This is a genomic window from Variovorax sp. OK605 (genome assembly GCF_900115445.1).
Lineage (GTDB): Bacteria > Pseudomonadota > Gammaproteobacteria > Burkholderiales > Burkholderiaceae_C > Variovorax.
In genome coordinates, this window is record NZ_FOWL01000003.1 from 361622 (window position 1) to 584457 (window position 222836).

Genomic DNA, 222836 nt, shown 5'->3' on the forward strand with positions numbered 1-222836 from the left:
CAACAATTCCGCCCACATCGGCGCATTGATTGCATTGACCGTCGGCCTCAATGCCAAGCATCTTCTTTTCACGGCCTCGCTTTGGCCGTATCTGAAAAATTCCAGCAGATGGCGCACCTGGCTGGCGGCCAGCATGGTGACCGACAGCAGCTGGACGGCCTGCCACATTGCGGCCCAGCGCGGCCCGATCAACGCCAATTTCATTCTTGGCAATTCGTCCGCATTGACCTTGGCGTGGACGGCCGGCTGCATTGCTGGATTTCAATTCGGCGCCATTTTCACGCCGCAGATGCTCTATCGCTTCGGAATGGACGCGCTGGTGCCACTGTCCATGGCGCTGCTGCTGCCCCTCGGCCTTCGAAAGAACCCGCACCACCTGACGCCCGTTGCCATCGGCGCCGTGGTCGGCCTGGTCTGCTGGTGGCGAACCGACCAACAGGCCGCGGCGGTGCTGCTGGCGGGACTGGCCGGCATGGCCGCCACGCTGTGGACCCACAAGAGGCCGCGAACATGAATGCGATCGTCGTCATGGCCTTGGTCACGATTGCGATCCGCCTGTCGGGCCTGGGCGCCGCGCAATGGCTGTCGCGTTGGCCGGCGGCCGAGGTTGCCCTGTCGAACGCCGGCCCCAGCCTGATGGGTGCCTACCTGCTGATCCAGATCTGCATCGCGCCAAGCCTGCTTTTCCCCGTGGCCGTCACCATGGCCGTGGCGTGGCGCTTCGGCGGACTGCAGATTGCCTTTCTTGCCGGTTGGCTGGCGCTCATGGCCGCGCGCCACCTTTGAAGCCGGGAGGCGCCAGCCGGTGCCTCCCGCAGTCGCTTCAAGAACGAACGCGGCGGTTCGCCGCGGTTCGTCGCGCTTCAGGCGTGCGCTGCCGTGTCTGCGGCCACGCCAGCTTCCGGCTTCTTCACCTCGCCCGGCAGGTCCACCATCGGCCCGGTGCCGCTGTAGCGGTCCAGCGCCAGGTAGATGGCCGGCGTGATGTACAGCGTGATCACCTGCGAGAAGATCAGCCCGCCCACCACCGCCACGCCCAGCGGCTGGCGCAGTTCGGCACCGGCACCGAGCCCCAGCGCGAGCGGCAGCGCGCCCATCAGCGCGGCCAGCGTGGTCATCAGGATCGGGCGGAAACGCAGGCGGCAGGCCTCGCGGATCGCGTCGACCGGCTTCATGCCCTCGGTGCGCTGCGCGTCGAGCGCGAAGTCGATCAGCATGATCGCGTTCTTCTTCACGATGCCGATCAGCAGCAGGATGCCGATGGTGGCGATCAGCGTCAGGTCGAAGCCGAAGAGCTTCAGCGAAAGCAGCGCGCCCACCGCAGCTGAGGGCAGGCCGGCCAGGATGGTGAGCGGGTGGATGTAGCTCTCGTACAGCACGCCCAGCAGCACGTAGATGACCAGCACCGCCAGCACCAGCAGCACCGTCTGGCTCGACTGCGAGCTCTGGAACACCGCCGCGTCGCCGCCGTAGGTGGTGATGATCGACGGCGGCATCTTCAGCTCGTCCTTGAAGCGGTCGATCTTCGCGGTGGCGTTGCCCAGCGGCACGTCGGGCGCGAGGTTGAACGACACGGTCACGGCCTGCAGCTGGCCCTGGTGGTTGACCGAGGTCGGCCCCACGGTGCGGTTGACGCTGGAGAAGGCCGACAGCGGCACCAGCTTGCCGGTGTTGCTGCGCACGGACAGGCGCGACACGTCGTCCTCGAACTGGCGGTCGCTGTCGGCGGCCGAAAGAATCACCTGGTAGGTGTTGCTGGCCGCGTAGATGCTGCCGATCTGGCGGTCGCCGTACGCGTTGTACAGCGCCAGGCGCAGGTCGCCCACCGCCACGCCGAGCACGCCGGCCTTGTCGCGGTCGATGTCCAGCGTGGCCTGCAGGCCGCGGTTCTGCGAGTCGCTGGTGACGTCGCGGAAGTCGGCGTCGGCGCGCATGCGCTCCATGAGCTTGGTGGCCCACGGCACCATCTCGCCCGCGTTCACGCTCTGCAGCGTGTACTGGAAGCGCGCCTTGCTCTGGCGGCCGCCCAGGCGCAGGTTCTGCACCGGCTGCATGTACACGGCAATGCCGGGGATCTCGCGGAAGCGCTGGCGCAGCGACTCCAGCACCTTGGCCATCTGCGGGCGCTCGCTGCGCGACTTGAGCACGGCGAACAGGCGGCCCGAGTTCTGCGTGGCGGTGGGCCCGCCCACGCCGACGAAGGAGCTCACGTAGTCGACGCTCGGGTCTTCCTTGAGCGCGGCGGCCACGCGGTCCTGCAGTGCCTTCATGGCGGTGAAGGAAATGTCTTCGGCCGCCTCGGTGGTGATCTGGATCTGGCCGATGTCTTCCTCGGGGAAGAAGCCCTTGGGAATGGTGACGAACAGCCAGCCGGTGATGACGAAGGTGAGCCCCGCCATGGCCAGCATGACGGGGCGGTGCCCCAGCGTCCAGTCGAGCGAGCGCATGTAGCCGCCGTGCACCGCGCGGTAGCCGCGCTCGAAGGCACGGCCGATGGCGGTGCCGGGCTCGGGGTGCTCCTCTTCATGATCGCGATCGTGAACATGGTCGGCCGCGCCTTCCTTGCGCGGCACGTGCTTGAGCAGGCGGCTCGCGAGCATGGGCACCAGCGTGAGCGAGACGATGGCCGACACCAGCACCGCCAGCGCCACCACCACCGCGAACTCGTGGAACAGCAGGCCGATCACGCCCGGCATGAAGAAGATCGGGATGAACACGGCCACCAGCGAGATCGAGATCGAGACGATGGTGAAGCCCACCTCGCGCGCCCCGCGCAGCGCCGCGGCCATCGGCTCCATGCCCTTCTCGACGTAGCGCATGATGTTCTCGAGCACCACGATGGCGTCGTCCACCACCAGGCCCACGGCCAGCGTGATGCCCAGCAGCGAGACGTTGTCCAGGCTGTAGCCGAAGGCGTAGAGCAGCGCCACCGCGCCGATCAGCGAAATGGGAATGGTGGCCGCCGGAATCAGCGTGGCCACCAGCCGGTGCAGGAACAAAAAGATCACCAGCACCACCAGCGCGATGGTGCCCAGCAGCGTTAGCTGCACGTCGTGCACGGCCTCGCGGATCGACAGCGAGCGGTCGTTCACCATCTGGATCTCGACCGACTGCGGCAGCTCCGCCTTGAAGCGCGGAATGAGCGCGCGCACCGCGTCCACCACCTGCACGGTGTTGGCGTTGGGCTGGCGCTGCACGGCCAGTGAAATGGAGTCCTGCCCGTTGAAGCTGCTGGCGGTCTTCACCGACTCGAAGCTGTCCTCGATGGTGGCCACCTCGTCCAGCCGCACCGGCGCGCCGTTGCGCTGGCCGACGATGAGCTTGGCGAAGTCGGCCGCCTTCACGAGCTGCCGGTTGGCCTGGATGGTGAGCGTCTGGCGCGGGCCGTCGAGCACGCCCACCGGCGTGTTGGCGTTGGCCGAGTTCACCGCCTTGGCGAGTTCGTCGAGCGTGATGTTGCGCGCGTTGAGCAGGTCGGCATTGGCCTTGATGCGCACCGCGAAGGCCTTGCGCCCGTACACGCCCACCTGCGCCACGCCGTCGATGGTCGACAGCGTGGGCGAGATCAGGTTCTCGGCGTAGTCGTTGAGCTCCGACGGATTCATCGACGGAGAAATCAGCGCGATGAACAGCACCGGCGCGTCGGCCGGATTCACCTTGCGGTACGAGGGCAGCTGCGTGAGTTCCTGCGGCAGCTGGCGCTGCGCGCGCAACAGCGCGGCCTGCACGTCGACGGCGGCGGCGTCGATGTCGCGGCTGCTGACGAACTCGAGCGTGAGCGAGGTCACGCCCTGCGTGTTCACCGAGCTGATGGTCTGCAGGCCCGGGATGGTCGAGAACTGCTTCTCCAGCGGCAGCGCCACCGACGACGCCATGGTGTCCGGACTCGCGCCCGGCAGTTGCGCGTTGACGTTGATGACCGGCGTGTTGTAGCTGGGCAGCGCGGCAACGGGGATGCTGAAGTACGCAAAGATGCCGATGACGACCACGGCCGCGGACAGCAGCACCGTCATCGCCGGACGGCGGATGCAGAGCTCCGAGATGTTCATGCGCGTTCCTGCTTGGGCGGCTTCGCGTCGGTGCCGTCGGAAGAAGCGGCGCTGCCGGGCGTGACGGCGGAGTTGCCGTTCGCCGGGGCGGCGGGGGCGCCCGGCGTGGCGGGCGCACCAGGGGCAGGCGCACCAGCGGCACCAGGGGCACCAGGGGCAGCGGCCGGCGCCTTCGCGTCGACGCGCACCTTGCCGCCCGGCCGCACGTTCTGGCTGCCCTCGATCACCACCTGCTCGCCCGGCTCCACGCCGCTCACGGCAACCTTGGTGCCGAAGGTGTGCAGCGTCTTCACCTTGCGCCGCGTGGCGGTCCTGGCCTCGTCGACCACATAGAGCGAGGTGCCGTCGGACAGCATCATCAGCGCCGCGGCCGGCACCACGGTGACGCCGTCGAGCGAGCGCACCGTGATGCGCGTGCCGACGAACTGCCCCGGCCACAGGCTCTGGTCGGCATTGGCGAACACCGCCTTGGCGCGCACCGTGCCGATGGTCGGGTCGACCGTGTTGTCGACGAAATCGAGCGTGCCGCTCAGCGGCTCCTTGCGGCCGGTGACCACGGCCTCGACCTTGGAGCGCGAGCGCGCGGCCTGCAGCAGGTCCTGCAGGTTGCCTTCGGGCACGGGGAAGCTCACGGCGATCGGGTCGAGCTGGGTGATGGTGACCAGCGACAGCGTCGGCTGCACCAGCGTGCCCGGGTAGATGTTCACGGCGCCGATGCGCCCGGCAATGGGCGCGCGCAGCGTGGCATAGCCCAGCGCGACCTGGGCCGACTGCACGGCGGCGCGGTCGGCGGCCACGGCGGCGCGCTGCGCCTCGAGCTGCGAGAGCGTGGCGTCGGCCGCGCTCTTGGCGATGAAGTTCTGCGCCACCAGGTCCTGGCTGCGCTTGTACTGGCGCTCCAGGTCGGCCATGGTGGCCTCGTCCTTCTGCTGCTGCGCCCGTGCGCGCGCCAGGTTGGCCTGGTCGTTGCGGTCGTCGAGCGTGAAGAGCAGCTGGCCGGACTTGACGAACTGGCCCTCCTTCACGTGCACCGCGCTCACCGTGTTGGTGACCTGCGGGCGCAGGTCGACGCTGTTGAGGGACACCACGCTGCCATTGACCTGCACGGTAACCGGCACGTCCTGCTTCTGGGCCGTGGCCAGCGTCACGAGCGCGGGCGCTGCGCCCCCCGCCGGGCCGCCGGCGGCCGTGGGTGCCTTCGCGTTCTTCGGGCCCGACTTGTTGCCGGACATGCTCCACCACCCGCCCGCGACGGCTACGATCAACACGCCCGCAAGGGCGACGGCAACATTTTTCTTCATGGGTTTTTTGTGCACTTTGGGCTGACAACGGCTATTGAATCAGTGGCCGCCCCGGAGTGTTCACCAGTCCCGTAAAGAAATGTAAAGCAAGTCAAACCCACGCCCTGGACACCACCCGCTGCGGACGGCCAAGGGGAATGCACCCCCTCGCTAAAATCCCCGCTCCACAGCCTCTGGATATACCCCATGAACCGCTGCAAGACACCCACGAACGCTCTCTCTTACATGGCGCTGTGCGCAGCCGCCGCCAGCCTCTTCGGCCTGCTCAGCCTTCCCGCCAGCGCCCAGGACGAAGTTCCCCGCCCGCAGACCCAGAATGAATCGCTGGTCGGCGGTCGCAACTTTCCTGTCGGCACTCTGCGCGGCAAGTTGATGGTGGTCAACGCCCCCGACGTCGAACTCGACGGCAGGGCCGACCGCCTGGGCGCCGGCGCGCGCATCCGCAGCCCGCAGAACATGCTGGTCATGCCCGGCGCCATCATTGGCCAGAAGTACCTGGTCAACTACACGCGCGACGCCGCCGGGCTGCTGCGCGAGGTGTGGATCCTCACGCCGGACGAAGCCATGGCCAGCCGCGAGTCGCTGGACAAGCCGTTCCTGAACATCTGGCCGTTCGTCTCGAACGACACGCTCAACACGCAATAAAAAAGCGCGGCGCGCCTTGCGCGCCCGCCGCCCTCCGCACCGGAGGGCAAAGAGAGTTCCCCATGAAAAAAGTATTCATCAAGACCTTCGGCTGCCAGATGAACGAGTACGACTCGGACAAGATGGCCGACGTGCTCAACGCCGCGCAGGGCTACGAGCCCACGCAGAACGTGGACGAGGCCGACCTCATCCTGTTCAACACCTGCTCGGTGCGCGAGAAGGCGCAGGAAAAGGTGTTCTCCGACCTCGGCCGCGTGAAGCACCTGAAGGCCAAGGGCGTGAAGATCGGCGTGGGCGGCTGCGTGGCGAGCCAGGAAGGCCAGGCCATCATCGCGCGCGCACCGTACGTCGACATCGTGTTCGGCCCGCAGACGCTGCACCGCCTGCCCGAGATGCTGAACGACCGCGAGCGGCTGGGCCGCCCGCAGGTGGACATCAGCTTCCCCGAGATCGAGAAGTTCGACCACCTGCCGCCCGCGCGCGTGGAAGGCGCCACCGCCTTCGTGTCGATCATGGAAGGCTGCTCCAAGTACTGCAGCTACTGCGTGGTGCCCTACACCCGCGGCGAGGAAGTGAACCGCCCGCTGGACGACGTGCTGGTCGAGATCGCCGGCCTGGCCGACCAGGGCGTGCGCGAGATCACGCTGCTGGGCCAGAACGTGAACGCCTACCGCGGCAGGATGGGCGACACGGCGGAGATCGCCGACTTCGCGCTGCTGATCGAGTACGTGGCCGAGATCCCCGGCATCGAGCGCATCCGCTACACCACCAGCCACCCGAACGAGTTCACGCAGCGCCTGATCGAGGCCTACGCCAAAGTGCCGCAGCTCGTGAGCCACCTGCACCTGCCGGTGCAGCACGGCAGCGACCGCATCCTGATGGCCATGAAGCGCGGCTACACCGCCATGGAATACAAGAGCACGGTGCGCAAGCTGCGCGCCATCCGCCCCGAGCTGGCCCTGAGCAGCGACTTCATCGTCGGCTTCCCCGGCGAGACCGACGAAGACTTCGCGAAGATGATGAAGCTCATCGAAGACTGCCAGTTCGACAGCAGCTTCAGCTTCATCTTCAGCCCGCGCCCCGGCACGCCGGCCGCCGCGCTGCAGGACGACACGCCGCACGAAGTCAAGCTCGCGCGCCTGCACACCCTGCAGGCCGCGATCGACAGCAACGTGAAGCGCTTCGGCCAGGCCCTGGTGGGCAGCACCCAGCGCGTGCTGGTGGAAGGCGCCTCGCGCAAGGACGCCAACGAACTCATGGGACGCACCGCCTGCAACCGCGTCGTGAACTTCGAGGGCGACGCCCGCCTGGTCGGCCAGATGACCGACCTGCGCATCACGCGCTCGCTGGCGTACACGCTGCGCGGCGAGGTGCCGACGCGCGAGTCGGCCATGGCCCCGGCTGCCACGGCGCTCGCCCACTGATGGCGAAGCGACCTTCCACGCGGGGCTCGTTCCAGCAGCTGCTGCTGTTCGCCTTCTTGCTGATCACCGCGCTGCTGGTGGGCGTGGCGCTGCGCTCGGTGCTGCAGTACGACGTGCTCATGACCCAAAGCCGCGACGCGGCCGCGCGCGCGTTGCGCCTGTCGGGCGCGGCGCAGTCGCTGGCCGAACGCAGCGCGGCCATGGAGCGCGCCGGGCGCCAGTCGCTGGTGCTCAACGACGCCGTGCTGCGCCGCCGCTTCGACGACGCCGCGCGCGAGGCGCACCAGGTGCTCGAGCGCCTGGAGAACAACGGCCTGGCGCCCGCGGGCATCGAGATGTGGCGCGCCCAGCTCGGCGTGATCGAGGGCCTGATGAGCGGCAGCGCCGACAGCGCCCTCACGCGCGAAAGCACCATGGCCATGCAGTTCCGCGAACTCGACGCGCTGAACACCAACCTCGCACAGCAGGCGCAGTTTTTGATCGAAACGCAGAACGACGCGCTGGCCAAGCGCATCGAGAACGCACGCCGCCGGCTGATGCGCGAAGTGGTGGCCGCCAGCGTGCTGGCCGTGTCGCTGGCGCTGGCCTTCGGCATCTGGCTGGCGCGGCCGTTCAAGCGGCTGGAGCACGCCATCGTCGGCCTCGGCCAGAACCGGCTGGACGAGCCCATCGACATCCGCGGCCCGGCCGACGTGCGGCGCGTGTCGCAGCAGCTCGAATGGCTGCGCCTGCGCCTGACCGAGCTCGACGCCGACAAGGCGCGCTTCCTGCGCCACGTGTCGCACGAACTGAAGACGCCGCTGGCCGCGCTGCGCGAAGGCGTCTCGCTGCTCGAAGACGGCGTGACCGGTCCGCTGAACCCGGCGCAGCTCGAGGTGGCGCAGATCCTGAACCAGAACACCATCTCGCTGCAGGGCCAGATCGAGGCGCTGCTGCGCTTCAACGCGGCGGCCTTCGAGGCGCGCGAACTGCGCCGCGAACGCACCGAGCTGCTGCCGCTGATCGAGGAACAGATCGAGGCGCAGCGCCTGCAGTGGCAGTCGCACGGCCTGCGCGTGCGCGCCGAGGGCCAGCCCATCGCGATCACGGTCGACCGCACCAAGCTCGGCACCGCCATTGCCAACCTGTTGAGCAACGCCATTCGCTTTTCGGTAACCGGCGGTGTCATCACCCTGGCGGTATCGGGGACGCCGGAGGCCGTCTACATTGACGTGGACGACGCGGGGCCGGGCATTGCCGAGGGCGACCGCGACCGGATCTTCGAACCTTTCTTCCGCGGCGAGCGCCAACCCGAACACACGGTGAAAGGCACCGGCATCGGACTTTCCATCGTGCAGGAGTACATTGCAGCCCACGGGGGCCGCATCACCCTGCAGCCCGGTGGACCCGGTGCCCGCTTTCGCATCGAACTGCCGCGCACGGCCTGACCGCACCGGCTCCCCCTCTCCAACACCGCCTCAGCGCTTCGCGTCCTTCTTCGACCCATGTCTTTCTCGTTCGTCCGCAGTTCCACCTTCGCCGGGGCGATCACCGTGCCTTTCGTCCTGCTGCTGGCCGCCTGCGCCTCGCAGCCCAAGCCGCCCGCGGAGGCCGATGCACTGCCACCGCCCCCGGCGGCGCCGCGCGTGATGCCGGTGGAAGCCGAACCCAGGGCGCCGGCCACGCAGCCGGCCTCGCTCTTCACGATGATGACGCAGGGGCCGGTGGCGGCCATGCTGTCGTACGCCGACAAGATGCGCCCGCTGAACGGCGCCGACCTGAGCGCGGAAATCTCGCGCATCGGCGACCCCGGCGATTCGCCGGCCACGCAGATGCAGCTCGCGCTGCTGCTCTCGCAGACCCGCGTGCCGGCCGACCTGGCGCGCGCGCTGGGCCTGCTGCAGCGCGTGATCGCCAACCCCTCGCCCGAGGCGCAGCCGCTGCACCCGCTCGCGCGCGCGCTGGCCGCCCGCTATGTGGAACAGCGCCGCGCGGAAGACGACCGCGACAAGCAGGTGCAGCAGCTGCGCGACAGCCAGCGCCGCATCGACCAGCTGAACGACCGCATCGAAGCCCTGCGCGCCATCGAGCGCAGCTTCGCGCGGCCCAACATGGCGCCAGCCATGCCGGCGGCGCCGGCCGCAAGCAAGCCGAGCCCATGAGCGCAGCGCCGGGCCGCCCCAAGCAAGCTGAAGCAAGCCCGCACCGCGGTGCGACGCACGGAGGTTTTTGAATGAGCACAACCGGCGCCCGCCTCCTCGTGGTCGACGACGACCCGGACATGCTGCGGCTGCTCTCGATGCGGCTGAGCTCGGCGGGTTACCAGGTCACGGCCGTGACCTCGGCCGAAACCGCGCTCACGCAGCTCGAGATCGAGCACCCGCAGCTCGTGCTGAGCGACGTGCGCCTGCCCGGGCGCGACGGCCTGCAGCTGTTCGACGAGATCCGCAAGCGCCACCCGTCGCTGCCCGTCATCCTGCTGACCGCGCACGGCACCATTCCCGACGCGGTCGAGGCCACGGCGCGCGGCGTGTTCACCTACCTCACCAAGCCCTACGACGGCCGCGAGCTGCTCGACAAGATCGCGCAGGCACTGGCGCTGGGCGCGCCCGCCACCACGCCGAGCAAGGCCGGCGACGACAGCTGGCGCTCCGAAATCGTGAGCCGCAGCAACCGTATGGCCGAGCTGCTGGCCGAGGCGCGCATGGTCGCCAAGTCGGACGCCTCGGTGCTGCTGCGTGGCGACTCCGGCGCCGGCAAGGAACTGCTGGCGCGCGCCATCCACAAGGCCAGCGCGCGCGCGGACAAGCCCTTCGTGGCGGTCAATTGCGGCGCCATTCCGGAAGCGCTGCTCGAGTCGGAGCTGTTCGGCCACATGAAGGGCGCCTTCACCGACGCCCATGCCAACCACAAGGGCCTGTTCCAGCAGGCCGACGGCGGCACGCTGCTGCTCGACGAAATCGGTGACATGCCGCCCGCCCTGCAGGTCAAGCTGCTGCGCGTGCTGCAGGAGCGCGCGGTGCGTCCGCTGGGGGCGAGCCAGTCGATCGAGGTCGACGTGCGCATCGTCTCGGCCACCCACCGCGACCTGGACGCCGCGATGGAAGCCGGCCAGTTCCGCGAAGACCTGTATTACCGCCTGAACGTGGTGACGCTCACGCTGCCGCCGCTGTCGGCGCGGCGCGAAGACATTCCGCTGCTGGCCAACCACTTCCTGCAGCGCCTGTCGACCAAGTACGGCAAGCGGCTGTCGGGTTTCGCGCCCGAGGCGCTGAAGGCCCTGACCACGGCCGCCTGGCCGGGCAATGTGCGCCAGCTGTTCAACGTGGTGGAACAGGTCTGCGCGCTGTCGAGCTCGCCGCTGATCCCGCTGGCGCTGGTGCAGCGCGCGCTGCGCGTGCCGACGGTCGAGGTCCAGACCTATGCCGAGGCCAAACAGCGTTTCGAGCGCGACTACCTGGTCGGCCTGCTGAAACTGACGGACGGCAACGTGGCCGACGCCGCCCGCCTGGCCGACCGCAACCGCACGGAGTTCTACCGCCTGCTGCAGAAGCACGAACTCACGCCGGGCCACTTCAAGGCGGACGCTGTCGCTGGCGGCAGTGAGCCTGTCGCCGACTAGCGACGCCCCTAAGTCGTTGATTCATAAGGCCTATCCCCACCTGCCCCCCAGGCTTGTCGGGATTCGGCGACAAAAACAGGGGTTTTGAGGCCCGCCAGCGGCCTCCGCCCCCGAAAAATGCCTTCGCAGCGGCCTAAGCTGTTGATCTGAAAGCGTTTTTCCAGCCTGGCACAGGGTTTGCCCCTGTACTGGCATGACAGCACTAACCAGCCCATCTTTCGCACTGCGCCAGCAGCGCGACGGCCTGCGTCAAAAGCAGTTTTCCCCCTCGCGGCCCCGTGCCGCGGGCTATTCGCTGGCCGCGCTCGCAAGCGCAGGCGGCGCTGAGCCGGATTGCGTGATCAAGCGCTTTCCTGCCATTGGCGACACCCCTTCCCTCGACAAGCAACGTTGGTAAATCACATGAAGCCAAACGACTTCTCGCAACTGAATGTTCTGGCCGACAGCGACTTCTCGCACCGCAGCGCGGTGCGTGAAGAACGCCACCCCAATGCGGTGACCGCGCCTCCGATCAACCGCGGCTCGATGACGCCGCGCCCCTGGCGCGGTTTCTGGAACAGCCTGGGCACCGCCGCCCTGGTGAAGCTCGGTGCCGGCCGCAATGCCGAAGCCGAAGCCGCTCCCCAGGCAGCGCAAGCCAGGCAACCCTGGCAGCGTGCCGCTGGTCAGCGCCGCTTCGCCTTCATGATGCTCACCCTGCTGAGCACCGTGATCGCGTCGTCGCTGTTCGCCGGCGTGCAGCCCGACTACGACAACGTCTGGCTCGAATACGGCCAGATCGGCCTGTACGGCCTGCTGTCGGGCTGGGTCGTCACCGGCTTCGTGACCGCGCTGATGGGCTTCTATGTCTCCGTGCGCGGTGACAAGCACGCCCTGTCGGTCAAGCAGGTGGCCAACCACCCGATGAACCCCGAGGCACGCACGGCGATCATCATGCCGATCTGCAACGAGGACGTGGCCACCGTGTTCGCCGGCCTGCGCGCCACCTGCGAATCGGTCGCTGCCACCGGCCACGCGAAGCAGTTCGACGTGTTCGTGCTGTCCGACAGCTACAACCCCGAGACCGCCGCCGCCGAGCGCGCCGCCTGGGAAGACCTGCGCGCCGCGCTGGCCGACAGCCCGAACCAGCCGCAAGTGGAGGTGTATTACCGCCTGCGCACCCGCCGCACGCACCGCAAGGCCGGCAACGTGGCCGACTTCTGCCGCCGCTGGGGCAAGGACTACCGCTACATGGTCGTGCTCGACGCCGACTCGGTGATGAGCGGCGACTGCCTGACCTCGATGGTCAAGCTGATGGAAGCCAACCCCACCGCCGGCATCATCCAGACCGCGACGCAGGCCATCGGCCACGTCACGCTGCACGCCCGCGCACAGCAATTCGCTTCCCGCGTGACGGGCCGCCTGTTCACGCTGGGCATGCAGTTCTGGCAACTGGGCGAGTCGCACTACTGGGGCCACAACGCCATCATCCGCGTCGAACCCTTCATGAAGCATTGCGCGCTGGCCCCCATCAAGGGCACCGGCGGCATGTCGGGCGGCATCATGTCGCACGACTTCGTGGAAGCCGCGCTGATGCGCCGTGCCGGCTACAACGTGTGGCTGGTGTCCGACCTGGTCGGCAGCTACGAACAGCAACCGCCGGACCTGCTGGCCGAGCTGCAACGCGACCGCCGCTGGTGCCAGGGCAACCTGCAGAACGCCCGCCTGATGATGGAGCCCGGCATTCACCCCGTGCACCGCGCGATGTTCGTGACCGGCACCATGGCCTATGTTTCGGCGCCCCTGTGGCTGGCCTTCCTGACGCTGGGCACCGCCCTGTGGCTGAGCGGCTCGAGCCTGGTGTCGAGCTGGAGCGTGCTGCCCGCCGAGCTGGCCGGCCTGTGGGTCTGGACCCTGTGCCTGCTGTTCCTGCCGCGCGTGCTGGGCATCGCCGCCGTGCTGATGCGCGGCGAACAACGCCAGTACGGCGGTGTGTGGGGCCTGGTGAAGAGCTCGCTGCTCGAAAGCGGCCTGGCCATCGTGCAAGCCCCGGTGCGCATGCTGGCCCACTCGCTGTTCGTGCTGGTCGCCCTCACCGGCATCAAGCTCGACTGGAAGTCGCCCCCGCGTGAAGCTGCCGCCGTGCCGTGGAAGGTCGCTGCCGCGCAGCTGGCCCCCATGACCCTGGTGATCGCCATGCTGGCCGTGGGTGTCGCCATGATCGACCCGAGCGCGCTGATCTGGCTGATGCCCGTGGGCCTGCCGCTGCTGCTGGCGATCCCGCTGACCGTGCTGACCAGCCAGATCGCGCTGGGCACCACGCTGCGCGACCGCGGCTTCCTGCTGATCCCCGAGGAATCGCGTTCGCCCGCCGTGCTGCGCCGCGCCTGGATGCACGCCGTGCGCCTGGCCCGCCCGGCCGCTCTGGCCACCGCCTGAGGCGCCATGCCTCGCTGAAGGAAGCGGAACGACGCTGAAGCAAGCTTCAGCCTCCCCCCAAGAAGCCGGCCGTTGCGCCGGCTTTTTTCATGGCGCAGACTGAGCCCGTCCGCACGGGTGCGTGGGTCAAATCCGATCTTGATAAGGGTAAACCCTAGGATCGGCGAAAATTCCCGGTTTCGGCGGCTGTTCGCAGCCGCGCAACGGCCAAGCAAGGGGGTTCGATCCATGACGGAAAAACAGGCGCCGGTGGTCCGGCAATCGCGGTTCTGGCGCTTCGTCACGCCGCCGGCGCTGGTGGCGCTGGGCGTGCTCGCCATGCTGATGGGCGCGTACCTCGCGGTCGGCGGCGCCTACCTCGCCGCGCTCGGCGGCAGCTGGTACTTCGTGCTGGCCGGGCTCGCGCTGCTGGTGGCCGGCCTGCTCATCGCCAAGCGCCGCACCACCGGCGCCTGGCTCTTCGCGCTGACATTCGCGGCCACCGCCGTGTGGGCCGTGTGGGAAGCCGGCTGGCATTTCTGGCCGCTGGTCTCGCGGCTGGCCGCCTTCGCGGTGCTCGGCCTGCTGGTCGCGCTGGCCTACCCTGCGCTGGTGCGCCGCGCGGGCGGCACCGCCGGGCGCGGCGCCCTTGCGGTGGCGGCCGTGCTGGCGGTCGCGCTGCTCGCGACCGGCGGCTACGCCTTCGTGCCCACGCCGGTGATCGCCGCGCAGGGCCCCGCGCCGGCCGTCGTGCCCGTGAACCCGCAAGAGGCGCAGAAGGACTGGCGCCACTGGGGCAACACCACCGCGGGCAACCGTTTCGCGGCGCTCGACCAGATCAACAAGGACAACATCGGCCGGCTGCAGGTGGCCTGGACCGCCCACACCGGCGATGTGCCGCAGAGCAACGGCTCGGGCGCGGAAGACCAGAACACGCCGCTGCAGATCGGCAGCACGGTGTACGTGTGCACGGCCTACAGCAAGATCGTCGCGCTCGACGCCGACACCGGCGCCGAGCTCTGGAAGTACGACCCGAAAGCCACCGCGCCGAACTGGCAGCGCTGCCGCGGCCTGGGTTATCACGACCAGGACGCCGCGAAGGCCACGGAGACGAAGGTGGAAAGCTCAGCGTCGGCGCCCGCTGCGGCAGCGTCGACACCTGCACCTGCACCTGCACCTGTACCGGCCCCTGTTGCAACCGCTGAAGCCGCCGCCCCCGCGGCCTGCCGCCAGCGCCTGCTGCTGCCCACCACCGACGCACGCCTGATCGCCGTCGACGCCGCCACCGGCAAGCCCTGCGCCGGCTTCGGCAAGCAAGGCATCGTCGACCTCAAGGTCGGCATGGGCGAGGTGAAGGACGGCTATTACCAGCAGACCTCCACCCCGCTGGTCGCGGGCGACCTGGTGGTGGTCGGCGGCCGCGTGGCCGACAACTTCTCCACCGACGAGCCGCCCGGCGTGGTGCGCGCGTACAACGCCGTCACCGGCGAGCTGGCCTGGGCCTGGGACCCGGGCAACCCCGCCGTCACGCGCCTGCCGCCGCCCGGCCAGACCTACACGCGCGGCACGCCCAACGTGTGGTCGGCCATGTCCTTCGATGCGAAGCTGGGCCTGGTCTACCTGCCCACCGGCAACGCCACGCCCGACTTCTGGGCCGGCGAGCGCACGCCGCTGGACGACAGGTACAGCTCGTCGGTGGTCGCGCTCGACGCGAAGAGCGGCAAGGTGCGCTGGACCTTCCAGACCACGCACCACGACCTGTGGGACTTCGACCTGCCCGCGCAGCCGCTGCTCTACGACATTCCCGATGGCAACGGCGGCACGCAGCCCGCGCTCGCGCAGGTCACCAAGCAGGGCGAGATCTTCCTGCTCAACCGCGAGACCGGAAAGCCGATCGCCGAAGTGCAGGAGCGCCCGGTGCCGCAGGGCAACGTGCCCGGCGAGCGCTATTCGCCGACGCAGCCCTTCTCGGTGGGCATGCCCTCCATCGGCAACAAGACGCTGAGCGAATCCGACATGTGGGGCGCCACGCCCTTCGACCAGCTGCTGTGCCGCATCGCCTTCAAGGGCATGCGCCATGAAGGCGTGTACACGCCGCCGGGCCTGGACCGCGCGCTGCAGTTCCCGGGCTCGCTGGGCGGCATGAACTGGGGCAGCGTGTCGGTCGACCCGACCAGCAGCTACATGTTCGTGAACGACATGCGCCTGGGCCTGGCCAACTACATGATCCCGCGCGCCAACATCAAGCCCGGTGCCAGCGGCATCGAGATGGGCGTGGTGCCGCAGGAAGGCACGCCCTACGGCGCGATGCGCGAGCGCTTCCTGTCGCAGCTGGGCATTCCGTGCCAGGCACCGCCCTTCGGCACGATGTCGGCCATCGACCTGAAGACGCGCAAGCTGGTGTGGCAGGTGCCGGTGGGCACGGTGAAGGACACCGGCCCGCTGGGCATCCGCATGCACCTGCCGATTCCCATCGGCATGCCCACCCTGGGCGCGTCCCTGGCCACGCAGTCGGGCCTGCTGTTCTTCGCGGGCACGCAGGACTTCTACCTGCGCGCGTTCGACACGGCGAGCGGCAAGGAAATCTGGAAGGCGCGCCTGCCCGTGGGCAGCCAGTCGGGGCCGATGACCTACGTGTCGCCCAAGACCGGCAGGCAGTACGTGGTGGTGAGCGCGGGCGGCGCGCGGCAGTCGGCGGACCGCGGCGACTACGTGATCGCGTACGCGCTGCCGCCTCGGTAGTTACCCGGGTTCCGGGCCTTTGTACCATCCGGTACATTGCTATGTACTAACTGGTACATAGCAAATGCCCGCACCCCGACCCGCACCCGGCGACGACGCCCCAACACCGTCGACGCCGCCACCACCGCCGCCGCGCAAGAGCGCCGCGCGCGTCGTCAACCCCGAGGCGAACCGCCAGAACATCATCGAGGTCGCCACCGCCGAGTTCTCGCAGCACGGCCTGGCCGGCGCGCGCGTGGACGAGATCGCAAGCAAGACCGACTGCAGCAAGCGCCTCATCTACTACTACTTCGGGGACAAGGAGGGCCTGTACCTCGCAGTGCTCGAGAACGTCTACCGCCGCGTGCGCAGCGTGGAGAGCGGGCTCGACTTCGACCACGCGCCCCCCGAGGAAGCGATGCGCCGCATGGTCGGCTTCCGCTTCGACCACCACTTCCAGAACCGCGACTTCGTGCGGCTGGTGACGATCGAGAACATCCACGAGGCGCGCTTCCTCAAGCAATCGGGCGTCATCCGCGAACTCAGCGCGGCCGCCGTCGAGCGCGTGGCGCGCATCTACCGGCGCGGTGTCGAGGCGGGCGTGTTCCGCGACGGCATCGAGCCGGTGGACATCCACTGGCAGATCAGCGCGATGAGCTTCTACAACGTGTCCAACCGCGACACCTTCTCCGCGCTCTTCGGCATCCAGCTCGATGCGCCCGGCAACGTCGCGCGCCTGCGCGCCAACGTCATCGAGAGCGTGCTGCGCTTCGTGGCGAAGAACACTTCCGCGAACCCCCAGACATGAACACCACCACTGCAACGCCCGCCGCGGGCGCCACCACCGAGGCGCCCACGCGCGCGCGCTTCGGCATCCTCGCGCTGCTGGCCACCGGCACCATGATCAACTACCTGGACCGCACGGTGCTCGGCATCGCCGCGCCCACGCTGACCAAGGACCTGGGGCTGTCGCCCGCCGTGATGGGCTTCGTGTTCTCGGCCTTCGCCTGGACCTACGCGGCCGCGCAGATTCCGGGCGGCGTGTTCCTGGACCGCTTCGGCAACAAGCTCACCTACTTTCTCTCGCTGACCTTCTGGTCGCTGTTCACGCTGCTGCAGGGTTTCGCGACCGGGCTCTACAGCCTGGTCGCGATGCGACTGGGCCTGGGCATTTCCGAGGCGCCCTGCTTCCCCGCCAACAGCCGCATCGTGAGCACCTGGTTCCCGCAGAAGGAGCGGGCGCGCGCCACCAGCATCTACACGGTGGGCGAGTACGTGGGGCTGGCGTTCTTCAGCCCGCTGCTCTTCTACATCATGGGCATGTACGGCTGGCAGGCGCTGTTCATCATCGTGGGGCTGGTGGGCATCGCGTTCGGCGCCGTGTGGTGGGCCTGCTACCGCGAGCCGGGCGACAGCCGCTGGGCCAACCGCGCCGAGCTCGCCTACATCGAAGCCGGCGGCGGCCTGGCCGCCAAGCGCGAGCAGACCGTGCCCTTCTCGTGGGCCAACGTGCGGCTGCTGCTGTCGTACCGCCAGATCTGGGGCGCCAGCATCGGCCAGTTCGCGGGCAACGCCACGCTGGTGTTCTTCGTGACCTGGTTCCCCACCTACCTGGCCACCGAGCGCCACATGGGCTGGGTCAAGGTCGGCTTCTTCGCGGTGCTGCCCTTCATTGCGGCCGGCGTGGGCGTGATGTTCGGCGGCTGGCTGTCCGACCGCCTGCTCACGCGCACCGGCTCGGCCAACCTGGCGCGCAAGCTGCCGATCGTGGCCGGCCTGCTGCTGGCCTCGACCATCGTGGCGGCCAACTACGTCGACCGCGACGAGGTGGTGATCGCCATCCTGTCGGTCGCGTTCTTCGGCCAGGGCATGGTCGGGCTGGGCTGGGTCGTCATTGCCGACATCGCGCCGACCCGGCTCATGGGCCTCACGGGCGGCATCTACAACTTCATGACCAACCTGTCGGGCATCACGACGCCGCTGGTCATCGGCTTCATCGTCGGCAGCACCGGCTCCTTCGTCTGGGCGCTGGCCTTCATGGCGGTGCTGGCGCTGCTGGGTGCGCTGTCGTACGTGTTCCTGCTTGGCGACATCCGCCGCATCGAACTGCCGGACACGATGTGACGCAGGACCGCATACCCATGACGGACGACGTGCGCTGCCTCGTCAACCCCCGCGACCAACTGGGCGAAACGCCGATCTGGTGCCCGCGCAGCGAGCGCGTCTGGTGGATCGACATCGAGCGGCCCAGGCTGCAGTCCTTCGACGAGCGCACCGGCGAGCACCAGGTGTTCGAGTTTGCGCAGAGCACCTTCCTCGGCGGCCTCGCGCTGCACCGCCGCGGCGGCTTCGTGCTGGCGCTGGACAACACGCTGCACCGCTTCGACCCCGCGACGCGAACGCTGGCGCGCATCGCCGAGGTCGAGCCGGCCGGCAAGGGCACGCGGCTCAACGACGGCCGCTGCGACCGCCAGGGCCGGCTGTGGATCGGCACCATGGACGCCGCCATCGAGAAGCCGCTCGGCAGCTTCTACCGCGTCGAGGCCGACGGCACGCCGCAGTGGCTGTTCGACGACATCATCGTCACCAACTCGGTGTGCGTGTCGCCGGACGGCCGCACGCTCTACATGTCGGACACGCGGCGCTTCAAGCTGTTCGCGTTCGACCTGGACGCGGCGAGCGGCGCGCTGTCGAACCGGCGCGTGTTCGTGGACTACACGGAGCAGCGCGGCCGGCCCGACGGTGCCTGCGTCGACAGCGAAGGCTACGTGTGGAACGCGGTGTTCGCGGGCCACCGCGTGGTGCGCTACGCGCCCTCGGGCGCGGTCGACCGCGTGATCGAGCTGCCGGTGACGCACCCGACCTGCGTGTGCCTGGGCGGACCGGAACTGAAGACGCTCTACATCACCACCGCCACCAAGATGATCGCGCCCGAGGTGCTGGCGCGCGAGACGCTGGCCGGCGCCTTGCTGGCCGTGGAGGTCGACGTGCCCGGGCTGCCCGAGGCGATGTTCGGCACGAACGACGACTGAGGACGGCTGAAGACGACCGAGCGCGACTGACGCTTTCACGCATCGGTGCCCTTCCATCGCGGCGCGGTCTGCCTATAGAATCCGCGCCTCTTTCAACCTCAGCCTTCACTGGAGCGCCAAGTGCCCCGATTCGCCGTCATCACTCTCTGACGCCGACAACACCGCTTCATTGCTGGTCATGTCGGGCGCCAAGCTGCGTACCCGCTGACCAGGCACGGCCCCACACCACGGCCGTGCAAGTCGCTCCCGATCTCTCTCAGCTTCGCTCCCGCACGTTGTCGGTTCTTCCTGGTTTTCATCCGGAGAACAAACGTGTTTCCTCTCTCTTCCCTTTCATCGATCCCGCTGCTCAAGTACCCGCGTACGGCGCACCTGGAAGGCTCGCGGCTGCAAGCGGGCGACAGCGACGACGCCCAGGCGCCGTTGTCCGCGCTGCACGGCATGCAGGTGGTCATCGAGGAAAAGCTCGATGGCGCCAATGCCGCCGTGTCGTTCACCTCGGCGGGCGAACTGCTGCTGCAGTCGCGCGGCCACTACCTCGCGGGCGGCGCCGGCGAGCGCCAGTTCAACTTGTTCAAGCACTGGGCCGCCGCGCATGAAGCGGCGCTGCTGGAGCGCCTCGAAGATCGCTACGTGATGTACGGCGAGTGGTGCTTCGCCAAGCACAGCTGCTGGTACGACCGGTTGCCGGCGTTCTTCCTGGAGTTCGACGTCTACGACCGGCAGGCGCAACGCTTCCTATCGACACCGGCGCGCCATGCGCTGCTCGAAGGCGGCCCGGTGCTGCCGGTGCCGGTGCTGTACGACGGCGAGATGCCGCGCCATGCGAAGGCCTTGCGCGCGCTCGTGCGGCCTTCTCTTGCGCGCAGCGTCGGCTGGCAGCGCGCCTTCGAACAGGCGGTGGCGCACGAAGGCCAGCCGCTCGAGCTGGTGCGCCAGCAGACCGACCTGTCGGACCTGGCCGAGGGCCTGTACCTCAAGACCGAGCTGAACGGCGAGGTGACGGGCCGCTACAAGTGGGTGCGTCCGGACTTCGTGCAGACCATCCTCGACTCGGGCTCGCACCACAGCCGCCGGCCGGTGCTGCCCAACCAGCTGGCGCCGGGCGCGGACCTCTACGCGCCGACGCCGCCGGTGACATGGCAAGACCTGGGCCTGCGCACCTTGCGCGACCCGGCCGGGCTGACAACGACAGGGAGAAGGAAATGACGCATGACGACCTGCGCGCGCTGGTGCCCGCGCCCGGCCAGGGCACCGACTGGGCGCAATGCTGCGACCTGCTGCCGGAGCTGCTGCGCCTCGAAGAAACGCCGCAAGACCCGTACTACCACGCCGAAGGCAACGTCGGCATCCACACGCGCATGGTGCTCGACGCGCTGCTGCAGGACGCGCACTACCAGCGCGCCGGTGCCGACGGCCGCTTCGTGCTGTTCATGGCCTGCCTGCTGCACGACATCGCCAAGCCCGACACCACGGTGATCGACGCCGCCAGCGGCCGCATCGGCCAGCCCGGCCACTCGCGCCGCGGCGCGGTCGACGTGCGCGTGCTGATGTGGAAGGCACGCGTGCCGTTCGCGCTGCGCGAAGCCGTGTGCCGGATCATCGCGGTGCACCAGCTGCCGTTCCATGCCTTCGCCTCGCGCAAGGGCGTGCGGCCCGAGTGGCTGGTGCACAGGCTCTCCTGGGAGCTGAGCCTGCCCGACCTGTGCTGCGTGGCGCGCTGCGACATGCGCGGGCGCCACTACGAGAAGCGCGCCGACAGCATGGCCGACATCGCGCTGTTCGAGGAACTCGCGCAGGAAGAAGGCTGCTGGAACGGCCCGCGCCCGATGGCCGACGCGCACACGCGCCTGGCCTACTTTCGCGGTGCCGACACCAGCCCCGACTACCCGCTGTTCCAGAACGCGGGCTCGCGCGTGACGGTGATGTGCGGCCTGCCGGCCAGCGGCAAGAACCACTGGGTGGCGCAGCAGCGCAAGGGCTGGCCGGTGGTGTCTTTCGACGATGCGCGCGCCGAGCTCGGGTTGAGGCACGGCGAGAACGACGGCATGGCCGCGCACCACGCGGTCGACCAGGCCAAGGCGCTGCTGCGCAAGCAGGAGCGCTTCGTGTGGAACGCGACGCACCTCAGCGAGCAGATGCGCACCAAGACGCTCGACCTGCTGTGGAACTACCACGCGCAGATCGAGCTGGTGTACCTCGAGGTGCCGCATGCGGAGCTGATGCGCCGCAACCGCGAGCGCGACACGACGCTGTCGAACGCGGGCATCGAGCGCATGCTGCATCGCTGGGAACTGCCCGCGCCGGTGGAGGCGCACGAGACGGTCTACGAGGTGCAGAGCTAAGCCCGCAGACCTGAGCGCGCAGGGCCCGAGACAGAAGGCCCGCCGGTGCGAACCGGCGGGCCTTCCTATATATATGAGGGGATGAAGCGTTCGCCTAGAACGGGAGCTTCGGGCCGCCGGGGCCGCCCATGCCGCCCATGCCGCCCATGCCCTTCATGCCGCCCATCTTCTTCATCATCTTCATGAGGCCGCCGCCCTTCATCTTCTTCATCATGCCCTGCATCTGCTCGAACTCGTTGAGCAGGCGGTTCACTTCCTGAACCTGCACGCCCGCGCCGGCCGCGATGCGGCGCTTGCGCGTGGCCTTCAGCAGCTCGGGCTTGCGGCGCTCCAGCGGGGTCATGCTCTGGATGATCCCCTCCTTGCGGCGGATGTCGCGCTCGGCGCGCGTCATGTCGGCCTCGGTCGCCTTGGCGGCCATCTGCGTGGGCAGCTTGTCCATCAGGCTCGACAGGCCGCCCATCTGCTTCATCTGCTGCAGCTGGCCCAGGAAGTCGTTCAGGTCGAAGCCCGCGCCGCTCTTGACCTTGGCCGCGAGCTTCTGCGCCGCCGCCACGTCGACGCCGGCCGTGACCTGCTCGACCAGCGCGACGATGTCGCCCATGCCCAGGATGCGGCCCGCATGGCGCTCGGCGTCGAACACTTCCAGGCCGTCGATCTTCTCGCTGGTGCCGGCGAACTTGATCGGCACGCCCGTGACCTGGCGCACCGACAGCGCCGCACCGCCGCGCGAGTCGCCGTCGGTCTTGGTCAGGATGATGCCGGTGAGCGGCAGCGCCTCCTTGAAGGCCTTGGCGGTGTTGATCGCGTCCTGGCCCTGCATGGCATCGACCACGAACAGCGTTTCGACCGGATCGAGCTCGCCGTGCAGCTGCTTGATTTCGGTCATCAGCACTTCGTCGATGGCCAGGCGGCCGGCCGTGTCGACCAGCAGCACGTCGAAGTAGTGGCGCTTGGCGTGGTCGAGCGCGGCGCGCGCGATGTCCAGCGGCTTCTGGTCGGGCGTGCTCGGGAACCATTCGGCGCCGGCCTGCCGGGTGACGGTCTTGAGCTGCTCGATGGCGGCCGGGCGGTACACGTCGCCCGACACGGTGAGCACCTTCTTCTTGCGCTTCTCGATCAGGTGCTTGGCCAGCTTGGCCGTGGTGGTGGTCTTGCCCGCGCCCTGCAGGCCGGCCATGAGGATCACGGCGGGCGGTTGCGCGGCGAGGTTGATGTCGGACACGCCCTCGCCCATGGTGGCGGCGAGTTCGCGGCTGACGATGCCGACCAGCGCCTGGCCCGGCTTGAGCGAGCCCAGCACTTCCTGGCCGAGCGCCTTGTCTTTCACGCGGGCGACGAAGTCGCGCACCACGGGCAGCGCCACGTCGGCTTCCAGCAGCGCCATGCGCACTTCGCGCAGCATGTCCTGCACGTTGCTTTCGGTGATGCGGGCCTGGCCGCTCATCGTCTTGACGAGGCGGGAGAACTTTTCTGTGAGGGCGGTGGCCATGAGCGGGATGCCTTGCTGCCCGCTGCAGCGGGCCGGATGGAGAAGTCTTGGAGACGAGGAGAGAACTTGAAGTCGGGCGCGGGGAACGCAAGGGCGAGCCGGTACACTCCGGCCGATGATTTTAGCGATCCCCTCCCCGCTCGGCGTGGCGCTGGGCATCGCCACCGCGGTTGCCTACGGTTTTGTCGCCGCCGCCGGCGCCAGATTGAGCCGCCAATCGACCCGATGGGCCCTCGGCATCGCATGGCTTTTGCACGCCGCGGTGCTCGCCCACGGCCTGATCGGCAGCGACCCGCGCTTCGGCTTCGCCCCTGCCCTGTCGGTCACCGCGTGGCTGGTGCTCACCGTCTACGCCGTCGAAAGCCGCATGTACCCGCAGCTGAAGGTGCGCCGCGCGCTCGCCTGGCTGGGCGCGGCGGCCGTGCTGCTGGCCATCCTGTTCCCCGGCACGCCGCTGCACGTCACGGCGTCGCCCTGGCTGCCGCTGCACCTGGCGCTGGGCATCGCCTCGTACGGGCTCTTTGCCGCGGCCGTGGTGCACGCCTGGCTGATCACCCGGGCCGAGAAGCAGATCCGCCTGGCCACCGCCGAGCCGCAGGGCGGCGTGCCGCTGCTCACGCTCGAACGGCTCACTTTCCGCTTCGTCACCGCCGGCTTCGTGCTGCTGTCGGCCACGCTGCTGGCCGGCCTGCTGTTCAGCGAACAGCTCTACGGCGCGGCCGGCCGCGCCTGGAAGTGGGACCACAAGACAATCTTCTCGGTGCTCGCCTGGATCACCTTCGCCATCCTGCTGGTCGGGCGGGCCCGCTTCGGCTGGCGCGGGCGCACGGCGCGCCGTGTGCTGTACGCCGGCTCGGCCCTGCTGCTGCTGGCCTACGTGGGCTCTCGCTTCGTGCTCGAAGTGGTGCTCGCGCGTCCTCCTGTATGAAATACCTCCTCGTTCTCGCGGTCCTCTGGGTCGCGATCTGGCTCTGGCGCAAGAACCGGCGCGAAGAAATGCGTGAAGCAATGCGCGAGCGCGCGGCCAAGGCCCAGCAACGCGCGCCCACGCAGGTCGGCGCGCCGCAGGCCATGGTGCGCTGCGCCCAGTGCGGGCTGCACCTGCCCGCGACCGACGCCATCGCGGGGCCGGGCGGCGCGGTCTACTGCAGCACCGCGCACCGCGAAGCCGCCACGGCGAAATGAGCTCCTCCCTCTGGTCGCGCGGCGATCCCGTCACCGACTGGGACGTGCTCGACCCCGGCTCCGGCGAAAGCTCCGCGCTGATCCGGCTGTGGCGCGGCTTCATGGGCGCGCGCTGCTTCGTCGCGCTGGTGCTGATGCTGCTGCAGGGCGTGGCCTATGCCATGGGCCAGACGGTGCAGCCCTTGGCCGTCGCGATTTCCTGCCTCTACCTGGTCGCCAGCTGGCTGGGCATGCGCTACACGCGTTTCCAGCCGCCGATCCGCAGCTTCACCGCGCTGTGGCTGCTGACCATCGGCATCGACCTGGCCGCCTTCACCGCGCTGCAGGTGCTGCAGGGCGGCAACGTCAACTACACGCCGCTGTTCGCGCTGCCGGTGCTGATGAGCGCGGTGCTCGGCACCATGACCGTGAGCCTGGGCACCACGGCCAGCGTCACGCTGCTGCTGCTGGCCGACGCGGGCTGGCACTGGCTGCAGCAGCCGATCGACTCGTCCACGCGCTTCGTGCAGGCCGCGCTCACCGGCACCGGCCTGTTCGTGGTGGCGCTGCTGGCGCACGAACTGGCCCGCCGGCTGACGCGCGAGGAGGCCGTGGCGCAGCGCAACCGCAGCAGCGCGCAGATGCAGGCGGAGGTCAACGACCTGGTGATCGAGACGCTCAGCGAAGGCGTGCTGGTGATCGACGCCGAAGGCCTGGTGCACGCGGCCAACCCGGCGGCCGACGCCATCCTGGGCCAGGGCCTGGCGAAACTCATGCTGCCGTTCCCGCTGCACACGCAGCCCGCCTGGCATGCGCTGGCCGCGCTGGCGCGCCAGACCTTCGCGCGCCGGGCGCCGCAGACCGAGGAGATCCCGGTGGCGCAGGCGCGCGGCGCGGCGCGCGAGGTGCGCGTGCGCACGCGGCTCACGCCCACCAGCGACCGGCACGTCGACAGCCTGTGCGTGATGTTCCTGCAGGACCTGCGCGAACTCGAGGCGCGCATCCGCACCGAGAAGCTGGCCGCCATGGGCCGCATGTCGGCGGCGGTGGCGCATGAAATCCGCAACCCGCTGGCCGCCATCACGCAGGCCAGCGCGCTGCTCGCCGAAGACCTGACCGACCCCGCGCACCGCAAGCTCACGAGCATGGTGCAGCACAACGCGCAGCGGCTCGCGCGCATCGTGGACGACGTGCTCGACGTCTCGCGCGCGCGCCAGCAGCGGGTGCTGTCACTGGGCGAGCAGGTGGTGCTCGACCCCGCAGTGCAGGTGCTGGCCGAGGAGTGGGTGCGCCAGACGCAGCGCAAGGGCGTGCTGGTCTCGCTCGACGCGGCCGGCAGCGACGTGCGCTTCGACGCCGAACACCTGCGCCGCCTGATGGTCAACCTGCTGGACAACGCCGCGCGCTACGCGGGCAAGCAGGACGGCTCGATCCAGGTGCTGACGACGCTGCAGCGCGGCAGCTCCGTGCGCCCCAGCCTGATGGTGTGGAGCGACGGCGCGCCGCTGGAGCCGGCGGTGCAGCGCCACCTGTTCGAACCCTTCTTTTCTTCCGAGAGCCGCTCCAGCGGGCTCGGCCTGTTCCTGTGCCGCGAGCTGTGCCGCCGGCACGGCGCCACCATCGGCTACGAGCGCCGCGCGCTGGTGCCGGGCGGGCCCGAGGGCAATGAATTCTTCGTCAGCTTCGCCGTGAGCGAAAACCGGCTGACACAATAGCGCCGTGAGCATTCCCACCCCTTCCACGCAGCGGCCGGCGCAGATCCTGGTCATCGACGACGAACCCGACCTGCGCACGCTGTACGAGCTGACGCTGCTGCGCGAAGGCTATCGCGTCGAGGCCGCGGGCAGCGTGTCGGAAGCGTGGCAGCACCTGGAGGCCGGCCGCTTCGACGCGGTGATCACCGACATGCGGCTGCCCGACGGACAGGGCATGGAGATCATCCACCGCATCCAGAAAGACCAGCGCAGCGAGCGCTGCGTGGTGATGACGGCCTACGGCTCGGCCGAGAACGCGGTCGAGGCGTTGAAGGCGGGTGCCTTCGACTATCTGACCAAGCCGGTCGACCTGAAGCAGTTCCGCGCGGTGGTCGCGTCCGCCGTGCAGGCGCGCCAGGCACTGCAGGTGCCGCAGGTGCCGGTGCGCGCCGTGCAGGCGGTGCCCGCGAGCGGCAATCCTGGTGACATGCTCCCCGTCACCTCGGGCACCGGCATCGCCGCGCTCGACCGGCTGGTGGGCGAATCCGAACCCATGCGCCTCGTGAAGTCGCGCATCGCGAAGGTGGCGCGCGGCATGGCGCCGGTGCTGGTGCGCGGCGAGTCGGGCACCGGCAAGGAACTGGTGGCGCGCGCGGTGCACGCCTGCAGCCAGCGCAGCGACGGCCCGTTCGTGGCGGTGAACTGCGGCGCGATTCCCGAGAACCTGCTCGAGGCCGAATTCTTCGGCGCGAAGAAGGGCTCGTACACCGGCTCCTCGCAGGACCGCGACGGCTACTTCCAGGCCGCGAGCGCCGGCACGCTGTTCCTCGACGAAATCGGCGACCTGCCGCTGGCCATGCAGTCGAAGCTGCTGCGCGCGATCCAGGAGCGCAGCGTGCGCTCGATCGGCTCCACGCAGGAAGAAGCGGTCGACGTGCGCATCGTCAGCGCCACCCACAAGGACCTGCACGCCGAAGTGCAGGCCGGCCGCTTCCGGCAAGACCTTTTCTACCGCCTCAACGTGATCGAGATCGCGGTGCCCGCGCTGCGCGAGCGCCGCGAAGACCTGCCCGCGCTGTGCGCCGCGCTGCTCGCGCGCATCGCGCAGGACGGCGGGCTGCCGGTGCCGCACCTGTCGGCCGACCTGCTGCGCCGCCTCGCGATGCATCCGCTGGACGGCAATGTGCGCGAGCTCGAGAACCTGCTGCACCGCGCCGTCGCGCTGAACGACGGCGACGAGCTTCACCTCGACCTGATGGGCGGCTTCACCGCCGCCGCCGAAGCCGCGGCGTCCGCGCCGGCACCGCTGATGCCGGCGTTCCCGGCGCCCGCCGCATTCGCCGCGCCGGTCGCGCCCATGCCTGCCGCGCCCGCCGCCTCCAAGGCCGCGCCGCCGCCGCTGCCGTCCGACCTGCAGGCCTACCTCGATCAGCAGGAACGCGAGATCCTCGTGCGCGCGCTGCACGAGAGCGGCTTCAACCGCACCGCCGCCGCCGCGCGCCTGGGCATGAGCCTGCGGCAGATCCGCTACCGCATCGCGCGGCTGGGCATCACCACGCCCAACGGCGACGATGGCGCGAGCAGCCATGCCGACGACTGAAGACACTGCCGGCGGCAACGACAGCCGCCTGAATGCAGGCCCGCACGACGGCCTCTGGCAAGCCGGCTGGTACCGTTTCGCGAAGGCGCTGCGCTCGCCCAACTTCGGCCCGCGCCCGTCGGCCGCACCGGGCACAACCGCAGCGCCGACAGACCTCATCGTGCTGCACTCGATCAGCCTGCCGCCCGGCGAATACGGCGGCGACGCGGTGCAGCAGCTCTTCACCAACCGGCTCGACTGGGACGCGCACCCTTACTTCCAGTCGATCCGCGGCCTGGAGGTGTCCTCGCATTTCTACGTGCGGCGCAACGGCGAGCTCTGGCAGTTCGTGAGCTGCGACGACCGCGCCTGGCACGCCGGCGTGTCGTCGTGGCGCGGCCGCGCCAACTGCAACGACGACTCCATCGGCATCGAGCTCGAAGGCCTCGAAGGACAGCGGTTCGAGGAGGCGCAATACGAAACGCTCGCGAGCCTGTGCGCCGCGCTCGCGCAGCACTACCCGATCGCGCACATCGCGGGCCACGAGCACATCGCGCCGGGCCGCAAGCGGGACCCGGGCGCCGGCTTCGACTGGCGGCTGCTGCGCGAACAACTCGGCTGGAATCCACAGATGTTTCCGGCGCCGGTGGCGGGCCGCTAATTTTTTCAATCGCGTGACGGGCCGCGATGCGCTGCGCGGCACGTGCATCCGTGCGCGAATTGCAAACGCCGCACCCAGCAACCATGCGGGCTGCAAGCCCAAATCGGCCTGCAAGCCAAGCGCCATGCGGGTTGCGCGAACATAGGCCAGTATTCACGCGGCATCTCTGGCGATGGGCCTCGTCGAATGCAATTTCGACGGTGTGTGTATCCGAAGGAAAACACTACCTGTAGTGGCTTGTAGGGCATCCAGACCCTAGATATAGTGTCCTCCGTCCGGTCGTCAGCACCGGCGCGACGCTCAGCCAAGGCGCCGCCACCCAACAAGAATTGCCAACCGAGAGGATGCGAATGCAAACAGCCCTGAACCCCCAATCGACCCCGCGCGCCGTGCCCGCGATGCCTGTGCAGCAGCAGCGAGACACGGCCGGCTCGCCCGCCGGCCAGAACCTTGCGCACTACCAGATCATTCGCCGCAACGGCGCCGTGGTGCCGTTCGAGCCGAACAAGATCGCCATCGCGATGATGAAAGCCTTCCTGGCCGTGCACGGCACCCAGGGCGCGGCTTCGGCCAGCGTGCGCGAAACGGTCGACACGCTCACGCAAGGCGTGATCCGTGCCATGGTGCGTTCGCGTCCGGGCGGCGGCACCTTCCACATCGAAGACGTGCAGGACCAGGTCGAGCTCGGCCTGATGCGCGGCGGCCACCACGAAATCGCGCGCGCCTACGTGCTGTACCGCGAGCGCCGCACGCAGGAGCGTTCCAAGCAGGTCGAGCATGAAACGCCGGCCACGCCCGCGCTGCACGTGCTGGACAACGGCGAGCGCGTGGCGCTCGACCTGAACGAGCTCAAGGGCCTGATCGAATCCGCCTGCGAAGGCCTGGGCGACAGCATCACCTCCGCGCCGATCGTCGCCGAGACGATGCGCAACCTGTACGACGGCGTGCCGCTCGACGAGGTCTACAAGGCCTCCATCCTCGCGGCCCGCACGCTGATCGAGAAGGACCCCGACTACACCTTCGCCACCGCGCGCCTGCTGCTGCACACGATCTTCAAGGAGATCATCGGCCGCGAAGTGATGCCGGTCGACCGCGCCACCGCCTACGCCGACTACTTCCCGCAGTTCATCAAGAAGGGCGTGGAGAACGACCTGCTCGACGAGAAGCTGCTGCAGTACGACCTGCCCCGCCTGGGCGCCGCCCTGAAGGCCGAGCGCGACAACCAGTTCGACTACCTCGGCCTGCAGACGCTGTACGACCGCTACTTCCTGCACGTGCGCAAGACCCGCATCGAGCTGCCGCAGGCCTTCTTCATGCGCGTGGCCATGGGCCTGTCGCTCAACGAGATCGACCGCGAAGCGCGCGCCATCGAGTTCTATGAAGTGCTGTCGTCGTTCGACTTCATGTCGAGCACGCCCACCCTGTTCAACGCCGGCACGCTGCGCTCGCAGCTGTCCAGCTGCTACCTGACCACCGTGCCCGACGACCTGGACGGCATCTACGAGTCGATCAAGGAAAACGCGCTGCTCTCGAAGTTCGCGGGCGGCCTGGGCAACGACTGGACCCGCGTGCGCGCGCTCGGCAGCCACATCAAGGGCACGAACGGCGAATCGCAGGGCGTGGTGCCGTTCCTGAAGGTGGTGAACGACACGGCCGTGGCCGTGAACCAGGGCGGCAAGCGCAAGGGCGCGGTCTGCACGTACCTGGAAACCTGGCACCTCGACATCGAGGAGTTCCTGGAGCTGCGCAAGAACACCGGCGACGACCGCCGCCGCACGCACGACATGAACACCGCCAACTGGATCCCCGACCTGTTCATGCGCCGCGTGATGGAAAAGGGCACCTGGACGCTGTTCTCGCCCTCCAACGTGCCTGACCTGCACGACCTGTTCGGCGCCGACTTCGAGCGCGCCTACGTCGCCTACGAAGAAAAGGCCGCCCGCGGCGAGATCAAGCCCGCGCGCACCCTGCAGGCCACCGACATGTGGCGCAAGATGCTCACGATGCTGTTCGAGACCGGCCACCCCTGGATCACGTTCAAGGACGCCTGCAACGTGCGCTCGCCGCAGCAGCACGCCGGCGTGGTTCACTCGTCGAACCTGTGCACCGAGATCACGCTGAACACCAGCGACACCGAAACCGCCGTGTGCAACCTGGGTTCGGTGAACCTGCTGCAGCACTTGAAGGACGGCAAGGTCGACCAGGTCAAGCTGAAGAAGACGATCTCGACCGCGATGCGCATGCTCGACAACGTGATCGACATCAACTACTACGCCGTGAAGAAGGCGCGCGACTCCAACCTGCGCCACCGTCCGGTCGGCCTGGGCCTGATGGGCTTCCAGGACGCGCTGTACGAACTGCGCATTCCGTACGCCTCGCAAGACGCCGTGCAGTTCGCCGACGAGTCGATGGAAGCCATCTGCTACCACGCGTACTGGGCGTCGACCGAGCTGGCCAAGGAACGCGGCAAGTACTCGAGCTACAAGGGCTCGCTGTGGGACAAGGGCATCCTGCCGATCGACTCGCTCGACCTGCTGGAAAAGGCACGCGGCGGCTACGTCGAAGTCGACCGCTCGGCCACCCTCGACTGGGACGCGCTGCGCGCCAAGATCAAGGCCGACGGCATGCGCAATTCGAACTGCGTGGCGATCGCTCCGACCGCGACCATCTCGAACATCATCGGCGTGGACGCCTCGATCGAACCCTGCTTCGGCAACCTGTCGGTCAAGTCGAACCTGTCGGGTGAATTCACCGTGATCAACCACTACCTGGTGCGCGACCTGAAGCGCCTGGGCCTGTGGGACGACGTGATGGTCATGGACCTGAAGCACTTCGACGGTTCGCTGCGTCCGATCGACCGCGTGCCGCAAGACGTGAAGGCGCTCTACGCCACCGCGTTCGAAGTGGAAACCACGTGGCTGGTGGAAGCCGCCGCGCGTCGCCAGAAGTGGATCGACCAGGCGCAGTCGCTGAACATCTACATGGCCGGCGCATCGGGCAAGAAGCTCGACGACACGTACAAGCTCGCATGGCTGCGCGGCCTGAAGACCACCTACTACCTGCGCACGCAGAGCGCGACGCACGCCGAGAAGTCGACGGTGCAATCGGGCCGTCTCAACGCGGTGTCCTCGGGCAACGACGCACCGTCGGGCATGAGCGCGCTCGACGCCGCAGCGGCTGCTGCGCAAGCGCAGATGAATGCGATCCCCGCCACCGACATCGCGTTCTGCGGCGTGGACGATCCGACCTGCGAAGCCTGCCAGTGATGTGCAAGTGAAGCGTCGCGCAGTGCATCCGAAAAATGCGCGCGGCGCTTCGGCGAATCAGCGAGGTGCATGCGAAAGTCGTGCGACGTTCAATCAATGAAGGCATTGACTGACATCGCGCGATGCATGCGAGCAACATAACAACCACATAAATGGCGTGCGATGTGAACGAGCACTTTGCAACTCACATCGTTACTCCGATAATTTGAGCATTGGATTTTTCTATGTTGACCTGGGACGAAGAAGTCAAGCCCTCCTTACCAAAGGATATGCAACAAGGATTGCAGCACCACAACGCATCGACCGTCGGCTCGCCCGCAGGTCGTTCGGTGGATGCCCCGACTTCGTCGATTGCACAACCCGCTCTTCGCACGATCAGCGCGCTCGATGACGGCGCTGCTCCACTGCGATCGGTTGCTGCCGCAGCAACGCCCGCTGCCGCCCAACGCGTCAAGGCCTCCGACAAGCGCATCATCAACGGCCAGACCGACGTCAACCAGCTGGTGCCGTTCAAGTACAAGTGGGCGTGGGAAAAGTACCTCGCCACCTGCGCCAACCACTGGATGCCGCAGGAAGTGAACATGACGCGCGACATCGCGTTGTGGAAAGACCCGAACGGCCTGACCGAAGACGAGCGCCGCATCGTCAAGCGCAACCTCGGTTTCTTCGTGACCGCCGACTCGCTGGCCGCCAACAACATCGTGCTGGGCACCTACCGCCACATCACGGCGCCCGAGTGCCGCCAGTTCCTGCTGCGCCAGGCCTTCGAGGAAGCGATCCACACGCACGCGTACCAGTACATCGTCGAGTCGCTCGGCCTGGACGAGAGCGAGATCTTCAACGCGTACAACGAAGTGCAGTCGATCCGCGAGAAGGACCAGTTCCTGCTCCCGTTCATCGACGCCATCAGCGACCCCCACTTCAAGACCGGCACCCACGAGACCGACCAGACGCTGCTCAAGTCGCTCATCGTGTTCGCCTGCTTGATGGAAGGCCTGTTCTTCTACGTCGGCTTCACGCAGATCCTTGCGCTGGGCCGCCAGAACAAGATGACCGGCGCCGCCGAGCAGTACCAGTACATCCTGCGCGACGAGTCGATGCACTGCAATTTCGGCATCGACCTGATCAACCAGCTCAAGCTCGAGAACCCCGGCCTCTGGACCTCCGAGTTCAAGGCAGAGATCAAGGCCCTCTTCATGAAGGCCGTCGAGCTCGAATACAAGTACGCCGAAGACACGATGCCGCGTGGCGTTCTCGGCATGAACGCCTCCATGTTCAAGGGCTACCTGCGCTACATCGCCAATCGGCGTGCACAGCAGATCGGCCTCGAAACGCTCTTCCCGAACGAGGAAAACCCGTTCCCCTGGATGAGCGAAATGATTGACCTGAAGAAAGAGCGCAACTTTTTCGAGACCCGCGTGATCGAGTACCAATCGGGTGGCGCGCTCTCCTGGGATTGACTCTCTCAACAAGAAATAATGATTTCAAGAATTGCCCTTGCCACCGATCGCGCCGAAGAGCGCGGCATGGACGAGGGCTCAGGTGTTCATGGTGCTGGGGCTCAGATTCCAACGCCATGAATCACTTCACGCTACCCAACGTGCGTGGAGTGCTTCAATAGGTTGATTTTTTCAACTTGATCAAGGAGAAATAGAAATGGCAACTGCAAAGAAAGCGCCGGCCAAGAAGGCCGCTGCAAAGAAGGCTCCGGCAAAGAAGGTCGTGGCTGCTAAGAAGGCTCCGGCCAAGAAGGTCGCTGCCAAGAAGGCTCCGGCCAAGAAGGTCGCTGCCAAGAAGGTAGCCGCCAAGAAGGCAGCACCGGCGAAGAAGGTAGCCGCCAAGAAGGCAGCACCGGCCAAGAAGGCCGCTGCCAAGAAGGCGCCTGCGAAGAAGGTAGCCGCCAAGAAGGCAGCACCGGCGAAGAAGGCCGCTGCGAAGAAGGCACCGGCGAAGAAGGCCGCTGCCAAGAAGGCGCCTGCGAAGAAGGCTGCCGCCAAGAAGGCGCCTGCGAAAAAGGCCGCGGCCAAGAAAGCCGCGAAAAAGCCCGCTGCCAAGCCTGCCGCTGCTGCCAAGAAGCCTGCTGCAAAGAAGGCTGCCAAGGCAGCTGCGCCCGCCAAGGCTGCAGCCGTAGCGCCCGCTCCCGCGGCGCAAACGACGCTGAACCCCCAGGCAGCATGGCCGTTTCCCACGGCCAGCAAGCCCTGAGTTTTCTCAGCGGCCTTGAAGGCACAAAGCCCGGCACCTCACGGTGCCGGGCTTTTTTCATGAGCGCCTCGAAAGTGCTTCGAGGCGCGAGTCAGATGATCAGAGGCCCAGGGCCTTGCGGTCGATCTCGTAGTTCTGCGGGCCGCGTTGCGCGATCTTGATCGCGCCGACCTTGTTGCCCAGCGCCGCGCACTGCGCCAGCGACCAGCCCTTTTCCAGGCCGAACAGCAGCGCGCCGCGCCACGCGTCGCCGCAACCCGTGGGTTCGACCACTTCGGTGGCCACCACGCCGGGCACGTGCTCGCGCTCGCCGTTGACCCACACCTCGCAACCCTCGCCCGCCAGCGTGACCACCAGGCCGCGCACGCGCGTCGAGATCTCGGCCAGGCTCCAGCCGGTGCGCTGCGACAGCATCTTGCCTTCGTAGTCGTTCACCACCACCCAGCTCGCGAGCTCGACGAAATGGCGCAGCGCCTCGCCGTCGAACATCGGCAGGCCCTGGCCCGGATCGAACACGAACGGAATGTCGGCGGCGGCGAACTGCTCGGCGTGCTGCAGCATGGCGTCACGGCCGTCGGGCGCGATGATCCCGAGCTTGATGTCCTCGCGCGCAGCCACCTTGGTGACGTGCGCCTGCTGCATCGCGCCGGGGTGGAAGGCGGTGATCTGGTTGTTGTCGACGTCGCTCATGATCATCGCCTGCGCGGTGAAGGTGTCGTCGAGCTGGCGCACGAACTCGGTGCTGATGCCCAGCGTGCGCATGCGCTCGAGGTACGAAGGGCCGTCGCTGCCCAGCGTGGCCATCGGCAGCGCCGTGCCGCCCAGTGCGTTCAGGCTGTACGCGATGTTGCCGGCGCAGCCGCCGAAGTCGCGGCGCAGCGTCGGCACCAGGAACGACACATTGAGGATGTGCAGCTGGTCCGGAAGGATCTGGTCGGCGAACCGGCCCTCGAAAGTCATGATGGTGTCGAACGCGAGGGAACCGCAAATCACTGCTGCCATAGGTACGCCGTTAGGTAAGAAAAGTGGATGAAGAACAGAGTGGGACGCGCCAGCTCATGCGTGTGGATGCACGTGTGCTTGCGCGTCCCGCTCAGGGATAGAAAGCCTCGACGCGGTAGCCCGCGATGGGCGGCAGTGCCGCCGCCTCCGAAGCGGACAAGGTCAGCGGCAGCGAGGCCGCGCGATCGGCACGGGCCTGCAGCACCGACGGTGCGCCGTAGTCGACCGGCATCAGCACGCGGCGCACCACGGCGCGCTCCTGCGTGTCGAGCAGCGAGAGTTCGACGGCCGGCATGGCCAGCGGCACGGTGGCGCCGTTGCGCAGGGTGAAGCTCAGCCGATAGTCGTTGGTGCCGGTCTTTTCGCGCGCGAAGGCAGCGCCTTCGATCACGATGTCGCCGATCTGGCGCAGCGCCGCGAGTTCGCAGCCGGTGTGCTGGCACAGCATGGCGAGCGCGGGGCGCAGGTTGGGCTGACGCGCGGCGATGCCGTCGCGCTCGTGGCGCAGCACCTGCACGGCGAGCAGCAGCACCGCGAGCAGCACCAGCAGGACGAGCACGATGCGCACGCTCCTGCGCTGCCAGAAGCCCGGCGCTGCATCGGCGTGCTCGTCTTCGTCGGCGAGCGGGTGGCCCACGGGCAGCTCGAAGGCCGACGACAGCGAGTAGTCGGGTTCGCTCTCGCGCTGCACCACCGCCGCCTCGACCTCGGTGTCGCTCTCGCTTTCGGCTTCAGCGGCTTGGGTGGCGGCGCGCTCGTCGCGCGCCTTGGCGCCCGCGATCTTGGCGGACTTGGCGCGCGCGCGGCGCAGCGCCTTCTGCATCTGCACCTTGTCGTGCTCTTTTTCTTCCTGCTCGCGCTCGGCGTTCGCCTCCCCGTCATCGCTCGCACGCTCGATCAGGCCGCGCGTCCGGTCCATGCGCGGCGACATGGGCAGCGGCGGTGCCGGTGGCGGCGCGGGTGGCGGCGACGCCAGGTTCAGGTCGATGTTGGGGAACGGCGGCAGCGTGCTGCGCGGCGGCTTCCAGGCGGGCTCGGTGGTGTCGAGATCGGACCACGGCTCGTCCGCAGCCAGGCCGTGTTCGGGCAAGGTGAGCGAGAAGGCCGGCGCGGCGGGCGGCGGGGCCACGGGCTCGGGCACCCCGGCGTCGATCGGCGCCGGACGCGATGGCGACTCGGGATCGTCGTCGAAGAAGTCCGCATCTTCCGCCGGCGATGCGGGCGCTTCAGCAGGTGCTTCTATTTCTATGGATGGCGGCGATGGCAGCGGCGAAGGCTCGGGTGCGACCACCTGCACGGGGGCTGTCGGTTGCACAGCAGCCTTGGCCTCGCCCGAGGGCTGGACCAGGCCCGGCATGTAGCCGCCCTGCGGCGCAGGCGATGGCGACGATGGGGATGGGGGTGCGTGGCCCGGCGAGGCGCCGTCCGGCGCCTCGTGCAGGTCGAGCGTGGCGTCGAACACATGGCTGCAGCGGCCGCAGCGCACCCACCCGTCGGAAATGCGAAGCTGGTCGCGCACCACCTTGAAGGTGGTGGTGCAGGCGGGGCAGCGCGTGACGAGACTCATGACCGGGCGATTGTAGGGTTGGACCCCCGCCGCGCGACGGGCGTGAGGGGCGCGAGCAGCGGCCCTGCAGCCGCGCTGTCGCGGCTCAGCAGCGCGCGGTCATGAGGATCCAGCCGTCCTCGGTGTCGCTGACCTCGAGCGCGGCGTAGGGCGCGTAGGCTTCCTTCAGCTCGTCGGCCTGGCGCGCGAGGATGCCGGCCAGCACCAGCGAGCCGCCCGCCTTCACGTGGCTGCGCAGCAGCGGCGCGAGCACCTTGAGCGGCGTGGCCAGGATGTTGGCCAGCACGGTGTCGTAGGCGCCCTTGGCGGCTTCGGGAAGCCCTGCCTTCAATTGCACGCCGTTGGCCTCGGCATTGAGCACGGTCGAGGAGACCGCCGCTTCGTCGATGTCGACCGCGTCGATGTCTGTCGCGCCGAACTTGGCCGCGCCGATCGCCAGGATGCCGGAGCCGCAGCCGTAGTCGAGCACGCGCTGACCGGCCAGGGCGCCCTTGGTTGCGATCCAGCGCAGGCACATGCGCGTGGTGGGATGCGTGCCGGTGCCGAAGGCCAGGCCCGGGTCGAGCCGGATCACCTGCTTGGCCTGCGCGGGCGGCTCGTGCCACGTGGGCACGATCCAGAACTCGGGCGTGATCTCCACCGGTGCGAACTGCGATTGCGTCAGGCGCACCCAGTCCTGTTCGGGCACCGACGCGATGCCGAGCACCTCGCAGCCTTCGAAGAAGTCTTGCAGCGCGAGCACCGACGCGGCTTCCTTCGCCAGCGCCTCGTCGGGGAACAGCGCGATCACGCGCGAGCGCTGCCAGCCTTCCTTGGGCGGCGGCATGCCGGGCTCGCCGAACAGCGCCTGCTCGGCGTCGGTGGCCGCGTCGGCGTCTTCGACCGACACGCTCAGCGCATCGAGTGCGTCGAGCGCGTCGCTCACCGTTTCGACACGGTCTTCGGGCGCCATGAGGCGGAGTTCAAACATGGCTTTGCGTGTCCGATCAGCGCTTGTGCGCTGCCAGCCACTCCTCGAGGTAGTGGATGTTGGTGCCGCCGGTCATGAACTTGGAGTCGACCATCAGCTCGCGGTGCAGCGGGATGTTGGTCGAGATGCCTTCGATCACGGTCTCGTTCAGCGCCGTGCGCATGCGGGCCATGGCCTGCTCGCGCGTGTCGCCGTAGACGATGATCTTGCCGATCATCGAGTCGTAGTTCGGCGGCACGAAGTAGTTGGTGTACGCGTGCGAATCGACGCGAACGCCAGGGCCGCCCGGCGGGTGCCACATGGTGATGCGGCCCGGCGACGGCGTGAACTTCCACGCGTCCTCAGCGTTGATGCGCACCTCGATGGCGTGGCCGTGCATCTGGATCTGGCGCTGCGTGAACGGCAGCTTCTCGCCGGCCGCGACCATGATCTGCGTCTTGACGATGTCGATGCCCGTGGTGAACTCCGTCACCGGGTGCTCCACCTGCACGCGCGTGTTCATCTCGATGAAGTAGAACTCGCCGTTCTCGTACAGGAACTCGAAGGTGCCGGCACCGCGGTAGCCGATCTTCTTGCAGGCAGCCGCGCAACGCTCGCCGATCTTCTCGATCAGCTTGCGCGGAATGCCGGGAGCCGGCGATTCCTCGATCACCTTCTGGTGGCGGCGCTGCATGGAGCAGTCGCGCTCGCCCAGGTAGACGGCGTTCTTGTGCTTGTCCGCGAGGATCTGGATCTCGATGTGGCGCGGGTTCTGGAGATACTTCTCCATGTACACCGCCGGATTGCTGAAGGCCGCACCGGCTTCCGCCTTGGTCATCTGGATCGCGTTGACCAACGCTGCCTCGGTGTGCACCACGCGCATGCCGCGGCCACCGCCGCCGCCTGCGGCCTTGATGATGACCGGGTAGCCGATCGCGCGGGCAATGCGCTTGTTGGTGGCGGCGTCGTCCGAGAGTTCACCCTCGGAGCCAGGCACGCAAGGCACGCCGGCCTTGATCATGGCCTGCTTGGCCGACACCTTGTCGCCCATCGTGCGGATGTTGTCGGGCGTCGGGCCGATGAACTGGAAACCGCTCTGCTCCACGCGTTCCGCGAAGTTCGCGTTCTCGCTGAGGAAACCGTAGCCAGGGTGAATGGCCTCGGCGTCGGTCACCTCGGCGGCCGAGATGATCGCCGGCATGTTGAGGTAGCTCTGCGCCGATGGTGCCGGGCCGATGCACACGGCCTCTTCGGCGAGCTTGACGTACTTGGCGTCGCGGTCGGCCTCGGAATACACCATCACGGCCTTGATGCCGAGTTCGCTGCAGGCGCGCTGGATCCGGAGGGCAATTTCCCCCCGGTTTGCAACCAGGATCTTCTTGAACATGGTCACTCGATGATGAACAGCGGCTGTCCGTATTCGACCGCCTGGCCGTTTTCGCCGAGGATCTGCGTGACCGTGCCGGACTTGTCGGCTTCGATTTCGTTCAGGATCTTCATCGCTTCGATGATGCAGAGCGTGTCGCCCTCGTTGACCTTGCTGCCGATCTCGACGAATGCGGCGGCGCCCGGGCTGGACGAACGGTAGAAGGTGCCGACCATCGGCGACTTCACGGCATGGCCGGCGGGAACGGCTTCGGCGGCCGGGGCGCTGGCAGCTGCAACAGCGCCGGCAACCGGTGCGGCTGCAGCCTGCGGCGCGGCCAGGGTTTGAACGTACTGCACAGGGGCGGCACCGCCGCCCTTGACGATGCGGACCTTGCCTTCGGTCTCGGTGATTTCCAGTTCGGAAATATTCGATTCGGACACCAGGTCGATCAGTGTCTTGAGTTTGCGCAGATCCATGGGACTCCAGTGCCGGCTGAGCCGGTCTTCAGGATATAACTTGTTAACTTGTTCGAAAATCGTTGATTTTCGGCGTTCGGCGTCTAACGCCAGCGGAGGGGACGCATTCTAACCATGAACAAGTTCACGCCGCCAAGTCTCCAGGTCCGTGGTTTCAAGCTTGCCCATTTTACGAGCCGCCACCGAACCGTTCCCATTCAGGACCAGGGTGAAGGGTAATCCACCTCCGGTATTGCCCAGGTTCTTGACCAGTTCGGTGCCTTGCAAGCCCGCCAACCCGGTCGGATAAGTGACCGGCGTGCGCTGCAGGAACTTGCGCACGGCGCTGGGCTGATCAATGGCCAACCCGACCACTTGCCAGCCGTTGGCGCCGTTTTGCTTGAAGAAGGCGTCGATCATAGGCATTTCCTCGACGCACGGCGGGCACCAAGTGGCCCAGAAGTTCAGCAGCAGCGGCTTGCCGCGCAGGCTGGAAAGAACCAGGTCACCGCCCTCGGGACGTTCGAAGCTCTGGGCCCAGAACGCCGCGTCGAGCGTCTCACCGCCACCCGTGCCTCCCGCTGTGCTGCCGCGTTCCTTCCACCAGGCGCCACCGAGCCCGGCGGCCGCAGCCGCTGCCGCCACGCCGGCATAGAGCATGCCGCGTCGGGTGGGCGAAGAAGTCATTCACTTGTCCTTTTCTCGTTCAATGAGGCGGCGCAATGCGGGCAGGTCGCCGCGCGGGGTGCGCCCCTGGGCGTCGGGCTTCAGGGCGCCGCGCAGGTCGTCGAGGTCGTAGACCAGCAGGTGCACGCCGATTTCCTCGCCGAGCGCGCGGCTCGGGGCATGCACGCTCAGGGCCTCGACCTGCTCGCCGTGGAAGCCGGTCACCATGCGCGGCTCGTAGTCCACATGGTGATCGATCAGCGCGATTTCGGCCGACTTGGAATCATCGCAGAACAACTGAATATAAATGTCTGATAGCCGGGTGGCCGTTCCGTGCCACACGGCACCGCCGATGTGGGGGCGGAAGACCGCCATGCGCTCCATCCATTCGAGCGCCAGCATGCGCAATGCATGCAGTTCCTGCGGCTGGGTGTCGGCACAGAAGAGCTCGATGTACTCGCGCACCTCGGCCTCGACGTCGTCGTTGTTCGGCAGCGCGGTGCGCGCCGACAACCCCAGGTCACGCAGTGCCCGGCGCTTGGCCGGGCCGTATTCCAGTCCCTCCTCGACGACGAGGCGGGCTGCAGTGGCGGCAATTTCACGCTTGGACGTGTCCATCGGGGCATTCTGCCCGCGGAAGGCATCCCTCACATGAACATCAGTACGGCACGCAGGACAAACGCGGGGCCACGGCCCCGGACGCACGGGTCGCTTCCCTAGAATCGACCGATGCACATTCATATTCTGGGTATCTGCGGCACGTTCATGGGCGGTGTGGCCGCCCTGGCGCGCGAGGCAGGCCACCGGGTCACGGGCTGCGACGCCGGCGTGTACCCGCCGATGAGCGACCAGCTGCGCGCGCTCGGCATCGACCTGATCGAAGGCTTCGGCGCCGACCAGCTCTCGCTGGCTCCCGACATGTTCGTGGTCGGCAACGTGGTGTCGCGGGCCCGGCTGCCCGACGGCAGCCCCAAGTTCCCGCTGATGGAAGCCATCCTCGACGCGGGCAAGCCGTACACCAGCGGCCCGCAGTGGCTGGCCGAGCACGTGCTGCTGGGCCGCCACGTGCTGGCCGTGGCCGGCACGCACGGCAAGACGACCACCACCTCGATGCTGGCCTGGGTGCTGGAAAAAGACGGCAAGGCGCCTGGCTTCCTGGTGGGCGGCGTGCCGCTGGACTTCGGCGTGTCGGCGCGCCTGGGCGACGGCCCGGCCTTCGTGATCGAGGCCGACGAGTACGACACGGCCTTCTTCGACAAGCGCAGCAAGTTCGTCCACTACCGGCCGCGCACCGCCGTGCTGAACAACCTCGAGTTCGATCACGCGGACATCTTCGACGATCTTGCCGCCATCGAGCGCCAGTTCCATCACCTGGTGCGCACCGTGCCGAGCACCGGGCGGCTGGTGGTGAACGCCACCGAAGAGAGCCTGCAGCGCGTGCTGGCCCAGGGCTGCTGGAGCGAACTGGCGCGTTTCGGCGCAGGGGGGCCGAACACCGAATGGCAAGCCCGCGGCTCGCACGACGCCTTCGACGTGCTGCAGCGCGGCGAGGTGGTCGGCCGGGTCGAGTGGGAACTCTCCGGCCTGCACAACCAGATGAACGCGCTGGCCGCCATTGCCGCGGCCGAGCACGTGGGCGTGCCGCCGGCCGAAGCGGCGCGCGCGCTGGGCAGCTTCCGCAACGTGCGCCGGCGCATGGAGTTGCGCGGCACGGCCGAGCGGGCCGGTGGCGCGATCACGGTCTACGACGACTTCGCCCACCACCCGACGGCCATCCGCACCACGCTCGACGGCCTGCGCCAGAAGCTGGACGCCGCCGGCAAGCAAAGTGAGCGCATCCTTGCGGCCTTCGAGCCGCGCAGCAACACGATGAAGCTGGGCGTGATGGCGGCCCAGCTGCCCTGGAGCCTGGAATCGGCCGACCTGTCGTTCTGCCACACGGCCGGGCTCGACTGGGACGCCGCCGCGGCGCTCGCGCCGATGGGCGAGCGCGCACAGGTGGCGAACGCCATCGAGCCGCTGGTGAAGCAGGTGGTGGCCGCGGCCCGGCCGGGCGACCACATCGTCTGCATGAGCAACGGCGGCTTCGGCGGCGTGCACGACAAACTGCTTGCCGACCTGCGCGCACCGGCGGCATCATGACCCCCATGGCCGTCCCCCGCGCACGCGAGCTGATCGACACGCTGAAGCTGCAGCCCCACCCCGAAGGCGGCTGGTACAGCGAGGTGTTCCGCTCGGCCGCGAGCGTCACGCCGAACGACGGCCGCGCGCCGCGCAACGCGCTGACCAGCATCTACTTCCTGCTCGAGGCGGGCCAGCATTCGCGCTGGCACCGGGTGCTGTCCGACGAAGTCTGGGTGCACCTGGAAGGCGTGCCGCTGGCGCTGTGGACCTGCGACGCCGCGATGCGCACGGCACCGGCCCACGTTCGGCTGGGCCCGGTCGACACCCACGGCACCCGGCCTCAGCACGTGGTGCCCGCCGGCCAATGGCAGGCGGCCCGGCCGATCCAGGGCCACACCGCGGGCGACTTCACGCTGGTCGCCTGCATGGTCGGGCCGGGCTTCGTCTTTGCCGATTTCTCGATGGTGCCGCCCGGCAGCGACGAGGCTGCGTCAATGCGGCACCACTGGCCCGACCTGGCCGGGATGCTCTAAGGCGTCTTTTCTCGGGCGCCTTTTTCAGCCCCGGCGTTGCTTGACCGCCTGCGAGAGCGTGTCCAGCACCTGCACCGAATCGTCCCAGCCCAGGCAGGCGTCGGTGATGCTCTTGCCGTATTCGAGGCCCGACAACTCGTCCTTGCCCGGCGTGAACTTCTGGGCGCCCGGCTGCAGGTGGCTTTCGACCATCACGCCGAACACGCGGTTCGAGCCGCCGGCGATCTGCGCGGCGATGTCCTTGGCCACTTCGATCTGCTTCTGGTGCTGCTTGGAGCTGTTGGCGTGGCTGCAGTCGACCATCAGCGTAGGCGGCAGCTTGGCGGCCTGCAGGTCCTTGCAGGCCGACTCGACGCTTGCGGCGTCATAGTTCGGCGCCTTGCCGCCGCGCAGGATCACGTGGCAGTCGGGGTTGCCGTTGGTCTGCACGATCGCGACCTGGCCGTTCTTGTGCACCGACAGGAAGTGGTGGCCGCGCGCCGCCGCCTGGATGGCGTCGGTGGCGATGCGGATGTTGCCGTCGGTGCCGTTCTTGAAGCCGATCGGCGCCGACAGGCCCGAGGCCAGCTCGCGGTGCACCTGGCTTTCGGTGGTGCGCGCGCCGATGGCGCCCCACGAGATCAGGTCGCCGATGTACTGCGGCGAGATCACGTCGAGGAACTCGCTGCCCGCCGGCAGGCCCAGGCGGTTGATGTCGATCAGCAGCTGGCGCGCGATGCGCAGGCCTTCGTCGATGCGGAAGCTCTCGTCCAGGTACGGGTCGTTGATGAGACCCTTCCAGCCGACCGTGGTGCGCGGCTTCTCGAAGTACACGCGCATCACGATTTCCAGCGTGCCGGCGTACTTCTCGCGCTCGACCTTCAGGCGGCGGGCGTAGTCGAGCGCCGCGGCCGGGTCGTGGATGGAGCACGGTCCCATGATCACCAGCAGCCGGTCGTCCTTGCCCGCCATGATGTTGTGGATGCTGCGGCGCGTGCCTTCGATCAGCGTCTCGACGGGCGTCCCGCGAATCGGGAAGAAGCGGATCAGATGTTCGGGAGGGGGCAGCACGTTGATGTCCTTGATGCGTTCGTCGTCGGTCTTGCTGGTTTTTTCGACGCTCGCATACCAGCTGTCGCTGGCGGGGGCAGTGTTCGTGCTCATGGGTGCTTCCTTGTTGGAGTGGATATCGTCAGGGCATAAAAAAACCGCCGGGGGCTTGAGGCCACCGGCGGTTCTGGGAGGGTGTTCGTGTGCGTTTTACGCGCTCGCCTCTCGTCCGCCGGAAACCGGGAACCAAAAGTAGGCAAAGAAATAAGCGCGGAGGGCGGACATGTGGGCGGAATGTAGCATGGAAAAAGAAAACCCGGCACAGGGGCCGGGCGTTCGTTGTTTTTATCGGTAACCCGATTCGTTCGGGTTGTGGATGATCCAGATCAGGTTGCCGGCGGAGTAGTCGCCCATGCCGCCGCCCGCGAAGATCAGGCGGCCCTGGCCCTTGTAGGTCATCTCGAAACGGTGGCGGTCGCTGCCGAAATAGAACGGGATGAAGGCCTTGCCCGTCACGTACGCGCCCTGGTCGGTCGGCTGGCCCGCGAGGTCGGTGACCTGCCTGGCGCTCATGCCGATCTGCAGCCGCCCGAACTTGCTGTTGCGCGCCGGGTTGCCGGTGATCTCGCCTTCGTAGCCATTCAGGCCCTTCACGGTGCGGCCGCTGCCGGCCTCGATCTTCGACGAGTCGACCACGTTGCCCTGGGCGTCCATGCCGGCCTTGGCGCCGCCGCGTGCCGGTGCCGCGGGAGCAGCGGCCGGCGCGGGTGCCGCGGCGGGCTGGCTGCCCGAACCGCCGCGGGATGCGCAACCGGCTGTGGCCAGCGCCACCACGGCGGTCACGGCCCACAGCACGGCGGACGAATTGATCCTGTTCCCCATTGAAATGCTCCTTGAACTCATCGTTCGCAAAAGGAGCGCAGCTTAGCAACCGAAGGAAACAGCCGGCAAGTGACTAAAGTCCTAAGCCGTTCCACCTACAGTCAAACCGTCGATGCGCAGCGTCGGCTGGCCCACGCCCACCGGCACGCTCTGGCCTTCCTTGCCGCAGGTGCCCACGCCCGAATCGAGCGCCATGTCGTTGCCGATCATCTTCACGCGGGTCAGCGCGTCGGGGCCGTTGCCCACGATGGTGGCGCCCTTCACCGGGTACTGGATCTTGCCGTTCTCGACCCAGAAGGCCTCGCTGGCGGAGAACACGAACTTGCCGCTCGTGATGTCGACCTGGCCGCCGCCGAAGTTGGTGGCGTACAGGCCCTTCTTGATGCTGGCCACGATTTCCTTCGGGTCCTTGTCGCCGCCGAGCATGTAGGTGTTGGTCATGCGCGGCATCGGCACGTGCGCGTAGCTCTCGCGGCGGCCGTTGCCCGTGGGCTTGACCTTCATGAGGCGCGCGTTCATCGAGTCCTGGATGTAGCCCTTGAGGATGCCGTCCTCGATCAGCACGTTGCGCTGGCTGGCGTTGCCCTCGTCGTCGACGTTGAGCGAGCCGCGGCGGTCGGCGATGGTGCCGTCGTCGAGCACCGTCACGCCCTTGGCCGCCACGCGCTGGCCGATGCGGCCCGAGAACGCGCTCGAGCCCTTGCGGTTGAAGTCGCCTTCCAGCCCGTGGCCGATGGCTTCGTGCAGCAGGATGCCGGGCCAGCCGGAGCCGAGCACCACGGTCATCTCGCCGGCCGGGGCCGGGCGTGCGTCGAGGTTGGTCAATGCGGCCTTCACGGCATGGTCGACGTATTCGGCGATCTGCTCGTCGGTGAAATAGGCCAGGCCGAAGCGCCCGCCGCCGCCGCCGGAGCCGATTTCGCGGCGGCCGTTCTGCTCGGCGATGACGGTGACCGACAGGCGCACCAGCGGGCGCACGTCGGCGGCCAGCGTGCCGTCGGCGCGGGCCACGAGCACCACGTCGTACTCGCTGGCCAGGCCGGCCATGACCTGCGCCACGCGCGGGTCGCGCGAACGGGCCAGCTTCTCGACCTTCTCGAGCAGCTTCACCTTGGCGGTGCTGTCCAGCGTGGCAATGGGGTCGATGCCGTCGTACAGCGAGCGGCTGGAGGCGATCTTGCGCGCCGGCGTCTTCACGCGGCCGGTGCGGCCGGCCGACGAAATCGAGCGCACCGTGCGCGCCGCGTCGAGCAGCGAGGCCTCGGAAATGTCGTCGGAGTAGGCGAAGGCGGTTTTCTCGCCGCTGACCGCGCGCACGCCGACACCCTGGTCGATGCTGAAGCTGCCGGTCTTGACGATGCCCTCTTCCAGGCTCCAGCCTTCGCTGCGCGTGTACTGGAAGTACAGGTCGGCGTCGTCCACCTTGTGCGCGGTGATCTCGGCCAAGGCCTTGCCCAGGTGCGATTCGTCGAGGCCGAACGGCGTGAGAAGGAGCTGTTGCGCCGTGGCGAGGCGCTCGATGGTGGGTTCGCGGGAGATCATGGCCGCCATTCTAGGCAGCCGCCCTCTTCCGCGCTGCCCCCAAGGACACTTGGCGCGACACTTCGCAGGGCACTTCGAGGCCCATTTCGAGGGGAAGGCCGGCGCTAGTTCTGCGCCAGCTTCCTCGCCCGGGCGATCGACATCAGGATGCCCAGCCCCAACCCCAGCGTCACCATGGCCGTGCCGCCGTAGCTGATGAACGGCAGCGGCACGCCCACCACCGGCAGGATGCCGCTCACCATGCCCATGTTCACGAAGGCGTAGGTGAAGAAGATCATCGTCACCGCCCCCGCCAGCAGGCGCGAGAACAGCGTGGACGCATTGGCCGCGATGAGCAGCCCGCGGAAGATCAGCAGGATGAAGGCGCCGATCAGCGCCAGGTTGCCCACCAGCCCGAATTCCTCGGAATAGGCGGCAAAGATGAAGTCGGTGGTGCGCTCGGGAATGAATTCGAGGTGCGTCTGCGTGCCCTGCATGAAGCCCTTGCCGCCGACCCCGCCCGAGCCGATGGCGATCATCCCCTGGATGATGTGGAAGCCCTTGCCCAGCGGGTCCTTGCTGGGGTCGAGCAGCGTGCACACCCGCTGCTTCTGGTAGTCGTGCAGCACGCGCCAGTCGACGCCGTCGGCGCACAGCTGCGACTCGAAGCCCACGATCAGCGTGACGGCCACCGCGCCGATCACCACCGGCGGCACGATCAGCTTCCACGGCAGTCCGGCGAAGAAGATCACCGCCAGCCCGGCCGCCAGCACCAGCAGCGACGTGCCCAGGTCGGGCTGCTTCATGATGAGCCCGACCGGCACCGCCAGCAGCACCGTCGCCACCACGAAGTCGAGCGGCCGCAGCTGGCCTTCGCGCCGCTGGAACCACCAGGCCAGCATCAGCGGCATGGCAATCTTCAGGATCTCGCTGGGCTGGATCACCAGGCCCACGTTGATCCAGCGCTGCGCGCCCTTCTTGGTGATGCCGAACAGCGCCACCGCCACCAGCAGCGCCACGCCCATCGTGTAGAGCGGCACGGCGGCCACCATCAGCCGCTGCGGCGGCACCTGCGCCACCACGAACATGATGAAGCCGGCCAGCAGCATGTTGCGGCCGTGGTCGACGAAGCGCGAGCCGTGGTCGTACCCGGAGGAGTACATGGTGAGCAACCCGGCGAACACGAGCAGCAGCACGGCGAAGGCCAGGAAGCCGTCGAAGCCCTGGAAGATGGGCGCGATGCGACGCGCCAGGGAGGGCTGGTTGAACACGGCAGACATGGGGGCGGATTATCCCCGCCCCGCTGCCCACCTCAATCGAAAGAAAGCTGAACGACCGTGCGCCCGGGTCGGCTTTCGACCGCCAGCCGCGCGCCGATGGCCCCCGCGCGCTCGGCCAGCGCGCGCGGCACGCAGGCGGCGTCGAAGCCCCTGCCGTTGTCGATCACGCGCAATTGCACAGTGGGCACCGTGGGCACCCTGTGCGCCGTGGTCCCCTGCATGTCGGCCTCGATGCGCAGCACGCTGGCCTGCGCATGTTGCAAAACGTTGGAAATGGCCTCGAACAGCAGGAACTGCAGCTGCCGCATGCCCTGCGCGTCGAGCCGCTCGACCGGCGCGACCTCCTCCACGGCCCATTCGAGCTCGATGCCCCCTGCCGCCAGCCGGGGTTCCAGCCGGTAGCGCGCCGCCGCCAGCAGGGCCCCGACGTCACCCGGCGGGAGGTGGATGGAATCGATGGAAAGCTTGAGCTGGTCGAGCGAATCGCGCAGCGTGCGCAGCAGGTCGCCCGAGCTGGCCTGGCCCGACTGCAGCTGCCGGATGGCCGAGCTGATGTGCGAGCCCACCCCGTCGTGCATGTCGCGCAGGATGCGCTCGCGCTCGTGGGTGCGCGCCTGGTCGCGCGCCGCCGCTTCCAGCTCCGCGTAGGTGGCCGCCAGCTCGCGCTCGCGCTGGGCCACGCGCTCGGCCAGCGCCGTGACCCAGCCGCGCGACTGGACCGTGGCGGCGTGGAAACGCCGCAGCACGATCAGCAGCAGCGCAATGCCGAAGAACACCGACGAATAACGCACCCAGGTGGTTTCGCCGTAGGCGTCGCTCAGGCGGATCACCAGCCAGTCGCGCACGCCGAACGCCACCGTTGCCAGCGCCGCGCCGGCCACCAGCCACTGTTCGGTGCTCGGGCGGCGCACGGTGGCCACGACGAAAGCCGTCACGAAGCAGGCGATGAACGCGATTTCCAGGACCAGCCAGCCGGTGAGCCACATGGGCTCCTCGCGCCGCAACGCGAGCGAACTCGCCGCCACGGTGCCGGCCACCACCGCCAGCAGCGGCCAGCGCAGCCACCGCAGGCGCGGGTTGCGGGACCAGCCGGCCAGGTGGCAGCAGAACATCATGGCCGAGGCCGCCCAGCCCGCATAGCAAGCGGCCATCAGCACGCCCCAGGCGCCCCAGGGCAGCGGCGGCTCGGCAACCACGCCGTCGGCCACGCGGATCGCCCAGCAGAACTCGGCCAGCGCGGCCCACAGGTAGATGCCGTCGCGCCCGGTGCCGCCGCTGTTGTCCCGCGCGTCGACCTGCGTGAGCCAGAGGCCCAGCGCGATGCCGCTCACCATGAGGCTGAAGGCCGTCAGCAGCACCGAGCCGGTGAAGCGCCAGGCGTAGGCGCTTTCGAACAGCTCCGTGCGCACCGGCGCGGCCGGCCCGACCACCACGCGCGACAGCCCCGCGCGCCGGCCGCTGTCCGCGCGGATGCGGATCTGCAGGTGGTTGTCGCCCTGCCGCAGCAGCCGCCCGGGCACCGGCACGTAGATGGGCGCCTTGGCGTAGTCGGCGTCGTTGCCGCGGCCGAGGTCGCCGTAGACCTGCAACAGCGCGTCGTTGAGCTGCACCTCGAAGACATTGCCCACGCGCGGGATGAAGATGCCCCACGGCGTGTCGGGCGCGGCGTCGAGCCGGAACGGCAGGTCGAAGCTCGCCGTGCCGGGACGCCCGTGGTGCTCACGGTCCCAGTGGTACGACAGGTCGACCGGCCCGGTGCGCGTGACGCCGTCGACCGAGCTCGTCACGGTGCCGTGGCGCAGCTCGATGGCCGCTTGCGCCGCGGCGGCCGGCGCAACGCCGGCGAGCGCCACGACAACCAGCGCCAGCCACCATCCGAACAACGACACCAGCCCCGGCCGCAAACGCCGCATCTGCCGTCAGCCCGGGTGAGACAGCAGGCCGAGCCGCGTCGCTTCGAAGACCGCTTCGCTCTTGGAGTGCACGGCAAGCTTTCCGTAGAGGTTCTTGATGTGGGTCTGCACCGTGTGCACGCTCAGCCCCTTGAGCCGCGCGATCTCCGCATAGGAGAAACCGCGCGCGATGAGCGTGAGCACCTCGTGCTCGCGCGCCGACAGCAAGCCGCGGTCGGACTCCTCCGACACCGCCTCCGGCGCGACGCCCGGCGGCGCGCCGGGCACGACCGCCGACTGCAGGCTGCGGTACTTGGCGAGCACGCGCCGCGCGATCATGGGCGAGATCGGCGAGGCGCCGGCCTTCATCTCCACGATGGTCTGGGCGATGTCCTCGGGCGCGGCGTCCTTGTGGATGTAGCCCACGGCGCCGGCCTCGATGCTGGCGAGCACGTTTTCCTCGTCGCCGAACACCGACACCACCAGCGGCTCGCAGCCGGGAAAGCGCGCCACCGCGTCGCGGATCACGTCCAGCCCGGTGCCGTCGGGCATGCCGAGGTCGACCAGCAGCACGTCGGGAATGGTGGCGGTGCGCGCCAGCCAGGCCAGCGCCTCCTGGACCGTGCCGGCACTGCCGAGCCAGAAAAGGCGCGGGCTGCGCTGCACGCTCGCCTCGAAGAATGCGCGCGCGCGGCTGTCGTCTTCGACGACGAGCACGCCCCATCGGCGTGGCGTCGCGTCGTGCGGGGCCTCTGTGTTCATGGGCAGAAGCATAAGGCTCGCGCGCACGCGATCGCCCTTGCACGCCTACCCTGTTCATGGGATGCGCACGACGGCATGCGCCGTGAAACTTGCGCCGCTTTTTGCCGGCGCGGACGATGCAGGGCGGCATCGGGTCGAATGCCTCTCGGATGCACCTCGATGGCCCTCTTCACGCAGGCGAAGTAACTCGAACGTAGACCCGCGAGACCCCGGCGGCCCGGGGCCTGAATACTTTCGAATTCCCAAGGCGCAGCACATCCCTTGCACAGGCAGGCCGGACGTCCGCGCACCCCGAGCATCGATCGGCTCGATCTTTACCGAAGAACCCCGGCCCACGGGGTTTTTGTACGCTGGAAGCGGCCTCGTGACTACAGACCTCATGCAGAATTACCTGGTCCCGGCAAGCGGGGTGCAACGTCGGCACCCTGCATCTCTTCCTCGCATGGATCCGCAAACCACTCACCTGTTGTACCTGCACGGCTTCCGCTCGTCGCCCCGCTCCACCAAGGCTCGGCTCATGGCGCAGCGCGTGGCCCAGCACCATCCCGATCTCCAGTGGTGGTGCCCCCAGCTGCCGCCGTCGCCGCACGATGCCATCGACATGGTGATGAAGGGCATCGCCCACTGGCCGCGCAAGTCGATGGCGGTGGTGGGCTCGTCGCTCGGCGGCTTCTACGCCACCTACGTTGCCGGCATGACCCGCTGCCGCGCCGTGCTGCTGAACCCCGCCGTGCACCCGGCGCGCGACCTCACGCGCTACATCGGCGACCAGACCGTCTGGCACGACCCGTCCGAGCACTTCTACTTCCGCCCCGAATACATCCACGAGCTGCGCGCCATGGAAGTCGGCCAGCTCACGCGGCCCGAGCGCGTCTTCGCCATCATCGCCAAGGGCGACGAGGCGCTCGACTGGCACGAAATGTCGGCGCGCTACCCCGACAGCAACATCAAGCTGCTCGAAGGCAGCGACCACGCGCTGTCGGACTTCGAGAAAGTGCATCTGGACGACGTGATGTCGTTCATCAACCCGGTGTAACGCCCGCCCCCGGGCTTCACCCGGGGCATTCGATCCCGGCAGGCCGGCGGGTTCAGCGTGGGACAATCGCCGGATGTTTGTATTGTTTGAAGAAGCCGGCAAGTACCTCGGCGGCCGCGTGCTGTCGGAGGCCGAAGCATCGGCACAGGTCGAGCTCGACACGGGCAAGCGCGTCAAGGTCAAGAGCGCCAACATCGTGTTGCGTTTCGAGAAGCCCTCGCCCGCCGAGCTGATCGCCGAGGCGCGCACGCTCGCCGCCGCCATGGACCTCGATCTCGCCTGGGAATTCGCGCCCGAGGGCGAATTCACCTTTGCGGAGCTGGCCGCCGAATATTTCACCGACAAGCCCTCGCTGGCCGAGCAGGCGGCCGCGCTGTTCGGGCTGTTCGAGGCGCCGCACTACTTCCGCCGCGCGGGCAAGGGACGCTTCAAGAAGGCGCCGGCCGAGATCGTGCAGCAGGCGCTGGCCGCCATCGAGAAGAAGAAGGTCATCCAGGCGCAGATCGCCGAGTGGGCCGGCCAGCTGGCCGAGGGCGTGTGCCCCGCGCCGGTGCGCGAGCAGCTCTACAAGATCCTGTTCAAGCCCGACAAGAACGCCCCCGAATACAAGGCCGTGGTCGACGCCGCGCGCGCCACGCAGCGCCCGCCGCTCGACCTGCTGGAACGCGCCGGCGCGATCGACTCGCCCTACCAGTTCCACTGGCGCCGCTTCCTGTTCGAGAACTTCCCCAAGGGCACGGGCTTCCCCGCGCTCGCGGCGCCCGCCATCGTGGACGACCTGCCGGTCGCATCCGGCGTGCAGGCCTTCTCGATCGACGATTCGCAGACCACCGAAATCGACGATGCGCTCTCGGTGCAGGGCCTCGGCACGGGCACCGTCACGGTCGGCGTCCACATCGCGGCGCCGGCCCTGGCGCTCACGCCGGGCAGCGCCATCGACAACGTGGCGCGCACGCGCATGTCCACTGTCTACATGCCGGGCTACAAGATCACGATGCTGCCCGACGAGGTGGTCAACACCTACACGCTGCTCGAGGGCGGCGACCGCCCGGCCGTGTCGCTCTACGCGCGCTTCGACGAGGCCACGCTCGAGCTGCAGGGCACCGAGACCAAACTGGAGCGCGTGCCGATCGTCGCCAACCTGCGCCACGACCACCTCGACACCGTCGTCACGCAGCCCTGGCTCGAAGACGCCGCGTTCCAGAGCGACAACACGCCAGAAGCGGCAGCCCGCCTGCGCGCCCCGCTCTCCTTCCTGTTCCGCCTCGCGAAGCAGCTGAAGGCGCAGCGCGAGGTGGTGCGCGGCAAGCCGGAGAACTTCAACCGGCCCGACTACAACTTCCGCCTCGTCGGCAACGACGGCAACGAGCCCGTGGGCAACGAGCAGGTGCAGATCGGCACGCGCCAGCGCGGCGCGCCGCTCGACCTGATCGTGTCCGAGGCCATGATCCTGGCCAACAGCACCTGGGGCGCCTGGCTCGGCGAACTCGGCGTGCCCGGCCTGTACCGCAGCCAGGCCAGCCTGGCGCCCGGCATCAAGGTGCGCATGGGCACGCGCTCGCTGCCGCACGCGGGCCTGGGCGTGAAGAGCTACGCCTGGAGCACCTCGCCCCTTCGCCGCTACACCGACCTGGTGAACCAGTGGCAGATCATTGCCGCCGCGCGCCACGGCAAGACCGCCGCGCTGGCCGCGCCGTTCAAGCCGAAGGACGCCGACCTGTTCTCGATCCTGTCGGGCTTCGACGCGGCCTACGCCACGTACAACGCCTACCAGGGCGGCATGGAACGCTTCTGGACGCTGAAGTACCTGCAGCAGCAGGGCATCACCGAACTCGAGGCCACCGTCATCAAGGACCTGCCCAATGGCGCGCTGGTGCGCGCCGAGACGCTGCCGCTGGTGTTCCCGGTGGCCGGCCAGCAGGAACGCGGCGCGCGCCTGCGCGTGAAGCTCGGCGAGATCGACGAGATCGCGCTGGACGTGAGCGGCACCGTGCTCGAACGCCTCGACACGCCGAAGGCCGATGCCGCCGCCGAAGAGGAAGGTGACGAGGAAGAAGAAGTGGTTGCGGGCCCGATCGCCATCGCCGTCGACCTGAACGACAGCGAGGCCGCGCCCGAAAACACGCCTGCATGAACTTCGGCGAGTCGCCCGGAGAAATGCGCCCCCTGGAGGAATTTCGAGAATGAACTTCAAGGACCTCAGCACGCTGCAGATTGCACTCGGCGTGTCGGTCATTGCGCATGCCGCACTGCTCGCGGTGCGCTTCGTCGATCCCGAATCGTTCAACAAGGTCTTCAGCGAAACGCCGCTCGAAGTGATCCTGGTCAACAGCAAGACCAACGAGAAGCCGGACCCCGCCGCGCGCGTGATGGCGCAGACGGCGCTGGCCGGCGGCGGTGACCTCGACAAGGGCCGCGCCACCAGTCCGCTGCCGCCCTCGAGCTTCACCACCATGGGCGACTCGTTCGAGGATTCGCGCCGCCAGGTCGAGGCCATGCAGGCCCAGCAGATGCAACTGCTCGCGCAACTCAAGCGCGAACTGGCGGCCATGCCGGTGCCCGACCCGCGCAATGCCGGCGACCCCACCGAAGCCACCGCGCGCGAGGACAAGCGCCGCCAGATGGTCGAGCTGCTCGCCGAGATCGAGCGCCGCGTGAACGAGGAAAACGCGCGCCCCAAGAAGCGCTACCTGAGCCCCGCCACGCGCGAGGCCGCGTACGCGATCTACGTCGATTCGCTGCGCCGGCGCATCGAGCTCAAGGGCACCGAGAACTTTCCCACGGCCGCCGGCAAGAAGCTCTACGGCGAGCTGAGGATGACCATCACCATCAACTTCGACGGCAACGTGCTCGACACGTCGGTCGACGAGAGCTCGGGCGACGTCACGCTCGACCGCCGCGCGCAGGCCATCGTGCGCAGCGTGGGCAACTTCGGCAAGTTCACCGACGCCATGCGCAAGCAGACCGACCAGATCGTGATGCAGTCGCGCTTCAAGTTCACGCGCGACGAGACGATCGAGCTCTCCTCCCAGTAGAGCCCGAGACGCTCGCAAACCCGACCGAGACAAGACAACGCGCAGCGCGCCAGGAGACACGAGGCCATGGACCTGTACTGTGTAGTGGGCAACCCCGTCGAGCACAGCCGCTCGCCGCGCATCCACGCGCGCTTCGCCGAACTCTGCGGCCAGCAGATGGACTACGGCCGGCGGCTGGTGCCGATCGGCGCGTTCGCCGAAGGCATCGCGGCCTTCCGAAGCGAAGCCGCCGAGCGCGGCGACCGTGCGCGCGGCTGCAACATCACCGTGCCCTTCAAGTTCGAAGCCGCCGCGCTGGCGCAGCACACCAGCGAGCGCGCGAAGCTCGCGCAGGCGGTGAACACGCTGCGCTTCGCGGACGACGGCAGCATCCACGCGGACAACACCGACGGCATCGGCCTGGTCAGCGACATCGTGCACAACGCGGCGGTGCCGCTGAAGGGCAAGGCGCTGCTGCTGATCGGCGCGGGCGGCGCGGCGGCCGGCGTGCTCGGGCCGCTGCTCGACGCCGGTGCGTCGCGCGTGGTGGTGGCCAACCGCACGGTCGGCAAGGCCGTCGAACTGGTGCGCCGCCATGCGGCCATTGCGCTGCGCCACGGCGCCTCGCTCGAAGCCTGGGCGCTCGACGAGGTGCCGGGCACCTTCGACGTGGTGATCAATGCCACCGCCTCCAGCCTCGCGGGCGACGCGGTGCCGGTGAACGCCGCCGTGCTGCGCGAAGGCGGTCTCGCGGTCGACATGATGTACGGCCCCGCAGCCGCGGGCTTCATGGCCTGGGCCGAAGCGCACGGCGCCGTCGCGCGCGACGGGCTCGGCATGCTGGTCGAGCAGGCGGCCGAGGCCTTCGAGATCTGGCGCGGCGTGCGCCCGCCGTCCGCGCAGGTGCTGGCCGAGGTGCGCGCCTCGCTCGTCACCCCCGCATGACACCCGCATGAAGGCCGTGCTGCGCCTCATCGCCTGCCTCGTGGTGGCAGGCGTGGCACTCGAGCTGTTCTTCGTGGTGCGCATCGCGGCCATGGCCGTGATCGATCCGCAGAGCACCGCGTTCCAGCGCTCCGAGGCCTGGCAGGTTGCCATCCACAAGGGCAGCGAGGGCGGCTGGCGCCAGGAGTGGGTGCCTTACGGGCAGATCAACGACACGTTGAAGCGCGCCGTCATCGCGAGCGAGGACGCGGGCTTCGTCGACCACAACGGCGTGGAGTGGGAAGCCATCGAACGCGCGCGCCAGCGCAACGCCAAGGCCGAAGAGCTGGCCGCCAAGCGCGCCGCGCGTGCCGTTGCGCGCGGCAAGCCGGTGCAGCCGGTGCGCCTGCGCGGCGGCTCGACCATCACGCAGCAGCTCGCCAAGAACCTGCTGCTGTCCGGCGAACGCACCATGCTGCGCAAGGGGCAGGAGCTGGTGCTCGCCACGCTGCTGGAGGTGTTCCTCGACAAGCGCCGCATCCTCGAGCTGTACCTGAACAACGTCGAGTGGGGCGAAGGCGTGTTCGGCGCGGAAGCCGCGTCGCAGTACTACTTTCGAAAGCCCGCCGCGCGCCTGAACGCCAACGAGGCCGCGCGCCTCGCGGTGATGCTGCCGAGCCCGAAGTTCTTCGAACACCGGCCCGGCTCGCCCTACCTGGGCGGGCGCGCGTCGACGGTCATGGCGCGGATGCCCGCGGCCGAGCTGCCCTGAACCTGCCGCGCAGGCCTTCGAGCGCCAGCACTGCGGCGAAGCCGATCGTGTAGGCCAGCACATCCCACCAGTCGGCGGTGCTGCCGAGCACGATGCGCAGCGCGCGGTTCGGAATGCGCAGGTGCCACGCCGACGCCAGGTACTGGCCGAGCTCGACCGCACACCCCACGCCCAGCGCGGCCAGCGCCAGCGGCATAACGCGCGCGCCGATCGCGGTCTTGAACACGAAGTAGACCCACACCACGGCCAGCACGTCGCCGAAGAAACTTCGCAGCCAGCCCCAGCGCGCGCCGACGGTGGCCAGCAGCACGAGCAACACGAACAGGGCCACCGCCCACACCAGAGAAAGAGGATCGAAACGCCATCGCATGGCCCGTATCATCGCGCCCATATGCTTGCAAAGCTCACGGGTTGGTTGTTGCTCGGGATCGTCCGGTTGCTCACGGGCGCGCAAGCGCGCTGGTATGGCTGTCCGCCGAAGGCCGAGCAGCGCATCTACTTCGCCAACCACCAGAGCCACGCCGACCTCGTGATGATCTGGGCGGCGCTGCCCGAGGAACTGCGCAGCATCACCCGGCCGATCGCGGCGCGCGACTACTGGGCCAACACGCCGGTCAAGCGCTGGATCACGACCGAAGTGTTCAACGCGGTGTATGTGGAGCGCGCGGCAACGGCGCCTGCAGCATCTGCCACCGCCGCAGCACCGGTGCCGGCTGCGGTTGCCGTCAAAGCCCCGCCGATGCCGGCCGAACGCATCGAGCCGTCGATGGAACCGCTGCTGCCGCCGACGCCGCTGACGGAGCCGGTCGATGCGGTGCCCGAGGCGCAAGGTCAACTCGACCTTCCCGAGCCGCCTGCGCCACCGCCACCGCCACCGCCCATGCCGCCTCCTGCGGAACCCGAAGCAGCGCCCGACACGGCGCCCCCCGCCTCCGACCCGCTCGCCCCTCTCGTCGAAGCCTTGCGCAGCGGCGACTCGATCATCATCTTTCCCGAAGGCACGCGCGGCCACACCGGCGAGCCGCAGAAGTTCAAGTCGGGCCTCTACACGCTCGCCACGCTGTTCCCCGACGTGGTGCTGGTGCCGGCCTGGATCGACAACGTGCAGCGCGTCATGCCCAAGGGCGAGATCGTGCCGGTGCCCATCCTGTGCTCCGTGACCTTCGGCGCGCCGTTGCGTGTCGAGGAGAACGAAGAGCGCCGCCCCTTCCTCGACCGCGCACGCGCCGCCGTGATCGCGCTGCGCGACGTCTGACATGAACCAGTTCCTGCGCAACCTCAGCCCGACCCAGCAGGTCGCGGCCCTCTTCCTCATCGTGTTCGGCGTGCTCGTGATCGTGAGCACCGCGGCCTTCTTCCTGAGCTTCAGGGAGCGCCGCAACCCCGTGCACGACGCCGCCTGGCAGGCCGAACTGGCGCACTTCCGCGCGCTGCTGGGCACCACCTGGTTCATGGTGGTGATCTTCTGGATCGGCTGGGCGCTGGGCGAAACCGTGGCCACCGTGCTGTTCGCGCTGATCGCCTTCTTCGCGCTGCGCGAGTTCATCACGCTCTCGCCCACGCGGCGCGGCGACCACCGCAGCCTGATCCTTGCGTTCTTCGTGGTGCTGCCGATCCAGTTCTGGCTGGTGGCCACCGCGCGCTTCGACCTGTTCACCGTGTTCATCCCGGTGTACGTGTTCCTCGCGATCCCGGTGGCCAGCGCGCTGGCCAACGACCCGAGCCACTTCCTGGAGCGCAACGCCAAGCTGCAGTGGGGCATCATGGTCTGCGTGTACGGCATGAGCCACGTGCCGGCGCTGCTGCTGCTCACCTTCCCGGGCTACGAGGGCAAGAGCGCGTTCCTCGTGTTCTTCCTGGTGTTCGTGGTGCAGACCTCGGTGCTGGTGCAGCACCTGATCTCGCGCCGCATGCAGCGCACGCCCTTCGCGCCCAACGTGAGCCGCAGCTTCAACTGGACCAGTTGGGGCATCGGCATCGTGGTGGCGAGCCTGGTGGGGGCGCTGTTCTCGTTCATCACGCCGTTCAAGTTCGGCCAGGCGCTCGCGGTGTCGGTCATCGCCTGCATCGCGGGCTCGATGGGCCACCTGGTGATGAAGGCGCTCAAGCGCGACCGGGGCATTCCCAACTGGGGCAAGAAGGGCGTAGGCGTGACGGGCGCCAACGGCCTGCTCGACCGCGTTGACGCCCTGTGCTTCGCCGCGCCGATCTTCTTCCACTCGATCCGCTGGTACTTCAACGCCTGAAGCAGCGGCAAGGCCGCTAAGGCGTTCAGGCCTTGCGCAGGTCTTGCTCAGGCCTCGCTCAGGCCTTGCGCCGCACCACGCGGTCGAACGCCTCCTTCGCCTTGCGGCCCAGCGCCTTGGCCTTCAGCGCCTGCAACTCGCGCGTGAGGCGCGTGCGCTGCTCGGCCGACAGCGCGGTGCCGAAGCGGCCGAGCGCCTGCTCGAGCGTCGCGCGCTGCGCCTCCACTCGCCCCTGCCGGCCTTCGGCCTCGGCCAGCCATTCGCAGGCGTTGGCCACGCGCTCGCGCAAGGCCGCATCGCCCGAATCGCCGAAGCGCGCAATGAGCACGCGGTACGCCTTGGCCTGCCCCGCCGTGTCGCCCATCTTGTCGAGCGCCTTGGCCTTGTTGATCATCGACTTGGCGGCCCACAGCTGCAGCACGCTCTCGCGCGCCACGGCCGTGCGCGCGATCACCTCGTCGTAGCTCGCCACGGCCTCGGCGAGCCGGCCGGCCTGGCGCAGCGTCGCGCCCTTGCGGAACAGCGCACCGGCCACGCGCCCGCGCAGGTCGGGCAGATCGGAGTTGCCCCAGCGCGCCACGATCTGGTCGTGCACGCGCATCTCGTCCTCGGGCCGCCCGAGGCGATCGAGCGCGGTGCTCTTGTATTGCAGGCACAGCGCCACCTGCTCCTGCATCTCGGTCGCGGCATCGGCGCCGTAGCGCGCGTCCATCGCATCGGCGGCCTCGATCACCTCGTCGAAGCGCGACAACGCCACCAGGCAGAAGGCCTTGTGCACCAGCGAACGCGCGCACTGGCGGCGCAGCTCGGGGTGCAGCGACGCGGCGTGCGCCGCGAGCACCTCGTCGAACAGCGCGATGGCCTCGAGCGACTCGCCCGCGTCGCCATGCCTGCGGCCCTCCTTGACCTTGTCGCGCACCTCGTCGCGCAGCTCGATCGACAGTTCGCCGGCATCGGCCGGGCCGGCCTTGCGCAGGCGCTTCAGGCAGGACTGCCGCCCCGCCGTCGCCTTGGCCCGCATGTCCTGCAGCTCGGGCGCTGCGGCATCGCGCAGCGTGTGCATGAGCTTCTCGTACACGCCCAGCGCGTCGTCGGCGCGCGCCAGTTGCTCGAGCAGCACGTGGCCCTTGTTCAGCAGCGTGCTGGCCACGGTGCGCTGCACGACGGCGTCGGTGTCGCGCGCGAAGGTGGCCAGCAGCCGGTCGCAGGCCGCCAGCGCGGCTTCGCCGTCGCCCTGGTCGCGCAGGCCCACGGCCCAGTCGTAGGCGCGCACCACGGCCATGCGGCGCACCTGCGACGAAGCGTCGCGGCCATAGCGTTCGAGCAGCCAGCCGACCAGCTCGGCGCGGCGCGCCTGCTCCTCGAGACCGAGGCCGTCGAAGAACAGGGTCAGCGCCCGCACGCCTTCCAGGCGAAGCTCGGGCGCGGCATCGGCCAGCCCGGCCTCGATCTGGTCGGCCACCTGCAGGCACAGCACCTGTGCCTGCGTGTGCTGCGCCAGCTCGCGCAGGTTCAGCACCGAGGCCAGGCGCGCACGCGCCACGCGCAGCACCACGGCGGGGTCGGTGCTGCCGTCGAAGCGCTCGATGGCCGCGTCCAGCGTGGCAATCGCGTCCTGCGGCAGGCCGCGGTGGTGGTCGATCTCGGCCTTCAGCAGACGCGCGTCCACGCGCCATGCATCGAACGCGGCATCGGCCTGCGCGTCGAGCTGCTCGCTCATGAAGTCGCAGGCTTCGCAACGCGCGGCCGGCTCGTCGATGAGCCAGGTGCGCTGGTACAGCGCATGGGCGATGTGCTCGCGGATCTCGGGCTCGCCGCGCTGGCCGTGCGCCGCCACCAGGCGGTCGAGCGTGGCCAGCGCGTCGGCCGGGCGATGCAGCTGGCGCAGCATGTGCGCGAGCAGGCGCAGCGCCTGGCAGCACGGCACCACCACGGCGGGCTCGGGCATGCCGCCGAATTCCTCGATCAGGCGGCTGCAGGCGGCCAGCGCCTCGGCGCGCCGGCCGAGGTCGTTCAGCAGCTCCGCGCGGCGCAGGCTCGCGGCGGCGCGTTGGGCGCGCTCGCTGGGGTGTTGCAGGCGCTCGATCAGGGCCTGTGCGTCATCCAGTTGCTGCTGCGCGGAGGACTCGACTACATTCACATTCGCTTCCTTGTGTGGCACGCCCCGCGCGCAACGGGGGCGGACTGTACGGACCGGGGCGCATTCTGCCCGCGATCGAACGGCTTTCGAGCCCCGTGCCGCAGCTCTTTCGACTCTCTTTACCCGGGCTTAGGCCTTTACGTTTCCTTTCATGCGCATTCTTGGCATCGACCCCGGCTTGCAGACCACCGGCTTCGGCGTGGTCGACTCGGACGGCCATGCGCTGCGCTATGTCGCCAGCGGCACCATCAGCACGCGGCACCTGGGCAGCGGCAACCTGCCGGCGCGCCTGAAGGTGCTGTTCGACGGCATCGCGGAAATCACCGCGCGCTACCAGCCCGATGCGTCGGCGGTGGAAATCATCTTCGTCAACGTCAACCCGCAGTCCACGCTGCTGCTGGGCCAGGCGCGCGGCGCGTGCGTGACGGCGCTGGTCACCCACAACCTCTCCGTGGCCGAGTACACCGCGCTGCAGATGAAGAAGGCCGTGGCGGGCCACGGCGGCGCCGCCAAGGCGCAGGTGCAGGAGATGGTGCGCCGCCTGCTCGACCTGCCCGGCGTGCCCGGCGCCGACGCGGCCGACGCACTGGGCATCGCCATCACGCATGCGCAGGTGGGGCGTTCGATGGCGCGGCTCGCGGAAGCGGCGGAGTTGTCGAAGACGCATGCCGGCACTTACCGGCAAGGGCGCTCGCGCTGAGTCTTTTGACCTGCGCCCTCTCCCCCTGGGGAGTTTGGGTGAGGGCGCGAGACGGGAAACTCAGGCGATGCGCTCGGCGATCAGCACCGCGAAGAAGCCGAACGCCGCCAGCAGCGTCCACTTCAACACGGTCCAGCCGAAGCGCCGGTACTTGACCTGGCCCGTGCCAGCATAGAACGCGAAACTCACACCCGCCACCAGCAGGAGCAGCAGGATGGCCCAGCGGAACAGAAGCATCGTGGGAGCGCGGCCTACCAGGCGCGCGCGACTTCGCCGAAACCGCGCGGTGCGCGCTTCTCGTCCTCGAAGGTCACGACTTCGTAGGCGTCGCTGTGCGAGAGCAGTTCGCGCAGCAGCTTGTTGTTCAGCGCATGGCCCGAACGGAACGCGGTGTAAGCGGCCAGCAATGGCTTGCCGATGATGTACAGGTCGCCCATGGCGTCGAGGATCTTGTGCTTCACGAACTCGTCGTCGTAGCGCAGGCCGCCGGCATTGAGCACCTTGGTGTCGTCCATCACGATGGCGTTGTCCAGGCCGCCGCCGAGCGCGAGGCCCTTGCTGCGCATGTACTCGACTTCCTTGGTGAAGCCGAAGGTGCGCGCGCGTGCGATGTCGCGGCTGTACGAGCCGGTGCCCAGGTCGAACTCCACGCGCTGGCCGGTGGAGTTGACCACGCGGTGGTCGAAGTCGATCTCGAAGCTCAGCTTGTAGCCGTGGTACGGCTCCAGGCTCGCCCACTTCTCGTTGGCGCCCTCGCCTTCGCGCACCTCGACCTTGCGGGTCACGCGGATGAAGCGGCGCGGCGCCTTCTGCAGCGCGATGCCCGCGCTCTGCAGCAGGAACACGAAGGACGAGGCCGACCCGTCGAGGATCGGCACTTCGTCGGCCGTGATGTCGATGTAGAGGTTGTCGATGCCCAGGCCCGCGCAGGCCGACATGATGTGCTCGACGGTCTGCACCTTCGCGCCGCCGGTGGAGACCGTGGACGCCAGGCGCGTGTCGGTAACCGACTCGGCCGTCATGCGGATCTCGACCGGCTCGGGCAGGTCGACGCGGCGGAACACGATGCCCGTGTCGGCCGGGGCCGGTCGCAGGGTCAGCTCCACGCGCTGGCCGCTGTGAAGCCCCACGCCCACGGCGCGGCTGATCGACTTGAGGGTTCGTTGTTGCAGCACGCCGGGGATTTTAGGCGCGCGCCGGGCGTGACGCCCTATGCCCTTCGCTATGGCACCGATAGACATGGGTTCTCTGAAAAGGCCCGGCGATGGACGCAAGGGACACGAAGCGAACGCAGCGCCTAGAGCCAGCAGAAGTCCCTTTCAGGTCTTCCCTGTGCCCCTTGCGAACCTTCGTGTCCTCTGCGTCTGGCCGAGTTCGCCCCCCGAAGGTCTCGCGCGAGACCTTCGAACGGGGGGCTTCTTCTCTCAATCTGCCTGGCGGCGCAGGAAGGCCGGGATCTCGAAGTCATCCATGCCGCCCGAAGACAGCGCGTCCACCTTCGCTGCGGCCATCGTGCGGTTGGTGCGCCACACGCTGGGAACGGCCATGCCGTCGTAGTTCGGCTGGCTGCCGTGGCCGCCACTGCTGGCGTGACCCACGCCACCGAGCGTCGGCACGGTGAACGCGATGTTGTCGGTGCCGGTGCGGATCACTTCCAGCGTCGGAGCCTGGCGGCGTGCGTCGGCACGCGACAGGCCCGTGGCCACCACGGTCACGCGCATCTCGTCGCCCAGGGTGTCGTCGTAGGCGGCGCCGTAGATCACGTGCGCGTCCGGCGAAGCGTAGGCGCGGATGGTGTTCATCGCGAGCTTCGACTCGTTCAGCTTCAGCGAGCCCTTCGATGCCGTCACCAGCACCAGCACGCCCTTGGCGCCCGACAGGTCGATGCCTTCGAGCAGCGGGCAGGCCACGGCCTGTTCGGCGGCGATGCGCGCGCGGTCCGGGCCGGCTGCGGCAGCGGTGCCCATCATGGCCTTGCCGGGTTCGCCCATCACGGTGCGCACGTCTTCGAAGTCGACGTTCACGCCGCCGTACTCGTTGATGATTTCCGAGATGCCGCCCACGGCGTTCTTCAGCACGTCGTTGGCTTGCGCGAAGGCTTCGTCCTGCGTGACGTCTTCACCCAGCACGTCGAGCAGCTTCTCGTTGAGCACCACGATCAGCGAGTCGACGTTGGCTTCGAGCTCGGTGAGGCCCGCGTCGGCGTTGGTCATGCGACGGCCGCCTTCCCAGTCGAAGGGCTTGGTCACCACACCCACGGTGAGGATGCCCATTTCCTTCGCGACGCGTGCGATCACGGGTGCGGCGCCGGTGCCGGTGCCGCCGCCCATGCCGGCCGTGATGAACAGCATGTGCGCACCGTCGATGGCCGCGCGGATGTCGTCCACCGCGAGCTCGGCCGCTTCACGGCCCTTGTCGGGCTTGCTGCCGGCGCCCAGGCCGCTGGTGCCGAGCTGGATGATCTTGTGCGCGGTGCTGCGTTGCAGTGCCTGTGCGTCGGTGTTCGCGCAGACGAACTGAACGCCCTGCACACCACGCTCCATCATGTGGGCGACTGCATTGCCGCCGCCACCGCCGACACCGATCACCTTGATCTGCGTGCCCTGATTGAACTCTTCGACTTCGATCATTTCGATGGTCATTTTTAACTCCTTGAATCTTGCAGTTGCCGTTGTGTATCTATGAATATTTCTTGTGCCGTGACGAGATCAACGATGCGAGCGTCAGGATGGTGGACCTGTGCGTCGCCATCGCTCGTTGAAATGCAGGGGTGGGCTGCCACGCGCGAGCCACAGTGGAGACTTGATCATCGTCAGAAATTCCCCACGATGAAGTCCTTGAAACGTCCGAATGCAGTCTTTACCGACCCATTCTTCTGTGCGACCTTGAAGCCACGCATGCGCGCGAAGCGCGCCTCTTCGAGAAGGCCCATGACTGTAGCGGCGCGAGGCTGCGCGACCATGTCGGACAACGCGCTCGAATACTTCGGAATGCCGCGTCGCACCGGCTTCAGGAAGATGTCTTCACCGAGCTCGACCATGCCGGGCATCACCGCGCTGCCGCCCGTGAGCACCACGCCCGACGACAGCACTTCCTCGTAGCCCGACTCGCGCACCACCTGCTGCACGAGCGAGAAGATTTCCTCGATGCGCGGCTCGATCACACCGGCCAGCGCCTGCTTGCTCAGCATGCGCGGACCGCGGTCGCCCAGGCCCGGCACTTCGACTTGCGATTCAGGGTCGGCCAGCAGTTGCTTGGCGTAGCCGTGCTCGACCTTGATGTCTTCCGCGTCCTTGGTGGGCGTGCGCAGCGCCATCGCGATGTCGCTCGTGATGAGGTCGCCCGCGATCGGGATCACGGCCGTGTGGCGGATCGCGCCGTTGGTGAAGATCGCCACGTCGGTCGTGCCCGCGCCGATGTCCACCAGCACCACGCCGAGCTCGCGCTCGTCTTCGGTCAGCACCGCCTGGCTCGAGGCCAGCGGGTTCAGCATCAGCTGGTCGACCTCCAGGCCGCAGCGGCGCACGCACTTGATGATGTTCTCGGCCGCGCTCTGCGCGCCGGTCACGATGTGCACCTTGGCTTCCAGGCGCATGCCGCTCATGCCGATCGGCTCCTTCACGTCCTGGCCGTCGATCACGAATTCCTGCGGCTCCACCAGCAGCAGGCGCTGGTCGCTGGAGATGTTGATGGCGCGCGCCGTCTCCACCACGCGGGCCACGTCCGCGGGCGTCACTTCCTTGTCCTTCACCGCCACCATGCCGCTGGAGTTGATGCCGCGGATGTGGCTGCCGGTGATGCCCGTGTACACGCGGCTGATCTTGCAGTCGGCCATCAGCTCGGCCTCTTTCAGCGCCTGCTGGATGCTCTGCACCGTGGCGTCGATGTTCACCACCACGCCGCGCTTCAACCCGTTGCTCGGCGCGATGCCCAGCCCGGCCAGCTTGAGCTCGCCGCCGGGCAGCACCTCGGCCACCACCACCATGACCTTGGCGGTGCCGATGTCGAGTCCTACGACCAGGTCTTTGTATTCTTTGGGCATTGATATGTCCTCGATTCCTCGGTATTCGCTACTTGATTTTTCTTGGGGCCTCTGGCGAGACCGTGGTGACGCCGCGCAGCCGCAATGCATACGCGTCGTTGTGGCGCAGATCGGCGCCTTCGACATCGGCCACCGAGCGCCGGTACTGGCCCGCGACCTGGGTCACGGTCTTCAGGAACCGCTGCAGCCGGGCCGTCACCTCTTCGCTCTGGCCGCGGCCCAGCTCGATCTCCGCGCCGCTGTCCAGCACCACCTTCCAGCTGCCCCGGCTCGACAGCGTGAGCTCGTCGATGCTGAGTTCGTAGGGCTGGAACTGCGGCTGCAGCACGCGGTACATGCCCAGCACCTGGCCGGCCTGCTCGATGGGTCCGTCCAGGCGCGGCAGGTTGTCGTCGACCTCGGCCACGTTGGCCTCGAACACGTCGCCGAAACCGTTGATGAGCTTGGAGCCCGCGTCGTCGCCCCAGGTGGCCACCGGCACCTGCTCGGTCAGCGTCACGCGCAGCTTGTCGGGAAACTCGCGCCGCACCACCGCGCTGCGCACCCACGGCACCGACTCGAAAGCCGCGCGCGCACGCGCCAGGTCGATGGTGAAGAAGTTGCCCTTGAGCTGCGGCGCCACGTTGGCGCGCAGCGTGACCGCGTTGTTGTGCGTGACCTCGCCGTCCACCTTGATGCCGCCGATGGGGAAGAAGGGCTGGCGCAGCACCCACCAGGCGCCCGCCGCAAGCAGCATGAGCGTCACCATCACGAAGGCGATGTTCGCGACGATGTTCATGAGCTTGACGTCGAAGGGCGCGGGGATGCTGTCGGTCATGGCTATTGCGAGCCTCCCGTTGCGTCGAGCGCGGCCGAGGCCAGCACGCGCAGGCACAGGTCTTCGTACGCGATGCCCGCGGCGCGGGCCGACATCGGCACCAGCGAATGGCTGGTCATGCCCGGCGAGGTGTTCATCTCGAGCAGGAAGGGCTTGCGGTCGCTGGCGCGGATCATCACGTCGGCGCGGCCCCAGCCGCGGCAGCCCAGCGTGCGGTAGGCCGCCAGCGTGATGCGCTGGATCTCGTGCTCTTCCTCCGCGGGCAGGCCGCTCGGGCAGTGGTACTTCACGTCGTCGGTGAAGTACTTGTTCTGGTAGTCGTAGGCGCCCTCGGGCGCGGCGATGCGCACCACCGGCAGCGCGCGCGCGTCGAGCCCGAAGCCCAGCACGGCGCAGGTCACTTCTTCGCCTTCGATGAACTCCTCGCAGAGCACGTCGGCGTCGTATTTGGCGGACAGCGTCACCGCGTCCTGCATCTGCGAGTAGCCCTCGACCTTGGTCACGCCGATGGAGGAACCCTCGCGCGGCGGCTTCACGATCAGCGGCAGGCCCAGCACGTCGGGCACGGCCATGACCTGCTCGCGGCTTTGCTGGTCGAAGGCCAGGCGCACGTACTTGGGCGTCGGCAGGCCGTCGGCTTGCCAGATGCGCTTGGTCATGACCTTGTCCATGGCCACGCTCGAGGCCATCACGCCCGAGCCGGTGTAGGGAATGCCGAGCAGCTCGAGCGCGCCCTGCACGGTGCCGTCTTCGCCGTGGCGGCCATGCAGCGCCACGAAGCAGCGCGCGAAGCCTTCGCGCTTCAGGTCGGTCAGCTCGCGCTGCGACGGGTCGAAGGCATGCGCGTCGACGCCGCGCGAACGCAGGGCCTCGAGCACGCCGGTGCCCGACATCGTCGAGATCTCGCGTTCGGCGGAACTGCCGCCGAACAGCACGGCCACCTTGCCGAAGAGTCTGGGGTCCTGAAGGCTCATTCGGCCCTCCCTTTGCGCGAATCGCGCTGCGATGTTGAAGGGGCGGCGGCCGTCGCCGTTGTGGCAGCGGCCCCCGCGCCAAGTTCGACCACCTTGCCCGGCACCGCGCCGATCGAGCCGGCGCCCATGGAGAGCACCACGTCGCCCGCGCGCGCGTTGTCGAGGATGGCGCGCGGCATGGCGGCGATGTCGTCGACGAACACCGGCTCCACCTTGCCGGCCACGCGCAATGCGCGCGCCAGCGTGCGGCCGTCGGCGGCCACGATGGGCGCCTCGCCGGCCGCATAGACCTCGCCCAGCAGCACCGCGTCGGCCGTGCCGATGACCTTCACGAAGTCTTCGAAGCAGTCGCGCGTGCGGGTGTAGCGGTGCGGCTGGAACGCCAGCACCAGCCGGCGGCCCGGGAACGCGCCGCGCGCCGCGGCAATGGTGGCGGCCATCTCGACCGGATGATGGCCGTAGTCGTCGATGACGGTGAAGGTGCCCGCGGCGCCTTCACCCTGCACGCTCACGTCGCCGTAGCTCTGGAAACGGCGGCCCACGCCCTTGAAGCCGGCCAGCCCGCGCTGCACGGCTTCGTCGGGAATGCCCAGCTCCACCGCCACGGCGATCACCGACAGCGCGTTGCGCACGTTGTGCTCGCCCGGCAGGTTCAGCACGATGGGCAGGTCGGGCAGCGTCACGCCGTTGCGGCGCTGCGCCGTGAAATGCATCTGGCCGCCGACAGCGCGCACGTCGATGGCGCGCACCTGGGCGTCCTCGCCGAAGCCGTAACTCGTCACGGGGCAGGTCACCTGGGACACGATCTCGCGCACGGCCGCGTCGTCGGTGCAGAGAATGGCCACGCCGTAGAACGGCATGCGGTGCAGGAAGTCGACGAAGGCCTTCTTCAGCTTCGCGAAGTCGTGCCCGTAGGTTTCCATGTGGTCGGCGTCGATGTTCGTGACCACCGCCATCACGGGCAGCAGGTTCAGGAACGAGGCATCCGACTCGTCGGCCTCCACCACGATGTAGTCGCCGCTGCCGAGCTGCGCGTTGGCGCCGGCGCTGTTCAGGCGCCCGCCGATCACGAAGGTCGGGTCCAGGCCCGCGGCGTCGAGCACGCTCGCCACCAGGCTGGTGGTGGTGGTCTTGCCGTGGGTGCCGGCAATGGCGATGCCCTGCTTCAGGCGCATCAGCTCGGCCAGCATCACCGCGCGCGGCACCACCGGAATGCGCTTCTCGCGCGCGGCCAGCACCTCGGGGTTGTCCGGCTGCACGGCGGTGGACGTGACGACCGCGTCGGCGCCCTCGATGTGCGCGGCCGCATGGCCCACGAAGGTGCCGATGCCCAGGCCGGCCAGCCGGCGCAACGTGGCGCTGTCGGCCAGGTCGGAACCGGTGATGCGGTAGCCGAGGTTCAGCAGCACTTCGGCGATGCCGCTCATGCCCGAGCCGCCGACGCCGACGAAATGGATGTGACGAATCGCGTGCTTCATCTGGCAAGCTCCTCGCAGGCGCGGACGACGGCGTCCACGGCTTCGGTCTTCTGCATGGTCTTGGCCTTGGCGGCCTTGTCGATCAGCGCGTTGCGCCCGGTTTTCTGTAGCAAATCAGCCAGCAATTCAGGAGTGAGGTCGGCCTGCTGCACGAGCCATCCGCCGCCCGCGTCCACGAGGAAGCGCGCGTTGGTGGTCTGGTGGTCGTCGACCGCCGAAGGGAAAGGCACGAACAGCGCTGCTGCGCCGACGGCCGCGATTTCTGTGACGGTGCTGGCGCCTGCGCGCGCGACGATGATGTCGGCGTCCGCATAGGCCTGCGCGGTGTCTTCGATGAAGGGCGTGAGCTCGCCCTCGACGCCGGCGGCCGTGTAGTTGGCGCGCAGTTCGTCGATCTGCTTGGCGCCGCTCTGGTGCAGCACCTGCGGACGCGTCTCGGGGGCGATGCGCGCGAGCGCCTGCGGCACCACGGTGTTCAGCCCGCGCGCGCCGAGGCTGCCACCGACCACCAGCAATTTGAGCGGCCCGGTGCGGCCCGCGAAACGCGCGGCCGGGTCGGGCTGCGAAGTGAAGGCGGCACGCAACGGGTTGCCCACCCACTGCGCCTTCTTCAGCACATCGGGGAAGGCGGTGAACACGCGATCGGCCACGCCCGCCAGCACCTTGTTGGCGAGGCCGGCCACCGAGTTCTGCTCGTGCAGCACCAGCGGCTTGCCCATGAGCACGCCCATCATGCCGCCCGGGAAGGTGATGTAACCGCCCAGGCCCACCACCACGTCGGGCTTCACGCGGCGCACCACGCCCAGGCTCTGCCAGAAGGCGCGCAGCAGGCGCAGCGGCAGCAGGAACAGCGTGAGCGGGCCCTTGCCGCGCACGCCGCCGAACTGCACCGGCTCGAAGGCGAAGCCGCGCGGCGGCACCAGCTTTTCTTCCATGCTGCCGGGCGCGCCCAGCCAGTGCACGCGCCAGCCGCGTTCGCGCAGGGCCTCGGCCACCGCGAGTCCGGGGAAGATGTGGCCGCCCGTGCCGCCGGCCATGACAAGTGCCGTGCGGCCGGTCATACGCGGCCTCCCCGCATCAGCACGCGGTTCTCGTAATCGATGCGCAGCACCACGGCCAGCGCCACCATGTTCATCAGGATGGCCGAGCCGCCGAAGCTCATCAGCGGCAGGGTCAGACCCTTGGTCGGCAGCGCGCCCAGGTTCACACCCATGTTGATGAAGGCCTGGAAACCGATCCACACGCCCACGCCCTGCGCCACGAGGCCGGAAAACACGCGGTCCAGCGCGATGGCCTGGCGGCCGATGTGCATGATGCGGCGCGTGAGCCAGAGGAACAGGCCGATGATCAGCAGCACGCCGACCAGGCCGAACTCCTCGCCGATCACGGCGAGCAGGAAGTCGGTGTGCGCCTCGGGCAGCCAGTGCAGCTTCTCGACGCTGCCGCCCAGGCCCACGCCGAAGATCTCGCCGCGCCCGATGGCGATCAGCGAGTGCGACAGCTGGTAGCCCTTGCCCAACGCGTGCTCCTCGCTCCACGGATCGAGGTACGCGAAGATCCGCTCGCGGCGCCACGGGCTGGTGGCCACGATGGTGCCGAAGGCCACTACCACCAGCGCGGCGATCACGAAGAACATGCGCGCGTTCACGCCGCCCAGGAACAGGATGCCCATGGCAATCACCGCGATCACCATGAACGCGCCCATGTCGGGCTCGGCCATCACCAGCATGCCGACCACCACCACCGCGATGCCCATCGGCAGCACGGCGCGGAAGAAGCGCTCCTTGATCTCCATCTTGCGCACCATGTAGCTGGCGGCGTAAAGCACCATCGCGAGCTTGGCCAGCTCCGAGGGCTGGAAGCGCATGAAGCCCATGGGCAGCCAGCGGCGCGCGCCGTTCACGTTGATGCCGATGTGCGGAATGAGCACGGCCACCAGCAGCAGCAGCGACGCGATGAACAGCCACGGCGCGGCGCGCTCCCAGGTCTTCATGGGAATCTGGAAGGCCAGCAGCGCGGCGATGAAGGCGAACGCCACCGAGGCCGCGTGCCGCGTGAGGAAGTACGAGGCGCTGTAGCCGGCGCGCGCGAAGCGCGGGTTGTCGGGCAGCGCGATGGAGGCCGAATACACCATGATCAGGCCCCAGGTCAGCAGCGCGACCGTGACCCACACCAGCGCCTGGTCGAAGCCGAGCACGCGCATCGGCGTGGCCTTGGTCTGCGCGACGCCAGCGCCGCCCAGCCGCACGGGCAGGTGCACGGGCAGCGCGTCGATGCCGCTGCGCGCGCGCCTGAACCAGCCGCTGAAACGGCTGGTGCGGGTGTTGGGCGTGGCGCCCGCGGCGGCAGAGTTCAAAGCGGTTCCTCCGTCGAATCGGACGCAAGGCCTTCCACCAGGCCGCGCGGGCTGTCTTCCCAGGCCTGCACGGCCTCGCGGAACACGTCGGCGCGGTGCGCGTAGTCCTTGAACATGTCGAAGCTCGCACAGGCCGGTGACAGCAGCACGGCGTCGCCCGGGTTGGCGCGCGCGCCGGCGAGCTTCACGGCCTCGTGCATCGAAGCCGCGTGCATCAGCGAGACACCGGTCGAGGCCAGCGCGGCCTCGATGAGCGGCGCGTCGCGCCCGATGAGCACCACGGCGCGCGCGTACTGGCGCACGGGCGCGGCGAGCGGATCGAAGTCCTGCCCCTTGCCTTCGCCGCCGAGAATCACGACCACGCGGCGCTCTTCACCCAGGCCGTTCAGCGCGGCCACGGTGGCGCCCACGTTCGTGCCCTTGCTGTCGTCGAAGTACTCGACCTCGTCGACGATGGCGATGGGTTCCACGCGGTGCGGCTCGCCGCGGTACTCGCGCAGGCCGTAGAGCATCGGGCCCAGCGGGCAGTCGGCGGCGCTGGCCAGCGCGAGCGCGGCCAGGGCGTTCATGGCGTTGTGGCGGCCGCGGATGCGCAGCGCATCGGCGGGCATCAGGCGCTGCAGGAAGATCTCTTCCTCGACCACGGCGCCGCGCTTGCGCTTCTGTGTTTCGTCGGCTTCCAGCGCGCGCACCAGCCAGGCCATGCCGTTGACGCGCTCGATGCCGTAGTCGCCCGGGCGCAGCGGCATGGCCGAGCCGAAGGTGACGTGCGTGCGCACCTGCGGGCGCTGCAGCTTGACGCGCAACGGCGGGGGCAGCATGGCCATCACGCCGTCGTCGTCGCGGTTCAGGATCATCAGCCCGCGCGCGCCGAAGATGCGCGCCTTGGCCGCCGCATAGGCCGGCATGCCACCGTGCCAGTCGAGGTGGTCCTGCGTGAGGTTGAGCACGGTGGCGGCGGTGGGCTCGAAGCCCTGCACGCCGTCGAGCTGGAAGCTCGAGAGCTCGAGCACCCACACGTCGGGCAGCGTGTCGGCGTCCATGTGCGCGGACAGCGTGTCCAGCAGCGTCGGGCCGATGTTGCCGGCCACGGCCACGGTCTTGCCGGCGCGCTCGACCAGCTGGCCGGTGAGCGAGGTGACGGTGGTCTTGCCGTTGGTGCCGGTGATGGCCAGCACGGCGGGCGTGTAGCCCTTGGGCGCTTCGGGTGCGGGCGGCTCGGCAGCCGGCGCCAGCACGAGCTGCTGCGACTCTTCTTCCACCGCGGCGGAGGCCGGGTTGGTGGCGGAGAGTTCGGCGATCTTGGCGACGAACTCCGCGGCCTCCTTCGCGGCCGTGGGGACGTAGGGCTTGCCGGTGCTGGGCAGGCGGGAGACGGTCGCGGCCGCGGGCGCACTCGCTGGTGCGGCCGTGGATGCTTGATCGGGCGAAGCGGCAGGGGCTTCAGGCGCCTCTGGCGATCCGGGTGTTTCGGCCGCGGGGGCTTCGGTCGCTGCTTCTTGCGACACAGCGTTCGCGTCAGCGGTCACGGGAACGGCCGGCTCGGGCGTTGCTTCGCCAGCGACAGGCTCGGCCGGTGCTTCAGGCGCTGCCGATGCTTGCGTTGGCACAGGCACAGGCACAGGCACGGCCACGCTGATCGACGGATCGCGCGGCATCGCTTCGGCCATCGCGGGCGCGGTCGGCTCGGGCTGGGCTTCGGCAGGCTGCGCGGCTTGGGTGGCTTCCACCGGCTCGGCGGGCACCGCCTGTAGTTCGGCCGGTTCGGCCGGTTCGGCCGGCTCGACAGCTTCGGTTGCTTCGGGCGTCTCGGGTGCCGCGACCACTTCAGGCGCCGACGCCTCGACCGGTGCCGGCACGTCCGGCTGCGCGGCTTCGGGAGCCGTTTGAGCTGCGGGCTCTGCTTCTGCTTCTGCTGCTTGTGCCTCGGCTTCGACTTCGGCTTCAGGCCCGGCTTCGACCACCGGCACTTCGACGGTCTGCAGATCCAGCAGCGCGCGCGCGAACAGGTCGAGCTCGCCACCGACCGGCAGGCCCATGGCCCGCGCCGCATCGGCCACCGGCGCGATGGCTTCGGGCGACAGGCCCGGCGAGCGGTACACGGCGCGAATCGGCGTGCCTTCGACCAGCGCGGCCGAGAACGGGCCGCCGACGAAGGTCACGCCGGGCAGCTCGGCCTTCAGCGTGGCCAGCGACGCCGGCGCCTCGCGCGTGTCCGCCACGGTCACGACCGCGCCGTGGCGCGCGCACCAGCGCGCCATCGCCAGCCCGGACGCACCGAGGCCGAGGACGAGAACGGGGAGGTCTTTCAGATGCCGCATGTTCGCGTTACCGCAGCTTCAACGTCGAAAGACCCACGAGGCACAGCAGCATCGTGATGATCCAGAAGCGCACCACGACCTGCGTCTCGCGCCAGCCGCTCTTCTCGAAGTGGTGGTGCAGCGGCGCCATCTTGAGCACGCGGCGGCCTTCGCCGTAGCGCTTCTTGGTGTACTTGAAGTACATCACCTGCGCCATCACCGAGATCGCCTCGACCACGAAGATGCCGCCCATGATGAAGAACACGATCTCCTGGCGCACGATGACCGCGATGGTGCCCAGCGCGCCGCCCAGCGCCAGCGCGCCCACGTCGCCCATGAACACCTGCGCCGGGTGCGTGTTGAACCACAGGAACGCCAGGCCCGCGCCGGCCATGGCCGAGCAGAACACCAGCAGCTCGCCCGAGCCCGGGATGTTGGGGAACAGCAGGTACTTGGAGTACACCGCGCTGCCCGTGACATAGGCGAACACGCCCAGCGCCGAACCCACCATCACCACCGGCATGATCGCCAGGCCGTCCAGGCCGTCGGTGAGATTCACGGCGTTGCTCGCGCCCACGATCACCAGGTACGTGAGGATCACGAAGCCGATGCCGCCCAGCGGGTAGCTCACTTCCTTGAAGAAGGGCACCAGCAGGTTGATCTTCGGCGGAAAGTCCAGGTCGAAGCCCGACTGCACCCAGGCGAAGAACAGCTGCAGCACGCGCCAGTTGGAGCTCTCGGAAATGCTGAACAGCAGGTAGAAGCCGGCGATCAGGCCGACCACCGACTGCCAGAAATACTTCTCGCGCGAGCGCATGCCTTCCGGGTCCTTGCGCACCACCTTGCGCCAGTCGTCGACCCAGCCGATGGCGCCGAAGCCCATGGTGACCCACAGCACGATCCACACGAACCGGTTCGACATATCGAACCACAGCAGCGTGGCGAAGGCGATGGCGAACAGCACCAGCACGCCGCCCATGGTGGGCGTGCCGCTCTTGGTGAGGTGCGTTTCCATGCCGTAGCCGCGCACCGGCTGGCCGATCTTGAGCGCGGCCAGGCGGCGGATCACGAACGGGCCGGCCACCAGGCCGACCACGAGCGCGGTCAGCGCGGCCATCAGCGCGCGGAAGGTGAGGTACTGGAAGATGCGCAGGAACCCGAATTCGGGCGACAGCGTCTGCAGCCATTGGGCCAGCGTCAGCAGCATGTGTTTTCGCGCGGCTCATGCGTCATGACCGGCCTCCTTTTGTTGTTGTGCCTCGATGGCTTTCACTGCGCGTTCCATCTTCATGGAGCGCGATCCCTTGACCAGCACGCTGCCGACCTGCGGCAGGCGTGCGAGCACGGCGGCGCCGAGGGCGTCGAACGTATCGAAATGGCGGCCTTCGGCACCGGCGCCGAACGCGGTGACGGTGTGCGCCGTCGCGTTGCCCAGCGTGTAGACCGACTCGATGCCGCGCTGCCGCGCCCAGTCGCCGACTTCGGCGTGGAACTCCGGCGAACGGTTGCCCACCTCGGCCATGTCGCCGAGCACCAGCAGGCGCGGGCCCGGCAGGGCGGCGAGCACGTCGATGGCGGCAATCACGGAATCGGGGTTGGCGTTGTAGCTGTCGTCGACCAGCGTGATCGCATGGCCGCCGGCCAGCACCACCTGCCCGGCGCGCGAGCGGCCCTTGACCGGCTCGAAGGCTTCGAGGCCGGCCGCGATAGTTTCCGTCGACACGCCGGCAGCCAGCGCGCAGGCGGTGGCCGCGAGCGCGTTCACGACGTTGTGGCGGCCGGCGATGTGCAGCCGCGTGGTGAACACACCCAGCGGCGTGCGGATGCGCACGGCCCATGCGCCCTGCGCCCATTCGGCGCTCTCCAGCGAGATGTCGGCGTCTTCGGACTCGCCGAAGCTCATGCAGCGGCGCGAACCGGAGCCGCGCGCCATGTCGGTCCACAGCGAGGTGAAGGTGTCGCCGTGCGGGAACACGGCCGTGCCGTCTTCGGGCAGCACCGCGAACACGGAGGCGTTTTCCACGGCCACGGCTTCGACGCTGGCCATGAACTCCTGGTGCTCGCGCTGCGCGTTGTTCACCAGCGCGATGGTCGGGCGCGAGATGGCGGCCAGCCGCGCGATTTCGCCCGGATGGTTCATGCCCAGCTCGATCACCGCGCGGCGGTGCTCCGCGCGCAGGCGCAGCAGCGTGAGCGGCACGCCGATCTCGTTGTTGAAGTTGCCGGCCGTGGCCAGCGCGCGGTCGCTGCGCACGGCGAACAGGATGGCCGCGATCATCTGCGTGACCGTGGTCTTGCCGTTGCTGCCGGTGACGGCGATGAGCGGCAGCTCGAACTGCGCGCGCCAGCCCGCGCCGAGCGCGCCGAGCGCGGCCAGCGAGTCGCTCACCTCGAGCCCGTCGAGGCCGGCGGCTTGCAGGCCGCCATGCGCGATGGCCGCCACGGCGCCCTGCTTCTTCGCATCCGCGAGGAAGTCGTTGGCGTCGAAGCGCTCGCCCTTGAGCGCGACGAACAGGTCGCCGGCCGCGAGCGTGCGCGTGTCGGTGTGCACGCGGGCGATGACGCGCGAGGCGTCGCCCACCAGGCGCGAACCCGGAATCCATTGCTGCACCTGGGCCAGCGTGAGGTCGAGGGCCGTCGTGTCGGTCATGCCGCACCTCGCAGGGCCAACGCGTCCAGCGCGTGCGCCTTGTCGGAAAACTCGATGCGCTGGCCGGCAATTTCCTGCCAGGCCTCGTGGCCCTTGCCGGCGACGAGCACCACGTCCTGCGGCGCGGCCTGCGCGATCACGTCGGCAATGGCCATGCCGCGGTCGGGCTGCACCTGCGCCGCGTCGGGGCGCGAGAAGCCGCGCAGCACCTGGCTGATGATCGCGTCGGGCTTTTCGCTGCGCGGGTTGTCGCTGGTGACGACCACGCGGTCGGCCTGGCGTTCGGCCACGGCGGCCATCATCGGGCGCTTGATCGGGTCGCGGTCGCCGCCACAGCCGAACAGGCACCACAGCGCGCCGCCGCGCTGCCTGGCCAGCGGGCGCAGGCCGATGAGGGCCTTGTCGAGTGCGTCGGGCGTGTGGGCGTAGTCGACCACGACCAGCGGTGCGCCTTCGCCGGTGCCGGCGCGGTCCATGCGGCCCGGCACGCTCGTGAGGTTGGCGCAAGCGGCCGCGGCCTGCGCCAGCGTGAGGCCGAGCGCGCGCAGCGTGCCCAGCACGCCGAGCAGGTTGGCCACGTTGTACTGGCCGATGAGGCCGGTCGACAGCCGCTCCACCGCGGCGCTGCCGTGCTCGGCCACCGAGAACTGCAGGCCCTGCGCGTCGTAGCCGACGTCGCGCGCCATCAGGCGGGCGGGCTTGCCGTCGGCCGAGACGGTCCACACGTCGAGCGCGCCGATGCCCGCGTCGATCAGGTTCGCGCACAGGCTGGCGCCGTGGGTGTCGTCGATGTTGATCACCGCGGCGCGCAGGCCGGGCCAGCGGAACAGCTCGGCCTTGGCCTGCCAGTAGGCGTCCATGCTGCCGTGGTAGTCCAGGTGGTCCTGCGTGAAGTTGGTGAACACGGCCACCGCGATCTGCGCACCGTCGAGGCGGCGCTCGGCGATGCCGATGGACGAGGCCTCGATGGCGCAGGCGCCGAAGCCGCGCTCGACCAGCGAACGCAGTTCGCGCTGCATCATCACGGGGTCGGGCGTGGTCAGGCCGGTGTAGGTCAGCTCGGGCGGCACGCCGATGCCGAGCGTGCCCATCACCGCGCAGGGCGACGGCGCGTCGCGCTGCATGGTGCCGTCGGGCTTCATCACGCGCACGCCGCCCGCCGCGCGCAGCGTGGAGAGCGACTCGGCCAGCCACCAGGCGGTGGAGGTCTTGCCGTTGGTGCCGGTCACGGCGAGCACGTCGAGCAGCACCGAGGGGTGGTCGTAGAAGGCCGCGGCGATCGGGCCGGTGGCGGCCTTGAGGCCGGGGTAGCTCACGATGCGGGCGTCGTCGACGAGCGCGGCGTCGAAGCCGAAGGCCTCGACGCCTTCGTGCTCGACCAGGCACACCGCGGCGCCCTGCGCCAGCGCGGCGGCCACGTGCTTGCGCCCGTCGGTCGCGGCGCCGGGCCAGGCGATGAAGACATCGCCCGCGCCCACGGCGCGGCTGTCGGCGTGCAGCGCGGCCTGCGGCGCGCGCTCCTTGAGCCAGGCCGCGGCCAATGGGGGGGAAGTGAAGGTCAGCATGTTCAGAAGCTCTCGTCGACGCCCTGCGTCATCACAAGCGGTTTGACCGCCAGGTCGGGCGGTACGTTCATCATGCGCAGCGTCTGCTGCACGACTTCGCTGAACACGGGGGCTGCTGCCAGCCCGCCGAAATACTGGCCGTCGGTCGGCTCGTCGATCATCACGGCCACGATGATGCGCGGCTTTTCGATCGGTGCCATGCCGGTGAACCACGCACGGTATTTGTTACTCGCGTAACCCTTGCCAACCTGTTTGTGCGCCGTGCCCGACTTGCCGCCGACCGAATAGCCGACCGTCTGCGCGCGCGTGCCGGTGCCGCCCGGGCCGGCAGCCATCTGCAGCATCTTGCGAACGGCCAGTGCGTTCGACGGCGAGAACACGCGCACACCGACCGGCGGCTCGGTGTTCTTCAGGATGGTGACGGGAATGAGCGAACCGTCGTGCGCGAACGAGGTGTACGAATGCGCCATCTGGAACAGCGACGCAGACAGGCCGTAGCCGTAGGCCATGGTGGCCTGCTCGACCGGCTTCCAGGTCTTCCAGGGACGCAGGCGGCCGGTGACGGCGCCGGGGAACTGGATCTGCGGCTTCTGGCCGTAGCCCAGCGCGGTGTAGGTGTCCCACATCTCGTGCGGGGTCATCTTCTGGGCGATCTTGAGCGCGCCGACGTTGCTCGACTTCTGGATCACGCCCTCGACCGTCAGCGTGCCGTAGTTGTGCGTGTCGCTGATGGTGAAGCCGCCGATCTGGAAGCGGCCGGGCGCGGTGTCGATCAGCGTCGAGGGCTTCACGCGGCCGGCTTCCAGCGCCATGCCGACCGTGATGGGCTTCATGGTCGAGCCGGGCTCGAAGGTGTCGGTCACGGCGCGGTTGCGCAGCTGCTCGCCGGTGAGGTTCTGGCGCTTGTCGGGCACGTAGCTCGGGTAGTTGGCCAGCGCCAGCACTTCGCCCGTGATGCTGTCGAGCACCACCACGCTGCCGGCCTTGGCCTTGCGCGCCGTCACGGCGTCGCGCAGCTTCTGGTACGCGAAGAACTGCACCTTGCTGTCGACGCTCAACTGGATGTCCTTGCCGTCCAGCGGCGGCACGGTGTCGCCCACGCCTTCGACCACGCGGCCCAGGCGGTCCTTGATGACGCGGCGCGACCCGGCCTTGCCGGCCAGGTCCTTGTTGAACGCGAGCTCGATGCCTTCCTGGCCGCTGTCTTCCACGTTGGTGAAGCCGACCACGTGCGCGGCGGCTTCGCCTTCGGGGTACTGGCGCTTGTATTCGCGGCGCTGGTACAGGCCCTTGATGCCGAGCGCGGCAATCTGCTTGGCGATGGGCTCGTCGACCTGGCGCTTGACCCACACGAAGGTCTTGTCCTCGTCCTCGAGCTTCTTGTCGAAGTCCTTCTGCGGCATCTCGAGCAGCTTGGCCACCTGCTTGAGCTTGGCGCGCACCTCGGGGTCGTCGCGTTCGATGTCTTCGGGAATGGCCCAGATGCTGGGCGCCACCACGCTCGACGCGAGGATGAGGCCGTTGCGGTCGAGGATGCGGCCGCGGTTGGCCGGCAGCTCGAGCGTGCGCGCAAAACGCACTTCGCCCTGGCGCTGGAAGAAGCTGTTGTTCAGCACCTGCACGTACGCGGCACGGGCCGCCAGCATGACGAAGCCCAGCGCGATGCCGGCCACGATGAACTTGCTGCGCCACACCGGCGTCTTGCTCGCGAGCAAGGGGCTGGTGGTGTAGCGCACGCTGCGGTTGTCGCCGGTCATCGTGCGGACCTCGCTGCGGTGGCCGGCCTGGCAACGGGCTTGGCGGTGGGCCTGGCGCCGGACGTGACGGGCACGACCGGTGCCACCGGGGCCACGGCCGGGATCACCGAGCCGTCGGGGCGCACGTACTGCGTGATGGCCGGCGAGGTGGTGCGCATCTGCAGCTGCTCCTTGGCGAGCTTTTCCACGCGCAGCGGCGTGGCCTGGGCGCGCTTCTCGACCTGCAGGCGGTCACGGTCGAGCTCCAGCCTGCGGGCTTCCTGCTGCGCGCGGTCGAGCTCGGTGTAGAGCTGGCGCGACTGGTACTGCGTATGCACCAGGAACAATGCCGTCGCAATGACGGCGAGCATCAGCAGCAGGTTCACACGGGCCATGTCAGTCGGCCTCCGTGCGCTCGGCCACGCGAAGAATGGCGCTGCGCGAGCGGGGGTTGCCGCGCACTTCCTCTTCGGACGGCTTGATGCGCTCCAGCGCGCGCAGCTTCATCACCTTGGGCGCGGCAAACGGCGCACGGCGGTCGTAGACCTCCTTGGAGTGCTTCGCGATGAACTGCTTCACGATGCGGTCTTCCAGCGAGTGGAAGCTGATCACCGCGAGCCGGCCGCCGGGCTGCAGCACGGACAGGCTCGCTTCTAGCGCCTGTTGCAGCTCTTCAAGCTCGGCGTTGATGAAAATCCGAAAAGCCTGAAATGTGCGCGTTGCAGGGTTCTGGCCCTGCTCGCGGGTTTTGACCGTGCCAGCCACGAGCTCGGCCAGTTCGGTGGTGGTTGAAATTGGGCCCCGTTCTTGTCGGCGAGCAACAATCGCCTTTGCAATCTGAACAGCAAACCGTTCTTCGCCATAGTCACGGATCACCTCTGCAATCTGCTGAAGTTCGGCTGTCGCCAGCCACTCGGCCACGCTCTCGCCGCGCGTGGTGTCCATGCGCATGTCGAGCGGGCCGTCGAAACGAAAACTGAAACCACGCACCGGGTTGTCGATCTGGGGCGAGCTCACGCCCAGGTCCATCAGCAAGCCGGTGACGCTCGCGCCGGGCAGCTCGCCCAGCGAACGGAATCCCTGGTGCCGGATGGAAAAACGCGCATCGGAGATGCGCGCTGCTTCGGCCACTGCTTCCGCATCCTTGTCGAATGCGATCAGCCTGCCCTGCGGCCCCAGCCTGGAGAGGATTGCGCGCGCATGCCCTCCCCGCCCGAAGGTGGCGTCCACGTAGGTGCCGGAGGCTTCCGTGCTGCCTGAAAGAAGAGCTTCCACCGCTTCGTTCAGCAAGACGGTCGTATGGGTCCATGGGGTGTTCACGTGAGTCCTCAGAACGCGAAGTCCTGAAACACATCCGGCATCTCGCCCTGGGTGGCCTCAGCCTCCTTGGCCTCGTACGTGGCCTTGTCCCAGAGTTCGAAGTGGTTGCCCATGCCCAGGAGCAGGGTGTCGCGCGCAATGCCGGTGGCCGCGCGCAGTTCGGGCGACACCAGGATGCGGCCGGTGCCGTCCATCTCCACGTCCATGGCATTGCCCAGGAAGACGCGCTTCCACCACTGTGCCGACATCGGCAAGGCGGCGATGCGTTCGCGGAATTTTTCCCATTCGGGACGGGGGAACACCATCAGGCATCCGTGCGGATGCTTGGTGATCGTGAGCTGGCCGCCTGCCGTGGCGCTCAGGACGTCGCGATGCCGGGTCGGCACGGAGAGCCGCCCCTTGGCATCCAGACTGAGCGATGAAGCGCCTTGAAACACGACCACGAAACCCCTGTGTTGGGAGTGCTGCAGCACCCGAAAGAGGCACTACCCGCACTTTTTCCCACTTAACTGCACTTTTTTGCACTGTAGCAGGAAACACTTAGGAAGCAACTGGCCGTAGGTGGTATTTTTTGTAATGGAATCAACGACTTAGCGCCGATTCCAAATCCTTGGAATCGGCGAATTTCGTTGAGAATGAACTACTTAGCTCACGCAGTGAAAGTGATGCGTGAAGCATTGCCCCGTAACAGAGGCAATGGAAGCGGCTTCAGAGAATGAAGCGCGAAAGGTCTTCGTCGTGACTTAGTGCCGCAAGGCGCTCGTCGACATAGGCGGCATCGATGCGGATCGATTGCCCTTCGAGACGGGTCGCGTCGAAGCTTACCTCATCCAGCAAACGCTCCATCACGGTCGACAGACGGCGTGCGCCGATGTTCTCCGTGCGCTCGTTCACCTCGAAGGCGATGGCGGCCAGGCGATTCACGCCTTCGGGCGTGAACTCGAGCGTCACGCCTTCGGTGGCCAGCAGCGCCTGGTACTGCTTCACGAGCGACGCACGCGTCTGCGTGAGGATGCTTTCGAAGTCCGCCACCGAAAGCGACTGCAGCTCCACGCGAATCGGAAAGCGCCCCTGCAGCTCGGGGATCAGGTCGCTCGGCTTGCTCAGGTGGAACGCACCGCTCGCAATGAACAGCATGTGGTCGGTGCGCACCACGCCGTACTTGGTGGTGACCGCCGTGCCTTCCACCAGCGGCAGCAGGTCGCGCTGCACGCCCTGGCGCGACACGTCGGAGCCCTGCGCCTCGCTGCGCGTGGCGACCTTGTCGATCTCGTCGATGAAGACGATGCCGTTCTGCTCCGCGTTGGTGATGGCCTGCGCGCGGATCTCGTCCTCGTTCACCAGCTTGGCGGCTTCCTCGTCGACCAGCAGGCGCATCGCCTCGGAGATCTTGAGCTTGCGCGTCTTGCGCTTGCCGCCGCCCATCTGGCCGAACATGCCGCGCAGTTGCTCGGTCATTTCCTCCATGCCGGCCGGGCCCATGATCTCCAGCGGCGCACGCGTCTCGGCGAGGTCGAGTTCGATCTCCTTGTCGTCGAGCTGGTGCTCGCGCAGCTTCTTGCGAAAGGCCTGGCGGGTGGTGTTGTTGCCGTCGGCGGCAGGGGTGCCGGTGGCGCCGCCATCGGCCCCGCGCGCGGGCGGCAGCAGCACGTCGAGGATGCGTTCCTCGGCCGCGTCCTCGGCGCGCGCGCGCACCTTCACGCTCTCCGATTCGCGCGTCTGCTTGACGGCGATCTCGGCGAGGTCGCGAATGATCGAATCGACGTCCTTGCCCACGTAGCCCACCTCGGTGAACTTGGTGGCCTCGACCTTGATGAAGGGCGCATCGGCCAGGCGCGCGAGGCGGCGGGCGATCTCGGTCTTGCCCACGCCCGTGGGGCCGATCATGAGGATGTTCTTGGGCGTGATCTCGTGGCGCAGCTTGTCGTCGACCTGCTGGCGGCGCCAGCGGTTGCGCAGCGCAATGGCCACGGCGCGCTTGGCGGCGGGCTGCCCGACGATGTGGTTGTCGAGCTCGGAGACGATTTCCTGGGGGGTCATGGACATGGTCAGAGCGCTTCCACCGTGTGGTTCATGTTCGTGTAAATGCAGATTTCTCCGGCGATCCCCAGCGATTTGCGCACGATCTGCTCGGCCGAGAGCTCGGTGTTCTCGATCAGCGCCTTGGCCGCCGACTGGGCATACGCGCCGCCCGAACCGATGGCGATCACGCCGTCTTCGGGTTCCAGCACGTCGCCGTTGCCGGTGATGATGAGCGAGGTGGTCGCGTCGGCCACGGCCAGCATGGCCTCGAGCTTGCGCAGCACGCGGTCGGTGCGCCAGTCTTTCGTGAGCTCGACGGCCGCGCGGGTCAGGTGACCCTGGTGCTTTTCGAGCTTGGCCTCGAAGCGCTCGAAGAGCGTGAAGGCGTCGGCCGTGGCGCCGGCAAAGCCGGCGAGCACCTTGCCGTGATACAGGCGGCGCACTTTGCGCGCGGTGCCCTTGATGACGATATTGCCGAGAGTGACCTGCCCGTCCCCGCCAATGGCGACCTGATCGCCTTGGGGGGTCTTGCGGCGCACGCTCACGATGGTGGTGCCGTGAAACTGTTCCATCGCAGCCATCTGGGGGTGCGGGGATGCAATGCAACCCCCTTGTTACGACCCGAATCCTTTCCGGGACCACCGCGCAACCGGCCGAACCGGGCCGCTGGTGCGGCCTCCGAAGAGGCCCCGTGAAGGGTCAGTTCTTCCTGACCGTCACCGTGGCGTGATCGGCGATGCCGACCAGGTTGAACAGGGCGGCAATGAGCCTGTGCGCATCGACGAACTGCACCCGCTCGCCATTGGCGTCCCGCGCGCGCACCCAGCTCAGCAGCGTGCCGGCGGCGGCCAGGTCCATGCGCAGCAGCGCCGCGCACGAAATGACCGGCGCGGTGGTGTGCCGCAGGTCGTTGTCCAGCCGCTGCCACGACGACAGCGACTCGCCCCGCAAATCGCCCGCCAGCGCGGCAAAGCCGGTGTCGTGCGACGGGAAGCTCTCCGAATCGCCGCCGACCGACAGCAGCGACCACACCGAGCTGGAGCGGCTCACCGGCGGCGCGGCCAGCGCGGTGCATTCGCCGCGCGGGTCCTGCCACGACGGCGGGGACACCTCGTAGGTGATGCAGTAGTTCAGCGCCACCAGCTCGAAGTCGTCGGGCAGGTGCATCAGCCGCAGCGCGGCCAGGTGCAGCTGCCACCACACGTCGTCGGTGCCGCGCTCGTTGTTGGGCGCCGCCTCCGACAGCACGGCCAGCAGCTGCGCCGAACCCATGAAGCGCAGCTGCACGGGCGAATCGGACCAGTGGTTGAACAGCACGCGCAGCGGCGCGGCAGCCTCGGCCTCCACCGCGGTCAGTGCGCGCCAGTCGAGCGTCCAGACCGATCCGGCCTTCGACAGCGCGCGCGTAAGTTCCATCAAGCCCTCGCGCGCCAGGCGCGGCGGGCAGGCCCAGTCGGCATGGGCGCCACCGTCGGAAGCCGCACCGGCCTCCTCGCTCGCGGTGACGGCCTTGACGCTGCGCGCCAGCTCCTCGAGCGAAACCCAGTCGGGCCCCATGCGCCGCATGCGCTGGGCGAAGCGCATGCGGGCCGACGCGAACTTCGCGGCGTCGCCCGTGGCGCGGTACAGGTCGAACAGGGCGCGCCAGCGGCCGTCGTCGCGCTCGGCGGCGGGGCCGTTGTCGGTGTCGTCGGGCGAGGCGCTCTCGGAGGCCAGCGCCTGCAGCAGAACCGCTTCGGCGCCGGTGTCGTCGCCGTGCGCAAAGCGGATCACGGCTTCTTCGAGCGCGCTGTCGTGCGCCAGGCGCGAGGACATCAGCGGCGCACCGCTGGCCGGCACGGAAGGCTGGTCGAAAGCGTCGGCGGCGTCAGCCACTTCGGCATGCGCGGGCGACACGGCTGCCGCGGGCGCGGCGGGCGACATGGGCGCCGCCACGGCGGGCGCACGCTGCGCCGACTCCTCGGCCAGGTCGTCGGTGTGCACGGGCGGCAGCGTCTCGGCGCCGGCGTCGGGCGGCGGGCTGACCAGGGTTTCGCCGTTCGGCCCCCTGCCCTTCCACCACTGCTGCGACATCTGCTCTTCGATCTCGTCGATCTTCTTGAGCGTGAGCGCGCGGCCCTCGTGTTTTCCGGAGGCGCTGTTGGGATTGAACGAAGACGGCGTTGCCGTCGCCTCGAAGGCGTGGGCGGCGGCTTCGCGCTGGCGCAGCTTGCGCAGCATGTCGAACTCGCGCCGGCGCACGAAATCGTTGCGCTGGCGCCGCTCGATCATTTCCTTCAGCATCTCGCGGCTGTAGGTCTGATCGGGCAGCGAGGAGTCCGATGCGGAAGGCGCATCCAGCTCCGACCAATCCTTCAGGGGATTGCGGACAAACTTGGCCACCTTGGAGAGCAGGCGGCCCGATTCTTCCTTGGCCATGCGGTGAAGACTATCGAACGAAAAGTGTCCTGGGCTTGCGTTCGATCAATCCCCGAACATCTTCTGCTTGAGTTCACGGCGCTGTTGCGCCTCGAGCGACAGCGTGGCGGTCGGGCGGGCCAGCAGGCGGCCCACGCCGATCGGCTCGCCGGTCTCGTCGCAGTAGCCGTAGTCGCCGGCGTCGATGCGCTGGATCGACTGCTCGATCTTCTTCAGCAGCTTGCGTTCGCGGTCGCGCGTGCGCAGCTCCAGGGCGTGCTCTTCCTCGATGGTGGCGCGGTCGGCCGGGTCAGGCACCACCACGGTGTCTTCGCGCAGGTGCTCGGTGGTCTCGCCGGCGTTCTCGAGGATGCCGCGCTTGAGTTCTTCGAGCTTCAGGCGGAAGAACGCCATCTGCTTGTCGTTCATGTACTCGTCATCGGGCATGGCGATGACTTCGGCGTCGCTCAGCTCGGCGGGCGTCTTGGTCTTCCAGTTGTTGGCCAGCTTGGGGTCTTTCTTGACGGCCAGCGGCGGCGGCGGCACCAGCGCGTTGGAAGGCGCCTGCGAGAAACTGGACTTGGCCGCGGTCGAGGCCACGGATTGCGGCATCGAGGGAACGGTCAGTTGCGACAGCCGGGACACGCGGCCACCACGCGCGGGAGCGGGCGTGGCGGTTTGAGCGGGCATCGAGGGTGTCGCCGGGGCGGAAGTGGAGGCGGCAGCCGTTTTTTTCATGGGACTCGAGGGGACGGAAGGAACGGCAGCAGGGCGGCCGACGGGTTTGGATGACGATGGACCCGCGCCTGCGGTCTTGGTCGCAGCAGTTGCAGGCTTGGCGGACTTCTTTGTCGCAGCGGTCTCGGCCTTGGCCGTGGGTGCTGCGGGCTTTTTGGATGCGCTTTTCTCCTTCGCGTCGGAGTCATGTGCCGCGGAAGAAACCTTCCTTGCCGCAGGTACAGCCTGCTTCGCAGCCGGCGCCTTCTTGGCGGCGGGCTTGGTGGCTGGCGTGGCCTTTGCGGCGGGTGTCTTCACGGTGACTGGCTCCTTTGACGAACTGGAACGCGCTTTCACTGGGTGTCTCCTCCCATCGAGACCTCGGCAGCCTTCAGGCCGCACGGGGTCTCCGTTGTCGGGGTGCCCGCCAGTGACGAACCCCGGGGTTATACCCCCGAAAGCCCGCCAGAAACGTGCGGCGCCCCGTGCCGAAAGTCACATCTTGTCCATGCGGACCGGACATGGCTGGCGGAACAGGCGCGCGATTGTATAGAGAACTCGCCAGCGCGGGCGATGTCTCTGCATGCCGGCCGACCCGACGGGTAATTTGCCCGGCAACTCCGTTAGCATCGCCCGGCGTTGTCGGAGGAGGCAACGCGGGCCCGGCGCCTGGCTGTGTTTGTCCATACGGCGGCGGGGGCCTATCCGATCATTCGACATAAAAGAGAGAAAGCCTTGAGCAAGAAAGCAGTTTTGGGAGTCCTGGCCGCGGCCATCGCGGTGGCCTACGGCGGCAGCACCTGGTGGGCCGGGTCGCAGGTCAAGTCGCGCTACGACACCGCGCTCGACGAGTTGCCGAAGCAGACCGCGCTGGTGCGCGTGACCGAGCGTCAATACGAACGCGGCTTCCTCGGTGCCGTCAGCACCGTGACGCTGGAAATCGGCTGCGCCACCGACGCCACCGCCACCGCGCAAACCCCGGCCAAACCGGCGAAACCCGAGGGCACCGAGGAAGAAGAGTCGGACGAAGACGAGGCGCAAGCCGACGCCACCCCGCCCAAGCCGCTGCGCATCACCTTCCGCGACACCATCCGCCACGGCCCGCTGGCCGGCGGCTCGCTGGCGGCGGCCACCATCGACAGCGAACTGGTGCTCGACGACAAGACGCAGGCCCAGGTGAAGAAGCTGTTCGGCGACGCCAAGCCCCTCACCGCCCACACCAAGGTCGGCTTCGACGGCGGCTTCACTACCGACATGACGGTGGCGCCCGCCCAGTTTTCCGAGGCCAGCAAGGGCAAGTTCGCCTGGCAAGGCGCGCAGGTGCACATGGCCGTGAACGCGGCGCGCACGCAGGTGCGCTACGACCTCGCCATGCCCGGCATGGACTTCAGCGACGCGCGCACCGGCACGACCATGAAGATGGGCAAGCTCACCGCGAAGTCCGACATGGACAGCAGCGCCGGCTGGTTCCTGGCCACGGGCAAGACCGAGGGCAAGCTCGACACGCTGGAGCTGGTCGTGAAGAAGACCGGCGGCCCGCTGGGCGCCGAAGCCGTTCCGGCCGACACGCCGCCCAAGGTGGTGGCCACGGTGATGCTGCAGGGCCTGGACCTGCTCGGCGAGGCCAGCATCAAGGACGGCCTGTACACCTCCAGCGGCACCGTCAAGGGCGCCGGCAAGATCGGCGAGACCAGGATCGACAAGTTCGAGCTGACCAGCAGCGCCCGCCACATTCACGCCGCGACCTACAAGAAGGTGGCCGATGCGTGGATGCAGTCGAGCGCGGCCAACGGCTGCGGCAAGGGCGGCAGCAAGGCCGCGCAAGCCGCCATGAAGGCGATGGCCGACCAGTTGGCCCCCGACCTGAAGGCCATGGCCAAGTACAGCCCCGAAGGCGGCGTCGACAGGATGCTGGTCGAGATCGACGGCAAGCGCGGCGAGGTCAGCTACATGGCCGGCATGGCCGGTGTGACCGATGAAGACCTGCAGCTGCCCGGCACCGCCTTGCTGATGAAGCGCGGCGTGCTCAAGGCGAATGCGCGCCTGCCGATGAAGTGGCTCGAGAAGATGGCCGAGACCGGCGCCCAGACCGGCCAGACGCCCCCGCCCGAAATGGTGGCCGGCCTGGTCGAGCAGAGCGAGGAAAAGGGCTACGTGAAGCGCGACGGCGACGACGTGACCGGCCAGGTCGAGTACAGCGACGGCAGCCTGAAGATCAACGGCAAGCCGTTGGGCGCCCTGGGCAACTGAGCCGCGGCCTCCCCATGAAAAAAGGCGCTGACCGCGAGGCCAGCGCCTTTTTTCCTTCTGCGCGGGCGCTTCAGCTCAGACCAGGCACTGCTCCAGCCCCTGCTCCAGGATCTCGCGCGGCAGCTCGATGCCGATGAACACCATGCGGCTCTGGCGCGCCTCGTCCTTGCCCCATTCCGGGCCCAGGTCGCTGCCCATCAGCTGGTGCACGCCCTGGAAGATCACCTTGCGCTCGGTGCCCTTCATGCTCAGCACGCCCTTGTAGCGCAGCATGCGCGGGCCGTAGATGTTCACGATCGCGCCCAGGAAGTCTTCCAGCTTGGCGGGGTCGAACGGGCGGTCGGCCTTGTAGACGAAGCTCTTGACGTCGTCGTCCGTGTGGTGGTGATGGCCGTGGCCTTCGTGCTTGTGCGAGGGGTGGTCGCAGGCCTCGCCGGGCGCGTGGTCATGGCCCGCATGGTCATGCCCATGGTCGTGGTCGTCTTCCTTCAGGAAGTCGGGGTCGATGTCCAGCTTGGCGTTCAGGTTGAAGCCGCGCAGGTCGAAGATGTCCTTCAGCGGCACGTCGCCGAAGTGCGCCTTCTGCTGCGGCGCGCGCGGATTCATGTGCTTCAGGCGGTGAATCAGCGCCTCGGTCTCCTCGGCCGACACCAGCTCGCTCTTGCTGATGAAGATCTGGTCGGCAAAGCCCACCTGGCGGCGCGCTTCCTGGCGGTCGTTGAGCTGCTGCGGCGCGTGCTTGGCGTCCACCAGCGTCAGGATCGAGTCGAGCAGGTAGCTCTCTGCGATCTCGTCGTCCATGAAGAAGGTCTGCGCCACGGGGCCGGGGTCGGCCAGGCCGGTGGTCTCGATCACCACGCGGTCGAAGTCCAGCAGGCCCTGGCGCTTCTTGGCGGCCAGCATCTGCAGCGCTTCGCGCAGGTCTTCGCGGATGGTGCAGCACACGCAGCCGTTGCTCATCTGAACGATCTGCTCTTTCGACTCGGTCACCAGGATGTCGCTGTCGATGTTCTCTTCACCGAACTCGTTCTCGATGACCGCGATCTTCTGGCCGTGGGCTTCGGTCAGGATGCGTTTGAGCAAGGTCGTCTTGCCCGAGCCGAGGAAGCCGGTGAGGATGGTCGCGGGAATGAGGGCCATGGGGGAGTTGCTCCGGAAGCGGAAAACGGGGAAATGGGGACGAAAGAAAGGCGCGGGAAGGCTGAAAAGACCTGCCGGGCAGTTTAGCCAATGCCACTGAGTTGCGTTGGCGGCAGGGTCAAGGGCCCTTCGAGCCCCTCTCGAACGCCCTTTTGAGCCCCCTGCAAAAGGCCGCTCAAGCCGCCGTCAATACCGCGTCAAAGCGGTTTGCGCACCACCACCAGCCCCTTGAGGTACTCGCCCTCGGGAAACTCGATGGTCATCGGGTGGTCGGGCGCCGCGCCCAGGCGCTCGGCAATGTAGCCGTCGACGCCCGCGTCCAGCCCGGCCGAGGCCACGATCTTGTGGAACAGGTCGGCGCTGATGCCGCCCGAGCACGAGAAGGTCAGCAGCACGCCGCCCGGCTCCAGGATCTTCAGCGCCAGCCGGTTGATGTCCTTGTAGGCCCGCGCGGCGCGCTCGGCATGCGCCACCGTGGGCGCGAACTTGGGCGGGTCGAGCACGATCGCGTCGAAGGTGCGGCCCTGGTCGACGAACTCGCGCAGCATCGTGTTGACGTTGGCGTCCAGGAACTCCGCCTTGATGCCCTGCCCCTCGAAACCGTTGAGCGCCAGGTTCGCGCGCGCGCGCTCCAGCGCGGGCAGCGACGAATCGACCGACACCAGCTCCGCGCCGTCGAGCGCGCCGGCCGCCTTCAGCCCGGCCAGCGCCGCCACGGTGAAGCCGCCCGTGTAGCAGAAGCAGTTCAGCACGCGCCTGAAGCGCCGGTGCTGCGCCAGCTCGGCAAAGCGCTGGCGGCTGTCGCGCTGGTCGAGGTAGAAGCCGGTCTTGTGGCCGGTGGCGATGTCCAGCGACAGCGTCCAGCCGTGCTCGCGAATGGCGATTTCCGTCGGCCCTTCGCCGCGCAGCCAGCCCGTCACGGGCTTCAGGCCCTCGCGCTCGCGCCCGCTGGCGTCGGAACGCTCGTAGAGCCTGGTGAGACCGGTGGCCGCGAGCAGCGCGTCGGCCAGCGCGTCTTTCCAGCGCTCCACGCCGGCGGAAAGAAACTGCGCCACCAGCACGCCTTCAGGACCGCTGCCGTAGCGGTCGACGATCAGCCCCGGCAGGCCGTCGGCCTCGCCGTGGATCAGCCGCACGCCGTCGCTCTGCAGGTCGAACAGCCCGCGCGCGTTCACGGCGCGCGCGCACACCGAGGCCAGAAAGGCCGCGTCGATGCGCTGCGTTTCCACGAAGCTCCAGGCCCGCGCGCGGATCTTGGAGACCGGGCTGAACGCGGCCCAGGCGAGGAAGGCGCCGTCGTGGGATTCCACGCGCACCGTCTCGCCCGAGTCGGCGCCGCCGCGTGCAATGGCGGATTCGAAGACCCAGGGGTGGCGGCGCTGCATCGAGCGCTCTTTGCCGGGTTTGAGGCGAAGGGTTTTCATTGGGATTGGCTTACTTGTCGTTCTCGGGCTTGGCCTTGGCGCGCGGGTGAGCCGCGTCGTAGGCCTTGGCCAGGTGCTGGAAATCCAGCCGCGTATAGACCTGCGTGGTCGTGATGCTCGCGTGGCCCAGCAGCTCCTGCACCGCGCGCAGGTCGCTGCTCGATTGCAGCACGTGGCTGGCGAATGAGTGGCGCAGCATGTGCGGGTGCACCGGCGCGGCCAGCCCGGCCTTCAGGCTGCGCTCGCGCAGCAGCTTCCACACCGCCTGAGACGACATGCGCGTGCCCTTGCTGCCGATGAAGAGCGCGGCCGCGGCCTGCGGGTCGCGCATCTGCGCCACGGTGATCGAAGCGCAGTCGCCGCGCACCGCCAGCCAGTCGCGCACCGCCTCGGCGGCCTTGCTGCCCAGCGGCACGATGCGGCGCTTGCCGCCCTTGCCGAGCACGTTGGCGTCGAGCGCCTCCAGGTCGATCCAGCCGCGCGCCGTGCCGCTGGGCTGCGCGTCGAGCCCCGTGAGCTCGCTCACGCGCAGGCCGCAGCCGTACAGCACCTCGACGATGGCGCCGTCGCGCGCCTCGGTCCAGGGGTCGGCCTCGGGGTCGTACAGCTCGGCCAGGCGCACCGCGTCGTCCACGCCCAGCGCCTTGGGCAACGGCCGGCCGGCCTTGGGGGCGTGCACGTCCTGCACCGGGTTGAAGCCGATCAGGCCCTCATGGCCCAGCCAGCGGTAGAAGCTGCGCCAGCACGACAGCACCAGCGCAATGCCGCGCGGCTCGCGGCCCGAGGCATGCAGCTGCGCCATCCAGCGGCGCACGTGGGCGGTCTGCACGCGGTCGAGCGACAGCTTTGCCTCGGCCACGTTGTCGGTCAGCGATTTCAGGTGGAAGGCGTAGAGCTCGAGCGTGCGGGCCGCGAGCCGGCGCTCCACGCGCACGTGCTCGAGGTATTTTTCGATCCAGCCGGAGGCGTCGGGTGCTGCCGGGAAGGGCTGGGCCGCCGGCAACGGCAACGGCGATTCAGAAGAGGAGGCCACGGAAGGCATTGTTCACGATGGCTGCCGGCTCGCGCAATGCACCCTTCGACAAAGGCCCCAGCGCATTCCAGCACGACGTGGGCGCCGCCGCGTACTGCACGTCGAAGCTCCGGTCGAAGCCGCTCATCTTCACCAGCCGCTCGATGCGCCACAGGTGAAACGGCTCCGACACGATCACCACGCTGCGCACGCCGGCCGCCAGCAGCATCGGGCGCGACAGCGACAGGTTGAGCCGCGTCGAGGTCGAGGCCGGCTCCAGCAGCATCGGCCCGGCAAAGCCCGCCGTCACGGCGCGCTCCTTCATGGCCGTGGCCTCGGTGCGGCCGTCTTCGGAATCGACACCGCCCGAAAAGGCGAGTTGCCGCACCAGCCCGGTCTTTGCCAGTGCCACCGCGGTATCGACCCGCCCCGCCAGGCAGGGGTGCGGCTTGCCGTCGAGGTAGGCGCGGCTGCCGAGCACCAATGCCGCGTCGGCCTGGCGCTGCGGCGGGTGCGCGAGCAGCCCCTGGGCATGCCACCAGATGAAGGCACCGATGGCCACGTAGGCCAGCACACCGGCCAGCAACCCGCCGGCCAGCACGACCTGCCAGGGCCGCCGCAACCAGCGCGGGCGTTTCAAGGACGCAGCCGCGAAAGTCCGCCCGAGGCCAGCTCGGCAATGCGCTCGAGAAAGTCGGTGCCCATCTCGGCGTTGAAGCGCTGCGCGTCGGGCGACGCCAGCACCAGCATGCCGAAGGCCGGCGACTCGGCGTCGGCGCGCAGCGGAATCAACGCGATCGACATCGCCGCCTGCGGCTCGGGCAGCCAGTTGGCCGCCTCGAAGCCCGCGTTGAGCCCGCAGTACGGCGAGGTCAGCGAGGTGGCCAGCGCCTTCACGTCGTCGCTCACCCACTGGGCATAGGCCTCGTTCAGGTATTCGCTGCTGCAGTCCCACACCTTGATGGCCGTCTGCGGCACCAGGAACAGCGACTGCAGGTCGACCGCAATGCGGTACGGCAGGCTGCGCGGGTCGCGCGTGGTCAAGAGGCCGCTGGTCCAGCGCTGCAGGCGGTCGGCAATGACCACGTTCTCGGTGCCGTGGCGCACCATGTCCATCAGGCGATGCTCCAGCGCCTTGATCTTCTCGCGCAGCATCTCGGCCTGGCGCTCCTGCAGGCTCACGGCGCGGTTGCCGTGCGGGCTGGTGAGCTGCACCTGCGCCAGCAACTGGGCATGGCGCTCGAAGAAGTCGGGCGTGTTCGCCAGGTAGTTGGCGATGTCGTCTTCGGTGATCGGGTTCATGGCGTTGGCGTCGTTGTTGTTCGTGAAAGTGGTCATGGCAGCTCGGGTACCTCGATGTCGCCCTCGAACACCGTCGTGGCCGGCCCCGTCATCAGCACCGGCTGGCCTTCTCCCTGCCACTCGATCGTGAGCGCGCCGCCGTGCGTCTGCACATCGACCCGCCGCTCCAGCAGCCCGAGCCGGATGCCCGCCACCACCGCCGCGCACGCGCCCGTGCCGCAGGCCAGCGTTTCGCCGGCGCCGCGCTCGAACACCCGCAGCTTGATGTGTGAGCGGTCCACCACCTGCATGAAGCCCGCGTTCACCCGCTGCGGAAAACGCGGGTGATGCTCGATCTGCGGGCCCTGCTCGGCCACCGGGGCGGTGTCGACGTTGTCGACCACCTGCACCGCGTGCGGGTTGCCCATGGACAGAACCGCTACGGAAACGATAGCGCTGCCCGCACGCGTACCCAGCGCAAGGTGCCACTTTTCCCACGAACCGTCGGGCTGCGCGTCGAGCCCGGCAGGGTCGAAGGGCACGCGTTCGGGTTCGAAGACGGGGGCGCCCATGTCCACGGTGACGCGGCCGTCGGCGCCCATGCGCGGCGCAATCACGCCGGCCAGCGTCTGCACGCGCACCTCGGTCTTCTCGGTCAGCTTGTGTTCGCTGACGAAGCGCATGAAGCAGCGCGCGCCGTTGCCGCACTGCTCCACCTCGCCGCCGTCGGCGTTGTGAATGACGTATTGAAAGTCGATGCCCTCGGCCGGCGAAGGCCGCACCGTGAGGATCTGATCGGCGCCGACGCCGAAATGGCGGTCGGCCAGAAAGCGGTACTGCGCGGCGCTGAGGCCCAGCGTGCCGCGTGTTTCGTCCAGCACGACGAAATCGTTGCCGGCTCCCTGCATCTTGGTAAAGCGGATTCGCATCCCCGGGATTATCGCCACCGGCACCGCCCTTTACGATCGCAGGCCCAAACGAAACCCCAAGGGAGAGGCCTGCATGAGTCACTGGAAAGCGCTGGAACCGCTGATCGTCGAGGACGCGCTGCGTGCGCTGCGCGAGTTGCTGGCCGACAACCCCGACGACCAGTTCTACGTGGCCGCCTTCCACGGCGTGTACCGCGAGCGCGACGGCACCATCAGCCTGCCCTCGCTGGGCGCCAACACCGTGGCCGCGCGCGAAGACGAAGAAGAAGCCTCTGGCGACTTCTGGGACGCCGACTGGAACCCCGCCGACTGGGACCACGAACTCGTCGACTTCGAGAGCGACGCGCTCAACCAAGCCGCCGGCGCGGCCGACAAGGCCGCCCGCCAGGCCTCGCGCGCCGGCTGGCTGCAGGCCGAGAAAGACTGCTTCGACATGCTGGTGAGCGCCTCGCAGAAGGTGCGCGAGGCGCTCGGCGACTCGCCCCACGCATCCCAGCTCACGCCCGATTTCGTCGTCTTCGTGCACGACGAGGAATATGCGACCGACCTGGCCCGGCGCTGCATCGGCGACAAGGCCTTCTTCCGCCTCTTTCCGGACGAGAAAAAGAAAGACCGCGAACGCCAGCGCGTGGCCGCCTTGCCCGAGGCCGAACGCATCGACTTTCTGGTAGGCCGCCTGCACCGCAACGACGGCGCCATCGGCTCCGAGGAAGCCACCGAACAGCTCTGCGCCATCGGCGCGCCCGCGGTGCCGGCGCTGCTCGCGCGCATGGACCACGGCAGGAGCAGGAGCAAGCACGGCTGGGACGGCGCGATGCTGCTCGGGCGCATCGGCGTGGCCACCCCCGAGGTGCTGGACGCGCTGAAGACCCAAATGGCCACGTCGCGCGACGAGCCCGGCCGTGCCTGGGCCGCGCGGGCGCTGGCCTACCTGGGGCAAAGCGACTGGCTGCTGGCGCAACTGGAACAGGCCGGCGGCGGTGAAACCGATGCGGCCAGGATGGCCATCGAAGGCCTGTGCGCGCCCTACTCGTCGTTCCGCGACCCCACGCCGCTGCCGCTGGACTACCGGACGCTCGAGGCGCTGCTTGAAGGCCCGCCGGCCACGGTCAAACTGGTGCTCGACATCCTGCGCCCCGGCAGCGGCTACTGCGAACTGCGCGCGGGTGAGGTCGACGAAGCCCTGCGCGGCCTGGCCTCGCCCCACGCCTTCGTGCGCCGGCATGCGGCCAGCCTCTGCTGGGAGCGCGGGCTGGGCGATGCCATCGGCCAGCGCCTGCTGCCCGTGCTGGCCGAGCGCCTAGCGAAAGACGACAACGCCGACGTGCGCTGGCAAGCCGCCCGCAGCATCGGCTACTGGAAGGCCGCCGGCCAGCCGTGGCATGCGGCGGTGGAGCACGCGGCGCTTCACGACACCGACGAGCGCGTGCGAACCGCCGCGCAGTCGGTGCTCCAGGGCGACGACTACTAGGCTGAGCGCAGCTTGTCCAGCGCCCGGTCCAGGAACGCCAGCCGGTCCTGCCCCCAGAAGCGCTCGCCGTTCAGGATGAAGGTGGGCGCGCCGAACACGCCCGCTTCCACCGCCTCGGCGCTGTAGACCCGGTAGGCCGCCAGCGTCTCGGCCGACTGCTCCAGCGCCTGCAGCGAGGCGCCGTCGTAGCCGTTCTCGATGGCCACGGCAATGCGCACGTCGGCCTGCGAGGTGTCGCGCTCTTCCGCCCACAGCGCGCGCAGCAGCGCATGCGAGAGCGGCTGCGCGTCGAGCCCCTTCAGCTGCGCGGCAATCACCATCCAGCCGGGGTACTTGTTCCAGTTCGGATCGCCCGGCGCACCCTTGGGGTAGTGCGCGGGCGCCAGGTTCATCGGCATGCCGAGGTACTCGCTCCAGCGTGCCAGTTCCAGCGCGTGGTACGTGCGGCGCGGCTCGGGCCGGGTCTTCAGCGGAATGCCGCCGGTCTGCGGCACCACCGCCTGGAAGTCGTAGGGCTTGAGCGTGAGCCGCACGTGGTGGCGGCGCACGATGTCCTGCAGTTGCGGGCCGCCGAGGTAGGCCCAGGGCGAGGAGAGGCTGTAGTAGCAATCGAGGGCAATCATGCGCGGATTATCTGCAGTGCCCGAACATCCGCGATGTCAGCCATGTGCCCGAGGTTTTTGGCTCTCTCCCTCCCCTGCCGGGGGAGAGCGGGGGTGGGGGGCACGCGGCGTATCCGGTGGACGCTCTGCCTGCCCCCATCCCGGCCTTCCCCCGGGAGGGGAAGGAGCGACTCAGAACGCCAGAAGGCTTCCGCTACAGCACCTTGACCGCGCGCCCGATGAACTGGATCGGCCCGGTCGGCCGGTCGATCGGCGAGCCGTTCTCGGGCTCCAGCGTCAGCTCGAACAGCTGGTTGGCTTCCAGCGGCGGCAGCTTGTCGATCGGAATGCGCAGCGTCTGGCCCTGCTTCACCAGGCCCAGCGACACCGGGCCGCGCCACTGGTCGGCCTTGGTCCAGAACTGCAGCGTTTTCTGCGGCGGCACCTCGAAGGTGCCCAGCGGCACCAGGCTCAACTGACGAGACGAACTGGTCTGGATCACCCAGCCCGGCGCCTTGTCCTGCGGCGCCACCAGCACCACCATGTACTGCGGCGTGGGCAGCGGGCGCGTCACCATCACCGCCACCATCAGCGCGGCGGCGGCGAAACCGCCGGCGGCCAGGCCGCGCCAGAGCTGCAGGTTGTTCCACCAGCCCGACAGGCCCGACGCACGAGACGCGCTCGGCTGGACCTTCGCCGATGTGGCGCCCGTCACCGGCCCCAAGGTTCGTTCGATGCGCGTCCACAGCGCGGGCGAGGGCTCCGCCGGCGCGGCCAGCGCCGTCAGCGGCAGCAGCCGAGCTTCCCAGCCCTGCACGGCGTCGTGCAGGGCGGGCTCCGTGCGCATGCGCTCTTCCACCGATGCGCGTGCGCTGGCCGAGAGCGTGCCCAGCACGTACTCGCCCGCCAGCGCGTCGATGTCTTCGAAACGATTGCTTTCGTGGCCCGTCGCGCTCATGCCATGCACTCCCGCAGCGCGCGCATGCCGCGCTGTATCCACGACTTCACCGTGCCCAGCGGCGTGTTCAGCCGCTCGGCGATCTCGCCGTGCGAGCAGCCTTCCACGTAGGCATACAGGATGCAGTCGCGCCGCGCCGGCTCCAGCCCGCCCAGGCAGCCTTCGAGCTTGCCCAGGTCGGCGCGCAGCTCGAACGGGTCGCCCGCCGAGGCATACGCCGCGAGCGACGCCTGGTCGTCGATGGCCTCGGCCGCGTCTTCGCTCACATGCACCTGGCGCGCGCCGCTGCGCACCATGTTCAGCGCGGCGTTGCGCACCACGCTGTAGATCCAGCCGCGGCCTTCACCGCGCGCCGGGTTGAAGGTTTCCGCGCGCTGCCAGATGCTGATGAAAGCGTCGTGCAGCACGTCTTCGGCCTGCTGGCGCTGGCGCACGATGCGCAGCGCCACGCCCATCAGGTAGCGGCCTTCGCGCTGGTACAGCTGCTGCAGGGCATGGCGGTCGCCGCGGGCGCAGGCCATGAGGGCGGCGTCGTAGTCGAAGGACGTGGTGGGCGTGGTGGGCGGCGGGTTCTGCACGGCCCGATGGTAGTGGAGCCGGCGGCCTTCGCCGTCCAATCACCCGCCGGATCGCACGTCGATCAGGACGCCTTCCAGAAGATGTAGTCGGCCTGGTACTGCACCACCTGCTTCTGGCCCTTGGTGGCCGTGGTGCACGGCATGGCCGCCGGTGCCACGCCGCCTTGCAGGGCCACGCGCTGGATGTAGGTCACGCCCGTCATCGCGCCCGAGCCCATGGCCGGGTTGGCCTTGACTAGCTGGAACGGCAGGCTGGTGGGACCCGAGGGTGCGACGGCCAGTTGCGTGGCGGTCAGCTTGGAGCCGTCCATCGACTCCCAGGTGGCCGGCGGGCCGTAGTACTTGCCGACCTGCTTGCCGCTGCGGTCCCACAGCTTGGCGTCGGGGCCGACGAACACCCACTCGGTCTGGCCTGGGGTGTTGGCCTTGTCGCGGCATTCGTAGGTGATGTCGCCCTTGCCCACGGTTTCCATGGCGACCTTGTTGCCGGCCGGCACCTGGATGGTGGGCGGCAGGCTGGACTGGTTGAAGGCGGGCGCCATCGAGCCCGAGGACATCGAGCCACAGGCCGTCAGGAAGGCGGCGGCGGAAACGGCGCCGAGCACGGCGATAGAGCGGGTGGAACGGGAGGTGTGCATGAAATAACTCCTGGGGTTGTAGAAGGTCGGCAGCTCCTCGCTGCTGAAGGGTCTACACACCAGGGCTGCGTTTGGATGCAGGGGGTGCAAAAGATTTTTCAGGGCGCGTGCACGGGTCGCCCTGAAAAGCGCTCACCCCGCCAGGTCGGCAGGAAACAGCGCCTTCTTGATCACCGCGTGCACCCCCCAATTCCCATCCACCACCTGCGTCACGGCAAAGTCCACCGCCACCGAAATCAGCGACACCGCCTCGTCCTCATCCAACGAGTGCGCCTGCATCAGGTAACGGCGCGTCTTGTTGAACGCGTCCCGCATCGCCCCTTCCAGCGACGACTTCTTGTAGATCTGCGCCTGCGCGTCCGCCCCCAGCTCGGCCAGGTGGTTCGCGAAGCTGAAGCCCTGCACCACCCATTCGGTCTCGGTTTCCAGGAACGGGTAGTTCAGCTCCGCCAGGAACCCGCCCTCGATCTGCGAGCGCTTGTGCAGCACCAGCTGGAACACCCCCGTCAGCGAACACTCGATGGCCGTGCCGCACAGCTCCGAGTCGCCCTGCGACGCATGCGGGTCGCCCGCTGAGAACAGCGCGCCGAGCACCGACACCGGCAGGAAGAGCTTGCTGCCCTTGCCCGCGCGCCAGTTGTCCAGGTTGCCGCCGAAGTAGCCCGGCGGAATGGAGTCGACCAGCCCCGCCTCGCGCGGCGCCACGGCCAGCATGCCGAAGTGCGGGCGCAGCGGCACGCGGGCCTTTTCGAGCACGCCGAAGCGCTTGACGATGGTCTCGGGGTCGACCGGCACGCCCGGGTAGTCGATGGTGTCGTGCTTCACGCCGAAGGGGTCGGTCTGCGGCGTCCAGCGGAAGTTGTAGACGGCACGCGCCACCGGTGCTTCGGGTGCTTCGTTGTCGATCTCGTAGATGGTGACCACCTCGCGCTGCTTCGGCTCGGTGATCTGGTCGCGGTAGTGAAAGCCCCACCACGCCGCCGCGTTGCTGCCGAAGATGCGCCCGTGAAACGCCGCGCTGCAACTCGGCCGGGGCTGCACGTCGAGGATGCGGATTTCGAGCACGTCGCCCGGCTCCGCGTCGTGCACGTACACCGGGCCGGTGCAGATGTGCACGCCAAAGCCCTCGCCCGCGCCGCGCCCGAAGATCGATGCGTCCATCGGCCCGGCGCCGCGCCGGTCGACGGCCTTCTTGTCGGCCGTCCAGTGAAAGACGCTCTCCGCGCCGGGGTCGCCGTCGATCATCCGTTCGCGGTCGTCGCTGGCGTGCTGCGTGAGCGTCTCGATGGTCACCACGTCGCCCGAGCGCACCGAAATCACCGGCTTCAGCGAACGGCTCAGATAGCCCCAGTGCACGGTCTTGTCGGACACGGGCAGGTAATAGTGGTTGGGCGTGGCGCCGTCCTCGGTTGAAGCCGAAGTGGAAGTCGAAGCCGAGCGCTTCGGCGTCAACGCCAGCGCCACGGCATAGCGGGCGTGGTCGCGCAGCAGCGCCTGGAAGGGGCTGTGCGGCGTGCGTGCCGGCGCGGCGTCCGCGGCCGGCTTAACCTCGCTGCCCTTCAACGGCCGCCCGCGCTGGTCATGCAGCGCATCGGCCTGCGACACCGGCTGCGCGCGATACGCCTTCGGCGACACGCCATAGCGCGCCGTGAACGCCCGGCTGAAATTGGCCGCATCGCCAAAGCCCCACCGAAAGCACAGCGCCGAAATCGTGAAGTGGTTCAGCGCGCGGTTGGCCAGGTCGAGCTTGCAGCGCTCCAGCCGGCGCTCGCGCAGGTACTCGCTGAAGCTGGTCGCGCCAACCTTGAAGAGCTTCTGCAGGTAGCGCGTCGACAGCCCCTCGACCCGCGCGACGCTCTCGATGGACAGCTCCGCATCGCCCAGCCGCGCCTCGATGGTGCGGCAGATGCGGCGCAGGTGGCTCAGTTGCACCGAGGTCGGATGGTCCGAAGGTTCGGCAAGATCGCCCGCCCCGTCCACCCCGCCCACATCTTCCGCCTCGCGCGACAGGCAGGTGACCAGCAGGTCCGTCAGCGTGGCCTCGACCGACAGCAGGTCGTCGCGCCCCAGGTGATCGATCTGCTCGGCCAGCGATTCGGCCATGGTCAGGCACATGGCGCCGACGCCGTGCGCGGGCGTGATGCGCTTGGCCTCCGCGCTGCAGGTGCGCACCAGCCGCAACAGGAAACTCGCCGATTCGAACTTGACCAGCAGCGCGCGGCAGTCGGTGCGCAGGTCGAGCCGCCAAGGTTGCGCGGGGTCGAGCAGCACGGCCGCGTTGGCGGCCAGCGCGACCGATGCGCCCTGCTCTTCCAGCACGCCGCTGCCCTTGAGCAGCACGAACAGCACCACCGCGCGCCCCGAATGCCGCGCGTTGCCGCCATCGGGCACCAGCACCAGCGGCGACGACGCGAGCCGCACGAACACCGAGTCGAGCGTGGAGCTGCGCGACGACACATGCCCCGCGAGCGGCGGCAGCCCCTGCCCCACGGCAGAAGCAGCAGAAGCAGCCGCCTCGCTGCGCACCAGCGCGCGGGCCAGCACTTCGTCCAGCGCGGACTGGCGCAATGCCTCGGGAAAGGCGTCGGTAGAAAAGCGTCGAAGGTCGTCCAGCATCAGGGCTGGACTATGACCGCGCCGGGCGCCGGCATGCAAGGCATTCGCCCGCCAATCGACCCACTGCGGCCGCGCTACAAGTTTTTGTGCGCCTGCCGACAAGGCCCAAACGCCGCACCGCTTCGAGACTGGGGCCGCACATCAACCGGCTTTCAAGGAGCGCCCCGAATGACCACCCCCAAGTACGACCACATCTGCAGCCCGACCTGCAGCCACGGCGCCTCGCCCGCCGAAGAAAAGCTCATCAAGGAAGAGTTTCAGGTGGCGCGCCGCTCCTTCCTGCGCGACGCCATGGTGGTCGGCGGCGGCGCCGTTTCGGCCGGCGCGCTGACCGGTGCCATGGCGCCAGGCAAGGCCTTTGCCCAGGGCGCATCGAGCGCGCAACCCGGCAGCAACATGGCCAGCCACTACTACATTCCCGCCGCGGCCAACACCGTGCTGTGGGGCTACTTCAGCAAGATCGCCAAGCCGGTGGTGGAGGTGGAGTCGGGCGACTACGTGACCATCGAGACCCTCACCCACCACGCCAACGACGACGCCGAGCGCATGGTGCAGGGCGACGCGGGCGCGGAGAGCGTGTTCTTCTGGGACAAGCAGCGCAAGGGCGTCAACCGGCGCGGCGCCGGCCCCATGGACGCCAAGAACGGCGCGGGCGGCGGCCAGGGCGTGCACATCTGCACCGGCCCCGTGCGCGTGAAAGACGCGGAGCCGGGCGACATTCTGGAAGTGCGCATCATCGACGTGGTGCCCCGCCCTTCGGGCAACCCCAAGTACAAGGGCCGCGCCTTCGGCAGCAACGCCGCGGCCAACTGGGGCTTTCACTACGGCGACACCCTCACCGAGCCCAGGAAGCGTGAGGTCGTCACCATCTACGAGGTCGACGTGACCGGCGAGCGCAACTGGGCGCGCGCGGTCTACAACTTTCGCTGGACGCCGCAGACCGACCCCTTCGGCGTGGTGCACCCGACCATCGACTACCCGGGCGTGCCGGTGGACCACCGCACCATCAGCAAGAACGAGAACGTGCTGAAGAACATCCGCGTGCCGGTGCGCCCGCACTTCGGCACCATCGGCGTGGCGCCGGCGGAGGCGGACATGGTCAGCTCCATTCCGCCGAGCTACACGGGCGGCAACATCGACAACTGGCGCATCGGCAAGGGCGCGACCATGTACTTCCCCGTGGCGGCGCCGGGCGCGATGTTCACGGTGGGCGACCCGCATGCGTCGCAGGGCGATTCGGAGCTGTGCGGCACGGCCATCGAATGTTCGTTGACGGGCACGTTCCAGCTCATCCTGCACAAGAAGGCGAGCCTGCCGGGCACGCCGCTGGCCGAGCTGCGTTATCCGCTGCTGGAGACGCAGGACGAATGGCTGCTGCACGGTTTCAGCTATGCCAACTACCTGGCCGAGCTGGGGCCGGATGCGCAGAACCAGATATTCAAGAAATCGTCGGTCGACCTGGCGCTGAGGGACGCGTATCACAAGATGCGGCACTTCCTCATGACCACGCAAGGGCTGGGGGAGGACGAGGCGATTTCGCTGATGTCGATTGCTGTGGACTTCGGGATCACGCAGGTTGTCGATGGCAACTGGGGGGTGCATGCGCTGGTGAAGAAGAGCATTTTTCCGGCGCGGAACTGAGGGCTGTTGTTCGGGGTGCGCGCGGGGCACGGCCCGCGCCTTGAGCTACGCCCACCGCTTCCCCGAATCACCTGCGCCAGCAACGCCAGCGCTGCCGGCGCAGGCCTTACATGCGACGGCGACTGACCAGTTCGGCTATGTTCGGCCCGGGAACACATGCCATTCGAACAGGAGCCAACGTGCCGAATCTTCACTTGAGGTTGCCGCTGCAGAACGAGCGGGCCGAACCGTTCAAGATCTTGCTGGAGCCGCTTTCCGAGTACTTCATTGTTCAGGCCGGTCAGCGCGTCGAGGTTCATGCGATCTGTGATGACGCGACGACGAACACGACTTTTACCGTTGCACCGAACGAGTCTTTCCTGACGATCTACGCGCCCGGGGAAATAGCTGGGTTTGTGGATTGCTACATGACGCGCGACGGCGTTCGTCTTGCTCCCGATGGAAATTGAAAGTCGAACGGCGGCACCAGACCCCTCTGGCGTCAAGATCGCTAAGTCAAGAGACGATGCAACATGAAGGCTCACGCATGAAGAATGGCAACTGGCAAGCCACGATCCTGAGCGACCCCGAGCACGAACACCTCGTGGCGGAGATGAGCTTCGGCGGGCAGTTCCTGTTGCTGCTGGACCGCGAGCAGAGCCGGGAGAATGTCTGCGTGTCGTTTCCCGTGAAAGACGGGGCAGGGGAAATACGCGTTCCGCTCGCCGACTTCGTGGCCCAGTTGCAGGCAGCGGCAGCCGACCTTTGCCGTTGACAAGATCACACAGGAGGCGAGACATGAAGAAGCAACACGGCAGTGCAGCCGAAGACGACCACTGCAGCTACTACGGCGTTCGTCTCCTCGTCAGAAACACGCTCATGCCAGCAGAAGAGATTTCTGCGGCGCTCGACATGCGCCCAGACCATTCCTGGAATGCCGGCGAAAAGGACTTCAACGATTTCTCGATGTGGACCCATACGTCCTGGACGGAGGAAAAGCGCAACTTCTTCGACGAAGTGCAGCAAGTCCTGGAGTGGCTGGGCACAAAGCATGAGTTCGTGTCGCGGCTGATTTCGGCCGGGGGTGAACTGCATGTGATCGTGCAGCTTCCCGGGACGATCAACATCGGCGCCGATCTTTTGCCATCGACGATGGCTCTGGCGGCAGGGCTTGGGGTTCGCCTTGGCATCGAGGTGTTTCCCCATTTGCCCAGACCAAACAACTTGAACCAGGCCCGCGACCTCACATGAAATGGATCTATACCGACGGAGCGCCTTTTGCCTGTGCCGCGGCTCATTCGGAAAGGCAGTGGCGCGGCACACGGGGAAGTTCCACCGGAGCCGCAGAGACCGACTACGAGAGAGCGTGCGATGAGCCAAGCTATCTGGGCTGCATTGCTTGAGGTTCGTCTCCGTTCCTGGTGCTTGGCGACGAGCCGGCACAAGCAGCGTTCTTTGTCCCCCCGCATGCGCTGGCTATCGCGCGTTGGATCGCATGCGAATCGACCAGCCAGGCGAACTTCATGCTCACCACGCTTCCGAACGATCTGTTGCATTTCGAAGTCACCACCGAACGATTCCAGAACGGAACGTCTTTTGACTTTCTGATCCATCGATTCATGCGAACGTGACCACGATGCCCTCCATGAAGCCACCGTACGGCCCGATGCTCCTCGCGCTCAGCGTACTTTGCCTTGCCGTCCTGCCCGCCTGGGCGGACGGCACCGTCAGCTTCAAGGCAGACGTGCTGCCCATGCTCAAGGCCAAACCGGCGTTCGAGAAATTCCTGCTCGGCACGCTCCAGGTCACCGATGCGGGTTCAGGCACACGCATCTCTGACCAAGCGATGCCACGGCTCGGCGGCACCCGCATGGGGCCTTACGAGTTCATGGCGACGTGGCATGACGCGAGTGGTGATGTGCCCGTGACGCTCATCGTGCAGACGAACACCCGGTTCCTGGACAGCGCCGGCCGGGAGATCAAGACCGGCTCGCTCAAGCAAGCCGCCCGTTTGCAAGAGACCTTCGACTCCATCCAGATCGAACCCCGCCGCTGACCGAAAGAGCGCGGCCGCCGTGCTGGCCGATCAAGAGGCCGCGCCAAACGCGCTCACGCCGATGGGGTGCATTGCGCAGCGAAATAAAGGAGGAGGCCGCAGGCCGGGGGACATTCGCGGAGCAAGGTACCCCGTCGGCGTGAGCGCCGCCCTGAACAGCAGCAGCCGCCGCAGCAGCAACAACAGCCCTCACCCCTTCCCCCGAATCACCTGAGCCAACAGCGTCAACACAGCAAACCCCAAGATCACCCCGACACCCGGGTACAGCATCGCCAACGCAGTCCCCGGCGCAATCGCCGCCGTCAGCACCGCCAGCCCACACGCCCCGCCCACCTGCAGCGAACTGTTCAGCAGCCCCGCCGCCAGCCCTTGCTCATCGTCGGCCACGCCCGTCGTGCCCGCCACCATCAGCGCCGAGATGCTCAGCGCAAAGCCCACGCCCCACAGCAGCGATGCGGGCAACAGCACGCCCCACAAATCAGGCTCAGGCCCCATGCGCAGCATCAGCAGATAGCACGGCACAAAGGCCGACAGCCCCACCATCAGCACCCGCGTCACGCCAAAGCGGCTGATGAGCGCGCCGATCTTCGGGCCCACGACCACCACCATCAGCCCCGCCGGCAACAGCACCAGCGCCATCTGCCACGGCTTCCAGCCCTGGATGTTCTGCAGGTACAGCGCCATCAAGAACTGAAACCCCGCCGCACCGCCATACAGCAGCGCCGCGCTGATGTTCGCCGCCACCAGCCCCCGGTTGCGGAAGATGCCCAGGCGCACCAGCGGCTCCTTCACCGTGCGCTCGATGACCACGAACAGCGCCAGCAACGCCACCGCCACCCCGAACCCGCCCAGCGTGCGCCATGACACCCACCCCACCTCCGGCGCCGACACCACCGTGAACACCAGCAGCAACATGCCCGCCAGCAACGTGAGCGCGCCGCCCACATCCAGCCTCGGCCGCGGGCCCTGCGATGCGTGCCGTGGTGCATCGGCCGGCACATAGCGCAGCGCGGCCAGCAGCAACAGCACCGCCACCGGAATCGGCAGCACGAAGATGTAGCGCCAGTTCAGCGCCGCCAGCAGCCCGCCGATCAGCAGGCCCGACGAGTACCCCGAGGCCTCGAACAGGTTGAAGATGCCGAACGCCTTGTTGCGCGCCGGCCCCTCCGCGAAGGTGGTCGTCAGCAGCGACATCGCGGCCGGCCCCGTGAAGCCCGCGGCCATGCCCTTCGCGAAGCGCGAGGCAATCAACAGCACCGCATCGCTGGCAAACACGCCGCCCACCGACACCAGCGCAAACACCGCCAGCCCCACCACCAGCACCCGCCTGCGGCCGAACAAATCAGCACAGCGCCCGCCCAGCAGCAGAAAGCCGCCAAACGCCAGGATGTACGCGCTGACCAGCCACTGCGCCGCGGCAGCGCCCATGCCGAACTCTTGCTGAATCTGCGGGATTGCCACCACGATCATTGAGATGTCCAGCCCATCGAGCAGAATCACGCCGCTGAAGATCAGCAGCGCCATCCACATGCGCGCGGGCCAGTGCAGGGGGTCGGGGTGGGTTCCCGTGGCGGCACCGACAGCACCGATAGCGCAGGCGACAGCGGCGCCTTCATTGCAGAGGCCGGGGCCGGGGCGTGCATCGCACGGGGTCAAGCTGGCAGACATTCATTCACTCCAATCGGCTCAATCAAAAACAACCAGTCGCTTCGTTTCTTCGACTGGCTGCATCGTCCCCCGCCGTGCGCGGCTTGAAAAACGAGTAGTTCTCAACGAACCATCAAACGGAGCTTGAAGATCCACATGCAGAGCACCCCCCACCGCATGCTGCCGGGAACGCGCGCCCTGCGAACCTTCGAGGCCGCCGCGCGGCACCTGAACTTCACCCGCGCGGCCGACGAGGTGGGGCTCACGCCCGCGGCCGTGAGCTACCAGATCAAGGACATTGAAGACCAGCTGGGCGTGGTGCTCTTCACCCGCACCAGCCGCAGCATTCAGCTCACGCCCGCCGGCGCCGTGCTGTTCGAGGCCACCGCCGACGCGCTGGACACCCTGCACCGCGCCGCCGGCCGCGCCCGCCGGCTCACCCGCAGCGCGGCGCACCTGCGCGTGTCGCTGAGCCCGCGCTTTGCCACCAACTGGCTGCTGCCCAAGCTGTCGCGCTTCAGGGCCGCCCACCCGGGGCTGGAGCTGACCTTCGACATCAGCGACGCGCTGCGCAGCTTCGAGGCCGACGACATCGACTTGGCCATCCGCTTTGGCACCGGGCAGTACGAAGGCGCGCACGCCGACCGGCTCTTCGAGCTGAGCATCGTGCCCGTGTGCAGCCCCAAGCTGCTGGAAACCGGGCCGCCGCTGAACGAGCCGCGCGACCTGTTCAACCACACGCTGTGCTACGTCGACTGGAAGACCGACACCATGACCTGGCCCAACTGGCGCATGTGGATGGCGGCGGCCGGCATCGGCGACTTCGACGACAGCCGGTGCGTGGGGTTTTCAGATTCGGGCTACGTGGTGCAGGCCGTGATGGAAGGCGGCGCCGTGGGGCTGGCCGACCTGGACATGATTGCGGCCGACCTGGCGCAGGGGCGGCTGGTGAGGCTGTTCGACATTGGCGTGAGCATGGCGCCGACGTACGCATACCACTTGGTGTATCCGCAGGGGAGCAGCGAAGACCCGCGCGTGGTGGCGTTCAGGCAATGGCTGCTGGCGGAGACGCAGAACGCGGGGCAGCCGGGCGGGCCGGCTGCCTGAGGGTTGCTTGCTGGTAGCTGGTAATTGGCTGGCTGACTGGTTACGCGGGGGTGGGCGCGGCTTGCGCCTGCAGCAGCAAGGCCTCGCGCAAGGCGGCGGCGGCTGAGTTGACGGTGCCGATGCGCGCCATCAACGCCTCGTTGAGCAGGCGCAGCAAGGCGCTCAGCTCGGTGCGGTTGGTGGCGAGCACCTCGCTGTCGTTCAGGGCGGCGGTGTCCACGAGCTTTTCCAGCGCGGTGTAGGCGCGCATGACCTCGTAGAGGGTGTCGGCGTCGTCGCAGGTTTGAAGGGCGAGGTCGTCGAGAGCGGGGGACGGGGATGTGGGGCGGGCGCTGGGTTGCGCGGGGGCGGATGCAGATTCAGCCATGTGAGGCCTTTCAGAACTTCGATTTGCAACAACCGCCGCACCCGCTTCCAAACGGTGGCGGCAGCTCGAACGGGTTGGAAGACCGGGAAGCTCTGACGAGAACCGGCAAGGCTCGCGCCTTCCCGTTCGAGCCGCCAAAAACTGGAGGCGCAAACAGAAAAGCCGCAGACCATGTTGCGGTGACTGCGGCTTTCGTCGCAGAACTTCGACGGGCTTCCAAACCCGGTCGCGCTTAGTTGCGCGACGACGAAGTATATGGGGCACGGCACGCCCAATGCCCCGCTCTCAGCCAAGCCACCTACAGAAGGATTCAATGGCCAAAACACAGCGGTGAGCGAGTTCAACACCCCGTTGATCCAAAAGAGCTTTTGAAAAGAAGCGGAAACATGTATAAACAAATCTTGGACAGGGGCTGAATTTCTGACACGAAACAGAGAACATTCCAATTTCGGCAGAAATAAGGCAATTCGGAATTTAAAAATTACCTATAAGGAATAGCCATGGCTTCCTCGGGAGATCGTCGGCATTTATTTATCAGCCATCACCACCGAGATGATGGCTTAGTCGACAAATTCACCAAGCTGCTGTCAACGAATGGCTGGGACGTCAGAAACAGCTCTATTCGTGCGAAGCCTGCAAATCAAGATCGAATCGACAAGGGATTGGTTGCAGAAAAAGTAATTCAGCGCCTCTTGCGAATGAAAATTTCTTGGTCCTCGACTGTAGTGGTGCTGATTGGAGAAAAAACTCATACGCGCCCTTGGGTCAATTGGGAAATTGATCAGGCCAATGCTCAAGGAAAGAGAATTGTCGGGGTTTTCGAACAAGGAGGAAAAAACTACGATGTCCCCGCAAGCCTCGAAAAATATGCCTCAGCAATTGTCGGATGGAATTCAGAAAGCATAAAAAATGCCGTCGACAGTGGGAAAAATATATTTGAAACGCCCGACGGCACAACTCGCCAGCAAGCAACATCAAAAACATCAAATTGCTAAAATGCCAACTGCGTACATGTATGTCGTTGATCGTGACTTTGGGTTCGCTCCAAACCCTTTTCACGGATCATGCACGTTAGCTACTTGCAAACCCGTAATTAGACGGGTTGCAAAAAAAGGAGACTGGGTTATCGGCATGGGAGGAGGCCGATTAAAGGCAACAGGGCGCTGCATTTTTGCCATGGAAATCTCCCAATCCATCACATTTGACGAATATTGGTTAAGTCCTAAATATCAAGACAAAAAACCAGTTCGCAACGGTAGTAGCAAAATGCTAGTAGGAGACAACATCTATCATACAGAAAATGGGCAATGGCATCAGGAAAACTCGCATCACAGCCATCCTAATGGCGACCCCAATCAACACAACATTAAAAACGACACCCAGTCAAATGCTGTATTAGTTTCGGATAACTTCTACTACTTCGGAAAATCCGCCATTGAAATTCCCGACGACATTCTCTCTAAGGTCGGATACAAAAATGGACGTGCGCACAGAAAGTTTGATTTGGCTTCAGCATTGCCATTAATTTCCTTTTTCAAAGAAAATTTCAAGGCGAACACGGTTTTTTCCGATCCATTTGACTTTGAATCCGCCAGCTGGCGATATTCATTTGAAGACAATAAAGTTACTTCGAGTTGACGCAAATAATGCGCCCTAAAATCTGCGAGGCTCCAGCATGTTTCGTGCTAGCTGAGCGATCCAATCAGGAATGTTCTGAGGATCTTTTTCTTCTGTCAGAAGCGCTGGAGAAAAAGCGCCCTCGGCAACGTGTATGCCAAGCTGCCGGTAGGCCTCGAATTGCTCTTCGTCGTAAAACTGATCCAACGTGGATTGGTGCGGAAAAGCCGGATGAATTGCTCGATATCTTTTTAAAAACTCGGTCTCATCACCGGTTAAAGACAGTTTTAAGTAAAGCATAAGGCCAATTTCTTCAACCTCATCGACGCCGACGCAGGGATAATGAATTCTAAAAAGGTGAAAATGAGTTCGACTAAATTGCGATTTAGGATCCAGACGAATGTCGTCAAATCTTGGTTCTAGCCGAATACCAAAATCGATCTGAGCATGCCTGATCAGCGTCAACTGACCTTCAAAAGTTGAAGCAGGGTCGGACTCCCCGTCAACGCAAATGACAAACTTGCATCGGCGACGCAATAGCTCATAAACGCCCATATTTTCAATGTGACCGCCATCAGAAAGATTAAACCAGTCACTTTTCTCACTCATCCTCAAGCCCGTCATTTCACGAAGCAAGCATGAAAATCCTGGCGCTTTATCCGGTTTTGATTTAGGGCGGGGGATCCAATAACCCAACCTAATATTGAGTAGCGTTAGGAGGGCTGAAAGAGTTGGTACCGTGCTGCGTCCCATATGCGCAGAAGCAGCAGCACCAGAAATCGCCATCGCGGTTGACAAATGCAATCGCTTATCGACTGCCTCCCATTCTTTGGTCGGACTATATCCAACTGCAGTAGCACCGCACCAGTGCTTAGAAAATATAAAAAAATCTCCACGCCTGTCTCGCAAAGCCTGATTTTTGCTTGACGGCAAGTTAATCGTGGCATTGATAATATGATACGGAGCTGCATGCAGAGGATTAATATGGGAAAGCTTTTTATCCGGCACCCCTCCTAAAAAAGTTTGAGCCAATTTTTCTCGGTATATTCTGTGCAGCCCGGTTAGATTAACATTTAGCCCAAAAAAAGCAAAGCAACCAAAACCCAATGCAATTGCGACGAGATTGCAAAGCCCTGTCGTATTGCCGAGAGGAAAGACGGAAGCTGGATCTACTGGCAGCCCCCCCAAAACTCGCATCATGTAGTAGATGATGATCGCCAGGAAAGGAACGACACCGCCGGCAAAAATCAGTATTAACTTCAGCGCAATTCTTTTTATTGATGGGCGACCAAATAGTGGCAAAAATATTACCAACGCCGGAATTCCGGCAACAGCGATGATCAGCCCTCCTGAAACTTGCCAGTGAGCGGCAAGTGCCTGGGAAAATAAATAATACCCCTGTTCTACCAAAAATATTAAAAATGCCAACCCGCTGATTGCGCCAAATAACGCCAAGACTCGGCCGACCAAGATTGCGTAAAAGTCAGCCCGAAGACAAACTCCATAAATTAAAACCATAGATGTTGTCATCACTGTCAGGCCACTCGCCACTAGGGGCCACAGTAAGCTAGGAATTTTCGGTGCTAGAAAATTGCCTAAGATCGCGAGCACAGCGAGAAGCGCGAGAGGAGCCGTCCAATTCAGGAGCAGGCCAGCAACCATCCCCATTGCCATTACCCAGCGCTGCTTCAAATCAGCAGCGCTAAGATATTTTGCGTTTTGCCGCACATGTCTAACCGGTCTCGGATCGGGACCATAGGGAGCGCCAATTTCCGAAACGTTCGCACCAGCCCCAATGCTGGAGGTAATAAAGCTTCCAATATAGCCCCCTCCTGACACAGTGGAAAGATAGTCTACATCCTTCAACAAATTGCGCTGAGCTAAGACTTGAACAACTCCCAAACAAAAGGTGGCCGACCTAATTCCTCCTCCCGACAACGATAGACCAATTGCATCCGTTCCTGAAGCCGTCTTGATGCCATGGAATTCTCTACGGGCATTTATCTCTTCCGATTCGCTCGTATTTATTTCACGAACAGCGCGCAAATCCACGTCGCCGGCATCTCTAATTCCAAACGGAATTGAATTTAAGCAGCTGTCAAGCTCTTTGTTATCAATAATATCGGGAGCAACTTTGTCAGCGTATGGCACTCCATACGCCATCGAATGTAGCTGTTCTGAAAATTCAACTAGCTTCAATCGCAATTCCGCCAAATCAACGCGAAATTCGTTGGCTCCATCCTTAGAGTCCAGCAGCCCGGATTTATGCGCTTTATGCCATTTTGCTGTAACTGGACGAAGGTCCACATTAAGCATATTAGTTGCAATTGAAGCAAAATTCGCGCACCCCGGATTAGCTTTCATGGCAGCTCTAGCAAGAGCAAAAATCTCCCAAAGACTTTCAAGAGCTCGAGCTTCGATTCCATATTGATAAGGAAGCGGCTGCACGGCAATACGCGTCCGGAGCTCACAAAGAAGGCTGTGTGCTCCAAGCTGGTCGGGCGTAAACCCTTTGTCCGATGTTAAGTCTTGCATCTTGGTCAGTAGAAATCCGCTTGCCTTGATTGGCTCAGTGCGTTAGGCATCACGACGCGCGCCGATTTTGGAGGCTAAGTGATGCCTGGGGGGCTAGAAATTGAAAAATGCCCCGAACCTTTTTTCTCAGTCGGATGTTATATTATTTTTCAATAAGCTAGAGCTTCCGCCCCGCTAGGCAGATTCTTGTGTGCGCTGCTCATGTATAACTAAAGGAGCTTCTTTGAAAGTCTTTGTCATTGGGGGGCCTAGCATTTCCGATACTAGCCCAAATAATTCGACCGAGCAGTTTCAAAAATCATGCCAAGATATTGGGAAAAGCATATCGATGGCAGATCACGACCTTGTAATTTGCAGTCCGTTTGAGGATTCCGCGGATATGCACGTTCTACGTGGTGCAATTACGGCAGGGCGTGGCAAGAATATCCGCGTCGAATTTCATTTCATGGATAGCGAGAGCGTCAGGACACGCGTTACAGCAGTGATAGAAGAGCTGCAGCTTACTGCGGTCACTCGAATTCCATACGCTCCTGCTCAGCCTGATAACGAGTCGGGTCGAAAATACGGATGGCTTCTCTGCCAATTAAGTGGCCTCGATTCTAGTCATGCAACTGTTGCTATTGGCGGCGGTACAAACGGATCCGCCAATATGCTGCTGTTATTAGCCGAAGGCAGACGAAAGCCTTTGCTCCCATTTCCCTTTTTGGGCGGCGCGGCACAAATTGCGTTTGAACGTCGTCGATATGAATTAACGGATCGATTGGGCAGCAAAAATCTTCTTCAATTGCATCATGCGTCATGTGCATCTTCTGCAATGAAATATGTCGATTTGCTTTCAAACAACTCATCCCTGAGCGCAAAGCCCACTTTAATCAGTCCAAGAATTTTCATTAGCTACTCAAGAGAACGCCAAGCGGAGGCGGATCATGTAGAAACACTATTCAGGCGTAGAAACATGCGCGTGTTTAGGGACGAAACAGATTTCGGAGCGGGGCACGAGCTCCCTACAGTAATCCATGAAGCGCTATTCAGCTCAAATATTTTTGTCGCTTTGTGGTCTGCCGAATATGCCTGTAGCCCTTGGTGTTTCGATGAGTTCGAAATGGCTTTGAATCGCAAAGCTCAAGGAGGCCTAGAACTCTGGGTATTGAGAATTGATGAAACCAGAGTAGTACCGGTCCGTGCAAGGTCAATCATTTCCTACCATACGCGCACCAGAGAAGAATTAGAGGGAAGAATAATTTCCCTTATCGAAGGAATTGAGTGCGCTGACTCAATCGTGAAACCCCTTCCAAATTCATCTAATTTCTGAAAATAAAACAAGGATCGAAGCTATTTGGTTAGCAAGAGTCCTCGATTTATTTTATGCTTCCATTCATTGTGTTTCTCGAGCGCCTTTATAAAAATAGCAAGCAAAACCGGGCTGCATCCCAGCAATTTCACAGCCAGTAAATTATTGCGCAAGAAAACAGTAATCTGACAAGTTATAAAATGCCCGCAAAATCCAATCCAACTAGTCGCCAATTAAGGTCAAATTCTCCGACGACCACTCGCGAAGGAAAATCGGGGCCATTGAGCATTAAAAAATACTTTTTTCAAGCGTCGAAAACCAACTTATTTAAAGATAAAAATCTAAAAGATCATTATCGCGAGCTAGGATTTGGTTTTTTTGGTGAAGTCGGAGGACTTTTATCTGCACTAAAAAAACAAGAGCGCGACAAGTTGGTTCTTGCGAACAAAGATGTCGTTGCCGAAGAATTAGGTGACGCTCTTTGGTATCTGGTAAATATGGCGGAAGTCGCGGGCCTAGAAATGGAAAAATTGGCGTCCTCGGCATGGATGTTTCTTCGATCCTATTTTGACGAGCCGGCCCGAAAACCACCTTCAACAATTACATTTCGTTCACTTGACGGACTGAGTTCTCAGCACCATATTCAGTTATCAAAGAACGGCGAGCATCCTTTGCGATTACTGGCACAAGGTGCTGGTGCAGCCGTCTCTCGTGATCTTCATGCATTGCTTAAGAGTGGCCCCAACGAGCGAGAATTACTTTTTGGGCGGCTACTTGGTGAATTGATCTTAGTATGCGCCCGACATGAATTAAAGCTCGAAGAAATTGCGCACTCCAATCTGCTTAAAATTGCAGACCGTTGGCCGGGCCAAGACCCGGTATACCCGCCTCTTTCTGTTTATGGCGAGCCACATGAGCAGTTGCCTACTGTTTTGGAGGTTGTTTTTAGACAACGAAAAGTTGGCAGTAGAGTTTTAGTGTTTCAGCAAATCAATGGCCTAAATATTGGAGACCCTCTTACCGACAATAACCACAAGGCCGATGGTTATAGATTTCATGACGTTTTTCATCTAGCATATGCCGTCCATCTTGGCTGGTCACCCGTAATTCGAGCTCTTCTTAAGTTAAAAAGAAAATCTGACGCACGCATCGATGAAAATGAAGATGGTGCCCGAGCGCTTATTATTGAAGAAGGAATCGCAACTTGGATTTTCAACCATTCGACCCATCAGTCGCCAAAACACTATGCTTCTGTAAAGCGGGGGCGACTCGATTACTTCTTGCTAAAGCAAGTTCGTAGCTTAGTAGCCGGTTTCGAAGTCGGAACTGCACCACTGTGGCAATGGGAATGCGCTATTCTCGATGGATTCAAGATTTTTAGGCTACTTCTCGAGCATAAGGGAGGTACCGTTGTCGCAAATATTGCGGAGCATTCCATGCGCTTCATTCCGCCAGAAAACTTAACATGACACCAACCTCATTTGTTCGCGCTCTTTCAGCCATACATTTACCAAATGTATTTAACCCGTATGCTGACACTTGTGGAGTTTATGATCGTAACGACGCTCCTAAGGTGCGCCGAAGTAATCTGCGAACTTTGCTTGCGGCCGCAGAAAATTTGAGCATCGATACCATTTGGATGGGTCGAGACTTGGGATATAGAGGAGGACGCCGCACAGGACTAGCGCTTACGGATGAGCGCAGCCTGCCAATAATGCGAAAGGTTTATCCAGGGTCGCATTCAATTCGGACGACAATTGGCCCCGAGGTAGCCGAGCGGACAGCGGCAGAAATCTGGGCAGTATTGACTCAACTTAAAGTTCCACCATTGCTTTGGAATGTTTTCCCACTGCACCCTCACGAAGCGAACGAACCATTCACGAACAGAAAGTTTACTAGCAAGGAACTTCGTGAAGTTGACGATTTAAATGCGGAACTTATTAAGGGGCTCCGCATTCGCCGAATCATTTCAATTGGGCAAGACGCTTTTACCTATGCATCAAAATTTGGAACAGAAGTTCAATCTGTTCGTCATCCCAGCTATGGCGGCGTGACTGATTTTCGCAGGGAAATTGGAAAATTGCACGGCATCGATCTGACTCGAAACAGGAATTCGCAAGATCAATCTGAATTGTTCTGAACTTTTTAGATATCAGCACTAATGTGATCGCGATTTTTTTCTTAAGCGATGCACCGGATATCAGTGAGTTGGCTTTTGCATTCTGCGCAAGTATCTTCTGCCTACCACCCCCTTAATCCGCAAAGGTAACCGCAAGACACTCCTCTACATCCAAGAAGGAGTGCTCTCATGCCAATCGCCTTACTCGCGCTGACCCTCAGCGCTTTCGCCATCGGAACGACGGAGTTCGTCATCGTTGGCCTCATCCCCACCGTCGCCGCCGACCTCCACATCGGCCTTCCCTCCGCCGGCCTGCTGGTCAGCCTCTACGCCCTGGGCGTGGCCATCGGCGCGCCGGTGCTCACCGCGCTCACGGGCAAGCTGCCGCGCAAGGCGCTGCTGCTCGGGCTCATGGCGCTGTTCACGGTCGGCAACCTGCTGGCGTGGAAGGCGCCGAGCTATGAATCGCTGATTGCCGCCCGCGTGCTCACGGGCCTGGCGCACGGCGTGTTCTTCTCCATCGGCTCCACGATTGCCACCGGCCTGGTGCCGAAGGAAAAGGCCGCGAGCGCCATTGCCATCATGTTCACGGGCCTCACGGTGGCGCTGGTCACTGGCGTGCCGCTGGGCACGTTCATCGGGCAGCACTTTGGCTGGCGCGAGACTTTCCTGGCCGTGTCGGCGCTGGGCGTGGTCGCGTTCATCGGCAGCTGGATCTTTGTGCCGGGCAACATCCGCCACACGCCGCCGGCCTCGCTGGCGCAGCAAGCCAAGGTGCTGGCGGAGCCGCGCCTGCTGCTGGTGTATGCCAAGACGGCCATTGGCTACGGCGGCTCGTTCATTCCGTTCACGTTCCTGGCGCCGATCCTCACGGACGTGTCTGGCTTCAGCGCGGGCGCGGTGGGCTGGGTGATGCTGGTGTACGGCATTTCGGTGGCGGTGGGCAACATCTGGGGCGGCAAGCTGGCCGACCGCATGGGCCCCATTCCGGCGCTGAAGATCATCTTCGCGCTGCTGGCGGCCGTCTTGTTGATCTTCAACTTCGCGGCGCCGCACAAGTGGCTGGCGCTGGTGGCGGTGCTGATGTGGGGCGCCGTGGCTTTCGGCAACGTGCCGGGCCTGCAGGTGTACGTGGTGAAGCAGGCAGAGCGCTTCACGCCGCAGGCGGTGGACGTGGCCTCGGGCCTGAACATCGCGGCCTTCAACCTGGGCATTGCGGGCGCAGCCTGGGCCGGCGGCCTGATCGTGACGCACCTGGGCCTGATGCACACGCCGTGGATTGGCGCGCTGGTGGTGCTGGTGTCGCTCGCCCTCACGCAGTGGAGCGGCGTGCTCGACCGCCGTGCGGGCATTCCGGTTCGCGCCTCGGGGCCGATGCCGGTGGGCCACTGATTTCCGTCTTCTCTTTTCTCCATCTTTCAACGCACAAGGACAACACCCAATGAACACGAACACCGCCATCAACAACACCAACGCAACCATCCCCGCCTTCGGCCTCGGCACCTTCCGCCTGAAGGGCCAGGTGGTCATCGACTCGGTGAAGAACGGGCTCGACGTGGGCTACCGCGTTATCGACACGGCGCAGATCTACGGCAATGAAGCCGAGGTGGGCCAGGCCATCGCAGAAAGCGGCGTGGCCCGCAAAGACCTGTTCATCACCACCAAGATCTGGACCGACAACTACGCCAAGGACAAGCTGGTGCCCAGCCTGAAAGACAGCCTGGCCAAGCTGCGCACAACCCAAGTCGACCTGACGCTGATCCACTGGCCCTCGCCCGGCAACGCGGTGCCGGTGGCGGAGTTCATGGGCGCGCTGGCCGAGGCCAAGGCGCTGGGGCTCACGAAACACATTGGCGTGTCCAACTTCAACATCGCGCTCATGAAGGAAGCGATTGCGGCGGTGGGCGCGCAGAACATCGCCACCAACCAGGTCGAGCTGCACCCCTACCTGCAGAACCGCAAGGTGGCGGAGTTCGCGAAGAGCCAGGGCATTCGCATTACCTCGTACATGACGCTGGCCTACGGCAAGGTCATTGCCGACCCGGTGATCGAGGCGATTGCCAAGGCGCACGACGCGACCACGGCGCAGGTGGTGCTGGCGTGGGCGATGCAGCTGGGCTACGCGGTGATTCCGTCGTCCACGAAGCGCGCGAACCTCGAAGGCAACCTGAAGGCGCAGCAGCTGACGCTGACGGATGCCGACATGGCGCAGATGGCCGCGCTGGAGCGCAACGAGCGCCTGACCGACCCGGCCGGCCTGTCGCCGGCCTGGGACTGAGCGGCACCGCCATGAAGAAGAACGACATGGCTGCCGAACAGTCGGCTTCCGCCCTGCCCTTCGTCGGTCGCACGTTCGAAGTGCACTACGGCGACACCATGACGGCACTGAACATCTACGCCGCCGACGGCCAGACGATGCGCTACCAGGTCACGGCCGGCCCGTTCACGGGCGCGACGGCGGAGGTGCGCTACCAGGCCGAGCCGCTGGGCGCCGGGCTCTACGCGCTCTCATGGCAAGAGGCCGACAAGGGCACGGTAGTGCACGTCGACAACTTCGACGTGGGCCACTCATGCTCGTACTACACCACCGCCGCGCTGGAGTTCGTGTGCATGGCGGGCACCTTGCGTGAAGTGAAGGGGGCGCTGTGATGGCCGGTGCATTGCAGGCGCTGGTTGCCTCGGCTGGCGAGGGCCCGAGCATCGGGCTGGAGCTGCCGCTGGACAACGACTGGTCCCCCGCGGGCGACACCGCCCGCCGCTACGCGGGCCGCCCCTTCGGCGTGCCAGACATCGCGCAGCACGCGCGCCTGGCGAAGCTGGCCGACCGGCTGGGTTTCAGGGCGCTGTGGGCGCGCGACGTGCCGCTGTACGACCCGGCCTTCGGCGACGCGGCGCAGGTGTTCGAGGTGTTCAGCTACCTGGGCTACCTGGCGGGCGTGACGGAGCGCATCTTGCTGGGCACGGCCGCCGTGGTGCTGCCGCTGCGCGAACCGGTGCTCACGCTGAAGTCGGCCGCCACGGTCGACCAACTGAGCAACGGCCGCCTGCTGCTGGGCGTGGCCAGTGGAGACAGGCCGGTGGAGTACCCGATCTTCGAGCGCGACTTTGCTTCGCGCGGCGAGCGCTTCAGGGAACAGGTGGCGATGGTGCGCGACTGGGGTGCGGCGAGCCTTCCGGAAGGCATCGAACTGCTGCCGCGCCCGAGCGCTCCCCTGCCCTTGCTGGCGGCCGGCCTCGCGCAGCAAACGCCGCAGTGGATCGGCCAGCACATGGACGGCTGCCTCGCCTACCCCGGCACGCCGGAAGACCACGCGCGGCGCTCGGCGCAATGGCGCGCGGTGGCGGGCGAGAGCAAGCCGTACGTGAGCTTCATTCACCTCGACCTGGCGGACGATGCCAATGCGCCGCTGGAGCGCTACCGCTTCGGCGGGCGCATGGGACGGCATGCGCTGGTGCGGGAGCTGGCTGCGCTGTACGCGGCGGGCGTGCAGCACGTGGGGCTGCACCTGCGGCGCAACCGGCGGCCGTTGGACGAGACGATGGAAGAGATTGCGGCGTTCGTGCTGCCGGTGTTCCATGCGGGCATGCACCTGGATGCGCTGGCCGAACCCGCCCTCTGACCCACGGCGCATTGCCGAGCCCATCGAAAGCGCGCACCATGCGCCAGTCACCGGTTTCTGGGCGGGCCTGCGTGCCCGCCTTTTTCGTTGGCAAACCGTTGGAGGCATGCATGACTGCTGAAGAAGAGGCAAACGTGGCCACCCTGACCAAGGGCTTCACCGAGTGGGGCGAAACGCGCGGCGCGAGCGTCGACAACTGGATGAACCTCATGGCAGACGATGTGCAATGGCAAACACTGGGCGCCGCAGCCGCCGGCCACGAGTTCACGCAAGGGTGCCGCTCCAAGCCAGAAGTGAAACGCTACTTCGACGAACTCGGCACCAGCTGGGAAATGCTCAGCTACCAGATGAACGAATTCATCACCCAGGGCGACCGCGTGGTGGCGATGGGCGAAACCTCGTGGAGGCACCGCGGCACGGGCAAGGTGGTGCACACGCCGCTGGTGAATGTGCTGCGCATGCGCAACGGAAAGATCGCGGACTTCATGGAGTTCTACGACACGGCCGCGGCCATGGCGGGCACGCAGTTGCCTTAGCTCGCTATGGCTCGCCCTGGCTGGCTTTGGCTCGCTTCAGCCCTGTCGGCACTGCGGGCTGCAGCAGCCGCTCAGCACGCCGACTCAGGCGTCTGCACCGCATGCACCAGGAAGAACCGTTTCAGCCCGTCGAGCGTGTCGAAGAAGCCGCGGCGCGAACGGCGCACGGGTGTGCCATCGAGCAACCTGTAGCTCACCGCGCCCCTCACGGGCGGGTAGCGCTTGGAGATGCTCACGCGGTACAGGCACTCGGTGCTCTCGACGATGGTGTGGGGGCGCTCGCGGGCGTCCACCACTTCGAAGCGACCGGTCTCCTGCAGGACGGACTCGTAAGTGGCCATGGCGCGTTTTTCTGCTTCGCACGGGCCATGGATGCCGCACAAGACGCAAAGCCGGGGTAGGACATGGCCTCCCCCGGGGCACAAATCAGCTGCCGCTGAAACGATCCGTTTCGAGCACGAAGGCGGTGGCCTGCTCGGCGGCGCTGGCGGCGCGGTAGTCGGCCTTCAGCTCGGCGGAGACCTTCTCGGCGGCCTCCACCAGTTCGGCGATGTTGCGCTCGCCCACGCAGTGTTCCTCCAGCCGCACGTAGATGCGGTGAAAGTCGCCGCCCAGTGCCCGGGCCACGTCGCGAAGGCAATCGGCCAGCGTGGCAAAGCCGCTGTTGCTGTACGAGCTGGGGGGTATCACGCCCTTGGAGCGGGGCGCGCGAACGGAATAGGCGTACGTGGCGCCCTCCTTGCGGAGCTCGACCACAGGCTGCAGGCCACGTTCGGGCAACTTCGTTCCGTGCATGGCCGCAGTGTAGTGCGGCACATGCGCTCACCGGCTGCTGTGCAGCTTGCCCGCAACAAGGTCTGTAAGCAGGCCCAACACCAGCGCGCTGCCGCCCAGGGCGAAGAGCCAGGCGTAGTGCCCGCCCGAGTACCCCAGCAGCCACGACATGCCGTACGCCGCGCTGGCCTGCAGCACCGCGAAGGCGGTGGTGGCGCGGCTCCAGGCGGCCTTCTGCAGCGACGGGTGGTGCGCGAGCAGCTCCTGCACGCGGCCCAGCACCAGCGGCACGATGCCCGGCGTGAAGGCGCCGACGATCACGCTCGACACGATGAGCCCGCCGTGCGCCACCAGCCCGAGCGCGGGCAGCGCCAGCGCCACGGCCTGCACGGCGAAGGCGATGCGCAGCGCGGGGCCGAAGCCCGCGCGGTCGGCCAGGTGGCCGCACAGCACCGGGCCGACGATGGCGCCGATGCCGAACAGCACCCAGTACTGCGCACCGGCGGCCAGGCCCTGCCCAAGGCCGCGCGCCACGTAGTCCACCAGGAAGATCATGTGCGGCACGAGGCCCACGGCGTTGAGCGCGTAAGACGCCATGAGGGCGATCAGCGCGCCGCTGGCCAGTGCTGACCGCGCCGGCCGCGCCGCCTTGGCATGCGTGGCATGCGCCGCAGCCGCAGCCTGCGCAGGCGCCGCGGTGGGCCAGCCTTGCCATGAGACGACGGTGAGCAGCAGCGCGAGCACGGCAAGGCCGATCCACGTCGCCGTGAGGCCTTGACGCAGCAGCAGCGGCACCAGCGTGCCCGAGGCCGCAATGCCGAGCCCGACGCCCGCGAAGATCAGCCCGCTGGCCACGCCGCGTTGGTGCGCCGGCACATGCGCGAGCACGACGGGCGCGGCCAGCACCATCAGCGCGCCCCCGGCAATGCCGGAGACGATGCGCCAGGTGAAGAACCACGCGAAGTCCACCGGCCATGCGCAGGCCAGCAGCGACGCGGCGGTGACCAGCATCATGGCGCGCAGCACGCTGCGCACCGGCCAGCGCGCCGACATCGGCCCGCCCAGCAGCGCACCCGCCAGGTAGCCCACAAGGTTGGCCGCGCCCAGGTAGGTGGCGGCGGAGGCGCTGAACCAGTGCGCGTCGATGATGGCCGGCAGCAGCGGCGTGTAGCCGAAGCGCGCCAGCCCCAGGCCGACGAGGGTGGCGCAGAAGCCCGCGAAGATGGTGCGCCAGAGCGGCACCTGTGGTGCCTGTGGTGCCTGTGGTGCCTCGCGGTGCGAGAGGGTGGCCGCTGCGTCAGCGGCAATGCGTGGGATCGCGGACATCGGGAAGCTCCAGAACTCTCCGGCAAATCGGAGATTCGATGCTACGAATTGCCGGCGCGCGAGTGAATCCCTATGCTTGGGCATTCAGTATTTCGAAAAGAGGAAGAATCATGGACCGCATCGACGCCATGAAGGTCTTCGTTGCCGCACTGGCCGAAGGCAGCCTGGCCGGCGCGGGGCGCAAGCTGGGCAAGTCGCCCGCCGCGGTGAGCCGCGCCATCGCGTTTCTCGAGACGCATGTGGGCGCGGAACTGCTGCACCGCACGACCCGCTCCATCCGCCTGAGTGATGCCGGCGAGCGCTACGCGGTGGCGTGCCGCCGCATCCTCACCGACCTGGAAGAAGCCGACATCGCGGCCGCCGGCGAGCGCTCGGCGCCGCGCGGCCGGCTCACGGTGACCGCGGCGGTGGCGGTGGGCGAAGCGCTGCTGCGGCCCGTCCTCGACGAGTTCATGAACGCGCACCCCACCGTGTCGGTGCGCCTGCACCTGCTCGACCGGCCGGCCAACCTGATCGACGAGGGCATCGACGTGGCGCTGCGCATTGCGCACCTGGCCGACTCCACGCTGGTGGCGCTGCCCGTGGGCGAGGTGCGCCGCGTGATCACGGCGTCGCCGCGCTACCTGGCGCGCAACGACCCCATCGTGCAGCCCGCGGACATTGCGCAGCACCAGGTGGTGGCCATGACGCACTTCGGCATCGACTCGTGGAGCTTTCCGCCGCAGGCCGGCTCCACCATGCCGCGCACGGTGCAGTTCACGCCGCGCTTCATCGTGAACAGCCTGCGCGGGGCGGTGGCCTCGGCCGTGGAGGGGCGCGGCGTGCTGCGCTCGTTCTCGTACCACGTGGCCGAGGAGGTGGCCAACGGGCGGCTGCGCATCATCCTCGCGCAGGACGAGGCGCCGCCGCTGCCGGTGCACCTGGTGTCGCCGCACGGGCGCCTGTCGGTGCCCAAGGTGCGGGCCTTCGTCGACTTCGCGCTGCCCAAGCTGCGCGCGAGGTTCGCCGAGTGGGCGCAAGACTGCGCGCCGAAGGCCGAGGCGCCGCGGAAGGCGGGCAAGCCCAAACTGAAGCCGAAGCCGAAGCCGAAGAGCGCCTGATTCCCGGCCGATTCCCGGCGGCCTTGCGGCTGATTCGCTCGACATACGGAAGAGTGTTCGCCGAACATCGGCTATTCACTCTTCGGTCGAGCGAATTCACACTTCCTTCCACGACGGAACCGCATCTCGCGGCCCGCACACCGGAAGGAAATTCACCATGAGCACCCAGACCCAAACCAGCGGCAAGACCGCTGTCGTGACCGGCGCCAGCAGCGGCATCGGCTTTGCCATTGCCCGCCGTCTGCTGGCCGACGGCTGGAACGTGGTCGGCAACGCACGCAGCGACGCCCGCCTGAAGGAAGCCGCCAGCCAGTTCGGCGCCGGCGACCGCTTTGCCGGCGTGGCCGGAGACATTGCCGACCCGCGCGTTGCGCAGGCCGTTGTCGACCAAGCGGTGTCGCGCTTCGGCGGCGTCGATGCGCTGGTCAACAACGCGGGCATCTTCCTGCCCAAGCCCTTCGTGGAGTTCACGCCGGAAGAAGTCGAGCAGCAGATTGCCACCAACGTGAAGGGCACCATCTTCGCGTCGCAGGCCGCCGCGCGCCACATGATCGGCCGGGGTGCGGGCGCCATCGTGAACATCACGGCATCGATCGCGCTGCAGCCGCGCAGCAATGTGCCGGCGTTCATGGCGGTGCTGCTGAAGGGCGGGTTGAATGCGGCCACGCGCGCGCTGGCGATCGAACTCGCGCCGCATGGCGTGCGCGTGAATGCGGTGGCCCCCGGCATCATCGACAGCCCGATGCACTCGCCCGAGTCGCACGGCTTCCTGAAGACGCTGCAACCGACCGGCCGGCTGGGCACGGTCGACGAGATCGCCGACGCGGTGATCTACCTCGTGAACGCGGGCTTCACCAGCGGTGTGGTGCTGCCGGTGGACGGCGCGGCCAGTGCCGGCAACTTCACGGCCTGAGTTTCAGCAGCAAGAACGAAGAAACGCGAACAAGCGAAGAAACGAAGGAACACACCATGCCTTACGTCAACGTACGCATCACGCGCGACGGTGTCACGCGCGAACAGAAAGCCATCGTGATCGCGGAGATCACCGACACGCTGCTGCGCGTGCTCGGCAAGAAGCCGGAGCTCACGCACGTGGTGATCGATGAGATCAACACCGACGACTGGGGGTTTGCGGGGGAGACGACGACTGTCGTGCGCGCGCGGGAAGCGGCCGAGGCCGCTGCCGGAGCGAAGTAGCCGGACCTCAGGGGGCTACAAGAGCCCCCTTGAAGAACTCGCTGGAGGGAGATGGAGGGAGAGGATCAGCCCTCGCCCTTCAGTGCCTTCTTCGCCTTGTCGGCGGAAGCCTTCGAGCGGTTCTTGTGATAGCCCGACTTCACGTTGTTCACGGCCTTGCCCACGGGGCCGCTCTTCTTGGCCTTGCTGTCGGCCTGCTTCTCGTCGATCTTGTGCTGCGCGGCGTCGGTCGCCTCGGAGGCGGCCTTGCCGATCTGCGCGCTCGCCGTGCCGGCGGCAAGCAAGGTCAGCGAAGTGGCGATGGCGATCAGTGCCTTGTTCATCGGGCGGTCCCTCCAGGTTTTTGAATGAGCCTCGATGGTTGCACCGACTTCGACCTGGGCGTGTCAGCCGTGACCGCGCATGGCGTGGCGCACATGCCCGACAGCAGGGCCACGCATCAGGGGCCGGCGGCAAGCGCCCGCGCGCTCAGCGAATCGACGCCAGGTACGCATCCACCGACGCGCCCCACAGGCGTTGCACGGTGTAGGTGCTGTGGCCGTCCAGCCCTTTCGGCGGCATGAGCACCTCGAACACGCCTTTTCCGCCGGCCGCCTCGAACACCTTGAAGTTGGCCCGGCTGTGGGCAACGGGGTAGTAAGGGTCTGCCTCGCCATAGAGCCAGAGCGTCGGGCCCGGGAAGGCAGCGCCGCGCGTGAACAACTCGCCGTTCACCTTGGCTGCGTCCGGGCACAACGCGCCGATCCAGCCGCCGACGAAGTTGATCGCGCCCACCACCTCCTGCGGATGCAGGCCCGCATAGGCCGTCGCGAGAATGCCGCCCCGCGACACGCCGCCGATCACCACGCGCCGCGGGTCCACATCGCCGCGCTGGCGGATGTGCGCCATGACCACCTGGATGTCTGCCAGCGCGCGGTCGGCGCCGGGCAGCGACAACGCCGCCTGGCACGAATAGCGCGAGCGGTCCGTTTCGAAACCCTCGTCGTACAGCCCTTCCGAGTGGCCGCGGCCACGGCGCTGCGGATAGATGACCTGCCAGCCGCGTGCGACGAAGAAGGCGCTCACCTCCGGGCTTGTCCACGTCAAGCCGAACCACTCCGGGCGATTGCCCATGCCGGTCGAGCCGTGGTTCATCACAAGGGTGGGAAAGGGTCCGTCGCCTTCGGGCCGGTGCACGACCATCTCCAGGCGCACGGGCTTGCCGTTCTCGGTGAACGGGGTGTCCTGCCATTCGACGCGGCGCGCATAGGCGGGCGGGCGCCGCGACAGCAGGCCCACGGACAACAGCTGCGCCTGCGGCCGCCAGATGCCCAGCTCCATGTCGCCGTCCTTGCGCAGGCGCAGCACGAGCTCGGCGCCGGTTTTCAGGGGCACGTGGAGTTCGTTGTTCTCGAAGCGGCCGGCGGCTTCGTCGACGACCGTCTGCAGCGGGCTGGCGCCGACATAGGTGACGGTCGCGCCTTCGGCGGAAAGGTCGCGAACGGCAACCTTGATGTCGCAACCCGCCGTGCGACAGGCCCAGCCGCTCCAGATGCCGCCCCACTGTGCAAGCCCGGCGGGCGCGGTGGCCTGCTGTGCCAGAGCGGCCGCCTGCGGCGGCAACTCGGCGGCCACGCTGCTCTCCGAAACCGCCCGCGGAAGATCGCCCATGTAGCTGGGCCACGCCGTCTGGGCCGATGCGGCCATGCAGACGCCGAACAGGAACGCACCGAACAACACTCGCCTCACAGGGATCCCCCGAAGTTTTTCGGGCGATTGAATCACACGTGCGGCAGCTTCAACCGGCCCTGCGCGTGGCGGCCCAGTCCGACAGGATCTGCACCGCCTCGCGGTCGAGCTTCTGCTCGGCCGGCAGGCTGCGCCGCGCCAGCGTGGCGCCTGCTTCGATGCGCAGCACCTCCACGTCGATCGGGTGGCGCGCGGCCACGTCACGCCGTCAAAGGCCTCGCCCTGCGCAAGGCTTGGCCACCAACGCTCGGACGTCAGCCTCGCCCTTCAACGCGCTCTTCGCCTTGTCGGCCGAAGCCTTCGAGCGGCTCTTGTGATAGCCGACTTCACGTTGTTCGCGGCCCTGCTGTCGGCCTGCTTCTCTTCGATCTTGTGCTGCGCGGCGTCGGTCGCCTCGAAGGCAGCCTTGCCGATCTGCGCGCTCGCCGTGCCAGCGGCAGGCAAGGTCAGCGAAGTGGCGATGGCGATCAGTGCCTTGCTCATCGGGCGGCCCGCCCAGGTTTTTTTGAATGCGCCTTGATGGCCTGCCCTGCATGCGGCGCGGCTGTGTCAGCGATGGCCGATCAAGCGCTGGTGGTAGAGCCCGACAGATGCGATCATCGCGCCCGCGCTGCAAGGGAGCCAGGCGCATTGCCACTGCCCACAGAGCGTCATACCAACAAGGAGAACCCCGTGGATCAAGGTGTTGTGAAGGCATTCGTACTACCGCGCTCGCTGCGCGCGGCCCTGTCGATGCCAGTGCTTGCAAGTGCGTTGCTGCTCGTCGCGTGCGGCGGTGGTGGAGGCGGCGGAGGCGGTGGAGGCGCAGTGCTTCCCATCGTCGCCATTCCGCCGGCCACGGGCGGTGGGGCCACCGACCCGGGTACCACCACCGGCTATCCGCATGCATCGGAGGCCATCGGCACGGTGCGCCAGATCTACGACGGCGCACTCTCGCCCGACCTGGCCGTGAACACGTACCGCAACATCGACCGGCTGTTCCCTACTCGCACCATCGAGCCCGGCGGCACGCCGTATCCGTTGCCGGCCGGCGCCACCTCGTTGACGCAGGCCAGCTTCACGCTGAACGGCAAGACCTACAGCATGGCCGACTTCATGACGGTGAACCGCGTGGCCGGCCTGCTGGTGCTGAAGGACGGCAAGATCGTCAACGAGACCTACCGCTACGGCAACACGCAGAAGACGCGCTGGATGTCGATGTCGGTGGCCAAGTCGATCACGTCGACGCTCATCGGCGCCGCGGTGAAGGACGGCTACATCGCCAGCATCGACGACCAGGTGATCAAGTACGTGCCCCGGCTGGCCGGCAGCGCCTACGACGGCGCCACGGTGCGCAACGTGATGATGATGGCCTCGGGCGCGAAGTGGAACGAAACCTACACCGACCCCAGCTCCGACCGCCGCCAGCTGCTGGAGGCGCAGATCAGCCAGAAGGCGGGCTCGGCGATGGACCTGATGAGCAAGCTGCCACGCGCCGCCGCGCCGGGCGCCGCGTACAACTACAGCACCGGCGAGACCCAGGTGGCCGGTGAGATCGTCCACAACGCGGTGAAGAAACCGCTGGCGCAGTACCTGTCCGAGAAGATCTGGTCGAAGGTGGGCATGGAGGCGCAGGCCAACTGGTGGCTGGACTCGCCCGACGGCGTGGAGATCGGCGGCAGCGGCATCAGCGCCACGCTGCGCGACTATGGCCGCTTCGGCATGTTCGTGATGAACGACGGCGTGGCCGCGGGCCAGCAGGTGCTGCCCACGGGATGGGTGACGGAAGCGGGCACGCCCAAGGTGCTGAGCGGCGGCCAGCCCATCAGCTACGGCTACCTGTGGTGGATACCGTCCAGCGGCCAGTCGGCCACCGACAGCGCGTTCTACGCGAACGGCATCATGGGCCAGCAGATCTACATCAACCGCAAGGAGAAGGTGGTGATCGTGGTCTGGGGCGCGCAGACCGATCCGGCCGGCAACGGCACGCTGCCGGTGCTGCCGTTCTTCGACGCCGTGGTGGCGGCGCTCAAGTAGCCGGGCCGCGCGCGTTGTCAACCCGCCCGTCGCGTGGCGGCCCAGTCCGACAAAATCTGCACCGCCTCGCGGTCGAGCTTCTGTTCGGCCGGCAGGCTGCGCCGCGACAGCGTGGCGCCGGCCTCGATGCGCAGCACCTCCACGTCGATCGGGTGGCGCGCTGCCACGGTCACGCCGTCGAAGGCGTCGCCCGATTGCGCGAGCGTGGCGGCGTAGTAGAGCTTGGCAATGCCCGCGATGTGCATGGCCGCCACGCACATGGCGCAGGGCTCGCACGAGGTGTAGAGGTCGCAGCCCGCGAGGCTGACGGTGCCGAGCTTGCGGCAGGCATCGCGAATGGCCTCGACCTCGCCGTGGGAGGTGGGGTCGGAATGCGCGACGGAGTGGTTGAAGCCTTCACCGACGATCACGCCGTCTTTCACGACGACTGCGCCGAAGGGCTCGGTGCCGGGCTCCTGCAATGCTTGCGCCGACAGGGCCAGTGCCCGTTGCATGAATTCTTGTTGGTACATGGGGTCAGGCCTTTCTTGCAGTGTCGAATGCGGGGATGGGTGATGCGGCATGAGGCGTGGGCGCAGGCGATTCAAAAAGCCCCGCCATCGCCTTCGCATAGCGCTTGGGGTCGAAGCACAGCATCAGCGGCAGCAGCACCACGACCACCGCCGCCAGGTACGCCCACGCGAGCGTGAAGCCGCCGGTGTGCTCGCGCACCCAGCCGGTGACGAAGGGCGCGAGCGCCGCGATCATGAAGCCCAGGCCCTGCATGAAGCCCGCGAGCGCGCCGGCCTGCGCGGGGTCGCTCAGGTGGTCGAGCGCCAGCACCATGCACAGCGCGAAGGCGCCGCCCAGGCCGAAGCCGAGCACGACGGCCGTGGCCACGGCCGGCACGGGCAGCGAGAAGGTCAGCGCGCCGAAGCCCGCGAGTTGCGCGAGCAGCGTGAGCACCAGCCAGGGCCGCATGTCGCGCCCCCGGCTGCGCGCGAGCGCGGGCATGGCGAGCGCGGCGACCACCTGCGCGAGCGTCATCAGCGCGAGCACCGAGCCACCCTGCTGCGCGGTCCAGCCCTGTTGGGCGTAGAAATGCGGCAGCCAGGCGACGAGGCTGGTGTAGCCGCCGTTGATGAGGCCGAAGCACGCGGCCAGCAGCCACGCGCGGCGGCTGCCGAAGCAGCGCCGCCATGAGAGGTTCTGGCGCGGTGCGTCGGCGGTGAAGGTCATGCGCCGCATGTTGAGCCAGTAGAGCAGCGCGAAGGTGGCCAGCAGCGCCCAGATGGCCAGGCCCGCATGCCAGTCGGGCTGCGCGCCGCCGAAGGCATGCGCCACCCACGGGCTGGCCATGGCGCCGAGGCCGCCGCCGCCCATGATGGCCGCGGAGTACAGCCCCGTCATCACGCCGATGCGCGTGGGATACGCCTGCTTCACCACGCCGGGCATCAGCGCCTGCACCAGGCCCACGCCCGCGCCCGCGAGCGCGGCGCTCCACAGCAGGGCCGCCGCGCCACCCGCCACGTAGCGGCTCGCGCAAGCGAAGGCGATGGCGGCCAGCCCGCAGGCGATGCCGGCGCGCGCGCCGATGCGCTGGCCCACGGCAGCGCCGAACAGCGACATCGCGCCCATCGTGAACATCGGCAGCACCGTGAGCAGCGCCACCGCGTGAAAGCCGATGCCCGTGGCCTCGCGGATGGGCGCGAGCAGCGGGCTGCTCGAGGTGAGAAAGGCGCGCAGGTTCAGCGCCACCAGCACGATGACGACCGCGAAGGCCATGCCCGCATCGCGCTGACCGCGGGGGCGCGGGCTTTGGCGCTGCTCAGCCGTCACAAGGCGGCCAGATCGGCCACCTCGGCCTGCAGCACGCCGTTGCGCGCCACCACGCGCCCGCCCGCCACCACCAGCTTGCGCACGGGGCGCGACACCACGGCCTGCGCCACGGTCTGCGCGTCGACCAGCACCAGGTCGGCGCGGTTGCCGGGCACCAGGCCGTAGGCCTCGAAGCCGCAGCCGCGCGCGCCGGAATGGGTGACGGTGTCCAGCGCGACTTCGATCTCGTCGTCGCGGCGCAGGTTGTAGCGCAGGCCGATGATCATGGCGCGCTCGAGCATGTCGGGGTTGCCGTAGGGCGACCAGGTGTCGCGGATGCCGTCATTACCGCCCAGCACCGTCACGCCGGCCTGTCGGCAGGCCATGAGCGGCGGCACGCTGCGCGAAGGCGGCGCGCTGGTGACGAGCACCACGCCGAGCCTGGCCATGCGCGCGAGCAGGGTTTCGCGCTCGCGCTCGCTCACGTCGCCCAGGCAGAAGCCGTGGCTGATCGCCACCTTGCCCTGCATGCCGAGCGCCTCGGTGCGCTGCAAGATGAGGTCGAGCGAGAACGCGCCCATGGCGCCGGGCTCGTGCAGGTGGATGTCGACGGGGCGCTGGTGCTTGTGGGCAATGCCGAACAGCACGTCGAGCGACTTCACCGGGTCGCCGTCGATGGCGCAGGGGTCGAGGCCGCCGAGCACGTCGGCGCCCATGGCGAGCGACTCGCCGAGCAGCTCGGCCGTGCCGGCGCGGCCCAGCAGGCCCGACTGCGGAAACGCGACGATCTGGATCTGCTGCACCTCGCGCAGCGCCGCTCGGGTGCGCAGCGTGCCTTCGAGGTGGCGCAGGCCGGCCTGCGTGTCGACGTCGACGTGCGTGCGCAGGCGCGTGGTGCCCAGCGCCAGGAAGGCCTTGGCGAGCACCAGCGACTGGGCCGCGGCGTCGTGCCCGCTGGCGTGGCGGAAGGCCCGCTCGTTCTCGATCTTGTCGGTGAGGTTGGTGCCGACCTCGTTGCGGTACCAGTCCATGCCCCACATCGTCTTGTCGAGGTGGGTGTGGCCTTCGACGAGGCCGGGCAGCAGCAAGGCGCCCTGCCCGTCCTCGACGACGGCACCGGCCGGTGCGGCCAGCGCGGTGCCGAGCTCGGCGATGCGGCCGTCCTGCACGCGCACGTCGGTGGCGGAGCCGCCCATCGGGCGAACGTTGCGGATCAGGAGCGAGGAGGTCATGGGGTTCCGTTCTTTTGAATGCGTCTTCGACTGCATCAGGCAGGTTGCGCCGCCACGGTGCGCGGCACGATGCGCGGCGTGAAGAGCGCCACCGCCACGAACACCAGCGCATTGGTCGCCAGCGCCACCAGGCCGGTGTTGAGCGACTTGAAGACCACCGGCGCCGCGGGGAACAGCGTACCCAGGTTCGAGCCCGTGGTCATCATGAAGCCCAGCACCGCGCCGCCCGCCAGGATGCCCGCGAAGGCGGCATGCTTGTTGCCGAAGGGCTTCTTCATGAGGCTGAACAGCAGCGACGGCAGCAGCTGCGTGAGCAGGCTCGACGCGAAGATGGCCACCGACACGATGGTGCTGCCGCCGCGCAGCACGAAGTACACCGCCACCAGCGCGAACACCGGCAGCACGCCGCGCGCCACGCGCGACACCTGCTTGTCGGTGGCGTGGTGGGCGAAGCCTTCCTTGTAGACGTTCTTGCCGATCACGGTGGAGGCCGTGAGCAAAATCATCGAGCCCGGCACCAGCGCGGTGAGCACGCCCGTGCCGCCGATGACGCCGACGAACCACGGGTCGAAGGTGTGCTTGACCAGGCCGAACAGCGCCAGGTCGACCTCCGCGCCCTTCAGGCCCGGCACCTGCAGGATGGCCGCGAAGCCCACCAGGAACAGGAAGGCGATGACCACCTGGTACAGCGGCATCAGGATGGTGTTGCGGCGCACCGCGCTCGCGCTCTTGGCCGCATACACCGAGGTGAGGTTGAACGGGTACAGGTAGTAGCCCAGCGCCGTGAGCAGGATGGTCGAGTTGTACCAGGTGAGGTTCAGGCCGTCCTTGGGGAACTCGAAGAAGGTGGGGTTGGCGGCATGGATGGCCGTGAACATGGGCGTGACGCCGCCGTAGTAGTGCCACGGCAGGTAGATGCCGAGGAACACCGCCAGCGCGAGGATCAGCACGTCTTTCACGATGGCGATGCTGGCCGAGCCGTAGATGCCCGAGAACAGGATGTAGCTGACCATGACCACGGTGCCGATCCAGATCGCCACCTGCGGCGCGATGGTGCCGTACGACGCCTCCGACACGATGATGCCGAGCCCGCGCAGCTGGATGGTCAGCAAGGCCACCATGCCCATGAGCGCCACGATGGACACCAGCACGCCGAGCGGGCGGCTGTTGTACTTGTGGGCGAAGAAGTCGGAGAACGACACCAGCTTGTGGGTGGTGGCATAGCGCCACACGGCCGGCAGCATCCAGAAGGCCATGAGGTAGGCCAGCCCGCCGTAGGCCAGGATGTAGAAGGCCGGCGTGCCCTTGCTGTAAGACCAGCCGCTGGCGCCCAGGAAGGTGAAGGTGGAGAACGACTCGCCCGCCATCAGCAGGAACACCATGATGGCGCCCAGCCCGCGCCCGCCGAGCGCCCACTGCTCCAGGCTCATGGTGCGCCCGCGCCGCGCGAGCACCGCCAGGCCCAGCGCGCCGACGACGAACAGCGCGATCACGCCGAGTGCGGCGTTCATCGCGTGCCTCCGTTGGCTGCGTCCGCTGCATCGATGTCGCCTTCGGCGCGGTCGATGACCACCATGATCAGCGAGGTCAGCACCAGCCAGCTGACGTTCCACACCATCAGGAAGGGCATGCCGAGCACGAAAGTGGGCGCGACGGACGACAGCCATCCCCCGCTGAAGAAAGCGGCGACCGGCAACGCGGCCAGCCATTTGGCGGATTTCATGGGGAGCCTCGATTCCTGCTTTGGTTGAAATTCAGAGCTTATTTTGGTTAACCATACATATTTATTTGGTTAACCAAACGGGGCGAATGGTACGGAGCGAGGGGCCCCGCGTCAATCCGGGGGATTTCCCGGGGGCGACTTGGCGCGGGCAATAATCCCGACGCTCACCCCATGCCTATGCCTTCCACCGCACGCAAAACCCCCGCCCCTGCCGACGCACCGGATCTCGCCGACGCGGACGAAGCCAACGTGGACGAGCGCGTCTACGCCGCCGTGTCGAAGGCGCTGCTGAGCGGCAAGCTGCGCCCCGGCACGCCGCTGCGCGAGCGCGCGCTGGCCGAGGCGCTGGGCTGCACGCGCGGCGCCGTGCGCAAGGTGCTGGCGCGGCTGGGCTCCGAAAAGCGGCTGGTGCTGGAGCACAACCGCGGCGCCTTCGTGCCCAACCCGTCGATCGACGACATGCGCGGCACCTACCGCGCGCGCCGCATCGTGGAAGCCGGGCTGGTGAGCACGCTGTTCGGCCGGCTCGAACGCGAGCAGGTGGCCACCTTGCGCAAGCACGTGCAGGCGGAGCAGAAGGCGTTCAAGGAAGGCCGGCGCGAAGACGCGATACGGCTGGCGGGCGAGTTCCACATGCTGCTGGCGCAGATGGCGGGCAGCGACGAACTGATCTCCTACCTGCAGCGGCTCGTTTCGAACACCGAGCTCTACAAGGCGCTGTACGACTCGGCCGAGGCCGCGAGCTGCGCGCCGCGCGAGCATGAACAGATCATCGAAGCGCTCACGGGCAAGTCGCTCGACGCGGCGCTGGCCGTGGCGCTCGAACACCTCGACGAGCTGGAGCAGCGCGTGATCGCGGGTGCGGCGGCGGAGCAGGAGGTGGACCTGGCGACGCTGCTGAACGGTGGCACCGCGGCGCACCACGGGCACGGTCACTGAGGCGGTCACACTTCGCCCGCGAGCGAAGTGTCGGTGGGCCGGTCTCGCGAAGATCGGCGCACCATGCACACCACCCCTCTTGCCGCTTCAGGCAAACCCCACGCCGCCTGTTTCGAATGGGTGCTGCTCGCGGTGCTCGCCACTTGCTGGGGCGCCTCGTACACCTTCATCAAGATCGGCGTGGCGACGATTCCGCCGCTCACGCTGATCGCGGCGCGCACGCTGGTCGCCGGGCTGCTGCTGCTCGCGGTGCTGCGCATGCGCGGCGTGCGTTTGCCCGCAGACCCGGCGATGTGGCGGCGCTTCCTGCTGCAGGCCTGCCTGAACAGCGTGCTGCCTTTCACGCTGATTGCGTGGGCCGAGCGCAGCGTCGACGCGGGGCTGGCGACCATCCTCAACTCGACCTCGCCGATCTTCATCTTCCTGCTGGGGCTGTGCCTGGGCGGCTCCGAGACGCCCACGCTGCGCCGCCTGTTCGGCGTGGGCGCGGGGCTGGCGGGCATCTGCCTGATCGTCGGCTTCGAGGCGCTGCACGGGCTCGGGCATTCGCTGCTCGCGCAGCTCGCGCTGGTGGCCGCGGCGGTTTGCTACGGCTGCGCCGCCATGTTCGGGCGCGTGTTCAAGGGGCTGGACCCGATGGTGCCGGCCGCAGGCTCGCTGCTGAGCGGCGCGGCGATGCTGCTGCCCGCGAGCATCGCGATCGACCGGCCGTGGACGCTCGCGCCGTCGGCGGCATCGATGCTGGCCGTGCTGGCGCTCGCGGTGCTGTCGACGGCGCTGGCCTTCACCATCTACTTCAGGCTCATCAAGACGCTGGGGCCGATGTCGACCGCCGCGCAGGCCTACCTGCGCGTGCCCATCGGCGTGGCGATCGGGGTGGTGTTTCTCGGTGAAGCGCTCGCGCCCACGGCATGGATCGGCCTGGCGTGCGTGATGGCCGGCGTGGTTGCGATGACGATGCCTGACGCCAAACTTTTGCGCCGCGGCCTGCATTTTTTACGCGGCTTTTAGACGCCCGCTCCTACGCTGCCGGCTCCTCCATCCGTTAGCGAATTCTCTCGATGAAACACCTCCTTCGCATCGCCCTGCCGGTGCTCGTTCTTCCCACCCTGGCCGCCCTGCCGATGCTTGCGAACGCGCAGCTCGCGGGCAACGTGGCGCTCACCACGAACTACAAGTTCCGCGGCCAGGACCAGGACATGCTGGGCAAGAACGACTACGCCAGGACGTCCACTTTCAAGCCCGCCATCCAGGGCGGCCTGGACTACGCCTTCGGCGACAGCGGCTTCTACGTGGGCAACTGGAATTCGAGCGTCAACTGGCTCAAGGGCAACAGCCTGGAGAGCGACATCTACGGCGGCTACAAGTTCAAGGCCGGCCCGTTCGACATGGACGTGGGCGCGCTCACCTACCTGTACCCGGGCAACTCCTCGGGCAACACCACGGAGCTGTACGGCAGCGCGGGCTACACGAGCGAGGCCATCGGCTCGTTCACGCTGAAGTACTCGCACACGGTGTCGAAGGACTACTTCGGCTACGCGGGCAACAAGGCCGGCTCGGGCCTCAAGGGCACCAACACCGGCTACCTGAACCTGGCCTACAGCAAGGAGGTTTTTCCCAAGGTCACGTTGAAGGCGGCGGTGGGCTACACGAACATGTCCAGCGACATCCGCAGCCTGGGCTACAGGAGCTATGTGGACTACAACGTGGGCGCCAGCTACGACTTCGGCAACGGCCTGTCACTGGCCGGCTCGGTGCAGGGGGCGAACAAGCAGAGCGCCTATCTTTCGGTGAGCAACCCGGGCGTGGACCTGGGGTTCGGCGCCTTCGGCAAGCAGACTTTCTCGCCGAACAAGGCGCGCTTCATCCTCACGCTGACGAAGACGCTCTGATCAGTCGATGCTGATGTTCGCGGCCTTCGCGACCTCGGCCCACTTCACGCGGTTGTCGTGCACGGTCTTCTTGAACTGGGCCGGCGTCTCGATGCGCACGGTGTTGCCCTGGCTCTCGAAGCGCTCGCGGACCTCGGGCGTTTCGAGCACGGCCTTCACGGCGGCGTTGAGCTTGTCGACGATCTGCGGGTCGGTGCCCTTGGGCGCGAAGATGCCGAACCAGATCGAGCTGTCGAAGCCCTTGGTGCCCGGCACGCCGCTCGAGGCGATGGTGGGCACCTCCTTCACGGCCGGCACGGCGGTGGCGGTGGTCACGCCCAGCAGGCGCACCTTGCCGGCCTTGTAGTGCGGCAGCACGGTCTGCACCTGGTTCATGATGCAGCAGGTCTCGCCGCGCACCACCGACGTGATGGCCTCGGGGCCGCCCTTGTAGGGCACGTGCACCATGTTCAGCCCGAGGCGCGAATTGAACTCGGCAAAGGCCATGTGCGTGCCGGCGCCGTTGCCTGTAGACGCATAGTTGTACTTGCCCGGATTGGCCTTGACCAGCTCGACGAATTCCTTCAAGGTCTTGACGTTGATCACGTCGGGATTGACGGTGAGCACGTTCGACACGTCGAGCACCGGCGCCACCGGAATGAAGTCGGCCTCCACGTCGAAGGGCAGCTTCTTGTAGAGCGCGGCGTTGCTGCCGTGCGTGGCCGCGGTGCCGAAGGACAGCGTGTAGCCGTCGGGCCTGGCGTGGGCCACGTACTCGCTGGCGATGTTGCCGGCCGCGCCCGACTTGTAGTCGATGATGACCGGGCGGCCCAGCTGCCTTGCCAGCGGTTCCTGGATGGCGCGGGCGACCACGTCGACGCCGGAGCCGGCGGGGAAGCCCATGATCAGCGTGACGGGCTGCTGCGGCCAGTCGTGCTGGGCGAAGGCGGCGGGCACGGCGAGCGAGGCGGCGGCCAGCAGCAGTGCGCGGCGGACAAAACGCAAGGGAGAGGAGGGAGAATTGGCCATGACAGTCTTTCAGTCCTTGTTCAGGGCAGGCGGTGCAAGCGCGAATTGTGGCGCGGCGCTGATGCCCGAATCCATATGAGCTTATGCACCCGGTGCGCCGTTCCAAGCACGTACCGCGCCCGCTCCCGATAATCCCCCCATGGTCCGCCCCTCCCAACAACTCCACCCCCACCGCGAGCCCGCGACGGTGCGCGCCGCCGCCACCGTGCTGCTGCTGCGCGACACCGACGCCGGTTTCGAGGTGCTCATGACGCGCCGCTCGGCCACCGCCAGCTTCGCGCCCGGCGCCTACGTGTTCCCCGGCGGTCACATCGACGCGGCCGACGAAGCCGCCAAGCGCATCGCCACGCGCCGCCCCACGCAAAGCCGCGTGCAGCGCACGCAGGCCATCGCGGCCATCCGCGAGGCTTTCGAAGAACTCGGCATCCTGCTGGCGCACCACGCCGACGGCCGCCCGGTGAGCGACGCGGACATCGCATCGATGGACCGCAACGACACCGCCGGCGCCGCCTTTGCCGACCAATGCGCCGCGCGCGGGCTGGTGCTCGACTCGGACCAGGTGTTCACCTTCGCGCACTGGATCACCGACCGCGACCTGCCCAAGCGCTTCGACGTGCCCTTCCTGGTGGCGCGCATGCCCGAAGGCCAGACACCCGCGGCCGACGAGAGCGAGCAGTTCGAGCCCTGCTGGGTGCGCCCCGCCGACGCGCTGGCGCGCCACGACGCGGGCACCTTCTTCATGATCTTCCCGACCGTGCGCACGCTGCAGCGCATGGCCGCGTACACCAACGTCGACTCGGTGCTGGAGGCCTGCGCGCCCGCCGGCGCCGGCGAGGCGCCGCTGTGGACCAGCTGCCCGCGCGGCGGCCTGCTCAAGGGCGCGGACGTGCGCTACATGGAACACGAGCCACCCTTCGGCGAACTCGCGCTGGTGTGCCCCGACGGCCAGATGCTGCATGCGCTCGACTGGCAGAGCGCGCAGGGCGTGGCGCTGCTGAAGAACGTGATGCGCCTGACCGCGCCCAACCCGAGCGCCATGACCGGCCCGGGCACCAACAGCTACATCGTGGGCGACGCGGCCATCGGCTACATCGTGATCGACCCGGGCCCGAACGACTTCGACCACATCGGCCGGCTGTGGCGCATCACGCAGGGCGACATCCGCATGATCGTGTGCACGCATTCGCATGCCGACCACTCGCCCGGCGCGGCGCCGCTGCAGGCGCTGTGCAAGGGCACGAAGCCGCCGATCCTGGGGCTGTCTTCGGCGCCGACCGCGCGCGCCACGGCACGATTCACGGCCGAGCGCGAACTGGCGCACGGCGAACGGCTGGTGCTCTCGGGCACCGGGGCCGACGGCGAAGCGCTCACGCACACCCTGCGCGTGATCCACACGCCCGGCCACGCGGCCAACCACCTGTGCCTGGTGCTCGAGGAAGACGGCCTGCTGTTCTCGGGCGACCACATCCTGAACGGCAGCACCACGGTGGTCGACCCGCCCGACGGCGACATGACGGCCTACCTCGACTCGCTGGACACGCTCGACGCGGCCTGCGAGGCGGGCGGCATCGAGTTCATCCTGCCCGCGCACGGCTACGTGATCGGCTTTGCGCGCACCGCCATCGGCATGCTGAAGGCGCACCGCCTGAAGCGCGAGGCGAAGATTGCCGCCGCCATGCAGAAGCTGCCCGACGGCACGCCCGAGCAATGGCTGCCGCTGGCCTATGACGATGTGCCCGAGCGCATGTGGCCGGTGGCCGCGCGCTCGCTGGCGGCGCACGTGGCGCGCATCCGGCAACTGACTGCTTCCTGATGAACAACAAGAACGACAAGAACACCCCCGAAGACGAAGGCATTCGCCTGGCCAAGCGCGTCGCCGCGATGGCCGGCGTGTCGCGCCGCGAAGCCGAGCTGCTGATCGAGAACGGCGCGGTGCGTGTCGACGGCGTGCAGCAGATGCTGCCGCAGTCGCGCGTGCTGCCGCACCAGCAGGTCGAGATCCAGGCCGGCGCCAAGCCCGAGCCCTTGCTGCCTGTCACATTGCTGCTGTACAAACCCGCGGGCATGCCGACCGACAACGCGCACCGCCTGCTGGTGGCCGCGAACCACCACGAGCCCGAACGCGCCGGCCAGAAGTTCCTGCCCGCGCATGCGAAGGCGCAGCAGTGCATGACGCCGCTGGAAACCGGCGCCAGCGGACTGGTGGCGTACACGCAGGAGTTCCGCATCGAACGCAAGCTGCACGAAGACGCCGGCATCCTCGAGCACGAGGTGATGGTGGACGTGGCCGGCCCGGTGGGCCCCGAGGTGCTGGCGCGGCTGGAGCGCTCGCCCGCGCGCGTGAGCATCGGCCGCCAGAGCGACGAACAGACCGGCCTGCGCTTTGCGCTGAAGGGTGCGCGGCCGGGCCAGATTGCACACATCTGCGACAACGTGGGGCTGCGCATTCTTGCGATGCGCCGCATCCGCATCGGCCGCGTGCCGCTGGCGGGGCTGCAGCCCGGCCAGTGGCGCTACCTCGCGCCCCACGAACGCTTCTGAGGCACCCCAACAACAACAGGAGCCCGAGGCTCCAGACAACGCCCCCGACGACGCACCGCATGTTCGCGGACTGCAATTTTCAGCCTGCGGCACACGCGTGCCGCCGACAGGAGACTCAGCCATGAAGTTCGGCTCACCGAGCGCCGCCCTTGCCCTTGCTCTCGCTTGCACCGTGCCCCTGGCACTGGTGACGGGCTGCAGTTTTTTCGAGCCCACGCCGCCGCCCGCGGCCACGGCCCCGCCGCCGGCGGTGATCACCCGCGACGGCCTTGCGCCGATCACCGAGCAGCAGGTGGAGCGCATCCGCGAGGCGCTCGACGGCAAGACGCCCAGCCCGGCCATCGGCAAGGTGCTGCGCAGCGCGTCACCGACCATCGAGTCGTTCGTGCGCACCGAGGGCTGCATCACCGCGCGCAACGGCGCGGTGCTCAACCCCTTCGCCGCGTCCGGCCGGCTGTTTGACGGCACGGGCTTCCAGGGCGCCCCGATGGCCGAGATGCAGTACCACGACAAGACCGCCTGCGTGACGGTCAAGCGCATCCAGAACTGGAAGATGGTGACGCCGAAGCTGCTGCGCTTCGAGGTGGTCTACGTGGGCGACGACGGCGAGGAGCGCGCGGTGAAGCGCCATGAGCTGACGCGCCAGCCGAAGGGCGGCTGGCTGTTCACGCGTTGAGATTGACTACGCGCTGATTGCGCACTGGCTACGCCTTGGCCGCGCCCGCGCGCCGCTGCGCGCGCAGCGCCACCGCGAAAGACAGCTGCGCCAGGATGCCCGCCCCCGCCAGCACGATGGCCGAGGCCAGCGCGGGGTTGCGGTGGCCCATGCCGGCGAGCGCCGTGCACAGCGCGCCCACGGCCATCTGCGTGAAGCCGTACAGGCCCGAGGCCGAGCCAATGACCTGCGGGTTCACGCTGATCGCCTGCGTCAGCGCGGCCGGCGAGGCCATGCCGGCGCCCACCGTGTAGAGGAACATGCACACGACGATGAGCGTCACCGAGAGATGGTCGCTCAGCGCCGCGCCGAGCAGCACGAAGGCCGCGGCCACGCTCAATGAGTTGGAGCGCGTCATGAGCCGGTCGACGCGCACGCGCGAGATCAGGTGGCTCGTGAGGAAGCTGCCCAGCCACACGCCCGACACCAGGATGGCCAGGTAGATGCCCGCCTCGTGCGCGGGCCGGTGCAGCTGGTCCACGAAGATGAAGGGCGCCGACGCGATGAAGGCGTACATCGACGTGGTGGCGCAACCGCCGCCCACCGAGAAGCCCAGGAAGGCCGGCGAGCCCAGCAGCTTCCTGTAGTTGCGCGCCAGGTCGCGCGCATTCACGCGGGCACCCGGCGCGCCGGTTTCGGGCAGCAGGCGCCAGGTGGCCAGGAAGCCGATGACGCCGAGCGCGAAGAGCGCGTAGAAGATCGAGCGCCAGCCCAGCGCGGTGGCCAGCGCGCCGCCGATCAGCGGCGCGAGGCTCGGGCCGATGGTGACCATGAGGTTCATCAACGCCAGGCGTTGCGTGGCCTCCTGCGGCTCGGCGGTGTCGCGCACGATGCTGCGGCCCAGCACGAGGCCGGCGCAGCCGCCCACGGCCTGGAACAGCCGCGCCGCGATCAGCGAATGCACTTCAGGCGCCATGGCAGCCGCAAGGCCGGCCACGCAGTACAGCCCGAGCCCCAGCAGCAGCACCGGGCGGCGGCCGTAGCGGTCGGCAAGCGGGCCGTACACCAGCTGCCCCACGGCGAGGCCGAAGATGTAGAGGCTCACCGTCATCTGCATGGCGCCCATGCCGGCGCCCAGGCTCTTCGCGGCGATGGGCAGCGCGGGCACGAAGATGTGCATGGCCAGCGTGCCGCTGAAGGTGACCAGCGCGAGCAGCCACAGCGGTGCGTGCGGGCGGCGCTGCGGCTCGGTGGTTGCTGCGGTGGCGGTCATTGCTTGGTGGTCATTGCTTGGTGTTCGTCGCTTCGGTTGGCGTGGCGCCTTGCGCCAGGTTGTCATCGGCCGGCTCCCAGCCCCCGCCCAGTGCCATGAACAGCACGACCTGGTCGTCGGCCAGCTGCGCCTCGCTGGCCGCGAGCGCCGCTTCGCTGGTGGCCAGCGAGCGCTCGGCGTCGAGCGAGTCGAGGTAGGCGGTGCGGCCATTCTGGTACAGCTGGCGCGCCTGCGCGGCGACCTTGGCGCTCTCGTCGCGCGCGGCCTGCAGCGCGGCATGGCGGTCGAGCTCGCGGGCGTAGGTGCCGAGCGCGGTCTCGGTCTCGCGCAGCGCGGTGAGCACGGTGCCGTCGAACCTGGCGAGCGCGGCGCGCGTGCCGGCCTCGGCCTGCGCGATGTGCGACTGCACGACGCCGGTGTTGGGCAGGGTCCACGAGATCAGCGGGCCGAGGCTCCACGCGAAGGTGTCCTTGCGGCCGAAGCCGTCGGCATGGCCCACCGACGAGCCCGACAGGCCCAGCGTGATCTTCGGGTACAGGTCGGCCGTGGCCACGCCGATGCGCGCGGTCGATGCGGCAAGGCTGCGTTCGGCCTGGCGGATGTCGGGGCGGCGGCGCAGCAGCGCGGCGCCGTCGCCGACCGGCAGCGCGCCGGCCACGCGCGGCGGCACGGTGCAGTCGGCCACCTCGCGCGGAAAGTCTTGCGGCAGCGCGCCGGTGAGCGTGGCCAGGCGGTACAGCGCGCCCTGGCGTTCGGCCTTGAGCGGCGGCAGCGAGGCATTGAGCTGCTGCAGCTGCGCGCGGGCGCGGTTGGCGTCGATGGCGCCGGCGCGGCCCGCGCGCTGCAGGCGGTCGGTGACGTTCACGGCGTCCTGCTGCAGCGACACCGACTTCTGCGCGATCTGCAGGCGAAGGCCGCTCGAGCAGGCCTCGGCATAGGCACGCGCGGTGCCCGCTGCCACGTTCACGCGCACCAGGTCGAGCGCGGCTTCGGCGGCCTGGGTGTTGGCCTGCGAGGCCTCGATGCCGCGGCGGATCTGGCCGAACAGGTCGACCTGGTAGGACAGCGAGGCGCCCGCGCTGTAGTTGAAGGTGCTCGGCGGCTCGTAGCCCTTCTGCAGCAGCGACAGGCCCGACACGTGGCCGAACGACGGGCCGCCGTTCACGCCGATGGTGGGGTACTTGGCGCCGGCCACTTCGTCCTCGATGGCGCGTTCGCGCTCGAGGTTGGCCACGGCCTGGCGCAGGTCGGTGTTGTGGGCCAGGGCCTGCGCCACGAGCTTGTCGAGCAGCGGGTCGTGGTACAGGCGCCACCAGTGCGCGGGCAGCGGCGCGGCGTTGGCGGGAGCCTCGGCGAAGGGCCGTGCGGCGCCGGCCTGGCTGGCCAGCGCCTCGGGCGGCTGGTGGTAGTCGGGGCCGACCGCGGCGCAGGCGGCGAGCCCGGCCGCGGCGGCCAGCGCCGCGATGCGGAATGCGAAGCCGGTCATGTGATTCACCCCTTCTGTGCGGCAGGCGCCGTTGCTGCGGCGTTGCGGGCCGCCTTGTTCTCCAGCACCTGCACCGTGACCGTCTGGCCCGCGACCAGGCGCGCGCCCTGCGGCAGCGGGTCGAGCTTGATGCGCACTGGAATGCGCTGCGCCAGGCGCACCCAGTTGAACGTGGGGTTCACGCTGGGCAGCAGGTTGGCGCTGGTGGAGCGGTCGTGGTCGGCAATGCCGGCGGCCACGCTGTCGACCGCGCCTTCGAGCACCGCGCCGCCGCCCATGGGCGTCACGCGCACGCGGTCGCCGAGGTGGATGCGCGGCAGCTTGGTTTCCTCGAAGTAGCCTTCGACGTAGAACGACTGCGCGTCGACCAGCGCGAGCACCGGACGGCCGGCCGCGGCGTAGCTGCCCTGGCGCAGGTCGAGGTTGGTCACCAGGCCGTCGGTGGGCGCGCGCACTTCGGCGCGCTGCAGGTTGAGGCGGGCCGAGTCGAGCGCCACTTCGGCCTGCGCGACGGCGGCCTGCATCTGCTCGACGCGCGAACGGGTCTGCTCGCGCGACTCCTTGGAGATGAGGTCGTCGAGCCCCACGTTGCGCTGGTTCTCGCGCTGCACCTGGGCGCTCATGGCGCGCTGGGCCGACAGCGCGGCCTGGGCCTGGCGCACGGCGAGGTCGTAGCGCGCGCGGTCCACCTCGAACAGCAGCGTGCCGGCGGCCACCGACTGGTTGTCGCGAATGGGCACGGCCGTGACCAGGCCCGACACGTCGGGTGCGATCTGCACGACGTTGGCGCGCACGCGGCCGTCGCGCGTCCACGGCGCGAGTTCGTAGTGGTCCCACAGGCGCAGGCCCGCCCACACGGCGGCGGCCACCACCACGACGGTCAGGAGAACACGCCCCAGGCGCTGGGCCCAGGGGTTGTCGAAGGAAGGACTGGCTTTCATGGGAATCTCGTTTATTTATTGAAGGTAAGAGGTCGCGCGGCTCAGCGCGTAGAGCAGCAGCAGGTACAGCGCCATGTCGAACAGCGCGGGGTGCCACACCCAGCGGTAGACGCCGGTGGCCGCGAGCAGGCGGCGCACGGCCCACAGGGCCGCGAAGGCGCCGAGCGCCAGCACCATGATCCAGGGCAGGTACAGGCCGTAGAAACTGGCTTCGCCGATCATGCGGACGCTCCTTGAATGACTGGCACGGGCGCGCTCGCCAGCATGGGCGGCGCGTCGGGAAAGAGGTTGCGGCGCAGGCCGACCAGTGCGGTGACGGCCGCGCGGGAAGCCGCGGAAGACGACGCGTTGCGCTCGGCCAGCAGGGCGCCCAGGGCTTCGTCGATCTGCGTCAGCAGGCCCGGCGGGCGCGGGTTCATGCGGCCTTCGCCGCGCTGGCGGAAGAAGCGCGAGATGCCGCCCAGCAGCGCGGCCGAAGTGGCCATCGGCAGCTGCGCGCGCACGCGCTGCAGCACGGCGATGTCGGCGCCCATGCGCAGGTCGCGCAGCGCGTCGTTCGCGGCCACGCCCTCGACGGTGCCGCCGGCCTGCGCGATGCGCGGCGCGAGCAGGCCGATGCGGTCGAGCATGCGAACGGCGTAGGCGTCGCTTTGCGCGTACTGCGGTTGCGAAGAAGCGGCCATGTCGCCGAGCTCGCGCCAGGTGGCGCGCTGGATGCGCCGCGCGCTCCAGTCGGCGCCCACCGAGCGCACGAGGCGGGTGACGCGCGCCGCGACCACCACGCCGACGATCTGGCCGATCATGCCGTTGGTGAAGCTCACGAGGTCGGAGCTGGCGGTGTCGTGCAGCGCGAGCGTGCCGGCCACGCCGAAGATCAGCGCCATCGCGGCCATGAAGTGCGTGGGCCGCGCCATGTAGACGCCCAGCAGCAGGAACAGCGGCGCGCAGATCAGCGCGAGCATGCCGAAGTCCTGCACGGTGGGCATGAGCACCAGCACGTAGAGCGCGGAGACGGGAATGGACCACAGCGTCCACTTCAAGAAGCCGTGGATCGCCGGCACGGGGTCGTCCATGGTGGCGAAGAAGCAGCAGAAAACGGCGGCCATCATGGGCGCGGCCGAACCCGAAGGCCAGCCGGTGATGATCCAGAACGCGCCGCACAGGCAGATGGCGATGACGGCGGCCAGCGCCGACAGCAGCGCCATGCCGTAGTCGCGGTGCAGCACACGGCTGCCGAGCGCGGCGGTGCGGCGCAGCGGCGCGGCGCCCTTCAGGCCTTCGTCGATGTCGAGGCGAAGTTGTGCGCAGGCGGTCCAGCCGTCGACAAGTTCCTCGAGCCGGCCGGCCAGGCCGATGCGCAGGGCGCGGCCCCAGGGGGTGGGTTGCGCGGCAGTGCCGGCAGCCGTGGCGGGCATGGTGCTCAGCGTGTCGATGGCGCGGCGCAGGGCCTGCAGCCGCTGGGCGCGCGCCGCGGCGTCGCCGGTGGGCTCGGCTTCGTCGCGCAGCCATTGCGCGGCTTGTGCAAGCACGGCGGCCACGTCGGGCGCGAGCCGGCCTTCGGCCTGTTCGAGCGCCTGCAGCCGGTCTTCGACGGCGGACAGCGCGGGCGTGAGCGCGGCGACGCGGTCCTGCATCGCGCGGATGGCGCCGGCGGTCCAGCGCAGGTGCGTGGTGTCGAAGGGCACGTGGGTGGAGAGCAGGCGCAGCTGCGTGATGTCGCCGGCGAGGCGGCGGCGGTCGTCGTCGAGGCGCTTGGGGTCGGCATCGGCCGTGCCACCGGCAGCACCTGTACCACCGGCGCGGCCCGCAGGCTGCAGCAGGTCGCCGAGCCACTTGCGCGCATCGACCAGCGTGCGGTCGAGCAGGCCCAGCACGGTCGGCGCGAGCCCCGCGGGGAACACCAGGCTGTGGACCAGCGTGGCGCAGAAGATGCCCAGGCCGATTTCTTCCACGCGCGCCACGGCGGTGTCGAACAGCGCGAGCGGCGTCTGCACCGACGGAAAGCCGATCAGCGCGGCCGTGTAGCCCGCGAGCATGAACACGTAGGAGCGCGGCGTGCGGTCGAACAGCGAGATGCACAGGCACAGGCCGACCCACAGCGCGAGCACCAGCGTGAGCAGCTCGGGCGCGTTGGACAGCGCGGGCACCAGCAGCACGGTGGCGGTGCTGCCGATGAGCGTGCCGCAGAAGCGGTACAGCGCCTTGGAGCGCACGGCACCGGCCAGCGGGTGCGCCACGACGTAGGTGGTCATGAGCGCCCAGAAGGGGCGCGGCAGGCCGGCGCGGCTGGCCAGGTACATCGCCAGCATGGCGGCGGCGAAGCTCTTGCCGGAAAACAGGAGCTCCGCGCGGCTGAAGCGCGGAAGAGAGAGCCCGGCCATTTACTTGCGCCCTTCCCGCTCCTGCGGCGGCACGGCTTGCGGCGGCGGGGGCGTCAGCACGGCGCGAACGCCCATGCGCTCCTCGAGCACGCCGAACACGCGCAGGCAGGCGGCCACGTCCTCGTCGGACACGCCGTCGAACAGCGACGCGCGCATCAGCACCAGCGAGGCCTCGATGGGCGCGCAGGTGGCCTTGCCGGCCTCGGTGAGGTGCAGGGTCTTGGCGCGGCGGTCGGCCGGGTCTTCGCGGCGTTCGACCAGGCCGGCTTCCACCAGCTGGTCGACCGAGCGCACCAGCGACGGGCCTTCGATGCCCAGCGCCTCGGCCAGCACGCCCTGGCGCACCTCGCCGTTCATGCGCCCGAGCATCACGATCGGGTAGGCCAGCGTCTGCGACACGCCCACGTGCGCCACCGCCTTGTCGGCCGCGGCGCGGTAGCCGCGCTGCAGCACCGAAAGCGACGTGCCGAGCCGCATCAGCGCCTGTGCGCGTGTCTGCCGGGAGGTTTCGGGGTCGGTCACGGTAGCTGCCTAATAGTTAGTCTGCTATCGATTATAGGGGTAACTACCAATCCGCGCAGCCCGTGCGGCAACGAGCGGGAGAATCGGCCGGATGGACGTGGAACAGCTCAAACGCGATATCGAAGCCACGCTGGCGCAAGCGATGGCCCAGCCCGGCTTTTCGGTGGACGACTACCTGGATGCGCGCGACGACGCGCCGTTCGACGCCGCGTGGTCGCTCGCGGCCGCCGATGTGGACGACGCCGGCAAGGGCCAGCCGGAAGCAGCGCGCCACGAACAGGAAGCGGGTTCGAAAGACCTGCGGGAATGGGTGTTCAAGAACACGGCCGAACGCACGGGCGACCCGGAGCTGGCGGCCTATGTGTCCGACGACGCCGGCCTCATCCTCGAGGCATCGCTCGCGGGCGTGTCATCGGCGTGGATCGACAGCTTGCGGCGCTGCTACGCCCTGCACCGGCTGCCGCAAGGCGACCTGTCCGCCTGAGGGACGGCGCTCGAAGCACGGCGCCTGAAGCACGGCGCTGGCTGCGCCGGCTGAAAGAAAAGTGTGAAGCTCGCCGATAAGCCGGATTCTGTGCACCGGAGCCCTCTTGCGAAGACTCCGGCGTGACCGCCATTACTCTGGGCCGTTTGTCGCCAAACGGCTCGATGCCACCTACCCGCCAGCTCAGCGGAACCACCTCGATACTGGCCTACTTGGTGTTGCTGCGCGCAGAGATTGCCCGTTTCACCCGAACTCAATCGGCTCGTCTCTGTTGCTCTGATCCTCACCTCACGGTGGAGAGTCGTTAACTCCTGCGCTGTCCTGTGCAGTCCGGACGTTCCTCCAGTGCGGTCTTTCGACACGGCGCCTTGCGGCGTCGTCCCTTTCGGGCTTGCACCAGCGGCGGTCTGGCGTGCTTCACGGGGCGGATTATCGCCTCATGACGAAGCCCGCCCTTTTCAGGCGATGCCGCAGAACTCGCGCCGGTACTGCTCGGGCGTGGTTCCGGCTTCGCGCTGGAACATCGCGATGAAGGCCGACGCGGTGCTGTAGCCCAGGTCGAACGCGATCTCCTGCACCGTGCGGCCGGCCTCCAGCGCGTCGATGGCGCGCAGGAAGCGCAGCCGCTGGCGCCAGTCGCCGAAGGACATGCCCAGCTCCCGCTGGCATTGGCGCGCCAGCGTGCGCTCGGTCATGTGCACGCGCTCGGCCCATTCGGCCAGCGGGCGGTGGTCGCCGGGGTCGGCCTGCAGCGCTTCGAGCACGGTCGCGAGCGCTGGCGACGCCGCCGCCGGCAGGTAGCTGCGCTGCACCTCGGCCACGGCGAGCTGGTCGACCACCACGTGCGCCAGCCGCAGGTCGGCGGGCGTCTTCGGCTCGCGCACGTCGCGCGCCGCGAAGTCGGCCAGCACGCTGCGGATGATCGGGCTGATGCGCACGGTGCAGGGCGCGTCCGGCAGCCCGGCGCCGGCGCACAGGCCGGGCGTGATGTAGATGGTGCGGTAGACGATGGCATGGCGCAGCGTGCAGCTGTGCACCACCGTCGGCGGAATCCACACCGCGTACTGCGGCGGCGACAGGAAGCGCAGGCCCTCGGTCTCCATCTGCAGGGTGCCGTGTGCGGCGTAGTTCAGGTGGCCCCAGCTGTGGCTGTGCGGCGCGGCCAGCATGTCGGCGCCGAACTCGTCGTAGTTGAAATAGAAGGGCCCAGGCATGCCCTCCACGTCCTGGATCTGCACGTAGCGCAACCGGTCGGCCATGGGGTGCGGGGCTCCTCGGCAAGAAAACGTCCGGAATTCCGGACGGGATGTCCTGATCGCGCTATATGCCGCAGGACGGACGCATCCATGATAGGTCCGTACCCCGAAAAAGAAAGCACTCACCGCATGTGGCCCTATGCCTTCCCCCTGCTCGCCGTCGTCATCTGGTCGGGCAACGTCGTCGTCAGCAAGATGGCGGCCGGCACCATCGCGCCGGCCGAGATCAGCTTCTACCGCTGGCTGCTGGCCGCCCTGCTCTTCACGCCGCTGGCGCTGCGCCCGGTGCTGCGCAACTGGCAGGCCATTCGTCCGCAGCTGGGCCGCATCGCGGTGCTCGGCCTGCTGGGCATGGTGGTCTACCAGAGCCTGGCGTACTACGCGGCCTACCTGACCACGGCCACGCACATGGGCATCATCGGCTCGCTCACGCCCATGATGGTGCTGGCGCTGTCCATCCTGCTGCTGGGCCAGCGGCTCACGGCGGGCGCGGTGGCCGGCTCGCTGGTGTCGATCGCGGGCGTGCTGGTGGTGGTGTCTTCCGGCGACCTGGGCACGCTGCTGAAGAGCGGCGCGAACATGGGCGACGCCCTCATGCTGCTGGCGATGCTGGCCTATGCCGTCTACGTGATCCTGCTCAAGCGCTGGGGCATGAAGAACGTGCCCGCGCTGCAGCTGCTGTACCTGCAGATCGTGGTCGCGGTGATTGCGCTGCTGCCGCTGTACCTGCTCACGCCACGGGTGGGCCTGTCGGCCGCCAACCTGCCGCTGGTCGCGTTCGCAGGGCTGGGCGCATCCATGATCGCGCCGCTGGTGTGGATGCACACGGTGGCGCACATCGGCCCGAGCCGCGCGAGCATGTTCTTCAACCTGATCCCGCTGTTCACGGCAGTGATTGCCGCGGCCGTCATCGGCGAGTCGTTGGCGGCGTACCACGCGGTGGGCGGCGTGCTGACGGTGGCGGGCGTGCTGCTGGCGGAGCTGTGGAAGGCGCCGCTGCGCCGGCCGGTGCTGGCCGGCTGATCAGCGCGCGCCGGCGGCGGCGCGCCGAAAGCGCCCCGGCGTCACGCCCGCATGCCGCGTGAACGCGCGGTTGAAGGCCGCCTCCGAGCGGTAGCCGACCGCCTCGCCCACGCTGGCCGTGTCCTGCCCGCCCCGCGCCAGCAGCGCGACGCGAGCTCCATGCGCAAGGTGGTCAGCAGCTCCAGCGGGCCGGTGCCCGCGCGCCGCGCGAACTCGCGCGCGAAGGTGGCGCGCGACATGTGGCAGCGCTCGGCCAGCAGGGCCACGGTCCACGCCTTTTCAGGCTGCGCCAGCATGGCCTGCAGCCCGGGGGCCAGGCGCGGGCTGGCCATGAGCCCGAGCACACCGGGCGAGGCGGGCAAGGCGGGCAAGGCGGGCGACGTGGGCAAGGCAGGCGAGGCGGGCAGCGCCGGCAGCGTGGCCAGGTACGCCCGCACCGCCAGCGTGAACAGCGTGCCCGACAGCTGTGCCACGATGGCCGCCGCACCCGGGCGCTGCTGCTCGATCTCGTGCGCCATGAGCCGCACCAGCCCTTCGAGCCAGCCGTATCCGGGGTGCTGCGCGAACGGGATCACCATGGGCTCGGGCAGCGCCTCGAGCAACGTGCTGCGGCGCCGGCCCGGAAACTCGAACTCGCCGCAGAGGATGTCGGTGTCGGCCTTCGCGGGTTGGCGCAGGTTGGTCTTGAGGTCGACCAGCTCGCCGGGGCGCAGCCGAATCGCGCGGCCCTCCTGGCCCTCGCGGCCTTCCTCCTCGCGCCCCGCGGTGCGCAGCACATGCGCCGAGCCGCGCGGCAGCACCACGAGGCTGCCCTCCTCCAGCGGCACCAGCGTGCGGCTTTCCGGCAGCCAGAGGTCGCAGCGCCCGCGCAGCAGGATGTGGAACGGCGCGCGCCACGGGCCGATGGCCTCGTGCGGCGCGGCCCAGTCTTCCCCGAACAGGCAACGCAGGTCCATGCGGCCGCGCGGGTCGAGCCATCCGACGAGTTCGCTCAAGGGATCCATGGCATGGGCGCGAGACGTTGGAGCAATTTTGTGAGGCATTCTGGCATTCAAACGTGCGGCATGCCGGCCTAAAGTCGTTCCAACGCCCTCCACAGGGCTCTTTACGGCTCTTTTCACGAGGTGAACAGAATGACTTCCGATCGTGCCCCTCTTTCAACGCCCTCGGCCCTCTCGGCTCTCCCCGCCATCCCGGCCTCCTTCTTCGGCATCGCCGTCGGCGTGCTCGCCATGGGCAATGCCTGGCGCGTGGCCACGCCGCTGTGGCACCTGCCGCCCGACATCGCACCCGCGGTGACGTGGAGCGGCATCGCGGTGTGGCTCGCCGTGCTGGCGCTGTACGTCGGCAAGTGGCTGCGCCACGGCGCCGAGGCGCGCGCCGAGATGAACCACCCGGTGCAGTCGTCGTTCGCAGCGCTGGGCCCGGTCGCCAGCATGCTGGCGGCAATGGCGCTGCTGCCGTATTCGCGGCCCGTGGCGCTGGCCGTGTTCGCCGTGGCCGTCTCGGCGCAACTGGTGCTCGGCCTCTGGCTCTACGGCCGCATGTGGCAGGGCGGGCGCCAGCCCGAGATGGTCACGCCGGCCATCTACATGCCGGCCGTGGCGCAGAACTTCGTGGCCGGCACGGCGGCCGCCACCTTCGGCTGGCCGCAGCTGGGCATGCTGTTCTTCGGCGCGGGGTTGTTCTCGTGGCTGGCCATCGAGTCGCTGATCTTGGGGCGCGCCGCGCTGCAGCCGCCCATGCCCGAGGCGCAACGCCCGGTGCTCGGCATCCAGCTCGCGCCGGCGGTGGTGGGCGGCGTCACCTACCTGAGCCTGAACGGCGGCGCGCCCGACCTGTTCGCGCAGGTCCTGCTGGGCTACGGCGTGTTCCAGGCGCTGCTGCTCCTGCGGCTGCTGCCGTGGATCGCGCGGCAGCCCTTCGCGCCCTCGTACTGGGCCTTCAGCTTCGGCGTGGGCGCGCTGCCCACGCTGGCGATGCGGCTGCTGGCCGCGGGCGCCACCGGCCCGGTCGAATGGCTGGCCCCGGCGTCGTTCGTGGCCGCCAACTTCATCGTCGGCCTGCTGGTGCTGAAGACGCTCGCGCTGATGCTGCAAGGCCGCCTGTTGCCTGCCGCAACACCCTCGCGCTGAAAGCGCAACGGGCTGGTCTCACAATGCGCGCTGTCCTTCCGACACCAACGCATCGATCCAAGGAGACCCCATCCATGAAGGCCCAGAACATCCTCCAGACCATCGGCAACACGCCGCACATCCGCATCAACCGCCTGTTCGGCAATGCGAAGCAGCAGGTGTGGATCAAGTCGGAGCGCGCCAACCCCGGCGGCTCCATCAAGGACCGCATCGCGCTGTCGATGGTGGAAGACGCCGAGAAGAGCGGCGCGCTCAAGCCCGGCGGCACCATCGTCGAGCCCACCTCGGGCAACACCGGCATCGGCCTGGCCATGGTGGCGGCCGTCAAGGGCTACAAGCTGATCCTGGTGATGCCCGACAGCATGTCGGTGGAGCGCCGCCGCCTGATGCTGGCCTACGGCGCCACCTTCGACCTGACACCGCGCGCCGGCGGCATGAAGGCCTCCATTGCCCGCGCCGAGGAAATCGTGGCCGGCACGCCCGGCGCGTGGATGCCGCAGCAGTTCAACAACCCCGCCAACGTCGACGTGCACGTGCGCACCACGGCCGAAGAAATCGCGGCCGACTTCCCCGAGGGCATCGACGTCATCATCACCGGCGTGGGCACGGGCGGCCACATCACGGGCGTGGCCAGGGTGCTCAAGAAGAAGTGGCCCAAGCTGCAGGTGTTCGCGGTGGAGCCGGTGGCCTCGCCCGTGATCTCCGGCGGCGCGCCGGCGCCGCACCCCATTCAGGGCATCGGCGCGGGCTTCATTCCGAAGAACCTCGACACCTCGCTGCTCGACGGCGTGCTGCAGGTCGACGCCGAACCGGCGCGCGAAATGGCCCGCCGCTGCGCGGTCGAAGAAGGCATGCTGGTGGGCATCTCCTCGGGTGCGACGCTCGCGGCCATCGCGCAGAAGCTGCCCTCGCTGGCGCCCGACGCCGTGGTGCTGGGCTTCAACTACGACACCGGCGAGCGCTACCTCTCGGTCGAAGGCTTCCTGCCCGCCTGATACAGCGGCTGACACAGCTATACCTTTGATAGCGCCTTCGGCGCTTAAAATGCGCGGTCTGCTTGATAACCACAAGCCCCACGCCATGCTGAGAATCTCCGAACTCAAACTCCCGCTCGACCACGCGCCCGACGCGCTGGTCACCCTGATCGCCAGAACGCTCGACGTTCCGCTCGACGCGATCGCCTCCCACACCGTCTACAAGCGCAGCTTCGATGCGCGCAAGGTGGAGCTGCTCACCGTCTACATCTGCGACGTGCAGCTGACAGACGCCAAGCTCGAGGCCGCCCTGCTCGCGAAGCACGCGGGCCATCCGCACATCCAGAACGCGCCCGACATGCGCTACGCGCCGCCGGCCGATGCGCCCGAAGGCGCGTCGCGCCCGGTGGTCATCGGCTTCGGCCCCTGCGGCATCTTCGCGGCGCTGATGCTCGCGAAGATGGGCTTTCGGCCCATCGTGCTCGAACGCGGCAAGACCGTGCGCCAGCGCACCCGCGACACCTGGGGCCTGTGGCGCAAGAGCACGCTGAACCCCGAGTCGAACGTGCAGTTCGGCGAAGGCGGCGCCGGCACCTTCTCCGACGGCAAGCTCTACAGCCAGATCAAGGACCCGCGCTTTCTCGGGCGCAAGGTGATGGAAGAGTTCGTGAAGGCCGGCGCGCCGCCCGAGATCCTCTACGTCGCGCACCCGCACATCGGCACCTTCAAGCTGGTGAAGGTGGTGGAGAACATCCGCGAGCAGATCGTGGCGCTGGGCGGCGAGATCCGCTTCGAGCAGCGTGTGACCGACGTGCACATCGAGGACGGCCCGGGCGGCAAACACCTGCGCGGCCTCACCGTGCTCGACCAGGCCACGGGCACCAGCAGCGACCTGCGCGCCGACCACGTCGTGATGGCGCTGGGCCACAGCTCGCGCGACACCTTCGAGATGCTGCACGCGCGCGGCGTGCACATCGAGGCCAAGCCCTTCTCCATCGGCTTTCGCGTGGAACACCCGCAAGGCCTGATCGACCGCGCGCGCTGGGGCCGCCATGCGGGCCACCCGCTGCTGGGCGCGGCCGACTACAAGCTGGTGCACCACGCCAGCAACGGCCGCTCGGTGTACAGCTTCTGCATGTGCCCCGGCGGCACGGTGGTCGCGGCCACCAGCGAGCCAGGCCGCGTGGTCACCAACGGCATGAGCCAGTACTCGCGCAACGAGCGCAACGCCAACGCGGGCATCGTGGTCGGCATCGACCCGAAGGACTTCCCGGGATGGGAAGCCAATGCTCCCGGCGACGCGCTCGCGGGCATCGCGCTGCAGCGCGCGCTCGAAAGCAACGCCTACGTGCTCGGCGGCAGCAACTACCACGCGCCCGGCCAGCTGGTGGGCGACTTCGTGGCCGGCAAGCCCTCGACCGCGCTGGGCAGCGTCACGCCTTCGTACAAGCCCGGCGTGACGCCCACCGACCTGCGCGAAGCCCTGCCGGCCTACGCCATCGAGGCCATGCGCGAGGCCTTCCCCGCCTTCGGCCGCAAGATCAAGGGCTTCGACACGCACGACGCGGTGCTCACCGGCGTCGAAACGCGCACCTCCTCGCCGATCCGCATCACGCGCGGCGACGACTTCCAGAGCCTCAACGTGCGCGGCCTGTACCCGGCCGGCGAAGGCGCGAGCTACGCGGGCGGCATCCTGTCGGCCGGCGTGGACGGCATCAAGGTGGCCGAGGCCGTGGCGCATGGCGTGCGGGCCCAAATCGAACGCGAACACGAACGCACGGCGAACGTCTGATGCAGGCCATGCAACCCACGCGCTTCGAGCGCCCCACGCTGGGCCACCTGACCGCCGCCACGCTGGCCATGGCGGCCGTGGTGCTGGCCTCCAACATCCTCGTGCAGTTCGCGCTCAACGACTGGCTGACCTGGGGCGCCTTCACCTACCCGGTGGCGTACCTCGTGAGCGATCTCGTCAACCGGCGCTTCGGTCCCGGCATGGCGCGGCGCGTGGCGTGGGTCGGCTTCGCGGTGGCGGTGGGCGTGTCGCTGCTGCTCGCACCGGCGCGCATCGCCGCGGCCTCGGGCCTGGCCTTCATCGCCTCGCAGCTGCTCGACATCGGCGTGTTCGACCGCCTGCGCCGCGGCCTGTGGTGGCGTGCGCCGCTGGTGGCCACCGTGATCGCGGCCGTGCTCGACAGCATCGTGTTCTGGGGCATCGCCTTCGCGGGCACCGACGGCCCGTGGCTCACCTGGGCGCTCGGCGACCTCGCCGTGAAGCTGGCCGTGGGCGTGCTGATGCTGCTGCCGTTCCGGCTGCTGATCGGCCGGCAGGCGGCACGGGCTTCGGCCCTGAGCCACTGAACCGCATGCGAACCACCGAGACTTCCATGGCCAGCGACGACTTCCATTTCTACGAACCCGCCAAGGGCCACGGCCTGCCGCACGACCCGTTCAACGCGATGGTCGGGCCGCGCCCCATCGGCTGGATCTCCTCGCAGGACGCGAACGGCGCGCTCAACCTCGCGCCGTACAGCTTCTTCAACGCCTTCAACTACACGCCGCCGCTGGTCGGCTTCGCCAGCATCGGCGCCAAGGACAGCCTGCACAACATCCGCCAGACACGGGAGTTCGGCTGGAACCTGGCGACCCGCCCGCTGGCCGAGCAGATGAACCGCTCGTGCGCGGCCGTGCCGCCCGAGGTCAACGAGTTCGAGCTCGCCGGCCTCACCACGGCCGCCTCGCGGACCATCGCGGTGCCGCGCGTGGCCGAGAGCCCCGTGTCCTTCGAGTGCAGGCTCACGCAGATCCTGCAGCTCGAGGGCGTGGACGGCGTGCCGGTGCAGACCTGGCTCGTCCTCGGCGAAGTGGTGGGCGTGCACATTGCGCGCCACCTGCTGAAGGACGGCATCTACGACACCGCCGCGGCGCAGCCCATCCTGCGCGGAGGCGGCCCTGCTGACTACTTCGAAGTCAGCCCCGACAATCTCTTCAGGATGTTCCGGCCGCGCTGAACGCGCCCCGCCGGCTTTCTTTTTTCCAATTCATTCCACCGCGCCCCGCATGACCGACGCTTCCACCGCCACCCCGAAGACGAACGCCCGCCCTCCCCGGCGCCCGCAACTGGACATGGCCGACCAGCTGAAGCAGCTGCAGGCCGGTACAGGAACCGACGCGGGCGCAGATGCGCCCGCGTCCAGCCAACCGGCAGAGCAGGCAGAGCAGGCCTCCCGCCCGCCGCGCCAGAAGAATCCCGGTGGCGGCGACGGCCGCGGCGGCCGCGGCCAGCGTCCGCAGCAGCCGCGCCAGCAGCAGCAGCAACAACAGAAGTCGCAGGCGCAGGCCCAGCCGGCACGCCCGCAACGCAAGGTGCACCCGGCGCTCGAGCGCCTGTTCGCGCTGTACCCCAAGCTGTTCGGCGCGCGCTTCGTGCCGCTGAAGCTGGGCGTGTACGACGAGCTGCTGGCCCGTCACCCCGAAGACTTCAAGGCCGAAGACCTCAAGGTGGCCATGGGCCTGCATGCGCGCTCCACGCGCTACCTCGAGGCCGTGGCCGCCGGCCTGGCGCGCCACGACCTCGACGGCAACGCGCTGGACCCGGTCGCGCCCGAGCATGTGCACCACGCCATCCTCGAACTGCACCGCCGCCGCATGCAGCGCAACAACGGTGAAGACCTGCGCCCGCAGCTGGTGACGCGCATCGCCAAGGCCATCGAGGCCTCCGGCCTCGACCGCGAGGCCTATGCGGTGCTCGTGCGTTCGCGCGACGCCAACGCCAACGCCGTGGTGGACGAAGCCCTGGCCGACCTCGCCCAGCAGGCCGCCAAGCGCGAAGCGCTGCTGCGCGCCTTCGAGGCCAGCGGCCGCAGCGAGCAGGAGTTCGCGGAGATGTACGGCATGGAACGCGCCGAGGTGACGCGCACGCTGCAGCGCGTGCGCGACGACCAGAAGAAGGCGCAGGCCGCCGCTGAAGCTGCCGAGGCCGCTGCGGTTGCCGCGGAGGCAGCCGCTGCCGCCGGGGCCACTGCCGAAGCAGTTGCTGTTGCCGTTTCGCCGTCGGCCGAGGAAGCGCCTGCTGAACTCTCGGAACCGTCGCAACCCTCGGAACCCGCGCCCACCGGCAACTGAGCGGTCACGGGCCGGCGGCGGCAACGAAGCCGGCACGCCGTTCGATGAACGAAAAAAGGGGCGGGTCCATGGACCCGCCCCTTTTCATTTGTGCTGCCGCTCAGCTCAACGCTGCGCGTTCTGCAGCGCCGCGATGCGATCCTCGATCGGCGGGTGCGTGGAGAACAGCTTGCCGATGCTGCCGGTGATGCCCATGGCTTCCACGGCCTTGGGCAGTTCGCCGGCCGGCAGGCCGCCCAGGCGGGCGAGCGCGTTGATCATCGGCTGCTTCTGGCCCATGAGCGCGGCGGCGCCGGCGTCGGCGCGGAACTCGCGGTGGCGCGAGAACCAGGCCACCACCATGGCGGCGGCGAAGCCGAGCACGATGTCCAGCACGATGGTGCTCACGTAGTAACCGATGCCGGGGCCCGACGAGCGATCGTCGCCGCGGCGCAGGAAGCTGTCGACCGCATAGCCGATCACACGCGACAGGAACACCACGAAGGTGTTCATCACGCCCTGGATCAGCGTCATGGTCACCATGTCGCCGTTGGCGATGTGCGCCACCTCGTGGCCGATGACGGCCTCGACCTCTTCGCGCGTCATGTTCTGCAGCAGGCCGGTGGACACCGCCACCAGCGACGAGTTCTTGAACGCGCCGGTGGCGAAGGCATTGGGCTCGCCCTCGAAGATGCCGACCTCGGGCATGCCGATGCCGGCCTTGTCGGCGAACTTGCGCACGGTGCCGACGATCCAGGCCTCGTCGGGCGTCTGGGGGTTGTCGATCATGTTCAGGCCGGCGGTCCACTTGGCCATGGGCTTGCTGATGAGCAGCGAGATGATCGCGCCGCCGAAACCCATCACCAGCGCGAAGCCGAGCAGCGCGCCCAGATTGAGGCCGTTGGCCGTCAGGAACCGGTTGACGCCGAGCAGGCTGGCGACCACGCCAAGCACCGCGACCACCATCACATTGGTCAGGACGAACAGAAGGATACGTTTCAAGTTGAATTCTCCGTGGGGAAATCTGCCACCTAGATGTGGGCCCAGGGGCCCACTTCAAGCCGTGCGCGGCATGGAGGCCCTGGGTGTTGTTGTGCGTTGTGGGGCGCTCCGGACGGCGGCAGCCGGTAAAGCCATGATAGGAGCAAAAGTTCCGGCGCCCGGGTATTCCCCGGGCGCGCAAAGGCCTGTCGGAGAGCGCCGAAGGCCCGGACGATTCAGAACAGGCCCGCTGTTCCCGGCGCCGGGCGCGTGGCAATGTCGGCCTGCAGGCGCGCGCCGCGGCGCATGCCCTGCGTCAGGCGCACCGCGAACAGCACGCCGTTGACCAGCACCAGCAGCGCCGCGAACAGCGCCCACAGTGTGTACGCACCGGCGCTGGCCCTGTGCGTGGCGTCCAGGCCCGGGTCGACGCGCACCCGCGTCGTGCCCGCGGCGTCCTTGCCGACGGCGGTCACCAGGCCCTCGAGCACGAAGGGGCGCAGGCCGTCGGCGGTGGCATTGCGCCGCAGCCGTTCCCAGCGTTCGAGCAGGGAACCGCTGGGCGAACCACCGGCCATGTCATCGGCCGCCGCATCCTCGGCGTCTTCGCCCGGCTCGGCGCCGGACTCACCCGACTCACTCAACTTGCCCCGCGCATCGCCGATGCGGGAGGTCGACGCCAGCAGCACGCCGCCCCTGGCCGGCACGATGGCCGGGCGCGCGGCCGCGATCTTCTCGGCGACCACGCTGTCGACGGCCTTGTGCAGCACGCGCTGCACGGTCGCGAGCTGGCTGCGCGACAGCACGAGGTCGGCGTTCTCCGCGCCCGCCTTCGCGCTGGCGGCCAGCGCCGCCCAGGTGGTGACGGGCGTGTCGGCGCCGTTCTTCTCGACGGTGGCGTCGATCGCGCGCACCAGCTCGCGCTGCAGGCGGCCGCAGGCTTCGGGCGAGAGCCCGCCGCTGTCGTTGCAGGCGGCGTCGATCATGGCCACCGAGCGGTCGAAGCCGCGCACGACCATGGGCATGTTCTCGCGCGCGCGGTAGGCCGCGAGCGGGTCGGGCGCCTGGCCCATCTGCATGCGCAGCATCGCGATGAGGGCGGCCGACATGCCGTTCTCCGACGCGCGGATGAAATCCGGCTGGGCGAGCGCCAGCACGCTCTGCGGAATGTCCAGCGCGGGCACGACCGGGTCGGAGCCGGCCCAGCGCACGGTGGTGCAGTCGATGACCGGCACGGCGTGCGCGTCATCGCCGCGGCCGTTCATGTCCGTGTCGATATTCATCTCGCAGCGGGCTTCGCCTTCCATGTTCGCGAAGCTGGCCCATTTCGGCGGGTTTTCCTCCAGCTGCACGGGGTCGGCATAGGCCGGGCTCCTGGCGTGCGAGAGCCACTGCGCGACCACCGCCGCCTCGCCGCGCAGGTCGGGTGCCGACAGCGCCAGCGCGCCGAGGGCCAGCAGCCCGACCAGCAACAGCAGCAGGTGGCGGCCCCAGTACACGGGGCGAAAGCGCCGCCACTCGTCGGCCACGGACCACCGGTCGCCGAAGCTCACCGCGCTGTAGTCGCTGGTGCGCAGCTCGGCCTCGATCACCTCGCCGTACGGCACCGACGCGGGGTTGCTCCAGTGCGAAGGCAGCACCAGGCTCAGCTTGTCGCCGATGAACATGCCGACCTTGCGGACCGCCACGTTGCGCACGTCGGCCACGGCGATCTGGTTGAGCATGCCGCGCACGCGGTTCACGGGCTGCGGCTGGCGCACCGCCGCCGCGGCCGACGGCCGGCGCACAAAGAGCCACGCGCCCCACAGCGCGGCGAGCAGGCCCGCGCCCAGCAGGTAGGCCTGCGCGCCGCGCGTGGCGTCCCAGGTGGCGATCCACAGCAGCACGAAGGCGGCCAGCCACGCGAAGGCGGACGCCCAGCCGCCGCGGCCCATGCGGCTCGCGACTTCCTCGGGCGTCTCGGTGCGCTGGCCGAGGATGTCGACCTCGCCGCGCTCGTAGCGGGCGAGCGGGTTCGCGTCTTGAGCGACCTCGTCGAGGCTCGGCAGCGCGCCGGCTTCGCCGCGCTTCCATTGCTTGTCCTGCGCCTGCTGGCGCTGCGCGCGCTGGCGGCCTTCGAGCAGGTCGAAGCCGTTCACGCGGATCACCACCGCGCACTTCCTGCTGAGCACGACCAGCGCCTCGTTGTGCGGCTCGACGTGGTCGAAGGCGTCGTAGGGCAGCAGCACGTCGACGTCGCCGATGGTGTCGTGCTCGGTCGACGAGCCCTGCGACTGCAGGCCATGGCGCAGGAAGGCGCCGCGCAGTTCGCGCACCTCGTCGCCGACCGTGAGGTCCTGCCCCATCAGGAAGGGCTGCAGTGCGGATTTCTCTTCGTCGGTGATGCGGCGCAGCACGGGCGTGTTGCGAAAGTCCTTCAGCGCGTCGCGGTTGCCGGAGCGGCGCGAGGCGTAGACGATGAAGCTGTAGATCGCGTAAAGAATCAGCCCGACCTTGAGCAGAAGAATGACGGTGTCCATGTTGTTGTGTGAGCTCCTCTGAAATGGAATGCAGCCCGCGTGCGGTGCACGCGCTGCGGCGGGCCTCCCGAGCCCGCGAAAACTACGCTGTGACGATGTTCGGCAAGGGCCGGAAGACCCCCGCGTCGGCGTAGAAAGATGCCGCTGTATTTTCAGCGCACCAGCCGGGCACGCCGAGCACCGGAAGGGGTACGAAAGGCTTCGTTCGGAGCCAGTCCGCATCGAAATTTCCTGCGGTCGTTGCGTCGTCGAGCGCCAGCGGTGCGCTCATGTCATGCGGCAGCAGCACGTGCGCCGTGATCGGCTTGCGCGGCGTCACCAGCTTCTCGAGCAGCGCGTGCCCGAACAGCAGCAGACGCGCCTCGCGCCACAGGCCGCGCTGCGTGACGAACAGCGCATGCCAGTCGCGCGCGGCCAGCGCCCGCCACAGCGCGGGCGGCGCGTCGAGCAGCGCGCCGTTTTCGTCGAACAGCGTGAGCGCGTCGCGCAGCGGCCCGCGCACGGCCCCGACACCGGCGTGCGCGATCTCGCCCGCCTGAAGCGCGTTGAGGCGGCGCTTGGTGTGCGGAAACGCGAGCCACACGAGTCCGTTGAAGAAGTCGTGCAGGTTGTCGCGCGTGGGCACGCTGCGGGTCTGGAAGATGTGCGCCTCGTAGGCCCGGCCTGGAGGCAGTGCGTCCTGGTGCACGAAGTCGGGCACCGGCGTGGGTACGGGCACAGGCTTGGCGCCCTGCAGCGCGGCGGCCACGCCGGCGTGCCGCGCGGCCTGCGCCACCGCTTCGCCGCTCGAACGATAGGGCGCCAGCCAGGGCTGCGCCCAGTCGATCGCCGGCAGGGTCAAGACGCGGGCGCGCCCGTCCAGCGGATGCGGTCGGGGTGCTGCATCACCGCGAACTCCGCGGTGAGCTTGTCGAACAGCTTGAGCGAGCTGCCGTGCTTGCCGAGCAGGCCGGCGGTGCGCAAGGCTTTCGCCACGTCGTTGAGCGGCACTTCCTTGCCGCTGCGCAACGCGGGCGCTGCCTGCAGGATGAACTCGGCGGCTTCGGACGGAGGTTGCGGCTTCGGCGCAGCGGGCGTCTTGGCGGGCGTCTTGGCAGCCGTCTTGACGGCCGTCTTGCGTGCGGTCTTCTTCGCTGCGGCTTTCTTCGCTGCCGCAGCGGCAGGTGCGGCTGCCGTGGCCGTCGCCGTGCCGGCGCTCTTCGCGCGCGAGGTCTTGGTGGCGGCCGACTTGGCCGTGGCCGTGGCCGTCTTCTTCGCGGGCGTGGTGCGCACCGCGGGCGCCGCGTAGCTTGCGCCGTGGTGCGCCAGGTCCATGAAGCTGTCGTAGATGCCGACCGTTTCCTCGCCCGTCTTGCCCTGCTGGCCGATGCCGCAGACGCGGCAGCCCTTTTCGCGCAGGCGGATCACCAGCGGCGCGAAGTCGGAGTCGGACGACACCAGCACCACCACGTCGGGACGCTCGTCGATCACGAGGTCGATGGCGTCGACGGCCAGTGCGATGTCGGTGCTGTTCTTGCCGGTCGACAGGTTCACCATCGGGCGCACCGACAGCCGCTTGAACAGGGCCTGGCGGTTCACCGCCATCTCGGCGTTGCAGTAGGCGCGGCGCACGTGGATGGCGCCGTACTCGTCCATCGTGCGTTGCACGGCCTGTTCGATCACATCGGCCGAGACGTTGTCGGCGTCGATCAGCAGCATCACGCGCAGCGTGGGGGTCATGCGAGTTTCCAGTTCATGGTTTCGCCGCCGCGCAAGGGCTTCAGCGTGGCGTCGCCGTAAGGCACGGTTTCCGGCACGGTCCAGCTTTCGCGCTTGAGCGTGACGGTGTCGGTGTGGCGCGGCAGTTCGTAGAAGTCGGGGCCGTGGAAGCTCGCGAAGCCTTCGAGCTTGTCGAGCGCGTTCACGCTGTCGAAGGCCTCGGCGTACAGCTCGATGGCGGTGAGCGCGGTGTAGCAGCCGGCGCAGCCCAGTGCGTGTTCCTTCAGGTGCGCCGGGTGCGGCGCGCTGTCGGTGCCCAGGAAGAAGCGGTCGCTGCCGCTGGTGGCCGCCTCGACCAGCGCCACGCGGTGCGTCTCGCGCTTGAGCACGGGCAGGCAGTAGTAGTGCGGGCGGATGCCGCCGGTGAAGATGGCGTTGCGGTTGTACAGCAGGTGGTGCGCCGTGATGGTGGCGGCCGTGAAGCGGTCGGCGTCGCGCACGTAGTGGGCGCCTTCCTTGGTGGTGAGGTGCTCGAACACCACCTTGAGTTCGGGGAAGTCGCGGCGCAGCGGAATCATCACGCGGTCGACGAACACGGCTTCGCGGTCGAACAGGTCGATGGCGGGGTCGGTCACCTCGCCGTGCACCAGCAGCAGCAGGCCGTGCTTCTGCATGGCCTCGAGCGTCTTGTAGGTCTTGCGGATGTCGGTCACGCCGGCATCGCTGTTGGTGGTGGCGCCGGCCGGGTAGAGCTTGAGCGCGCGCACGCCGGCAACGGCTGCCAGCGCGATTTCCTCGGGCGGCAGCTTGTCGGTCAGGTAGAGCGACATCACGGGCTCGAAGGCGATGCCTTCGGGCACGGCGGCAAGGATGCGTTCGCGGTAGGCCACGGCCTGCGCGGCGGTGGTCACGGGGGGACGCAGGTTCGGCATGATCAGCGCGCGGCCGAACTGGCGGGCGCTGTGGGGAACGACGGCTTCGAGGGCGGCGCCATCGCGCACGTGCAAGTGCCAGTCGTCGGGGCGGGTGATCGTGAGGGTCGTGGGGATGTCTGTCATGGCGGGGGGATTGTCGCATCGCCCCCCAGCAAATACTCGCGCACCAGCGCCCGCGCGCGGTGCAGCCGGCTCTTGACGGCGCCCGGCGGCTCGCCCAGCCGTTCGGCGATCTCGGCGATGGTGAGCTCCTCGAAATCGCGCAGCAGCACCACCTCGCGGTAGTGCGCGGGCAGCGACTCCAGCGCATGCGTCAGGTCCAGCCGCAGCGCGCCGTCGCTGCGGCTGGCGAGCTGGCGCTCGGCCGTCTCGTCGTCCAGCGGCTCGTGGCGGAACATGGCGCGCTGCAGCTTCAGGCACTCGCGCCGGATGACGGTGAAGAGCCACGCCGAGAACGCCGCGGCCGCCTTCAGCCCGCGCACCTTGCGCACGATCACCAGCAGCGACTCCTGCACGGCGTCGTCGACGTCGCTGGCCTGGCAATGGCGCCAGGCGTAGCGGCGCGCGTCGGTCTGGCAGGCCGCCAGCAGGCCCTCGATGGCGGCGGGGTCGCCGGTCTGCGCCGCGCGGACCAGCGCGGTGCGCTCGATGCTGGCAGCGGCGGCAGCGGCGGTCATGGGGTCAGCGCCCCTTGGCGGGCTTGCGCCCGACCATGGCGCACATCGGGCAGAAGCCGACCAGGCCGGTGAGCGCGAGCATGGCGCCCGCCAGCCCGGCGGCCACGGCGAGCGTGGAGCCCGCCGCGCCCCAGTTCATGGCGGCGAAGACCAGGCCGGCGAGGCCCATGGCGATGCGCAGCGCGCGTTCCCAGCCGGGGACATTCTTGACGTAGAGCATGGCGATTCCTTCGTTCCTTGGATGCATGAGGAAGACCCTCGGACACAAGGAGGCGTCGAACCCGCCAAACGGTTCGCGAAAAGTTCGGGGGCCCGCGAATTCTGTGCGCAGGCGAGAAACAGCTAGCGCAGGAACACCCGGCAGGTGCGCGAGCTCGCGGCCTGCACCCATTTGTAGAAATTGACCGAGCTGCGCGTGCCCTTGTTGGGCGGCCAGGGGTCGAACACGCGCAGCGTGGTGCCGCGCCCGCTCGGGTCGCTGTCGCCGCGGATGCCCGCGACCACCACCGTGTGGCCCGGCCGGCCGGCGCCTTGCGCATAACCCTTCGGGCCCCACAGCATGTCGAGCATGACCGGGCCCGCCTCCAGCGCGGCGCGCAGCGACTTGAGCGACCAGGGCGACGGCGCGCGCACCGTGAGGCCGTGCGCCTGCGCAAAGCGCCGCCCGCCCGCCATGCCGTCGTCGTGGGTATCGATGAAGGACTGCAGTGCGCCGTCGGTGGCGAGCAGGTCGCCGGGTGTGCGCGCCAGCACCGCGGCCACGGTGGAGCGGGTCATCATCGCGATGCCCGCGGCCCAGCACAGCGCAGCCTCGGGCGGCGGGATCAGCGCCACGGGGTGCAGGATGGGCGCGTCGCGCTCGCCGTCGAAGGCCACGTTCTGCGTGCACGGGCCGGCCTCGCCGTCTTCCACCAGCCAGTGCGCGGCCTGCAGGCGCAGCACGGCGGCGCGGGTGCGCGGACCGTAGTCGCCGTCGGTGACCAGCGCGGGGCTGGGCGAGAGCTTGCGGTTCAGCGCCTCCTGCAAACGGCGAACGTCGGCTCCGCGCCAACCCTGTTTCAGCATCATCAACGTGCTTTCTCTTTCTGCCGGCGCGCGCATGGCGGCCTCTGGAATTCGAGCGTCTGCATTGTCAAAACCCGGCGCCTCAGCGTCTATTCGCCGGATGGCGTAGCCGGTATGGAGGTGTACGCGGCGCCGCGGCGAACGGTTTCATCAGCGCGTCACCTTGGTCGCACCATCTCGGTCACGCATATCGGCCACGCATATCGGCCACGTCATCCTCCGGCGCTAAAGTCGGCGCCGGGGTCCGCCGCGGGCCCGGGAGCCTCCATGCAGAACTGGCAAGAAGCCGACATCCTTTCCGTGCTCGACCGGTGTTGCGACCACTACGTGTTCCCGATGCTGGACAACGGCTACGTCTACCTCGCGGCCACGCGCCTGTCGCTGTACCGCTCGGCCGACGACTGGGCCATGGTCATCGAGGTGTTCGGCTTCTCGCCGAGGTCGGGCCTGCCCGACACGCACGTGCACACTTTCGCCAGCCGCCTGCACGACCGCGACACGGCCACGGCCTGCGTGAACGCCGAGGCATACGCCAACTACCTGGCGAACAACCCGAACAACGAATCGCGCTTCGTCCACCCCATCGATCCGGGCGGCTGGCTCGACGAGGACAGCGAGGAATGGGTGGCCAACGGCCCGCGCGAACTGGCGCTGCGCGGCCGCGCGATGGCCGCGCCGTCGCTCGCGGACTGCGCGGCCCACGGCATCGTTCCCATGGAAGAAGGCCGGCTGCACACCTTCGAGCTCTGCCGCATCCTCGCGGCCACGCACCGCGAGGAGGTGCTGGCCACGGAAGCCGAGCGCCGGGCCAGCGTGCGGCCGGAGATGCAGCAGATCCTGCAGCTCGAAGCGTGGCATCACCCCGACGTGGTCGACGAAGCGGCGCGGCCGGGCCATTCAGAGACGTTCCAGCAGCTGGCCCGGGTGCTGGTGACCGGCGACGCCGCGCACTACCGGCCCACGCAGGCGCCGAACACGCACTGGGAGAACTGGCCGGACGGCGGAACGCTCTAGCTAGCCCTTGCCGTCCGTGGTGTACGTGGTGTCCGTCCAAAGCGACGGGCAGGCCTTCGGGCTCAGGCAGTTGCGCCCTTCCTGCGGCGGATCGATGCACAGGCCGGCCAGCGGATGCAGCACGGCCTCCACCGCCTGCGCCTCGCGCACGGTGCGCGCCGTCACGTCGTAAGGCTCGTCGGCATCGGCCATCGACAGCTCCAGCCGGCCGGCGCGCAGCCACGCGAACACCGCCACGCCAGCGATGCGCACCTGCCCCGGCTGCCGCACCGGCAGGCCGTAGCCGTGCGCCGCGGAAACGAACTTCTTGAATTCGGTGCCGCTGTAGTGCACGCCGATCACGGGCTCGGGGTGGTCCGGCGGCAGGCGCTCCAGCGCGATGCCCAGCCGCGCGAACACCTCGCACAGCCGCGCCTCGGACGCAACGGCCAGCGCCACGCGCAAGCAGTCGCCGTCGTTCGCATGGCCGCCGAAGGCCCGGCAGAAGCGGAAGAAGGAAAGGCTGCGTGCCCAGTCGCGCAAGGTCTCGCGCGAGTGCCGCTCGTGCAGGTACGCGTTCCAGCGTGAGTCGTCGGTGTTCATGAACCTTCGATGATCGCAGGCGCCGCCATCGCGCGGGCCAGGTCGGCCAGCCAGAGCGCATGCGCCTCGCCGCGCTGTTCGTCGGGCAGGCGCAGCAACGCCGAGGGATGCAGCGTGACGAACACCGGCAAGCCGTCGCCGCGTTCGTTCAGCCAGGCGCCGCGCTCGGCCTGCACCGCCACCGGCCGCCCGAGCAAGGCGCGCGCGGCCGTGGCGCCGAGCGCCACCAGCGCCTTCGGGCGCACCAGCGAGATTTCGCTGTCGAGCCAGTGCGCGCAGGCCTCGGCCTCGCGCTGTCCTGCCGTCTTGTGGATGCGGCGCTTGCCGCGCAGTTCGTACTTGAAATGCTTGACGGCGTTGGCCAGGTACACGCTGTCGCGCGCCCAGCCCAGCTGCGCCATCGCGCGGTCGAGCAGCTGGCCGGCCGGGCCGACGAAGGGGCGGCCGGCCAGGTCCTCCTGGTCGCCGGGCTGTTCGCCCACGAGCATGTGGCCCGCGCCCAGCGGCCCCTCGCCGCACACCGCCTGCGTGGCGAACGCGCCGATGGGGCAGGCGCGGCAGGCGTGCGCCGCGGCGCGCAACTCGCCCAGGTCGGCGGGCGCCACGCCGCCGCCCGGCAGCGGGTTCAGCAACAGGGGTGCGCGGATGCGGCGCGCGGGCGTGGCCGGCGCGTCGATCATCGATTGGCTGCGCGCGCCGGCCGCCTCGGCCAGCGGCTGGATCAGCGCGGCCTCCGGCAGGTTGTGCCAGTAGCGCCGCGGCATCTCGCGCCGCATCGTCGCGAGCTTCAGGCGCGCGGGGTTGAAGATGTTCTCGTAGTAGGTGAGCCAGAGCTGCTCGCCCGCGTCGGGCGGCGGCTTCTCGCGGCGGTCCGCGCCGTCGCGGAACGACAGCGCCTGGCCGTCCCACTCGACGCAGCGCTCCGGCGTGAGGATGGCCCAGCGCATCTGCGCGAAGCGGCGCGCGAAGAACGGCGCATTGGCCTCCACGATGCGGTGATCGGGCTCGAACCACGCGACATGGCGTTCGCCGGCCTGTTCCTGTTCTGCATCCGAACCGGCCACGCGCGTGAACCGCACGAAGGCCCGCATCTTGTGGATGTCGCGGTGCACGGCCTTGGCCATCAGCTGCGCCTGCATCATGTCGGCGTCGATCGGGTCGTGGCGCAGGCCCGGCTCGTGCGCGAGCCGCCACAGCAGCCGGTACAGCAGCGCGAAGCGCTGCGCATCGCGGTGCAGGATCACGTCGGCGCACAGCGCGATGAAGGAGGCGGGCACGGGATGCCGCGCGGCGCCTGCTGCGGGAGGCAAGGGCGCATCGCCGCCGGCCTCGCCGAACAGGTCGGCCGCGCCGCCGGGCGCACTGCCGTCGTGCCACTCGACGTGGTCCGGCGGCACGCCGGCCGCCAGCAGCTGCCGCGCGTGCCGGCGGAAGGCATCGAGGTCGATCGGGTCTTCGAGCCGCACCTGCATGACGCGTCCGTTCGGTTCAGAACAGCGAGGCCTGCGCAGCCTGTGCGGCAGCGGGTTGCGCCGTGGGCGCCGTGGCGGCCATCGCGCCCGCCGCCGGCCGGTGGCCGTCGGCCACCACGAACGGCAGCACCTTGCGCGCCGGCACGTGCAGCCGCCGCAGGTCGTCCGCGCGCACCCGGCGCACGCGCCGCGCCTGCAGCAGCCGCTCGACCGCCTTCACGCCCAGCCCCGGCACGCGCAGCAGCATCTCGCGCGGCGCGTGGTTCAGGTCGACCGGAAAGCGATCGGCATGCGCCAGCGCCCAGGCCAGCTTGGGGTCGACGTCGAGCCGCAGCAGGCCGTCGGGCGCGGCCACGATCTCCTGGTGCTCGAAGCCGTAGAAGCGCATGAGCCAGTCGGCCTGGTACAGCCGGTGCTCGCGCATCAGCGGCGGCGCGGCCAGCGGCAGCGCGCGCGCCGCGTCGGGAATCGGGCTGAAGGCCGAGTAGTACACGCGCTTGAGCTTGTACGCGCCGTACAGCGTGGCGCTCGACGCGAGGATGTGGCGGTCGTCGGTGGCGTCGGCGCCCACGATCATCTGCGTGCTCTGCCCGGCGGGCGCGAACGGCGGCGGCTTCGCGGGCGTGGCTGACGCGCCAGGCAGCGCGCGAATGGGCACCACGCGGCGCGCCTCCTCGCGCGTGTCATCGATGCGCAGGCGCAGCCGCGCCATCGAGCGGCGGATGGCGCTCTCGTCCTTCTCGGGCGCCAGCGCGCGCAGGCCTTCGGTGGTGGGCATCTCGACGTTGATGCTGAGCCGGTCGGCATAGCGGCCGGCGCGCGCGATCAGCTCGTCGCTGGCGTCGGGAATGGTCTTCAGGTGGATGTAGCCGCGAAAGTCGTGTTCTTCGCGCAGCAGGCGCGCCACCTCGACCACCTGCTCCATGGTGTGGTCGGGCGACTTGATGATGCCGCTGGACAGGAACAGGCCTTCGATGCAGTTGCGGCGGTAGAAGTCGAGCGTGAGCTGCACCACCTCCTCGACGCGAAAGCGCGCGCGCGGCACGTTGCTCGACGCGCGGTTCACGCAGTACAGGCAGTCGTACTGGCAGTGGTTGGTCAGCAGCACCTTCAGCAGCGAGATGCAGCGGCCGTCGGGCGCATAGCTGTGGCAGATGCCCGCCCCTCCGGTCGAGCCGATGCCGCGCCCGCCCAGCGAGTCGCGCGGCTGCGAGCCGCTGGACGCGCAGGAGGCGTCGTACTTGGCGGCGTCGGCCAGGATGGCGAGTTTGCGCTGGATGTCCACGAGGTTTCCTTGAGCGGAATGCTGTATGAATATACAGTCTTCAGCAAAGGCCGGGAACATGAAAAGACATACGTTTCACACGTTGCGCAGCCGCCGAACCTTGGGCTACCCTCCCCGGCAGATGTCAGACGATTCCACCGCACCCGCACCCGCCCCCGCACCCGCGACCCACCGTGGCGCCACGGCACCCGCCGCCGGCCCGATGGCCGCCAACCTCGCCGACGGCGGCCTGGCCGCCAGGTTCACCACCCCCGACGGCGCGCCCGCCTTCGCGGTGCGCTGGCACGGCGCCGTGTACGCCTACCTCAACCAGTGCCCGCATGCCGGCGGCCCGCTCGACTTCGAAGGCCAGGTGCTCGAAAGCTCGGGCCGCTTCCTGATGTGCGCGCGCCACGGCGCCATCTTCGAGCCCGACACCGGCAAGTGCGTGGGCGGCCCGTGCCGCGGCGCACGGCTCACGCCGCTGGCGGTGCACGAGCAGGCGGACGGCAGCGTGTGGCTCGGCCACGCCGGATGAACTCAAGCTTTCAAGGAGATTCCATGCGCAACAAGTTCCACTCTCTCGCCCTGCCTGCAGCGGCGCTCGCCCTTGCGGGCCTCATGGCCGGCTGCGCCGGCATGCCGGCCGGCTCGGGCCCCGGCGGCAAGGCCTTCACCGGCATGCGCGTGACGTCCAGCGCCTTCGCCGACAACAGCGTCATTCCGGCCGACCACGGCGGCGCCGGCGACTGCGGCGGCAAGAACGTGTCGCTGCCCGTGGCCTGGAGCAACCTGCCGGCCAAGACCCGGTCGGTGGCCGTGCTGGTGTTCGACCCGGACGGCGCGGCCGGCCTGGGCGTGTCGCACTGGGTGGCCTACAACATCGCGGCCGATCGCGGCGAGCTCAAGGCGGGCGAAGGCCAGGCCGGCTCGAACTTCAACTTCACCATGGGCCCGAACGTGGCCGGCGCGCCCGCCTACCGCGGCATGTGCCCGCCGGTGGGCGACCGCCCGCACCACTACGTGCTGACCGTGGTCGCCTCCGACCTCGCACCGGGCGCGCTGCCGGCCGGCCTCGCGCGCGACGCGCTGCTGGCCGCGCTCAAGGGCCACGCACTGGGCGGGCAGAGCGTGGTGGGGCTGTACAGCCGCTGAGGGGCGGTGCACCGATGCGCCCAGGGGGCACGAGCCCCTTTGGTGCGCACGGTTAATAGTTAAGATTCCAGCCCGCCGGCGCCCGCCGGCAATGGCCCCGCCGCTTTCCGAAAGCTCCACCGATGGTCTTGTCCGCCGCCGCGTCCGATGTCTCCCAGCCCACCGACGACCTCGACGCCATGTTCGACCTGGCACCCGTCTCCCTCTGGATCGAGGACTACAGCGAACTCAAGCGCAAGCTCGACGGCTGGCGCGCCGAAGGCATCACCGACCTGGTGGCCTACCTGTCGGAAGACCCGAAGCGCGTGAGCGACTGCATGGCGTTGCTGAAGGTGCTGCGCGTCAACCAGCACACGCTGAAGCTCTTTGCCGCCGACAGCCAGGACACCCTGCTCGGCGCGCTCGACCGCGTCTTCCGCGGCGACATGTCAGCCACCGTGGTGCACGAGCTCGACCAGCTCTGGCGCGGCGAGCTCACCTTCGAGAGCGAAACCGTCAACTACGCGCTGGACGGCCGCCGGCTCGACGTGCGCGTGCGCGCCCGCGTGCTGCCCGGCCACGAGCACGGCTGGGACCGCGTGCTGGTCTCGCTGGACGACATCACCGAGCGCGTGGCCGCGCAGCGCCTGCGCGACGAGAGCGCCATGTACGCGCGCAGCCTGTTCGACCGCTCGCCGGTGTCGCTGTGGGTGGAAGACTTCAGCGCGGTGCGCACGCTGATGCAGAACATCCGCGCGCGCGGCATCACCGACTTCGCCACCTTCATCAAGGTGCATCCCGAGTTCGTCACGCGCTGCATGCAGGAGATCCGCGTCGTCGACGTGAACCAGGAAACCCTGCGCATGTTCGGCGCGCCCGACCTGCAGACCCTGCTGGGCAACCTCTCGCGCATCTTCCGCGACGAGATGCGCGAGTCCTTCGCCGAGCAGCTGCAGGACCTGTGGAACGGCAAGACCGTGCAGCACCGCGAGGTGCTCAACTATTCGCTGTCGGGCGAGGTGCTGAACATCCACATGCAGTTCGCGGTGCAGGACGACCGGCTCGACAGCTGGGACCTGGTGCTGGTGTCGCTGGTGGACATCACCGCGCGCAAGAAGGCCGAGGCGTATCTCGAGTACCTCGGCAAGCACGACGTGCTCACGCAGCTGTGCAACCGCACCTACTACTCCGAGGAGCTCAACCGCCTGTCGCGCAAGGGCCCTTGGCCGGTGTCGATCGTGGCGATCGACCTGAACGGCCTGAAGCAGCTCAACGACCAGGAAGGCCATGCCGCCGGCGACTCGTTGCTGCGCCGCATGGGCGAGGTGCTCGACAAGGCCGTCGACCCGCCGGCCTGGCCCGCGCGCATCGGCGGCGACGAGTTCGCGGTGCTGCTGCCGCTGACCGACGAGCGCGGCGCCGAAGCCATGCGCGAGCGCATCCTCGCGCTGCTCGAGATGAACAACCAGTTCCACGCCGGCCAGAGCGGCCACGCGCTGAGCCTGGCGATCGGGCTCGCCACCTGCCATGCGGGGGAAACGCTGGAGTCGGCGCTGCAACGGGCCGACCGGGCGATGTACGACGACAAGGCGCGGTATTACGAGGCCGAGGGGAAAGAGCGGCGCGGAGCCTGAGGCGTGGGCTAATCTGCGGGACTGTCCACCCTGAAGCGAATCGATGCCACTTGACTCCCTTGCAGAAGCGCTGATCCGTCCCGTCTCCGAGTTCGTGCTGCAGCCCATCGCGGAGTGCGTGGCGCACGTGGCCGGTTACCTCACCGGCGTGGTGATCGTCCCGGTGGCCACGCTGGGCCACATGTTCGTCAAGCATCCCAAGGGAGAGTTCGACCTGCCGCCCGGGCGAAACTGGGCCCGGACACCCAACGGCCGCATCGTGCTGAGCGAGGATTGGGGCACTCTCGCAGGCATGTTCACCTGGCTGCTGATCGGCGCGGCGGCACTCCTTGTCTACTGCACATCGGGCCCCTGAGCCGGCGCGTCGCCCGGCCCCCGCACCCGCTCCAGCACGAAGTCGATGAACGTCCGGATCGCCCGCGTGTGCTGGCGGTTCGGCATGTACAGCATGAACATCTGCGTGCCGAAGATGCTCAGGCGCCAGTCGTCCAGCGTGGTCACCACGTCGCCTTTGCGCACGTCTTCCTGCACCACGTAGTCGGGCACCAGCCCGATGCCCAGGCCCGCGAGGATGGCCTGGCGCAGGAATAGAAAGTTTTCCGAAATCAGCGTCGGCTCCAGGATCACCTCTCTTCGTGTCTCGCCCTGGTAGGCCGACACGCGCAGCTGCCGGCCGATGACGGCGGCCGTGACCACCGGCGCGCCCTGCAGCGCGTCGAGCTGCGTGGGCAGCGGGTGCTTCGCCGCGTAACCGGTCGAGGCGCAGGCCACGTAGCGCACCGGCCCCATCTCGCGCGCCACCAGGTTCTGCGGCGGCTCGGGAATCACGCGGATGGCGATGTCGACCTCGTCGCGCAGCAGGTCCTCGATGCGGTTCTCGAACACCACGTCGAGCACGATGCCGGGGAACTGGCGCTTGAAGTCGATCAGCCAGTCGGCCATCACCAGCTGCCCGTAGCCGCTGGGCACGCTCAGCCGCACGCGGCCCTGCAGGCCCTGGCCCAGCTCGGTGACCGATTCGCGCGCCGCCAGCAGCTCGCCCTGGATCGCCACGCCGTGCTGGTACAGCCGCAGGCCGATCTCGGTCGGCTCGGCGCGCCGGGTGGTGCGGCGCACCAGCTGCGCGCCCACCGAGCGCTCCAGCTGGTTCAGGTGGTAGCTGACGTTGGCGCGGGTCATCTTGAGCCGGCGGGCCGCCGCGCTCAGGTTGCCCGCATCGAGGATTTCCACCAGCAGGGTGAGCGATTGCAGGTCCATGCCAGCGATTGTGTCAAAAATTCTTTGACAGTCTGTCAACCGTCTATGCAATTGTCAAAGCCGGGCTGCGGGCAAAGAATGCGGGGTTCACCCCCAGAGCCTCGGACCCCTCCCCTCGCATTCGCGCTGCAGGGTCCGCCACGCAAGAGACAAGCACATGGCCAACACAACCCCTAGCCCTTCCACGTCTTCCGGTCCCGTCACCTTCGAGCGTCACGGCGACGTGTTCGTGGTGACCATCGACAACCCGCCCGTCAACGCCCTGGGCGTGGACGTGCGCCGCGGCCTCGTGGCCGCCATCGACGCGGCGGAAGCCGACAGCGCCGCCCGTGCGGTGCTGATCGTCGGCGCCGGCCGCAACTTCATCGCCGGCGCGGACATCCGCGAGTTCGGCCAGGCGCCGCAGCCACCCTCGCTGCCCGAGGCCTGCCTGAAGATCGAGAACTGCACGAAGCCGGTGATCGCCGCCATCCACGGCGCCGCGCTGGGCGGCGGGCTCGAAGTGGCGCTGTCGGCGCACTACCGCCTGGCCTCGCCCACCGCCAAGCTGGGCCTGCCCGAAGTGGCGCTCGGCCTGCTGCCCGGCTCGGGCGGCACGCAGCGCACGCCGCGCCTGATCGGCGTGAAGCCCGCGCTCGAACTCATGCTGAGCGGGCGCCATGCGCTCGCCAAGGAAGCGCTGTCGCTCGGCCTCGTCGACCGCCTGGGCACCGACGCCGACGCGCGCGCCGAAGGCCTGGCCTATGCGAACGAGCTGATCGCCGCCAACGCCCCGGTGCGCCGCTCGCGCGAAGCCACCGGCCTGGCCGACACCGAAGCCAGCCGCGCCGCCCTGGAGGCCGCGCGCGCCGACACCGCCAAGAAGAGCCGCGGCCTGTTCTCGCCGATGAAGATCATCGAAGCCGTCGAAGGCGCGCTCACGCTGCCCTTCGACGAAGGCATGGCGCTGGAGCGCAAGCTGTTCCTGCAGTGCATCGACAGCCCGCAGCGCGCCGGCCTGATCCACGCCTTCTTCGCCGAGCGCGAAGTGCTCAAGGCGCCCGAGACCCGCAGCGCCAAGCCGCGCAAGCTCGAAGCGGCCGGCATCGTCGGCGGCGGCACCATGGGCGCGGGCATTGCCGTGGCCATGCTGGACGCGGGCATGCCCGTGACCATGATCGAGCGCGACGAGCCCAGCCTTGCGCGCGGCCGCGCGCACGTGGAGAAGGTGTACGACGGCCTCATCGCCAAGGGCCGCATGACGCCCGAGGCCAAGGCGGCCGTGATGTCGCGCTTCAACGGCTCGACCTCTTACGACGCGCTCGCCAGCGTCGACATCGTGGTCGAGGCGGTGTTCGAAGAGATGGGTGTGAAGAAGGCCGTGTTCGCCGAGCTCGACCGCGTGTGCAAGCCCGGCGCCGTGCTGGCCACCAACACCTCGTACCTGGACATCGACGAAATCGCGGCCAGCGTCTCGCGCCCGCAGGACGTGGTGGGCCTGCACTTCTTCTCGCCGGCCAACATCATGAAGCTGCTGGAGATCGTGGTGCCCGCCAAGGTGAGCGCCGACGTGGTCGCCACCGGCTTCGAACTCGCCAAGAAGCTCAAGAAGGTGCCGGTGCGCGCCGGCGTGTGCGACGGCTTCATCGGCAACCGCATCCTGGCCGTGTACCGCCAGGCCGCCGACCACATGATGGAAGACGGCGCCTCGCCGTACGAGATCGACGCGGCCGTGCGCAACTTCGGCTACCCGATGGGCCCGTTCCAGGTGTCCGACCTGGCCGGCGGCGACATCGGCTGGGCCACGCGCAAGCGCAAGGCCGCCACGCGCGACCCGCAGGCGCGCTACGTGCAGGTGGCCGACCGCATCTGCGAGCGCGGCTGGTTCGGCCAGAAGACGCAGCGCGGCTACTACCTGTACCCCGAAGGCGCGCGCGCCGGCCAGCCCGACCCCGAGGTGCTGGCCATCATCGACGCCGAGCGCGAGCGCGCCGGCATCACGCCGCGCAAGTTCACCGAAGAAGAAATCATGCGCCGCTACATGGCCGCCATGGTCAACGAAGGCGCCAACGTGGTGCTGCAGCGCATCGCGCTGCGCCCGCTCGACGTGGACGTGACCTTCCTCTACGGCTACGGCTTCCCGCGTTTTCGCGGCGGCCCCATGAAGTACGCCGACACGGTGGGCCTGCCCCAGGTGCTGGCCGACATCCGCGAGTTCGCCAAGGAAGACCCGATCTTCTGGAAGCCGTCGCCGCTGCTGGTCGAGCTGGTCGGGCGCGGCGCCGACTTCGCCAGCCTGAACCAATCCGAGTAATCCAACGTCAGCCGTCCAGGAGATATTCCCATGCGCGAAGCCGTCATCGTTTCCACCGCCCGCACCCCGCTCACCAAGGCGCACCGCGGCGAATTCAACATCACCTCCGGCGCCACGCTGGCGGCCTTCGCCGTGAAGGCGGCCGTGGAACGCTCGGGCCTCGACCCGGCGCTGATCGAGGACGCGATCCTCGGCTGCGGCTACCCCGAGGGCACCACGGGCCGCAACATCGCGCGCCAGAGCATCATCCGCGCGGGCCTGCCCATCAGCATCGCCGGCACCACGGTGAACCGCTTCTGCGCCTCGGGCCTGCAGGCCATCGCGATGGCGGCGGGCCGCATCGTGGTGGACGGCGCGCCGGCCATGATCGCGGGCGGCGTGGAGAGCATCTCGCAGATCCGCGGCCGCAGCCCCGGCGATGGCGGCGACCTCAGCCTGGACCCGTGGATCGTCGAGCACAAGCCCGAGCTCTACATGGCGATGATCGACACCGCCGACATCGTGGCCAAGCGCTACAACATCAGCCGCGAGGCGCAGGACCGCTTCTCGGCCGAAAGCCAGCGCAAGACCGAAGAAGCGCAACTGGCCGGGCGCTACAAGGACGAGATCGTGGCCTGCACCACCACGATGGCCGTGACCGACAAGGAAACGAAGGAAGTCACCCACCGCGAAGTCACCGCCACGGAAGACAACTGCAACCGCCGCGGCACCACCTACGAGGCGCTCGCCAAACTGAAGCCGGTGATGGGCGAAGACAAGTTCATCACCGCCGGCAACGCATCGCAGCTGTCCGACGGCGCATCGGCCTGCGTGCTGATGGAAGCCAAGGACGCCGAGCGCGCCAACCTCAAGCCGCTGGGTGCCTTCCGCGGCCTCGCGCTGGCCGGCTGCGAACCCGACGAGATGGGCATCGGCCCGGTCTTCGCGGTGCCCAAGCTGCTCGCGCGCCACGGCCTGACGGTCGACGACATCGACCTGTGGGAACTCAACGAAGCCTTCGCCTCGCAGTCGATCTACTGCCAGGACAAGCTGGGCATTCCGTCGGAACGCCTGAACGTGAACGGCGGCGCGATCTCCATCGGCCACCCCTTCGGCATGACCGGCGCGCGCCTCACGGGCCACGTGCTCATCGAAGGCAAGCGCCGCGGCGCCAAGTACGCCGTGGTCACGATGTGCATCGCCGGCGGCATGGGCGCCGCGGGCCTGTTCGAAATCTATTGAGGAGCGCGCGATGGACCTGAACTTCACGACCGAAGAAGAAGCCTTCCGCAGCGAAGTGCGCGCCTTCCTGGCCGACAAGCTGCCGGTGCGGCTGTCCGAGAAAGTGCGCGGCGGCAAGATCCTGGAGAAGGCCGACATGCAGGAATGGCACGCCATCCTGAATGCGCGCGGCTGGCTCGCCAACCACTGGCCCGAGCAGTACGGCGGGCCGGGCTGGACGGCGGTCGAGAAGTTCATCTTCGAGCACGAATGCGCGCTGGCGTTCGCGCCGCGCATCGTGCCCTTCGGCGTGAACATGCTCGGGCCGGTGCTCATCAAGTACGGCAGCGAAACACAGAAGCAGTACTGGCTGCCGCGCATCCTGGACGGCGCCGACTGGTGGTGCCAGGGCTACTCGGAACCCGGCGCGGGCTCCGACCTGGCCGCGGTGAAGACCTCGGCCGTGCGCGGCATCGACGCGCAGGGCGACCACTACATCGTGAACGGCCAGAAGACCTGGACCACGCTGGGCCAGCACGCCAACATGATCTTCTGCCTGGTGCGCACCAACCGCGAGGCGAAGAAGCAGGAAGGCATCAGCTTCCTGCTGATCGACATGACCTCGCCCGGCGTGGAAGTGCGCCCGATCATCACGCTCGACGGCGAGCACGAGGTGAACGAGGTGTTCTTCTCCGACGTGCGCGTGCCGGCCGAGAACCTCGTGGGCGAGGAGAACAAGGGCTGGACCTGCGCCAAGTTCCTGCTGACCTACGAGCGCACCAACATCGCGGGCGTGGGCTTCTCGGTGGCCGCGCTCGAGCAGCTCAAGGGCATTGCCGCGTCGCAGACCAGGAACGGCAAGCCGCTGGCCGACGACCCGGCCTTCGCGGCGCGCCTGGCGCGCGTGGAGATCGACCTGGAGAACATGAAGACCACCAACCTGCGCGTGATCGCGGCGGTGGCCGGCGGCGGCGTGCCGGGCGCGGAGAGCTCGATGCTGAAGATCCGCGGCACCGAGATCCGCCAGGAAATCTCGTCGCTCGCGCGCCGCGCCATGGGCGTGTACGGCCGCCCCTTCATCGCCGAGGCGCTGAAGGACGGCTACACGGGAGAGACCTTCGGCCCCGGCTACGCGTCGGCCGCCGCCTCGCGCTACTTCAACAACCGCAAGCTGTCGATCTTCGGCGGCTCGAATGAAATCCAGAAGAACATCATCTCCAAGATGATTTTGGGCCTGTAAGGAGACATGCAATGAACTTCGAACACACCGAAGACCGGCGCATGCTCGCCGACAGCCTGAACCGCTTCATCAGCGAGCAGTACGCGTTCGACGCGCGCGACCGCATCGCGAAGTCGGACCACGGGTTCAGCAAGGAAATCTTCCAGCAGTTCGCCGAACTGGGCGTGATCGGCGCGCTGTTCAGCGAGGCCGACGGCGGCTTCGGCGGCGGCGGCTTCGACGTGGCCGTGGTCTTCGAGGCGCTGGGCCGCGGCCTGGTGATCGAGCCGCTGCTGGGCGCGGTGATGGTCGGCGAGGCGCTCGTCGTGGCCGGCAACGGCGCGCAGAAGGAGAAGCTGGCCGACATCATCAACGGCGTGAGCGTCGTGGCCTTCGCGCACGACGAAGCCGACACGCACTACGAGCGCACCCGCGTTTCAACCCGCGCCGAACGCAGCGGCGACGGCTGGGTGCTGCACGGCGCCAAGGCCGTGGTGCCTCAAGGCGAGCAGGCCGACCTGTTCCTGGTCTCGGCCCGCACCTCGGGCAACGTGGACGACGAAGCCGGCATCTCGCTGTTTCTCGTGCCCGCCAAGACCGCGGGCCTCACGGTGCGCGGCTGCCCTTCCATCGACGGCGGCCGCGTGGCCGAGCTCGCGTTCGACGGCATGAAGCTGGGCGCCGACGCCTTGCTGGGCACCGAAGGCCAGGGCCACGCCACGCTGGAACGCGCCATCGGCCGCGGCGTGCTGGCCCTGTGCGCCGAAGCGCTGGGCGCGATGGAAGCCGCCAAGGCCGCCACGCTGGAGTACCTGCGCACGCGCAAGCAGTTCGGCATTCTCATCGGCAGCTTCCAGGCCCTGCAGCACCGCATGGCCGACCTGCTGCTCGAAATCGAACAGGCGCGCTCGGCCGTGATCAACGCCGCGGCCGCCATCGACACCGGCGACCGCGTGACGCGCGAGCGCGCGCTGTCGGCAGCCAAGTTCAGCATCGGGCGCATCGGCGCGCTGGTGGCCGAGGAAAGCATCCAGATGCACGGCGGCATCGGCATGACCTGGGAGCTGCCCCTGCCCCACTACGCCAAGCGCCTCGTGATGATCGACCACCAGCTGGGCGACGAAGACCACCACCTGCAGCGCTACATCGCCCTGGGCAAGGAATCCGGCAAGGAGGTGGCGGCATGAGCGAAACCACCGCGAACAAGACCGTGCTGATCTCGCAGGAAGGCGCCGTGCGCATCCTGACCAACAGCAACCCCGGCGCGCGCAACGCGATCACGCCCACGCTGTACGCCGAGCTGAGCGCCGCGCTGGCCGACGCCGAGCAAGACCCCGAAGTGGGCGCCATCGTCTTCACCGGCGCGGGCGACTTCTTCTGCTCCGGCGGCGACCTGAACCTGCTGGCCAAGCGCCGCGAGCTGCCGATGGCCGAGCGCCGCCAGATCCTGGAAGGCCTCAACAACCTGATCCGCGCGCTGCGCGACTGCGGCAAGCCGGTGATCGCGGCCGTCGAAGGCGGCGCGGCCGGCGCGGGCCTGTCGATGGCGCTGGCCTGCGACATGCTGGTGTCGGCGCGCGATGCGTTCTTCACCGTGGCCTACGTGAAGGTCGGCCTCACGCCCGACGGCGGCGCCACGGCCTTCCTGGCCGAGTTCGTCTCGCGCCAGGTGCTGACCGAGCTGTGCCTCACCGGCGACCGCATGACGGCCGAGCGGCTGAACCAGCTGGGCGCCGTGAACCGCCTGACCGACAAGGGCGCGGCGCTGGCCGAAGCCGTTGCGCTGGCGGCCAAGGTGGCGACCGGCCCGCAACGCGCGACCACGCGCATCAAGACGCTGTGCCGCCAGGCGCACCACGCCACGCTCGAAGAGCAGCTCGACGCCGAGGCCGTGTTCATGGTCGAGTCGCAGGGCGACGCCGAGGCGGCCGAAGGCATCGGTGCGTTCCTGGGCAAGCGCAAGGCCGACTTCGTGGCGCTGCGTCACCAGGGCCACGAGGCCAAGGACGCGTCCTGACGCGGGCCCTGCCGCCTTTCTCCCATGCCTCGCACGCCGTGCGGGGCTTTCTCGTTTTCCGGAAGTCCTCGCCATGCCTTTGCTGAACTCCTCGCTGCCGCTTGCCGGCGTGCGCGTCCTCGATCTGTCCCGCATCCTGGCGGGCCCCTGGTGCGGCATGGTGCTGGCCGACATGGGCGCCGAGGTGATCAAGGTCGAGCACCCGGGCCGCGGCGACGACACGCGCGACTGGGGCCTGCGCGTGGGCAAGACCGAGACCGCCTACTTCAACAGCGTGAACCGCAACAAGCGCTCGGTCACGCTCGACCTGCAGACGCCCGAGGGCCAGCAGATCGCGCGCGACCTCGCCAAGCAGTGCGACGTGGTGATCCAGAACTTCAAGTTCGGCGGCATCGACAAGCTGGGCCTGGGCTACGAGCAGCTCAGCAAGGAGCAGCCGGGCCTCATCTACTGCTCGATCTCGGGCTACGACCGCACCGGCGCCGAAGCCGCGCGCCCGGGCTACGACCTGGTGGTGCAGGGCGAGGCGGGCCTGATGGCGCTGAACGGCGAGGCCGACCAGCCGCCGCTGAAGTTCGGCGTGGCCGTGGTCGACCTGTTCACCGGCATGTACTCGGCGCAGGCCGTCCTGGCGGCGCTGTACCAGCGCGAGAAGACCGGCAAGGGCCGGCATGTGGAAATGGCGCTGTTCGACTGCGGCCTGATGATCACCGCCTACTACGGCCTGGAAGCGCTGCTGATGGGCGAAGACCCGCCGCGCTACGGCAACTCGCACCCGTCGATCGTGCCGTACGGCGTGTTCGACGCGGCCGACGGCCCGCTGGTGATCACCGTGGGCAACAACGCGCAGTTCGCGCGCTTCTGCACCGAGGTGATGGAGCGTCCCGACCTCGCGGCCGACGAGCGCTTCAAGACCAACATCCTGCGTTCGGCCAACCGCGCGGCGCTGCTGCCCGAGCTGCAGGCCGAGCTCGCCAGGCGCCCGCGCGACGGCCTGCTCGAGAAGCTCACCGCCTCGGGCATTCCGTGCGGCGAGGTGCTGGGCCTGCTGGAGGCGCTGAACTCGAAGCGCGCCACCGACGCCGGCCTTGTCACCACGCAGCCGCACCCGGTGGCCGGCACGGTCAACGTGCTGGCGCCGCCCTACCGTTTCGATGGCGAGCGCCTGCCGGTGCGCAGCGCGCCGCCCACCCTGGGCGAAGGCACGCACGACGTGCTGCAGTCCCTGCTCGGCCTGTCGGATGAAAAGCTGGCCGCGCTGAAAACAAGTGGCGTGGTCTGAAGCAAAGACGCGCCTGTCTGTCCGTTTGTGTATCCCTGAATGAAGAAGTCCATGGCCTCCCCCGTTTTCCGTTCCCTCCGCAATCCTGTTCGCCGTGCACTCCTTGCCCTGGCTCTTCCACTCATCGCCGGCGGCGCGTTCGCGCAAGCCTGGCCCAGCAAGCCGATCACGCTGATCGTGCCCTTCCCGCCCGGCGGCCCGACCGACGTGGCCTCGCGCATCGTGGCGCAGAAGATGTCGACCGCGCTCAAGCAGAACATCGTGATCGACAACCGCAGCGGCGCGTCGGGCACCGTGGGCGCGGCCACCGCGGCGCGCGCGCCGGCCGACGGCTACACCTTCGTGATGCTGGCCACGCCCACGCTGTTGGCCTCGCACCTGTACGGTCCCACCGGCGGCTACGACATCTTCAAGAGCTTCACGCCCGTGGGCTCGGTGTACGACCTGCCCATCGTGCTGGTGGTCAACCCCAAGTCGCTGCCTGAAGTGACGAGCCTGCAGGGCCTGATCGCCAAGGCCAAGGCCGAGGGCGGCAAGCTCAACTACACCACCGCCGGCGCCGGCAGCTTCGGCCACTTGACGACCGAGCAGCTGAAGACCATCGGCAAGTTCGACATGCAGCACGTGCCCTACCGCGGCAGCGCGCCGGCCGTGACCGACCTGATCGGCGGGCAAGTGCCCGCGATGTTCTCCGACCTCGTGGCCGTGATCCCGCACATCCGCGCGGGCAAGCTGACCGCCATCGCGGTGGGCTCGGGCAAGCGCGTGAGCCTGCTGCCCGAGGTGAAGACGGTGGCCGAGCAAGGCTTCCCGGGCTTCGACGCGACCTCGTGGGGCGGCCTGCTGGCACCCGCGGGCACGCCCAAGGACATCGTCGAGCGCATGAGCGCCGAGCTGAAGAAGGCACTGGCCGACAAGGAAGTGCAGGACAAGCTCGAGAGCGTGGGCTCCTTTGCCGCCTACCGCACGCCCGAGCAGACCGGCGAGCGCATGCGCCAGGACTTCGAGCGCTGGGGCAAGGTCATTCGCGACAACCACATCACGAACCAGTAAAACGGCAGGCGGCCCGGCCGCGCACCACCGGCATCAAGGAGACAGACATGACAGACACGCAGAGCCACAAGAACAACTACAAGACGCCGGTCGGCGCGCCGTTTCGCCCCGCATCCCCGGTTCGCAGCCTGGCGGACATCCACCGGCTCGAGGAGACGCCGCTGGCGCAGGCGCTCACGGTGCGCAGCACCTACGAGATCTTTCGCAACGCGGGCCATGCCTTCGGCGACAAGACCGCGCTGACCTTCCTGCGCACCGGCAACCCGGCCGACGCGCCCATCCGCTGGTCGTACGCCGAACTGCTCGCGCGGCTGCACCAGACCGCGAACATGCTGCACACGCTGGGCGTGGGGCCCGGCGACGCGGTGGCCGTGCTGCTGCCCGGTTGCCTCGAGTACCACCTGGCGCTGTGGGGTGGCGAGGCGGCCGGCATCGTGCAGCCGCTGAACCCGCTGCTGACCGACGAGAAGCTGGTGGCGCTGATGACCGCGGCGCGCGCCAAGGTGCTGATCGCCTACGGCTCGGACAGCGAGTCGGGCATGTGGTCGAAGGCGATGCGCCTGCGCGGCCAGGTGCCCACGCTGACCACCGTGCTGCGCGTGGCGCCGCACGACGAGGCGCCCGGCAAGGCCGGCGCGCTGCCCGAAGGGGTGGCCGAATTCGACGTGCTGCGCGCCGCGCAACCCGACGACCGGCTGGTGAGCGGCCGCGACATCGCGCCCGCCGACATCGCGGCCTACTTCCACACCGGCGGCACCACGGGTGCGCCCAAGCTCGCGCGCCACAGCCACGGCGCGCAGGTGTTCACCGCCTGGGCCAGCGTGCAGGTGGCGGGCATGAACGAGAACGGCATCTCCATCAACGGCTACCCGCTGTTCCATGTGGCGGGCGTGCTGCCGGCCTCGCTGGCCTCGCTATCGGCGGGCGTGGAGGTGATCATTCCCACGCCCTCGCTGCTGCGCAACAAGGAGGTGCTGGCCAACTACTGGAAGCTGGTGGCGAAGTACCGGCCGACCTCGCTGTCGGCGGTGCCCACCATCCTCGCCGCGCTGGCCAACGTGCCGCTGGACGGCGCGGACATCTCGTCGATCACCTACTGCCGCACCGGCGCGGCCGTGCTCTCGCCCGAACTCGCCGCGCGCTTCGAGCGCCTGTTCGGCCTGCACGTGCACGAGAGCCTGGGCATGACCGAGATGGCCGGCATCTCGACCATCACGCCGCCCGGCGTGGACGGGCCCGCGGGCTGCGTGGGCTTTCGCCTGCCGTACATGCAGATGCGCGTGGTGGCGCTCGACGAGAACGGCAATGCGAGCGACCGCGAGGTGGCGCCCGGCGAACAGGGCATGGTGCTGTTCAAGTCGCCCAACGTGTTCTCGGGCTTCGTGGACCCGGCCGACAACGCCAAGGCCTTCACGGCGGACGGCTGGCTCGCCACCGGCGACCTGGGCTGGATCGACAGCCAGGAGCGGCTCAACCTCACGGGCCGCTCGAAGGACCTGATCATCCGCAGCGGCCACAACATCGACCCCAAGACCATCGAGGACGCGCTGGGCGCGCACCCGGCCGTGCAGCTGTGCGCCGCCGTGGGCGCACCCGACGCCTATGCGGGCGAGCTGCCGGTGATCTTCGCGACGCTGGTGCCCGGCGCCTCGGCGACGGAAGAAGAACTGCTGGCCTTCACCGCAGCGCGCGTCGACGAGGCACCAGCCAGGCCCAAGTGGGTGTCGGTGATCGAGACCATGCCGATGACCAACGTCGGAAAGATCTACAAGCCCGAGCTGCGGGCCATGGCCGCACGCCAGGTGGTGGCCGCGACGGTGGCCGAGGTGTGCGCGGAACTCGGCGTGGCCGAAGGTGCGCGGCCGGTCGTGAAGACCGACGGCGAAAGCCTGGTGCGCGTGCTGATCGACGGCGCCGCCGCGGGCCCGCTGGCCGCAGCGCTGCAGGAGCGGCTGCAGAAGGCGCTGGAGCCGCTGCCCTTCAAGACGCGCATCGCAGCGCAGTGACCTTTTTGAAACCTAGAAGCAGAGACAGAGACAAGCCATGACCTTCCGCCTTTCGAACCGCCGCGCCGTGCTGTGCGCCACCGCTTCGCTGGCCGCGCTGTGCGTGTTGCCCACCGCACAGGCGCAGAACACCTACCCGAACAAGCCGATCCGCATGGTCGTTCCCTTCGCCGCGGGCGGCGCCACCGACGTGCTGGCGCGCGTGCTGGGCCAGAAGATGTCGGCCGGCCTGGGCCAGCCCATCGTCATCGACAACAAGCCCGGCGCGGCCGGCATCATCGGCACCGACGCGGTGGCCAAGTCGCCGGCCGACGGCTACACCGTGGTGCTGTCGCTGAGCAACTCGCTGATGACCAACGAGTTCCTCTACGACAAGCTGCCCTACGACTCGCAGCGCGACCTCACGCTGGTCTACCAGATCGCGATGGCGCCGCTGGTGCTGGTGGTGCACCCCGGCGTGCCGGTGAAGACCGGCCCCGAGCTGCTGAAGCACGCCGCCGCCAACAAGGGCAAGCTGGCCTACGGCTCGTACGGCGTGGGCGCGTACCCGCACCTGGCCGGCGCGCACATGAGCCTGGCCACGCAGTCCGACATGAACCACGTCGCCTACAAGGGCGAGGCGCCGATGGTGCAGGACCTGATCGGCGGCCAGATCCAGATGGCCTACGCCAGCGCGCTGGTGGCCAAGCCGCACATCGAGTCCGGCAAGCTGCGCGCCGTGGGCGTGACCGGCGAACGCCGCATGAGCACGCTGCCCAACGTGCCCACGCTGGCCGAGCAAGGCCTGAAGGACGAGGCCTACCGCGTGACCGGCTGGCTCGCCATTGCGGTGCCCGCCAACACGCCCAAGCCCATCGTCAACCGCCTGGCGGAAGAAGTGCGCAAGGCCACGCAGCAACCCGACGTGCAACAGCGCGTCGCGGCCATGGGCTTCGAGCTGAAAGACAGCTCGCCCGAACTCTTCGCCGCCGCCTACAAGGCGGAACGGCCGGTGTGGGAGCGCCTGATCAAGCAGTCGGGCGCGCGCCTCGAATAAACCTCATCCATTCAATTTTTCATTCGTCATTCGAAGGAACAACCATGAAGATTCTTGTACCTGTCAAACGGGTCGTCGACTACAACGTGAAGGTGCGCGTGAAGAGCGACGGCACCGGGGTGGACATTGCCAACGTGAAGATGAGCATGAACCCCTTCGACGAGATCGCTGTCGAAGAGGCTGTGCGGCTGAAGGAAAAGGGCGTGGTCACGGAAGTGATCGCGGTTTCCTGCGGCGATGCGAAGTGCCAGGAAACGCTGCGCACGGCGATGGCCATCGGTGCGGATCGCGGCATCCTGGTCGAGACCACCGAAGAGCTGCAGCCCCTGGCCGTAGCCAAGCTGCTCAAGGCGCTGGTCGACAAGGAACAACCCGCGCTGATCATCCTGGGCAAGCAAGCCATCGACGACGACGCCAACCAGACCGGCCAGATGCTGGCTGCACTGGCCGACCTGCCCCAGGCCACTTTCGCCTCCAAGGTCGAAGTCGCTGGCGACAAGGTCACCGTCTCTCGTGAAGTGGACGGCGGCATGGAAACGCTGAGCCTCACGCTGCCGGCCGTCATCACGACCGACCTGCGCCTGAACGAGCCGCGCTACGTCACCTTGCCCAACATCATGAAGGCCAAGAAGAAGCAGCTGGACGTCTTCAAGCCCGAAGACCTGGGTGTGGACGTCAAGCCCCGCCTGAAGACGCTGAAGGTCGCCGAGCCGCCGAAGCGCGGCGCCGGCATCAAGGTGCCTGACGTTGCAGCGCTGGTGGACAAACTGAAGAACGAAGCGAAGGTGATCTGAACATGACCGCACTAGTTATTGCCGAACACGACCACGCCAGCATCAAGCCGGCCACTCTCAATACCGTGACCGCAGCGCTGGCTTGCGGTGGCGAAGTGCACGTGCTGGTTGCAGGCGCGAACGCAGCGGAAGCTGCGAAGGCTGCAGCGCAGATCGCCGGCGTGACCAAGGTCATCGCAGCCGACAGCCCGAGCTTGGCCGAGAACCTCGCCGAGAACGTCGCCGCCCAAGTGCTGTCGATTGCCAGCAACTACAGCCACATCCTGTTTCCCTCGACCGCCAACGGCAAGAACGTGGCTCCCCGCGTGGCCGCCAAGCTGGACGTAGCGCAGATCAGCGACATCACCAAGGTCGACAGCCCCGACACCTTCGAGCGCCCGATCTACGCCGGCAACGCGATTGCCACGGTGCAGAGCAGCGACGCCACCAAGGTCATCACCGTTCGCACGACCGGCTTCGATGCCGCTGCTGCCACCGGTGGCAGCGCAACGGTCGAAACGGCTGAAGGCGTGGCAGACAGCGGCAAGAGCAGCTTCGTCGGCCGTGAAGTCACGAAGAGCGAACGCCCTGAACTGACGGCCGCCAAGATCATCGTCTCCGGTGGCCGAGCCCTGGGCAGCGCCGAGAAGTTCCAGGAAGTCATGGCGCCCTTGGCCGACAAGCTCAACGCAGGCCTCGGCGCCAGCCGCGCCGCAGTGGACGCAGGCTACGCCCCCAACGACTGGCAAGTGGGCCAGACCGGCAAGATCGTTGCCCCGCAACTGTACATCGCAGCAGGCATCTCCGGCGCCATCCAGCATCTGGCCGGCATGAAGGACTCGAAGGTCATCGTGGCGATCAACAAGGATGAAGAAGCACCGATCTTCAGCGTGGCCGACTACGGCCTCGTCGCCGACCTGTTCGTGGCCGTGCCCGAACTGGTCAAGGCGCTGTAAGCGGCACCGGCGCATGAAGACCCGCATCACCGAACTGCTGGGCATCCGCTACCCGATCGTCCAGGGCGGCATGCAATGGGTGGGCCGCGCCGAGCTGGCGGCGGCCGTGTCGAACGCCGGGGGCCTGGGCGTGCTCACGGCGCTGACGCAACCCACGCCCGACGACCTTCGCCAGGAAATCGCGCGCATGCGCACGATGACCGACAAGCCCTTCGGCGTGAACCTCACGATCCTGCCGTCGGTGAAGCCGCCGCCGTACGCCGAGTACGTGCAGGCCATCATCGACAGCGGCGTGAAGATCGTGGAGACCGCGGGCAACAGCCCGAAGGACTTCATCGAGGCGCTGAAGCGCCATGACGTGAAGATCGTGCACAAGTGCACCTCGGTGCGCCATGCGCTGTCGGCCGAACGCAATGGCGTCGATGCGGTGTCGGTCGACGGCTTCGAGTGCGCCGGTCATCCGGGCGAGGACGACGTGCCCGGCCTGGTGCTGCTGCCCATCGCGGCGCGCAAGCTGCGCATTCCGATCATCGCGTCGGGCGGCATTGCCGACGGCCGCGGCATGGCCGCCGCGCTGGCCTTGGGCGCCGAGGGCATCAACATGGGCACGCGCTTCTGCGTGACCCAGGAGGCGCCGATCCACGAGAACATCAAGCAGGCGCTGGTCGATGCGACCGAGCGCGACACCAAGCTGATGTTCCGCACCCTGCGCAACACCGCGCGCGTGTTCCGCAACGCCATCTCCGAAGAGGTGGTGGCCACGGAGAACCGGCCCGGCGGCTGCGAGTTCGAAGAGGTGCGCCCGCTGGTGGCCGGCGCGCGCGGGCGCGCGGCGCTGGAATCTGGCGAGGTGCACAACGGCGTGGTCTCGGCGGGGCAGTGCATCGGGTTGATCGACGACATTCCCACCTGCGCCGAGCTGCTCGAACGCATGGTGCGCGAGTGCCGCGAGCACCTGGACCGGGCGCGGTCCTGGATGGACTGAGTCTTTCCACTCGCCTTCGGGGGGCGTTCACGCCGACGGGGTACCTTGCTCCGAGAATGTCCTCCGGCCTGGGACCTCCCCCTTTATTTCGCTGCGCAAGGCACCCCATCGGCCTGAGCGTTCAGCGAAGTTGCGCACTGCACCGCACGGACCATGAGTCACGCGCGCGGCGCATTGCGGAAGCTGTATTTGTTGGCGATTGCCGAGACTTCGTTCGGCATGAAGCGGCTACTGCGCCGGCGCTCTTCTCTGAAGCGGACGCCCCCTTGCGCCCGCGGGCAACGTGCTGCTTCTCGCGCTGCGCGAGCGTCCTTGAGCCAGGTGGGTTCGCGCGGCTTGCAAGCTGCATGCGCGATGGTTCACCCTATGCTGTTAGCCTTGCATGGTCAGCAGGTCCTCTGCCGCGCCAACTCCGGCCATCGTGCCCAATCTAAAAGTGAATTCACCATGACCAGCCCGCTGTACAACGCCTCCGTTCCCGTCATGCAGCAGATGCTGCGCGCCCTGTCCGACGTTCTCAAGAAGGCCGAAGACCACGCGACGCAAAAAAATATCGATCCAAATGCGCTGCTGCAGACGCGGTTGTTCCCCGACATGTTTCCGCTGATACGCCAGGTCCAGATCGCCGCAGACTTCTCCAAGGGCATTGCCTCCCGCCTGGCTGGCGCCGAGGTGCCGTCCTGGCCCGACACCGAGGTCAGCTTCGCCGACCTGCAAGCGCTGATCGCCAAAGCTCTGGCCCATATCGGCTCCTTCGAGGCCGGGCAATTTGATTCAAGCGAGAGCCGCGAGATCGTCTTGCGCCCCGGCACTCCCAAGGAAAAGAAGCTGACCGCCAGCGCATATCTTCTGCACTACGGCCTGCCGCAGTTTTTCTTCCACGTGACCACCGCCTATGCCCTCTTGCGCCACAACGGCATTGAGATCGGCAAGCGCGACTACATGGGGGCCTACTGACCCAGGACTCACAGGAGTTCAGCCACTCGGGCCACTGCCGCCCGATGGCAACCAGAGCCTTCATCGCTGCGCGATTTCAGCCGACTGTGGATGGAGGCTTTGTCTGCCCTGATTTTCTTGGCGCCTGGTCAAAGCTGACCACATGTCTGCTGCGTCGGTCTGTGAATCACACAGTCGACCCGTTGCGGGCGTTCGGCTTTGGTTTTCTGATGGCGGCCATGCAACGGTTGCGGCCGGTGATGTCGGCCTCCTGAGTTCACGGTCTGGGCCATGCAGCGGTCATTCATGCGCCAGTGTCATCTCGACCCCGTGGCCGCTTTCAGGTACTGCCGACCTTGCCAGCCAGCCGGTACGTTCGCGACGCCTGCACGTCTGCCGACCTCGGCCAATTCGGCGTGAACCTGCTTGCGGCCTAAAGAACCCGCAGCACCTCGAACTGCTGTCGGATCGGAGCGACCTGCATCGACACCTCATCGCCCTCGCACTTGCCCAGCATTGCCCTGGCCAGAGGGGCTTCGCTGCTGATGACCTGAACAAGCCGAGCGCCGCTGACCAACTTCATGCTGCCCCCATCCGGGCCGAGAAAGAGATGTTGCTGCTTGTCGTCGGCATCGACCAGGCAGACCAGCGAGCCGAGCTGTATGCCTTTGATGGCGTCGTAGGGACGCGGGTGGAATCGGCGCCAATTGGCCATCGCCTGGCGTATGGCTTCGGCGCGCCGAGCTTGGCCGGTGGCCAGGTAGGCGGCTTCGAGTCCCAATGTGTCGTATTTATTTTCGGCGATGTTTTCTTCGTGAGTCGCCGTTTCATGGGCTGCCCGCACGGCCTGTTCGGCTTGCAGCAGGTCTTCGGCGAGCCGTTCCAGCACCTGCTGTTGAAGCAAGAATTTATCCATGGCGAAAGGTCGGCATCTCGAACAAGCGGGGGGCGGGTTTTGATTATGAAGGGCTCCAGAAGCCTTCGACGCTGCTGTTGGCTGCAGGTCAACTTCAGCGATGGGCCCACCAGCGCCGTTCGCCGCCTGGTGTCGACCGGCAGCAGACAGTCTGAAGCGAACATCGAACGCAGCCACACCAAGGTCGACTGCGGCCGACACCAGCCCTTCAGACTTCTGCTTGTCCAGCGTCCGTCTCTCGCGAAAACGCGGTGGTACGCCCCCCGCACGTCCATCTGCAATCCGCCGCAGCGATCACCCCCCAACCTCACCGCCGCACTCATCGTGCGCAGGGCGTCGGGTGCTCCCCGCAGCGAAACAAAGGGGAAGCTGCGGTAGCCCGAAGGCCGGGAGACATTCGCGCAGGGGAGTGCCCGGCGGCCTGTGCACACGCCCCGAAGGCGGCCCAGCAAGCCAGCCAGCTAAGGAAACCCCCGATGCATGAGTGGTCATCGACCCCCTAGCATCGGTCACAGTTTCCCTGTCGAGGTGTACGGAACGCGTCCCGGCGTCCGCCCGGTGACATGGCGTCCTGCCTCACTGACCTTCCGCGATGACAACTCCACCCGAGTCCGGCCCCACGCTGGACGCCGCAAGCCCCCTCCCCCCCGACATTCCAGCCGCCGACGAACCCACCAAGGTTCCCCTTGCCATCGAGGACTGGCTCACCGTCCTCATCATGGGCGCGCTGGCGCTCATCACCTTCGCCAACGTGCTGGTGCGCTACTTCACCGACTCGTCCTTCGCGTGGACCGAAGAGTTCTCGGTGTTCCTCATGATCATGCTGGCCATGGTCGCGGGCTGCGGCGCGGTGGCACGCGACCGGCACATCCGCATCGAGTACTTCTCGGAGAGCGGCTCCATGGCACGGCGCAAGCGGCTCGCGCAGTTCGGCGCACTCATGATCGCCATCCTGTTCCTGCTGATCGGCACGCTCAGCCTGCGCATGGTGTGGGACGACTACCGCTTCGAGGAGACCACGCCGGGCATCGGGCTGCCGGCCTGGTGGTATTCGATCTGGCTGCCGATCGTGTCCTATGCGATCGCGCTGCGCGCCGTGGGCCTCATGGTGCGCCGCGGCCGCAAGACCAACTACGCCTCGGACAGCAAAGGCGCCACCAAGTGATCGCCACCCTGCTCTTCGTTGCCTTCGTCGCCATGATGCTGGTGGGCGTACCCATCGGCGCCGCGCTGGGCCTGGCGGGCGCGGCCTGCATCGCGCTGGCCAACGGCGACGCCCAGTGGTTCGGCCTGCTGGCCGTGCCGCAGAACTTCTACGCCGGCCTGGGCAAGTACCCGCTGCTGGCCATTCCGATGTTCGTGCTGGTCGGCTCCATCTTCGACCGCTCGGGCGTGGCACTGCGGCTGGTGAACTTCGCCATTGCCATCGTGGGGCGCGGCCCGGGCATGCTGCCGCTGGTGACGATTGCGGTGGCGATGTTCATGGGCGGCATCTCGGGCTCGGGCCCGGCCACGGCCGCCGCGGTGGGCGGCGTGATGATCGCGGCCATGGCCCGCGCGGGCTACCCCAAGCCCTTCGCGGCCAGCGTGGTGGGCGCCGCCGCGGCGACCGACATCCTGATTCCGCCTTCGGTGGCCTTCATCGTCTACTCGGTGCTGGTGCCCAATGCTTCGGTGCCCGCGCTGTTCGCGGCCGGCATGATCCCCGGCATCCTGGCCGGCCTCGCGCTCATGGTTCCGGCCGTGTGGCTGGCGCGCAAGCACCACATGGGCACGCTCGAAGCCGCGCTGCCGCGCCCGCCGTTCTGGAGGAGCCTGCGCGAAGCCAGCTGGGGCCTGGCGGCGCCGGTGCTCATTCTGGGCGGCATGCGCCTGGGCTGGTTCACGCCCACCGAGGCGGCCGTGGTGGCGGTGTTCTACGGGCTGTTCGTGGGCATGGTGGTGCACCGCACGATCAAGGTCCGCGACCTGTTCGCGATCCTGCGCGAGTCGGGCGAGCTGTCGGCCGTGATCCTGATCGTGGTGTCGCTCGCGGGCATCTTCGCGTACTCGCTGTCGACGCTGGGCGTGATCGATCCGGTGGCCCATGCCATCGTGAACTCGGGCCTGGGCGAATACGGCGTGCTGGCGCTGCTGATCCTGCTGCTGATCACGGTCGGCATGTTCCTGGACGGCGTGTCGATCTTCCTGATCTTCGTGCCGCTGCTGTGGCCGATCGTGCAGTACTACAAGTGGGACCCGGTGTGGTTCGGCGTGATCCTCACGCTGAAGGTGGCGCTGGGCCAGTTCACGCCGCCGCTCGCGGTGAACCTCATGGTGTCGTGCCGCATCGCCGGCGTGCGCATGGAGGAGACCGTGCGCTGGGTCGGCTGGCTGCTGTTCTCGATGTTCGTGGTGATGGTGCTGGTCATCGCCTTTCCGCAACTCGCGCTGTGGCTGCCGCACAAGCTCGGCTACTGATCCGTTTCTGTCCGCTCTTCAAAAAACCACCAGGAGACTTCTCATGAAATTCCGCCGCACCCTGCTCGGCCTCGCTGCCGCAGCCACCGCCCTGGGCATGTTCTCGTCCGGCGCCATGGCACAGGCCGCCTACAAGCCCGAATACAAGATGTCGCTGGTGCTCGGCCCGCCCACGCCCTGGGGCCAGGCCGGGAAGATCTGGGCCGACATGGTGAAGGAGCGCACGCAGGGCCGCATCAACATCAAGCTGTACCCCGGCGTGTCGCTGATCCAGGGCGACCAGACGCGCGAGTTCAGCGCGCTGCGCCAGGGCGTGATCGACATGGCCGTGGGCTCGACCATCAACTGGTCGCCGCAGGTCAAGCAGCTCAACCTGTTCTCCATGCCCTTCCTGATGCCCGACTACGCGGCCATCGACGCGCTCACGCAGGGCGAGGTCGGCAAGGACATGTTCAAGACGCTCGACAAGGCCGGCGTGGTGCCGCTCGCCTGGGGCGAGAACGGCTTCCGCGAGATCACCAACTCCAAGCGGCCGATCAAGTCACCGGCCGACGTCAAGGGCATGAAGATCCGCGTGGTCGGCTCGCCCATCTACTCCGACATGTTCACCGCGCTGGGCGCCAACCCCACGCAGATGAGCTGGGCCGATGCGCAGCCCGCGCTCGCCAGCGGCGCGGTCGACGGCCAGGAGAACCCGCTGTTCCTGTTCACGGTGCTGAAGATGCAGAACGTGGGCCAGAAGTTCGTCACCACCTGGGGCTACGTGGCCGACCCGCTGGTGTTCGTGGTGAACAAGGAAATCTGGGCCTCGTGGACGCCGGCCGACCAGGCCATCGTGCGCCAGGCTGCCGTCGACGCGGGCAAGGAAGAAATCGCCATCGCGCGCAAGGGCCTGGTGGAAGCCGACAAGCCCGTGCTCAAGGACATTGCCGGCATGGGCGTGACCGTGACCAGCCTCACGCCGGCCGAGCGCGACGCGTTCGTGAAGGCGACGCGCCCGGTGTACGACAAGTGGAAGTCGACCGTGGGCACCGACCTGGTGGCCAAGGCCGAGCAGGCGATCGCCGCGCGCAAGAAGTAAACAGGAACCGCGAACCGCGGGCGCCTCAGTGGCCCTGACCCCGGTAACGGCTGGGGTTGGCGCCCGCCATCTTCTTCATCAGCCGCCGCAGCGCCGTGGCGTCCTGGTAGCCCACGGCGCCGGCCACCTGCTCGACCGTCATGCGGCTGGTTTCGAGCAGCGCCCGGGCGCGCCGCAGCCGCACGCCCTGCACCAAGGCCTGCGTGCTCTTGCCGGTGGCCTTCTCGATGTGGCGCGCGAGCGTTCGCTGCGACATGCAGAACTCGCGCGCCAGCATGCTCACCGAAGGCGCGTCCGGCAAGGCCGACTCCACCCGCGCGGTGAGCCGCGCCACCAGTTCGTTGCCGTTGGCCAGCACCTCCGTCACGATGAACGGCGACTGCGCCTGGCGCCCGTCGATCAGCAGCATGCGCGAGACCAGGTCGGTGAGCGCGCTGCCGCAGCGCTCGCGCAGCAGGTGCAGCATCAGGTCGGTCTGCGCGAACGCGGCGCCCGCCGTGACCACGGGCCCGTCGGCGCACACCATGCGGTCGGCATCGACCGTGCAGCCCGGCGCCATGCGCGCGAGCAGCGGCGCGTACCACCACGACGTGGTCGCGCGCCGGCCCTGAAGCAGCCCCGCGGCGTTCAGCAGGAACACGGCCGAGCATGAGGCCGCGACCTGCCCGCCCGCCTTGGCGTGGCGCACGAGGCCCGCGACGGCCTTGACCGCGTCGTCGGTCTCCAGGCACTGGCGGATCTCGCCGGGCGTGTTGAGGCCGAGCCCCGGCACCACCCACGTCGAGCGGTCGTCGCGCGGGCGCACCGGCAGGCGCGTGGTCTCGAGCGTCATGCCGGCCTGCAGCTTCACCGGGCCGCCCTGCACCGAGCACAGCCGCCACCGCGGCGGCGCAACGCCCGCACGCGCGGCCACGGCTTGTGCGGCGCCGAGGATGTCGAGCGTGACCGCAACGCTGGAGTTGAAGGCGCCGGGGAGCACCAGGACGGTGAAATCGTGCATGTCGATGGTTGTCCGATAAAGCCCTGAAACAGTCAAATTGGACACTGCCATTCTGGCGATGCGAGCGGCCCAATACAAGCCTCTCAGCTTCCATCGGGCCGCCAAGGCCGAGCGCACATGCCCACCCTCTTCGTGAACATTCCCCAAGGCTCGTTTCCCGGCGAGAGCCGCTCCACCCTGGTCCGCAAGCTCAACGACGCAGCGGCCGCCGCCGAGCAGATGCCCGACGATCCCCGTGCGCGCGCCATGTGCTGGGTGCTCGTCGACGAAGCCGCCGCCGGCGCATGGACCTGCGGCGGCGTGGACCTGAGCGCGCAGCTGCTGCCGTGCACCGTGCTCGCGTACCTGCCCGCCGGTGTGCTCGACGATGCATCGCGCAGCCGCTTCACCGCCCATGTGCACGCCGCGTTCCAAGAGGCGCTGCCGGCGGACGACAAGCGCCGCCTCGCCACCTCGGTGGTGATGAACGAGGTGCCCGACGGCGCCTGGGGCGTGGGCGGCGAGGTCTGGCGGCTGCCCGACTTCGCGCGCGCCGCGGGCTATGCGCATCTGCAGCATCTCGTCCACCCGGCGCCGGCCCCCTGAACGACGAACGAGCCACCCATGACACCCACGCGCGCCCTGGACCAGGACGACCCGCTCGAGGACTTCACCCCGCGCCAGATCACCCTCGACGGCATCGGGAAGAAGGTTCATGTCACCGGCCATGGCCCCGCTGTGGTCGTGATGACCGAGATGCCCGGCATCAGCCCCCACGTGGCGCGCTTCGCCCGCTGGGTGCGCGACGCGGGCTTCACCGTGTACATGCCCTCGCTGTTCGGCCGCGACGGCGCGGTGCCCGGCGCCGAGGAAGGCACCCTCGTGTTCAGGCGCGCCTGCGTGAGCGCCGAGTTCCGCGCCCTCGCATCGAACGCGTCGAGCCCCGTGACGCAATGGCTGCGCGCGCTCGCGCGGCTTGCGCACGAGGAATGCGGCGGGCCGGGCGTGGGCGCCATCGGCATGTGCTTCACCGGCAACTTCGCGCTCTCGATGATGATGGAGCCGGCCATGCTCGCGCCGGTGGTGTGCCAGCCTTCGCTGCCGCTGGACGACCCCGCCGGCATGAACGTGGCGGCCGACGAACTGGCCGCCGTGCGCCAGCGCCTGGAGCGCGAAGACCTGACGGTGATGGCCTACCGCTTCGACGGCGACAGGTTCTGCAAGGCCGAGCGCTTCGCGGCCTTCTCGCAGGCACTGGGCGAACGCTTCGTGACGCGCGTGCTGCCCGACAGCGCGGCCAACCCGAACACGCCGCCCTTCTTCGCGCAGGTGGTGGCCAGCCCGCACAGCGTGGTCACGGCGCACCTGATCGACGAAGCCGGCCAGCCGACGCTGGCGGCGCGCGACGAGATCCTGGCGTTCTTCGCGCGGCGGCTGCGCGACGGCGCACGCTGACCTGCCCGCGGTGCTCTGGCAGACTCGCCCGGCAGGGGCGCGCCGTTCGCGCCCGCCGAGGAGCCATGCCATGCAGCCGACCTTTTCCAGCGACAGCACCGACACCAACGACACCACCGAGCACACGCTCGTCATCGACACCGACCCCGGCGCCGACGACGTCATCGCGCTGCTGTTCGCGATGGCGGCGCCCGAGCGGCTGAACATCCAGGCACTGACGACGGTGGCGGGCAACGTGCCGCTGGCCAAGACCTCGCGCAACGCGCGGCTGGCCTGCGAATGGGCCGGGCGGCCGGAGATTCCCGTGTACGCGGGCACCGAGCGGCCCTTGCAGCGCACGCCGATCTACGCTGCCAACATCCACGGCAAGGAAGGCCTCACGGGCGTCGACGTGTACGAGCCCGCCGCATCGTTGGCCGACGGCCATGCGGTCGACTACCTGATCCGCATGCTGCGCGCCGCGCCCGACAAAAGCGTGACGCTCGCCATGCTCGGCCCCCAGACGAACCTGGCGCTGGCGCTCGCGCAGGCCCCCGACATCGTGCGCGGCCTGCGCGAACTGGTGCTCATGGCCGGCGCGCATTTCAACGGCGGCAACATCACGCCGGTGGCCGAGTTCAACGTGTTCGCCGACCCGCACGCGGCCGAGGCGGTGCTGCTGACAAGCGGCGTGCCCATCACCATGCTGCCGCTGGACGTGACGCACAAGATCCTGACGAGCGAGGAACGCATCGCGCGGTTGCGCGGCATTGGCAACCGGGCCGGCGCGATCGTCGCGGACATCCTCGACGCCTATGCGCCGCAGGAGATGAAGCACTACGACATGCCCGGCGGCCCGGTGCACGACGCCACCGTCACGGCCTACCTGCTGCAGCCTTCGCTCTTCAAGGGCAAGCGCATCCATGTGGAGATCGACAGCCGCGAGGGCATGGGCTTCGGCCAGACGGTGGCCGACTGGTACGGCAGCCTGCAGCGCGCGCCCAACGTGAACTGGATCGTCGACGGCGATGCGCAGGGGTTCTTCGATTTGCTGACGGCACACATCGCGCGGCTGCCCTGAGCACTCGCGCGCCGCCTTCCACACCGCCTTACACACCGCATTTCGCGCACTTCATCGCAATCCCGTGGCAGCCGCGCAGCGGCGCGGCCACCATGCGGGCTCCATCGACACCGTCCAGGAGATCCGCCATGCGCACCGTTTTCCGCCAGGTCCTGCTGCTCGCCTCGGGCTTGCTGCTGTCGTTCCAACTCATGGCCGCCGAAGCCGGCTGGCGCCAGCTGAGTCTTCCGGGCGCGACGCCGGACGCCGCGCCCGTCGTGGTCGCGCTCTACTACCCGACACAGGCCGCCGCCCGCGCCATTCCCATGGGGCCGTTCACGGTGCGCGTGGCCATCCAGGCGCCGCCCGAGGAGCGCTTCAAGGGCCTGATCGTGTTGAGCCACGGCGTCGGCGGCACCGAACTGGGCCACACCAGCCTGGCCGAGGCGCTCGCGCGGAACGGCTACCTGGTCGCGGCCATCCGCCATCCGGGCGACAACTGGCAGGACGGCTCCCTGTTGAAGAAAGGCGCGGCGGCCTACTTCACGCAACGGCCGCGGCAGATCTCCCACGTGATCGACGTGCTGTTGAAAGACCCGATGTGGAAGGACCGGATCGCCGGCGACGCGCAAGGCCCTCGCATCGGCGCATTGGGTCATTCGGCCGGCGGCTACACGGTGCTGGCGCTCGCGGGCGGGCAGGTCGACCTGTCGCGCATCGCCAGCCATTGCGCGAACGAGCGCGCCGCCGACCCAGTCTTTTGCGGCGTCGGGCGCAACGCCGGAGCGCCGGCCGGCGCGCCGGCGGCCCCGGCATCGCCGCTGCTGCCTTCGCAGCGCGACCCTCGGGTGCGCGCGGTCGTGGCAATGGCTCCGGCGGGCGTTCCCTTCACCGCCGCTTCGCTCGCGGACATCCGCGTGCCCACGCGGATCTACGAGGCGCAGCAGGACCGCTTTCTCGTGCCGCGCTTCCATGCCGAATGGGTCGCGCAGAACATGCCCGACGCCGAACTCCAGCGGATTCCCGACGCCTGGCATTTCGCCTTCATGGACACCCCCTCCAGTGCGATCCCGACCGACGACGGGGATGTCCGGGCCGATCCGCCGGGCTTCGACCGCAAGGCGCTGCTGGTGCGGCTGGGCAGCGAGATTCCGGCGTTCTTCGACAAGGTGCTTGCGGCGGGCCCCGGCACGAAATAGATCGCGTGCACAACGCCCGCCGCCAATGAAAAAGGGGCCACGCTCTTGAAGCGCGGCCCCTTTTGACCGAACCCGGCAGCGGCTGGTCAGTGCTGCAGGATCTTGTTCAGGAAGTCCTTGGTGCGCGGCTGGCGGTTCTCGGGATGGTTGAAGAACTCGTCCTTCGGGCAGTCTTCCAGGATCTTGCCGCCCACGTCGATGAAGATCACGCGGCTCGCCACCTTGCGGGCGAAGGCCATTTCGTGCGTGACCACCATCATGGTCATGCCTTCCTTGGCCAGGCTCACCATCACGTCGAGCACTTCGCCGACCATCTCGGGGTCGAGCGCCGAGGTGGGTTCGTCGAACAGCATCACCATCGGGTCCATCGACAGGGCACGGGCGATGGCCACGCGCTGTTGCTGGCCGCCGGACAGCTGGCCGGGGAACTTGTCCTTGTGCGCCATCAGGCCCACGCGGTCGAGCATCTTCATGCCGCGGGTCTTGGCTTCCTCGGGCGAGCGGCCCAGCACCTTGATCTGAGCGATCGTGAGGTTCTCGGTCACCGACAGGTGCGGGAACAGCTCGAAGTGCTGGAACACCATGCCGACCTTGGAGCGCAGCTTGGGCAGGTTGGTCTTGGGGTCGTGCAGCGGGATGCCGTTGACGGTGATCTCGCCCTTCTGGAAGGGCTCGAGCGCGTTCACGGTCTTGATGAGGGTGGACTTGCCCGAGCCCGAAGGCCCGCACACCACCACCACGTCGCCCTTGGAGATGCTCACCGAACAATCGTTGAGCACCTGCACCGGGCCGTACCACTTCGATACGTTCTTGATTTCAATCATTTTTTCGGACATTTCTTTCTCTCCGGTTCAGCACGCGGGTCAGCGAATGATGGCGATTTTCTTGTGCAGGCGCTTCACCAGCCAGGAAAGGGCGTAGCACATGACAAAGTAGACGACGGCCGCCAGCAGGTAGGCCTCGATGGGACGGCCGAAGTTCTTGCCGGCCGTCTCGAAGCCCTTGAGCATGTCGTAGGCGCCGATGGCGTAGACCAGCGAGGTGTCCTGGAACAGGATGATGGTCTGCGTGAGCAGCACCGGCAGCATGTTGCGGAACGCCTGCGGCAGCACCACGAGACGCATGTTCTGGCCGTAGGTCATGCCCACGGCCTGGCCGGCGTTGACCTGGCCGCGCGGGATCGACTGGATGCCCGCGCGCATGATCTCGCTGAAGTAGGCCGCCTCGAACGCGACGAAGGTGATCACGGCCGAGATTTCGGAGCGGTAGTTGGAGCCCACCGAGCCGAACAGCGAATAGAACGACGCCGGCACCAGCAGGAAGAACCACAGGATCACCATCACCAGCGGGATGCTTCGCATGCCGTTGACGTACAGGGCCGCGGGCGCATCGAGCCACTTCTTGCCCGACAGGCGCATGAGCGCCAGCAGGGTGCCGAAGATCACGCCGCCGATCGTGGCCACCACCGTCAGCATGATGCTGAAGTAGAAGCCCTTGACGACGAAGTTGCTGATGACGTCCCAGTTGTAGAAGGACAGGTCCAGATTCATGTCAGTGTCCTCCGCCGCCGGCGCTGGCCGAGACGATGAAGCCCGGCACGCGGGTCTTCTTCTCGATGTAGGCCATGAGCCGGTTGATGATGAGCGCCGACACCACGTAGCACGCCGTCACCGCAAGGTAGACCTCGATGCCGCGCGAGGTTTCTTCCTGCGCCTGCATGGCGAACATGGTGAGTTCGGTGACCGACACGGCGAACGCGACGGACGAATTCTTGAAGATGTTCATCGTCTCGCTCGTGAGCGGCGGCAGGATGATGCGGTACGCCATGGGCAGGATCACGTAGCGGTAGTACTGCGGCGTGGTGAACCCCACCGCCATGCCCGCGTAGCGCTGGCCCTTGGGCAGCGCCTGGATGCCCGAGCGCACCTGCTCGGCAATGCGTGCGGAAGTGAAGAAGCCCAGCGCCAGCACCACGAGGATGAAGCTCGGCACGCCCTTCATGACGGGAATCAGCGCCGGAATCACGTGGTACCAGAGGAAGATCTGCACCAGCAGCGGGATGTTGCGGAACAGCTCCACCCAGGCGTTGCCCAGGCGCACCAGCCACGGGCTGTCGGGCAGCGTGCGGATGATGCCGACCAGCGAGCCGAGTACCAGCGCGACGATCAGCGCCAGCAATGCAACCGACACCGTCCAGCCCCAGGCCGACAGCATCCATTGCAGGTAAGTCGGGTAATCCCCCCCGGGGTCTTGCAGGAAGACCTGCCAATCCCAGTTGCCCATGTTCATTCACTCCTTCAGCACTTAGAAAACCTGTCCCTTGAAAAGAAACGCCCACCGTGAAAGGTGGGCGTCATTCACGCAGCGACGCGCCGCTTATTCCTTGGTGACGTACTCTTCAGCCGGCTTGTCGTTCGGGTTGGCCCAAGCGTTCTTGGTGGCTTCGCCCAGCGGCAGGTTGATGGTCACGCCAGCGGGCGGGATCGGCTTGAGGAACCACTTGTCGTACAGCTTGGTCAGCTCGCCCGACTTGGCCTGTGCCTTGATGCTGTCGTCCACGGCCTTCTTGAAGGCCGGGTCGTCCTTGCGGATCATGATGCCGATGGGCTCGACGGCCAGCACGTCCGACAGGATCTTGTAGTCCTTGGGCGACTTCGACTTGGCGGCCAGGGCAGCCAGGATCGAGCCGTCCATCACGAAGGCGTCGGCGCGGCCGGTTTCCAGCAGCAGGAAGCTGTCGGAGTGGTCCTTGCCGTAGACCTCCTTGAAGGTCAGGTTCTCGGCACGCTTTTGCTTGCGCACGGTCTGCAGCGGCGTGGTGCCGGTGGTGGTGGCGACCGTCTTGTCCTTCAGGTCGGCCAGCGAGTTGATGCCCGAGTTGGCCTTGACGACGATCTTGGTTTCTTCGACGTAGGTGGTCACGCCGAAAGCCACGTCCTTCTGGCGGGTGGCGTTGTTGGTGGTCGAGCCGCACTCGATGTCCACGGTGCCGTTCTGCACGAGCGGAATGCGGTTCTGCGAGGTCACGGGCTGGTACTTGACTTCGAGCTTCTTGCCGGCGGCCTTCTCGAGGTCCTTGATGATGTTGGCGCAGACGTCGTAGTGGAAGCCGGTGTACTGGCCGTTGCCCAGCGTGTAGGACAGGCCGGAGGATTCGCGCACGCCTTCAGTGATGACGCCCGAGGCCTTGATCTTGGCCAGGGTGTCATTGGCCTGAGCCATCGCGCCGCCGGCGGCCAGTGCCGCAATTGCCAATGCCAATACTTGTTTTTTCATACGTAAGACTCCTGAGGGTGACTGAAACAGATACAACTAAATTCTAGACATTCACATTTTGCGTGATACCCGGACCAACCCGGTGCATCTGCGCGCGCACTGCACCGCGACGGCGCATGAGGGCGCCAGCCTGGTGCGATCCTGCCTCCTGGCATTGTCCGACTTTCACTAAGCAGCCTTTGTGCCCGGGGCAGCGCCCGACGGCTCGGCGGCCGGTGGAACCGGCGCGGCCGTGAGGCGCACCGGCTGGGTAAGATTCTCCGGCACGAGCAGCGCCTCCATCTCGGCGCGCGTCATGATGCCCAGCGACTCGGCCACGAGATCGATCGGGCCGCCCGTGGCCAGCGCGGTCTTGGCGATGAGCGCGGCCTTTTCGTAGCCGATGAGCGGGTTGAGCGCGGTGACCAGCGTGACGGATTCGCGCACCCTCTTGGCGAGGAACTCGCGGTTGGCCTCGATGCCCTCGACGCAGTTCTTCTGCAGCGTGTTGCAGGCCTTGCCCAGGTGCTGGATGCTCTTGAACAGGCTCCAGCCCATGATCGGCTCGAAGGCATTGAGCTGCAGCTGGCCGGCCTCCGAAGCCATCGTGACGGTGATGTCGTTGCCGATGACCTCGAAGGCCACCTGGTTCATCACCTCCGGGATCACCGGATTGACCTTGCCCGGCATGATCGACGAGCCCGCCTGCCGCGCCGGCAGCCTGATCTCGCCGAAGCCGGCCTGCGGACCGCTGGACAGCAGGCGCAGGTCGTTGCAGGTCTTGCTGAGCTTGGTGGCCACGCGCTTGAGAACGCCCGACAGCTGCACGAAGGCCCCCGTGTCCTGGGTGGCCTCGATGAGGTTGGCGGCCTGCTTGAGCGGCACGCCGGTCTGCTCGGCAAGGTACTGGCAGGCCAGGTTGGCATAGCCGAGCGGCGCGTTGATGCCGGTGCCGATGGCGGTGGCGCCGAGGTTGATTTCCTCGATGAGCGCGCGCGCCTCGCCCAGGCGGGCCTCGTCCTCGCCGATCATGATCGCGTAGGTCAGGAACTCCTGGCCCAGCGTCATGGGCACGGCGTCCTGCAGCTGGGTGCGGCCGATCTTCAGGATGTCCTTGAACTCCAGCGCCTTGGCCTCGAAGCTCTTGCGCAGCGAGGCCATGGCCTCGAGCAGCCGCCCGATGGCGAACCACAGCGCCAGGCGCACCGCCGTGGGGTACACGTCGTTGGTGCTCTGCGAGGCGTTGACGTGGTCGTTGGGGTGCAGCACGTCGTAGCGCGCCTTCTCGTGGCCCAGCTTTTCCAGCGCGAGGTTGCAGATGACCTCGTTGGCGTTCATGTTGGTCGAGGTGCCCGCGCCGCCCTGGATGACGTCGACCACGAACTCGTCGAGCAGCTTGCCGTCGATGATGTCCTCGCAGGCCAGGATGATGGCCGCCGCGCGGTCGCGGTCGATGGCGCCCAGGTCGGCGTTGGCGCGCGTGGCGGCCTTCTTCACGTAGGCCAGCGCGCGCACCAGGTCGGGCATGGCCGAGATGCGCGTGCCGGAGATGGCGAAGTTCTCGACGGCCCGCGCCGTGTGCACGCCCCAGTAGGCGATGGCGGGGATCTGCTTCTCGCCGAGGAAGTCGTGCTCTGTCCTGAAATTGGCGCTCATACAGGTTCCTCGGCTAAAAAAAAGCACGCGATTGACGCGTGCCGAAGATGTTGCTTGTGACAGCGGCGAAAAAGCAGCCGCGACTGTAGTGGCGCCCGGCTCGGGGCGCCAATGCCGTATGCGGGGAGGGCCATGCGCGGCATTTATAGATTGTGCGGTGCACAAATTCTGGACCATCAGCCCGGCGGCTGGGTGCCGACCAGGTACGACCACAGCGCATCGGCCGTGCGCTTGGGCTGCAGGGCGCCGTCCACCGGCACGGTCTTGGCGGCGGCGCGGCCGGTGCCGGTCTTCACGGGGGCCGGCGCGGTGGGGCGCTCGCGGTAGGCGCGGATTTCCATCGTCGCCTCCAGGCTGTCGATTTCCGGGGGCAGCGCGCTCACAAGCTTGCGCGCCTTGATTTCCTTGCGCACCGCGCTTTGCGGCAGGAAGGCGATGCCATGGCCTTCGAGCGCCATCACCTTCAGGCCTTCGGCCATGTCGGTCTCGTACACGCGGTCGAGGTGGATGGCGGTGCCCGACTCCTTGAGCAACTGGTCGACCACGCGGCCCAGGTAGGCGCCCGGCGCATAGCCCAGGTACGGCAGCGGCTGGCCGGGGCGGCCCGGCAGCCGGTAGCGCGGCGCGCCGTCGGCATCGGCCTTGACCCAGGGCGCCACGGTTTCCTCGCCCAGGCTGACCATCTCGTACTTGTTGGCGTCCAGCTGCAGCGGCTGCGAGGGGTGGTGGTAGGCAATGAGCAGGTCGCAGCTGCCTTCGACCAGCCGCAGCACCGCGTCGTGCACGTTGAGCGCGATGAGCCGGCTCTTCATGGGCCCGAAGTGCTCGCGCAGCGTGGTGACCCAGGCCGGGAAGAAGGTGAAGGCCAGCGTGTGCGGCACGGCGAACTCGATCACGTCCTGCCCCGCGGCCGAGTGCCCGCGCAGCATGGCGCGCGTGCTCTGCAGCGACTGCAGCATCTCGATGGCCTGGCTGTAGAGCGTCTGCCCCGCCGGCGTGAGCCGCGTCGGGTACGAGCTGCGGTCGACCAGGTCGGTGCCGGCCCAGCCTTCGAGCGCCTGGATGCGGCGCGAGAACGCCGGCTGGGTCACATGCCTCAATTGAGCCGAGCGGCTGAAGCTGCGGGTCTCAGCCAGGCTGATGAAGTCTTCTAGCCACTTTGTTTCCATACGCGGCGATTATGCGAGCGCCGCGCCATACTGGGTGCCCCTCCCTTTTCCGCACGCGCCGCCCCTGCCATGCCCTCAGCCGACGACCTGCTTGCGCTCAGCGCCACCGAACTCTCCCGCCGCATCGCCTCGCGCGACGTCTCCTGCCGCGAAGTGATGCAGGCCTCGCTGGCCCGCATCGAGGCGCTGAACCCGCGCTTCAACGCCATCGTCTCGCTGCGCGACACGGCGCAGGTGCTGGCCGAAGCCGGCGAGCGCGACGCCGAACTGGCGCGCGGCGAGCGGCGCGGCTGGATGCACGGCTTTCCGCTGGCCGTGAAGGACCTGAGCCACGCCGCCGGCCTGCCGACCTCGATGGGTTCGCCGCTGTCGCCGCGTTCGCCGGCGCGCACCGACAGCCTGCACGCGGCGCGTGCCAGGGCGGCCGGCGCCGTCGTCATCGGCAAGACCAACACGCCCGAGTTCGGGCTGGGCTCGCACACCTACAACACCGTGTTCGGCATCACGCGCAACGCCTATGCGCCCGAGCGCAGCGCGGGCGGCAGCAGCGGCGGCGCGGCCGTGGCGCTGGCCCTGGGCATGCTGCCCGTGGCGGACGGCAGCGACATGATGGGCTCGCTGCGCAACCCGGCGGCCTTCAACAACGTGATCGGCATGCGGCCCTCGCGCGGGCGCGTGCCGGGCAACCCCGACGACGAGCTGTTCTTCCAGCAACTGGCCACCGACGGCCCGATGGCGCGCACCGTCGAAGACGCGGCGCGGCTGCTGGCGGTGCAGTCAGGCTTCGACGCGCGCGTGCCGCTGTCGTCCGAGCACGCCCTGCCCTCGCCCGACACGCTGCAGCTGGAAGGCGACGGCAAGGGCTTGCGCATCGGCTGGCTGGGCAGCATCTGGCCCGACCTGCCGCTGGCGCCCGGCGTGCGCGAGCTCGGCGAGAAGGCGCTCGACACCTTCCGCACCATCGGCTGCAGCGTGGAGCCCTGCACGCTCGACGTGCCGCGCGAGCACAACTGGAGTGCCTGGCTGCGGCTGCGGCAACTGCTGGTGGGCGGCAAGCTGGGCGCCTACATGAGCGACCCGAAGCTGTTCGCGCAACTCAAGCCCGAGGCGCAATGGGAAATCGAGCAGAGCCGGCACCTCGACGCGGCCTCGCTGTACCAGGCGTCGCTGTACCGCTCGAACGTGTACCGCGCGTTCGTGAAACTGTTCGAGCGCTTCGACTTCGTGGTGGCGCCCACGGCGCAGGTGTTCCCGTTCGACGCCGAGCTGCACTGGCCCGACGAAGTCGCGGGCGTGAAGAGCGACACCTACCACCGCTGGATGGAGATCGTCACGCCGTTCACGCTGGCGGGGTTGCCGACCTTGAATGTGCGCGCGGGGTTCGGTGAAGGCGGCCTGCCGATGGGGCTGCAGCTGGCGGGGCCGATCCATGCGGACCTCGATGTGCTGCGGCTCGGGCATGCCTACGACCAGGCGTGCGGCTGGGCCTCGCACCGTCCACCAGTATTGGCTTGACTCCCTCCCCTCCCGGGGGAGGGCGGGGGTGGGCGCAAGCGGCGCGTCCATCGGGCGCCCTGCCCGCCCCCCGTCCCAGCCTTCCCCAAAGAGGGGAAGGAGAAGGGAAAAGGCGCAAGCCCGTCAGATCGGCGTAACGACGCCGCGCCCCGCGAAGTGCCCTTCGGCATTCGCGAGGAAGTGGTCGACCGACTTCTGCGTGGCCTCGGGCGACCAGCCCGCCACGTGCGGCGTCAGCAGCACGTTGTCCAGCCCGACCAGCGGCTCGGGGCGCTTCGGCTCGCTCTCGTACACGTCGACGCCCGCGCCCGCGATGCGCTTCTCGCGCAGCGCCGCGGCCAGCGCCTCGGTGTCGACCACGCTGCCGCGGCCGATGCTCACCAGGTAGCCGCGCGGCCCCAGCGCGTCGAGCACTTCGGCATTCACCATGTGCCGGGTCGCCGGTCCGCCCGGCGCGACCAGCACCAGAAAGTCGGCCCAGGCCGCGAGCGACTTCAGGTCGCCGAAGTAGCGGTGCGCCGAGCCTTCGCGCGGCTTGCGGTTGTGATAGCCGACCTCCATGTCGAAGGCCGCCGCCCGCTTGGCGATCTTCTGGCCGATGGTGCCCAGCCCCAGGATGCCCAGCTTCTTGCCCGACACGTTCGCCGGCTGCTCGATGGCGTCGCGCCACACGCCTTCGCGGCAGATCCGGTCGAGCATGCGGAAGTCGCGCACGATGCCGATCAGCAGGCCGAAGGCGTGGTCGGCCACGCAGTCGTCGTTGGTGCCCGCGCCGTTGGCCGTGGCGATGCCGCGCGCACGCGTCGCCTCCAGCGGCACGCCTTCGTAGCCCGCGCCCATGCAGCAGATCAGCTCCAGCGCGGGCATGGCCGCGATTTCCTCGGGCGTGATGCCGATCACGCCGATGGTCAGCACCGCGCGGAATTTCTTGCCGTGCTCGGCGATGGCGGCGGCGCGCTCGGCGGGGCCGAAGGCATAGGTCATGTCGTAGACCTCGGCAATCTGGGCCTGGTGGGCGCTCGACAGGCCGTTGAGCACCAGCAGGGGAATCTTGGTCGACACGTGAGAGCTCCTGGAATCGATGAAAAAGAATTGAATGATCGCGCTAGAGCAGCGGCGCCGCTTCGCTCTTCTGCAAAGCCCACATCTGGGCGTAGCGGCCCTGCCTTGCCAGCAGCTCGGCATGCGTGCCGCGCTCGACGATCACGCCGCTTTCGAGCACCAGGATCTCGTGCGCGTCGACCACCGTCGACAGCCGGTGCGCAATGACCAGCGTGGTCTTGTCCTGCGCGGCGCTCTTCAGTTCCGACTGGATGGCGCGCTCGTTGGCCGAGTCGAGCGCCGAGGTGGCCTCGTCGAAGATCACGATGGGCGGGTTCTTCAGCAGCGTGCGCGCAATGGCCACGCGCTGCTTCTCGCCGCCGGAGAGCTTCAAGCCGCGCTCGCCCACCGTGGTGTCGTAGCCCCTGGGCGTGGCCGAGATGAAGTCGTGGATGCGCGCGGCGCGCGCGGCGTTTTCCACCTCGTCGCGCGTGGCGCCCGGGCGGCCGTAGGCGATGTTGTATTCGACCGTGTCGTTGAACAGCACCGTGTCCTGCGGCACGATGCCGATGGCACGCCGCACGCTGGACTGCTGCACCTCGCGGATGTCTTCGCCGCCGATGGTGATGCGGCCTTGCTGCACGTCGTAGAAGCGGTACAGCAGCCGCGCCAGCGTCGACTTGCCCGAGCCCGAGGGGCCGACCACGGCCACCGTCTTGCCGGCCGGGATCTCGAAGCTCACATGCTTCAGGATCGGCCGGGCGGGTTCGTAGGCAAAGCTCACGTCCTCGAAGCGCACGGTGGCGTCGGTGCCGGCCAGCGGCTGCGCGCCGGGCGCATCGCGCACCTCGCGGTCTTTCTCCATCAGCACGAACATCTTGTCGAGGTCGGTCAGGCTCTGCTTGATCTCGCGGTAGATCACGCCCAGGAAGTTCAGCGGAATGTAGAGCTGGATCATGAAGGCGTTGACCATCACCAGGTCGCCCAGCGTCATGCGCCCCTCGACCACGCCCGAGGTGGCGCGCCACAGCATCAGCACCAGGCTCACGGCAATCAGCGCCTGCTGGCCGGTGTTGAGCATGCTCAGCGTGCGCTGGCTCTTGATGGCGGCCTTGCGGTAGCGGTCGAGGCTGGCGTCGTAGCGTTTGGCCTCGAAGTCCTCGTTGTTGAAGTACTTGACTGTTTCGTAGTTCAGCAGCGAATCGACCGCGCGGCTCTGCGCCACCGAGTCGAGCTCGTTCATGGTCTTGCGGAACTGGGTGCGCCACTCGGTCACCGTGACGGTGAAGCCGATGTACAGCACCAGCGCGGCCGCGGTGATCCAGACGAACAGCGAGTCGAACTTGACGCCCAGGATGGTGAGCACCAGCACCAGCTCGATGATGGTGGGCACGATGCTGTAGAGCGACATCGAGATCAGCGAGTGCACGCCGCGCGTGCCGCGCTCGATGTCGCGCGTCATGCCGCCGGTCTGGCGCTCCAGGTGGAAGCGCAGGCTCAGCGAGTGCAGGTGCTGGAACACCTCCAGCGCAATGCGCCGCGCCGTGCCCTCGGTGGCCTTGGCGAAGATCAGCTCGCGCAGCTCGCCGAACAGCGAGGTCGAGAAGCGCAGCAGGCCGTAGGCCAGCAGCAGCCCGATGGGCACGATGAGCAGCGCCTGGGCCAAGTCGGGAGCACCCGGCTTTGGCGTCATCGTGTCGACCAGGTTCTTCAGCAGCACCGGCACGCCCACGTTGGCCACCTTGGCGCCCACCATGAAGGCCAGCGCGGCCGCCACGCGCCATTTGTATTGCCAGAGGTAAGGAAACAGGCGCCGCAGCGTCGCCCAGTCGGAGCGGTCGCCGCGCTCCGGCGGGTGGCCGGACACGGTGTGGGAAGGGACGGGCGTGGGGGGGAGGGCTTCGCCGCTGCGGCGCATGGAGGACAATCGTGGTTGCTTGTTTGTTCCAGATTGTGCCCATGTCAGATACTTCCAGTGCCGCCGCCGCTGCCACCCTCAAGAGCCTGCCCACCGACATGGAGCTGGTGCTCAAGGTCATCCCGATGCCGGCGGACTGCAACGTCAACGGCGACATCTTCGGCGGCTGGGTCATGGCGCAGTGCGACCTGGCCGGCTCGGTGATCCCGGCGCGCTACGCCAAGGGCCGCCAGGCCACGGTGGCCGTCAACGAGTTCATCTTCAAGCAGCCGGTGCGCCTGGGCGACATTCTTTCGTTCTATTCGAAGCTGGTGCGCATCGGCCGCACCTCGGTCACGGTCACGGTCGAGGTGTTCGCGGAGCGCTTCCGGGCGCAGGGCGAGTACATCAAGGTGACGCAGGCCACCTTCACCTACGTGGCGATCGACGACAGCGGCCGTCCGCGGCCGATCGAGAAGCCGGCCGAACAGCCCGGCGAGTAAGCAGTTGAGCGGCTCGGCGGCCGAGCGACTGAGCAGCCGCCCCGTCAAACGCCCGGGTCGCGCACCCGCTCGAAGCGCTCGAATTCCCGGTTGATCCAGCGCCCGTTGCGGCGCTCCACGCGGCGGATGTACACCGTCTGCACCACGTCGCGGGTGTGGGCGTCGATCTCGAGCGGGCCGCGCGGGCTGTCCAGCGCCAGCCCGCGGAAGGCGTCCACCAGCCTGTCGCCACTGGCACCGCGCGCCGCGGGCGAACTCCATGCCGCGTCGATGGCGGCCAGCGCATCGTGCGCCGCCACCGCGAAATAGCCCGGGCGCAGGTGATCGCCGTACTCCGTCTGGAAGGCGCTCGTGAAGCGGCGGTTGGCCGGCGCGTCGTGCGCAAACGAATAGTGGTGGCTGGTGACCAGCCCGTCGGCCAGCTCGCCCATGCCTTCGAGGTAGTTGTCGTCGGTGGCGTCGCCGGTGGCCAGCAGGCGGATGCCGGTGTCGGCCATGCCGCGGTCGCGCCAGAACTTGAGGAAGCTCGCCGGCATCTGCCCCGAAGGCAGGAAGAAGAACACCGCCTGCGGCTTCAGCTCGCGCAGCCGCAGCATGTAGGCCGAGTAGTCGAGCGTGGCCAGCGGCACCCGCAGCATCGCGCCGACCCGGCCGCCGCCCGCGGTGATGCCCGAGACGAAGGCGCTCTCGGCATCGACGCCCGAGGCGTAGTCGGCCACCACCGTGCAGACGTCGCGCAGCCCCTGCTGGAGCGCCCAGCGCGCCAGCGGCAGCGTGACCTGGCCGATGGTGAACGACACCCGCACCGCGAACGGGCAGCGCGCCGTGATGCCCGAGGAGGCCGCGTTCATCACCACGAGCGGGAGCCTGGCCTGCGCGGCGACGGCGCCCACGGCGTAGGCGTTGGAGCTGAAATCCAGGCCCGTCAGCAGGTCGACGCGCTCGCCTTCGACCAGCTCCTGCGCATGGCGGCGCGCCTGCTCGGGCGCGCTGCCGGCCACGTCGCGCCGCAGCAGCTCGACCGGCCGGCCCGCGACATGCTGGTTGTGCGCGGCCAGCCAGACGGCCATGCCGGCATCGAACTGCCGGCCGCCGCCCGCATAAGGCCCGCTCCACGAACCGATGACGCCGATGCGCAAGGGGCGCACGCGCGCCAGCGACAGCGCGGGCACCATGGCGGCGCCCGCAAGAAAACCCAAAGTACGCCGGCGCGTGAACTTGTTTGCTACTTTTTCAGTAGCAGCACTCGCCCGTTGGCCGGGCGTTGCAGACGTTTTATTCTCGAAAACTTGCACGCGGGCCAGTGTAAGCGCGCGAGCTTGCGCTCGCTTTCCTTTGCTTCTCTCGCGCGCGGAACGGTCAGAGCTTCGAGAAGTCGGGCTTGCGCTTTTCCATGAACGCGCCGAAAGCCTCGCGCGCCGCGGGTTCGCGCAGCATGCGGCCGAAGCTCGCGCCCTCCTCGCCCATGCGTTCCAGCACGGCGGGCATCTGCGCCTTCTTCAGCAGGCGCTTGGTTTCGACCAGCGCGGTCAGCGGCTTGGCGGCCAGCTTGCGTGCCTGGATCTGGGCAATGGCATTGGCCTCGGTCGGCGGCACCACGCGGTTGACCAGGCCCACCTCGAGCGCCGCCTCGGCCATGAAGGGTTCGCCCAGCAGCAGCGCCTCGGCCGCGCGGTGGTAGCCCAGCATCTGCGGCACCAGCAGGCTCGAAGCGGCTTCGGGGCACAGGCCCAGGTTCACGAAAGGCATCGAGAAGGCGGCGTTGTCGCCCGCGTAGACCAGGTCGCAATGGAACAGCATCGTGGTGCCGATGCCCACGGCCGGGCCGCACACCGACGCGACGATGGGCTTGGGAAAGGTCGCGATGCCACGCAAAAAGCGGAACACCGGCGACTCCTGCGTCGACGGCGGGCCGTTGAGGAAGTCGCCGATGTCGTTGCCGGCGCTGAAGATGGTCGGGTCGCCCTGCAGCAGCACGCAGCGCACGGCGGCATCGCCCTCGGCGGTGGCCAGCGCGTCGGCCAGCTCGCCGTACATGCTGCTGGTGATCGAGTTCTTCTTGTCGACGCGGTTGAAAGTGATGGTCATCACACCGGCTTCGGTGTGGACGAGGATGTCGCTCATGGGAAAGGTCCTTGGGTAAAACGGGTGGCGCCGCTCAGGCGGAAAGTGCTTCGCGCACGAAATCGAGGCGGTCCTGGCCCCAGAACATGTCGCTGCCGACGAACATGGTGGGCGCGCCGAACACGCCGCGCTCCACGGCTTCCTGCGTGACGGCCTTCAGGCGGTCCTTGGTGTCCTGCGCGCCGGCCAGCGCGAGCAGGCCCGCGGCGTCGAAGCCCGCATTCTGCAAGACCGCGCCGACCGTCGCCGGGTCGTTCATGTTTTTCGGCTCGACCCACATCGCATGGAACACCGCGTCCACGTACGCGCCGAAGCGTGCCGGCTCGCTCATCTGGAGGCCGGTGGCGCCACGCATCAGCAGCAGCGTGTTGACCGGAAAGTGCGGGTTGTGCGCGAAGGGCACGCCGTAGCGCCTGGCGAAGCGCTGCAGGTCGGCGTTCATGTACGGGCCCTTGGGCTTGATGTCGGCCGGCGAGTGGTTGCCCGTGGCCTGGAACACGCCGCCCAGCAGCATCGGCTTCCAGACCAGCTCGGCGCCGGTGTCGGCGCACACGTGCGGCAGCTGCGTGGCGGCCAGGTAGGCGGCGGGGCTGCCGAAGTCGAAATAGAAGTCCACGAATTTGGTCACGGGCGTTGTCTCCTGCTCGGTGTTTTCTTCAGAACTTCTCGGACCACGGGCGCAGGTCGATCTCGTGCGTCCAGGCGTCGCGCGGCTGCGAATGCAGCATCCAGTAGGTGTCGGCGATGTGGTCGGGGTTCAGGATGCCGTCGCTCTCCTTCAGCGCATAGCGCTCGGGGAAGTTGCTGCGGATGAACTCGGTGTCGATGGCGCCGTCGACCACCACGTGCGCGACGTGGATGCCCTGCGGCCCGAGCTCGCGCGCCATCGACTGGGCCAGCGCGCGCAGGGCCATCTTGGCGCCGGAGAAGGCGCCGAAGTTCGCCGCGCCGCGCAGCGAGGCCGTGGCGCCCGTGAAGACGATCGTGCCGCGATGGCCGCCGTTCGGCAGTTCGCGCGCCACCATCCGCTTGGCCACTTCGCGCCCGTTGAGAAAGCCCGAGAAGCAGGCCATCTCCCACACCTTGAAGTACTTGCGCGCGCTCTCCGTGAGGATGCTCTCGGGCACGTTGGCGCCGATGTTGAACACCAGCACCTCAATCGGCCCGATGGTCGATTCGATCTGCTCGACCAGCGCGACCACTTCTTCCTCCTTGCGCGCGTCGCAGGCGAAGGCATGCGCCTTGCCGCCGTCGGCCTCGATCTGCGCCACCAGCGGCTGCAGCTTGTCGAGGCTGCGCCGGGTCACGCAGGTGGCATAGCCTTCGCGTGCGAAGCGCCGGGCAATGGCGCCGCCGGTGGCATCGCCCGCGCCGACGATCAGTGCGGCCTTGGTCTGCGCCATGACGCTCACTCCTTGTAGTAGACGATCTGGTTCGACGTGGCGAGCAGCATGCCGCTCTCGCTCCACAGCTGCGCCGCCTGGTCGAAGAAGCCGTTGCTGAACTGCTGCCCCGTGGCGCTGCCCAGCAGGTAGCCCGTGCCCACCTCGGCCAGCTGCGCCGCGTTGGCGTGAAAGTAGGTGGTGATCGACACCGTGCCTGCCGGCACCGGCGTGGCGCGGCGCAGCCACACGCGCGGGTAGAACAGGTCGCTCATGGCCGCGAGCGAGGTGAAGTCCAGCGCCCGGGGTTGCGCGTCGCGCAGCCAGAGCCGGCTTTCGCTGTGGTGGCCGCTGCCGTCCCACTTCGAGGGAATGCTGCCGCTGACCGGGCGCATCTCGTACTGGCCCACCCAGGCCACGCCCGACGGGCCGATGGTGATCCGCTCGACCGCCTCGGCCCTGGGCACGTCGGGCATCGGCAGGTCGTTCTCGCCCCAGGTCTCGCGGCGCACTGCGGTGATCACGGTGGCGGTGGTCGTCATGTGGGGCGCGCCGCTGGCGCCGGCCTGCGTGATCTGCACCGTCCAGTGCTGCGTCGAGCGGTTGGTGCGCACGGCCGTGGCCTGGATGTCGAACGCGCCGGCCTCGAGCGCCGCCGCGTAGTTCACCGTGAGCGCGATCGGCGCGCCCAGCAGGTCGGGATGCCTCAGCACCGCCTGCAGCGCGAGCGCCGCCGTGGTGCCGCCGAAGGGCCCGACCATGTTCCAGTAGTCGGGGCTGGTCGTGCCCGTGAAGTGCCCCACGCGGATGTCGCTGTGGTGGAGCTCCAGGGCTTTGTCGAAGGGGTGCGTGGGGGTCATGGTCGGCAGTGTGCCTTCGGTGGGCGCGCTCGGGCAGTCGTGTGCGGGACGCCGGCGTGCTGCACTGCAGTACGCGCGGCGAGCATGCTCAGACGCGCTCGAAGATGCCGGCCGCGCCCTGCCCCATGCCCACGCACATCGTGACCATGCCGTACTTCAGGTTCTCGCGGCGCAGCGCGTGCACCACGGTGGCCGCGCGGATGGCACCGGTCGCACCCAGCGGGTGGCCCAGCGCAATGGCGCCACCCATCGGGTTGACCTTCGACGGATCGAGCCCCAGCGTGTTGATGACGGCGAGCGACTGCGCGGCGAAGGCTTCGTTGAGTTCGAACCAGTCGATGTCCTCGTGCTTCAGGCCGGCATAGCGCAGCGCGGCGGGAATGGCCTCGATCGGGCCGATGCCCATGATCTCGGGCGGCACGCCCTTGCTGGCGAAGCTCACGAAGCGCGCGAGCGGCGTGAGACCGTACTGCTTCACGGCCTTCTCGCTCGCCAGGATCAGCGCGCCGGCGCCGTCCGAGGTCTGCGAGCTGTTGCCGGCCGTGACCGTGCCGCGCGCGGCGAACACGGTGCGCAGCTTGGCCAGGCCTTCGATGCTGGTGTCGGGGCGCGCGCCTTCGTCGAGGTTGACGGTGCGCGTCTTGGCGATCGACTCGCCGGTCTCCAGGTTCGGCGTGCGGTCGGTCACTTCGATCGGCGTGATCTCGTCGGCGAACTTGCCGGCCTTCTGCGCGGCCAGCGCCTTCTGGTGCGAAGCCAGCGCGAATTCGTCCTGCGCCTCGCGGCTCACCTTCCACTGCTGCGCGACCTTCTCGGCCGTGAGGCCCATGCCGTAGGCAATGCCCACGTCGCCTTCGCGCTCGAAGATCGAGGGCGAGAGCGAGGGCGAATTGCCCATCATGGGCACCATGCTCATGCTCTCGACACCGGCCGCGATCATCACGTCGGCCTCGCCCACGCGGATGCGGTCGGCGGCCATCTGCACGGCCGAGAGGCCGGACGCGCAGAAGCGGTTGACGGTGATGCCGCCGACGCTGGTCGGCAGGCCCGCGAGCACGGCGCCGATGCGCGCCACGTTCAGGCCTTGCTGCGACTCGGGAATGGCGCAGCCGCAGATGATGTCTTCGATGGCCTTGGGGTCGAGGCTGGGCACGGCGGCCAGCGCGGCGCGCAGCGTGGTGGCCAGCAGGTCGTCGGGGCGGTAGTTGCGGAAGTAGCCGCGGTGCGACTTGCCGATGGGCGTGCGGGTGGCGGAGACGATGTAGGCGTCTTGGATTTGTTTGCTCATGAGGAAGCTCCTGAATTTTCTTGCCCCTTCCCCCTCCGGGGGAAGGCTGGGATGGGGGCTGACGGCGTCAACTCGACAAGGCGATTGACGATGGCCTGGCGGACCCCATCGAGATTGGTGAACGGATCGTTCGATGCGAAACGCAGCACGTCGAATCCCTGTGCCCGGAAGAAAGCATCGCGCGCGGCGTCGTAGGCTTGCTGAGCCTGATGCTGTGACCCGTCGAGTTCGACGATCAGCTTCGGGTCGAGGCAGGCGAAGTCGGCGATGTAGTTTCCCAACGGATGCTGGCGACGAAACTTCACACCCAGCTGTTCGGCGCGCAAGCCCGACCAGAGCCTGCGCTCCGAGTCGGTCATCTCGCGGCGAAGCACTTGTGCGTTCGCGCGGGCGTCGGGTGTGGTTTGGTTTCGCATCGTGCTTGGTCGGAGAGCCCCCATCCCGGCCTTCCCCCGGGAGGGGAAGGAGGAATGCGGAATCAGTTGCGCACCGGCTTCCCCGTGCTCAACATCCCCATGATCCGCTCCTGCGTCTTCGGATGCACGATCAGCGAGCAGAACGCCTTGCGCTCCAGCGTCATCAGGTACTCCTCGGTCACGAGCGAGCCCGCGTCCACGTCGCCGCCCGTCACCACGTTGGCGATCAGGCCCGCAATGTGGAAGTCGTGCGCGCTGATGAAGCCGCCGTCGCGCATGTTCACCAGCTGCCCCTTGATCGTCGCGGCACCGCTGCGCCCCGCCACGCGGAAAGTGCGGCGCAGCGGCGGGCGGTAGCCGGCGTCGGCCATGGCCTTGGCCTGCTGCAGCGCCACGTACAGCAGCTCGTCCTTGTTCGCCACGATCACGTCGCTGTCGAGCAGATAGCCCAGCTTCTTCGAGTCGAGCGCGCCGGTGCCCACCTTGGCCATCGCGGCGGCGGTGAAGCCTTCGGTCAGGAACGGCAGCAGGTCGGTGCCCGTCGAAGCCGCGGCGTTCTCGGCCGCGCGGCGCGCGATGTAGGTCAGGCCGCCCGCGCCGGGGATCAGTCCCACGCCGACTTCGACCAGGCCGATGTAGCTTTCCATCGCCGCCACGCGCCTGGCCGAATGCACGGCCAGCTCGCAGCCGCCGCCCAGCGCCATGCCGCGCACGGCCGAGATCACCGGCACGTTGGCGTAGCGGATCTTGAGCATCACGTTCTGCAGCTCTTCTTCCGCGCCCTCGACCGCGCCGATGCCCGCGACCACGAAGGCCGGCAGCATCGCCTGCAGGTCGGCGCCGACCGAGAACATCTCGTCCGGCGACCAGATCACCAGGCCCTTGTATTCGGCTTCGGCCAGGTCCACCGCGGCGCCCAGCGCCTCGGCCACATCGGGGCTGATGGCGTGCATCTTCGAGTGGATGCTCGCGATGAGCACCCCCTCGAATCCTTCCTTGTCGAGCGTCCACACGCGCACGTCGCCTTCGTCGCTGATCGTGGTGCCGGCCGTGTTGGCGTCGGGCGCGTTGGCGCCCAGCACGCTCTCGGGGAACAGCTGGCGGTCATGCACGGGCAGCTTGCGTTGCGGCACGAACTTGTTCTGCGAGGCGCTCCACGAGCCCTCCGGCGTGTGCACGCCACCGGCCTCGGCCACCGGGCCTTCGAACACCCACTTCGGCAGCGGCGCGCTGCTCAGCGCCTTGCCCGCGTCGATGTCTTCCTGCACCCACTTGGCCACCTGCGCCCAGCCGGCTTCCTGCCACAGCTCGAACGGGCCCTGCTTCATGCCGAAGCCCCAGCGCATCGCAAAGTCGATGTCGCGCGCGCTCTCGGCAATGTCGCCCAGGTGCACGGCGGCGTAGTGGAAACCGTCGCGCAGGATCGCCCACAGGAACTGGCCCTGCGGCCCTTCGCTCTCGCGCAGCAGCTTCAGGCGCTCGCCCGCGGGCTTCTTCAGCATTCGGCCGTAGACCTCGTCGGCCTTCGCGCCGGCGGGCACGTACTCGCCGCTCTTCAGGTCGAAGCGCAGGATGTCGCGGCCGACTTTCTTGAAGAAGCCGGCCTTGGCCTTCTGGCCCAGGTTGCCCAGCTCCAGCAGCTTGGCGAGCACCGGCGGCGTCGCGAAGTTGGCGTAGAACGGATCGGTCTGCGCGTTCAGGTTGTCCTGCAGCGTCTTCACGACGTGGGCCATGGTGTCCAGGCCCACCACGTCGGCGGTGCGGAAGGTGCCCGAGCTCGCGCGGCCCAGCTTCTTGCCGGTGAGGTCGTCCACCACGTCGGGCGTCAGGCCGAACTTCTCGACTTCCTTCAGCGTGGCCAGCATGCCGGCAATGCCGACGCGGTTGGCGATGAAGTTGGGCGTGTCGTGCGCGCGCACCACGCCCTTGCCCAGCGTGCTGGTGACGAAGGCCTCGAGGTCGTCGAGCACCTGCGGCTGCGTGGTGGGCGTGTTGATGAGTTCCACCAGGAACATGTAGCGCGGCGGGTTGAAGAAGTGAATGCCGCAGAAACGCGGCTTCAGCGCTTCGGGCAGTGCCTCGCTGAGCTTGGTGATCGACAGGCCCGAGGTGTTCGAGGCCAGGATCGAATGCTTGGCCACGTGCGGCGCGATCTTCCGGTACAGGTCGAGCTTCCAGTCCATGCGCTCTGCAATGGCCTCGATGATGAGGTCGCACTCGCCGAGCTTGGCCAGGTCGTCTTCGTAGTTGGCCTGCTCGATCAGCACCGCGTCGGCCACGTCGCCGAGCGGCGCGGGCTTGAGCTTCTTGAGGTTGTCGATGGCGCGCGTGACGATGCCGTTCTTCGCCGCGCCTTGCGCGACCGCGCCGGTCGCGTCCTTGGCGGCCAGGTCGAACAGCACGACCGGCACGCGCACGTTGACGAGGTGGGCCGCAATCTGCGCGCCCATCACGCCGGCGCCGAGCACGGCGACCTTCTTCACTTGAAATCGGGACATAGCTGGGTTTCGAAGTTCTGAATTCATTCGGGGAACACCGCGGAACCGGCTTTGCCGGGCCGCTGGTGTTGCCCCCTTGAGGGGGAGGCCGCTACACGAAGTGAGCAGCAACGGGGGTGGGTCATTGAACACGGTTCCAGGTTTGGGTGCGCCAGAAGGGGCCCAGGTAGCCGCGCACTTCGAGCTTCTTGCCGCCGTCGATGGGTGTGAAGCTCGCGCGGTATTCCTTGCCGTTCTCGGGGTCGAGGATCTTCCCGCCCTCCCAGACGTCCTTGCTCTCGGCCTTCTTGCCGCCGCGGATGATGTCCAGGCCGACCATGGGCTTGCCCTTGCGGTCGTCGCTGCATTCATCGCAGGTGGCGCCGGGCTTGGCGTCCTTGCCCAGCGCCTTCTCGATGCGCCCGAGCAGCGCGCCGTTGGCCTCGGCAATGCTGATCTCGGCCTTGACCTCGCCGGTCTTGTCGTCGACGTTGCGCCACACGCCCACCGGCGTGCTCTGGGCCATGGCCGAGAGGGCGGTCGCGGTGAACAACAGGGCTGCAAGCGTTTTTTTCATGATCGGCTCCCGGATGAGTGGATGAGGAAGAGCAGCGGCTTTTATCAGCGGCCTTTTATGCCAGCGCCGCGTCGGTGTCCATGAGCACCTTGCTGCCGGCGCGCGCGGTGCGCATCAGCGTCGCGGTCTCGGGGAACAGCTTGGCGAAGTAGAAGCGCGCGGTCTGCAGCTTGGCCACGTAGAACGGGTCGGTGTTGCCGGCGGCAATTTCGCGCAGCGCCACTTGCGCCATGCGGGCGAACAGGTAGCCGAACACGAAGTGGCCGGCCACGCGCAGGTAGTCCACCGCGGCGGCGCCCACTTCGTCGGGGTTCTGGAAGCCCTTGAAGCCGATCTCGGTGGTGAACTTGGTGAGCTGGTCGCCCAGCACGGCCACGGGCGTGATGAACTCCGACATCTTCTCGTTCACGCCCTCTTCTTCCACCAGGCGGGCCACCAGCTTGCCGAACTTCTTCAGCGACGCGCCGTTGTTGCCCAGCACCTTGCGCCCCAGCAGGTCCAGCGACTGGATGGTGTTGGTGCCTTCATAGATCATGTTGATGCGGTTGTCCCGCACGAACTGCTCCATGCCCCATTCCTTGATGAAGCCGTGGCCGCCGAACACCTGCATGCAGGCGTTGGTCGAGATGTGGCCGTTGTCGGTGATGAAGGCCTTGACGATGGGCGTGAGCAGCGCGACCAGCTCGCCCGAGTCCTTGCGCACCTTCTCGTCGGGGTGGTTGTGCTCCTTGTCGAGCAGCAGCGTGCAGAAGATCTGCAGCGCGCGCCCGCCCTCGGCATAGGCCTTGGCGGTGAGCAGCATCTTGCGCACGTCGGGGTGCACGATGATCGGGTCGGCTTCCTTGTCCTTGGCCTTCACGCCCGACAGCGAGCGCATCTGCAGGCGGTCCTTGGCGTAGGCCAGCGCGTTCTGGTAGGCCACTTCCGTGAGGCCCAGCGACTGGTTGCCCACGCCCAGGCGCGCGGCGTTCATCATCACGAACATCGCGGCCAAGCCCTTGTTGGGCTCGCCCACCAGCGTGCCCGTGGCGCCTTCGATCACGATCTGCGCGGTGGCGTTGCCGTGGATGCCCATCTTGTGCTCCAGGCCGGCGCAGAAGATCGGGTTGCGCTCGCCCAGCGAGCCGTCGGCCTTCACATGGAACTTGGGCACCACGAACAGGCTGATGCCCTTGCTGCCCTTGGGCGCGTCCGGCAGGCGGGCCAGCACCAGGTGAATGATGTTGTCCGTCATGTCGTGCTCGCCGGCCGAGATGAAGATCTTGCTGCCGGTGATGCGGTAGGTGCCGTCCGCTTGCGGCTCGGCCTTGGTGCGCAGCAGGCCCAGGTCGGTGCCGCAATGGGGTTCGGTCAGGCACATGGTGCCGGTCCACTCGCCGCTCGTGAGCTTGGGCAGGTAGGTCTTCTTCTGTTCTTCGGTGCCGTGCGCCTTGAGCGCTTCGTACGCGCCGTGCGAGAGGCCGGGGTACATGGTCCAGGCCTGGTTGGCGCTGTTGAGCATTTCGAAAAGGCACTGGTTCACCACGAACGGCAGGCCCTGGCCGCCGAAGGCCGGGTCGCACGACAGCGCGGGCCAGCCGCCTTCGACGTACTTGGCGTAGGCGTCCCTGAAGCCGGTGGGCGTCTTGACTTCGTGCGTGGCCTTGTCGAGCACGCAGCCTTCTTCGTCGCCGCCGATGTTCAGCGGGAACGTCACTTCGGCGGCGAACTTGCCGGCCTCTTCGATCACCGCGTTGATGGTGTCGGCATCGGTCTCGGCATGGGCCGGCAGCGCCTTGAGTTCCTCGGCGACGTTGAGCACTTCGTGCAGCACGAATTGCATGTCGCGCACGGGTGGGTTGTAGGTAGGCATCCGGAACTCTCCTGGTCGAAGCTAGATAGAAAAAGAAAAAGGGGGAAGAACGAAAACGGAAAAAACGGAAAAGCGAAAGCGGGGCGCGCCTGCCTCAGCGCACGGGCTTGAGGCGGCGGCCGGCGGCCGGCGCGGCGGCATCGGCCTTCGGCGCGGCAGGCGTGGCGCTGCGCGCCAGGATGTTGTCGAAGCCGACGTTGGCGCGGCCGATGGAGCCGGGCACCTGCAGGAAGCGCGCCTCGTAGTGCAGCGCGAGGATCAGCCCGTGGATCTCGAACGCCACCTGGCGCTCGTCGGCGTCGGCGCGCAGATGGCCTTCGGTCTGCGACTGCACGATGGCGCGCAGCACGGCGGCCTGCCAGATGCTGACCGACTCCACCAGCGCATCGCGCACCGGGCCCGGACGGTCGTCGAATTCGGAGGCGCCGCTGATGTAGATGCAGCCCGAGTCGATCTCGGTCGAGGTGCGCTTCATCCAGTTGGCGAACATGGCGCGAAGGCGCGGGAGGCCGCGCGGCGCCTTGAGGGCAGGAAAGAACACTTCCTGCTCGAAACGGGCGTGGTACTCGCGCACCACGGAAATCTGCAGTTCCTCGCGCGAGCCGAAGTGGGCGAAAACGCCCGACTTGCTCATCTTGGTGATCTCGGCCACGGCGCCGATCGACAGGCCTTCCAGGCCGATCTGCGCGGCCAGTGCCAGTGCGGCGTCGACGATCACGGCCTTGGTCTGCTGGCCCTTCTGGGCGGCGCGGGCCGGCTTGGCGGGAACGGCATTGACAGGCATCGTGGGGCTCCGAATAAAACGAACGGTCGTTCTATTTTGCAGGGGCTTCCCACTTTTGACTTCTAGAAGCCTTCAGTTATTGAAGGTTAATTGAACCGGCCGGGAGCGGCAAGGGGGCCATACCCTGCCCCGCCCCCCGGCTTACTTTCAGCAGATCAGAAGTCCTGCGACACCGGCCGCACCACCACTTCGTTGATGTCCACGTTCGCCGGCTGCTCCACCGCGTAGACCACGGCGCGGGCCACCGCGTCGGACGGGATCTGGTTGGCGTCGTAGAAGGCCTTCAGGCCGGCCGTGGCGTCGGCGTCGGTGCTGCCGAACTTCAGTTCCGACTCCACCGCACCAGGCGACACCACGCTCACGCGCACGCCGGTGTTGCCCATCTCCACGCGCAGGCCTTCGGAGATGGCGCGCACCGCGTGCTTGGTCGCGCTGTACACCGTGCCGATCGGCGTGAACACCTTGAAGCCGGCAATGGACGCCACGTTCAGGATGTGCCCGCTGCCCTGCGCCTGCATGCGCGGCAGCACCGCGGCAATGCCGTAAAGCACGCCCTTGATGTTGACGTCGATGGTGCGGTCCCACTCGTCGACCTTGAGCTTCTCGATCGGCGACAGCGGCATCACGCCCGCGTTGTTCACCAGCACGTCGATGCGGCCGAAGGCCTCGACGGTGGCCGCGGCCAGTTGCTCCAGGTCGGCGCGCTTCGACACGTCGGTGGCCACGGCGATGGCTTCGCCGCCGGCTTCGCGGATCTCTGCGACGAGCTTGTCGAGCCGGTCGGTGCGGCGTGCCGCGAGCACGACCTTGGCGCCGCGGGCGGCCAGGTGGCGCGCCGTCGATTCGCCGATGCCGCTGCTGGCGCCGGTGACGATGGCGACCTTGCCTTTGATGTTGTCTTGAACGGATGTCATGGAATGTCCTTTGCGGTGGGTTGGAAAACGAAGGGAAAGAAGAGTTGGTGCATGCAGTGTCGAAAATCTGCGTATTCCCGTAAATGAAACTCTTCCGACTTCAGAATTCCTAGAATCGGAACACTGCAAAGGAAAGCCCGCCCATGTCCAACCGCCTCGAAGCCCTGCGCGTGTTCTGCGCCGCCGCCGACGCCGCCAACTTCCGCGACGCGGCGGTGCGCCTGTCGGTCTCGCCGCAGGTGGTCACGCGCGCCGTGCGCGAACTCGAGGAGGAACTGGGCGAGCCGCTGTTCCACCGCAGCACGCGCGGCGTGCAGCTCACCGACTTCGGCCGCCAGCTCGCGCAGCGCGCGCGCACCGCCGTGGGCGGCGTGGACGCGCTGTTTCACCGCACCGACCGGCGCGCGCTCTCGCAGCACGCGGGCACGGTGCGCGTCACGGCGCCGAACGTGTTCGGCCGGCGCCTGATTCCGCAGGCGCTGGCGCCCATGCTGGCCGCGCACCCGGGCCTGGTGCTCGACCTGCGCCTGTCGGAGGAGCATGCCGACGTGGTCGACCAGCAGATCGACATCGGCGTGCGCGCCGGCCCGATCCGCGACGCGCGCTTCGTGGCGCGCACCGCCGGGCGGATGCCGCTGTACGTGGTGGCCACGCCGGCGCTGGTGGCGCGCACGGGCGTGCCCAAGGACCTGGAGGCGCTCGCGGCGATGCCGCTCACCGCGCTGATCGACCGCGCCTCGGGCCGGCCGTGGTCATGGTTCTTCAGCAAGGGGCGCCAGGTACCGATCACCTCGCCGGCCTTCGTGACCGACGACGTGGATGCGGAGTGCGCCGCGGTGCAGGCGGGGCTGGGCTTCGGCCAGCTCGTGGCGCCGCTGGCCGAGCCCTTGCTGCAGGCCGGTGTGCTGGTGGCCGTGCTGGAGGCCGAGGCGCCGGAGCCCTGGCCGATTCATGTCTACCGCTCGCAGCGCGCGCCGGTGCCGGCGCGTGTGCGGCTGGTGTACGACGAGCTGGTGCGGGTGCTGCGCTGAGCCTCAGTCGTACTTCTGGCCGGTGCGCATCAGCTCGGGCGTGCCGATCACCTCGTTGAGCGCATCGAAGTCCAGCATCTGCGCGCGCCACGGCTGCGTGGTGCGGTGCTGGTGCAAGCTGGCGTAGTAGCCCTGCAGCGTGTGCACCACCGCGCGCGCCGTGCCGCCCGGGAAGATGGCGATGCGAAAGCCGTGCTTCTGCAGCGCGTCGGCATCCTGTATCGGCGTCTTGCCGCCTTCGACCATGTTCGCCAGCAACGGCACGCGGTGCGCGAAGCGGCTGCAGGCCGCGTCCATCTGCTCGGGCGAGCGCAGCGCCTCGATGAAGAGCGCGTCCACGCCGCATGCGAGGTAAGCCTCGGCGCGGTCGAGCGCGGCCTCCAGCCCCTCGACCGCCACCGCGTCGGTGCGCGCGAGGATCAGCGTGTCGCTCGACGTGCGCGCGTCCAGCGCCGCCTTCAGCTTGCCGACCATCTCGCGCTCGGGCACCACGGCCTTGCCGTCGAGGTGGCCGCAGCGCTTGGGAAAGGTCTGGTCCTCGATCTGCACCATGGCCGCGCCCGCGCGCTCGAAGCCGCGCACGGTGCGCTGCGTGTTCAGCGCGTTGCCGAATCCGGTGTCGGCATCGACGATCACCGGCAGGCGCACGCGCTCGGTGATGCGCGCCAGCGTGTCGGCCACTTCGGTGAAGGTGGTCAGGCCGATGTCGGAGCGGCCCAGGCGCGTGTAGGCAATCGACGCGCCCGACAGGTACAGCGCCTCGAAGCCGGCCTGCTCGGCCACCAGTGCGCTCAGCGCGTCGTACACGCCGGGTGCCAGCACCACGTCGGGTCGGGCCAGGCGGGTCTTGAAGTTGTGGGTCGTCATGCGGACGCCTCCTTGTGTTGAACCAGTGCGGCAGCCGTGTGCGCCGCGATGTAGCCGCCGGCCACGGCGCTCAGCAGGCCGTTGCCGGAGAGATAGCCCCACACCGCGTCACCCGAGACACCGCCGGCCGCGCCGCCCGCGGCCAGCAGGTTGGGCAACGGCGTGCCGTCCTGGCGCAGCACGCGCATGTCGGGTGCGGTGTCGAGGCCGCCCTGGGTGTGGAAGAGCGCGCCGGTCACCTTGACGGCGAAGTACGGCGCGCCGAGGCCGCGCGAGAACACGCGGCCGTCGGCCGCGGGCACGCCACCGCGCATCGCGTCGAGCGTGCCCTGCAGCACCGCGGCTTCGCAGCCGATGCAGTCCGCCAGCGCGGCCACCGAGTCGCAGCGGCGCAGCGCGCCGGCGGCCTCGGCCTCGCAGAAGTCGGGGAAGCCGCGCGCCAGTGCGAGCAGCGGCGTGTCGAACACGTTCCAGCCGATGCCGCCCGGCTGCGCGAGCACATGCACCGCGGCTTCGGAGTAGCCCAGCGTCTCGTCGTGAAAGCGCCGGCCGTCGCAGTTGAGCTGCACGCCGCCTTCCATCATCACGGCCCACGACATCAGCGCGCCCTGCGGCGTGACCCACGAGCCGTGGCCCTGGTAGCCGCCCAGGTCGCGCAGCCGCGCACCCAGCGACTCGCCCCAGAGGATGGCACTGCCGTCGTTGCCGACGTGCCCGCCGAAGGTGGCCTCGGCCATCTCGGGCAGCAGCGTGCGCACCATTTCCGTGTTGCCTCCGAAGCCGTTGCAGGCCAGCAGCAGCGCGTCGCAGCCCAGCGTTTCATGCTGGCCGTCGGGGCGCAAGTAGTCGATGCCGACCACCCGGTCGTGCGCGTCGAGCACCAGCGTGTCGACCACGGCCTGCGTCAGCACCGGAATGCCCGCAGCTTCGACGGCCGACTGCAACGCTGCCATCAATGCGGCGCCCGTCTTCTGCGGCAACGCGTGCATGCGGTGCACGCTGTGGCCGGGGTAGAGAAAGCCGTCGAGCAGCATCCACCCGAGACCGTGGCGCGCCTGCAGTGCATCGAGCGCGGGGCCGATGGCATGGGCATACGCATCGACCAGCGCAGCTGCCGCGCGGCCGTGCGCCTTGGCCTGGATGTCGGCCGCAAAGCGCGCGGCGCTGTCGTCGGCCACGCCGTGCGCCTGCTGCACGCGCGTGCCGGGCGCGGGAATGAAGCCCGAGGACAGCGCCGTCGATCCGCTGGGCAGCGCGTCGCGCTCCAGCACCACGCAGTCGATGCCCGCGTCCGCCAGCATCAGCGCCGCCGTGAGCCCGCAGGCCCCGCCGCCGACGATGGCCACCGCCACGTGCACATCGGCCTCCACCTGCGCGGCG

Annotated in this window: 208 protein-coding genes, 1 other RNA gene and 1 pseudogene (2 of these 210 running past the window's edge); 98 read left to right on the forward strand and 112 right to left on the reverse strand. The window is 67.9% G+C overall.

Annotated features, from left to right (window positions below; all coding sequences use genetic code 11):
• Both BM013_RS09905 and BM013_RS09910 read left to right on the forward strand, forming a co-directional pair.
• Nucleotides 1-514, forward strand: the 3' portion of a protein-coding gene (locus BM013_RS09905; RefSeq protein ID WP_143098255.1) for an AzlC family ABC transporter permease. 194 nt of this gene lie to the left of the window's left edge; 514 of the gene's 708 nt are visible here — the last part of the coding sequence; its start codon lies beyond the left edge, outside the window; its stop codon occupies nucleotides 512-514.
• Entirely contained in the window at nucleotides 511-786 is a 276-nt protein-coding gene (locus BM013_RS09910) for a hypothetical protein (protein ID WP_093125974.1), read from the forward strand. The genes BM013_RS09905 and BM013_RS09910 overlap by 4 nt, the downstream gene beginning before the upstream one ends.
• A gap of 77 nt (nucleotides 787-863) precedes the next feature.
• Here the strand turns inward: BM013_RS09910 and BM013_RS09915 are convergent, their stop codons facing one another.
• Together BM013_RS09915 and BM013_RS09920 are read right to left on the reverse strand one after the other, a co-directional pair.
• Nucleotides 864-4049 carry an efflux RND transporter permease subunit gene (locus tag BM013_RS09915; protein WP_093125977.1) on the reverse strand — a complete coding sequence of 1062 codons (3186 nt, stop codon included), beginning with the start codon at nucleotides 4047-4049 and terminating at the stop codon, nucleotides 864-866.
• Nucleotides 4046-5281: an efflux RND transporter periplasmic adaptor subunit gene (locus BM013_RS09920; RefSeq protein WP_093125980.1), complete on the reverse strand. Its 1236-nt coding sequence runs from the start codon at nucleotides 5279-5281 to the stop codon at nucleotides 4046-4048. The genes BM013_RS09915 and BM013_RS09920 overlap by 4 nt, the downstream gene beginning before the upstream one ends.
• 255 nt (nucleotides 5282-5536) lie before the next feature.
• Here BM013_RS09920 and BM013_RS09925 point away from each other — a divergent pair, with 255 nt between their 5' ends.
• The 13 genes from BM013_RS09925 to BM013_RS09985 all read left to right on the forward strand — a co-directional run bounded on the left by BM013_RS09925 (nucleotide 5537) and on the right by BM013_RS09985 (nucleotide 21515).
• Entirely contained in the window at nucleotides 5537-5995 is a 459-nt protein-coding gene (locus BM013_RS09925) for a hypothetical protein (RefSeq protein WP_093125982.1), read from the forward strand.
• Between the two features lie 62 nt (nucleotides 5996-6057).
• Nucleotides 6058-7419, forward strand: a complete 1362-nt coding sequence (gene miaB, locus BM013_RS09930; RefSeq protein ID WP_093125985.1) for a tRNA (N6-isopentenyl adenosine(37)-C2)-methylthiotransferase MiaB — start codon at nucleotides 6058-6060, stop codon at nucleotides 7417-7419.
• Nucleotides 7419-8846, forward strand: coding sequence for a sensor histidine kinase (locus BM013_RS09935; protein ID WP_093125987.1), 1428 nt, complete (start codon nucleotides 7419-7421; stop codon nucleotides 8844-8846). The genes miaB and BM013_RS09935 overlap by 1 nt, the downstream gene beginning before the upstream one ends.
• Before the next feature lie 57 nt (nucleotides 8847-8903).
• Nucleotides 8904-9560, forward strand: a complete 657-nt coding sequence (locus BM013_RS09940; RefSeq protein WP_093125990.1) for a hypothetical protein — start codon at nucleotides 8904-8906, stop codon at nucleotides 9558-9560.
• 71 nt (nucleotides 9561-9631) lie between these two features.
• On the forward strand, nucleotides 9632-11020 hold the full coding sequence (locus BM013_RS09945) for a sigma 54-interacting transcriptional regulator (RefSeq protein ID WP_093125993.1): 1389 nt from the start codon (nucleotides 9632-9634) through the stop codon (nucleotides 11018-11020).
• 193 nt (nucleotides 11021-11213) lie between these two features.
• Entirely contained in the window at nucleotides 11214-11417 is a 204-nt protein-coding gene (locus tag BM013_RS09950) for a hypothetical protein (RefSeq protein WP_093125995.1), read from the forward strand.
• 5 nt (nucleotides 11418-11422) lie between these two features.
• The gene (gene mdoH / locus BM013_RS09955) at nucleotides 11423-13438 is read left to right on the forward strand and encodes a glucans biosynthesis glucosyltransferase MdoH (protein WP_093125997.1); all 2016 of its coding nucleotides are present in this window, start codon (nucleotides 11423-11425) and stop codon (nucleotides 13436-13438) included.
• Nucleotides 13439-13666: 228 nt separating this feature from the next.
• Nucleotides 13667-16159 carry a membrane-bound PQQ-dependent dehydrogenase, glucose/quinate/shikimate family gene (locus tag BM013_RS09960; RefSeq protein ID WP_093126000.1) on the forward strand — a complete coding sequence of 831 codons (2493 nt, stop codon included), beginning with the start codon at nucleotides 13667-13669 and terminating at the stop codon, nucleotides 16157-16159.
• 64 nt (nucleotides 16160-16223) lie between these two features.
• Complete coding sequence (locus tag BM013_RS09965) at nucleotides 16224-16946, forward strand: TetR/AcrR family transcriptional regulator (protein WP_093126003.1); 723 nt, start codon at nucleotides 16224-16226, stop codon at nucleotides 16944-16946.
• On the forward strand, nucleotides 16943-18262 hold the full coding sequence (locus BM013_RS09970; protein ID WP_093126006.1) for an MFS transporter: 1320 nt from the start codon (nucleotides 16943-16945) through the stop codon (nucleotides 18260-18262). Before BM013_RS09965 ends, BM013_RS09970 begins: the two co-directional genes overlap by 4 nt.
• Nucleotides 18263-18279: 17 nt before the next feature.
• Nucleotides 18280-19170 carry an SMP-30/gluconolactonase/LRE family protein gene (locus tag BM013_RS09975; protein ID WP_093126008.1) on the forward strand — a complete coding sequence of 297 codons (891 nt, stop codon included), beginning with the start codon at nucleotides 18280-18282 and terminating at the stop codon, nucleotides 19168-19170.
• Between the two features lie 312 nt (nucleotides 19171-19482).
• Nucleotides 19483-20379, forward strand: a complete 897-nt coding sequence (locus BM013_RS09980; RefSeq protein WP_093126011.1) for an RNA ligase family protein — start codon at nucleotides 19483-19485, stop codon at nucleotides 20377-20379.
• A complete protein-coding gene (locus BM013_RS09985) occupies nucleotides 20376-21515 on the forward strand; it encodes an AAA family ATPase (RefSeq protein WP_093126013.1) in 1140 nt (379 codons plus the stop codon). Before BM013_RS09980 ends, BM013_RS09985 begins: the two co-directional genes overlap by 4 nt.
• A 94-nt stretch (nucleotides 21516-21609) precedes the next feature.
• Here BM013_RS09985 and ffh read toward each other — a convergent pair whose 3' ends face one another.
• On the reverse strand, nucleotides 21610-23007 hold the full coding sequence (ffh, locus tag BM013_RS09990; RefSeq protein ID WP_093126016.1) for a signal recognition particle protein: 1398 nt from the start codon (nucleotides 23005-23007) through the stop codon (nucleotides 21610-21612).
• Between the two features lie 115 nt (nucleotides 23008-23122).
• Here ffh and BM013_RS09995 point away from each other — a divergent pair, with 115 nt between their 5' ends.
• The 8 genes from BM013_RS09995 to BM013_RS10030 all read left to right on the forward strand — a co-directional run bounded on the left by BM013_RS09995 (nucleotide 23123) and on the right by BM013_RS10030 (nucleotide 33576).
• Nucleotides 23123-23935 (forward strand): cytochrome C assembly family protein, encoded by an 813-nt coding sequence (locus BM013_RS09995; protein ID WP_093126018.1) that lies wholly within the window; start codon nucleotides 23123-23125, stop codon nucleotides 23933-23935.
• A complete protein-coding gene (locus BM013_RS10000) occupies nucleotides 23932-24192 on the forward strand; it encodes a PP0621 family protein (RefSeq protein ID WP_093126021.1) in 261 nt (86 codons plus the stop codon). Before BM013_RS09995 ends, BM013_RS10000 begins: the two co-directional genes overlap by 4 nt.
• Nucleotides 24189-25886 carry a two-component system sensor histidine kinase NtrB gene (locus BM013_RS10005; RefSeq protein ID WP_093126023.1) on the forward strand — a complete coding sequence of 566 codons (1698 nt, stop codon included), beginning with the start codon at nucleotides 24189-24191 and terminating at the stop codon, nucleotides 25884-25886. Before BM013_RS10000 ends, BM013_RS10005 begins: the two co-directional genes overlap by 4 nt.
• A gap of 4 nt (nucleotides 25887-25890) precedes the next feature.
• Nucleotides 25891-27465 (forward strand): sigma-54-dependent transcriptional regulator, encoded by a 1575-nt coding sequence (locus BM013_RS10010; protein ID WP_093126026.1) that lies wholly within the window; start codon nucleotides 25891-25893, stop codon nucleotides 27463-27465.
• Nucleotides 27452-28105: a 1,6-anhydro-N-acetylmuramyl-L-alanine amidase AmpD gene (gene ampD, locus BM013_RS10015; RefSeq protein ID WP_093126028.1), complete on the forward strand. Its 654-nt coding sequence runs from the start codon at nucleotides 27452-27454 to the stop codon at nucleotides 28103-28105. Before BM013_RS10010 ends, ampD begins: the two co-directional genes overlap by 14 nt.
• Before the next feature lie 350 nt (nucleotides 28106-28455).
• The gene (locus BM013_RS10020) at nucleotides 28456-31371 is read left to right on the forward strand and encodes a ribonucleoside-diphosphate reductase subunit alpha (RefSeq protein ID WP_093126030.1); all 2916 of its coding nucleotides are present in this window, start codon (nucleotides 28456-28458) and stop codon (nucleotides 31369-31371) included.
• Between the two features lie 224 nt (nucleotides 31372-31595).
• Nucleotides 31596-32831, forward strand: coding sequence for a ribonucleotide-diphosphate reductase subunit beta (locus BM013_RS10025; RefSeq protein WP_093126032.1), 1236 nt, complete (start codon nucleotides 31596-31598; stop codon nucleotides 32829-32831).
• 196 nt (nucleotides 32832-33027) lie between these two features.
• Nucleotides 33028-33576, forward strand: a complete 549-nt coding sequence (locus BM013_RS10030) for a histone H1-like DNA-binding protein (protein WP_093126034.1) — start codon at nucleotides 33028-33030, stop codon at nucleotides 33574-33576.
• A 99-nt stretch (nucleotides 33577-33675) separates the two neighbouring features.
• On the opposite strand, the gene BM013_RS10035 is transcribed toward BM013_RS10030, so the two are convergent.
• From BM013_RS10035 to BM013_RS10065, 7 genes are all read right to left on the reverse strand, one after another.
• Nucleotides 33676-34578, reverse strand: a complete 903-nt coding sequence (locus tag BM013_RS10035; RefSeq protein ID WP_093126037.1) for a carbohydrate kinase family protein — start codon at nucleotides 34576-34578, stop codon at nucleotides 33676-33678.
• Between the two features lie 91 nt (nucleotides 34579-34669).
• Complete coding sequence (locus BM013_RS10040; RefSeq protein WP_093126039.1) at nucleotides 34670-36145, reverse strand: DUF3426 domain-containing protein; 1476 nt, start codon at nucleotides 36143-36145, stop codon at nucleotides 34670-34672.
• An 85-nt stretch (nucleotides 36146-36230) separates the two neighbouring features.
• Nucleotides 36231-37115 carry a 50S ribosomal protein L11 methyltransferase gene (gene prmA / locus BM013_RS10045; protein WP_093126042.1) on the reverse strand — a complete coding sequence of 295 codons (885 nt, stop codon included), beginning with the start codon at nucleotides 37113-37115 and terminating at the stop codon, nucleotides 36231-36233.
• Between the two features lie 16 nt (nucleotides 37116-37131).
• Nucleotides 37132-38481: an acetyl-CoA carboxylase biotin carboxylase subunit gene (accC, locus tag BM013_RS10050; RefSeq protein ID WP_093126045.1), complete on the reverse strand. Its 1350-nt coding sequence runs from the start codon at nucleotides 38479-38481 to the stop codon at nucleotides 37132-37134.
• Nucleotides 38482-38483: 2 nt separating this feature from the next.
• The gene (gene accB / locus BM013_RS10055; protein ID WP_093126047.1) at nucleotides 38484-38939 is read right to left on the reverse strand and encodes an acetyl-CoA carboxylase biotin carboxyl carrier protein; all 456 of its coding nucleotides are present in this window, start codon (nucleotides 38937-38939) and stop codon (nucleotides 38484-38486) included.
• Nucleotides 38940-39047: 108 nt separating this feature from the next.
• Nucleotides 39048-39605 (reverse strand): TlpA family protein disulfide reductase, encoded by a 558-nt coding sequence (locus BM013_RS10060; protein ID WP_093126050.1) that lies wholly within the window; start codon nucleotides 39603-39605, stop codon nucleotides 39048-39050.
• Complete coding sequence (locus BM013_RS10065) at nucleotides 39606-40202, reverse strand: hypothetical protein (RefSeq protein ID WP_093126052.1); 597 nt, start codon at nucleotides 40200-40202, stop codon at nucleotides 39606-39608.
• Between the two features lie 111 nt (nucleotides 40203-40313).
• Between BM013_RS10065 and mpl the strand changes: the two genes are divergently transcribed.
• Nucleotides 40314-41726 carry a UDP-N-acetylmuramate:L-alanyl-gamma-D-glutamyl-meso-diaminopimelate ligase gene (mpl, locus tag BM013_RS10070; protein ID WP_093126055.1) on the forward strand — a complete coding sequence of 471 codons (1413 nt, stop codon included), beginning with the start codon at nucleotides 40314-40316 and terminating at the stop codon, nucleotides 41724-41726.
• 5 nt (nucleotides 41727-41731) lie between these two features.
• Complete coding sequence (locus BM013_RS10075; protein WP_093126058.1) at nucleotides 41732-42241, forward strand: cupin domain-containing protein; 510 nt, start codon at nucleotides 41732-41734, stop codon at nucleotides 42239-42241.
• A 24-nt stretch (nucleotides 42242-42265) separates the two neighbouring features.
• Here the strand turns inward: BM013_RS10075 and BM013_RS10080 are convergent, their stop codons facing one another.
• The 6 genes from BM013_RS10080 to BM013_RS10105 all read right to left on the reverse strand — a co-directional run bounded on the left by BM013_RS10080 (nucleotide 42266) and on the right by BM013_RS10105 (nucleotide 49619).
• Complete coding sequence (locus BM013_RS10080) at nucleotides 42266-43384, reverse strand: 3-deoxy-7-phosphoheptulonate synthase (RefSeq protein WP_093126060.1); 1119 nt, start codon at nucleotides 43382-43384, stop codon at nucleotides 42266-42268.
• Nucleotides 43385-43615: 231 nt separating this feature from the next.
• A complete protein-coding gene (locus BM013_RS10085) occupies nucleotides 43616-44152 on the reverse strand; it encodes a hypothetical protein (RefSeq protein ID WP_093126063.1) in 537 nt (178 codons plus the stop codon).
• 81 nt (nucleotides 44153-44233) lie between these two features.
• Nucleotides 44234-45694, reverse strand: coding sequence for a metalloprotease TldD (gene tldD / locus BM013_RS10090; RefSeq protein WP_093126066.1), 1461 nt, complete (start codon nucleotides 45692-45694; stop codon nucleotides 44234-44236).
• Nucleotides 45695-45798: 104 nt separating this feature from the next.
• Nucleotides 45799-46953: a rod shape-determining protein RodA gene (rodA, locus tag BM013_RS10095; RefSeq protein WP_093126069.1), complete on the reverse strand. Its 1155-nt coding sequence runs from the start codon at nucleotides 46951-46953 to the stop codon at nucleotides 45799-45801.
• A gap of 32 nt (nucleotides 46954-46985) precedes the next feature.
• Nucleotides 46986-48866: a sensor histidine kinase gene (locus tag BM013_RS10100; protein WP_093126072.1), complete on the reverse strand. Its 1881-nt coding sequence runs from the start codon at nucleotides 48864-48866 to the stop codon at nucleotides 46986-46988.
• Between the two features lie 6 nt (nucleotides 48867-48872).
• Nucleotides 48873-49619, reverse strand: coding sequence for a response regulator (locus tag BM013_RS10105; RefSeq protein ID WP_093126075.1), 747 nt, complete (start codon nucleotides 49617-49619; stop codon nucleotides 48873-48875).
• A 430-nt stretch (nucleotides 49620-50049) separates the two neighbouring features.
• Between BM013_RS10105 and BM013_RS10110 the strand changes: the two genes are divergently transcribed.
• From BM013_RS10110 to mtgA, 5 genes are all read left to right on the forward strand, one after another.
• A complete protein-coding gene (locus tag BM013_RS10110; protein WP_093126077.1) occupies nucleotides 50050-50643 on the forward strand; it encodes a YqiA/YcfP family alpha/beta fold hydrolase in 594 nt (197 codons plus the stop codon).
• 73 nt (nucleotides 50644-50716) lie between these two features.
• The gene (locus BM013_RS10115; RefSeq protein ID WP_093126079.1) at nucleotides 50717-52777 is read left to right on the forward strand and encodes a ribonuclease catalytic domain-containing protein; all 2061 of its coding nucleotides are present in this window, start codon (nucleotides 50717-50719) and stop codon (nucleotides 52775-52777) included.
• Between the two features lie 49 nt (nucleotides 52778-52826).
• Nucleotides 52827-53678, forward strand: coding sequence for a cell envelope integrity TolA family protein (locus BM013_RS10120; protein WP_093126081.1), 852 nt, complete (start codon nucleotides 52827-52829; stop codon nucleotides 53676-53678).
• A gap of 66 nt (nucleotides 53679-53744) precedes the next feature.
• Nucleotides 53745-54602 carry a shikimate dehydrogenase gene (aroE, locus tag BM013_RS10125; protein WP_093126083.1) on the forward strand — a complete coding sequence of 286 codons (858 nt, stop codon included), beginning with the start codon at nucleotides 53745-53747 and terminating at the stop codon, nucleotides 54600-54602.
• A 7-nt stretch (nucleotides 54603-54609) separates the two neighbouring features.
• Nucleotides 54610-55353 (forward strand): monofunctional biosynthetic peptidoglycan transglycosylase, encoded by a 744-nt coding sequence (mtgA, locus tag BM013_RS10130; protein ID WP_093126086.1) that lies wholly within the window; start codon nucleotides 54610-54612, stop codon nucleotides 55351-55353.
• Here mtgA and BM013_RS10135 read toward each other — a convergent pair.
• Nucleotides 55319-55735: a ribosomal maturation YjgA family protein gene (locus tag BM013_RS10135; protein ID WP_093126811.1), complete on the reverse strand. Its 417-nt coding sequence runs from the start codon at nucleotides 55733-55735 to the stop codon at nucleotides 55319-55321. The genes mtgA and BM013_RS10135 overlap by 35 nt on opposite strands.
• Nucleotides 55736-55744: 9 nt before the next feature.
• Between BM013_RS10135 and BM013_RS10140 the strand changes: the two genes are divergently transcribed.
• A complete protein-coding gene (locus BM013_RS10140; protein WP_093126089.1) occupies nucleotides 55745-56608 on the forward strand; it encodes a lysophospholipid acyltransferase family protein in 864 nt (287 codons plus the stop codon).
• Nucleotide 56609: 1 nt separating this feature from the next.
• A complete protein-coding gene (locus BM013_RS10145) occupies nucleotides 56610-57599 on the forward strand; it encodes a phosphatidate cytidylyltransferase (protein WP_093126092.1) in 990 nt (329 codons plus the stop codon).
• 58 nt (nucleotides 57600-57657) lie between these two features.
• Here BM013_RS10145 and BM013_RS10150 read toward each other — a convergent pair whose 3' ends face one another.
• Nucleotides 57658-59739 carry a tetratricopeptide repeat protein gene (locus BM013_RS10150; RefSeq protein ID WP_093126094.1) on the reverse strand — a complete coding sequence of 694 codons (2082 nt, stop codon included), beginning with the start codon at nucleotides 59737-59739 and terminating at the stop codon, nucleotides 57658-57660.
• A 151-nt stretch (nucleotides 59740-59890) separates the two neighbouring features.
• Between BM013_RS10150 and ruvC the strand changes: the two genes are divergently transcribed.
• Nucleotides 59891-60439 carry a crossover junction endodeoxyribonuclease RuvC gene (ruvC, locus tag BM013_RS10155; protein ID WP_093126097.1) on the forward strand — a complete coding sequence of 183 codons (549 nt, stop codon included), beginning with the start codon at nucleotides 59891-59893 and terminating at the stop codon, nucleotides 60437-60439.
• 60 nt (nucleotides 60440-60499) lie between these two features.
• Here the strand turns inward: ruvC and BM013_RS41185 are convergent, their stop codons facing one another.
• The 21 genes from BM013_RS41185 to dksA form a co-directional block, all read right to left on the reverse strand.
• A complete protein-coding gene (locus tag BM013_RS41185; RefSeq protein WP_177206311.1) occupies nucleotides 60500-60676 on the reverse strand; it encodes a hypothetical protein in 177 nt (58 codons plus the stop codon).
• 14 nt (nucleotides 60677-60690) lie between these two features.
• On the reverse strand, nucleotides 60691-61614 hold the full coding sequence (gene lpxC / locus BM013_RS10160) for a UDP-3-O-acyl-N-acetylglucosamine deacetylase (protein WP_177206308.1): 924 nt from the start codon (nucleotides 61612-61614) through the stop codon (nucleotides 60691-60693).
• A gap of 249 nt (nucleotides 61615-61863) precedes the next feature.
• A complete protein-coding gene (gene ftsZ / locus BM013_RS10165; protein ID WP_093126103.1) occupies nucleotides 61864-63081 on the reverse strand; it encodes a cell division protein FtsZ in 1218 nt (405 codons plus the stop codon).
• Between the two features lie 170 nt (nucleotides 63082-63251).
• Nucleotides 63252-64481, reverse strand: a complete 1230-nt coding sequence (ftsA, locus tag BM013_RS10170) for a cell division protein FtsA (protein ID WP_093126106.1) — start codon at nucleotides 64479-64481, stop codon at nucleotides 63252-63254.
• 28 nt (nucleotides 64482-64509) lie between these two features.
• Nucleotides 64510-65298, reverse strand: coding sequence for a cell division protein FtsQ/DivIB (locus BM013_RS10175; protein ID WP_093126108.1), 789 nt, complete (start codon nucleotides 65296-65298; stop codon nucleotides 64510-64512).
• A gap of 2 nt (nucleotides 65299-65300) precedes the next feature.
• On the reverse strand, nucleotides 65301-66272 hold the full coding sequence (locus tag BM013_RS10180) for a D-alanine--D-alanine ligase (RefSeq protein ID WP_093126111.1): 972 nt from the start codon (nucleotides 66270-66272) through the stop codon (nucleotides 65301-65303).
• Complete coding sequence (murC, locus tag BM013_RS10185; RefSeq protein ID WP_093126114.1) at nucleotides 66269-67750, reverse strand: UDP-N-acetylmuramate--L-alanine ligase; 1482 nt, start codon at nucleotides 67748-67750, stop codon at nucleotides 66269-66271. Before murC ends, BM013_RS10180 begins: the two co-directional genes overlap by 4 nt.
• The gene (murG, locus tag BM013_RS10190; protein WP_093126117.1) at nucleotides 67747-68811 is read right to left on the reverse strand and encodes an undecaprenyldiphospho-muramoylpentapeptide beta-N-acetylglucosaminyltransferase; all 1065 of its coding nucleotides are present in this window, start codon (nucleotides 68809-68811) and stop codon (nucleotides 67747-67749) included. The genes murC and murG overlap by 4 nt, the downstream gene beginning before the upstream one ends.
• The gene (ftsW, locus tag BM013_RS10195; protein WP_093126120.1) at nucleotides 68808-70106 is read right to left on the reverse strand and encodes a putative lipid II flippase FtsW; all 1299 of its coding nucleotides are present in this window, start codon (nucleotides 70104-70106) and stop codon (nucleotides 68808-68810) included. The genes murG and ftsW overlap by 4 nt, the downstream gene beginning before the upstream one ends.
• Nucleotides 70103-72427, reverse strand: a complete 2325-nt coding sequence (gene murD, locus BM013_RS10200; protein ID WP_093126122.1) for a UDP-N-acetylmuramoyl-L-alanine--D-glutamate ligase — start codon at nucleotides 72425-72427, stop codon at nucleotides 70103-70105. Before murD ends, ftsW begins: the two co-directional genes overlap by 4 nt.
• A 7-nt stretch (nucleotides 72428-72434) precedes the next feature.
• Complete coding sequence (gene mraY / locus BM013_RS10205) at nucleotides 72435-73613, reverse strand: phospho-N-acetylmuramoyl-pentapeptide-transferase (RefSeq protein WP_093126125.1); 1179 nt, start codon at nucleotides 73611-73613, stop codon at nucleotides 72435-72437.
• Nucleotides 73614-73628: 15 nt separating this feature from the next.
• A complete protein-coding gene (gene murF, locus BM013_RS10210) occupies nucleotides 73629-75056 on the reverse strand; it encodes a UDP-N-acetylmuramoyl-tripeptide--D-alanyl-D-alanine ligase (protein WP_093126127.1) in 1428 nt (475 codons plus the stop codon).
• A complete protein-coding gene (locus tag BM013_RS10215) occupies nucleotides 75053-76621 on the reverse strand; it encodes a UDP-N-acetylmuramoyl-L-alanyl-D-glutamate--2,6-diaminopimelate ligase (RefSeq protein WP_093126130.1) in 1569 nt (522 codons plus the stop codon). The genes murF and BM013_RS10215 overlap by 4 nt, the downstream gene beginning before the upstream one ends.
• 2 nt (nucleotides 76622-76623) lie before the next feature.
• Nucleotides 76624-78378 (reverse strand): peptidoglycan D,D-transpeptidase FtsI family protein, encoded by a 1755-nt coding sequence (locus BM013_RS10220; RefSeq protein WP_093126132.1) that lies wholly within the window; start codon nucleotides 78376-78378, stop codon nucleotides 76624-76626.
• On the reverse strand, nucleotides 78375-78752 hold the full coding sequence (gene ftsL, locus BM013_RS10225) for a cell division protein FtsL (RefSeq protein WP_093126135.1): 378 nt from the start codon (nucleotides 78750-78752) through the stop codon (nucleotides 78375-78377). Before ftsL ends, BM013_RS10220 begins: the two co-directional genes overlap by 4 nt.
• A 1-nt stretch (nucleotide 78753) precedes the next feature.
• Nucleotides 78754-79677, reverse strand: a complete 924-nt coding sequence (gene rsmH / locus BM013_RS10230) for a 16S rRNA (cytosine(1402)-N(4))-methyltransferase RsmH (protein WP_093126138.1) — start codon at nucleotides 79675-79677, stop codon at nucleotides 78754-78756.
• 8 nt (nucleotides 79678-79685) lie between these two features.
• On the reverse strand, nucleotides 79686-80114 hold the full coding sequence (gene mraZ / locus BM013_RS10235) for a division/cell wall cluster transcriptional repressor MraZ (RefSeq protein ID WP_013539433.1): 429 nt from the start codon (nucleotides 80112-80114) through the stop codon (nucleotides 79686-79688).
• Between the two features lie 271 nt (nucleotides 80115-80385).
• Nucleotides 80386-81723 (reverse strand): ATP-dependent protease ATPase subunit HslU, encoded by a 1338-nt coding sequence (hslU, locus tag BM013_RS10240; protein ID WP_093126140.1) that lies wholly within the window; start codon nucleotides 81721-81723, stop codon nucleotides 80386-80388.
• Nucleotides 81724-81725: 2 nt separating this feature from the next.
• A complete protein-coding gene (gene hslV / locus BM013_RS10245; protein WP_093126143.1) occupies nucleotides 81726-82271 on the reverse strand; it encodes an ATP-dependent protease subunit HslV in 546 nt (181 codons plus the stop codon).
• 127 nt (nucleotides 82272-82398) lie between these two features.
• Nucleotides 82399-84117 (reverse strand): STAS domain-containing protein, encoded by a 1719-nt coding sequence (locus BM013_RS10250; RefSeq protein ID WP_093126146.1) that lies wholly within the window; start codon nucleotides 84115-84117, stop codon nucleotides 82399-82401.
• A 45-nt stretch (nucleotides 84118-84162) separates the two neighbouring features.
• On the reverse strand, nucleotides 84163-84786 hold the full coding sequence (dksA, locus tag BM013_RS42195; RefSeq protein ID WP_093126148.1) for an RNA polymerase-binding protein DksA: 624 nt from the start codon (nucleotides 84784-84786) through the stop codon (nucleotides 84163-84165).
• Nucleotides 84787-85548: 762 nt separating this feature from the next.
• Between dksA and BM013_RS10260 the strand changes: the two genes are divergently transcribed.
• Nucleotides 85549-87063, forward strand: coding sequence for a YdgA family protein (locus BM013_RS10260; RefSeq protein WP_256221446.1), 1515 nt, complete (start codon nucleotides 85549-85551; stop codon nucleotides 87061-87063).
• Between the two features lie 75 nt (nucleotides 87064-87138).
• Here BM013_RS10260 and BM013_RS10265 read toward each other — a convergent pair whose 3' ends face one another.
• The 6 genes from BM013_RS10265 to dapF all read right to left on the reverse strand — a co-directional run bounded on the left by BM013_RS10265 (nucleotide 87139) and on the right by dapF (nucleotide 92849).
• A complete protein-coding gene (locus BM013_RS10265) occupies nucleotides 87139-88203 on the reverse strand; it encodes a CobW family GTP-binding protein (RefSeq protein ID WP_093126154.1) in 1065 nt (354 codons plus the stop codon).
• Nucleotides 88204-88400: 197 nt separating this feature from the next.
• Nucleotides 88401-89627: a class I SAM-dependent rRNA methyltransferase gene (locus BM013_RS10270; RefSeq protein WP_093126157.1), complete on the reverse strand. Its 1227-nt coding sequence runs from the start codon at nucleotides 89625-89627 to the stop codon at nucleotides 88401-88403.
• Nucleotides 89628-89637: 10 nt separating this feature from the next.
• Nucleotides 89638-90669 carry a tyrosine recombinase XerC gene (locus BM013_RS10275; RefSeq protein WP_371279834.1) on the reverse strand — a complete coding sequence of 344 codons (1032 nt, stop codon included), beginning with the start codon at nucleotides 90667-90669 and terminating at the stop codon, nucleotides 89638-89640.
• A complete protein-coding gene (locus tag BM013_RS10280; RefSeq protein ID WP_093126163.1) occupies nucleotides 90644-91279 on the reverse strand; it encodes a YdcF family protein in 636 nt (211 codons plus the stop codon). Before BM013_RS10280 ends, BM013_RS10275 begins: the two co-directional genes overlap by 26 nt.
• Nucleotides 91276-91977, reverse strand: a complete 702-nt coding sequence (locus tag BM013_RS10285) for a DUF484 family protein (RefSeq protein WP_093126165.1) — start codon at nucleotides 91975-91977, stop codon at nucleotides 91276-91278. The genes BM013_RS10280 and BM013_RS10285 overlap by 4 nt, the downstream gene beginning before the upstream one ends.
• The gene (gene dapF / locus BM013_RS10290; protein WP_093126167.1) at nucleotides 91974-92849 is read right to left on the reverse strand and encodes a diaminopimelate epimerase; all 876 of its coding nucleotides are present in this window, start codon (nucleotides 92847-92849) and stop codon (nucleotides 91974-91976) included. Before dapF ends, BM013_RS10285 begins: the two co-directional genes overlap by 4 nt.
• Before the next feature lie 73 nt (nucleotides 92850-92922).
• On the opposite strand from dapF, the gene BM013_RS10295 reads away from it, so the two are divergent.
• Entirely contained in the window at nucleotides 92923-94320 is a 1398-nt protein-coding gene (locus tag BM013_RS10295) for a HEAT repeat domain-containing protein (RefSeq protein WP_093126169.1), read from the forward strand.
• On the opposite strand, the gene BM013_RS10300 is transcribed toward BM013_RS10295, so the two are convergent.
• The 5 genes from BM013_RS10300 to BM013_RS10320 form a co-directional block, all read right to left on the reverse strand.
• On the reverse strand, nucleotides 94317-94943 hold the full coding sequence (locus BM013_RS10300) for a 2-hydroxychromene-2-carboxylate isomerase (protein ID WP_093126171.1): 627 nt from the start codon (nucleotides 94941-94943) through the stop codon (nucleotides 94317-94319). The two genes, BM013_RS10295 and BM013_RS10300, sit on opposite strands and share 4 nt — an antisense overlap.
• Nucleotides 94944-95136: 193 nt before the next feature.
• Nucleotides 95137-95880: an anti-sigma factor gene (locus BM013_RS10305; protein ID WP_093126174.1), complete on the reverse strand. Its 744-nt coding sequence runs from the start codon at nucleotides 95878-95880 to the stop codon at nucleotides 95137-95139.
• Nucleotides 95877-96401: a sigma-70 family RNA polymerase sigma factor gene (locus BM013_RS10310; protein WP_371279915.1), complete on the reverse strand. Its 525-nt coding sequence runs from the start codon at nucleotides 96399-96401 to the stop codon at nucleotides 95877-95879. Before BM013_RS10310 ends, BM013_RS10305 begins: the two co-directional genes overlap by 4 nt.
• Nucleotides 96402-96520: 119 nt before the next feature.
• On the reverse strand, nucleotides 96521-97096 hold the full coding sequence (locus tag BM013_RS10315) for a DUF3455 domain-containing protein (protein ID WP_093126176.1): 576 nt from the start codon (nucleotides 97094-97096) through the stop codon (nucleotides 96521-96523).
• Between the two features lie 132 nt (nucleotides 97097-97228).
• Entirely contained in the window at nucleotides 97229-99712 is a 2484-nt protein-coding gene (locus BM013_RS10320; protein WP_093126178.1) for an acetamidase/formamidase family protein, read from the reverse strand.
• Between the two features lie 168 nt (nucleotides 99713-99880).
• On the opposite strand from BM013_RS10320, the gene BM013_RS10325 reads away from it, so the two are divergent.
• From BM013_RS10325 to BM013_RS10350, 5 genes are all read left to right on the forward strand, one after another.
• On the forward strand, nucleotides 99881-101353 hold the full coding sequence (locus BM013_RS10325) for an acetamidase/formamidase family protein (protein WP_093126181.1): 1473 nt from the start codon (nucleotides 99881-99883) through the stop codon (nucleotides 101351-101353).
• Nucleotides 101354-101532: 179 nt separating this feature from the next.
• Nucleotides 101533-101802, forward strand: a complete 270-nt coding sequence (locus BM013_RS10330; protein WP_143098256.1) for a hypothetical protein — start codon at nucleotides 101533-101535, stop codon at nucleotides 101800-101802.
• A gap of 77 nt (nucleotides 101803-101879) precedes the next feature.
• Entirely contained in the window at nucleotides 101880-102107 is a 228-nt protein-coding gene (locus tag BM013_RS10335) for a hypothetical protein (RefSeq protein WP_093126185.1), read from the forward strand.
• Nucleotides 102108-102130: 23 nt separating this feature from the next.
• Nucleotides 102131-102583, forward strand: a complete 453-nt coding sequence (locus BM013_RS10340; protein WP_093126187.1) for a DUF4279 domain-containing protein — start codon at nucleotides 102131-102133, stop codon at nucleotides 102581-102583.
• A gap of 394 nt (nucleotides 102584-102977) precedes the next feature.
• Complete coding sequence (locus tag BM013_RS10350; RefSeq protein ID WP_143098257.1) at nucleotides 102978-103388, forward strand: hypothetical protein; 411 nt, start codon at nucleotides 102978-102980, stop codon at nucleotides 103386-103388.
• 189 nt (nucleotides 103389-103577) lie between these two features.
• On the opposite strand, the gene BM013_RS10355 is transcribed toward BM013_RS10350, so the two are convergent.
• Entirely contained in the window at nucleotides 103578-104918 is a 1341-nt protein-coding gene (locus BM013_RS10355; protein WP_256221447.1) for an MFS transporter, read from the reverse strand.
• A 273-nt stretch (nucleotides 104919-105191) separates the two neighbouring features.
• On the opposite strand from BM013_RS10355, the gene gcvA reads away from it, so the two are divergent.
• The gene (gene gcvA / locus BM013_RS10360; protein WP_093126198.1) at nucleotides 105192-106142 is read left to right on the forward strand and encodes a transcriptional regulator GcvA; all 951 of its coding nucleotides are present in this window, start codon (nucleotides 105192-105194) and stop codon (nucleotides 106140-106142) included.
• Nucleotides 106143-106182: 40 nt separating this feature from the next.
• Here the strand turns inward: gcvA and BM013_RS10365 are convergent, their stop codons facing one another.
• The gene (locus BM013_RS10365) at nucleotides 106183-106509 is read right to left on the reverse strand and encodes a hypothetical protein (RefSeq protein ID WP_093126200.1); all 327 of its coding nucleotides are present in this window, start codon (nucleotides 106507-106509) and stop codon (nucleotides 106183-106185) included.
• 500 nt (nucleotides 106510-107009) lie between these two features.
• On the opposite strand from BM013_RS10365, the gene BM013_RS10370 reads away from it, so the two are divergent.
• Complete coding sequence (locus tag BM013_RS10370; RefSeq protein WP_143098258.1) at nucleotides 107010-107504, forward strand: TIR domain-containing protein; 495 nt, start codon at nucleotides 107010-107012, stop codon at nucleotides 107502-107504.
• Nucleotides 107446-108147, forward strand: a complete 702-nt coding sequence (locus BM013_RS10375; protein ID WP_218153647.1) for an Nmad2 family putative nucleotide modification protein — start codon at nucleotides 107446-107448, stop codon at nucleotides 108145-108147. The genes BM013_RS10370 and BM013_RS10375 overlap by 59 nt, the downstream gene beginning before the upstream one ends.
• A 15-nt stretch (nucleotides 108148-108162) precedes the next feature.
• Here the strand turns inward: BM013_RS10375 and BM013_RS41750 are convergent, their stop codons facing one another.
• On the reverse strand, nucleotides 108163-110661 hold the full coding sequence (locus tag BM013_RS41750) for a patatin-like phospholipase domain-containing protein (RefSeq protein WP_143098259.1): 2499 nt from the start codon (nucleotides 110659-110661) through the stop codon (nucleotides 108163-108165).
• Between the two features lie 223 nt (nucleotides 110662-110884).
• Between BM013_RS41750 and BM013_RS10385 the strand changes: the two genes are divergently transcribed.
• The 8 genes from BM013_RS10385 to BM013_RS10420 all read left to right on the forward strand — a co-directional run bounded on the left by BM013_RS10385 (nucleotide 110885) and on the right by BM013_RS10420 (nucleotide 118227).
• On the forward strand, nucleotides 110885-111973 hold the full coding sequence (locus BM013_RS10385) for a toll/interleukin-1 receptor domain-containing protein (protein ID WP_143098260.1): 1089 nt from the start codon (nucleotides 110885-110887) through the stop codon (nucleotides 111971-111973).
• Nucleotides 111974-112152: 179 nt separating this feature from the next.
• Nucleotides 112153-113421, forward strand: coding sequence for a MazG nucleotide pyrophosphohydrolase domain-containing protein (locus BM013_RS40440; protein WP_143098261.1), 1269 nt, complete (start codon nucleotides 112153-112155; stop codon nucleotides 113419-113421).
• Nucleotides 113418-114092 (forward strand): uracil-DNA glycosylase, encoded by a 675-nt coding sequence (locus BM013_RS10395; RefSeq protein WP_093126210.1) that lies wholly within the window; start codon nucleotides 113418-113420, stop codon nucleotides 114090-114092. The genes BM013_RS40440 and BM013_RS10395 overlap by 4 nt, the downstream gene beginning before the upstream one ends.
• 168 nt (nucleotides 114093-114260) lie before the next feature.
• Nucleotides 114261-115463 carry an MFS transporter gene (locus tag BM013_RS10400; RefSeq protein WP_093126212.1) on the forward strand — a complete coding sequence of 401 codons (1203 nt, stop codon included), beginning with the start codon at nucleotides 114261-114263 and terminating at the stop codon, nucleotides 115461-115463.
• Nucleotides 115464-115512: 49 nt separating this feature from the next.
• Complete coding sequence (gene dkgB, locus BM013_RS10405) at nucleotides 115513-116349, forward strand: 2,5-didehydrogluconate reductase DkgB (RefSeq protein ID WP_093126215.1); 837 nt, start codon at nucleotides 115513-115515, stop codon at nucleotides 116347-116349.
• Nucleotides 116350-116360: 11 nt separating this feature from the next.
• On the forward strand, nucleotides 116361-116720 hold the full coding sequence (locus BM013_RS10410; protein WP_256221448.1) for a MoaF-related domain-containing protein: 360 nt from the start codon (nucleotides 116361-116363) through the stop codon (nucleotides 116718-116720).
• On the forward strand, nucleotides 116720-117691 hold the full coding sequence (locus BM013_RS10415) for a TIGR03571 family LLM class oxidoreductase (protein WP_093126218.1): 972 nt from the start codon (nucleotides 116720-116722) through the stop codon (nucleotides 117689-117691). Before BM013_RS10410 ends, BM013_RS10415 begins: the two co-directional genes overlap by 1 nt.
• Before the next feature lie 134 nt (nucleotides 117692-117825).
• Nucleotides 117826-118227: a nuclear transport factor 2 family protein gene (locus tag BM013_RS10420; protein WP_177225450.1), complete on the forward strand. Its 402-nt coding sequence runs from the start codon at nucleotides 117826-117828 to the stop codon at nucleotides 118225-118227.
• A gap of 71 nt (nucleotides 118228-118298) precedes the next feature.
• Here the strand turns inward: BM013_RS10420 and BM013_RS10425 are convergent, their stop codons facing one another.
• The 3 genes from BM013_RS10425 to BM013_RS10435 form a co-directional block, all read right to left on the reverse strand.
• Nucleotides 118299-118568, reverse strand: a complete 270-nt coding sequence (locus tag BM013_RS10425; protein ID WP_093126223.1) for a hypothetical protein — start codon at nucleotides 118566-118568, stop codon at nucleotides 118299-118301.
• Nucleotides 118569-118653: 85 nt separating this feature from the next.
• Complete coding sequence (locus tag BM013_RS10430; RefSeq protein WP_093126224.1) at nucleotides 118654-119022, reverse strand: hypothetical protein; 369 nt, start codon at nucleotides 119020-119022, stop codon at nucleotides 118654-118656.
• Between the two features lie 27 nt (nucleotides 119023-119049).
• On the reverse strand, nucleotides 119050-120327 hold the full coding sequence (locus BM013_RS10435) for a YbfB/YjiJ family MFS transporter (RefSeq protein ID WP_093126225.1): 1278 nt from the start codon (nucleotides 120325-120327) through the stop codon (nucleotides 119050-119052).
• A gap of 110 nt (nucleotides 120328-120437) precedes the next feature.
• Between BM013_RS10435 and BM013_RS10440 the strand changes: the two genes are divergently transcribed.
• The 3 genes from BM013_RS10440 (at nucleotide 120438) to BM013_RS10450 (ending at nucleotide 122624) form a co-directional block, all read left to right on the forward strand.
• Nucleotides 120438-121427, forward strand: a complete 990-nt coding sequence (locus BM013_RS10440; RefSeq protein WP_093126227.1) for a LysR family transcriptional regulator — start codon at nucleotides 120438-120440, stop codon at nucleotides 121425-121427.
• A gap of 157 nt (nucleotides 121428-121584) precedes the next feature.
• On the forward strand, nucleotides 121585-122340 hold the full coding sequence (locus tag BM013_RS10445; RefSeq protein ID WP_093126228.1) for an SDR family NAD(P)-dependent oxidoreductase: 756 nt from the start codon (nucleotides 121585-121587) through the stop codon (nucleotides 122338-122340).
• A gap of 56 nt (nucleotides 122341-122396) precedes the next feature.
• Nucleotides 122397-122624: a tautomerase family protein gene (locus BM013_RS10450; protein WP_093126229.1), complete on the forward strand. Its 228-nt coding sequence runs from the start codon at nucleotides 122397-122399 to the stop codon at nucleotides 122622-122624.
• A gap of 65 nt (nucleotides 122625-122689) precedes the next feature.
• On the opposite strand, the gene BM013_RS10455 is transcribed toward BM013_RS10450, so the two are convergent.
• From BM013_RS10455 to BM013_RS10470, 4 genes are all read right to left on the reverse strand, one after another.
• Entirely contained in the window at nucleotides 122690-122947 is a 258-nt protein-coding gene (locus tag BM013_RS10455) for a hypothetical protein (protein ID WP_093126231.1), read from the reverse strand.
• A 145-nt stretch (nucleotides 122948-123092) separates the two neighbouring features.
• Nucleotides 123093-124310 (reverse strand): alpha/beta hydrolase family protein, encoded by a 1218-nt coding sequence (locus BM013_RS10460; RefSeq protein ID WP_143098262.1) that lies wholly within the window; start codon nucleotides 124308-124310, stop codon nucleotides 123093-123095.
• 91 nt (nucleotides 124311-124401) lie between these two features.
• Nucleotides 124402-124551 (reverse strand): hypothetical protein, encoded by a 150-nt coding sequence (locus BM013_RS10465; protein ID WP_256221449.1) that lies wholly within the window; start codon nucleotides 124549-124551, stop codon nucleotides 124402-124404.
• Nucleotides 124552-124619: 68 nt separating this feature from the next.
• A complete protein-coding gene (locus BM013_RS10470) occupies nucleotides 124620-124835 on the reverse strand; it encodes a hypothetical protein (RefSeq protein WP_256221450.1) in 216 nt (71 codons plus the stop codon).
• Between the two features lie 324 nt (nucleotides 124836-125159).
• On the opposite strand from BM013_RS10470, the gene BM013_RS10475 reads away from it, so the two are divergent.
• The gene (locus tag BM013_RS10475; RefSeq protein WP_305727948.1) at nucleotides 125160-126368 is read left to right on the forward strand and encodes a serine hydrolase domain-containing protein; all 1209 of its coding nucleotides are present in this window, start codon (nucleotides 125160-125162) and stop codon (nucleotides 126366-126368) included.
• A 17-nt stretch (nucleotides 126369-126385) separates the two neighbouring features.
• Here the strand turns inward: BM013_RS10475 and BM013_RS10480 are convergent, their stop codons facing one another.
• Genes BM013_RS10480 through BM013_RS10500 form a run of 5 tightly spaced genes read right to left on the reverse strand, consistent with a single transcriptional unit; the run spans nucleotide 126386 to nucleotide 131120 of the window.
• Entirely contained in the window at nucleotides 126386-126880 is a 495-nt protein-coding gene (locus BM013_RS10480; protein WP_093126238.1) for a nucleoside deaminase, read from the reverse strand.
• Between the two features lie 4 nt (nucleotides 126881-126884).
• A complete protein-coding gene (locus tag BM013_RS10485; protein ID WP_093126239.1) occupies nucleotides 126885-128132 on the reverse strand; it encodes a cyanate transporter in 1248 nt (415 codons plus the stop codon).
• Nucleotides 128133-128182: 50 nt separating this feature from the next.
• Entirely contained in the window at nucleotides 128183-129397 is a 1215-nt protein-coding gene (locus BM013_RS10490) for an amidohydrolase family protein (protein ID WP_093126240.1), read from the reverse strand.
• A 35-nt stretch (nucleotides 129398-129432) separates the two neighbouring features.
• Nucleotides 129433-130908 (reverse strand): sodium:solute symporter family protein, encoded by a 1476-nt coding sequence (locus tag BM013_RS10495; protein WP_093126242.1) that lies wholly within the window; start codon nucleotides 130906-130908, stop codon nucleotides 129433-129435.
• The gene (locus tag BM013_RS10500) at nucleotides 130905-131120 is read right to left on the reverse strand and encodes a DUF3311 domain-containing protein (protein ID WP_093126243.1); all 216 of its coding nucleotides are present in this window, start codon (nucleotides 131118-131120) and stop codon (nucleotides 130905-130907) included. Before BM013_RS10500 ends, BM013_RS10495 begins: the two co-directional genes overlap by 4 nt.
• Before the next feature lie 177 nt (nucleotides 131121-131297).
• On the opposite strand from BM013_RS10500, the gene BM013_RS10505 reads away from it, so the two are divergent.
• From BM013_RS10505 to BM013_RS10515, 3 genes are all read left to right on the forward strand, one after another.
• Complete coding sequence (locus tag BM013_RS10505; RefSeq protein WP_093126245.1) at nucleotides 131298-132059, forward strand: GntR family transcriptional regulator; 762 nt, start codon at nucleotides 131298-131300, stop codon at nucleotides 132057-132059.
• Nucleotides 132060-132122: 63 nt separating this feature from the next.
• A complete protein-coding gene (locus BM013_RS10510) occupies nucleotides 132123-133070 on the forward strand; it encodes a DMT family transporter (RefSeq protein ID WP_093126246.1) in 948 nt (315 codons plus the stop codon).
• Nucleotides 133071-133120: 50 nt separating this feature from the next.
• On the forward strand, nucleotides 133121-133951 hold the full coding sequence (locus tag BM013_RS10515; protein WP_093126248.1) for a TorF family putative porin: 831 nt from the start codon (nucleotides 133121-133123) through the stop codon (nucleotides 133949-133951).
• Here the strand turns inward: BM013_RS10515 and BM013_RS10520 are convergent, their stop codons facing one another.
• Nucleotides 133952-134959 carry a Bug family tripartite tricarboxylate transporter substrate binding protein gene (locus tag BM013_RS10520; RefSeq protein ID WP_093126250.1) on the reverse strand — a complete coding sequence of 336 codons (1008 nt, stop codon included), beginning with the start codon at nucleotides 134957-134959 and terminating at the stop codon, nucleotides 133952-133954. It abuts the gene before it with no gap.
• A gap of 139 nt (nucleotides 134960-135098) precedes the next feature.
• On the opposite strand from BM013_RS10520, the gene BM013_RS10525 reads away from it, so the two are divergent.
• From BM013_RS10525 to BM013_RS10535, 3 genes are all read left to right on the forward strand, one after another.
• On the forward strand, nucleotides 135099-136772 hold the full coding sequence (locus BM013_RS10525) for an MBL fold metallo-hydrolase (RefSeq protein ID WP_093126251.1): 1674 nt from the start codon (nucleotides 135099-135101) through the stop codon (nucleotides 136770-136772).
• Nucleotides 136772-137500, forward strand: coding sequence for an RNA pseudouridine synthase (locus BM013_RS10530; protein ID WP_093126253.1), 729 nt, complete (start codon nucleotides 136772-136774; stop codon nucleotides 137498-137500). Before BM013_RS10525 ends, BM013_RS10530 begins: the two co-directional genes overlap by 1 nt.
• A 121-nt stretch (nucleotides 137501-137621) precedes the next feature.
• Nucleotides 137622-138176: a hypothetical protein gene (locus BM013_RS10535; protein WP_093126254.1), complete on the forward strand. Its 555-nt coding sequence runs from the start codon at nucleotides 137622-137624 to the stop codon at nucleotides 138174-138176.
• A 28-nt stretch (nucleotides 138177-138204) separates the two neighbouring features.
• On the opposite strand, the gene BM013_RS10540 is transcribed toward BM013_RS10535, so the two are convergent.
• From BM013_RS10540 to BM013_RS10565, 6 genes are read right to left on the reverse strand one after another with little or no spacing between them, the layout of a single operon-like run.
• Nucleotides 138205-139428 carry a multidrug effflux MFS transporter gene (locus BM013_RS10540; protein ID WP_093126256.1) on the reverse strand — a complete coding sequence of 408 codons (1224 nt, stop codon included), beginning with the start codon at nucleotides 139426-139428 and terminating at the stop codon, nucleotides 138205-138207.
• Between the two features lie 10 nt (nucleotides 139429-139438).
• A complete protein-coding gene (locus BM013_RS10545) occupies nucleotides 139439-140914 on the reverse strand; it encodes an efflux transporter outer membrane subunit (RefSeq protein ID WP_093126258.1) in 1476 nt (491 codons plus the stop codon).
• Between the two features lie 5 nt (nucleotides 140915-140919).
• Nucleotides 140920-141855: an efflux RND transporter periplasmic adaptor subunit gene (locus BM013_RS10550; protein ID WP_093126259.1), complete on the reverse strand. Its 936-nt coding sequence runs from the start codon at nucleotides 141853-141855 to the stop codon at nucleotides 140920-140922.
• Nucleotides 141856-141870: 15 nt separating this feature from the next.
• Nucleotides 141871-142077 carry a DUF1656 domain-containing protein gene (locus tag BM013_RS10555; RefSeq protein ID WP_093126261.1) on the reverse strand — a complete coding sequence of 69 codons (207 nt, stop codon included), beginning with the start codon at nucleotides 142075-142077 and terminating at the stop codon, nucleotides 141871-141873.
• A complete protein-coding gene (locus tag BM013_RS10560; RefSeq protein ID WP_093126262.1) occupies nucleotides 142074-144236 on the reverse strand; it encodes an FUSC family protein in 2163 nt (720 codons plus the stop codon). The genes BM013_RS10555 and BM013_RS10560 overlap by 4 nt, the downstream gene beginning before the upstream one ends.
• On the reverse strand, nucleotides 144237-144713 hold the full coding sequence (locus tag BM013_RS10565; protein WP_093126265.1) for a MarR family winged helix-turn-helix transcriptional regulator: 477 nt from the start codon (nucleotides 144711-144713) through the stop codon (nucleotides 144237-144239).
• 142 nt (nucleotides 144714-144855) lie between these two features.
• Here BM013_RS10565 and BM013_RS10570 point away from each other — a divergent pair, with 142 nt between their 5' ends.
• Nucleotides 144856-145242, forward strand: coding sequence for a hypothetical protein (locus BM013_RS10570; RefSeq protein WP_143098263.1), 387 nt, complete (start codon nucleotides 144856-144858; stop codon nucleotides 145240-145242).
• Between the two features lie 61 nt (nucleotides 145243-145303).
• Here the strand turns inward: BM013_RS10570 and rnpB are convergent.
• Both rnpB and BM013_RS10580 read right to left on the reverse strand, forming a co-directional pair.
• Nucleotides 145304-145661, reverse strand: an RNA gene (gene rnpB, locus BM013_RS10575) — RNase P RNA component class A.
• A 39-nt stretch (nucleotides 145662-145700) separates the two neighbouring features.
• Nucleotides 145701-146501 (reverse strand): AraC family transcriptional regulator, encoded by an 801-nt coding sequence (locus BM013_RS10580; protein ID WP_093126270.1) that lies wholly within the window; start codon nucleotides 146499-146501, stop codon nucleotides 145701-145703.
• Nucleotides 146502-146627: 126 nt separating this feature from the next.
• Between BM013_RS10580 and BM013_RS10585 the strand changes: the two genes are divergently transcribed.
• Nucleotides 146628-147521: a DMT family transporter gene (locus tag BM013_RS10585; RefSeq protein ID WP_093126273.1), complete on the forward strand. Its 894-nt coding sequence runs from the start codon at nucleotides 146628-146630 to the stop codon at nucleotides 147519-147521.
• Here BM013_RS10585 and BM013_RS42200 read toward each other — a convergent pair whose 3' ends face one another.
• Together BM013_RS42200 and BM013_RS42205 are read right to left on the reverse strand one after the other, a co-directional pair.
• Nucleotides 147522-147794 carry a helix-turn-helix domain-containing protein gene (locus BM013_RS42200; protein WP_371279854.1) on the reverse strand — a complete coding sequence of 91 codons (273 nt, stop codon included), beginning with the start codon at nucleotides 147792-147794 and terminating at the stop codon, nucleotides 147522-147524. It lies immediately after the preceding gene.
• Nucleotides 147795-147952: 158 nt separating this feature from the next.
• Nucleotides 147953-148564: pseudogene (locus BM013_RS42205) on the reverse strand (cupin domain-containing protein); the annotation flags it as partial.
• Nucleotides 148565-148654: 90 nt separating this feature from the next.
• On the opposite strand from BM013_RS42205, the gene tehA reads away from it, so the two are divergent.
• From tehA to BM013_RS10620, 6 genes are all read left to right on the forward strand, one after another.
• A complete protein-coding gene (tehA, locus tag BM013_RS10595) occupies nucleotides 148655-149656 on the forward strand; it encodes a dicarboxylate transporter/tellurite-resistance protein TehA (RefSeq protein WP_093126278.1) in 1002 nt (333 codons plus the stop codon).
• A gap of 74 nt (nucleotides 149657-149730) precedes the next feature.
• Nucleotides 149731-150651 (forward strand): cysteine synthase A, encoded by a 921-nt coding sequence (gene cysK, locus BM013_RS10600; RefSeq protein WP_093126280.1) that lies wholly within the window; start codon nucleotides 149731-149733, stop codon nucleotides 150649-150651.
• A gap of 85 nt (nucleotides 150652-150736) precedes the next feature.
• Nucleotides 150737-152422, forward strand: a complete 1686-nt coding sequence (locus BM013_RS10605; RefSeq protein WP_093126282.1) for an NAD(P)/FAD-dependent oxidoreductase — start codon at nucleotides 150737-150739, stop codon at nucleotides 152420-152422.
• Between the two features lie 8 nt (nucleotides 152423-152430).
• The gene (locus BM013_RS10610) at nucleotides 152431-152988 is read left to right on the forward strand and encodes a VUT family protein (RefSeq protein ID WP_093126823.1); all 558 of its coding nucleotides are present in this window, start codon (nucleotides 152431-152433) and stop codon (nucleotides 152986-152988) included.
• 5 nt (nucleotides 152989-152993) lie between these two features.
• A complete protein-coding gene (locus BM013_RS10615) occupies nucleotides 152994-153638 on the forward strand; it encodes a flavin reductase family protein (RefSeq protein ID WP_256221451.1) in 645 nt (214 codons plus the stop codon).
• 49 nt (nucleotides 153639-153687) lie between these two features.
• Nucleotides 153688-154752: a ProQ/FINO family protein gene (locus tag BM013_RS10620; RefSeq protein ID WP_093126285.1), complete on the forward strand. Its 1065-nt coding sequence runs from the start codon at nucleotides 153688-153690 to the stop codon at nucleotides 154750-154752.
• Between the two features lie 105 nt (nucleotides 154753-154857).
• On the opposite strand, the gene htpX is transcribed toward BM013_RS10620, so the two are convergent.
• From htpX to BM013_RS10660, 8 genes are all read right to left on the reverse strand, one after another.
• Entirely contained in the window at nucleotides 154858-155733 is an 876-nt protein-coding gene (htpX, locus tag BM013_RS10625; protein ID WP_093126288.1) for a protease HtpX, read from the reverse strand.
• A gap of 215 nt (nucleotides 155734-155948) precedes the next feature.
• Nucleotides 155949-158231, reverse strand: a complete 2283-nt coding sequence (locus tag BM013_RS10630) for an IgaA/UmoB family intracellular growth attenuator (protein ID WP_093126291.1) — start codon at nucleotides 158229-158231, stop codon at nucleotides 155949-155951.
• Between the two features lie 82 nt (nucleotides 158232-158313).
• Nucleotides 158314-159072: a DUF3025 domain-containing protein gene (locus BM013_RS10635; protein WP_093126294.1), complete on the reverse strand. Its 759-nt coding sequence runs from the start codon at nucleotides 159070-159072 to the stop codon at nucleotides 158314-158316.
• The gene (locus BM013_RS10640) at nucleotides 159069-159950 is read right to left on the reverse strand and encodes an NYN domain-containing protein (RefSeq protein WP_093126296.1); all 882 of its coding nucleotides are present in this window, start codon (nucleotides 159948-159950) and stop codon (nucleotides 159069-159071) included. Before BM013_RS10640 ends, BM013_RS10635 begins: the two co-directional genes overlap by 4 nt.
• Nucleotides 159947-160987 (reverse strand): dihydroorotase, encoded by a 1041-nt coding sequence (gene pyrC, locus BM013_RS10645; RefSeq protein WP_093126297.1) that lies wholly within the window; start codon nucleotides 160985-160987, stop codon nucleotides 159947-159949. The genes BM013_RS10640 and pyrC overlap by 4 nt, the downstream gene beginning before the upstream one ends.
• Complete coding sequence (locus tag BM013_RS10650) at nucleotides 160984-161541, reverse strand: RNA polymerase sigma factor (protein ID WP_093126300.1); 558 nt, start codon at nucleotides 161539-161541, stop codon at nucleotides 160984-160986. Before BM013_RS10650 ends, pyrC begins: the two co-directional genes overlap by 4 nt.
• Nucleotides 161542-161545: 4 nt before the next feature.
• Entirely contained in the window at nucleotides 161546-161761 is a 216-nt protein-coding gene (locus BM013_RS10655; RefSeq protein WP_093126302.1) for a YgaP family membrane protein, read from the reverse strand.
• 122 nt (nucleotides 161762-161883) lie between these two features.
• Nucleotides 161884-162609 (reverse strand): peptidoglycan-binding protein, encoded by a 726-nt coding sequence (locus tag BM013_RS10660; RefSeq protein WP_218153648.1) that lies wholly within the window; start codon nucleotides 162607-162609, stop codon nucleotides 161884-161886.
• 264 nt (nucleotides 162610-162873) lie between these two features.
• Between BM013_RS10660 and BM013_RS10665 the strand changes: the two genes are divergently transcribed.
• The gene (locus BM013_RS10665) at nucleotides 162874-163620 is read left to right on the forward strand and encodes a DUF7003 family protein (RefSeq protein ID WP_093126307.1); all 747 of its coding nucleotides are present in this window, start codon (nucleotides 162874-162876) and stop codon (nucleotides 163618-163620) included.
• Here the strand turns inward: BM013_RS10665 and BM013_RS10670 are convergent, their stop codons facing one another.
• Genes BM013_RS10670 through BM013_RS10680 form a run of 3 tightly spaced genes read right to left on the reverse strand, consistent with a single transcriptional unit; the run spans nucleotide 163621 to nucleotide 166959 of the window.
• Nucleotides 163621-164202, reverse strand: coding sequence for a hypothetical protein (locus BM013_RS10670; protein ID WP_093126310.1), 582 nt, complete (start codon nucleotides 164200-164202; stop codon nucleotides 163621-163623). It lies immediately after the preceding gene.
• The gene (locus BM013_RS10675; RefSeq protein ID WP_093126313.1) at nucleotides 164199-165674 is read right to left on the reverse strand and encodes a UdgX family uracil-DNA binding protein; all 1476 of its coding nucleotides are present in this window, start codon (nucleotides 165672-165674) and stop codon (nucleotides 164199-164201) included. The genes BM013_RS10670 and BM013_RS10675 overlap by 4 nt, the downstream gene beginning before the upstream one ends.
• A gap of 16 nt (nucleotides 165675-165690) precedes the next feature.
• Nucleotides 165691-166959 carry a putative DNA modification/repair radical SAM protein gene (locus BM013_RS10680; protein WP_093126316.1) on the reverse strand — a complete coding sequence of 423 codons (1269 nt, stop codon included), beginning with the start codon at nucleotides 166957-166959 and terminating at the stop codon, nucleotides 165691-165693.
• A 121-nt stretch (nucleotides 166960-167080) separates the two neighbouring features.
• On the opposite strand from BM013_RS10680, the gene BM013_RS10685 reads away from it, so the two are divergent.
• The 4 genes from BM013_RS10685 (at nucleotide 167081) to BM013_RS10700 (ending at nucleotide 170061) form a co-directional block, all read left to right on the forward strand.
• Entirely contained in the window at nucleotides 167081-167476 is a 396-nt protein-coding gene (locus BM013_RS10685) for a Rieske (2Fe-2S) protein (protein WP_093126318.1), read from the forward strand.
• 23 nt (nucleotides 167477-167499) lie between these two features.
• The gene (locus BM013_RS10690; protein ID WP_093126321.1) at nucleotides 167500-168093 is read left to right on the forward strand and encodes a YbhB/YbcL family Raf kinase inhibitor-like protein; all 594 of its coding nucleotides are present in this window, start codon (nucleotides 167500-167502) and stop codon (nucleotides 168091-168093) included.
• 122 nt (nucleotides 168094-168215) lie between these two features.
• Nucleotides 168216-169706 (forward strand): sensor domain-containing diguanylate cyclase, encoded by a 1491-nt coding sequence (locus tag BM013_RS10695; RefSeq protein ID WP_177225453.1) that lies wholly within the window; start codon nucleotides 168216-168218, stop codon nucleotides 169704-169706.
• A gap of 43 nt (nucleotides 169707-169749) precedes the next feature.
• Nucleotides 169750-170061, forward strand: coding sequence for a hypothetical protein (locus BM013_RS10700; RefSeq protein ID WP_093126323.1), 312 nt, complete (start codon nucleotides 169750-169752; stop codon nucleotides 170059-170061).
• Here the strand turns inward: BM013_RS10700 and BM013_RS10705 are convergent.
• A complete protein-coding gene (locus tag BM013_RS10705; protein WP_093126326.1) occupies nucleotides 170040-170963 on the reverse strand; it encodes a LysR family transcriptional regulator in 924 nt (307 codons plus the stop codon). The two genes, BM013_RS10700 and BM013_RS10705, sit on opposite strands and share 22 nt — an antisense overlap.
• A gap of 157 nt (nucleotides 170964-171120) precedes the next feature.
• On the opposite strand from BM013_RS10705, the gene BM013_RS10710 reads away from it, so the two are divergent.
• The 14 genes from BM013_RS10710 (at nucleotide 171121) to BM013_RS40445 (ending at nucleotide 186994) form a co-directional block, all read left to right on the forward strand.
• Nucleotides 171121-173256, forward strand: a complete 2136-nt coding sequence (locus tag BM013_RS10710) for a 3-hydroxyacyl-CoA dehydrogenase NAD-binding domain-containing protein (RefSeq protein WP_093126329.1) — start codon at nucleotides 171121-171123, stop codon at nucleotides 173254-173256.
• Between the two features lie 30 nt (nucleotides 173257-173286).
• Nucleotides 173287-174477: an acetyl-CoA C-acyltransferase gene (locus BM013_RS10715; protein WP_093126332.1), complete on the forward strand. Its 1191-nt coding sequence runs from the start codon at nucleotides 173287-173289 to the stop codon at nucleotides 174475-174477.
• Between the two features lie 10 nt (nucleotides 174478-174487).
• Nucleotides 174488-175696 (forward strand): acyl-CoA dehydrogenase family protein, encoded by a 1209-nt coding sequence (locus tag BM013_RS10720; protein WP_093126334.1) that lies wholly within the window; start codon nucleotides 174488-174490, stop codon nucleotides 175694-175696.
• A gap of 11 nt (nucleotides 175697-175707) precedes the next feature.
• Nucleotides 175708-176862: an acyl-CoA dehydrogenase family protein gene (locus BM013_RS10725; protein ID WP_093126337.1), complete on the forward strand. Its 1155-nt coding sequence runs from the start codon at nucleotides 175708-175710 to the stop codon at nucleotides 176860-176862.
• Entirely contained in the window at nucleotides 176859-177692 is an 834-nt protein-coding gene (locus BM013_RS10730; RefSeq protein WP_093126340.1) for an oxepin-CoA hydrolase, alternative type, read from the forward strand. The genes BM013_RS10725 and BM013_RS10730 overlap by 4 nt, the downstream gene beginning before the upstream one ends.
• Nucleotides 177693-177765: 73 nt before the next feature.
• A complete protein-coding gene (locus BM013_RS10735; protein ID WP_093126343.1) occupies nucleotides 177766-178974 on the forward strand; it encodes a CaiB/BaiF CoA transferase family protein in 1209 nt (402 codons plus the stop codon).
• Nucleotides 178975-179025: 51 nt separating this feature from the next.
• Entirely contained in the window at nucleotides 179026-180027 is a 1002-nt protein-coding gene (locus BM013_RS10740) for a Bug family tripartite tricarboxylate transporter substrate binding protein (RefSeq protein ID WP_093126345.1), read from the forward strand.
• Between the two features lie 47 nt (nucleotides 180028-180074).
• Complete coding sequence (locus BM013_RS10745) at nucleotides 180075-182033, forward strand: acyl-CoA synthetase (RefSeq protein ID WP_093126348.1); 1959 nt, start codon at nucleotides 180075-180077, stop codon at nucleotides 182031-182033.
• 37 nt (nucleotides 182034-182070) lie between these two features.
• Nucleotides 182071-183069, forward strand: coding sequence for a Bug family tripartite tricarboxylate transporter substrate binding protein (locus BM013_RS10750; protein WP_093126351.1), 999 nt, complete (start codon nucleotides 182071-182073; stop codon nucleotides 183067-183069).
• Between the two features lie 44 nt (nucleotides 183070-183113).
• Nucleotides 183114-183863 (forward strand): electron transfer flavoprotein subunit beta/FixA family protein, encoded by a 750-nt coding sequence (locus tag BM013_RS10755; protein WP_093126354.1) that lies wholly within the window; start codon nucleotides 183114-183116, stop codon nucleotides 183861-183863.
• Between the two features lie 2 nt (nucleotides 183864-183865).
• A complete protein-coding gene (locus tag BM013_RS10760) occupies nucleotides 183866-184798 on the forward strand; it encodes an electron transfer flavoprotein subunit alpha/FixB family protein (protein WP_093126357.1) in 933 nt (310 codons plus the stop codon).
• A 13-nt stretch (nucleotides 184799-184811) separates the two neighbouring features.
• Nucleotides 184812-185783, forward strand: coding sequence for an NAD(P)H-dependent flavin oxidoreductase (locus BM013_RS10765; protein ID WP_093126360.1), 972 nt, complete (start codon nucleotides 184812-184814; stop codon nucleotides 185781-185783).
• Between the two features lie 447 nt (nucleotides 185784-186230).
• Nucleotides 186231-186740 carry a DUF1993 domain-containing protein gene (locus BM013_RS10770; RefSeq protein WP_093126362.1) on the forward strand — a complete coding sequence of 170 codons (510 nt, stop codon included), beginning with the start codon at nucleotides 186231-186233 and terminating at the stop codon, nucleotides 186738-186740.
• A gap of 44 nt (nucleotides 186741-186784) precedes the next feature.
• A complete protein-coding gene (locus BM013_RS40445; RefSeq protein WP_143098264.1) occupies nucleotides 186785-186994 on the forward strand; it encodes a hypothetical protein in 210 nt (69 codons plus the stop codon).
• A 158-nt stretch (nucleotides 186995-187152) separates the two neighbouring features.
• Here the strand turns inward: BM013_RS40445 and BM013_RS10775 are convergent, their stop codons facing one another.
• The gene (locus BM013_RS10775; RefSeq protein ID WP_093126365.1) at nucleotides 187153-187635 is read right to left on the reverse strand and encodes a GreA/GreB family elongation factor; all 483 of its coding nucleotides are present in this window, start codon (nucleotides 187633-187635) and stop codon (nucleotides 187153-187155) included.
• Nucleotides 187636-188227: 592 nt separating this feature from the next.
• On the opposite strand from BM013_RS10775, the gene BM013_RS10780 reads away from it, so the two are divergent.
• From BM013_RS10780 to BM013_RS10790, 3 genes are read left to right on the forward strand one after another with little or no spacing between them, the layout of a single operon-like run.
• The gene (locus tag BM013_RS10780; RefSeq protein WP_093126367.1) at nucleotides 188228-188800 is read left to right on the forward strand and encodes a TRAP transporter small permease; all 573 of its coding nucleotides are present in this window, start codon (nucleotides 188228-188230) and stop codon (nucleotides 188798-188800) included.
• Nucleotides 188797-190095 carry a TRAP transporter large permease gene (locus BM013_RS10785; RefSeq protein WP_093126370.1) on the forward strand — a complete coding sequence of 433 codons (1299 nt, stop codon included), beginning with the start codon at nucleotides 188797-188799 and terminating at the stop codon, nucleotides 190093-190095. Before BM013_RS10780 ends, BM013_RS10785 begins: the two co-directional genes overlap by 4 nt.
• A 43-nt stretch (nucleotides 190096-190138) precedes the next feature.
• Nucleotides 190139-191176 carry a DctP family TRAP transporter solute-binding subunit gene (locus BM013_RS10790; RefSeq protein WP_093126373.1) on the forward strand — a complete coding sequence of 346 codons (1038 nt, stop codon included), beginning with the start codon at nucleotides 190139-190141 and terminating at the stop codon, nucleotides 191174-191176.
• A gap of 25 nt (nucleotides 191177-191201) precedes the next feature.
• Here BM013_RS10790 and BM013_RS10795 read toward each other — a convergent pair whose 3' ends face one another.
• Nucleotides 191202-192176 (reverse strand): GlxA family transcriptional regulator, encoded by a 975-nt coding sequence (locus tag BM013_RS10795; RefSeq protein WP_093126375.1) that lies wholly within the window; start codon nucleotides 192174-192176, stop codon nucleotides 191202-191204.
• Between the two features lie 117 nt (nucleotides 192177-192293).
• Here BM013_RS10795 and BM013_RS10800 point away from each other — a divergent pair, with 117 nt between their 5' ends.
• The 4 genes from BM013_RS10800 (at nucleotide 192294) to BM013_RS10815 (ending at nucleotide 195848) form a co-directional block, all read left to right on the forward strand.
• The gene (locus BM013_RS10800; protein ID WP_093126378.1) at nucleotides 192294-192761 is read left to right on the forward strand and encodes a tautomerase family protein; all 468 of its coding nucleotides are present in this window, start codon (nucleotides 192294-192296) and stop codon (nucleotides 192759-192761) included.
• A gap of 18 nt (nucleotides 192762-192779) precedes the next feature.
• On the forward strand, nucleotides 192780-193610 hold the full coding sequence (locus tag BM013_RS10805) for a dienelactone hydrolase family protein (protein ID WP_093126380.1): 831 nt from the start codon (nucleotides 192780-192782) through the stop codon (nucleotides 193608-193610).
• A gap of 70 nt (nucleotides 193611-193680) precedes the next feature.
• On the forward strand, nucleotides 193681-194670 hold the full coding sequence (locus BM013_RS10810; RefSeq protein WP_093126382.1) for a nucleoside hydrolase: 990 nt from the start codon (nucleotides 193681-193683) through the stop codon (nucleotides 194668-194670).
• 128 nt (nucleotides 194671-194798) lie between these two features.
• On the forward strand, nucleotides 194799-195848 hold the full coding sequence (locus BM013_RS10815; RefSeq protein ID WP_093126385.1) for an alpha/beta hydrolase family protein: 1050 nt from the start codon (nucleotides 194799-194801) through the stop codon (nucleotides 195846-195848).
• An 86-nt stretch (nucleotides 195849-195934) separates the two neighbouring features.
• On the opposite strand, the gene BM013_RS10820 is transcribed toward BM013_RS10815, so the two are convergent.
• The 6 genes from BM013_RS10820 to BM013_RS10845 form a co-directional block, all read right to left on the reverse strand.
• Nucleotides 195935-196672 (reverse strand): amino acid ABC transporter ATP-binding protein, encoded by a 738-nt coding sequence (locus tag BM013_RS10820; RefSeq protein ID WP_093126387.1) that lies wholly within the window; start codon nucleotides 196670-196672, stop codon nucleotides 195935-195937.
• Between the two features lie 39 nt (nucleotides 196673-196711).
• Nucleotides 196712-197398 carry an amino acid ABC transporter permease gene (locus BM013_RS10825; RefSeq protein WP_093126390.1) on the reverse strand — a complete coding sequence of 229 codons (687 nt, stop codon included), beginning with the start codon at nucleotides 197396-197398 and terminating at the stop codon, nucleotides 196712-196714.
• Nucleotide 197399: 1 nt separating this feature from the next.
• Nucleotides 197400-198131, reverse strand: a complete 732-nt coding sequence (locus BM013_RS10830; RefSeq protein WP_093126831.1) for an amino acid ABC transporter permease — start codon at nucleotides 198129-198131, stop codon at nucleotides 197400-197402.
• Between the two features lie 93 nt (nucleotides 198132-198224).
• Nucleotides 198225-199124 carry an amino acid ABC transporter substrate-binding protein gene (locus tag BM013_RS10835; RefSeq protein ID WP_093126394.1) on the reverse strand — a complete coding sequence of 300 codons (900 nt, stop codon included), beginning with the start codon at nucleotides 199122-199124 and terminating at the stop codon, nucleotides 198225-198227.
• Nucleotides 199125-199292: 168 nt separating this feature from the next.
• Nucleotides 199293-200759: an aspartate ammonia-lyase gene (locus BM013_RS10840; protein WP_093126397.1), complete on the reverse strand. Its 1467-nt coding sequence runs from the start codon at nucleotides 200757-200759 to the stop codon at nucleotides 199293-199295.
• Nucleotides 200760-200935: 176 nt separating this feature from the next.
• Nucleotides 200936-201928 carry a LysR substrate-binding domain-containing protein gene (locus tag BM013_RS10845; RefSeq protein ID WP_093126399.1) on the reverse strand — a complete coding sequence of 331 codons (993 nt, stop codon included), beginning with the start codon at nucleotides 201926-201928 and terminating at the stop codon, nucleotides 200936-200938.
• 69 nt (nucleotides 201929-201997) lie between these two features.
• Between BM013_RS10845 and BM013_RS10850 the strand changes: the two genes are divergently transcribed.
• Nucleotides 201998-203443 carry an amidase gene (locus BM013_RS10850; protein ID WP_093126402.1) on the forward strand — a complete coding sequence of 482 codons (1446 nt, stop codon included), beginning with the start codon at nucleotides 201998-202000 and terminating at the stop codon, nucleotides 203441-203443.
• A 123-nt stretch (nucleotides 203444-203566) separates the two neighbouring features.
• Here BM013_RS10850 and BM013_RS10855 read toward each other — a convergent pair whose 3' ends face one another.
• Both BM013_RS10855 and BM013_RS10860 read right to left on the reverse strand, forming a co-directional pair.
• Entirely contained in the window at nucleotides 203567-204505 is a 939-nt protein-coding gene (locus tag BM013_RS10855; protein WP_093126405.1) for a 2-hydroxyacid dehydrogenase, read from the reverse strand.
• A gap of 43 nt (nucleotides 204506-204548) precedes the next feature.
• Nucleotides 204549-206402, reverse strand: a complete 1854-nt coding sequence (locus tag BM013_RS10860; RefSeq protein WP_093126408.1) for an ABCB family ABC transporter ATP-binding protein/permease — start codon at nucleotides 206400-206402, stop codon at nucleotides 204549-204551.
• Nucleotides 206403-206443: 41 nt separating this feature from the next.
• On the opposite strand from BM013_RS10860, the gene BM013_RS10865 reads away from it, so the two are divergent.
• Nucleotides 206444-206884: an acyl-CoA thioesterase gene (locus BM013_RS10865; protein WP_093126834.1), complete on the forward strand. Its 441-nt coding sequence runs from the start codon at nucleotides 206444-206446 to the stop codon at nucleotides 206882-206884.
• A 44-nt stretch (nucleotides 206885-206928) separates the two neighbouring features.
• Here BM013_RS10865 and BM013_RS10870 read toward each other — a convergent pair whose 3' ends face one another.
• From BM013_RS10870 to BM013_RS10925, 12 genes are all read right to left on the reverse strand, one after another.
• Nucleotides 206929-208059, reverse strand: coding sequence for an ABC transporter substrate-binding protein (locus BM013_RS10870; protein ID WP_256221452.1), 1131 nt, complete (start codon nucleotides 208057-208059; stop codon nucleotides 206929-206931).
• Between the two features lie 184 nt (nucleotides 208060-208243).
• Nucleotides 208244-209008 (reverse strand): enoyl-CoA hydratase, encoded by a 765-nt coding sequence (locus BM013_RS10875; protein ID WP_093126410.1) that lies wholly within the window; start codon nucleotides 209006-209008, stop codon nucleotides 208244-208246.
• 34 nt (nucleotides 209009-209042) lie between these two features.
• Entirely contained in the window at nucleotides 209043-209636 is a 594-nt protein-coding gene (locus BM013_RS10880) for a 2-hydroxychromene-2-carboxylate isomerase (RefSeq protein ID WP_093126413.1), read from the reverse strand.
• Between the two features lie 28 nt (nucleotides 209637-209664).
• The gene (locus BM013_RS10885; RefSeq protein WP_093126415.1) at nucleotides 209665-210411 is read right to left on the reverse strand and encodes an SDR family oxidoreductase; all 747 of its coding nucleotides are present in this window, start codon (nucleotides 210409-210411) and stop codon (nucleotides 209665-209667) included.
• Nucleotides 210412-210416: 5 nt separating this feature from the next.
• The gene (locus BM013_RS10890; RefSeq protein WP_093126418.1) at nucleotides 210417-211250 is read right to left on the reverse strand and encodes an acyl-CoA thioesterase; all 834 of its coding nucleotides are present in this window, start codon (nucleotides 211248-211250) and stop codon (nucleotides 210417-210419) included.
• A gap of 88 nt (nucleotides 211251-211338) precedes the next feature.
• Nucleotides 211339-212538 (reverse strand): acetyl-CoA C-acyltransferase, encoded by a 1200-nt coding sequence (locus BM013_RS10895; RefSeq protein WP_093126420.1) that lies wholly within the window; start codon nucleotides 212536-212538, stop codon nucleotides 211339-211341.
• Nucleotides 212535-212954: an endonuclease domain-containing protein gene (locus tag BM013_RS10900; RefSeq protein WP_093126423.1), complete on the reverse strand. Its 420-nt coding sequence runs from the start codon at nucleotides 212952-212954 to the stop codon at nucleotides 212535-212537. Before BM013_RS10900 ends, BM013_RS10895 begins: the two co-directional genes overlap by 4 nt.
• Nucleotides 212955-213016: 62 nt before the next feature.
• Complete coding sequence (locus BM013_RS10905; RefSeq protein ID WP_093126425.1) at nucleotides 213017-215452, reverse strand: 3-hydroxyacyl-CoA dehydrogenase/enoyl-CoA hydratase family protein; 2436 nt, start codon at nucleotides 215450-215452, stop codon at nucleotides 213017-213019.
• Nucleotides 215453-215573: 121 nt separating this feature from the next.
• Nucleotides 215574-216008: a DUF2147 domain-containing protein gene (locus BM013_RS10910; protein ID WP_093126428.1), complete on the reverse strand. Its 435-nt coding sequence runs from the start codon at nucleotides 216006-216008 to the stop codon at nucleotides 215574-215576.
• A gap of 55 nt (nucleotides 216009-216063) precedes the next feature.
• The gene (locus BM013_RS10915) at nucleotides 216064-217860 is read right to left on the reverse strand and encodes an acyl-CoA dehydrogenase C-terminal domain-containing protein (protein ID WP_093126430.1); all 1797 of its coding nucleotides are present in this window, start codon (nucleotides 217858-217860) and stop codon (nucleotides 216064-216066) included.
• A 94-nt stretch (nucleotides 217861-217954) separates the two neighbouring features.
• Nucleotides 217955-218644, reverse strand: a complete 690-nt coding sequence (locus tag BM013_RS10920; RefSeq protein WP_093126433.1) for a TetR/AcrR family transcriptional regulator — start codon at nucleotides 218642-218644, stop codon at nucleotides 217955-217957.
• A 155-nt stretch (nucleotides 218645-218799) separates the two neighbouring features.
• A complete protein-coding gene (locus BM013_RS10925) occupies nucleotides 218800-219558 on the reverse strand; it encodes an SDR family oxidoreductase (protein WP_093126436.1) in 759 nt (252 codons plus the stop codon).
• A gap of 143 nt (nucleotides 219559-219701) precedes the next feature.
• On the opposite strand from BM013_RS10925, the gene BM013_RS10930 reads away from it, so the two are divergent.
• Nucleotides 219702-220589, forward strand: a complete 888-nt coding sequence (locus BM013_RS10930; protein ID WP_093126438.1) for a LysR family transcriptional regulator — start codon at nucleotides 219702-219704, stop codon at nucleotides 220587-220589.
• Nucleotides 220590-220592: 3 nt separating this feature from the next.
• Here the strand turns inward: BM013_RS10930 and BM013_RS10935 are convergent, their stop codons facing one another.
• Complete coding sequence (locus BM013_RS10935) at nucleotides 220593-221456, reverse strand: isocitrate lyase/PEP mutase family protein (RefSeq protein ID WP_093126440.1); 864 nt, start codon at nucleotides 221454-221456, stop codon at nucleotides 220593-220595.
• On the reverse strand, nucleotides 221453-222836 hold the 3' portion of the coding sequence (locus BM013_RS10940) for an FAD-dependent oxidoreductase (RefSeq protein WP_093126442.1). 29 nt of this gene lie beyond the right edge of the window; 1384 of the gene's 1413 nt are visible here — the last part of the coding sequence; its start codon lies off the right edge, out of view; the stop codon is at nucleotides 221453-221455. Before BM013_RS10940 ends, BM013_RS10935 begins: the two co-directional genes overlap by 4 nt.

What these genes read in the sequence shown, in the direction of transcription:
- BM013_RS10250 (WP_093126146.1), bottom strand. Translation starts at nt 84,117, where the DNA reads ATGGCCAAGGAAGAATCGGGCCGCCTGCTCTCCAAGGTGGCCAAGTTT.
- miaB (WP_093125985.1), top strand. Translation starts at nt 6,058, where the DNA reads ATGAAAAAAGTATTCATCAAGACCTTCGGCTGCCAGATGAACGAGTAC.
- BM013_RS10305 (WP_093126174.1), bottom strand. Translation starts at nt 95,880, where the DNA reads ATGAGCGCGACGGGCCACGAAAGCAATCGTTTCGAAGACATCGACGCG.
- hslU (WP_093126140.1), bottom strand. Translation starts at nt 81,723, where the DNA reads ATGTCCATGACCCCCCAGGAAATCGTCTCCGAGCTCGACAACCACATC.
- hslV (WP_093126143.1), bottom strand. Translation starts at nt 82,271, where the DNA reads ATGGAACAGTTTCACGGCACCACCATCGTGAGCGTGCGCCGCAAGACC.
- BM013_RS10490 (WP_093126240.1), bottom strand. Translation starts at nt 129,397, where the DNA reads ATGACCTCCTCGCTCCTGATCCGCAACGTTCGCCCGATGGGCGGCTCC.
- BM013_RS10435 (WP_093126225.1), bottom strand. Translation starts at nt 120,327, where the DNA reads ATGTCCGCGATCCCACGCATTGCCGCTGACGCAGCGGCCACCCTCTCG.
- tldD (WP_093126066.1), bottom strand. Translation starts at nt 45,694, where the DNA reads ATGATCTCCCGCGAACCCACCATCGAGCGCCTCGCCACGGCGCAACAG.
- BM013_RS10515 (WP_093126248.1), top strand. Translation starts at nt 133,121, where the DNA reads ATGAAACACCTCCTTCGCATCGCCCTGCCGGTGCTCGTTCTTCCCACC.
- BM013_RS10120 (WP_093126081.1), top strand. Translation starts at nt 52,827, where the DNA reads ATGAACTTCAAGGACCTCAGCACGCTGCAGATTGCACTCGGCGTGTCG.
- cysK (WP_093126280.1), top strand. Translation starts at nt 149,731, where the DNA reads ATGAAGGCCCAGAACATCCTCCAGACCATCGGCAACACGCCGCACATC.
- BM013_RS10395 (WP_093126210.1), top strand. Translation starts at nt 113,418, where the DNA reads ATGACACCAACCTCATTTGTTCGCGCTCTTTCAGCCATACATTTACCA.
- BM013_RS10930 (WP_093126438.1), top strand. Translation starts at nt 219,702, where the DNA reads ATGTCCAACCGCCTCGAAGCCCTGCGCGTGTTCTGCGCCGCCGCCGAC.
- BM013_RS10690 (WP_093126321.1), top strand. Translation starts at nt 167,500, where the DNA reads ATGCGCAACAAGTTCCACTCTCTCGCCCTGCCTGCAGCGGCGCTCGCC.
- BM013_RS10080 (WP_093126060.1), bottom strand. Translation starts at nt 43,384, where the DNA reads ATGAGCACGAACACTGCCCCCGCCAGCGACAGCTGGTATGCGAGCGTC.
- BM013_RS10935 (WP_093126440.1), bottom strand. Translation starts at nt 221,456, where the DNA reads ATGACGACCCACAACTTCAAGACCCGCCTGGCCCGACCCGACGTGGTG.
- BM013_RS09915 (WP_093125977.1), bottom strand. Translation starts at nt 4,049, where the DNA reads ATGAACATCTCGGAGCTCTGCATCCGCCGTCCGGCGATGACGGTGCTG.
- BM013_RS09985 (WP_093126013.1), top strand. Translation starts at nt 20,376, where the DNA reads ATGACGCATGACGACCTGCGCGCGCTGGTGCCCGCGCCCGGCCAGGGC.
- BM013_RS10830 (WP_093126831.1), bottom strand. Translation starts at nt 198,131, where the DNA reads ATGGGCAACTGGGATTGGCAGGTCTTCCTGCAAGACCCCGGGGGGGAT.
- dapF (WP_093126167.1), bottom strand. Translation starts at nt 92,849, where the DNA reads ATGCGAATCCGCTTTACCAAGATGCAGGGAGCCGGCAACGATTTCGTC.
- BM013_RS10140 (WP_093126089.1), top strand. Translation starts at nt 55,745, where the DNA reads ATGCTTGCAAAGCTCACGGGTTGGTTGTTGCTCGGGATCGTCCGGTTG.
- BM013_RS10040 (WP_093126039.1), bottom strand. Translation starts at nt 36,145, where the DNA reads ATGAGTCTCGTCACGCGCTGCCCCGCCTGCACCACCACCTTCAAGGTG.
- BM013_RS10585 (WP_093126273.1), top strand. Translation starts at nt 146,628, where the DNA reads ATGTGGCCCTATGCCTTCCCCCTGCTCGCCGTCGTCATCTGGTCGGGC.
- BM013_RS10730 (WP_093126340.1), top strand. Translation starts at nt 176,859, where the DNA reads ATGAGCGAAACCACCGCGAACAAGACCGTGCTGATCTCGCAGGAAGGC.
- BM013_RS10845 (WP_093126399.1), bottom strand. Translation starts at nt 201,928, where the DNA reads ATGGAAACAAAGTGGCTAGAAGACTTCATCAGCCTGGCTGAGACCCGC.
- mraY (WP_093126125.1), bottom strand. Translation starts at nt 73,613, where the DNA reads ATGCTGCTGACGCTGGCCCAATGGCTGCAGACGCTGTCGCCCGAATTC.
- BM013_RS10370 (WP_143098258.1), top strand. Translation starts at nt 107,010, where the DNA reads ATGGCTTCCTCGGGAGATCGTCGGCATTTATTTATCAGCCATCACCAC.
- BM013_RS10430 (WP_093126224.1), bottom strand. Translation starts at nt 119,022, where the DNA reads ATGCACGGAACGAAGTTGCCCGAACGTGGCCTGCAGCCTGTGGTCGAG.
- BM013_RS10175 (WP_093126108.1), bottom strand. Translation starts at nt 65,298, where the DNA reads ATGACCGACAGCATCCCCGCGCCCTTCGACGTCAAGCTCATGAACATC.
- BM013_RS10835 (WP_093126394.1), bottom strand. Translation starts at nt 199,124, where the DNA reads ATGAAAAAACAAGTATTGGCATTGGCAATTGCGGCACTGGCCGCCGGC.
- BM013_RS10005 (WP_093126023.1), top strand. Translation starts at nt 24,189, where the DNA reads ATGAGCTCCTCCCTCTGGTCGCGCGGCGATCCCGTCACCGACTGGGAC.
- BM013_RS10060 (WP_093126050.1), bottom strand. Translation starts at nt 39,605, where the DNA reads ATGACTTCTTCGCCCACCCGACGCGGCATGCTCTATGCCGGCGTGGCG.
- BM013_RS10865 (WP_093126834.1), top strand. Translation starts at nt 206,444, where the DNA reads ATGTCAGATACTTCCAGTGCCGCCGCCGCTGCCACCCTCAAGAGCCTG.
- BM013_RS10325 (WP_093126181.1), top strand. Translation starts at nt 99,881, where the DNA reads ATGACCACCCCCAAGTACGACCACATCTGCAGCCCGACCTGCAGCCAC.
- BM013_RS10555 (WP_093126261.1), bottom strand. Translation starts at nt 142,077, where the DNA reads ATGATCGGCGAAGCCAGTTTCTACGGCCTGTACCTGCCCTGGATCATG.
- murG (WP_093126117.1), bottom strand. Translation starts at nt 68,811, where the DNA reads ATGACCGGCCGCACGGCACTTGTCATGGCCGGCGGCACGGGCGGCCAC.
- BM013_RS10820 (WP_093126387.1), bottom strand. Translation starts at nt 196,672, where the DNA reads ATGATTGAAATCAAGAACGTATCGAAGTGGTACGGCCCGGTGCAGGTG.
- BM013_RS09975 (WP_093126008.1), top strand. Translation starts at nt 18,280, where the DNA reads ATGACGGACGACGTGCGCTGCCTCGTCAACCCCCGCGACCAACTGGGC.
- BM013_RS10530 (WP_093126253.1), top strand. Translation starts at nt 136,772, where the DNA reads ATGAACAACAAGAACGACAAGAACACCCCCGAAGACGAAGGCATTCGC.
- BM013_RS10725 (WP_093126337.1), top strand. Translation starts at nt 175,708, where the DNA reads ATGAACTTCGAACACACCGAAGACCGGCGCATGCTCGCCGACAGCCTG.
- BM013_RS10860 (WP_093126408.1), bottom strand. Translation starts at nt 206,402, where the DNA reads ATGCGCCGCAGCGGCGAAGCCCTCCCCCCCACGCCCGTCCCTTCCCAC.
- BM013_RS09920 (WP_093125980.1), bottom strand. Translation starts at nt 5,281, where the DNA reads ATGTCCGGCAACAAGTCGGGCCCGAAGAACGCGAAGGCACCCACGGCC.
- BM013_RS10915 (WP_093126430.1), bottom strand. Translation starts at nt 217,860, where the DNA reads ATGCCTACCTACAACCCACCCGTGCGCGACATGCAATTCGTGCTGCAC.
- BM013_RS41185 (WP_177206311.1), bottom strand. Translation starts at nt 60,676, where the DNA reads ATGCTTCTGTTCCGCTGGGCCATCCTGCTGCTCCTGCTGGTGGCGGGT.
- BM013_RS10910 (WP_093126428.1), bottom strand. Translation starts at nt 216,008, where the DNA reads ATGAAAAAAACGCTTGCAGCCCTGTTGTTCACCGCGACCGCCCTCTCG.
- BM013_RS10675 (WP_093126313.1), bottom strand. Translation starts at nt 165,674, where the DNA reads ATGCAGGTGCGGCTCGAAGACCCGATCGACCTCGATGCCTTCCGCCGG.
- BM013_RS10415 (WP_093126218.1), top strand. Translation starts at nt 116,720, where the DNA reads ATGGCCGGTGCATTGCAGGCGCTGGTTGCCTCGGCTGGCGAGGGCCCG.
- BM013_RS09970 (WP_093126006.1), top strand. Translation starts at nt 16,943, where the DNA reads ATGAACACCACCACTGCAACGCCCGCCGCGGGCGCCACCACCGAGGCG.
- BM013_RS10085 (WP_093126063.1), bottom strand. Translation starts at nt 44,152, where the DNA reads ATGGGGAACAGGATCAATTCGTCCGCCGTGCTGTGGGCCGTGACCGCC.
- BM013_RS10565 (WP_093126265.1), bottom strand. Translation starts at nt 144,713, where the DNA reads ATGCGGCTCGGCACGTCGCTTTCGGTGCTGCAGCGCGGCTACCGCGCC.
- ftsL (WP_093126135.1), bottom strand. Translation starts at nt 78,752, where the DNA reads ATGGCCCGTGTGAACCTGCTGCTGATGCTCGCCGTCATTGCGACGGCA.
- dksA (WP_093126148.1), bottom strand. Translation starts at nt 84,786, where the DNA reads ATGCCCGCTCAAACCGCCACGCCCGCTCCCGCGCGTGGTGGCCGCGTG.
- BM013_RS10885 (WP_093126415.1), bottom strand. Translation starts at nt 210,411, where the DNA reads ATGGCGCAGACCAAGGCCGCACTGATCGTCGGCGCGGGCGATGCCACC.
- BM013_RS10495 (WP_093126242.1), bottom strand. Translation starts at nt 130,908, where the DNA reads ATGAACGCCGCACTCGGCGTGATCGCGCTGTTCGTCGTCGGCGCGCTG.
- ampD (WP_093126028.1), top strand. Translation starts at nt 27,452, where the DNA reads ATGCCGACGACTGAAGACACTGCCGGCGGCAACGACAGCCGCCTGAAT.
- BM013_RS10545 (WP_093126258.1), bottom strand. Translation starts at nt 140,914, where the DNA reads ATGACCGGCTTCGCATTCCGCATCGCGGCGCTGGCCGCCGCGGCCGGG.
- BM013_RS10630 (WP_093126291.1), bottom strand. Translation starts at nt 158,231, where the DNA reads ATGGACACCGTCATTCTTCTGCTCAAGGTCGGGCTGATTCTTTACGCG.
- BM013_RS09925 (WP_093125982.1), top strand. Translation starts at nt 5,537, where the DNA reads ATGAACCGCTGCAAGACACCCACGAACGCTCTCTCTTACATGGCGCTG.
- BM013_RS10610 (WP_093126823.1), top strand. Translation starts at nt 152,431, where the DNA reads ATGCAACCCACGCGCTTCGAGCGCCCCACGCTGGGCCACCTGACCGCC.
- BM013_RS10720 (WP_093126334.1), top strand. Translation starts at nt 174,488, where the DNA reads ATGGACCTGAACTTCACGACCGAAGAAGAAGCCTTCCGCAGCGAAGTG.
- BM013_RS10905 (WP_093126425.1), bottom strand. Translation starts at nt 215,452, where the DNA reads ATGTCCCGATTTCAAGTGAAGAAGGTCGCCGTGCTCGGCGCCGGCGTG.
- BM013_RS10540 (WP_093126256.1), bottom strand. Translation starts at nt 139,428, where the DNA reads ATGACCGCCACCGCAGCAACCACCGAGCCGCAGCGCCGCCCGCACGCA.
- BM013_RS10300 (WP_093126171.1), bottom strand. Translation starts at nt 94,943, where the DNA reads ATGATTGCCCTCGATTGCTACTACAGCCTCTCCTCGCCCTGGGCCTAC.
- BM013_RS10365 (WP_093126200.1), bottom strand. Translation starts at nt 106,509, where the DNA reads ATGGCTGAATCTGCATCCGCCCCCGCGCAACCCAGCGCCCGCCCCACA.
- BM013_RS10665 (WP_093126307.1), top strand. Translation starts at nt 162,874, where the DNA reads ATGCAGAACTGGCAAGAAGCCGACATCCTTTCCGTGCTCGACCGGTGT.
- BM013_RS10655 (WP_093126302.1), bottom strand. Translation starts at nt 161,761, where the DNA reads ATGCTCTACGTCAAGAATGTCCCCGGCTGGGAACGCGCGCTGCGCATC.
- BM013_RS09940 (WP_093125990.1), top strand. Translation starts at nt 8,904, where the DNA reads ATGTCTTTCTCGTTCGTCCGCAGTTCCACCTTCGCCGGGGCGATCACC.
- BM013_RS09910 (WP_093125974.1), top strand. Translation starts at nt 511, where the DNA reads ATGAATGCGATCGTCGTCATGGCCTTGGTCACGATTGCGATCCGCCTG.
- BM013_RS10870 (WP_256221452.1), bottom strand. Translation starts at nt 208,059, where the DNA reads ATGGTGCCCGCGCTGTCGCTGGCGCGCGTGCGCCCCTTGCGCATCGGC.
- BM013_RS10505 (WP_093126245.1), top strand. Translation starts at nt 131,298, where the DNA reads ATGCCTTCCACCGCACGCAAAACCCCCGCCCCTGCCGACGCACCGGAT.
- BM013_RS10310 (WP_371279915.1), bottom strand. Translation starts at nt 96,401, where the DNA reads ATGGCCTGCGCCCGCGGCGACCGCCATGCCCTGCAGCAGCTGTACCAG.
- BM013_RS10800 (WP_093126378.1), top strand. Translation starts at nt 192,294, where the DNA reads ATGCCCACCCTCTTCGTGAACATTCCCCAAGGCTCGTTTCCCGGCGAG.
- BM013_RS10115 (WP_093126079.1), top strand. Translation starts at nt 50,717, where the DNA reads ATGTTTGTATTGTTTGAAGAAGCCGGCAAGTACCTCGGCGGCCGCGTG.
- BM013_RS10840 (WP_093126397.1), bottom strand. Translation starts at nt 200,759, where the DNA reads ATGAGCGCCAATTTCAGGACAGAGCACGACTTCCTCGGCGAGAAGCAG.
- BM013_RS10685 (WP_093126318.1), top strand. Translation starts at nt 167,081, where the DNA reads ATGTCAGACGATTCCACCGCACCCGCACCCGCCCCCGCACCCGCGACC.
- BM013_RS10145 (WP_093126092.1), top strand. Translation starts at nt 56,610, where the DNA reads ATGAACCAGTTCCTGCGCAACCTCAGCCCGACCCAGCAGGTCGCGGCC.
- BM013_RS09950 (WP_093125995.1), top strand. Translation starts at nt 11,214, where the DNA reads ATGACAGCACTAACCAGCCCATCTTTCGCACTGCGCCAGCAGCGCGAC.
- BM013_RS10480 (WP_093126238.1), bottom strand. Translation starts at nt 126,880, where the DNA reads ATGTACCAACAAGAATTCATGCAACGGGCACTGGCCCTGTCGGCGCAA.
- BM013_RS10790 (WP_093126373.1), top strand. Translation starts at nt 190,139, where the DNA reads ATGAAATTCCGCCGCACCCTGCTCGGCCTCGCTGCCGCAGCCACCGCC.
- rodA (WP_093126069.1), bottom strand. Translation starts at nt 46,953, where the DNA reads ATGTCTGCCGTGTTCAACCAGCCCTCCCTGGCGCGTCGCATCGCGCCC.
- BM013_RS10760 (WP_093126357.1), top strand. Translation starts at nt 183,866, where the DNA reads ATGACCGCACTAGTTATTGCCGAACACGACCACGCCAGCATCAAGCCG.
- BM013_RS10605 (WP_093126282.1), top strand. Translation starts at nt 150,737, where the DNA reads ATGCTGAGAATCTCCGAACTCAAACTCCCGCTCGACCACGCGCCCGAC.
- BM013_RS10445 (WP_093126228.1), top strand. Translation starts at nt 121,585, where the DNA reads ATGAGCACCCAGACCCAAACCAGCGGCAAGACCGCTGTCGTGACCGGC.
- BM013_RS10715 (WP_093126332.1), top strand. Translation starts at nt 173,287, where the DNA reads ATGCGCGAAGCCGTCATCGTTTCCACCGCCCGCACCCCGCTCACCAAG.
- BM013_RS10735 (WP_093126343.1), top strand. Translation starts at nt 177,766, where the DNA reads ATGCCTTTGCTGAACTCCTCGCTGCCGCTTGCCGGCGTGCGCGTCCTC.
- BM013_RS10320 (WP_093126178.1), bottom strand. Translation starts at nt 99,712, where the DNA reads ATGCTGGACGACCTTCGACGCTTTTCTACCGACGCCTTTCCCGAGGCA.
- ftsZ (WP_093126103.1), bottom strand. Translation starts at nt 63,081, where the DNA reads ATGACCATCGAAATGATCGAAGTCGAAGAGTTCAATCAGGGCACGCAG.
- aroE (WP_093126083.1), top strand. Translation starts at nt 53,745, where the DNA reads ATGGACCTGTACTGTGTAGTGGGCAACCCCGTCGAGCACAGCCGCTCG.
- BM013_RS41750 (WP_143098259.1), bottom strand. Translation starts at nt 110,661, where the DNA reads ATGCAAGACTTAACATCGGACAAAGGGTTTACGCCCGACCAGCTTGGA.
- BM013_RS10460 (WP_143098262.1), bottom strand. Translation starts at nt 124,310, where the DNA reads ATGGCCGCATCGGCCCAGACGGCGTGGCCCAGCTACATGGGCGATCTT.
- BM013_RS10355 (WP_256221447.1), bottom strand. Translation starts at nt 104,918, where the DNA reads ATGTGGATGGCGCTGCTGATCTTCAGCGGCGTGATTCTGCTCGATGGG.
- BM013_RS10620 (WP_093126285.1), top strand. Translation starts at nt 153,688, where the DNA reads ATGACCGACGCTTCCACCGCCACCCCGAAGACGAACGCCCGCCCTCCC.
- BM013_RS10740 (WP_093126345.1), top strand. Translation starts at nt 179,026, where the DNA reads ATGGCCTCCCCCGTTTTCCGTTCCCTCCGCAATCCTGTTCGCCGTGCA.
- BM013_RS10030 (WP_093126034.1), top strand. Translation starts at nt 33,028, where the DNA reads ATGGCAACTGCAAAGAAAGCGCCGGCCAAGAAGGCCGCTGCAAAGAAG.
- BM013_RS10695 (WP_177225453.1), top strand. Translation starts at nt 168,216, where the DNA reads ATGGTCTTGTCCGCCGCCGCGTCCGATGTCTCCCAGCCCACCGACGAC.
- BM013_RS10805 (WP_093126380.1), top strand. Translation starts at nt 192,780, where the DNA reads ATGACACCCACGCGCGCCCTGGACCAGGACGACCCGCTCGAGGACTTC.
- murC (WP_093126114.1), bottom strand. Translation starts at nt 67,750, where the DNA reads ATGAAGCACGCGATTCGTCACATCCATTTCGTCGGCGTCGGCGGCTCG.
- BM013_RS10270 (WP_093126157.1), bottom strand. Translation starts at nt 89,627, where the DNA reads ATGAAAACCCTTCGCCTCAAACCCGGCAAAGAGCGCTCGATGCAGCGC.
- BM013_RS10020 (WP_093126030.1), top strand. Translation starts at nt 28,456, where the DNA reads ATGCAAACAGCCCTGAACCCCCAATCGACCCCGCGCGCCGTGCCCGCG.
- BM013_RS10660 (WP_218153648.1), bottom strand. Translation starts at nt 162,609, where the DNA reads ATGATGCTGAAACAGGGTTGGCGCGGAGCCGACGTTCGCCGTTTGCAG.
- BM013_RS10615 (WP_256221451.1), top strand. Translation starts at nt 152,994, where the DNA reads ATGCGAACCACCGAGACTTCCATGGCCAGCGACGACTTCCATTTCTAC.
- BM013_RS10470 (WP_256221450.1), bottom strand. Translation starts at nt 124,835, where the DNA reads ATGAGCAAGGCACTGATCGCCATCGCCACTTCGCTGACCTTGCCTGCC.
- gcvA (WP_093126198.1), top strand. Translation starts at nt 105,192, where the DNA reads ATGCAGAGCACCCCCCACCGCATGCTGCCGGGAACGCGCGCCCTGCGA.
- BM013_RS10440 (WP_093126227.1), top strand. Translation starts at nt 120,438, where the DNA reads ATGGACCGCATCGACGCCATGAAGGTCTTCGTTGCCGCACTGGCCGAA.
- BM013_RS40445 (WP_143098264.1), top strand. Translation starts at nt 186,785, where the DNA reads ATGGCAACCAGAGCCTTCATCGCTGCGCGATTTCAGCCGACTGTGGAT.
- BM013_RS10510 (WP_093126246.1), top strand. Translation starts at nt 132,123, where the DNA reads ATGCACACCACCCCTCTTGCCGCTTCAGGCAAACCCCACGCCGCCTGT.
- BM013_RS10705 (WP_093126326.1), bottom strand. Translation starts at nt 170,963, where the DNA reads ATGGACCTGCAATCGCTCACCCTGCTGGTGGAAATCCTCGATGCGGGC.
- BM013_RS10025 (WP_093126032.1), top strand. Translation starts at nt 31,596, where the DNA reads ATGTTGACCTGGGACGAAGAAGTCAAGCCCTCCTTACCAAAGGATATG.
- BM013_RS10900 (WP_093126423.1), bottom strand. Translation starts at nt 212,954, where the DNA reads ATGCGAAACCAAACCACACCCGACGCCCGCGCGAACGCACAAGTGCTT.
- tehA (WP_093126278.1), top strand. Translation starts at nt 148,655, where the DNA reads ATGACTTCCGATCGTGCCCCTCTTTCAACGCCCTCGGCCCTCTCGGCT.
- BM013_RS10335 (WP_093126185.1), top strand. Translation starts at nt 101,880, where the DNA reads ATGAAGAATGGCAACTGGCAAGCCACGATCCTGAGCGACCCCGAGCAC.
- BM013_RS10110 (WP_093126077.1), top strand. Translation starts at nt 50,050, where the DNA reads ATGGATCCGCAAACCACTCACCTGTTGTACCTGCACGGCTTCCGCTCG.
- BM013_RS10765 (WP_093126360.1), top strand. Translation starts at nt 184,812, where the DNA reads ATGAAGACCCGCATCACCGAACTGCTGGGCATCCGCTACCCGATCGTC.
- BM013_RS10815 (WP_093126385.1), top strand. Translation starts at nt 194,799, where the DNA reads ATGCGCACCGTTTTCCGCCAGGTCCTGCTGCTCGCCTCGGGCTTGCTG.
- BM013_RS10535 (WP_093126254.1), top strand. Translation starts at nt 137,622, where the DNA reads ATGAAGTTCGGCTCACCGAGCGCCGCCCTTGCCCTTGCTCTCGCTTGC.
- BM013_RS10810 (WP_093126382.1), top strand. Translation starts at nt 193,681, where the DNA reads ATGCAGCCGACCTTTTCCAGCGACAGCACCGACACCAACGACACCACC.
- BM013_RS10670 (WP_093126310.1), bottom strand. Translation starts at nt 164,202, where the DNA reads ATGAACACCGACGACTCACGCTGGAACGCGTACCTGCACGAGCGGCAC.
- BM013_RS10400 (WP_093126212.1), top strand. Translation starts at nt 114,261, where the DNA reads ATGCCAATCGCCTTACTCGCGCTGACCCTCAGCGCTTTCGCCATCGGA.
- murF (WP_093126127.1), bottom strand. Translation starts at nt 75,056, where the DNA reads ATGACCGACACGACGGCCCTCGACCTCACGCTGGCCCAGGTGCAGCAA.
- BM013_RS10410 (WP_256221448.1), top strand. Translation starts at nt 116,361, where the DNA reads ATGAAGAAGAACGACATGGCTGCCGAACAGTCGGCTTCCGCCCTGCCC.
- BM013_RS10745 (WP_093126348.1), top strand. Translation starts at nt 180,075, where the DNA reads ATGACAGACACGCAGAGCCACAAGAACAACTACAAGACGCCGGTCGGC.
- BM013_RS10580 (WP_093126270.1), bottom strand. Translation starts at nt 146,501, where the DNA reads ATGGCCGACCGGTTGCGCTACGTGCAGATCCAGGACGTGGAGGGCATG.
- BM013_RS10895 (WP_093126420.1), bottom strand. Translation starts at nt 212,538, where the DNA reads ATGAGCAAACAAATCCAAGACGCCTACATCGTCTCCGCCACCCGCACG.
- BM013_RS10035 (WP_093126037.1), bottom strand. Translation starts at nt 34,578, where the DNA reads ATGGCAGCAGTGATTTGCGGTTCCCTCGCGTTCGACACCATCATGACT.
- BM013_RS10770 (WP_093126362.1), top strand. Translation starts at nt 186,231, where the DNA reads ATGACCAGCCCGCTGTACAACGCCTCCGTTCCCGTCATGCAGCAGATG.
- BM013_RS10285 (WP_093126165.1), bottom strand. Translation starts at nt 91,977, where the DNA reads ATGACCACTTTCACGAACAACAACGACGCCAACGCCATGAACCCGATC.
- BM013_RS10220 (WP_093126132.1), bottom strand. Translation starts at nt 78,378, where the DNA reads ATGACCGGCGACAACCGCAGCGTGCGCTACACCACCAGCCCCTTGCTC.
- BM013_RS10180 (WP_093126111.1), bottom strand. Translation starts at nt 66,272, where the DNA reads ATGAGCCTTCAGGACCCCAGACTCTTCGGCAAGGTGGCCGTGCTGTTC.
- BM013_RS10500 (WP_093126243.1), bottom strand. Translation starts at nt 131,120, where the DNA reads ATGAAATCCGCCAAATGGCTGGCCGCGTTGCCGGTCGCCGCTTTCTTC.
- BM013_RS10075 (WP_093126058.1), top strand. Translation starts at nt 41,732, where the DNA reads ATGGCCGTCCCCCGCGCACGCGAGCTGATCGACACGCTGAAGCTGCAG.
- BM013_RS10775 (WP_093126365.1), bottom strand. Translation starts at nt 187,635, where the DNA reads ATGGATAAATTCTTGCTTCAACAGCAGGTGCTGGAACGGCTCGCCGAA.
- BM013_RS10875 (WP_093126410.1), bottom strand. Translation starts at nt 209,008, where the DNA reads ATGAGCGACATCCTCGTCCACACCGAAGCCGGTGTGATGACCATCACT.
- BM013_RS10560 (WP_093126262.1), bottom strand. Translation starts at nt 144,236, where the DNA reads ATGGCCGGGCTCTCTCTTCCGCGCTTCAGCCGCGCGGAGCTCCTGTTT.
- murD (WP_093126122.1), bottom strand. Translation starts at nt 72,427, where the DNA reads ATGCGGCATCTGAAAGACCTCCCCGTTCTCGTCCTCGGCCTCGGTGCG.
- BM013_RS10340 (WP_093126187.1), top strand. Translation starts at nt 102,131, where the DNA reads ATGAAGAAGCAACACGGCAGTGCAGCCGAAGACGACCACTGCAGCTAC.
- dkgB (WP_093126215.1), top strand. Translation starts at nt 115,513, where the DNA reads ATGAACACGAACACCGCCATCAACAACACCAACGCAACCATCCCCGCC.
- prmA (WP_093126042.1), bottom strand. Translation starts at nt 37,115, where the DNA reads ATGTTTGAACTCCGCCTCATGGCGCCCGAAGACCGTGTCGAAACGGTG.
- mdoH (WP_093125997.1), top strand. Translation starts at nt 11,423, where the DNA reads ATGAAGCCAAACGACTTCTCGCAACTGAATGTTCTGGCCGACAGCGAC.
- accB (WP_093126047.1), bottom strand. Translation starts at nt 38,939, where the DNA reads ATGGATCTGCGCAAACTCAAGACACTGATCGACCTGGTGTCCGAATCG.
- BM013_RS10275 (WP_371279834.1), bottom strand. Translation starts at nt 90,669, where the DNA reads ATGCCTTCCGTGGCCTCCTCTTCTGAATCGCCGTTGCCGTTGCCGGCG.
- ftsA (WP_093126106.1), bottom strand. Translation starts at nt 64,481, where the DNA reads ATGCCCAAAGAATACAAAGACCTGGTCGTAGGACTCGACATCGGCACC.
- accC (WP_093126045.1), bottom strand. Translation starts at nt 38,481, where the DNA reads ATGTTCAAGAAGATCCTGGTTGCAAACCGGGGGGAAATTGCCCTCCGG.
- BM013_RS10350 (WP_143098257.1), top strand. Translation starts at nt 102,978, where the DNA reads ATGAAGCCACCGTACGGCCCGATGCTCCTCGCGCTCAGCGTACTTTGC.
- BM013_RS10920 (WP_093126433.1), bottom strand. Translation starts at nt 218,644, where the DNA reads ATGCCTGTCAATGCCGTTCCCGCCAAGCCGGCCCGCGCCGCCCAGAAG.
- mtgA (WP_093126086.1), top strand. Translation starts at nt 54,610, where the DNA reads ATGAAGGCCGTGCTGCGCCTCATCGCCTGCCTCGTGGTGGCAGGCGTG.
- BM013_RS09945 (WP_093125993.1), top strand. Translation starts at nt 9,632, where the DNA reads ATGAGCACAACCGGCGCCCGCCTCCTCGTGGTCGACGACGACCCGGAC.
- pyrC (WP_093126297.1), bottom strand. Translation starts at nt 160,987, where the DNA reads ATGACAGACATCCCCACGACCCTCACGATCACCCGCCCCGACGACTGG.
- BM013_RS10825 (WP_093126390.1), bottom strand. Translation starts at nt 197,398, where the DNA reads ATGAATCTGGACCTGTCCTTCTACAACTGGGACGTCATCAGCAACTTC.
- BM013_RS10640 (WP_093126296.1), bottom strand. Translation starts at nt 159,950, where the DNA reads ATGACCCCCACGCTGCGCGTGATGCTGCTGATCGACGCCGACAACGTC.
- ruvC (WP_093126097.1), top strand. Translation starts at nt 59,891, where the DNA reads ATGCGCATTCTTGGCATCGACCCCGGCTTGCAGACCACCGGCTTCGGC.
- BM013_RS10315 (WP_093126176.1), bottom strand. Translation starts at nt 97,096, where the DNA reads ATGCACACCTCCCGTTCCACCCGCTCTATCGCCGTGCTCGGCGCCGTT.
- BM013_RS10710 (WP_093126329.1), top strand. Translation starts at nt 171,121, where the DNA reads ATGGCCAACACAACCCCTAGCCCTTCCACGTCTTCCGGTCCCGTCACC.
- BM013_RS09995 (WP_093126018.1), top strand. Translation starts at nt 23,123, where the DNA reads ATGATTTTAGCGATCCCCTCCCCGCTCGGCGTGGCGCTGGGCATCGCC.
- BM013_RS10215 (WP_093126130.1), bottom strand. Translation starts at nt 76,621, where the DNA reads ATGCTGACCTTCACTTCCCCCCCATTGGCCGCGGCCTGGCTCAAGGAG.
- BM013_RS10100 (WP_093126072.1), bottom strand. Translation starts at nt 48,866, where the DNA reads ATGCGGCGTTTGCGGCCGGGGCTGGTGTCGTTGTTCGGATGGTGGCTG.
- BM013_RS10455 (WP_093126231.1), bottom strand. Translation starts at nt 122,947, where the DNA reads ATGAACAAGGCACTGATCGCCATCGCCACTTCGCTGACCTTGCTTGCC.
- BM013_RS10700 (WP_093126323.1), top strand. Translation starts at nt 169,750, where the DNA reads ATGCCACTTGACTCCCTTGCAGAAGCGCTGATCCGTCCCGTCTCCGAG.
- ffh (WP_093126016.1), bottom strand. Translation starts at nt 23,007, where the DNA reads ATGGCCACCGCCCTCACAGAAAAGTTCTCCCGCCTCGTCAAGACGATG.
- mpl (WP_093126055.1), top strand. Translation starts at nt 40,314, where the DNA reads ATGCACATTCATATTCTGGGTATCTGCGGCACGTTCATGGGCGGTGTG.
- BM013_RS10525 (WP_093126251.1), top strand. Translation starts at nt 135,099, where the DNA reads ATGGTCCGCCCCTCCCAACAACTCCACCCCCACCGCGAGCCCGCGACG.
- BM013_RS10780 (WP_093126367.1), top strand. Translation starts at nt 188,228, where the DNA reads ATGACAACTCCACCCGAGTCCGGCCCCACGCTGGACGCCGCAAGCCCC.
- BM013_RS10295 (WP_093126169.1), top strand. Translation starts at nt 92,923, where the DNA reads ATGAGTCACTGGAAAGCGCTGGAACCGCTGATCGTCGAGGACGCGCTG.
- BM013_RS10000 (WP_093126021.1), top strand. Translation starts at nt 23,932, where the DNA reads ATGAAATACCTCCTCGTTCTCGCGGTCCTCTGGGTCGCGATCTGGCTC.
- BM013_RS10550 (WP_093126259.1), bottom strand. Translation starts at nt 141,855, where the DNA reads ATGAAAGCCAGTCCTTCCTTCGACAACCCCTGGGCCCAGCGCCTGGGG.
- BM013_RS10850 (WP_093126402.1), top strand. Translation starts at nt 201,998, where the DNA reads ATGCCCTCAGCCGACGACCTGCTTGCGCTCAGCGCCACCGAACTCTCC.
- BM013_RS10265 (WP_093126154.1), bottom strand. Translation starts at nt 88,203, where the DNA reads ATGGCCCTCATTCCCGCGACCATCCTCACCGGCTTCCTCGGCTCGGGC.
- BM013_RS10750 (WP_093126351.1), top strand. Translation starts at nt 182,071, where the DNA reads ATGACCTTCCGCCTTTCGAACCGCCGCGCCGTGCTGTGCGCCACCGCT.
- BM013_RS09960 (WP_093126000.1), top strand. Translation starts at nt 13,667, where the DNA reads ATGACGGAAAAACAGGCGCCGGTGGTCCGGCAATCGCGGTTCTGGCGC.
- BM013_RS10520 (WP_093126250.1), bottom strand. Translation starts at nt 134,959, where the DNA reads ATGGCCAATTCTCCCTCCTCTCCCTTGCGTTTTGTCCGCCGCGCACTG.
- BM013_RS10425 (WP_093126223.1), bottom strand. Translation starts at nt 118,568, where the DNA reads ATGGCCACTTACGAGTCCGTCCTGCAGGAGACCGGTCGCTTCGAAGTG.
- BM013_RS10065 (WP_093126052.1), bottom strand. Translation starts at nt 40,202, where the DNA reads ATGGACACGTCCAAGCGTGAAATTGCCGCCACTGCAGCCCGCCTCGTC.
- BM013_RS10890 (WP_093126418.1), bottom strand. Translation starts at nt 211,250, where the DNA reads ATGACCCCCACGCACCCCTTCGACAAAGCCCTGGAGCTCCACCACAGC.
- BM013_RS40440 (WP_143098261.1), top strand. Translation starts at nt 112,153, where the DNA reads ATGCCCGCAAAATCCAATCCAACTAGTCGCCAATTAAGGTCAAATTCT.
- BM013_RS10925 (WP_093126436.1), bottom strand. Translation starts at nt 219,558, where the DNA reads ATGACATCCGTTCAAGACAACATCAAAGGCAAGGTCGCCATCGTCACC.
- BM013_RS09965 (WP_093126003.1), top strand. Translation starts at nt 16,224, where the DNA reads ATGCCCGCACCCCGACCCGCACCCGGCGACGACGCCCCAACACCGTCG.
- BM013_RS10450 (WP_093126229.1), top strand. Translation starts at nt 122,397, where the DNA reads ATGCCTTACGTCAACGTACGCATCACGCGCGACGGTGTCACGCGCGAA.
- BM013_RS10105 (WP_093126075.1), bottom strand. Translation starts at nt 49,619, where the DNA reads ATGCTTCTGCCCATGAACACAGAGGCCCCGCACGACGCGACGCCACGC.
- BM013_RS10755 (WP_093126354.1), top strand. Translation starts at nt 183,114, where the DNA reads ATGAAGATTCTTGTACCTGTCAAACGGGTCGTCGACTACAACGTGAAG.
- BM013_RS10485 (WP_093126239.1), bottom strand. Translation starts at nt 128,132, where the DNA reads ATGGCCTTCGCGGTCGTCATCGTGCTGGTGGCGCTGAACCTGCGCGCC.
- BM013_RS09935 (WP_093125987.1), top strand. Translation starts at nt 7,419, where the DNA reads ATGGCGAAGCGACCTTCCACGCGGGGCTCGTTCCAGCAGCTGCTGCTG.
- BM013_RS10135 (WP_093126811.1), bottom strand. Translation starts at nt 55,735, where the DNA reads ATGATACGGGCCATGCGATGGCGTTTCGATCCTCTTTCTCTGGTGTGG.
- BM013_RS10795 (WP_093126375.1), bottom strand. Translation starts at nt 192,176, where the DNA reads ATGCACGATTTCACCGTCCTGGTGCTCCCCGGCGCCTTCAACTCCAGC.
- BM013_RS10650 (WP_093126300.1), bottom strand. Translation starts at nt 161,541, where the DNA reads ATGACCGCCGCTGCCGCCGCTGCCAGCATCGAGCGCACCGCGCTGGTC.